This window comes from Duganella sp. BJB476, from assembly GCF_003416895.1.
GTDB lineage: Bacteria > Pseudomonadota > Gammaproteobacteria > Burkholderiales > Burkholderiaceae_D > Rugamonas.
Map to the genome: position 1 here is coordinate 395956 of NZ_QVIO01000003.1, position 230686 is coordinate 626641.

A 230686-nucleotide genomic window follows, 5' to 3' on the forward strand; every position below is an offset into this window, starting at 1 on the left:
CATGGCGCCGTAGACGCCGTGCCGCTCCAGCAGCTTGCGCAGCGCCAGCGTCTTCGGCTCCGGGCCGGGCTCCAGCGCGATGATCTGCTCGCTGCCGTCGCTGACGTTGTAACCCAGCGCGCTCAACTCCTCGCGCACCTCGACCGCATGCGCGCGCAGCGCGGCGCGGCGGTCGTCGGCGGCGGCGATGAAATCGATGGCGGCGTCGAACCACGCCAGCTCATGCCCCAGCAGGCAGGAACTGAAGATGGCCGGGCGCGATTCCGACAGGAAGTAACCCTTGAATTTGCTGGAACAAGTGATGAAGCCGGCGCGCCCGGCAAACGCCTTGGCCAGCGACGCCGTGCGGAAATGCACCCGCTCGCTCAAGCCCAGCTCCGCCACCAGCCCGGCGCCACGCGGGCCGTGCGTGCCCAGCGAATGCGATTCGTCGACGATCAGCAGGCAGCCGCTGTGCTCGGCGATCTCCACCAGCTCGCGCAACGGCGCCACGCTGCCGTTGGTGCTGTACAGCGCGTCGACCACGATCAGCCCGCGTCCGTGGCGCGCCAGCTGCTTTTGCAGATGCTCCAGGTCGTTGTGCAGGAAGGGCACCGGCAGCGCGCCGGCCGACTGCACGCCTTCCCACAGCGAGGCGTGCGCCTGCATGTCCAGGTAGACCGGGATGCCGGGCGCCGCCAGCGTCTGCACCAGTCCGACGTTGGCGGCCCAGCCGGACTGCGCCAGGATGCCGTCCTGCGCCCCCATGAAGCGGGCAAACTTGCGCTCCAGCCGGTGCTGCGCGCTGCCTTCCTGCAGATACACGGCCGACATCAACAGCTCACCCTGGCTGTTGGCCAGCGCCGCCATCTGCGCCTGCATCAATGACGGCTCGCCGGCCAGGCACAGGTAGTCGTTCCCGGCCAGGAACACCGCGCCGGCCGGCGTCGGTTGCCAGGCGTGCGGGTGTTCGCCGCCCAACAGTAACTCGATACGGGTGACGTAGTGTTCATCCATACGCCGGGTGACAAAGTCGGGCATGTGCTGCTCGGCTGGCAAGGCAAACATCTGGGCATGGGCATGATTTTGAGCAATCGCGTTGGGCATTTTCTGGTTCCTTTCGTTGTTTCGGAATGGTTGTTTTTTTATGAATACGATGCCAACCATGAGGCCAAAAAAACAAGAGGTAATTGATACCGATCAATTAATCATTTGATATGCATGAGCGCGTTGCAATTTAAGGCCATCATGGCACCTTGATAAAAGTCAATTTGCCCATGACGCCTCCCCTGCAAGAACGTTGGAAACACTGGCAGCACGGCATGCTCCAGTCGCTGTTGCTCTACCATGGCCGCGAGGACCATGCGCTGGTGCGCGTGCTGCTGTTGGCCAGCATAGGCACGGTGGGCATGCCGCTGTACTACGTGATCTGGCAGAATTTCTTCCCCCAGGAATACGAAAGCCTGCCGCTGCGCCTGCTGGGCATCCTGCTGTGCGCGCTGGGCCTGTTCGCCCGCCAGTTCAGCCGCCGCATGCTGCATGTGTACCTGCTGGTCACGCTCAGCTACATCTTCCCGTTCTTCTTCACCTTCATGTTCCTGATGAACCACGGCTCGGGCGTGTGGAGCGAGTCGCTGCTGATCGGGCTGGTGGTGTTGTTCCACTTCGACACCAGCCTGGCCGCCAAGGCTTACCTGATCGGCACCAGCGTGGCCTGCGTGTCCGCCGCCATGCTGGGCGAAGGCGCGGCGATGCTGAGTCCGCTGGTGCTGCAGCAGCTGCCGATCCACCTGTTCACCATCGCCGCGCTGTCGGCCGCCAAGATCAGCCGCCACGTGCTGGCGCAGGAAAAGCTGGCCGGCCTGGGCGCCGGCCTGGCCACCGTGGCGCACGAGTTGCGCACCCCGCTCACCAGCGTCGACGCCAATGTGCGCGGCCTGCTGCGCATGTACACCGACACCAGCAACCGCACCAAGGAGGACCGCCTCAGCGCCATCGACGCGCTGGCGCGCATCCAGTTCGAGGTGCGCCACATGAACCACATGATCGACCTGTTCCTGCTCAGCGCCACGGCGGTGCGGCAAAACCTGCGGCCGGTGGAAGAAGTGAAGATGGAGGGCGTGGTGGAGGCGGTGCTCAAGCGCTACCCCTTCTCCAACGCCACGCAGCAGAAACTGGTGACGCTGGAAATGCGGCGCGACTTCAGCTTCGCCGGCCAGACCGAGTTGTCGGTGGTGATCCTGCTGAACCTGCTGCGCAACGCGCTCAAGGCGGTGCAGCGCGCCGGCAAGGGCCGCGTGCGCATCGTGGTCGACGGCGCGCACCGGCCGCCGCGCCTGCTGTTCATCGACACCGCCTGCGGCATCCCGGCGCAGCAGATGCCGTTGATTTTCCGCCGCTTTTATTCCCATCCGCCGCACAACGGCGCCGGCATCGGCCTGGCCTTGTGCGAGGAGATCATGCTGGCCTGGAACGCCAACATCCATTGCGTGTCGCGCGAGGGCGCCTACGCCATCTTCATCCTTGAATTTCCCCAGCAGCAGCCCATCCAGAGGTGACCCCATGCATTTGCCAGTCTATTCCCACCCCACCCTGACCGTGCTGGTCGACGACAGCGATTCCTTCCTGCGCAGCCTGTCGTTCCAGCTCGACCCGAGGCTGGCCAGCCAGACCTTCCACGACACCACCACCGCGCTGCAGTGGCTGCGCAAGGAGCCGCATTCGGGCTGCGTGCCGCTGCACGTCAACTTCGACATGCACAACCTGCCGGCCGACCAGTGCAATGTGGCGCTGGACCTGGAGCGCATCTACCGCATCGGCGAACAGCGCCATCGCTTCGCCACGCCGTCGGTGCTGGTGGTCGATTATTCGATGCCACAAATGAACGGACTGGAATTCTGCGAAGCGGTGGCGCACCTGCCCTGCAAGAAGATCCTGTTCACCGGCGCGGCCGACGAGAAGATCGCCGTCAGCGCCTTCAACCGCGGCCTGATCGACCGCTACATCAAGAAGAGCGACGACCACGCGCTCGATATCCTGGAACTGGAAATCGCGGCGCTGCAACGCGACTACTTCGAGACCCAGTCGGAAACGCTGCGCGAGCTGGTGCTGCTGCATAACTACAACTTCCTGGGCGACCCGGCGCTGGCGCGGCTGGTGCAGGAACTGAGCGCCAGCATGGGCTTCGTCGAGCACTACATCTTCCCGAATCCGACCGGCATCCTGTTCCTCGACAAGCACGGCAAGGCCAGCCTGATGATGATAGAAACCGAACAGGGCATGTATGCGCAGTACGAGATCGCGCGCGACAGCGACGCCCCGCCGTCCTTGATGGATGCACTGCTGGAGCGGCGCGTGCTGCCGTTCTTCTCCGATCCGGACGGCGACGGCATGTACTCGCGCCGGGTCGGCGACAACTGGCACCGCTACTGCGCGGCGCCGCGCGTGTGCCAGGGCCGCGAGACCTACTACTGGGCGCTGTTCGACCTGCCGAAGCACTACTTCGACCAGCAGCCCTATGCCTACGCCGACTTCCTCAAGGAGCGGGCGGCACAGGAGAGCATCGCGGCCTAAAGCGGCTGTTTCAAACCGCCCGCAGCGAGGCGCAGCGACGAAGACAGTGCGCCTGCACGGCAAGGCGCTGCAACGAAGCTGTGGGCGGTTTGAAGCGGCCGCTAAGCTTCGCGCAGCGTTTGAAGAGGTGGCTGACGCAGCACGTTGCGCAGGCCCAGCCAGCCGCCGGCGATGGCGCACAGCGCGCCCGCCACCAGGCCGACCAGCCACACGACCGGGCTGAAACTCCAGGCGAACTTGAACTGATACGTGGCCAGCGCCCAGCCCATGCCGGCCGCGCCGGTCGCCGCCAGCACGCCGGACAAGGCGCCCACCAGCGAGAACTCGATCAGCTGCGCCTGCGACAGTTGCTTGCGCGTCGCACCGAGCGCGCGCAGCAGGCCCGATTCGCGGGTGCGTTCATCCTGCGATCCCATCAGCGCCGCGTACAGCACCAGCACGCCCGAGGCCAGCGTGAACACGAACAGGAATTCCACCGCCGTCACCACCTGGTCCAGCACCGACTGTACCTGGCGCAGCAGGCCGCCCACATCGACGATGGTCAGGTTGGGGTAGTCGCGCGTCAGGGCGTTCATCAGCGCGCCCTGCCCCTGCGGCAGGTGGAAGGCGGTGATCCAGCTCTGCGATACCTCGGTCATCGCCGCCGGGTTGATGATGACGAAGAAGTTGACCCGCATCGAGCCCCATTCCAGCTTGCGCAGGCTGGTGATGGTGGCGTCCACCGGCGTGCCGGCGATGTCGAAGCGCAGCTTGTCGCCCAGCTTCCACTTCAGTGTCTTGGCGATGCCCTCTTCCACCGAGGCTTCCGGCGCGCCCGGCTTGTCGGCGAACCACTGGCCGGCGCTGATCTTGTTCTCGGCCTGCATCCGCGCCATCGTCGACAGGTTGAATTCGCGGTCGGCCAGGCCTTTGGCGCGGTCGTCGGTGTAGGTCTCGGCGGTGACCGGCTTGCCGTTCACCGCGGTCAGGCGGCCGCGTATCATCGGATACTGCGGCGCGTAGCTTACGCCCGCCGCCTGCAGGCGCTTGCCGATATCGGCCGCCTGCTCCGGCTGGATGTTGATGATGAAGCGGTTCGGCGCATCCGGCGGCGTGGCGTTGCGCCAGGCCGTCATCAGGTCGCCGCGCACCACGGTCAGCACCAGCAGCGCCATCATGCCCAGCGCCAGCGAAACGATCTGCACCACCGTCGCGCCGGGCCGGCGCTGCAGCGAAGTGATGGCAAAGCGCCAGCTTTGATGGTTAATCGCGCGCCGCATCGGCTTGAGCGCGGCCAGCGCGCCCCAGCCCACCAGGCCAAACAGTGCGAAGGCGCCGAGGAAGCCGAGCGCCGTGTACAGCGCCAGCTGCGCATCGCCCGCTTGCCACAGCAGCAGCGCGACAAAGCCCGCCAGGCCCAGGCCGTAGGTGGCCAGCGCGGTCACCTGCGGCGGATCCTGCTCGCGGCGGATCACGCGGTTGTGCGGCACTTTGCGCAGTTGCAGTATCGGCGGCAGCGCGAAGGCGGCCAGCAGCAGCATGCCGGTGGCCACGCCTTGCAGCGCCGGGTAGATGGTCGGCGCCGGCAGGCTGGCCGAGACCAGCTTGCCCAGCACCTCAAGCAGCACGTAATGGCCGCCGAAACCGACCGCCACGCCCATCAGGCTACCGGCCAGGCCGACCATCAGGAATTCGATCAGGTACATCAGCGTGACTTCGTTCTGCGTCAGGCCCAGGCAGCGCAGCATGGCGCAGGCGTCCAGGTGGCGCTGCATGAAGCGGCGCGCGGCCATCGCCACGGCCACCGCCGCCAGCATCGCCGACAGCAGGCCGACCAGCGACAGGAAGCGGTCGGCGCGGTCCAGCGTGGCGCGCATTTCGGGCCGGCCGTTTTCCAGCGACTCGACGCGCACGCCCTTGATATTGCTTTGCTTGATCTGCGCCTGCAGCCATTGTTCGTAGGCCGTGGCGACAGCCGCGCCGTTTTGCAGCGACGACGGCGCCGCCACCAGCAGGCGGTAGGACACGCGCGAGCCGGGCTGGATCAGATTGGTGGCGTCGACGTCGCCGAGCGCGAACATCACGCGCGGCGCGAAGGCCAGGAAGTTGGCGCCGCGGTCAGGCTCGGAGGCGATCAGCTGCGCCACGGTGAAGCTCTTGTCGCCCAGCTTGATCTGGCCGCCGATGGAAGTCTTCAGGCTGCCCAGCAGGCCGGCGTCGATCCACACGGTGCCGGGTGCGGGCACGCTGTTGGCGGCCGCGCCGTAGCTTTGCTCGGCCTGTTCCGGATTGGTGGTGATCTTCAGCTGGCCGCGCAGCGGGTAGCCGGGGCCGACCGCCTTCAACGACGCCAGCAACGACGTCGATTGCTCGCCCTCGCCCGCCTGCGCCATGCTGGGGAAGCTGATGGTGTCGGTCATCAGCAGGCCGCGTTTGGCCGCCTCCGCGCGCCAGGCCGGATTGACCGGCAGGTCGGCGTTGATGACGACATCGGCGCCCAGCAGCTGGTGGGCGTCGCGATCGAGTCCGCTGCGCAGGCGGTCGATGAAGAAGCCGGTGGCGGACAAGGCGGCCACCGCCACCGTCAGCGCGATCAGCAGAAAGCGCAACTGGCCGGCGCGCCAGTCGCGCGCCGTCATCTTCAAGGCGAGTTTGAGCATGGAGGATTTCTAGAGTGCGGCGAAATACGCGTCTACTTCATCGAGGAACTTCTGCTTTTGCTGCGCCGGCAGGAAGGCCGCCGAGAAGCTGTTGCGCGCCAGGCGCTGCGCGTGGGACAGGCCCAGTGGCAAGGCCTCGAAGGTGGCAACGAAGTTGGCGTTCATGTAGCCGCCGAAGTAAGCCGGATCGTCCGAGTTCACGGTGGCGACGATGCCGGCGTCCAGCAGCTCCAGCAGGTTGTGCTGCTCCATGCGCTCGAACACGCACAGCTTGACGTTCGACAGCGGGCACACCGTCAGCGCGACCTGCTCGCGCGCCAGGCGCTGCGTCAGCGCCGCGTCTTCCAGGCAGCGTACGCCGTGGTCGATGCGCTCGACCTTCAGCACATCAAGCGCGGTTTCGATATACGCCGGCGGGCCTTCCTCGCCCGCGTGCGCAACCAGGTGGAAGCCCAGCTCGCGGCACTTGGCGAACACGCGCGCGAACTTCTCCGGCGGATTACCGACCTCCGACGAATCGAGCCCGATGCCCATGTACTTGTCGCGGTATGGCAGCGCCTCTTCCAGCGTGGCGAAGGCGTCTTCCTCCGACAGGTGGCGCAGGAAGCTGAGGATCAGCGTGGCGCTGACCGGACTGTCCTGGCAGGCGCGGTGGATGCCGTCGATCACGGTCTTGATCGGCACGCCGCGCGCGGTGTGCGTCTGCGGATCGAAGAAGATCTCGGTGTGGCGCACATTGTCCTCCTCGGCGCGCTTGAGGTAGGCGGCGGTCATGTCGTAGAAGTCCTGCTCCTGCAACAGCACGCTGGCGCCGGCGTAGTAGATGTCGAGGAAGGATTGCAGATCGGTGAACGCGTACGCGGCGCGCAGCTCTTCCACCGAACCGTAAGCCAGCTTGACCTGGTTGCGCTGGGCCAGCGCGAAGATCAGCTCCGGCTCCAACGAGCCTTCGATGTGGATGTGCAGTTCGGCTTTGGGCATCTGCTGCACGACCGTGCGCAATTGTTCGTTCAACATTATTATTTTTTCCTGTGACAGTGAGCTGGATCATCGCATCTTAGCGCATGCTGCGAGAGTGCGACAGCGGCGGCCAAGTTGCGGCAAAATTTATCTGTTTGAGGCACGATCAGCACAGCGCTGACAGGCGTGATACTGTGGCATAAAGCAGCACGAAAAAACACCCGAAAACCCACGAAAAATACACAAAATTTCTCAAAAATAATCTTATAAATCAACAAGTTACGAAAGAGTATTAACGATATTACGACATATCTTTTGACTTCCGGCACCAATAGCGCAATAATCAATTTCATAGACGTAAGAAGCGTTACGACCAACACATAAAAGCCGCCAACCGGCCATAAAGCCAGCTCACCGGCACGGGCAATCCGTGCCACCAAAAGAAGCTGGAGATAAGAAAAATAATATCGAAAAGGGGTATGCACGGACCAGGGCCAGGGCAGGCGAACTGCCGGTGACCCGTGACAAGCAGGTTTACATTAAAGGACATCCAAATGACCATTTTTGACAACTACGCCGCACGGTACGAACGGACCAAAGAAGAAGAGATGTCCATGAAGGAGTATCTCGAACTTTGCAAAAAAGATCGACTCACCTACGCCAGCGCCCCCGAGCGCATGTTGGCCGCCATCGGCGAACCGACGTTGGTCGATACCCGCAACGACACCCGGCTGTCACGCATCTTCGCGAACAAGGTCATCAAGATTTATCCGGCATTCCGCGAGTTTTACGGCACCGAGGAAGTGATCGAGCAAGTGGTATCGTACTTCCGCCACGCCGCGCAGGGGCTGGAGGAACGCAAGCAGATCCTGTATCTGCTGGGCCCTGTGGGCGGCGGCAAATCGTCGATCGCCGAGAAGCTCAAGTCGCTGATGGAGCATGTGCCCTTCTATTGCCTGAAAGGCTCGCCGGTCAACGAATCGCCGCTCGGCCTGTTCAACGAGGAAGAGGACGGCGTGATCCTGGAAGAGGACTACGGCATTCCGCGCCGCTATCTGCGCAACATCCCAAGCCCTTGGGCAGTCAAGCGCCTGCACGAGTTCAACGGCGACATCAACCAGTTCCGCGTGGTCAAGCGCTACCCGTCGGTGCTCAAGCAGGTCGCCATATCCAAGACCGAACCGGGCGACGAAAACAACCAGGATATTTCCTCGCTGGTCGGCAAGGTCGATATCCGCAAGCTGGAAGATTATTCGCAGGACGATCCCGATGCTTACAGCTACTCTGGCGGCCTGTGCCTGGCCAACCAGGGCTTGATGGAATTCGTCGAGATGTTCAAGGCGCCGATCAAGGTGCTGCATCCGTTGCTGACCGCCACGCAGGAAGGCAACTACAAAGGCACCGAGGGCTTCGGCGCGATTCCGTTCGACGGCATCATCCTGGCGCACTCGAACGAATCGGAATGGAAGACCTTCAAGAACAACCGCAACAACGAGGCTTTCCTTGATCGTATCTACATCGTCAAAGTGCCGTACTGCCTGCGCGTAACCGACGAGATCAAGATCTACGACAAGCTGGTGGCCAACTCCTCGCTGTACCAGGCCCCATGCGCGCCCGGAACGCTGAAGATGATGGCGCAGTTCGCGATCCTGTCGCGGCTGAAGGATCCTGAGAACTCCAGCATCTTCAGCAAGATGCTGGTCTACGATGGCGAGAATCTCAAGGACACCGATCCGAAAGCCAAGTCCATGCACGAGTACGTCGACTATGCGGGCGTCGACGAGGGCATGAACGGCTTGTCGACGCGCTTCGCGTTCAAGATCCTGTCCAAGGTCTTCAACTTCGACAACACCGAAGTGGCGGCCAATCCGGTGCACCTGTTGTATGTGCTGGAGCAGCAGGTCGAGCGCGAGCAGTTCCCGCCTGAAACCGAACAGAAGTACTTCTCGTATATCAAGGAACACCTGGCGCAGAAATACGTGGAGTTCATCGGCAAGGAAATCCAGACCGCCTACCTGGAATCGTATTCGGAATACGGCCAGAACATCTTCGACCGCTACGTGACCTTTGCCGACTTCTGGATCCAGGATCAGGAATACCGCGATCCGGACACCGGCGAAAGCTTCGACCGCGAGTCGCTGAACAACGAGCTGGAGAAGATCGAGAAGCCGGCCGGGATTTCCAATCCCAAGGATTTCCGCAACGAGATCGTCAACTTCGGCCTGCGTGCCCGCGCCAACAACGGCGGCAAGAATCCGGCCTGGACCAGCTACGAGAAGTTCCGCACCGTGATCGAGAAGAAGATGTTCTCCAACACCGAGGAACTGCTGCCGGTGATTTCGTTCAACGCCAAGGCCAGCGCCGAAGACGCCAACAAGCACGCCGACTTCGTCGCCCGAATGGTGGAGAAAGGCTACACGGCCAAGCAGGTGCGGCTGCTGTGCGAATGGTATTTGCGTGTGAGGAAGTCGTCTTAAGCAGTATTGCGCGCCGCCCCGCGTAAGGCGGGGGCGGCGCGGCGCCGACCAATTGCAGCAGGAGGCATCTTTTGACTTACCTCATCGACCGACGTTTGCAGGGCAAGAACAAGTCTGCGGTCAACCGCGAGCGCTTCTTGCGGCGCTACAAGTCCCAGATCAAGGACGCGGTGGGACGTGCCATCAAAGGCCGTTCCATCACCGACATTGAGAATGGCGAAAAAGTTTCCATCCCGGTCAAGGACGTGGGCGAGCCCTCGTTCGGCCACGCCCATGGCGGCGTGTGGGAAACCATCAACCCCGGCAACCAGGAATACCTCAAGGGCGACCTGATCAATCGTCCCAAGGGCGGCGGCGGGGCCGGCCGCGGCAAGGCCGGCAATAGCGACCAGATGACCGAGGACGATTTCATCTTCGAGCTGTCGCGCGAAGAATTCATGAACTACTTCTTCGAAGACCTGGAGCTGCCCAACCTGGTCAAAACCCAGCTGACCGCCACCACCGAATTCAAGAACCAGCGCGCCGGCTACAATATGTCGGGCACGCCGTCCAACATCCATGTGCTGCGTTCGCTGCGCGGCGCATTGGGACGGCGCATCGCGGTCGGCGGCAACTCGCGCAAGCGCGTCATCGAAGCCGAGCGCGAGCTGGAGGAACTGCTGCTGGAAGGCGCACCGCTGGACGCGCCGCGCGTGGTGGAACTGAAAAAGCTGATCCACCATCTGCACACGCGGCTGCTGGCCATCCCCTTCATCGACCCGTTCGACCTGCGCTACAGCAACCGCGTCAAGGTGCCCAAGCCGATGACGCAGGCGGTGATGTTCTGCATCATGGACGTCTCCGGCTCGATGGACGAAACCCGCAAGGACACGGCCAAGCGCTTCTTCATCCTGCTGTACCTGTTCCTCAAGCGCGTGTACGACAAGATCGAGGTGGTGTTCATCCGCCACCACACGGCCGCGGCCGAGGTCAACGAAGAGGAGTTCTTCCACTCGCGCGAGTCGGGCGGCACCGTGGTGTCGTCGGCGCTGCACCTGCTGGACAAGATCATCGACGAGCGCTACGGCGCCGGCAGCTGGAACAGCTATGTCGCCCAAGCCTCCGACGGCGACAACTGGGACAACGATTCGGTGCTGTGCCGCCAGCTGCTGGTCAACACCATCATGGCCAAGGTGCAGTACTACACCTACGTCGAGATCACCGACGGGCCGCCGCAAAACCTGTGGGAGCAATACTCGCAGATCCCCGACCATCACGCGCATTTCGCCATGCAGAAAATAGTCACGCCGGCCGATATCTATCCGGTGTTCCGCGAACTGTTCAAGAAACAGCCTAAATAGGCGGGCCGAAATAATGAACGATATGACGCATGCCCCTGCCCCCAAGCCGCGCCATCCGCGCGCCCTGCCCGAACAGTCCGAGTGGACGTTTGAACTGATCGAGCAGGCCCACCAGGAAATCCGCCGCGTCGCCGAAGCCTTCGGGCTCGATACGTATCCGAATCAACTGGAGATCATCACCGCCGAGCAGATGATGGACGCCTACACCTCGGTCGGCATGCCGGTGTCGTACAACCACTGGTCGTTCGGCAAGCATTTCCTGTCGACCGAAAAAGGCTACAAGCGCGGCCAGATGGGACTGGCGTACGAGATCGTCATCAACTCCAATCCCTGCATCGCCTACCTGATGGAGGAGAACAGCCTGACCATGCAGGCGCTGGTGATCGCGCACGCGGCCTACGGCCACAACTCCTTCTTCAAGGGCAACTACCTGTTCCGCACCTGGACCGACGCCGACGCCATCGTCGACTACATGGTGTTCGCCAAGAACTACATCGCCGAATGCGAGCAGCGCCACGGCATCGACGCGGTCGAGCTGCTGCTCGATTCCTGCCACGCGATCCAGAACTACGGCGTCGATCGCTACAAGCGGCCGGCCAAGCTGTCGATGATGGAAGAGCGCGCGCGGCAGAAGGAACGCGAAGCCTATGTGCAGTCGCAGATCAACGACCTGTGGCGCACCCTGCCCCGGCGCGAAGAGGAGGAAGAGGAAAAAGCCGCGCCGCGCTTCCCGCCCGAGCCGGAAGAGAACCTGCTGTACTTCATCGAGAAGTACGCGCCGCTGCTGGAACCCTGGCAGCGCGAGATGGTGCGCATCGTGCGCAAGATTTCGCAGTACTTCTATCCGCAGCGCCAGACCCAGGTGATGAACGAGGGCTGGGCCACCTTCTGGCACTACACCATCCTCAACCAGTTGTACGACGAGGGCGTGGTGGGCGACGGCTTCATGATGGAGTTCTTGAAGAGCCACACCAACGTGGTGTACCAGCCGCCGGTCAACAGCCCTTACTACAGCGGCATCAATCCGTACGCGCTGGGCTTCGCCATGATGACCGACATCCGCCGCATCTGCGAGCATCCGACCGACGAGGACCGCGAATGGTTCCCGGACATCGCCGGCAGCGACTGGCGCAAGACGCTGGATTTCGCGATGCGCAATTTCAAGGACGAAAGCTTCATCGCCCAGTACCTGTCGCCCAAGCTGATACGCGAATTTCATTTCTTTGCTGTACTGGACGACGACAATAACGAAAAGCTGGCAATCTCCGCCATACACGACGACCTGGGCTACCGCTACGTCCGCCAGCAGCTGGCCGAGCAGTACAACCTGGGCAACCGCGAGCCGAATATCCAGGTGTGGTCGGTCAACACCCGCGACGACCGCGCGCTGACCTTGCGGCACACGCAGTTCCAGCGGCGGCCGCTGAACCAGCAGGCCGGCGAGGTGCTCAAGCATGTGGCGCGGCTGTGGGGCTTCGACGTGCACCTGGAAACCGTGGGCCCGAACGGCGAAATCGTCAGTTCGCTGGAGGTGAAACGGGAGAAACGGGCGCGCGGGAGCTGACCGACATATATATAAGGCTTTTGCCGAACTCGGGCATGGCTCTTGCAAGGGATGAATCGGGGTCAGAGGAGGCGCTCTGGCCCCGGTTTTTTTAGAAAAGGCATGCCACAGGGCAGAAGTCAACAGCTTTCGTCACCGGCCGGCTAGAGGTTTCCCGCAAAAATTTCATGAAAGAAACTTTTGCGGCCAAATTATCAATTGTTCGTAGTAAAATTACGCGCATAAAATTCCGTTTTTGGGCTTAAGGGGAAACTAAGTAATGTCGTGGTGCGTTCCGCCCCAAAATTGCGCCGGAGAAGCTTGCAAATTGAGCTAGAACGGTGCGAAGAGAGCGCTATCACATAGGAAAACCCTATGAAATTTAACCGGTTTTAGGGATGAAAATTCTATGTAAAATCAAGAATTCGTATGTATAATTCGCCGACGTCCCGGATGCGGCTGTTGTTTTGTGTCGCCATTTTGGGGTTTAGTAGCAACAAAAAGAGTTGGTATTGGAGAAAGCAGGCATGAATTTCACGCACAACGAGAAAAGCACCGGGAAGAACTTTACAGGCATTACCATTGTCGTTTTGTTGCACCTCCTGGTTGCTTATGGGATCGTGACGGGCTTGGGTAAACGTCTGGTGAGCAAGATGATCGCACCAGTGGAGACCAAGATCATTGAGGAGGTAAAGCCTCCTCCACCGAAAGAACTCCCACCGCCACCACCTCCGCCAGAGATGAAAGCGCCACCACCGCCATTCATCCCGCCAGTTGAGGTGAATGTGCAGCAGCCACCGCCGCCGCAAAACACGATCGCGAATGCGACCAACGTCAAGCCTGCGACGAACGAACTGCAAAAAGCGCCACCAGCACCACCGGCAGCGCCACCGGGACCGGCTAAATCGGTGAACGTAGCTGCTGTTGCTGACTTCAGCACTTGCGCGAAACCGGAGTGGCCAAAATCCTCCCTGCGTAACGAAGAAACCGGTACGGTCACGTTATCGTTCTTGATTGGGGTCGACGGTCACGTTGCCGATTCCAAGATCGTCAAATCCAGTGGTTTTAGGGACTTGGACAAGGCTGCGGTTAACGGTATCGGCAAATGCCGATTCAAACCGGGTCTGACCGACGGGAAACCGACGGAAGCGTGGATGCAGATGCAATACGTCTGGACGCTGGAGTAAAACCGAGGCGGCAGTTTAGTCTCACTTAGTAATTTTCGTTGTCATTACGTTCAGCGATCTGATTATTTTATCAATTTGGAGGAAGCATGTTTAAGAATACCCGTTTGTCCGCTGTACTGGCCGCTGTGCTGTTTTCCGTGACCGCAGCCACCGCCCTGGTAAGCGCCCCAGCTTTCGCTGACGCGCCAGCCTCGGCCGCCGCTTCGGCACCAGCAGCCGCTCCAGCAGCGGATGCGGCAGCCGCACCTGCAGCAGCAGAAGCTCCAGCTGCCAAAGGCGGCAAAGAAGAAGTGGACAATCCTTACGGCTTCGAAGCTGTATGGAACGGTGGTTTCGTATCGCGCGGCACCCTGATCATCCTGTCGCTGATGTCCATGGGTTCGTGGTACATCATCATCACCAAGCTGATCGACCAGATGAAGATCTTCAAGCAGTCGAAAGAAACCTCGGCCAAGTTCTGGAAAGCATCGTCGATCGCTGCTGGTTCGGCAGCCCTGAAAGACGGCTCCCCATTCCGCTTCATCGCTGAAACCGGCACCAAGGCCACCGTGCACCACGACGGCGCCCTGCTGGAACAAATCGACCTGTCGACCTGGGTGACCATGTCGATCCAGCGCGCTGTTGACAAAGTTCAATCGCGTCTGCAAGACGGCCTGTCGTTCCTGGCAACCGTTGGTTCGACCGCACCGTTCATCGGTCTGTTCGGTACCGTTTGGGGTATTTACAATGCACTGATCGCCATCGGCATGTCGGGTAACGCATCGATCGACAAAGTTGCAGGTCCAGTGGGTGAAGCGCTGATCATGACCGCTTTCGGTCTGTTCGTCGCAGTTCCTGCCGTTCTGGGTTACAACTGGCTGGTGCGTCGTAACAAAGCTGCAATGGAAGACGTCCGTTCGTTCTCCGCTGACGTGCACTCGGTACTGATCTCGGGCGCTATGTCCACCAGCGAAGCTGGCCGTGCCGCCGGCGCTAAAAAGATTGGATAATTAATCATGTCGATGTCCGTAGGCTCCGATAGCGGAGACGAAGATCAAGTCATGTCAGAAATCAACACGACGCCCCTGGTGGACATCATGTTGGTTCTGCTGATTATCTTCCTGATCACGAGCCCGGTTGTTCTGAAGCTGATCAAGATCAAGCTGCCAGAAGAAGCCAACCAGGTTATTCAGACCAAGCCGGAAGATGTCAACATCGTTGTAAGCAAGGATGGCGACATTTACTGGAATCAGCGGAAGATGCGCGACGCGAATGAGCTGTTCGACAATCTGAAGGTGGAAGCGGTCAAATTGCCTCAGCCGGAAGTCCATGTACGTGGCGACCAAGAAACTCGCTACGAAGCAATCGGCAAGGTTATTTACACTACCCAGCGCGCTGGTATTCAGAAGGTCGGCTTCATCACCGAACCGCCTGATAAGGGTTAATCCCCTCTAGTGCATCGCAGGCCCGCAGTCGGGGCCTGCCCTTCTTAAAAGGAAACACCATGAGTATGAATGTCGGCTCCCCAAGCGGTGGCGCGGATCCGGAACCAATGATGGAAATGAACATGACGCCCCTCATCGACGTGATGCTGGTGCTGATTATCATGATGATCATTACGATTCCGAAGGCCAACCACTCGGTCAACCTGAACATGCCGGTCGGCACCCCGCCTCCGCCTGTCAAGGAACCTGTGGTGATCACGATTGACGTCGACTTCGACGGTACGATTCTGTGGGATAACGCTGTCGTCGCCGACCGCGGTACCCTGGAAGCGAAACTGACCGATGTCGCAGCGCAAGCTGACCAGCCGGAAGTGCATCTGCGTCCGAACAAGCTGGTATCGTACAAAGTCGTGGCAGGCGTGATGGCTGCGGCCCAACGTCTGGGCGTGACCAAGATTGGCCTGGTCGGCAACGAACAGTTCCAATAATCAGTTCTATGTTCAACGATAGGCAGGACCGTTCCTGCCTATTTCGCATTTTGAAGAAAGAAAACTTACCCATGACCAAGTTTCGTCTCGCTCATCTCGGCCTGGTAATGGCCGCTATTGGTTTCACAGCAGCAGCTCCTCTGGCAGGTCTTTCCTCGGTTGCCTACGCGGCCGACGCGGTGCGCGCTGAAATCGGCAAACCATTGCAAGAAGCACAGAAACTGGCTGCGGCAGGCAAGAACAAAGAAGCACTGGCCAAACTGAAAGAAGCCGATGCTGTCGGTGGCAAATCGCCCCACGAATCCTATCTGATCGAACGCACCCGCGCTTCGGCCGCAGCTGCCGCTGGCGATAACGACGCCGCCGCCAAGGCCTTCGAAGCCGTGATCAACTCCGGCAAGCTGTCGCCTGCCGAACAACCGAAATTCACCCAAGCCCTGGCCGGCATCTACTACCGCGCCAAGGACTATCCAAAAGCCATCACCTGGATCCAGCGCGCGCTGAAAGACAGCCCGGGCGACGGCCAGATGCACGAACTGCTGATCCAGACCTACTACATCAGCGGCAAATACTCGGAAGCGGCCAAGGAACTGCAAGCGTCGAAAGCCAACTCGGAAGCGTCGCTGCAAATGCTGGCCAATATCCAGCTGAAGCAGAACGACAAGGAAGGCTACGTTCAGACCCTGGAAAAACTGGCCGGTTCCTATCCTAAGACCAGCTACTGGGCCGACCTGCTGAACCGCGTATCGGGCAAGCCAGGCTTCGCGTCGTCGCTGTCGCTGGACGTGCTGCGCCTGCGCCTGGCCAACGGCCTGCTGAGCAAGCCGGGCGAGTACATGGAAATGTCCCAGCTGGCGCTGCAAGCGGGTAACCCTGCCGAAGCGACCAAGATCATCGACCAGGGCTACAAGAAAGGCGCGCTGGGCACCGGCTCCGACGCAGCCCGTCATCAGCGCCTGAAAGACCTGGCCGTCAAGACCCAGACCGAGTTCGACACCAAGCAAGCCGCGCTGGAAGCGGAAGCCGTCAAGAACAAGGACGCCGACACGCTGGCCAATATGGGCTACGCGCTGGTTTCCGCAGGCAAGGCCGACAAGGGCCTGGCGTTGCTGGACCAGGCTGTGAAGCTGGGTACCGCGAAAAATCCTGACGCCGTCAAGCTGCACCAGGGTATCGCCCAGTTCAACGCCGGCAAGAAGCCTGCCGCGCTGGCAACCCTGAAAACGGTCAAAGGCAAGGACGGCACCGCCGAACTGGCCCGCTACTGGACGCTGAACATCAACCACCCGATGTAATTCGGCGGTTTTGATGCGCGAAAGCGCTGTCCGGCCCCGCGCCGGACAGCGCTTTTTTTATGCTTTATTGTGTTAACTGTCGGCTACCGCAAACAAACCGTATAATCCTCCATTTAGCGACAGTTTCCCCCCAGATTCCCATGAAGGTATTTCGAGGTCTACCCAATGCAGCGGCGCGCGCGCCCTGCGCGCTCACGATAGGCAACTTTGACGGTGTCCACCTCGGCCACCAGGCATTGCTGGGCCGCGTGCGCGCCGCCGCCACCGGCCTCGGGCTGGAAGCTGCCGTGATGACCTTCGAACCGCATCCGCGCGAATTCTTCGCGCAAAAGGCCGGCGACCTGTCGAAGGCGCCGCCGCGCATCGCCAACCTGCGCGACAAGCTGCAATCGCTGTCCGACAACGGCATCGACCGCGTCATCGTCGAGCACTTCTCGGCGCCGTTCGCCGCGCTGACGCCGCAGGAATTCACCGAAAAAGTGCTGGTCGAAGGCCTGCACGTCAAATGGCTGATGGTTGGCGACGACTTCTGCTACGGCGCCCGCCGCGCCGGCAACGTCCAGATGCTGCTGGAAGCGGGCAAGCACTACGGCTTCCACGTCGAGACCCTGCCGACCGTGATGAACGGCAGCAACCGCATCTCCTCCTCCGCCGTGCGCGCCGCGCTGGCCGAGGGCGACTTCGTGCACGCCGAGGCGCTGCTGGGCCATCCCTACGCCATCTCCGGCCACGTGATCCATGGCCAGAAACTGGGCCGCACGCTGGGCTTCCCCACGCTGAACCTGCGCGTGCCGCACCGCCCCGCGCTGTCCGGCATCTTCATCGTGCAGGTGCACGGCCTGGCCGAACAGCCGCTGCCGGCCGTCGCCAGCCTGGGCGTGCGTCCCACCGTCGACGACAGCGGCCGCGTGCTGCTGGAGGTGCACGTGTTCGACTTCGCCCAAAATTGCTACGGCAAGCAGGTGCGCGTCGAGTTCCTGCACAAGATACGCGACGAGGAAAAATACGTCGACCTGCCGACGCTGACCGCCGCCATCGACCGCGACGCCGTCATCGCCCGCGAGTACTTCGCCCAGCGCATACAAGAGCGCGACGGCGCCACCACCGCCACCGACCGAATTTAACCGCGCGACCAGCTACGCGCGCCGGCTACACAGAACTCCCCGAATAAAAATCACTGAAGATAACCATGTCCGATAACAAATCTGCAAAAAAGCCTGAAAGTAAATACCCGGTCAACATGACCGAAACCCCGTTCCCGATGCGCGGCGATATGGCCAAGCGCGAGCCGAACTGGGTCAAGGAATGGCAAGACAAGAAGATCTACGAGCGCGTGCGCAAAGCCGCCGCCGGCCGTCCTAAATTCATCCTGCACGACGGTCCTCCGTACGCCAACGGCGACATCCACATCGGCCACGCCGTCAACAAGATCCTCAAAGACATGGTGGTCAAGGCCCGCGGCCTGGCCGGCTACGACGCGCCCTACGTGCCGGGCTGGGATTGCCACGGCATGCCGATCGAGATCCAGATCGAAAAACAGTACGGCAAGAACCTGCCGACCGCCGAAGTGCTGACCAAGGCCCGCGCCTACGCGCTGGAGCAGGTCGACCGCCAGCGCAAGGACTTCATCCGCCTGGGCGTGCTGGGCGAATGGCAGAACCCTTACCTGACCATGAACTACTCGAACGAGGCCGACGAACTGCGCGCCCTCGGCCAGCTGCTGGAAAAAGGCTACGTCTACCGCGGCCTGAAGCCGGTCAACTGGTGCTTCGACTGCCAGTCCGCCCTGGCCGAAGCCGAAGTGGAATACCAGGACAAGCGCGATCCGGCCATCGACGTCGGTTTCAAGTTCGCCGAATTCGACAAGCTGGCCACGGCCTTCAGCCTGGACAAGCTGCCGACCGAGAACGGCTTCATCGTCATCTGGACCACCACCCCTTGGACCATCCCGTCCAACCAGGCGCTGAACGTCAACGCCGAAGTGATCTACTCGCTGGTGCAGACCGAGCGTGACGGCCGGCCTTTGCTGCTGATCCTCGCACAAGACCTGGTCGAAGCCTGCCTGGCGCGCTACAAGCTCGAAGGCACCACCATCGCCACCTGCCACGGCGCGGCGCTGGCCGGCATCAGCTTCCGCCACCCGCTGCACGCGTCGGACGCCTTCTTCGACCGCCTGTCGCCGATGTACCTGGCCGAATACGTGACCACCGAAAGCGGCACCGGCGTGGTCCACTCGGCGCCAGCCTACGGCCTGGACGACTTTATCTCCTGCCGCGCGCACGGCATGAAGGACGAGAACATCCTGACCCCGGTGATGGGCGACGGTAAATTCGCCTCCACCTTGCCGCTGTTCGGCGGCATGACGATCTGGGAAGCCTCCAAGCCGATCTGCAACGCGCTGAAGGAAGTGGGCGCGCTGTTCGAAGTGAAGATGTTCGACCACAGCTACATGCACTGCTGGCGCCACAAGTCGCCGATCATCTACCGCGCCACCTCGCAGTGGTTCGCCGGCATGGACTCGCATCCGAAAGACGGCGGCCCGACGCTGCGCCAGACCGCGCTCAAAGGCATCGACGAGACCAAGTTCTTCCCGGACTGGGGCAAGGCGCGCCTGCACGGCATGATCGCCAACCGTCCCGACTGGACTCTGTCGCGTCAACGCCAGTGGGGCGTGCCGATGGCCTTCGTGGTCCACAAAGAAACCGGCGCGCTGCATCCGCGCACCCCGGAACTGCTGGAACAAGTGGCGAAACTGATCGAAAAGAGCGGCATCGACGCCTGGCTGGCGCTGGACCTGAAAGACCTGATCGGCGACGAAGCGGCAAGCTACGAAAAGAACAAGGACACGCTGGACGTGTGGTTCGATTCCGGCTCGACCCACCAGACCGTGCTGCGCGGCTCGCACAAGGAACAATCGGCCTTCCCTGCCGACCTGTATCTGGAAGGTTCGGACCAGCACCGCGGCTGGTTCCACTCCTCGCTGCTGACCTCCTCGATGCTGAACGGCGCCCCGCCGTACAAGGCGCTGCTGACCCACGGCTTCGTGGTCGACGGCGAAGGCAAGAAGATGTCCAAGTCGATCGGCAACACCATCGCGCCGCAGGACGTCTGGAACAAGCTGGGCGCCGACATGCTGCGCCTGTGGGTCGCCACCACCGACTACACCGGCGAACTGTCGATCTCCGACGAGATCCTCAAGCGCGTGACCGAAGCCTATCGCCGCATCCGCAACACGCTGCGCTTCCTGCTGGCCAACCTGTCGGACTTCGACGCCGCCAAGGACGCGGTGGCGATCGACGACATGCTGGAGATCGACCGCTACGCCGTCGCCAACATGGCGGCCCTGCAAGCGGAAATCGCCGAGCACTACCTGCAGTATGAATTCCAGCCGATCTACTCCAAGCTGCAGAACTTCTGCTCGGAAGACCTGGGCGGCTTCTACCTGGACGTGCTGAAGGACCGTTTGTACACCACGGCCGTCACTTCGCCTGCGCGCCGTTCGGCGCAGACCGCGCTGTGGCACATCACGCAAAGCCTGCTGCGCGTCATGGCGCCGGCGCTGTCGTTCACGGCGGAAGAAGCATGGGCGATCTTCGCCGGCGAAGAGGCGTACAAGGCCAGCGACGAAACCATCTTCACGCAAACCTGGTGGAAGCTGCCGGAAGCTGCCGACGCGGCAGCGCTGCTGGCCAAGTACACGGCCCTGCGCGCGGTCCGCACCGACGTCACCAAGCAGCTGGAAGACGTGCGCACCTCGGGCGCGATCGGCTCCTCGCTGCAGGCGGAACTGACCATCAAAGCCGCCGGCGACAAGTACCAGCTGCTGGCCAGCCTGGACGACGACCTGAAGTTCGTCTTCATCACCTCGGCCGCGCAAGCGGTGCAGGTGGCGAGCGAAGCGGAAGAAGCGGTCGAAGTGGCGGCGTCCACCGCCGCCAAGTGCGAGCGCTGCTGGCACTATCGCGCCGACGTCGGTTCGCATGCGGACCATCCGACCCTGTGCGGCCGTTGCCACAGCAATCTGTTCGGTGCGGGCGAAAAACGCAAGTTCGCTTAATATGAGGGCCGCCGTTCCCACCGGGAGCGGCGGCACCGTCGCCACGAACCAACCTGAAATTTTATGGCCACCAAAAAAATCTTCCCGACCAAATCCTCGGCCAGCCTGACGCCATGGCTGGGCATTGCCGCCATCGTCATCCTGTTCGACCAGCTGTCCAAGATCACCATCACCAAGACCTTCTATCTCGGTGAAGAGAAAGTCATCACCTCCTTCTTCAACCTGGTGCTGGCCTATAACAAGGGCGCGGCGTTCAGCTTCCTGCAGAACAGCGGCGGTTGGCAGCGCTACTTCTTCACCGCCATCGCGCTGGGCGCGGCGGCGTGGATCATCGTGCTGCTGAAAAAGCACGGCAGCCAGCGCATGTTCTCGTGGGCGCTGTCGCTGATCCTGGGCGGCGCCATCGGCAATGTCATCGACCGGATACTATACGGCCACGTGGTCGACTTCCTCGATTTCCACTGGAGCGGATTCGGCCACTTCCCGGCGTTTAACATCGCCGACTCGGCCATCTGCATCGGTGCGGCGCTGTTCATCCTCGATGAGCTGCGCCGGGTGAACAAGTAACCCCGCGCTAACTGGAGCACAGCATGATGGAATTGACCGGCAAGAAAATCGTCCTCGGCCTGTCCGGTGGCGTGGCCTGCTACAAGGCGGCGGAACTGTGCCGCGCGCTGACCAAGGCCGGCGCCTCGGTGCAGGTCGTGATGACCGACGCCGCCACCCACTTCATCACCGCCGTCACCATGCAGGCGCTGTCCGGCAACAAGGTGTTCAGCAGCCAGTGGGATCCGCGCGTCGAGAACAATATGGCCCACATCGACGTCACCCGTGACGCCGACGCCATCCTGGTCGCGCCCTGCTCGGCGGACTTCATGTACAAGCTGGCGCACGGCGTCTGCGACGACCTGCTGTCGACCATGTGCCTGGCACGTCCGCGCCTGGTGCCGCTGCTGGTGGCGCCGGCCATGAACGTCGAGATGTGGCAGAACCCCGCCACCCAACGCAACGCGCAGCAGCTGCGCGACGACGGCATCGTCATCTTCGGCCCCGCCGCCGGCGATCAGGCCTGCGGCGAAGTGGGCATGGGCCGCATGCTGGAACCGGCGCAACTGCTCGAAGAGCTGGTGGCCTCGTTCCAGCCCAAGGTTTTGGCGGGCAAACGCATCCTGATCACCGCCGGTCCGACCTTCGAACCGATCGACCCGGTGCGCGGCATCACCAATCTGTCCTCGGGCAAGATGGGCTACGCCGTGGCGCGCGCCGCGCGCGAAGCCGGCGCCGAAGTGATCCTGGTGTCCGGTCCGACGGCGCTGCCGGCGCCGTTCGGCGTCCAGCGCATCAACGTCCAGAGCGCGCTGCAGATGCACGACGCGGTGATGGCCAATGTCGACCACCAGCACATTTTCATCGCGGTGGCGGCGGTGGCCGACTGGCGCGTCTCCAACTCCAGCGAGCAGAAACTGAAGAAGAACCCGGACGGCTCGGTGCCGGACCTGAAGTTCGAACAGAACCCGGACATCCTCGCCACCGTCGCCGCGCGCACCACGCTGGCCGGCCATCCTTACTGCGTGGGCTTCGCCGCCGAATCGGAAAACCTGGTGCAGTTCGGCGCCGACAAGCGCGAGAAAAAAGGCATCCCCCTGCTAGTAGGGAATATCGGCCACCACACCTTCGGCCAGGACGACAACACCATCATCCTGTTCGATGAAAACGGCCACACCATCCTGCCGCGCGCCGACAAACTGACGCTGGCGCGCCAACTGATTTCGGAGATCTCGAAACGGATCTCCCAGCATTCGCTTTTCGCTAAATAATTATGAAAAATATCGACGTCAAAATCCTCGACCCGCGCATGAAAGACCAGATGCCGGCCTACGCCACCCCAGGTTCCGCCGGTCTCGATCTGCGCGCCTGCATCGACGCGCCGATGGTCATCGAAGCCGGCCAGACCGTGCTGATTCCAACCGGCCTGGCGATCCACGTCGCCGATCCTGGCTACGCCGCCATGATCCTGCCGCGCAGCGGCATGGGCCACAAAAACGGCATCGTGCTGGGTAATCTGGTAGGCTTGATCGACTCCGACTACCAGGGCCAGCTGATGATCTCGACCTGGAACCGCGGCCACAGCGCCTTCACGCTGAACCCGATGGAACGCCTGGCGCAGCTGATCATCGTGCCGGTACTGCAAGTGGGCTTCAACGTGGTCGAAGAATTCGGCGACAGCGAGCGCGGTGAAGGCGGCTTTGGCAGCACCGGCAAACACTAACAAAAACAGACGGAGACCCTGGATGGTCCAGCAGACAAACAAGATCAATCATTTCGCCTCATTGTCCCTGTTGGCGGCGGCATCGCTGCTGTCGGCCTGCTCGACCTTCCAATCCAAGCCCGCGCCCGCGCCGGCCGAACCGGTGGTGGCCCGCGTCATCCACGAGGAACCGCCGGTGGTCACCGCCAAGATGGCCGCCGCGCGCGACGCCTTGAGCCAGGTGGTGGAGCTGCAGGACCGCCTGTACCGCATCGTCGCCCCGCTGTTGATCAACAACGCGGACCTGTGCCGCACGCAGGCGCGCAACCTGCTCGGCTTCACCGCCAAGAACAAATTCTCGTACAGCGGCGAGTTCGTCGACGCCGCGCAAGCGGTGCTGAACTACGGCGACCGCCTGGAAGTGGCCAGCGTGCTGGCCGGCAGCGGCGCCGCGCGCGCTGGCCTGCGCAAGGGCGACGGCCTGGTCGCCGCCGAGGGCAAGACCCTGCCGACCGGCCAAAATGCCGAAACCCAGGCCGCCGGCATCCTCGGCCCGCTGGTTTCCGGCCACCAGTCGCTCAACCTGATCGTGGCCCGCGATGGCCGCAACCAGGCGCTCAGCGTGCCGGTCACGCGCGCCTGCGCCTTCAAGATCGACATCGGCAACTCGGACAATATCAACGCCTACTCCGACGGCCAGCGCGTGCTGATCACGCGCGGCATGGTCAACTTCGCGCAGAGCGACGAAGCCATCGCCTACGTGCTGGCCAAGGACATCGCCCACAATGTGCTGGGCCACGCGGCCACCACCCGCTCGGCCTACACGGTCGGCAGCATCATCGACAACCTGGTGGCGGTGCGGCCCGACCAGTACATGCTGATCGGCACCGCCGGCGTCAAGCCCATGCCGCAGGAACTCGATGCGGCGGCCGACTACCTGTCGCTGTACATGGTGGCCCGCGCCGGCTACAGCCTGGACCACGCACACGCCTTCTGGCAGCGCATGGCGGGCCAATATCCCGCCACCGTGTTAAACGGGTATACTGCCAACCACCCCGCCGTAAACTATCGCCTGTCGGTGATCGACAAGACCATCGCCGAGATCAAGGGCAAGCAGGCGGCCAAGAAGCCACTGGTGCCGTAACACGGAGAGACCGCCATGAACAAGCCGGGCCTGTTAGCAATCATCTTGATACTGATGTGTAGCTGGGCCCATGCGGCGCAATGGGCCAAGGTCAAGGGCGACGGCGCCGGCGTCTTCTACATCGACAAGGCCAGCATCATCAAGGCCGACAAGACGCGCAAGGTCTGGTCGATGCGCAGCTTCGGCAAGCCGCAAACCACGCCCGAGGGCAAGCCTTACCGCTCGGTCAAGGCGCTGCACCTGTACTCCTGCGAAGACCGCACCACCGTGTTGCTGTCGCAGGTGTTCTACCCCGAGGCCATGGGCAAGGGCGAACCGGTCGAAAACTACAAATACGAGAAATTCAACCCGGAAGACATCGTGCCGGACAGCCCGTTCGACAACGCGCTGGCGGCCGTGTGCAAACCCTGAATTTTAAGTTGTTTCAAAATGAGCGCAGCTAGGCGTGGCGCCGAAGACAGTGCGAATGCACGGCGAGGCGCCACAACGACGCTGCGGTCTTTTTGAAACAACTTAGTTCGGGAAGTTGGGGAACACGTTCCCCATAAGCCAGGTCAGGCCTGCGCACAGCAGCACGGCGAGTATCAGCACGATCAACAGGCGGCCGAATTTAGGCGAGCCGTCGTCTTCCTTGGGAGTGGTCATGGCAGTTCCTGCAAGCTTTAGAGAGCCGTAGTATATTCCATCCATGGACAGCATCGACCTCGAAGTACTCAAAACCAGCGCAGCGTGGATCGCCGCCGGGCGCCGCTGCGAACTGATCACCGTTATCAAGACCTGGGGTTCCAGTCCGCGTCCGATCGGCGCCACGCTGGCCATCTGCGACGACGGCACGGTGATCGGCTCCGTCTCCGGCGGCTGCATCGAGGACGACCTGATCGCCCGCGTGCGCGACGAAGGCATCCGCCGCACGGTGCCGGAAATCGTCAGCTACGGCATCACCGCCGACGAAGCCCACCGTTTCGGCCTGCCCTGCGGCGGCACCATCGAACTGGCGATCGAGCCGCTGTCCGCGCGCAGCCGCGTGGCGGAACTGCTGGAACGGCTGGAGCGGCATGAGCTGGTGCAGCGCCGCCTGGACCTGCACACCGGCGAGGTGGAACTGTCCAAGGCCGCGCCGGGTGCGCAGATGCAGGTCAGCGAGCGCGCCATGGTCAGCCTGCACGGCCCGCGCTGGCGGCTGCTGATCATCGGTGCCGGCCAGCTGTCGCGCTTCCTGGCGCAGATCGCCACCGCCATGGACTACCACGTCATCGTCTGCGATCCGCGCGAGGAATACCGCGCCGGCTGGCAGGTCGACGGCGTGCAGCTGGTGCACGACATGCCGGACGATATCGTGATCGCCATGCAGCTGGACCGCCGCAGCGCCGTCGTCGCGCTGACCCACGATCCCAAGCTGGACGACCTGGCGCTGATGGAAGCGTTGAAGTCGGACGCGTTCTACGTCGGCGCCATCGGCTCGCGGCTGAACAACAGCAAGCGCCGCGAGCGGCTTTTGGAATTCGACCTGACGCCGGAACAGCTGGCGCGCCTGCACGGGCCGATCGGCCTTTACATCGGCAGCAAAACGCCGTCCGAGATCGCGATCTCCATCCTGGCCGAAATGACCGCGATTAAAAACGGCGTGCCGACCGCGATGCTGATCCCGCACGCGGCCACGCCGACCGCGCCCGGCGAGAACGCCTGCGCGGTGGACATCGGCGCCGTGTAAAAAAGCGCAAGCACGGACAATTCAAAAGCAAGAACCGGCTAGCACGCAGTCCGCGCCCACGGGACAATAGCGCAACCATACACCGACTGGAATCCGCATGAGCACCGCCAACCTGTTCCGCCTGATCTTCCTCGCCGCCATCTGGGGCGGCTCCTTCCTGTTCATGCGCATCGCCGCGCCGGTGCTGGGCGCCGCCGTGCTGATCGAATACCGCGTGCTGTTTGCGTCGCTGTTCCTGGCGATCATCGCGCTGGCCTTGAAAAAACCGCTAAACCTGCGCCAGAACTGGAAGCACTACCTGATCCTCGGCCTGTTCAATTCCGCGCTGCCGTTCCTGATGTTCGCCTTCGCCGCACGCACGCTGTCGGCCTCCCTGCTGGCGGTGCTGAACGCCACCACGCCGCTGTGGGGCACGCTGATCGCCGCCGTCTGGACCCGCCACATGGTCAGCGCCAAGGTGATGCTAGGCCTGCTGCTGGGCGCCTGCGGCGTGGCGCTGCTGGTCGGCTTCGACCATGTCACCACCAAGCCGGGCGCCGGCATCGCCATCGCGGCGGTGCTGTTCGCCTCCTTCAACTACGGCATCGCCAGCAACTACGCCAAGCAGGCCAAGGCGGTCGAGCCATTCTCCAACGCGCACGGCTCGATGTGGGCGTCGACGCTGCTGGTGCTGCCGGCGGTGCCGTTCTTCCCGGCGCCGGGCGAGCCAACCATCGGCATCATGGGCGCGGTGCTGGCCCTGGGCGTGTTGTGCAGCGGCGTGGCCTACCTGATCTACTTCCGCTTGATCCAGGACGTCGGCCCGTCGTCGGCGCTGACGGTGACCTTCCTCAGCCCCCTGTTCGGCATCCTGTGGGGCATGCTGTTCCTCGGCGAGAGCGTCGGCTGGTACACCTTCGTCGGCGCCGCCATCGTCATCACCGGCACCGCGCTGGTCACCGGCTTCCGTCCCAGCTTCGGCTTCCTGAACAAGGCCAAGACGGCGTGAAGCCCTTCACCTTGCCGCTACCGGCCAACTACCGGCTGCACGACGTACTGGCCTTCCACAGCCGCGACGCCGAAAGCGTGGCCGAGGAAGTCAGCCCTGAACGCCTGCGCAAAGGCATGCTGATCGCCGGCGTGCCGGTGGTGCTGGAGATCGTGCCCGACCACGCCATCGCGCCCACCAGCGCCAGCTACACCGTGCATGCCGACGGCAAGTTGTCCAAGGCCGCGCAGGAGCAGGTGCGCGAGGCGGCGCTCAGTATCCTCGGCCTGCGCATCGATCCGGAGCCGTTCAGCGCCTTCGCCGCCAAAGACAAGATGTTCGGGCCACTGACGCGCGCGCAGCCCGGCCTGCGCATCGTGCAATCGGCCACCGTGTTCGAGGCGCTGACGTGGGCCATCATCGGCCAGCAGATCAACCTGTCGTTCGCGATCTCCTTGCGCCGCACCTTCATCCTGCAGGCGGGCCGCCAGCACAGCAGCGGCTTGTGGTGCTACCCCGCCGCCGCCGATGCGGCCAGGCTGCAAATCGACGACCTGACCAGCCGCAAATTCTCGCGCGCGAAGGCGGAGACGCTGCTGCGCCTGGCCGGCCTGGTCGCCAGCGGCGAACTGCCGCTGGAGCTGTCGCCGTCGAACAGCATCGAACAGGTGTCGGCGGCGCTGCTGGCGGTCAAAGGCATCGGTCCCTGGACCGTCAACTACGGACTGCTGCGCGGCTACGGCTACGCCGACTGTTCGCTGCACGGCGACGTCGCGATCCGCGCCGCGCTGCAGCACCTGCTGGGCGAAGAGACCAAGCCGGACATGCCACGCACCGAAAAAATCCTGGCCAGGTACAGCCCTCACCGCACCATGGCCGCCGCCCATCTGTGGGCCAGCCTGCACCCACGAGATCCTGAGTAAGATTTTGCTTGAGCCTGACGCAACGTCAGGCTTTACGCTGCATGCATTACCGTGAAGGAGTATGCAATGCAACCATCGCCCCTCGGCCACCTGGCCGGTCCCAAACCCAGCGCCTGGATGACCGCCACCTTGCGCGCCGCGCATCAACTGTACGACCAGCCGCTGATCCTGCGCGACGCGATCGCCCTGCGCATCCTGGGCGGCGAACGCGAAACCCAGCTGCGCGCCGACGAAGAACGCCAGCGCCATCCGCTGGCGGTGGCCATGCGCGCCACGCTGGTGGTGCGCGCCCGCCTGGCCGAAGACAGCTGGCAGGCCGCCCATCGGCAAGGCGTGAACCAGTACGTGATCCTCGGCGCCGGCCTGGATACCTATGCCTATCGCGCAGACTGCACGCCATCCGCGCGGCTATATGAAGTCGACCTGCCGGCCATGCAGCAATGGAAGCGCGCATGCCTGCGCGCGGCGGACATCGCGGAACCGGCGGCGCTGACCTACGTCACCACCGATTTCGAACAATCCTCGCTCAGCGCCGACTTGCTGCTCGCCGGGCTGGCCGACGATGCACCTTCCTGCTTCTCGTGGCTGGGCGTGACCATGTATTTGCAACCGGACTCCGTGATGCGCACCTTGCAGGACATCGCCGCCTGCCCGCCGGGCAGCAGCATCGTGTTCGACTACTGCGTGCACGACTCGCAGCTGACCGAGACCGAGCGCATGGGACTGCGCGTGGTGACCAGCGCCCTGGCGGCGCAAGGCGAACACCTGGTCAGCGCCTTCGATCCGCAAGCGCTGGAGCACATGCTACGCCAGTACGGCTACAGCCAGGTCGAGCACTTCGGCGCGCAGGAACTCAGCGACCGCTATCTGAGCGAACGCACCGACGGCCTGCGCCTGAGCGGCATCTTCCGCATGATACGGGCCACGGTTTAACGTACACTTCGGGGCATGGAAAAAACCGTACTGAAGATCGGCGAACTGGCCGCGCGCTCCGGCCTGACGGTGCGCGCGCTGCATCACTACGACAGCATCGGCCTGTTGACACCGTCGGCGCGCGCCGCTTCCGGCTACCGCCTGTACAACCGTGACGACGTCGCGCGCCTGCATCACATCCAGGCGCTGCGGCGCTTCGGCATGTCGCTGGCCGATATCGCCACCTTCCTCGCCAGCCCGGACGCGCCGTTTGCCGACATCGTCGCGCAGCAGATCGCCGCGCTGGGCAAACAGATCGAACAGGCGACCACGCTGCGACTACAACTCACGCAACTACAGGACACCTTGAGCAGCGGCCGCAGCCCCGAGCTGTCGGACTGGCTGGCGACGCTGGAGGAAATGGACCTGTACGACAAATACTTCACTCGCGAGGAGTTGAAGCGCCTGCCCTTCTGGCAGCAGCACGCGCGCCGCAACACCGCCTGGGCCGCGCTGGTGGACGAGGCGGAAACGCTGATAGAACAAGGCGCGCCGCCCGACGATGCGCGTGCGGGCGAGCTGTCGCAGCGCTGGATGCGGATGCTGGAGCACGATACCGCCGCCAATCCCGAATTCGCGCGCCGCCTGACCGTCATGCTGGATCGGGAGGCCAAGGCGCAACAGCAAACCCGCATCACGCCGGCGTTGAAGGAATACGTGTCGGCGGCGTTCGGCGCGCGCAAGCTGGCCATCTACGCGCGCTATCTCAACGCCGACGAAATGCGCACCATGCGCGAAAACAGCGGCAAGAACCAGGACCAGTGGATGTCGCTGATCGCCGGCGTGCATCAGCATCTGGAAGATGGCGTCGCCCACGATGCGCCGTCGGCGCAAGCGCTGGCGCGCCAGTGGATGACGCTTTACCTGTCGCAGATCGGCGGCGACCCGGCCACGCTGGCCAAGATCCGCGCCGCGCACGACCAGGAACCCGCGCTGCTGAGCGGCACCTGGATCCCCCCCGCCATGCTCGACTACATCAGGACCGCCTACGCCACGCTGGCTTGATCAAGCGTAAGGCCGAGGTCCATATTGCGACCTAAGATCGCGGAGGTGCCCCCACGTCCAGGAGACCTCGATGATACGATTCAGCAAAAATTCAACCAACCGGCGCCATCGCGTACCGCGTCTGGCCGCTGTGCTGCTGACGCTGACGCTAGGCGCCTGCAACACCGCGCGCGACACCGACAGCTTGATGGCCCAGGCCCGGCAATATCGCACCAAGGGCGAGACCAAGGCCGCCATCATCGAGCTGAAAAACGCGCTGCAGAAAGCTCCAGACAGCGCGCCCGCCCGCCTGCTGCTGGGCGAGGTCTATATCGAAGCGGGCGATATCGCATCCGCCGAGAAAGAAGTGCGCAAGGCGCAGGCGCTGGGCATCGGCGCGACGGAAGTCATGCCCCGCCTGGGCAAGGTGATGCTGATGCAAGGGCAATTCAAGAAACTGCTCGACGAAATCAAACCCGACCCTTCCAGCCCGCACCAGACGGAGCTGCTCATATTGCGTGCCAACGCCTACCTGGGCCTGGGCGACACGGCGCAAGCCCAGCAACTGTTCGACGATCTGCTGGCGAAAAACCCGGACCTGGCCGAAGCGATGCTGGGCCAGGCAAGGATCGCCGCCCTGTCGCAACGCCTGGACCTGGCCTCGCAACATATCGAACACGCGCTGGCCAAGCATCCCGACAACATCGAGTGCCTGCGTTTCAAGGGCGACCTCTTGCGCCAGCAAGGAAAGACCGCGGCCGCCCTGCTGATAAACAAGCAAATCCTGACCCTCCAGCCCAACAACGCACAAGCCCATATCGATAGCGCCACCCTGCTGATCCAGGACAAAAAACTGGCCGAGGCCCGAGCCGAAATCGAAGCCGCCCGCAAGATCTCATCCAACAGCCTGCAGGTGATCTACACCCAGGCCCTGCTCGACTTTCAGGAGGCGAAATATCCGGCGGCGCGCGATTCGCTGCAGCTGATATTGAGGGTGCTTCCCGATCACATGCCCAGCTTGCTCTTGATGGGATCCGTGCAAATGGCCATGGGCTCGTATCTGGAAGCCGAGCTAACGCTGCGCAAATTTCTCGACTCGAATCCGCACCATGTCTACGCCAGCAAGCGCCTGGCCGGCATCCTTTTGAAAAGTGGCAAGACCGACGACGCCATCGCCGTACTGGAGCCGGTGTTGGAGACGCATCAGACGGACGTGGAGCTGCTGGCCCTGGCGGGACAGGCGCAGATACAAGGCAGGCATTTCGCCAAGGCGGCCGACTATTTCCAGAAAGCCAGTGACCTGGCGCCGCAAACAGCCAGCTTGCATACCTCGCTGGGACTGAGCCGCCTTGGCGCCGGCGAGTCGGAGCGCGCGGTGGCCGAACTGGAACAGGCAACCGCCCTGGATGACAAGAACGACAAGGCCGGCATCCTGCTGGCGATGACCCACTTGCGCAACAAGGAATACGACAAGGCGCTGCTGGCGGTGACGGCCATGGAAAAACACGACGGCAAGAATCCGCTGGTGCAAAACCTGAAAGGCGGCATCCTGCTGTCCAAGCACGACCTCGCTGGCGCGCGCGCCAGCTTCGAACAGGCGCTGGTGTTGGACCCGGCCTACCCGTCGGCCCTCGACAATCTGGCGCAAATGGACTTGATGGAGAAAAAACCCGAACGCGCCCGCCAGCGTTACGAAGCGGCGCTCGCCAAGGACAAGAAAAACGTGGGCCTGATGACGGGCCTGGCCAAGCTGGCCCTGACACAGAATAACAACGCGGAAGCGGTGCGCTGGCTGGAGCGCGCCACCGCCGACCATCCCGAGGCCTTGACCCCGGCATTGCAGTTGGCAACGCTTTACCTGCGCACCGGCGCCAAGGAAAAATCGCTGAAGCTGGCACAGACCATCCAGGCCAGCCATCCCGCCGATCCCGACGCGCTGATACTGCTGGCACAGGTCCAGACTGCGAACGGCAACTACGAAGCCGGGCTGGAAAACTATACCAAGCTGGCCGCATTGCAACCGGGGTCGGCTGCGGTGCAGCTGCGCATCGCCTATGCCCAGGTCGCGCTCAAGGACAATGACGGCGCCCTCGATTCTGTCAAGAAAGCCTTGCGCTTGCAGGAAGACTGGTTCGAAGCCCAAGTCCTGGCGACCACCTTGCTGGTGGATGGCAAAAACTACGCGGAAGCGCTGGCCATCGCACAAACCGTACAGCGCCAGCGGCCCGAGATGCCGGCGGGGCTGACGCTGGAGGGCGACATCTGGATGGCCCAGCACAAACCGCAAGACGCGCTGCGCGCCTACGAGCGGGCATACAAGATGGAGCAGTTGCCGCCGTTGGCAATCAAGATCCACCAGGCCCTGCTGCTGGCGGGCAAGACCAGGGAAGCGAGCCTGCATGCCACCCAATGGCTGCAGCAACATCCAAACGAGCCCAGCTTCCGGCTCTACCAGGCCAGTGCCGATCTGGCGGCAGGGCGATACAAGCCGGCGATCAGTTCATTCGAGGCTATCGTCCGGCAAGATCCGAAAAATGCCGTGGCGCTCAACAACCTGGCCTGGGCCTACCAGCAGGAGAAGGACCAACGCGCGCTGGCGACCGCCGAACGGGCTTACCAGCTGGCCGGCGCCAATCCCGGCATCCTCGATACCCTGGGCTGGATCCTGCTGGAGAAAGGCGAAACAGGCCGCGCCCTGCCCTTGCTGCAACAAGCCAAGACCCTGACGCCCAACGTGCCCGACATCGGCTACCACCTCGGCGTGGCGCTGATGAAGTCCGGCGACAAACGCGCCGCGCGCCGCCAGTTCGAACAACTGCTGGCCGCCAACAAAGACTTCCCGCAACGCGCCGAGGTGAAGGCGATGCTGGAGTCCTTGTAGGCGCCTGTCGGTTTTCTTTACACGCTATGCCTCCGCGCTGAAGATATTTTTAAAAAACACTTTAAAAACAGATGCTTAGAAAATCCTTCAATCATGGCTTGGCATTTGCTTAGTAGTGGATAGCTGACTAACTCCAAATGGTCGGCAAGGTATTGAAACCCCACCCTAGCGTAGCGATACTCCAATCATCAAGGAAGGAAACAAAATGAAAAAATCAAGCATACTAGGCGCTCTGCTGGGAGCGCTATTTGCTGCCAGCGCAGCTCAGGCGACCACGCTGAACACCACCAGTGCCGCCAATGTGATCTTTGCGGGCAACCCAGGTGAACCGGCCGCCCCTTCGGCATTGGGCGGCGACGGCATCCTCCAGAACTTCACCGGCATCGACTGGCATCAGAACGGCGCGGGCCTGGTTCAGGGCTTTAACCTCACCCCCGCCAACAACACCGGCGATTTCGTCGATTTCACCCTGACGTATCAAGCCTTCGCCGGCGTCATCAACACCACGTCGCCCACGCCGGACCTGCGTGTCGCCGCCCCCGGCCCCGCAGTCGGTACCTACGAGCTGACGACGGTCGCCACCCTGCACGAACGGGGAACTTGCCTCAACGCAGGTTGCTCCTCGGTGGCGATCACCTTCACGCCCGCCACCAGCAGCAGCTGGTCGATTTATTTCGACAAAGCCCCCAATGCCAATCAGGCGGCCGGCACCGGCTTTACCGATGGCGCGCTGATGCTGTCCGGTACCTGGGATAGCGAACTGTCGACCTTCCTGGCAACCGGCACCTCCGGTACGCCTGGCGCCACCGGCGTAGGCTCGGCGACGTTGATCGGCACGGTCTTGTTCACCAACGCGGCCTTCGTCTCGCCGGCCCTGGCCGGTACCCGGTTCGACACCACGCTCAACTTCCCCGGCCCCGCCGCGCCTGACTTCACGCGCCCGCTGCTGGTCAATGGCATCGCCACCGGTCCCAACACGGACTCGCAATTCGTGTTGAACATCGATGGCGCCCAGCAGTTCACGCCCGTACCTGAGCCAGCCACCCTGGCGCTGGTTGCCGCAGGCATCTTCGGAATGGGTTCGCTCGGCCGTCGCCGCGAGCAGAAGAAATAGTCCGTCGTCAGGGCTAGCAATCGATACAGGCCGGCGCTTCAGGGCGCCGGCCTTTTTCATTGCCTGGTTTTATTTCAAGCGGCGTGCCGGGCTGCCGCCCCACACTTCCCCGCTGCCGATGCGCGTGCCTTTGGCCACCAGCGAATTGGCCGCCACGATCGCGTTATCGCCTATCGTCACGCCGGACAAGACCACCGCATGGGCGCCTATCGTCACGTGGTCGCCTATCGTGATGAAATAATGGCCCAAGGTGTCGCCCTCGATCACATGCGGCACCAGCAAGGCCGTTTCGCCGACCACGCTGTTGGCGCCTATCGTCACAAACGACGGGTCGTAGATGATGCCGGAGCTGTAGGTATTGGCGCCCAGGCGGGCGCCCAGCGCAAGATAGATCATCCGCATGATGGGGATCGGAATAATTCCGCCGCGTATCAAGGAATTGAACAGTATCAGGTAGAACAGGACATACACCTGATAGATGAACTCCTGCCTGGAACCGAATTCAATATTTCCATCATGCAGGGGCTGCGCCCACAAGAAAATACGAAATACAAGCAGGCCGTACAAGTAGACCAGCAACACCGCCGCCGCGCTGACGGCCACGCCCCTGAAATCGCCGAGACCGGGAATGTTGCCCACGCCGCAGTAGGCGCTCAGCACCGCAAGCAGCAGCACCAGCGTCAGCATGGATAGGAAAACCACAATGGAGGTCGGTCGGATTTTTCGCATGAAAACACTCCCCACAAGAACATCGATTATAGGGAAAGGGAGGTTTTGTAGTCGCGGAAACGAAAAAGCCGCTGATACCTGACGGTATCAACGGCTTCAAATTTGGTTGCGGGGACAGGATTTGAACCTGTGACCTTCGGGTTATGAGCCCGACGAGCTGCCAGACTGCTCCACCCCGCGTCTGTATGTAGTTATTATAGGGCAGATCATTGGTTTAGGCAATATTAATCCGTAAATCGGCTGCGATAGTCCGAATATATGCAGTTACCTATAGGCATAGGCCATGCCGCACCGGCTTCAATCGGTGTAAAGTAGCCAAAGTGAGCCTACTTATCGACTGAGCTATCCCCTATGAAATTCTGTTCCGAATGCGCCTCCCCCGTCAGCCTGGCCGTCCCGGCCGGCGACAACCGTCCGCGCTATGTGTGCGGCAACTGCGCCACCATCCATTACCAGAACCCGAAAATGGTGCTGGGCTCCATCCCCGTGTGGGAACGCGACGGCGAACTGAAAGTGTTGCTGTGCAAACGCGCGATCGAGCCCCGCCACGGCTTTTGGACGCTGCCGGCCGGTTTCATGGAAAACAATGAAACCACCGCCGAAGGCGCCATCCGCGAAACCCAGGAAGAAGCCGGCGCCAACATTGAGCTGGGTCAGCTGTTCTCGCTGCTGAACGTGGCGCGCGTGCATCAAGTACACCTGTTCTACCTGGCCACGCTGCTGGACCTGGAGTTCGCTCCCGGCGAGGAAAGCCTGGAAGTGCAGCTGTTCAGCGAAGCGGAGATCCCGTGGGACGAGCTGGCCTTCCCCACCATCCGCACCACGCTGGAACTGTTCTTCGCCGACCGCGCAAGAATGCGCGAGGGCGGCGACTACGGCTTCCACACCCAGGACATCACCCGCAACATGCGTTCGGACCTCTGATTACGTGACGCTGTCCCTATGATCCCATGGCTGGAAACCGATAGCCCCTTCCCCGACGTCGCCCAGGCTCTGACCACCGACGCGCCCGGCCTGCTGGCGGCCGGCGCCGACCTGTCGCCTCAGCGGCTGCTGATGGCTTACCGTAACGGCATCTTCCCCTGGTTTTCCGAAGGCCAGCCCATCCTGTGGTGGAGCACCGATCCGCGCATGGTGCTGATGACCGAGCAATTCCGTATCTCGGACAGCCTGAAGAAAACCCTGCGCAAGGTCGAGCGCGACATGGCCGCCGGCGGCCGCTGGCAGGTGCGCTTCGACAGCGCCTTCGAGCAGGTGATGCGGGCCTGCGCTGCGCCGCGCCGGGACGGCCCCGGCACCTGGATCTCGGAAGACATCATCGCCGGCTACACCGGCCTGCACCGGCTGGGCTACGCCCACTCGTCCGAACTGTGGCTGGACGGCCAATTGGTAGGCGGCGCCTACGGCGTGTCGATCGGCCACATGTTCTACGGCGAATCGATGTTCGCCCGCGTCACCGACGGCTCCAAGATCGCGCTGGCCTACCTGGTGCGCTTCCTGCGCCAGCACGGTGTAAAGATGATCGATTGCCAACAGGAGACCGGCCACCTGGCCTCGCTGGGCGCGGCGCCGATTCCCCGCGCGCAATTCCTGGCGCATCTGCGCAACAATATTGAATTGCCTCAGATCACCGTGTGGGAACCCATTGCACCACTGGCTGCGGACAGTTAAGCTAAAGGTGACAAGCGCCTTGCGAAACTTGGCGCTATCATAGGTCTAAACCACCCGCCCTCGATAGGACGTGCATGACGCACCTGAACGATCTGCCTTTCGCGACGCTGCAGTTTTACACCACGGCGCCCTACCCTTGCAGCTATCTGGACGCGCGCCAGGCGCGTTCGCAGGTGGCTACCCCTTCGCACCTGATCAACGCAGACGTCTACTCCGAGCTGGTGAAAAACGGCTTCCGCCGCAGCGGCATCTTCACCTACCGTCCGTATTGCGACGGCTGCCAGGCCTGCATCCCGGTGCGGGTGGTGGCCGACCAGTTCAGCCCCAACCGCGGCCAGCGGCGCGCCTGGGCCAGGCATGGCGACCTGACGGCGGGCGTCGCCACGCTGTCGTTCTCGGACGAGCACTACGACCTCTACCTGCGCTACCAGAGCAAGCGCCACGCCGGCGGCGGCATGGACCAGGACAGCCGCGACCAGTACGCGCAATTCCTGCTGCAAAGCCGGGTCAACACGCGGCTGGTGGAGTTTCGCGAGCCCGGCGGCACGCTGCGCATGGTCAGCATCATCGACGTGCTGTCGGACGGCCTGTCGTCGGTCTACACCTTCTTCGATCCCGATGTCGAGGGCGCTTCCTACGGCACCTTCAACGTTTTATGGCAGATCGCCCAGGCGCGCGAATTGAAGCTGCCTTACGTCTACCTGGGCTACTGGATCAAGGAAAGTCCGAAGATGTCCTACAAAACCAACTTCAAGCCGCTGGAGGCGCGCATCAAGGGCGTGTGGAGCGTGCTGGACGCCTGATAAAATACGGGGAACTACAACAAGAGCTCCCCCATGTCCGAAAAATTCCTGTACTCGCTGGCCCGTCCGATGCTGTTTTCGATGGACGCCGAAGCCGCCCACCATTTCACCCTTCCCGCACTCAAGCGCGCCGCCGCCCTGGGCCTGACCAAGCTGGTCAAGCAGCCCAAGGCCGATCCGCGCACCGTGATGGGCATTACGTTCAAGAACCCGGTCGGCCTGGCCGCCGGCCTGGACAAGGACGGCGCCTACATCGACGCGCTGGCCGACCTGGGCTTCGGCTCGATCGAAGTGGGCACCGTGACGCCGCGCGCGCAGCCGGGCAATCCCAAGCCGCGCATGTTCCGCCTGCCGGAAGCGCAAGCCATCATCAACCGCATGGGCTTCAACAACGGCGGCGTCGACGCCTTCGTCGCCAATGTGCAGTCGTCGCGCTTCTACCAGGACAAGGCCGGCGTGCTGGGCCTGAATATCGGCAAGAACGCCGACACCCCGATCGAACGCGCCACCGACGACTACCTGCACTGCCTGGAAAAAGTCTACCCATACGCCAGCTACGTGACGGTCAACATCTCGTCGCCGAACACCAAGAACCTGCGCCAGCTGCAAGGCGGCTCGGAACTGGACGGCCTGCTCGGCACCTTGAAGGAAGCCCAGCTGCGCCTGGCCGACCAGCACAAGCGCTACGTGCCCCTGGCGCTGAAGATCGCGCCGGACATGGACGGCGACCAGGTCAAGAACATCGCCGACGCGCTGCTGCGCCACAAGATCGACGGCGTGATCGCCACCAACACCACGCTCAGCCGCGACGCCGTCACCGGCATGTTGCACGGCGCCGAGGCGGGCGGCCTGTCGGGCGCGCCGGTGTTCGAGTTTTCCAACACGGTGATTCGCCTGCTCAAGGCCGAACTGGGCGATGCGCTACCCATCATCGGCGTGGGCGGCATCATGCGCGGCGCCGATGCCAAGGTCAAAATGGAGTGCGGCGCGCAGCTGGTGCAGCTGTACAGTGGACTGATCTACGCGGGTCCGGCGCTGGTGCGCGATTGCGCGGACGCCGTACGCGGCAAATAAGGAGGCGGCATGCAGCAGACACAACTTGGCACGAGCGACCTGAGCGTCAGCAAGATCTGCCTGGGCACGATGACCTTCGGCGAGCAGAACACCGAAGCCGACGCGCACAGCCAGCTGGACTATGCGCTGGAGCGCGGCGTCAACTTCATCGACACGGCGGAAATGTATCCGGTGATGCCGCGCGCGGAAACGCAGGGTTCGACCGAGCGCTACATCGGCAGCTGGCTGAAGAAGAGCGGCGCGCGCAGCAAGGTGGTGCTGGCCACCAAGGCCGCCGGTCCCAGCCCGCACATCACCTGGGTGCGCGAAGGCAAGCAGAACTTCGACGCCGCCAATCTGCGCGCGGCGGTCGAGACCAGCTTGCAGCGGCTGCAAACCGACCATATCGATTTATACCAATTGCACTGGCCCAGCCGCAACGTGCCGGTGTTCGGCTCCAACGCCTTCAATCCCAAGCTGGAGCGCGAGTGCGTGGCGATCGAGGAAACGCTGGCCGCGCTGGGCGCGCTGATCAAGGAAGGCAAGATCGGCGCGATCGGCGTCTCCAATGAATCGTGCTGGGGCGTGAACGAGTTCATCAAGCAGTCCGAGATGCAGGGCCTGCCGCGCATCGCCACCATCCAGAACCTGTACAACCTGACCGCGCGCCATTTCGAGACCAGCCTGCTGGACGAGACCTGCTTCCGCGAGAACGTCAGCCTGCTGGGCTACAGCCCGCTGGCCTTCGGGCAGCTGACGGCCAAGTACCACGACGACCCGAAAGCCAAGGGCCGCCTGACCATGTTCCCGGTGACCTGGAGCCCGCGCTACCTGCGTCCGACGGTGGTGTCGGCCGTGGCGCAATACGCCGAGCTGGCGCGCGCCAACGGCATCACGCCGACCCAGCTGGCGCTGGCGTGGTGCTACTCGCGCTGGTTCGTCGCCTCGACCATCATCGGCGCCACCAATCTGTCGCAGCTGAAGGAAAACATCGACGCCTACGGCCTGCAACTGCCGGACGAAGTACTGGCGCAAGTGGACGCCATCCACGCCGCGATTCCCAATCCCGGCCAATAAACCCCTGGGGGTCAAGTCTGACATTCGGACACGAGCTGTGCCGTAATATCGCATTACGGCACAGCTCGTGTTCGAATGTCAGACTTGCCCCCCCGGCGCTTTTAAACAACACTCTTCCATCGCTCATGCGCAAAAAGCCCGGCGCGCCTGCACGTTATCCAAATCTTGAATATCATTAGACGTAACCATTCGTGTGCAACAACTTTGCGCACTGGTAAGCTTTCCTCATCACTAACGTAGAAAGACCGTCACATGAGCACACGCCGAATCGCCCGCCCCCTCCTGCTCAGCAGCCTGATCGCCACCGTCGTGATTCCCGCCTTCGCCCAGCAAGCCACCGCCGACGGTGAGTTGCAGTCCGTGGTCGTCACCGGCACCTATGCCAAGAACCGCCGCACCATCGATTCCGAATCGCCGGTCGATGTCATCGGCGCCAAGGAATTGCAGGCGAGCGGCTCGACCGAACTGGCCACCGTGCTGGGCCGCCTGCTGCCGTCGATGAACTTCCCGCGCCCGTCCGGCGCCGACGCCAGCGACGCCGTGCGCCCCGCGCAACTGCGCGGCCTGTCGCCGGACCAGACGCTGGTGCTGGTCAATGGCAAGCGCCGCCACACCACGGCGGTGGTCAACGTCAACGGCACCCAAGGGCGCGGCTCGGCGCCGGTCGACCTGAACGCGATTCCACTGGCGGCCATCGACCACATCGAGGTGCTGCGCGATGGCGCGGCGGCCCAGTACGGCTCGGACGCGATTGCCGGCGTGATCAACATCATCCTGAAAAAAGGCGCAACCGGCGGCGAGGCCGAAGTGGGCTTCGGCGAGTACCAGAAGCGCGACGGCAAGGCCATCACGGTGCGCGGCTCCACCGGCTTCAACCTCGGCGACCAGGGCTGGGTGCGGGTGGCGCTGGAAGCGGCCGACCGCGATCCGACCAACCGCGCCGGCCCCGACCTGCGCAATCCGGCCGAGCCGCGCTACGGCAAGGTCAACCAGCGCTTCGGCGATCCGGAAACCCGTCCGCGCACCGTGTTCGTCAACAGCCAGTACCGCATCAACGACGACATCGACTGGTACGCCTTCGCCAACTATGGCCAGCGCAACACCTCGGCCGCCGCCACCTGGCGCACCGCGCTGAACGGCACGGCCCAGCGCACGCCATTGTTCCCGGAAGGCTTCCTGCCGCTGGAGAACAGCGAATCGACCGATACCTCGCTGGTCACCGGCCTGCGCGGCGAAGCGGGCGGATGGCGTTGGGACGCCAGCCTGAACTACGGCAGCAATGAATTCCAGCTGGACCTGGACCACACCGTCAACCAGACGCTGGGCGCGAACAGCCCGACCCACTTCTACGCAGGCAAGCTGAAGAACACGCAGCAGCTGTTCAACTTCGACGTCGCCAAGGAATATCCGGTGGCGGCCTTCAGCGGCCCGCTGACGGTGGCGCTGGGCGTCGAGGCGCGGCACGAGAAATACGAAATCGGCGCCGGCGACGAAGCGTCCTACATCGGCACCGGCGCGCAGGGCTTCTCCGGCTTCCGTCCGGTCAACGCCGGCAGCAACAGCCGCCACAACGAATCGATCTACGCCAACCTGGAAGCGGAAATCACCAAGCAGTTCTCCGCCTCGGGCGCGCTGCGCCATGAGCGCTACAGCGATTTCGGCAGCACCACCTCGGCCAAGGGTTCGGCGCGCTATGCGTTCACGCCGGACTTCTCGCTGCGCGGCACGGCCTCGTCCGGCTTCCGCGCGCCGTCGCTGGCGCAGCAGTTCTACACCATCACCACCACCAACTTCTCGGTGGTGAACAATGTCAACACGCCAATCGAGACCGGCACCTTCGCGGTCGGCAGCGCCGCCGCCTCGGCGCTGGGCGCGACCCCGCTGAAGGCCGAGAAAGCCCGCAACTACAGCCTCGGCGTGCAATGGTCGCCGACCCGCAACTGGAACACTTCGGTCGACGCCTACCGCATCGACATCGACGACCGCGTGGCGCTGTCGGCCAACATGACCTTGTCGCCGGCGCTGCAGGCGGCGCTGGCCAAGCAAGGCATCCTGGTGGGCGCGGGCCGCTACTTCACCAACGCCATCGACACCCGCACCACCGGCGTCGACGTGGTCAGCACCTACCGCTGGGAGACCACGAGCGCGGGCCGCTACGACTTCACCGCGGCCTACAACCACAACAAGAACTCGCTGGAGCACGTGAACGACAACCCGGCCATCCTGACCGCCAACGGCCTGACCTTGATCGACCGCCAGACCATCAACCGCCTGACCGTCGGTTCGCCGAAGGACAAGTTCAGCCTGGCGACCGACTGGTCGCTCGGCGCCTGGGGCGCGCGCGGCGTGGTGACGCGCTACGGCAGCTTCACCGTGCCGCAGAATAACGCCACGCTGGACCAGGTCTACGATCCGCAGTGGGTGCTGGATTTGTCGGGCAGCGTCAAGCTGAACAAGAACTGGCGCCTGAGCGCGGGCATCGACAACGTGACCAACCGCTATCCGGACCAGGTCACTTCGGCGGGCAACCTCAACAACAACGGCATCAATCCGTACAGCGGCTTCGCGCCGAACGGTTTCAACGGCCGTTACTACTACGCCAAGGCGGGTTACAGCTGGTGATCTAGGCCGGGACGGCCAACAAGGTCCGCTTGCGGGACGGCGTCGAATGCGACGGCTGCCCCGCCAGCTTGAACACGCTGACCGCCTGCGCCAGCAAGTCCGCCTGGTCGCGCATACTTTGCGCGGCCGCGGCGGCTTCTTCCACCAGCGCAGCGTTCTGCTGCGTCACATCGTCGATCGAGACGATGGCCTGGTTGACCTGTTCTATCCCCGTGCTCTGCTCGCTGCTGGCGGCGCTGATTTCCGTCATGATGTCGGCCACCTGCTTGACCGCCTTGACGATGCCACCCATCGTCGCGCCGGCCTCATCGACCAGCAGCGATCCGGCATCCACCGTCTCCACCGAACGCGCGATCAATTCCTTGATCTCCTTGGCGGCGCTGGCCGAACGCTGGGCCAGCGTCCGCACCTCCGAAGCGACCACCGCGAAGCCACGCCCCTGCTCGCCGGCGCGCGCCGCTTCCACCGCCGCATTCAGGGCCAGGATATTGGTCTGGAAGGCGATGCCGTCGATCACGCTGATGATGTCGACAATCTTGCTCGAGCTTTCCTTGATCGCGCCCATCGTCGTCACCACCTGGCCGACCACCTGCCCGCCCTTGGTGGCGAAGTCCGACGCCGCCACCACCAGCTTGGTGGCCTGGCGCGCGTTCTCGGCGTTCTGCGTCACGGTCGACGTCAATTCCTCCATCGACGATGCGGTCTCTTCCAGGCTGGACGCCTGCTGCTCGGTGCGGCTGGACAAATCCAGGTTGCCGCTGGCGATCTGATTGGAGGCGGTGGCGATGGTATCCGTGCCCGAGCGCACCTGGCCGACGGTGCGCGCCAGGCTGTCGTTCATGTCGATCAGCGCGCGCAGCAGCTGCCCGGTTTCATCGGTGGTGTCGCACTCCATCTGCATGGTGAGATCGCCGCCCGCCACCGCCTGCGCCATGCCGACGGCGCGGTTCAGCGGCTGCGTGATGCTGCGCGTGATCCAGTACAACACCCACGAGGCCAGCGCGGTGGCGATCACCGTCAGCAAGATCATCATGTTGCGCGAACTGGAGTAGGATTGCTCGGCCACCGTGCTGGCTTCTTCGATCGCCGCGTTCTGGAATTTGACCAGTTCGGTCAGCGTGTTCAGGTAGGCGGTTTGTTCCTTGCGCACCGTGCTCAGCAGATAGGCGACCGACTCTTCGCGCTTGCTGTCATCGGCCGACATCTTGAGGAAGGCGGTTTGCACCACCGTGTATTTGTCGCGCGCTTCCAGCACGGCTTGCAGCCTGGCCTTGCTCTGCGGATCCTCATCGTCGGAGATCAGCACGCCGAGCTTGTCGAGGCGGGTGGCGTTGTCTGCCTTGCGCTGCTCCACCCGCGCCAGTTCCGCCTTGACGACCTCGGGGTCCTTGGACAGCATGGCGTTGCGCATCGCGCGGGCCACGTCGTTGAGACCGCCTATCGTTTCGTAGGCCAGTATGACCTTGGGTATCTTGTCTGCCTGCAGATCCTGGGTGTTGTTATTCAACTTGCCAAGATTGCCGATGCCGATGGCCGAAATGCCGATCATGAAGACCATCGACACGCCCAGTCCGGCGGCCAGCCGGACCCCTATCTTCCAGTTCCCGATACCCATCATGTGCTCCCCAGAGTAAGACCAACGGACTTAAATTCTTGGTTGCTGCAAGCTAGTTATGAGTTTGAGTATAGAGTCAATCAGCGGCGCCGGATGGAAAAAATTAGCTGACTGTTTGCTGCCCGCCACATCAGCTCAGATCCCCGCCGTTCAAGGCCGCGTCGATATCGGCGCGGGTCAGGTCGGGGGCGAATTCCTGGATGAAGTGGTAGGCGTAGGAGCGCAGATAAGCGCCGCGCCGCACCGCCAGCCGCGTGGTGTTTTGCGCAAACAGGTGCGACGCTTCCACCGCGCGCATGCCCTTGTCGCGGCCGTGGTCGAAGGCCATCGAGGCGACGATGCCCACGCCCAGGCCCAGCGCCACGTACTGCTTGATGACGTCCGAATCCATCGCCGTCAACACGATGTCGGGCTTGACGCCGGCGCGTTCGAACGCCGCGTCGATATGGCCGCGGCCGGTGAAGCCGACGTCATAGGTAATCAACGGGAACTCGGCCAGGTCCTCCAGCCGGATCGGCGAGCGCGCCAGCAGCGGATGGCCGTCCGGCACCACGATCAAATGGCTCCAGCGGTAGCAAGGGAAAGACACCAGGTCGGGGAACTGCGACAGCCCCTCGGTGGCGATGCCGATGTCGGTCTTGCCGGACAAGATCCATTCGGCGATGTGCTCGGGCGCGCTCTGCTGCAAGGCGATGCGCACGTCGGGATAGGCCGTACGGAAGCTCTGCACCACTTTGGGCAGCGCGTAGCGCGCCTGCGTGTGGGTGGCGGCCACGCTCAGGGTGCCGCTTTGCTGGCCGGTGTATTCCAGGCTGGCCTGCTGCAGGTTTTCCGCCTCGATCAGCAGGCGCTCGATGATCTTCAGGATGCCCTTGCCGGGTTCGGTCATGCCGGTCAGGCGCTTGCCGTTGCGCTCGAAAATCACCACGCCCAGCTCGTCCTCCAGCTCGCGGATCTGACGGCTGACGCCGGGTTGCGAGGTGAACAGCGCATTCGCCACTTCGGTCAGGTTGTAGCCACGACGGGCGGCTTCGCGGATGGACCGCAGTTGTTGGAAATTCATAAGGAGACTCCGCCATCAACAAATACACGCAGGCGCTTGGGACGCACTACCAGGGTTTCGCCTTCTTTCAATTGCAGTTGGCTATAACGTTCATTCGACATCACCGCTTCGATCAGCTCGGCGGTATCGCTGCGCTCCAGGTCCAGCTGGGCCAGCGGGCCGATCGCATGTGCGCGGCGCAGCTTGACCACGATGCCTTCCGCGCCCGGCGCGTAGCGGTCGATCTCCAGGTCGTGCGGGCGCACGTAGGCGGTGCCCTTGCCGTCGGCCGACGGCTGGCCCGGCACGGTGAAGGAAGCGTCGCCGCTGGCCAGGATGCCGTCCTGCACGCGGCCGTGGAACATGTTCACGTTGCCGAGGAAACCGTACACAAACGGCGAGGCCGGATGGTTGTAGACCTCGTCCGGCGCGCCGATCTGCTCGACGTTACCCTTGTTCATCAGCACCACCTGGTCGGCCACTTCCAGCGCCTCTTCCTGGTCGTGGGTGACGAAGATCGAGGTTACGTGCAGGTCGTCGTGCAGGCGGCGCAACCAGCGGCGCAGTTCCTTGCGCACCTTGGCGTCGAGCGCGCCGAACGGCTCGTCCAGCAACAGCACGCGCGGCTCGACCGCCAGTGCGCGCGCCAACGCAATGCGCTGACGCTGACCGCCCGACAGCTGCGGCGGATAGCGGTCGGCCAGCCAGTCCAGCTGCACCAGCTCCAGCAGCTCCTTGACCTTGCGGCGGATCTGGTCTTCCGACGGCCGCTCGGCGCGCGGCTTGACGCGCAGGCCGAAGGCGACGTTCTCGAACACCGTCATGTGCTTGAACAGCGCGTAGTGCTGGAACACGAAGCCGACCTGGCGCTCGCGCACATGGCGATGCGAGGCGTCGTTAGCGTCCAGCAGCACCTGGCCCGAGTCCGGATGTTCGAGGCCGGCGATGATGCGCAGCAGCGTGGTCTTGCCGCAGCCGGAAGGCCCGAGCAGCGCGGTCAGTTCGCCCTGCGGAAAATCCAGCGACACATTGTTGAGGGCGACGAAATCGCCGAAACGCTTGTTGATGTTTTTAACTTCGATGGTCATGGCATTACTCCGTTGTGCGCACGTCGTCGGCGATCGATTCGTTCAGGCGCCAGGCGATAAAGGATTTCAGGGCCAGCGTCACCAGCGCCAGCAGGGCCAGCAGCGAGGCCACGGCAAAGGCGGCGGCAAAGTTGTATTCGTTGTAGAGGATCTCGACCTGCAAGGGCACGGTATTGGTCTCGCCGCGAATGTGGCCGGACACCACCGACACCGCGCCGAACTCGCCCATCGCGCGGGCGTTACACAGGATCACGCCGTACAGCAGGCCCCACTTGATGTTGGGCAGCGTGACGCGGCGGAAGGTGTCCCAGCCGGACGCGCCCAGCACGATGGCGGCCTCCTCTTCCTCGTTGCCTTGCGCCTGCATCAGCGGGATCAGCTCGCGCGCGACAAACGGGAAGGTGACGAAGATGGTGGCCAGCACGATGCCCGGCACCGCGAACAGGATCTTGATGTCGTGCTCCTGCAACCACGGGCCGAACCAGCCCTGCGCACCGAACAGCAGCACGTAGATCAGGCCGGAGATCACCGGCGACACCGAGAACGGCAAGTCGATCAGGGTCAGCAGGATGCTCTTGCCTCGGAACTCGAACTTGGCGATGCACCACGACGCGGCCACGCCGAACACCAGGTTCAGCGGCACGGCGATGACCGCCGTGATCAAGGTCAGCTTGATGGCCGAGATCGCATCGTCCTCGATGATGGCGGCCACATAGGCTTGCCAGCCCTTGCGGAACGCTTCGACAAACACCGCCACCAGCGGCACGAACAGGAACAGCGTGAGGAAGGTCAGCGCAACGGCGATCAGCGCGATGCGCACCCAGCGCGGCTCCAGCGTTTGCGGGGCCGACGGCAGCTCGCCGCGACGTGCGGGTGTAGTTGGAATAGTTGTAGAAGCAGCGGTCATTATTTACCCGACTTTCCGCGAGCCCAGGCTTGCAACAGGTTGATGGTCAACAGCATGATGAAAGACACCACCAGCATCACCACCGCGATTGCGGTGGCGCCGGCGTAGTCGTACTGCTCCAGCTTGGTGATGATGAACAGCGGCGTGATTTCCGACACCATCGGCATATTGCCGGCGATGAAAATCACCGAGCCGTACTCGCCGGTGGCGCGCGCGAAGGCCAGCGCGAAGCCGGTCATCAGCGACGGCAAGATGGTCGGGAACACCACGCGGGTAAAGGTTTGAAAGGCGTTGGCGCCCAGGCTGGCGGCGGCTTCTTCCAGTTCGCGCTCGGCGTCTTCCAGCACCGGTTGCACGGTGCGCACCACGAACGGCAGGCCGATGAAGGTCAGTGCCACCACCACGCCAACCGGCGTGAACGCCACCTTGAAACCCAGCGTGCCTTCGAGGAAGCGGCCGAACCAGCCGTTGGCCGAATACAGCGCCGTCAAGGTGATGCCGGCCACGGCGGTCGGCAGCGCGAACGGCAGGTCGACCAGGGCGTCGATGATGCGCTTGCCGGGAAACTCGTAGCGCACCAGCACCCAGGCGACGATGCTGCCGAAGATGACGTTGACGAAGGCGCCCAGCAGCGAGGCGCCGAAGGTCAGCTTATAGGAGGCCATCACGCGCGCCGACGTCACCGCGTTCCAGAAGCCTTCCCAGCTGAGCGTGAAGGTCTTCAGGAATACGGCCGACAGCGGGATCAGGACGATCAGCGTCAGGTAGAAAATGGTGAATCCCAGCGACAACCGGAACCCCGGCATGACGCGGAAAGGCGCGCCCCGGACGGCGCTGGACGCCGTGGCGGGCGCAGCGAGAACTGCTGACATGGATGCTCCCTTATTACAAATTCTTCTATAAGGGCTGCATAATCTCATCTGCACTTCATATTACAAACGAAGCATTTTTCATTTGGTTAGACGATAAAGCTATATGGTTTTTAAGAAACCAGCTTGGCGGCGACCGCGACCAAGGTGAATGCCAGCAAGCCGCGCAGCAGGCGTTCCGGCACGGCGCGGGCGGCGTAGGCGCCGATGGTGATGCCGGGCAGCGAGCCGACGAGCAAAGTCAGCAACAAGCTCCAGTTGATCGAGCCCAGCCACCAGTGGCCGACGGCGGCGATCGCCGTCAGCGGCACGGCATAGGCGATATCGGTGCCGGCCACTTCGGCGGCGGTCAGGCGCGGGTACAGCATCACCAGCAGGGTGGCGCCGATGGCGCCGGCGCCGATCGACGAGATGGTCACCAGCGTGCCCAGCACGGCGCCGGCGACGATGGTGGCGATGCTCAGCGCCCTGCCCTGCAACTGGCGCTCGGGATGGGCCATGATCCAGGCCAGCATCTTGCGTTTGAATAGCAAGGCGACCACGGTCAGCATCACCGAGCCGGCGATCATATAGCGTATGACCTGGCCGATTTCCTTGTTGAGCGTACCGAAATATTTGAGGGAGATGCTAGCCAGCAAGGCCGCCGGCAAGGCGCCGAGGCAGAGGCGACGCACGATTTCCCAGTGCACCGTGCCGCGCATGCGGTGGGTGAAGGTGCCGACACCCTTGGTCAGCGAGGCGAAGGCCAGGTCGGTGCCGACCGCTACCGCAGGCGAAACACCGAACAGCAGCGTCAACAGCGGCGTCATCAGCGAACCGCCGCCCACGCCAGTCATGCCGACCAGCAGGCCGACCGCGAAACCAGATGCGACAAATGACAAATCCATGCAAATCCCCAAGAGTAGGCTGCAGAGTAACTACTCTAGGGGAATATCCAAACAACGCAATCCTTATTTGCTTATGCGTTATTTATTTGGCTGGGGTGTGACGCGCAAGTAAGGTCGTGCCGCCGTATAACCCTTCGGATACTTTTGCTTCAGCACGTCCGGATCCTGCACGGTCAGAGGAATGATGACGTCGTCGCCGTCTTTCCAGTTGCCTGGCGTGGCCACGGTGTAGCCGTCGGTCAGTTGCAGGGCGTCGATAACGCGCAACACTTCGTCGAAGTTACGGCCGGTGCTCATCGGGTAAGTCAGGCTCAGGCGCACTTTTTTGTTCGGATCGATGACGAACAGCGTACGCACGGTGGCCGTGGTCGAAGCGTTCGGGTGGATCATGTCGTACAGCGTGGAAACCTTGCGGTCGGCGTCGGCGATGATCGGGAAACCGACCAGGGTGCCCTGGGTTTCCTCGATGTCGGCGATCCACGACTTGTGCGATTCGGCCGGGTCGACCGACAGCGCGATCGCCTTGACGTTGCGCTTGTCGAATTCCGGTTTCAGCTTGGCAGTCAGGCCCAGCTCGGTCGTGCAGACCGGCGTGAAATCGGCCGGGTGCGAGAACAGCACCACCCAGGAATTACCTGCCCACTCATGAAAGTGCAGCTTGCCGATGGAAGAATCTTGTTCAAAATCAGGGGCGGTATCGCCCAGTCGTATCGTCATAGTCAGCTCCAGATGGGAAAAAGAACACCGGCTTGCATTAAGCCGTCAGCCTACTATTCTGCGCCTTTTCTGCTAAAAAATACAATGTTTCGAGACCTTCGGGCCAATCGCCCAGCCCCGACTCGGCATTGATGTGGCCCAGCGGCCCGCCGTCGATGAAGCGGCTGCGCCAGCGTTGCGCCCACAGCTGCGCGCGCGGCGCCGCCATCCACGGATCGTCGGTGCTGCCGACCATGATGGACGGCGCCGGCAGCGCCTGCTGCGGCAGTTGCGCCGCGACATTGAATTTATCGGGATCGGCCGGCGCCACCAGCAGCACGCCCGCCACGCCGGATGGATCGCGCGCCAGGCTGTGCACCGTGGCCAGCGTGCCGAAGCTGTGGGCGACGATCAGCGTCGGCCGCTGGTCGCCAGCCGCCGCACGGCGCGCCTGATCGATGCGGGCCGACCAGCGCGGCAGGTCCGGCACGTCCCAATCGTCCTGCTGTACCCGCTCGAAGGCGGGGAACAGCCGTTGCCAGCGGCTTTGCCAGTGCTCCGGTCCGCTGTTATGCAGACCGGGCGCAATCAACACGCGAAACCGGGACAGCGCGCCGTTCATGATTACTTGGGCTGGTAGATCTGGTCGAACAGGCCGCCGTCGGCGAAGTGGGTCTTCTGCGCCTTGGTCCAGTCGCCGGCCACATCGGACAGCTTGAACAGTTTCACGTTCGGGAATTGGGCGGCGTATTTCTTCGCCTCTTTTTCCACGGCCGGACGGTAGTAGTTCTTGGCGATGATTTCCTGCGCTTCATCGGTGTACAGGAAGTTCAGGTAAGCCTCGGCCACCTTGCGGGTGCCGCGCTTGTCGACCACCTTGTCGACCACGGCCACCGGCGGCTCGGCCAGGATGGAGACCGACGGCGCGATGATGTCGAACTTGGCCGGGCCCAGTTCCTTGACCGCCAGCAGCGCCTCGTTTTCCCAGGCGATCAGCACGTCGCCGATGCCGCGCTCGACGAAGGTGGTGGTGGCGCCGCGCGCGCCGGAATCGAGCACCGGCACGTTCTTGTACAGCTTGCTCAAGAAATCCTTGGCCGAGGCTTCGGTGCCGCCCGGCAGGCGCAGCGCGTAGCCGTAGGCGGCCAGGTGGTTCCAGCGTGCGCCGCCGGAGGTTTTCGGATTCGGGGTGATGACGGCGACGCCCGGCTTGACCAGGTCGTTCCAGTCCTTGATGCCTTTAGGATTGCCCTTGCGCACCAGGAACACGATGGTCGAGGTGTACGGGGTGCTGTTGTGCGGCAGCTTTTTCTGCCACTCCGGCGACAGCAGCTTGTGCTCGGCGATGGCGTCGATGTCGTAGGCCAGCGCCAGCGAGACCACGTCCGCCTCCAGGCCATCGATCACGGCGCGGCCCTGCTTGCCGGAGCCGCCGTGCGATTGTTTGATTTTCAGCACGTCGCCGGTCTTGGCTTGCCAGCTTTTGGCAAAGGCGGTGTTGACGTCCTGGTACAGCTCACGGGTCGGATCGTAGGATACGTTCAGCAACGAGATTTCTGCCGCCAAGGCTGGAGCGACGGCGGTGACGGCGAGAATAGCAGCAGCAATAATTTTCTTGGACAGCATTTTGTGGTTCCCCTTGTAGTGAAGGTCTCCAGATTACGGCTGTCCTTTATAAATGAGAACTAAGCTTTTAGCAGTTCCTTATACCGAAACTTTATATACGTTCAATAGAAACGGTTGAACAGCACCACGCCCCAGGCGCCTGCCGCCAGCAGACAGGTCAGCAACACGGCGGCGCTGCCGAAGTCCTTGGCGTTCTTGGACAGCGGGTGGCGTTCCAGCGAAACGCGGTCCACCACGGCTTCGATGGAGGAATTGATCAGTTCCACGATCAATATCAACATCAGCACGCCGATCAGCATCAATTTCTCGAACGCCGAGATGCGCAGCACCAGCGCGATGATGGTGCCGACCACGAACAGGCTCACTTCCTGGCGGAATGCATGCTCATGCTTCCAGGCCGACTTGAAGCCGTCGATGGAGTATAAAAAGGCCGAAAAGATACGTTTCAGGCCGCTCTTGCTCTTGAATTCGCTCACTGGTTCCATGAATAAGCCGCAAATGGTGAATGTATCATTATGCATCAATTTCTATTTTTTTCACATTATGGTATAAAGTAGTCATCGCATACTGCACCGCACCAACCACATCATGAAAATCGAAACCGTTCCAGAGCAAAAGACCACTATCCAGGTGATCGAGCGTATGGTGGCGCTACTCGATGCGCTGGCCAAATATCCCGACCCTGTGAGCCTGAAGGAATTGTCCAAGGTTTCCGGGCTACACCCTTCGACCGCCCACCGGATTCTGAACGACATGGTGCTGACGCGCTTTGTCGACCGCATCGAACCGGGCACCTACCGGCTCGGCATGCGGCTGCTGGAATTGGGCAATGTTGTGAAGAGCCGGCTGTCGGTGCGCGAGGCCGCGCTGGATTTCATGCGTGCACTGCACAAGAAAACCCAGCAGACCATCAACCTGTCGGTACGCCAGGGCGACGAGATCGTCTACATCGACCGCGCCTTCTCGGAACGCTCGGGCATGCAGGTAGTGCGCGCCATCGGCGGCCGCGGCCCGCTGCACCTGACTTCGACCGGCAAGCTGTTCCTGTCGGTGGACGAGCCTAAAGCCATCCGCGCCTACGCCACGCGCACCGGATTGGCCGGCCACAACAAGAATTCGATCACGGACCTGGCCAAGCTGGAGCGCGAGCTGAGCCTGGTGAAGTCACGCGGCTACGCGCGCGACAATGAAGAGCTGGAGCTGGGGGTGCGTTGCATGGCCGCCGGCATCCACGACGACAGCGGCAAGCTGATTGCCGGGCTGTCGATCTCGGCGCCGGCCGACCGTCTGCAGGACGAATGGCTGGAAGACCTGGTCATGACCGCCAACCAGATCTCCGCCACGCTGGGTTACATTCCAGTCGAATAAGTCGACGGCGAGCTGAGCGGCGCGCTGAGGGCGGCAGGCTTCAGCGCCTCCAGCCATTTGCGCATGCGGCCGGCATCGGCGATACGCGACTGCTTGCCCTTGGAATCGAGGAACACCATGATGACCGAGCGGCCTTCGATGACCGCCTGCATCATCAGGCAGCGCCCCGCTTCGTTGATGAAGCCGGTTTTCTGCAAGCCGATCGACCAGTCCGGGCTGGCCACCAGGTGGTTGGTGGTGCCGAACTGCATCGGACGGCCGTTGGTTTCGACCATGGCCTTGGCGTCGGTCGAGTACTGGCGCAGGATGGGCTGCTGATACGCCGCCATCGCCAGCTTGGCCAGGTCGCGCGCGCTGGCCACATTCATTTTCGACAGACCGCTGGAATCGACGTAGTGGGTATCGACCATGCCCAGTTCGCGGGCCTTGGCGTTCATCGCCTCGACAAACGCAGGCTTGCCACCTGGATAGTTACGGCCCAGGGCCGACGACGCCCGGTTTTCCGAACTCATCAGCGCGATGTGCAGCATGTCCGCGCGGCTCAGCTGGGTACCCACCTTCAGGCGCGAGCTGCTGAATTTTTCGCGGTCGACGTCCTCGTCGGTGATGCTCAGGATCTCGTCCATGTTCTGCTTGGCTTCGACCACGACCAGGCCGGTCATCATCTTGGTGATCGAGGCGATCGGCAGGGCGACGTTGGAATTCTTTTCAAACAGCACTTCGGAATTGGCCTGGTCCAGCACCAGCGCCACATTGGATTTCAGGTCCAGCGGATCGTGCGTCATGTTCAGGCCGGCCAGGTCGCCCATGGTCGGCACCGCTGGCGCGGCCACGATCATGCGCTGGTACACCACTTTGCGGCGGCCATTGACCTTGATCACGCGCTTGACCACGCGTTCGCCAGGCTCGGCGGCAGCCACGCGCACAGGTCCACGGGCCTTGACCTTCTTCACATGGTGTTTTTTCGATGTGGCGCCATCGGCAGCCTGGGCTGCCGATGCGGTGAGCGCCGTGGAGGCGAACATCAGCGAAATGAGCGCACTTAAAGCTAGTTTATACATTCATATCCCCGAAAAAAACGGTGTAGAGAAAGCGAAAGACCTGTTGCAGTGTAGCAAAATAATGAACAATCGCAAGCAAATTTAACATTGGCAGCATCGATGGTTGCGTCGATACAATATGGCGCCGTAGGTTTTAAACAAGCTAGTTCTAACCAACAAATTTAACAAATTCCTCAAGCGCCATACGGTCCGTGATCAAGGTATTTTCAACTTTCGAACTATCGGCGTAACCAAGGGCCATGCCGCACACCACGGTTTCATTGTCCGGCAATCCCAACTGGCTGCCTATGATTTTATGATACTGGGTAAAAGCCGCCTGCGGGCAAGTATCGAGGCCCCGCGCCCGCGCCGCCACCATGATGTTTTGCAGGAACATGCCGTAGTCCAGCCACGAGCCCTGCTCCATGATGCGGTCGATGGTAAAGATGAGACCTACCGGAGCGCCAAAAAATTCATAATTGCGGCCGTGTTGTGCAGCCATGCCGGCCTTATTGTCGCGCGTCAAACCCAGTAGAGCATACAAATCCCAGCCGACCTTTCGACGCCGCTCAATAAAAGGCGAAATCCACTCGCGCGGATAGTAGGCGTATTCCTCGCTGTGCTGTTTAGCCTGCTCTGGATCACTATGTGCGGCCAGTATCGCCGTTGACAACTGCTGCTTGCGCTCGCCATCGAGCACGTAGACTTTCCACGGCTGGGTATTGGTGCCGGACGGCGCCCGCGCCGCCACCTGCAAAATCTGCGCGACATCCTCGCGCGCCACGGCTTGCGGCAGGAAGGCGCGGATCGATCGGCGGCTGGTGATGGCGGCGTCCACCGCTTGCTGGTCGGGAGTTGAAATCATATGCACTCGCTTATCTGGTTTTCTTGACTACAAATATCACACCGGTGACCGCCAGCGCCATCCCCGCTATGCCGAGGGCGTTGAAAGCCTCGCCAAACATCAGCCAGGCCATGACGGCGGTGGTCGGCGGCGTCAGGTACATCAGGCTGGTGACCTGGGTGGCGTCGCTGCGGCGTATCAGCGCGAACAACAGGAAGATGGCGCCGATCGACAAGCCCATCACCGACCACAGCAAGGCGCCGAAGAAACGCGGCGTCCACTGCACCGCAGCAAAGTCCGGCGTCAGCCCTTCGAAGATGATGGCCAGCGGCAGCACCAGGACCAGCGAGGCGGCAAACTGGATCACGGTGCCGGTGCGCAGGTCGAAATGCGGACAATAGCGTTTTTGATACAGGGTGCCGGCGGTGATCGACAGCAGCGCCAGCACGCTCAGCAGGATGGCGTCGGTCGACAATCCGACCAGCTTGATCTTGGCGGCCACCACCAGCCCCACCCCGGCCAGGCCGAAGACCAGGCCCAGCCATTGTAGCGGCCGCACTTTCTCGCCGATCAGCGGCGCGGCGAAGGCGGTCAGGATGGGCTGCATGCCGACGATCAACGCCGACAAGCCGGCCGGCATGCCCAATTTGATGGCGCACCAGACACCGATCAGGTAGCCCGCCTGCACCAGCAGCCCGGCCAGCGCGATCTGCCAGACCTTGCCCTGCGGCCAGGGCGCCTTCAGCAGCAGCACGGCCGGCACCAGGAACAGCAACACGCCCACAAAGCGCATCACCAGGAAGGTCAGCGGCGGCGCATACGGCAGGCCGAACTTGGCGACGATGAAGCCGCTGCTCCACAACAGCACGAAAAACAGCGGCAGCGGCGACAGGAAAGTGGCGTGTTTGACAACCACGGCGGCGCTCGGGGTGTTGGGCATGGGGAAACCGGTAAAACTTACTTGCAGCATGAAAGGAAATCGGCGCCGGATTGCGGCGCCGACTCGACAGGATGCAAGTCTATCACGGCGACCATTTCGCCACCGGCTATGCCTTGCCAAGCCGTATTTCCCCTATGGAAATACTTTCCTCAAGCTAGATTTCGTTCTTTGGTGCAATGCACAAAAAATCGCTTGACTTAATTTCTGAAGGCCGTAAAATCGGGTTTGTTGCGTTGCACAATTAGTTGTTCGGTCTGAAACGTGGATAGCCTGTTTCTCGCCGGCCGTAAGAAACAAGCAGTACCTCAGCAGTACTTAATCAATGACTACTTTCCTGGAGATTCAAATGTTTTCTATCCCTGAGCAATTTTCCAATGCGACCAAAGCCAACTTCGAAGCTCAATTTGCGATCTTCTCGGCCCTGACCAACAAAGCTTTCGAAGGCGTGGAGAAATTCGTCGATCTGAACCTGACCGCTGCCAAGGCATCGCTGGAAGAGTCGTCGATCACCACCAAGCAGCTGCTGTCGGCTAAAGATCCACAAGAATTCTTCTCGCTGGCTTCGGCACAAGCCCAGCCTAGCGCAGAAAAAACCATCGCCTACGGCCGTCACCTGGCGACCATCGCTTCGAGCACCGGCGCTGAATTCAGCAAAGCTGCTGAAACCCAGATCGCTGAAACCAACCGTAAAGTCATCTCGCTGGTGGAAGAAGTCAGCAAGAACGCCCCAGCTGGTTCGGAAAACGCTGTCGCCATCCTGAAATCGGCCATCGGCAACGCCAACGCCGGCTACGAGCAATTCGCCAAGACCGCCAAGCAAGCTGTTGAGTCGATCGAATCGAACCTGACCTCGGCCGTGAACCAGTTCACCGCTGCTGCCGCCAAAGCTGCTCCAGCCAAGAAGTAATCAAGGAATTCCGGCGCGGTAGGGCGCCGGATCCTCACTAGCCTCGGCCACGGCCGAGGCTTTTTTTCGCCCGATTATTCGCCGAGGTAGGCAGCTTTGACGCGCGGGTCGTCCAGCATGTCCTTGGCGTTGCCGGTCATGGTGATGTGGCCGGAGTCCATGACGTAGCCGCGGTGCGCCGCTTGCAGCGCCAGCTTGGCGTTCTGCTCCACCAGCAGGATGGTGATGCCCTCTTTCGACACATTGCGGATCACTTCGAAAATCTTCTCGACCATGATCGGCGACAGGCCCATCGACGGCTCATCCAGCAGCAGCAACTCGGGATGCGACATCAGCGCGCGCGCCATCGCCAGCATCTGCTGCTCGCCGCCCGACAGCGTGCCCGCCATCTGCGCCGCGCGCTCCTTCAAGCGCGGAAACACGTCGAACCACTTGGCGATGTCGGCGTCGATGCCGGCCTTGTCGTCGCGGGTGTAGGCGCCCATCATCAGGTTTTCCTGGATCGACATGCGGGTGAACACGCCGCGCCCTTCCGGCACCATCGCCAGCCGCTTCTCGACCAGATGGAAGGACTTGCTGCCCTTCAGCGACTCACCCTTGTACGACACCGTGCCCTCGACCTTGCAAGGCGGCAGCGTGCCGGTGATGGCCTTCAAGGTGGTGGTCTTGCCGGCGCCATTGGCGCCGATCAAGGCGACCAGCTCGCCCTTGTTCACTTCCAGGTCGATGCCTTTGACGGCCTTGATGCCGCCATACGCGACTTTCAGTCCCGATACTTTAAGAACGTTGTCGCCCATTAGTGCGATCCTCCCAGGTAGGCGTCGATAACCGCCTGATTGCTTTGTATTTCCGCCGGCAGACCTTCGGCGATCGGCTTGCCGTATTCCAGCACCATCAGCCGGTCGCACAGGCCCATCATCATCTTGACGTCGTGCTCGATCAGCAGCACGGTCTTGCCTTCGTTCTTGATCTTGACCAGCAGTTCGCGCAGCGCCAGCTTCTCGGTGGCGTTCATGCCGGCCGCCGGTTCATCCAGCGCCAGCAGTTGCGGATCGGTGGCCAGTGCGCGGGCGATTTCCAGGCGGCGCTGGTCACCGTACGACAGGAACTTCGACGTGCGGCTGGCGAACTGGCCGATGCCGACGAAGTCCAGCAACTCCTGTGCGCGCTTGCGGATAGCCGCCTCCTCTTCGCGCGCCGCCTTGTGGCGGAACACGGCGCCGAACACGCCCTGGTGCGAGCGCACATGACGGCCGACCATGACGTTTTCCAGCGCGGTCATCTCGCCGAACAGACGGATGTTCTGGAAGGTGCGGGCGATGCCGGCCTTGGCCACCGCATGCGGCGCCGACGGCGAATACGGCTTGCCGGCCAGCTCGAAGGTGCCGGTGTCCGGCTGGTACAGGCCGGTGATGACGTTGAAGAAAGTGGTCTTGCCGGCGCCGTTGGGGCCGATCAGGCCGTAGATCTGGCCCTTCATGATCTTGATGCCGACATCGGTCAGCGCCTGCAAGCCGCCGAAGCGCTTGTTGACGCCGGCGATGTGGAGAATAACTTGTTCGCTCATTTCTGCTTTCCTCAGGCCGCCACGGTGCCGGACGATTGATCTTTGGTGTCGGAGTCGCCGTCGGGACGGTCTTCATGCTTGGGCGCCGGCCACAAACCCGCCGGGCGGTTCAGCATGATCAGCACCATCGCCAGGCCGTACAGCAGCTGACGCAGCACTTCCGCTTCGATCAGCACGTGGCCGAACAGTTTTTCCTGCAAAGGCTCGACCACGTGGCGCAGCACTTCCGGCAGCGCCGCCAGCAGCGCGCCGCCCATGATGACGCCAGGGATGTGGCCAATACCGCCCAGCACCACCATCGCCAGCACGGCGATCGACTCGGTCAGCGAGAACGATTCCGGCGACACAAAGCCCTGGAACGAAGCGAACATGGCGCCGGCGACGCCGCCGAACGAGGCGCCCATCGTGAACGCCAGCAGCTTGACGTTGCGGGTGTTGATGCCCATCGCCTTGGCGGCGATCTCGTCTTCACGGATCGCGACCCAGGCGCGGCCCAGGCGCGAGTGCTGCAGGCGCGAGGTGACGAACACCACGGCGATGCACAGGAACAGGAACAGGAAGTAATAGGCGTTCACCGACGGCATGGAGAAGCCGCCGACGATGACGTTGGCGCGCGAGCCCGCCTCCCCCGCCAGGTTGACGCCGAACACGCGGATCGGGTCGATCAGGTTGATGCCCTGCGGACCGTTGGTGAAGTTGATCGGCTCGTTCAGGTTGTTCATGAAGATGCGGATGATCTCGCCGAAGCCCAGGGTCACGATGGCCAGATAGTCGCCGCGCAGCTTCAAGGTCGGCGCGCCCAGCAGCGCGCCGAACAGGCCGGCCAGCGCGGCCGCCAGCGGCACGATCACCCATACCGACAGGTGGATGCCGTTTTGCTGGATATCCGGTCCCAGGATGGCGACCAGCGAATTGCCGACCACCGGGTACTCGTTGATCAGCGATTCCAGCAGGGTCGCGAATTGCGGCGAAGCCAGCAGGCCGGTCATGTAGGCGCCCACCGCGTAGAAGGCGATGTAGCCCAGGTCCAGCAGGCCGGCGAAGCCGACCACGATGTTCAGGCCCAGCGCCAGCATGATGTACAGCAGCGCCATGTCGATGATGCGGACCCAGGAGTTGCCGAACTGCGAGGCGACGAACGGGAAGATCAGCAGGCCGATCAGGACCACAGCCATGCTGCTGTAGGCCTTGCGCGGGTTGCGGGTGGTGTCGAAATTCAGAATAGCCATGTGTAGTTCCTCAGCTTAGGCACGGTCCGCAACGCGCTCGCCCATGATGCCGGACGGACGCACCGTCAGCACGATGATCAGCACGACGAAGGCAAAGATGTCCTGGTAGTGGCTGCCGAGGAAGCCGCCGGTCAGGTCGCCGATGTAGCCGGCGCCCAGGCTCTCGATAATGCCGAGCACGATACCGCCTATCATCGCGCCGTAGATGTTGCCGATGCCGCCCAGCACGGCTGCCGAGAAGGCTTTCAGGCCGGGCACGAAGCCCATCGCGAACTGGATCGACGCGTAGTTGGCGCCCCACATCACGCCGGCCACGGCGGCCAGGCCCGCGCCCAGCGCGAAGGTGGCGACGATGACCTTGTTGGAGTCGACGCCCATCAGGCCGGCGACACGGGGATTTTCCGCCGTGGCGCGCATGGCGCGGCCCATCTTGGTTTTTTCCACCAGCAGCACCAGGCCCGTCATCGACAGCGCGGCCAGCACCAGCAGCAGGATCTGCGTCTGCGAGATCAGCGCGCCGCCGACCGTGATCGGTTCCGACGACAGCAGTTGCGGGAAGGCCAGCGGGTTGCGGGTCCAGATCATCATGGCGATGGTTTGCAGCAGGATGGATACGCCGATGGCGGTGATCAGCGGCGCCAGGCGCGGCGCATTGCGCAGGCGGCGGTAGGCGACGCGCTCAATCAGGATGTTGACCACGATGCAGACCGGGATGGCGCCGCCGATGGCGATCGCCAGCTTGACGTAGCCAGGCAGGTCCGGGGCGTATTCATTCAGGTATTTGAGGATGGTCAGGCCGGTCATCGCGCCGATCATCAACACGTCGCCGTGGGCGAAGTTAATCAGGTTTAGCACGCCGTAGACCATGGTGTAGCCCAGCGCGACCAGTGCGTACATGCTGCCTAGCACCAGCCCGTTAATAATTTGTTGGATAAATGTATCCATGAAGAGTGCCTTTACTTTTTGTGTTTATGCCTGCACAGCGGTTCATCTAACAAAAACGGCACCCGGAGTTGTCTCCGTAGTGCCGCCGTTGACTACACGTTCATGATGCAAATTTCATGCCTGAACCAGTAGCGTCTCCTGCGAGCCGCGCCCTCCGTCGTTCCTTCGTTTATAAGCCTAAACGACAACTTTTTGAGAGCGAGGCAATGATAGCGAGATTCTGGAAAAACTAACTGCGGAATAACGGAAAGATGCAAAATTTAATTCCGTTTCATCCCGAAAGTTGTTAAACCACGCCCTCCGCTGGTGCAGCTTTCTGTCCATCCAGGCCTTTAGGCAGCGGGAAAGTGACCGCTTCCTGCACACCATCCAGCGTGCGCACGCTGCGCGCGCCCAATTCCTTCAGGCGGTCAATGACGGCATGCACCAGCACTTCCGGCGCCGACGCACCAGCGGTGACGCCCACGCGCAATTTGCCTTCCAGCCAGAGCGGATCGATCTGCGTGGCGTTGTCGACCATGTAGGCAGGCGTGCCCTTCTTCTCCGCCACTTCGCGCAGGCGGTTGGAATTGGAGCTGTTCGGGCTGCCGACCACGATCACCACTTCCACTTGCGGCGCCATGAATTTCACGGCTTCCTGGCGGTTGGTGGTGGCGTAGCAGATGTCGCCCTTTTTCGGCTCGATAATCGCCGGATATTTGCGCTTCAGCGCTTCGATGATGTCGGCAGTGTCGTCTACCGACAACGTTGTCTGCGAAACGTAGGCCAGCTGGTCCGGCTTCGTGACGTTCAGCTTGTCGACGTCGGCCACGGTTTCGACCAGGTACATGCCTTCTTCGGTCTGGCCCATCGTGCCTTCGACTTCCGGGTGGCCGTCGTGGCCGATCATGACGATCTCGCAACCCTGCTTGCGCATCTTGGCCACTTCCACATGGACCTTGGTGACCAGCGGGCAAGTCGCGTCAAAGATGCTGAGACCGCGCGATTCCGCTTCCGCCCGCACCGCCTTGGAGACGCCGTGGGCCGAGAACACCAGCGTATTGCCGGCCGGGACGTCGTCCAGGTCTTCGATGAAGATGGCGCCCTTGTTGCGCAGGTCTTCCACCACGTAGGCGTTGTGGACGATCTCGTGGCGCACATAGATGGGCGCGCCGAACTGGGTCAGCGCGCGTTCGACGATTTCAATGGCACGGTCGACGCCGGCGCAAAAGCCGCGCGGCTGGGCCAACAGGATTTCTTTATCGCTCATGAGTTCCTCACAGCACGGAAATAAGTTTGACTTCGAATTTCAGCGGCTGGCCGGCCAGCGGGTGGTTGAAGTCGAACAGACAGGTTTCATCGCCCAGCTCGCGCAGGATGCCGGCGAAGCGGCCGCCGCCCGGCGCGGCGAAATCGACCAGGTCGCCCACTTTGTAGTCGGCGCCTGGCACCGAGTTGTCGTCCAGCGTGGCGCGGGTGACTTCGCGCACCAGCTCCGGATTGCGCGGGCCGAAGCCGACGCCCGGCTCCAGGTCGAAAGTCTTGTGCGTGCCTTCAGGCATGCCGATCAACAACTCTTCCAGCACCGGCGCCAGCTGGCCCTGGCCCAGCATCAGCGTGGCGGGATTTCCGCTGAAGGTTGTAACGATATCAGTACCGTCCAGCGAGGCAAGACGATAATGCAGTGTTAAGTAAGCCGATTTGGTGACAACAGCAGGTTGCGCGTTAGACATGACGTGGGATTCAGTAAGCTGGCAAAGGCTCTATTGTAAGCCACCTTGCCTGCCGCGCCCGTCGTCTGTGCTGATTTGCGGAGGATATCGATGGCAATTAACGAATGGCCGCTGGAGCGCCGCCCGCGCGAACGGCTGATACGCGAAGGCGCGGCGGCGCTGACAGATGCCGAATTGCTGGCGGTTTTCCTGCGCACCGGCGTGCCGGGCAAGGACGCGGTGCAGCTGGGGCAGGAAATGTTGCACCACTTCGGCTCGCTGCAAGGCATGTTCGGCGCCAGCCTGAAGGAGTTTTCCGCCCTGCGCGGGCTGGGCACGGCCAAGTTCGCCCAACTGCAGGCGGTGATGGAGCTGGCACGGCGCGCCATCCTGGAGGAAATCAAGGCCGGCAACACGCTGAGCTCGCCCCGCGCGGTGAAGGAATACCTGCGCATCACCTTCAGCGGCAAGGACTTCGAGTCGTTTTACGTGCTGTTCCTGGACGTGAAGAACCGCCTGATCGACGCCAAGGAAATGTTTCGCGGCACCTTGACGCATACCAGCGTCTACCCACGCGAAGTGGTGAAAGCGGCGCTGGCCTGCAACGCGGCCAGCATCATGCTGGCCCACAACCACCCGTCCGGCACGCCCGATCCCAGCGAGTCGGACCTGCTGCTGACGCGGGCGCTGGTGCAGGCCATGGCGCTGGTAGATATCCGCATCCTCGACCATTTTGTGGTGGCCGGCCACCAGGTTCACTCGTTTGCCGAGCACGGCCAGCTATGAGTTTACCCCTATGGGCTCAAGGGTTTACGAGTGAATTCACAATTGTTAAATATTTTCGTATACACGCGACACAATTGTTTTTCACAAGTCATTGAAAAAGCTGAGGTTTTTGGATATACTCTTGTTTTTCCAATTGTGGAATGTCTTTTAAGGAGTGCGTTATGGCACGTGTTTGCCAAGTTACTGGGAAGAAGCCGATGGTCGGCAACAATGTTTCCCACGCAAACAACAAAACCAAACGTCGTTTCCTGCCTAACCTGCAGAACCGTCGTATTTTTGTTGAATCTGAAAACCGCTGGGTCTCCCTGCGTCTGTCCAACGCTGGTCTGCGCGTAATCGACAAAGTCGGCATCGATGCCGTACTGGCCGACATGCGCGCCCGTGGCGAAAAAGTCTAATTAGGAGCTACCATGGCAAAAACTGGCCGCGACAAAATCAAACTGGAATCGACCGCAGGTACGGGTTTCTTCTACACCACTACCAAGAACAAGCGCACCACGCCTGCTAAAATGGAGATCATGAAGTTCGATCCTAAAGCACGCAAGCACGTAATGTTCAAAGAAACCAAGATCAAGTAATTCGATCTTCGCTTCTCGCAAAAAAGCCGCTCAGCATCAGCTCAGCGGCTTTTTTATTTTACAAGCAGCCTTCGATGTATTGCACTTCCTTCCAGGCGCCGGCGTAGATCGCGCCGACCTTGCCTTTGCTGGTGTCGAAGCGGATCGCGTATTGGCCACCGCCGGCTTTGACCGTCAGGGTCTGTTCGCTGTCATCGTAGGCTTGCGGCGCGGAGGTTACCGCTTCGCCGTACACCTGGCGTATCTTTTCCACCGGGTCGCCCAGGCCGATGCCGCGCTCGGATAGTATGCCCTCCTCCATCACGTCCACCCGCTTCAACACGTCGCCGATAAACATCAGCAGCAAACCGGGCTGTCGAGCCGGCTCCAGTTGGAAGCAGTTCGGCGAGCCGCGCAACGCTTTCGGCGTGCGCTCCATGTGATCGCCCAGCACTTTGTTGACGGCGTCGAAACGCATGCCGATCTTCAGCGGGCCGGCGCCGTCGAAGCGCACGGTCCAGTCAGCGGCGTGTGCGCCGCACAGCGGCACAGCCAACGCCAGGGCAGCCAAGTAAGTTCGCAATGTCATGTCACTCCCTGAAATGAAAAACGGCCCCGAATTTCGGGGCCGTTCAATTGTATCAATACTTTCTTATGCGTAGCTGCGCAGGCGGAGCGAGAAGTCTTGCAGCGACTTGATGCCCGACGCTTCCGCGCGGTTGCACCAGTCTTGCAGCTTGTGCAGCAACTGGTCGCGGGTGAAGTGCGAACGCTCCCAGATCACGCCCAGTTCCACGCGCATCGTGTGCATGGTTTCCAGCGCTTTGCTGTGCTGGAACAATTCCACCAGCTGTTGTTGCTGAGGCGCTTCCAGCTTGCCAGGCTCGCGCTGCAACAGCTTGCGCGACGACTTCAGGAAGCGGGCTTCCAGCTGGGCCTTGTCTTTCAGGTGTTCCAGCTCTTCTTTCCAGGCATGCTTGACCGATTTGGCGTACTTGGCCATCACGTCGTAGCGGTTGGCGATGACCGATTGCAGCGTGTCGAAGTCGGCTTCGATTTTGCCTTTGGCGAACTTCGGCTCCGGTGCGCGTTTCTTGACCTTGGCCAGGCCCATCATTTCCAGCGCGCGGATGTAGCCCCAGCCGATGTCGAATTCATACCACTTCGACGACAGCTTGGCCGAGGTGGCGAAGGTGTGGTGGTTGTTGTGCAGCTCTTCGCCGCCGATCAGGATGCCGAACGGGATGATGTTGGTCGCCGCGTCGGAGCAATCGTAGTTGCGGTAGCCCCAGTAGTGGCCGATGCCGTTGATGATGCCGGCCGCCGTGACGGGGATCCACATCATCTGCACTGCCCACACACTGATGCCGATCACGCCGAACAGCACGAAGTTGACCACCAGCAGCGCAGCCACACCCTGCCAGCTGAAGCGGGTGTACAGATTGCGTTCGATCCAGTCGTCCGGCGTGCCATGGCCATACTTTTCCATGGTTTCCAGGTTCTTCGATTCAGCGCGATACAGCTCGGCGCCTTCCCAGAATACTTTCTTGATGCCGCGCGTGACCGGGCTGTGCGGATCTTCCTCGGTGTCGCATTTGGCGTGGTGCTTGCGATGGATCGACGCCCATTCCTTGGTCACCTGGCCGGTGGTCAGCCACAGCCAGAAACGGAAGAAGTGGCTAGGGATGGCGTGCAACTCCAGCGCGCGGTGCGCCTGGTGGCGGTGCAGGTAGATGGTGACGCTGGCGATGGTGATGTGCGTAACCACCAGCGTATAGAAGAACACTTGCCAGGCGGTGAGTCGGGTGACGCCGTTAGACAAAAAATCCAGTACAGCATTTAAACTAAAAATCATTACTACTCCAAAGTGGGCGTGTCTCGCTATGCGGTCGTTCCGCCAATCTTGCGTTTTTAACAGGCGCAGGAAGTCCGTCAGTCGTACTTTTGGACGTTATTGTACGCTGATTTAAACGTGATTAGCGGAAGGATTTCCCGTAGTCACTGACGATTTCTGTGGCACGGTCTTGCTTTCCTGGGCGGCCATTTGCTCAGGCACCGGGCCGAGAATGCGCATTTCCCGCTGCGGGAACGGCACGGAAATATTGTTGGCCTTCAGCGCGCGCCAGATCGCGCGGTTGACGTCCGAGGTCACGCCGCCGCGGCCGTTCTGCGGATCGTTGATCCAGAAACCCAGTTGCAGATCCAGGCCGTCCGCGCCAAAGCTCAGCAGCTGCGCCGACGGCAGCTTGTCTTCCTTCAGCACGCGGTCCACTGTCAGCGCGGCCTCTTCCAGCAGCTTGAGCACGGTGTCGACATCGGTGTCATATGCCACCGACACCTTGGTCGCTATCCACAGCATGCTGCTCGACAGCGAGGAATTCTGCACCGCGCCCGACACCAGCATCTCGTTCGGCACGATGGACTCGACACCATCCAGGCCTTGCAGCACGGTGTAACGGGTGTTGATCTGCGTCACACGGCCGCTGTATTTATCGACCGTGATCATGTCGCCGATGGTCAGGCTGCGATCCAGCAGGATCACGAAGCCGGACACGTAGTTGCTGGCGATCTTCTGCAAGCCCAAACCCAGGCCGACGCCCAGCGCGCCGCCGAACACCGACAGCACGGTCAGGTCAATGCCCACCAGCGACAAGCTCATCAGCACAGCCACCAGGATCAGCAGCGCGCGCGCCGTGCGCGCCACCACCACGCGCAGGTTGGAATGCATGCCCTGCACTTTCATCAGCTGCTCTTCCAGCGCGGCGCCGGCCCACATCGCCAGCATCAGCAGCACGATCACCGAGACAGTGGCCTGCAGGATGTCGGCCAGCGACACCTTGTATTTACCCAGTGGCAGGATGGTGCCGTCCATGAAGTCGAACACTTCCTGGTACAGGCCGGTGATATACAGCACGAACGCCAGCCACACCAGCAACTGGAACACTTTCTCGAATGCCAGCATGGTGGCGCTGATCTGGCCGTGGCGCGCAAACACGCGGCGCAGCAGGTAGACGGTAAAGCGGATCACGACCAGCGAACCGAAGATGGGCAAGGCCACCTTGATCAGGTTGACGTGGAATTGATACTTGGCCAATGCCACGCGCGACAAGGCCAGCAGGCAGACCACGGCCAGCGGCGCCATCACGCGGCCGAAGCTCTCGACGCCGAAGCGCATCATGCGGCCGTGCGTATCCTGGCGGCCAAAGCGCTTCTTCAGCAGCCGCGCCAGGCCCCAGCCCAGGATCACGGAACCGACGATGGCGGCGATCTGCCACAGTCGGCTGGGATCTTGCAGGTCGCCGGTCAGGTCGTCGATCAGATTGAGCAGGGGCTGTTGTTGGGTCATAGCGCTGGGTGTGATGGCTGAGGTATGTAGATTAACGTAAAAAAGGCCGGAAGCCCGGCCTTTTGCGATGAGGCGTGCGGCCGATTACTCGTCGGCGGCTTCCTCTTCATCCTTGACGATGACTTTCTTGACCATCGGCTTGCGCTCGAACACGGCGGCGAAGAAGCCGTCGGTCTGGTGCTTGTGCGGCAGCAGCTTCAGATAGTCGCCCATCTCCAGCTCGATGCGCTGTTCAGCCAGCACCTTGGTCATCGGCACCAGCTCGAAGTCCGGATGGGTGTCCAGGAATTGCTTGGCGATGAATTCGTTCTCGTCGTCCAGGAAGCTGCAGGTGGCGTAGACCAGGCGGCCGCCGCCCTTCAGCAGGCGCGCGGCGCCGGCCAGGATGGCGGCCTGCTTGACTTGCAATTCGCCGATCGCGCTCGGCTGCTGGCGCCATTTGACGTCAGGGTTGCGGCGCAGGGTACCCAGGCCCGAGCATGGCGCATCGACCAGCACGCGGTCGATCTTGCCGGCCAGGCGCTTGATCTTGGCGTCGCGTTCGTGCGCGATCTGCACCGGATGCACGTTGGACAGGCCGCTGCGCGCCAGGCGCGGCTTCAGCTTGGCCAGGCGCTTCTCGGACACGTCGAAGGCATACAGGCGGCCGGTGTTGCGCATGGTCGCGCCCAGTGCCAGCGTCTTGCCGCCGGCGCCGGCGCAGAAGTCCACCACCATCTCGCCGCGCTTGGCGCCGACGATGGCCGACAGGATCTGGCTGCCCTCGTCCTGCACTTCGATATGGCCGTCCTTGAACAGCGGCAGGTTTTGCAGCGCAGGCTTTTGCAGCACGCGCAGGCCCAGCGGCGCGAACGGCGTCGGCGTGCTGCGGATCGGCGCTTCGGCCAGCTTGGCGGCGACGTCGTCGCGGGTCGCCTTCATGGCGTTGACGCGCAGGTCCAGCGGCGCCGGCGAGTTCATGCCGTCGGCCAGCGCCAGCGTTTCTTCTTCGCCCATCTGCTCGACCAGCTTGTCGAACAGCCACTTCGGCATGTTCGAGCGGCTCGACTTGTGCATCACCTTGCGGTCGATTTGCAGGATGCGTTCGACCCAGGATACTTCGTCCTCGGTCAGGCCGCCCAGCGATTCCACGCCGACCGCGTCCGCCATGCCCAGCAAGGTCAAGCGACGCATGGTGGCGCCGCCGCCCGCTTCGGAGAAATCGGTATAAAACGATTTGTTGCGCAGCACGTTGTAGATGCACTCGGCGATGGCGCCGCGCTCACGGCCGCCCAGGCGATGGTGGTCTTTGAAATAGCGCGACAGGGTGGTGTCGGCCGGCGCGGCAAAGCGCAAAATCTCGCGCAACACTTCTTCGGCGTTGGCGAGTATCGCTGGTGGCAATCTCATGGAATTCCTTGGTTAGTTTTACTTTGTGTGGTCCACGTGGACCGCGCCCTGCGCTATCGTCAACCTGTCTTCTACAAACCAGCGTATCGCACGCGGGTAAATGACATGCTCCTGTTCCAGCACGCGGGCGGACAGGGTTTCAACCGTATCGTCGGGCAACACGGACACGGCGGCTTGCGCCACCATCGGTCCGTGATCGAGTTCGGCCGTCACGAAATGCACCGTCGCCCCATGCTCTGCCACGCCGGCGGCCAGCGCCTGCGCATGTGTCGCCAGGCCGGGGAACAGCGGCAGCAGCGATGGATGGATGTTGAGCATGCGGCCGGCGTAATGCGCGACAAACTGCTCCGTCAAAATCCGCATGAAACCTGCCAGCACCACCAGATCGGGCTGGAAGCCGTCGATCACGGTTTGCAGGGCCGCGTCGAACTCGGCGCGGCTGGCATAGTCTTTATTGGCAACAATAGCCGTCGGGATTCCATGTTCAGCAGCGAATACCAGCCCGGAGGCGTCGGCGCGGTTGCTGATGACGGCGGCAATACGGGCGGGCCAGCGCTCGGCTTGCGCCGCGCGGACGACCGCTTCCATGTTGCTGCCGCGACCGGAAATCAGGATGACGATGTTTTTCATAGGCCGACATTGTACCTTGTTCAGGCAGTCGGGACTACAACTGAACAAGATTTGTTGCAATGCAGCAGGGCGCTACGGGGCGCAGAACACCCGCCCCCACGCTGGCGTGGGAGACGGCTCCGGCTTACTCGAAGGAGTAAAATACCCGGAACGGGACTTTTTTGTCGGCCCAGTAATCGGCAGCGTCGCGGAAGACATCCAGCAGGGTTTCCCGTGCTTCCTTGTCAAATTTCTGGGTATTGGGCAATTGCTCCAGCACCACCAGGAAACCCTCCTGGGTGCCGGCGCCGGCCATGGTTTCGGTCAATGTTGTCCGCAAACCATCGAAATTCTTGCCTATACCCTTGGGGAACTGAAACGATTCCGCAATGATGCCCAGGACTTGCTGCTTGGTCGCGCCGGCGATGCAATGCGCGTACAGGAAGTGATGTCCGAGGCGGGCCGCTTCTTCTTGCAGTTCGACCACGCGGAAGGCGCGGATCGATTGCACGAGGTTGGGCGGCACGGTCATTAGCAAACTCATGTTTCCCTCAATTTGACCTGGTATGTACGGTGTGTCCACTTTACTGTCGAGCGTGCCTATTTTGTGAATTAAAGAGTAAATAATTTGAGCACCTGTCCACTTTACACGGCAAACTGGTCTGCGTTCGCCATGGCTGATTCAATATGTTTCTCGAATCCCATACGCATATTAGGGTAACGTGTTGTTCCTCCTAGATCAACACGAATGTGATGGCCCACGCAATATTTGTTAAAAACAGAACATTTTGTAAGTGTTTTAGGGGTCAAATCGGCACATTTCCCACTTTTGGCCGGGCGACGCGGTTTCGTGACCACTGTTACAATTTGTTGCCACAGATACCTGTTTAGCACTAGTTGCAGCCCGCATCCCGGATTACCATACAAACCATGCAATATCAGAATCCCTGATAAGACATCCAAACTGAAACGAGGTACCAAATGAACTTGCAAGCCAAATTGATCGCATCCGTACTGTGCGTAGGCGCCCTGCCTTTCGCTGCTCAAGCTCAAGCTGCCGACTTTGAAGATTTCGGCCGTGTGGTTCGTGTGACCCCGCAAGTGGAGCAAATCAACCGTCCACGCCAGGAATGCCGCACCGAGTACGTGCAGGTCCAGCAGCCGGCGCCATCGCGCGGCGTGGGCGGCGCCATCATCGGCGGCCTGATCGGCGGCCTGGCCGGTAACCAGGTCGGCGGCGGCACCGGCCGCTCGGTCGCCACCGCGGCAGGCGCCATCGCCGGCGCCGTTGCAGGCGACCGCATCGACAACGCCAACACCCCGTCCAGCGGCGGCACCCAGGAACAGCAAGTGAAACAGTGCCGCACCGTCGACCACTGGGAATCGCGCACCTCCGGCTATGAAGTCACCTACGACTATCGCGGCCGCAACTACACCAGCGTGATGTCCTATGATCCGGGCGAGCGCGTGCGCCTGCGCGTGGTCGTCGAGCCGATGCAGCGTTAATCCCCCGCCACTCCCCCAGCACTGCCGGTCCGATGACCGGCAGTGTCGTTTTCAGGCTTGCTTTGCTGCAAGGCATCGCGGGATAATGCCGGTTCACCTCTGTCGCCCCTCCCATGCCATGCTGATCAAACGAAAATCCATCGAACAAGTAGAATCCTCCCGGCCTGCGTCGGCCCCCACCCGCAAGCCAAGATATGCGCCGGTGACGCTGTCGGAGCAGGATGGCGTGCGCTACCTGCATTTCGGCACCGAGTGGGTCCAGGGCGCGATGCGCATCCGCAAGCCGAACTGGCCGGAGCTGGAATACGCGCAACAGATGATGGCCTGGATGCTGTGGCTGGAAAAACCGGCGCAGATCGCCCAACTGGGCCTGGGCACGGCCACGCTGACAAAATACTGCTACACCACCTTCCCCGAAGCCGCCGTCACGGCGGTCGAGCTGAACCCGTCGGTGATCGCCATCTGCGCCTCGATGTTCAAGCTGCCGGACAACGACGAGCGCCTGCGCGTGATGGAAATGGACGCCCTCGACTACGTCAATGAGGTAGCCAACGCCGGCACGCTGGACGTGCTGCAAGTGGACCTGTACGACGCCACCGCGCGCGGCCCGGTGCTCGACAGCGCCGAGTTCTACCAGTCCTGCAACGCCTGCCTGGCCGACGACGGCATCATGACGGTCAACCTGTTCGGCGACCATCCCAGCTACGCGCGCAACATCAAGGCCATCAAGTTCGCGTTCGAGCAAGTCATTTGCCTGCCGCAGGTACATGATGGTAACGTGGTGGCGATCGCCTTCAAGCGCAAGCGCGCGATCGACCTGGAGGCGCTGGCCGCACGCGCCGCGCAGATCACCACCGACACCAAGCTGCCGGCCAAGACCTGGGTCAAGGGCATCGCAGCAAAGTAAGCACAGGCAATGCGGCAGCGGGCCGTTCCGCTGCCGACTTTTGAAAGTGGCACGATGTCCGCAACGTCCGCACCTAGCATCAGTCCCGCCGGCAAACCGGCGCCGCTCGATCTGCAGCAGATCTACACCTGGCTGCTGGCCGACGGCATGATACGCAAAGCCGAAGTCAAGGAACTGTACGCGCAAAGCCAGGGCATCCTGAAGAACGCGATCGGCCCCATGCATCCGCTGTGCGCGGTGGCGCATGGCAAGCTGCTATCGGCGCTGCCGCCGCACAAGCTGCTGACGCTGGACGCGCTGTGCGAATGGCTGGCGGCGCGCACCGGCCTGGCCTTCACCCGCATCGATCCGCTGAAGATAGACTTCACCCGCGTGGCCGACGTGATGTCGGCCAGCTACGCGGCACGCTTCAACATCCTGCCGCTGGAGCTGAACGGCGACACACTGGTGGTGGCCACCGCCGATCCCTACGCGGTCGAGTGGGAAGCGGAGATCGCCAAGATCTCGCGCCGCACGATACGCCGCGTGATCGCCAACCCGCTCGACATCGCGCAATACACCACGCAATTCTTCAGCCTGGCCAAGTCGATCAAGAAGGCCAACAAGAACAACACCAACGACCTGGCGCTGCGCAACAACTTCGAGCAGTTGGTCGAGATGGGCAAGACCAACAAGCAGGTCGACGCCAACGACCAGCATGTGATCAACATCGTCGACTGGTTGTGGCAGTACGCGTTCGAGCAGCGCGCCTCCGACATCCACCTGGAACCCAAGCGCGACATGGCGGCGATCCGCTTCCGCATCGACGGCGTGCTACACCAGGTGTACCAGGTGCCGGCGGTGGTGATGATCGCCATGACCGCGCGCATCAAGCTGCTGGGACGCATGGACGTGATCGAGAAGCGCCGCCCGCAGGACGGCCGCATCAAGACCCGCACCGCCGGCGGCCAGGAAATCGAACTGCGTTTGTCGACGCTGCCGACCGCCTTCGGCGAAAAACTGGTGATGCGTATCTTCGATCCCGACGTGGTGGTGAAGACCTTGCCGGAACTGGGCTTCCCGGTCGACGACGCGCAGCGCTGGGACGAGCTGACCGCGCGTCCGCACGGCATCATCCTGGTGACGGGGCCGACCGGCTCGGGCAAGACCACCACCCTGTACACCACGCTGAAGGCGCTGGCCACGTCGGAGGTCAACGTCTGCACGGTGGAAGACCCGATCGAGATGGTGGAGCCGGCCTTCAACCAGATGCAGGTGCAGCCGGGCATCGACCTGTCGTTCGCCGACGGCGTGCGCGCGCTGATGCGGCAAGATCCGGACATCATCATGGTCGGCGAGATCCGCGACCTGGCCACCGCCGAGATGGCGATCCAGGCCGCGCTGACCGGCCACCTGGTGCTGTCGACCCTGCACACCAACGACGCGCCGTCGGCCGTGATGCGCCTGCTGGAACTGGGCGTGCCCTACTACCTGCTGGAGGCGACGCTGATCGGCATCATGGCGCAGCGCCTGGTGCGCACGCTGTGCATCGAGTGCAAGAAGGACGACGGCGAACTGACCGACGACATCTGGCACAGCATAGGCGGCGCCTGGGACTTGCCCAAGCCGACCACGGTGTATCGCGCGGTGGGTTGTCCCGAATGCCGGCAGACCGGCTATCGCGGCCGCACCGGCATCTACGAGCTGCTGACGGTGACCGCAGGCTTCAGCGACATGGTGCGCGAGCAGACCGACATCCAGGCGCTGCGCCGCCAGAGCGTAGCCGACGGCATGAAGCCGCTGCGCATCGCCGGCGCGATGAAAGTACAGGAAGGCGTGACCACGGCGGATGAAGTGCTGAAGGTGACAGCGGCGCTGGGGATGAAATAGGAAGGGGATAAATTGTTTTCACAAAACCCTTTGCAGTTCCCTGCAGGCTGTATATAATACGGCCTCTTTCGGGGGTCGTTAGCTCAGCTGGTAGAGCAGCGGACTTTTAATCCGTTGGTCGCAGGTTCGAATCCCGCACGGCCTACCACCGAATTCTAGCAGTAAAAAAAATCAAGCTTCCGCGAGGAAGCTTTTTTTTTACGTGCACTGTTCCAAAATTGACAATAAAAATTATTCCATTCTTCTACTCGGGATTGTATTCAGATGATCATCAAATTAAGCGGCAGCAAAGCGACACTGATAGTCAGCCTTGCGGCCTGTTTATTCCTCAGCGGCTGCGGTGGTGGTGGCGGTGGCGCCAGCACTAACAGCGGCAACGGCGGAGGCGAAGGCGAAGGCGGCAACGATCCCGCACCCGGCTTCAGCGTATCCATCAATCGCAGCGAATTACGCTTTGAAGGCGATGAACGCGGCTACATCAATGCGCAGGTGGTATTGGGCAATGCCTCCGGCTCGACCACTGCCAACGTCTACACCGGCGCCCTTGACCTCGGCACGGCTATCGATCATGTAAGCCAGGAGATCGTCGGCACCCAGCTTAAGTTTACCGTCTATCCCAAAACCACCCTTGCTGCCGGTGAATACAAGGGCACGTTGCAACTGTTCGCCTGCGCCGACGACAAATGCGCGCACCACTTCACCGGCTCACCGCAGAATGTACCCTACACTGTCACCGTCCATAAAGGCATGTCCGTCAGCCCGTCATCACTGTCGCTCGCAGTGCTCAGCGGCGCCACTGCCAGCGGCGAGGTCAGCGTCCAGCTGCCGCCGGGCATTTCGAACTTCGCTGCCACAACGACGGCACCCTGGATGAGTGCGTCCACCACGGGCACCGGTAGCGTCAAGCTGACAACGAAACCGCTACCGCCGGGCTCTTATAGCGGCGCCCTGACAATCAGCACGCCAGGACGCACCATTGACGTGCCCGTCAAGTACAACGTCGGGTCCGACGGCAATACGCAGACTCAACTGAGTAGCGACACCAGCAATTTCAGCTTTACCGCCACCGCCGGCGGGGTCGCTGCCAGCAAGCGCTTCAACGTCACCCTGCCCTCGTGGACCAATGAGCTGAGCGCCGAAGCGTCCTATTACGGTGACGGCAAGGGCTGGCTGTCAGTGGTCAAATCGGGCGACCGGAGTTATACGTTGAATGTTTCCGCGGCAGACCTCCCGGCGGGCACCTACTACGCACAAGTGGTGCTGCGCTCGGGCTATCTGACCACCCCACTGACCCTGCCGGTGACGCTCAGCGTAGGCTCCGCCAGCTGGTCCATCTCGGGCAACACTACCTTCACGGTTGGCCCGACTACCGATAAAACGACGCAAACCAGCGTGCTGAAAGTCGACTTACCTAATCTGCCGGCACAAGGATGGAATGCAAGCAGCAGCGCCGACTGGCTCAAATTGGCCAATGCCAGTGGCACCACCGGCAGCACCGCGCTGCAAGTCGTGCTGGACGTACCTGCCATGCTACAACTGCCAAATAGCGGCACCTACAAAGCAAATATCACCATTAGCTCGACCAGTGGAAAGGTGCCGCCCACCACAGTCGGCTTCACGTTAAGCAAAAACCTTCCGGCAGTAAACTACGCCAGCCCACACTTGCGCCTGCCCAACGAGGGTGGACCGGTGATCCTGCGTGGAAGCGGCTTCGACAGCGTGACGGACCTGGGCCAGGCGCTGCAAGTGAACGGCGCCCAGGTCAACAGCATTACCCGCGTCAGCGACACTCAGCTGCTGCTGCAGGTAGGTGCAGCTGCCTCGGGCAGCGCCACTTTCAGCATCGCCAACGCGCTAGGCGTCGACACAGGAAAGGCGAGCATTAAGGTCGTGCCCTCAACGAGCTACGCCTACAAAGCCATCGCAACCGCAGGCGTCAAGGGCGGCATAGTCTACGACGCCGAACGGCAGTCTGTTTACACGGCCAACAAGACACTGGGTTCGGTCATGCGTTTCGCTTACGCGGGAGGCGCATGGACTACCACGGCGGCAGCGCTGCCAACCATTGAATCGGTGGCGCTGTCACCCGACGGCGCATCGATCGTCGCCACCGCCACCAGCGGCAAGATCGTACTGTTCGACCCCGTCACTCTGGCGGTACAAAACAGCTACCCGGTCCCTGCCGGCGTGGTGCGCGACAATGCTTATTACCCAGGACCCAGCATTGACGGCTACAACTCCAATTCGAGTCCGACGCTGGTGATGGCAAACAACGGCAAGGCTTTCTTCCAAGGTTCCGGAGGCAGCCTGGGGGGCCTGGCGTATTTTGATCTGGTCAACCATCAGTATGGCGGGATAACCATGCCCATTCTAAACTTCTACCCGGGATCGAACGCTAACCTCAGCATGTCGGGAGACGGCAGCCGCCTGCTACTCGGCTATCAGTCCAACGATAGCCAAAATTCCATGTTGTACATGGACACCAACGATCAACTAGTCAAGAGCAACGGCGCAGGGATCGGCTATTGGTACTCAGGCGCGCAAAGCCTGCATGGCGAGCGCATCTCCAGCGGCATGACGAACATTGTGTGGGACAAAGACTTCAACCTGATCGGGAATTCCGTGCCCGATCAATTCTTTGGCAGCCACGCGGCAGTCTTTTCGCCGGATGGCATGCGTTTGTATGTACTGGCGTACTATGGCACAAGCCAACGGATCTACGTCTTCGACACCAGCACCAAACTGGTCACGGAAACAAATCTGCCAATACTCGGCTACTTCGACCTGGACGATGCGCCGACGTGCAACGGCGATACCTACTGCGCGCCATGGCCGCTCGGCACCATCAGTCCCGACGGAAAGACATTGTTCTTTATCGGCGAAACCAAGCTGGTGGTGGCGCCGATCCCTACAACACTGAAACGTTCCGGTGCGCAAGCGCCCATGCAACGGGCCAAGCTAGGCGCTGGTACGGTACCAGATACCTTGGTGCCATTGAAGTTTAAGCATTAACTCTCAAAAGCTTCCCTCGGGAAGCTTTTATTCCGTCTGGAATCGTCCCACGTAGCGGGCACGCGGACGTATCATGCCGCCGTCGGCAACCTGCTCCGCGGCCTGCGCGATCCAGCCGGCCGAACGGGCCAGCGCGAACAGGATTTCTCCCGCCGCCGACGGCCATCCACACACGATACTCATGGCCGCCAGCGCGAAGTCGGCGTTGGCCGGCATACCCAGCCTGGCGGCGACGTGTTCGCCAATCGCCAGCAGGGCATGGGCTTGCGGCCACTGCGCCATGCGCTCCAGCAGATAAGCGCCGCGCGGATCGCCTTGCGGGTACAGGGGGTGTGAGAAACCGAACAGGCTGGGATCGCGGCCGTCGAACCAGGCGGCGACGCCCTCCTCCGGATTATCCGACGCCATCGCCGCTTCCAGCATGGCGCGGATCAGCGTGCTGCCGCCGCCGTGCTGCGCGCCGGACAAGGCGGCCAGGCCGGCACTGATTGCGGCAGCCTGGCTGGCGCCGGTCGAGGCGACGCAACGCACGGTGAAAGTGGACGCATTCAATTCATGGTCCGCCAGCAGCACCAGCGCCGCGCGTATCCATTCGGCCTGCGCGGCGTCGGCCTGCCAGGCTTGCGCAACTTGCAGGTGCAGCGGCGCCGCATCAGGCGCGCGCTTCAGCAGCAGACCGGCCAGCAAGCGCATCAAGGCGGCGCCGGCGGCGAAGCGGCCGTGGACATCGTCCGGCTGCGCAGGGATGGCTTGCGCGTGCACCGGCAGCATGCACATCGCCGCTTCCAACGGTGGCATGGACGGCAGCTGGGCGCAGGCCGTCGCGATGGCGGCGATCGGCGCGAGCGCATGCGCGGGCAGCGCGGCCTGGACGGCGGCTGCGGCAAAGTAGTCATGGCCGCCATCGTCCCACAACAGGCAGGCCACCTGCTCCAGCGTGGCGTTCGCGGCCAGCGTCAGCACGTCGTGGCCGCGATAGTGCAGGCGGCCGTCGGCGATGCGCGAGATGCGCGTCTCCAGCACCGGCGTGCCCCAGTTCATCGCGGCGGCGACTTTGTGTCCTCCCCGCTTGCCATCGGCCTTGCGCGCCGCCAGCCGCAGCACCTCGTCGTGCGGATAGCGTTTGCGGCGCTCGGCCTGCGCGCTGCTCGGCGTCAGCAAGCCGCGGCTGACGTAGGAGTACAAGGTGGCGAGGCTGACGCCGAGGATGCGCGCCGCCTCGGTTGCGGACAGGTCTTTGTTCATGTTCGTATTGTAATGTCGATTGCAGGAATCAAGATTGACCCGCCCGGCGCTGCACTTCTAGACTTCAGCCATGCAATCGCCTCCCTACGCCGCCTCCATTTTTCAGCCGCTGCGCCATGCGCGCTTTCGCCAGCTGTGGCTGGCCAATCTGCTGTCCAACCTGGGCAGCCGGATGCAGGCGTTCGCAGCGGCGTGGCAGATCGCTTCGCTGTCGCATTCGCCGCAGCTGACGGCACTGGTGCAGACAGCGACCTGGGCGCCGATGCTGCTGTTCGCCCTGCCCGCCGGCGCGCTGGCCGATACGCTGCACCGGCCTACGCTGCTGTTCCGCACCAACGCCGTGATGGCGCTGGCCGCCGTCGCGATGGCGCTGCTGGCCTACGGCGGCAACCAGCCGGTGCCGGCCTTGCTGCTGCTGACCTTTGCCATGGGCGCAGGCATGGCGTTCACGATGCCGGCCTGGCAGGCCTCGATGTCCTCGCTGGTGCCGTTGCAGGAAGTGGAGGCCGCCGCCACGCTGAACAATCTAAGCTACAACCTAGCGGCGCTGGCCGGTCCCGCGCTGGGCGCGGTGCTGTTCCAGCTGGCGGGAGCCGGTCCGCTGTATCTGTTCAACGCGCTGTCCTTCAGCGCGCTGCTGTGGATCTACCGGCAATGGCGATCGGCCGAACGGCCGCGCGCGAAGATGGCCGCCGTACGCCGCCACAGCGTAGGCAGCGCGCTGCGCATCAGCTGCGCCTCGCCCCGCTATCGATCGCTGCTGCTGCATGGGATGGGCATCTTCTTCGTGTCGGCGGCGTTCGCGGCGCTGCTGCCGCTGCTGCACCGCGACGCCGGCACCTACGGATCGCTGATGGGGGCGCTGGGCGCCGGCGCGGTGCTGGCCGCCGTCGTCTTACCGGCCGTGCGCCGCCATGCGGCCAGGCGCATGGTGCTGGCCGGCGGACTGGCGGTCTACGGCGCCATGCTGGCCACCATCGGCCTGGCCGCCTCGCAGCCGCTGCGCCTGCTGCTGGTGGTGATCGGCGGCGTGGCGTGGTCGGCCATCGTCACCACGCTCAACGGCGCGGCGCAGAAAGCCTTTCCCGACGCGGTGCGCGCCCGCACGCTGTCAGTGCACATCCTGGCGATCGCCGCAGGTCAGACCGCCGGCAGCGCGGCGTGGGGACTGTTGGCCGCGCACTACGGCATCGTTCCGGCGCTGACGGCGGCGGGCATGGCCACGCTGGCTTGCGCGGCGCTGGTCGCCAGCTCGAAGGATTTTTTGGAGACGACATGAACGACATTCTCATCAGAACCCTGCAACCTGAAGACGCCGCGCCGCTGCTGCAATTCGAACTGGAGAACCGCGCCTGGTTCGAACAGCACATCGCACCGCGCGCGCAGGAGTTCTATACGCCACAAGGCGTGCAGCTGCATATCGAACAATACCTGGACGGCTACATCAACGGAACCTGGCATCCCTGCGTCATGCTGAACGCGCAAGGCCGCATCGTCGGACGCGCCAACCTGAAGGACATCGACCGCCACGCGGCCAGCGCCGAAGCCGGTTATCGCATCGCCAGCGACCAGACGGGCAAGGGCCTGGCCACGCGCGCGCTGCGCCACCTGATCGCGCTGGCGGACCAGCAATGGCAGCTGCGCTGCCTGCTGGCCTACGTCACCGATGACAATCTCGCCTCGGCGCGCGTGCTGCGCAAATGCGGCTTCGCGCAAGGCCAGCATCTGGCCGGCATGGAAATCATCGCCGGCGCGCTGCGCGGCGGCTATCAATTTGTTCGCCTATGCCCATGAGACGCCAAGGCGATACTGGTGTAAGCTTGTCATCAAACAGTGCTCAATGCGATATGGAGAAAGACAGATGGCGGGACAGCAAAGCAAGTGGGGCCGGCTGCTCAGCGCGGCGTGCTGCGCGCTTGTGCTATCGGCCAGCCTGCCTGTCCATGCCATCGTGCTACGCACCGCCGCGCAAGAGGGTACGGAACCCAAGTTCGTCGCCGACGGCAAGGACCACGTGGTCGGACTATGCGTTGATATCATGCGCGCCGTCGAACAGATCGAACCCACGCTGCAATTCGTCGGCGAACAGCGCTGGAAGCCGCTGATACGCGCCTACTCGGAACTGGAGACCGGCCAGCAGGACGTGCAGTGCGCCATGCAGCGCACCGCCGAGCGTGAACAGCGCTTTCATTTCCTCGGGCCGGCGCTGTACAGCATCGACTACCACTTCATTGTGCGCGTCCAGGACACGATCAATATCACCCAGTGGGACGACGTGCGCCGCCTGGCGCCCGACAATATCGTCTTGATCAATCGCGGCTTCGCTGCCGGCGACATCCTGGCAGAAATGGGCGGCATCGAAGTCGATGCCAATTCCACCAGCCCGCAAATGAATCTGCAAAAGTTGATTGCCGGCCGAGGCCGCCTGTTCTTCCACCGCGGCCCCGGCCTGCAACGGCTGCTGGTGCGCACCGGCACCGCCGACAAGGTACGCATCCTGCCGCAAGTGATGTACAGCGCCAAACTGTATTTCGTGACCAGCAAAAAACTCGCGGCCTTCATCAACGAGCGGCTGGAGCGCGCCCTGTTCCAGCTTGAAAAAAACGGCGAGCTGGAACGGCTGATGCGCAAGTGGGATTGACATGAAGCGCGCCGTCCTGGCCATGCTGGCGTTGCTGTTGTCGACGACGGCACGCGCGCAGGACGGTGAGCTGACCGTGCGCATGGCGCCGCAGCAGGCGCAGCAAGCGATCCTGCAAGCGGTGCAGCACATCCCAGCGCAACGCGAAGAACACCGGCGCTACCGCATGGCCCTGCCCTACGGCGCGCCGCTGTTCCCGCCCGATGCCGACCTGGCCTTGCCGCCGGCCAGTCCGGCACTGGCGGCGTGGCTGCAACTGCCGGCGGAACAACGCCGCCACGACGTGCTGATCACGCCCGATGTCGACTACTACTGGAACGCCGAGGGCCGCCAGTACGCCTGCCAGTTCATCGTGCACCTGCGGGCGGCGGGCGACGGCCAGTCGCAACTGGCCTTGCTGCAAGTGCGGCCCACCGTCTACGCCGGCAAGTCCTTCAAGCTGTTGGGCCGCACCGGTCCCGGCGCCTACCGGGATGTGCGGCCCGCCGCGCCGTCAGCCCAGAGCGCGGCCGAACTGCGCGCCTTTCTGGCGGCGGCGCTGGCCCAGCCACAATAGCGGCAGGCCCAGCGCCAGCAACCACAAGCTACCAGGCAAAGGCACGCCCGTCACCGCCAGCGTCACCGAGAGCGGCGCCAGCTGCACATCGGACGCTTGCAGGAAGCTGGCGCCGCCCAGCGGATCGCCGTTCCACCATTCGCCGGACACGCTGAAGCTGCCGATGTCGCTCATGCCCGGCAATGCGAACGAAAAAATCTGCAAGCCGTACAAGCCGGTGTGGGTCAGCGCATCGAAGGCGACGGTGGCGCTGGCGCCCGGCGCCAGCACCGGAAAATCGAAGTAGCTGGCGTCCGGTATGCCGATGCTGAAGGACGAGGCGTTCAGCTGGGTCGGCACGAACCAGTTCAGCGGATCGGTGTTGACCAGCTGGTAGCCCCATCCCACCGTATCGCCGGGATTGCCGGTCAGCGCGCCGCCGGCAGGCAAGGTGGCGAAGGTGAACACCAGCGGCGCAGCCTGCGCGGCGGGCGTCCACAACACGGTACACAACAGCATATTCCACAACAGCGCGGCCAGCGCGCACAGGTATCGAACTTTCATGACGGTTCCTCCGGTTTATTTCGGGATGACGGATTGGGCCTGCGAGTAGGCGTAGATCACGCCACTCAGGTCGGTGACGCTGCCGTTTTCGATCACGCTGAAGCGCTGCACGGTGGCGGGCACGTTGAAGGTCAGGCGCACCGTGAAGAAGCTGCCGACGTCGACGTTCGGCGTCACCATCGGCAGCGCCGGCGACAAGGCGGTGTTGAGCGTGACGGTGCCGGTGCCGGCCAAAGTGCGCAGCGACAGCGAGGACAAGTTCAGGTCGCGCGCCGTGCCGACGCCGATGTTGGTGAGCCGCACATCGAGGCCGATGACGCCGGGCGCCACGTTTTCCTGGCCGATGATGGCGGCGGTAAAGTCGGGCCGCCCCGGCACCTGCACGGCGCCGGTGACGAACACCGTCAACGAGGCGCTGTTGTGGACCGTGGCGACAGCGGTGCTCTGCGCCGAGACCGTGATGCTGTCGGAGCTGCCGATGCGCGTGCCGGCCGGCGGCATCAGCGTGACGGCGACGCTGGCGCTCTCGCCGCTGGCCAGGGTCAGCGTGGTCGGCGAGACCGACTGGATATAGTGCTGGTCGTCGGTGGCGCTGATGCTGAAGGTGCCGGCCGGGCCGTCGTTACGCACCTGGTACATCAGCGTGGTGCTCACGCCGGGGCGCAGGTCCTGGCGCGACGGCGGCGTCACCGACACCGTCTGCGGCTGCACCATCACGCTCACCAGCCGCTGATACGGGAAGCCGGAACTGTCGCTGCCGGTGGCGTAGGCGACGAAGGCTTCATTCGGTATGGTCAGCGCGCCGAAGAACTTGCCGCCGTCGGTCTGGTCCTGCTCCAGCGCCAGCGGCGACAGCAGCTCGAAGTTCTTGCGGCGCAGCTGGAATTGCGGCGCGCTGGCGATGCCGGTCAGCGAAGCCACGGCATACAGCGCCTGCCCCGGTCCCGGCTCGCCGTCGATGGCCAGCAAGCCCTGGTGCGGCGGCTGCGCGCCGAAGCGGTTCAGCCGGAAGGAATTGAAGGCCAGGTCGGCCACGCCGCTGACGTTGACATAGGTCTGGCTGGTTGAGCCGTTGATGGACAGCGTCCAGGCGCCGCGCGGCGGGCTGTCGATCGAGATGATGACACCGCTCGACAGGCTCAGGTATTTGGTGGCGTTGGCGGCGGTGACCACCACGCCGTCCGGCCGCGTCAGCGTGACCACCGGCTGCACGCCCTGCACGGTGCCGCTGACCGACACCGTCAGCCGGCTCATGCTGCTGTCGACCGGCAGCGTGTAGCTCTTGGCGCTGGGATAGGTGTCGACCAGCGACAGCACTTGCACCACGTTGTTGCGCACCACCAGGTCGGCCAGCTGGGTGACGTTGGCGGCCTCGCTGCCGAACAGGAAGAACACCTGGCCGCCGGTCTCGGCCGCCGCCTGCAGAAAGCCCGGCGTCAGCGGCGAGCAGCTGCCGAACAGCACCGGATAGATCTTGATGTCCTTGCTCTTGGCCAGGCTGATGACGGCGCCGGCCAGGCTGGCGTCCTTGGCGGTGGCGTCGGTGTACATGAACAGGTCGCCGCCGGGATCGGCCAGCGACAGGCCGTTGTACATGCCGGTCATGGCCAGCTCGGGGCAGTCGCCGCCGCCCGAGGCACCCAGGCCGCTGATGGCGCCCTTGAACAGGCCGGCGTCGTTGGTGGCGATGGTGGGGCCGGTGAAGGGGTCGTTGAACGGCGCCAGCACGTATTGCAGCGGTTCCTCGTCGGTGCCGAGGCGGGCGTCGACGATGCTGATGGCCGAGGCGCGCACGCCGGCGATGATGCCGCCCATGCTGCCGGTGGTGTCGATGGCGAAGGCCAGCGTGGGGCCGGCGCCCAGCAGCGCCTTCAGCTGGGCCGGCGTGATCTCGGCCTTGATGTCTTCGACGAACTGCTGGGTGCCGGCGATGGCCGCCGCCGCCGCCGTGCCGTGGAAGCCGCTGTGCGGCGAGATGTCGCAATACAGCGTGTCCTTGTTGATGCCTTCGCGGAAGTAGCCCAGGATATCGCTGGACGGCGAGCTCTTGTCGAGCGGGCCGCCGTGGCTGCACTTGAAGGAACCCGGCTTGACGCGATCCTCGCCGCCGTAATAGCCGCTGGTGAGCAGGCTGCCGGTCAGGTTGGACGAGTTGGCGCAGAACAGGCCGGTGTCGGTGAAGCCCGCGCAGGTCGGCGTGGCGGGGCCGGCGAAGGCCAGCGAACCCGGGCGGCCGACGCCGGGATGGGCGCCGCTGTTGCCCTGCTCGACCCAGTTGCTGTGCGAGTAAAAGTCCTGGATGGTGTGCAGCGCGCTGCCGAGATTGTCGCGGGCGCCGGTGGCGTTGATCGGGTCGCTGCGCAGCGCGTCCAGCACGTTCTGCTTGAGCGTGGCCAGCCGCAGCTGGGCGCCGGCCGCGTTCTCGCCGTCGAAGTGCTTGGCCGAGCTGGTCTGGTCTTCATCGACCTTGGCGTCGGCCTCGATGATCTGGTCCAGCGCCTTTTGCATCGACGCCGTCAGCTTGGGCACGGCGAAGTAACGCTTGTCGAGCGCTTCGATGCCGCGTTGGGTGATGTCCTGGTGGGTCAGGCTGCCGGCCGACTTGGACGTGATGAAACAGACAAAGCCATTCTTGGGACAGAAGGCCTTGCCGGGGAGGCTGGCCGCCAACAACAAGGAGGCCAGCAACAGAGAGGGAGCAATGCGCATACGATATCCTTTCCCATGCGTGGAAACACCAGTCCGCGCCAGGCGGACACGCGGCGGTGTGACGCATTTATCGTGCCGTGCTCTGCTCCTCCTTTGTAATCAGACCATTAGCGTTCGCCGCCGGAACGGCGCGCCGGCCACTGTCAAGTTCGCCGACAGGATCACAGCGGTGCGCCCAGCAATTTCAGGTGCTGGACGGCATTGCCGTTCTTCGGATCGAGCTGCAGCGAGCGCTGGTAGTGCTGGATCGCCAGCGGCTTGTCCTTGGCGGTCTCGTAGGCTTCGGCCAGGCTGTCGTGGGCATTGCCGCTGTCCGGATGCAGCGTCGTCACCAGCTTGAGCACGGCGATGGCGCCCTGCTGGTCGCCGGCGCGCAGCAACTGGTAGCCCCAGTAGTTGAGGGCGTACTCGCTCACTTCGAATTTCGGGTCCAGCTTGCGCATGCCCTCGTACACTTTCTGCACGTCGGCAAAGCCGCTGGCGGACGCTTCGTGGGCCAGCATCTCCAGCGTCGGCGGCGGGCCTTCCGACAAGTGGGCCGACACCGTCAGCAGATGGTTCGGCACGCCGTTCTGGCCGGGCGGCTTGGACAGGAAGGCCTTGGCGCTGGCCTGCTCCTTGAGATAGGCGTCCAGGAATTGCAGCGTATAGCGCGCCATCCAGCCGTGGGCCTGGCTCACTTCCGCCGCCGTGTAGTCGTTGTAGGCATCGTCGCCGATGAAACGCAGCGCCTCGGAGGCGAAGGCGAAATGCTCCATCGCCGGCAAGGTGACGGTGTACAGGTCAGAATACTTGAGCTCGTTGAGGAAGCTGGCGTTGGGCTTGCTGCGCTTGGCGAGATCCTCCAGCGAGCGGGGACGCGCGGCCAGGAACAGCATCGGCACAGCCAGGCGCGCCGGCTGCACATACTTCGCTTCCGTGACGCGTTCCGGCCAGTAGCGCACCGAGCCGTCCAGGTTGACCAGCGCCTTGACGCGGTTGTCGCGCGCGGCGACGAAGACATTGGAGATACCGCCCCAGCTGTAGCCGGCGACGGCGATGCGGCCGGTGTCCGCCTGCGGCAGCGTGTGGGCGTAGCCGATCAGGAAGGCGATGTCGCCGGCCTGCGCTTCGATGCCTTCGAGGTCGTCGGTCATCACGCGCCCACGGGCGCCCACGCTGGGACTGGCGATGACGATGTAGCCATGACTGGCCAGGTATTCGCACAGGTCGGCGTTTTCGAAAGTTTGGGCGCCGAAGCTCGGCGCATAGATCACCACCGGGAATTTTCCGGCGGCCGGCTTGGCGTCGCGCAGCGCCCACATGGGGCGCTTCATTTCCTCGTGCGCCCTCGCGCCGCCGACCGGCGCGCCGTTCAGCCGGCCTTCGACGTTGGCCGCGATGGCCGCTTCCGTGATGTCGAAGCGCTCCTCGCTGGCGGCCAGGCGGAAGTAGTCGCCGTACACCACCGCCTTGCCGGATTTTTGCGCCGGATACCAGATCACCGTTTGTATCGGCCGCGCGCTTTCGCCGCTGATCGGCTTGCCGGTGACGACATCGTATTTGCCGAGATAGCCACGGGCGTAGTCGTACTGCCCGACCACGCGCAGGCCGACGCTGTGCGGCCCCGGCGTGACGTCGAAGCTGAAGTTGGACGCCTGCCCCAGGCCGGCGGCAAAGCACATAATCATGGTGAGCAAGATACGCACTGTTATACTTTCTCAAAGTGAAAAAAATAAGTATATAGCAACATTTCACCACCGGGGTAGATATGTCGCCGAGGAGCAAACTGCGCAGGATGATGGACGCCGGCATGCTGCTGCTGATGCTGCTGGCCGCGCCGTTGTCCCCGAGCGCCGCGCAGCCGGTGGCGCTGCGGGTGGCGGCGCAGGAAGGCACGGAGCCCAAGTTCATCGCGGCCGGCAAGGACCGCATCATCGGCCTGTGCGTGGATATCTTCCGCACCATCGAGCGCATCGATCCCGGCCTGATCTTCATCGGCGACCAGCAGTGGATGCCGCTGATACGCGCCTACCACCAGGTGGCGGTGCAGCAGCACGACGCGCTGTGCGCGGTCCAGCATACCGAGGAGCGCGAGCGCCAGTATGTGTATCTCGATCCGCCGCTGTTTCCCATCAACTATATGCTGCTGGTACGCGCCGGCGATGAGGTGGTGGTCAACAACTGGGACGATGTGCGCAAGCTCGGCCAGGACGGCGTGGTGCTGGCCAACCGCGGCTACGCCACCACCGATTTCCTGATCGCGCAGGGCGGCTTGCAGATCAACGCCAGCGCCACCAGCCCGGTGATGAACCTGCAAAAGTTGATGGCCGGGCGGGCGCGCTTCTTCCTGCATCGCTCGCCGGGGCTGGCCGGCGTCATCGCCAGCGCCGGCGCCACCGGCAAGGTGAAAGTACTGCCGCAGGTGATGTCCACCGCGCAGCTGCACATGGTGATGGGCCGGCATGTCGACCCCGGCGTGGTGGCCCGGGTGCGGCGCGCGCTGGAGCAGATGGAGAAAACCGGCGAGCTGGCGCGCCTGCTGAAGAAGTGGGATTAAGGAAGGACTAGTCGCCCAGCATGCGGGCGTTGCCGGAGACGCGGATCGAACTGCCGGCCTGCCTGGAAATCTCCACCCGCAGATGGCAGGGCGCGCCCATGTCCTCGCCCTGGATGATGTCGATGGCGCCGCCGTGCGGCCAGTCGAGGTCGCGCAGATAGCCGCCCAGCGCGGCCGCCGCGGCGCCGGTGGCCGGGTCCTCGTACACGCCGCCGGAGGCGAACGGATTGCGCGCGTGGAAGCGCTGCAGGGTTTCCGCGTGCACCAGCGAAATCGTCGCCAGGCCGTGCTGGCGCATCAGGCTGCGGCCGTCCGCCAGCTGGTAGCGCATCGCCCGTAGCTGTTCACGGCTGGCCAGCGCCAGCACCAGGTGGTTGGCGCCGCCGTTGGCGATGGCCGGCGGGATGCGGTCATCCAGGTCGGCAAGACTGTAGCCGAACAGCGCCAGCGCGGCCGTCACCAAAGCGGCCGGGGCCGGCGCGCTGGCGGTGGCCGGCGATTGCAGCGCGGCGCTGCCCTGCCCGTCCTTGCTCTGCGCTTCGACGGTCACGCGGGCGTGGTTGGTGGTCAGCGGGAAGATGCCGTCGCCGTTCTGCTGCGCCAGCACCGCGCCCAGCGCGATGGTGGCGTGGCCGCAGAATGGTATTTCGCCGTCCGGCGAGAAATAGCGCACCCGCCAGCCGTCGCCGGTGGGCGCGGCAAACACGGTTTCCGAGTAGCCCATCTCGGCGGCGATGCGCTGCATGGCCGACTCCTCCGGCAGCGCCGAACGGATCATGACGCCGGCCGGATTGCCGCCCAATTCGCCTGCGGTGAAGGCGGCGACTTTATGGATCTTGGTGATGGTCTGCATAGATGGCTACTCCACGGGGTTGGATGGATACTTGATTGACAGCAATGGGAGATTTGGTCACTATCGCCGCTTCACCGACATTACAGCGACCTCGTCATGACTATACCGCGACTTTCCATTTTTGCCATATTGATTTCGGCCGGCCTGGCTGGCTACACCGCCACACATGCAGCCCCGGCCGCCGACGCCGCCGCCGCCAAACACGCGATCACCCACGAAGACGTGTGGCTGATGAAGCGGATCGGCGCGCCGCTGCCCAGCCCGGACGGCAAGTGGGCCGTGTTCCCGGTCACCGATCCGGCCTACGACAGCAAGGAACAATGGTCGGACCTGTGGATCAAGTCGCTGACCGACGATGCGCCGGCGCGCCGCCTGACCTTCAGCAAGGGTGGCGAGAGCGGCGCCGTCTGGTCGCCGGACGGCAAGCAGCTGGTGTTCGTGGCCAAGCGCGACGGCGACGACGCCGCCCAGCTGTACCGCCTCGACGTGGCGGCCGGCGGCGAGGCGCAGCGCCTGACCACGCTGACCTTGGGCGCGCGCCAGCCGAAGTACAGCCCGGACGGCAAGCAGCTGCTGTTCGTCAGCGATATCTACCCCGGCAACGCCAGCGAGGCCGACGTCAAGCAAAGCGCCAAGGAACGCAAGGACCGCAAGTACACCGCGCGCGCCTACGAGACCTTCCCGCCGCGCTTCTTCGACAAATGGCTCGACGATAAGAAAGTGCGCCTGTTCGTGATGGACGCCGAAGTGGGCGCCAAGCCGCGCGACCTGCTGGCCGGCAGCAAGCTGGCGGCGCTGCCTGGCTTTGGCGGCGGCCAGGGCGACGAGGGCCAGTCGCTGGACGCGATCTGGTCGCAGGACGGCAAGGCGGTGGTGTTCTCGGCCTCGACCAACCGCGACGAAGCTGCGCGCGCTGCCGGCTACACGCAGATCTTCAGCGTGGCGGCGGCCGGCGGCGAACCGCAGCAGCTGACCCAGGACAAGCACAGCTACCATGGCCTGAAATTCAGCGCCGACGGCAAGACGCTGTTCACGCTGACCGAGGCCGAGGAAGAAGGCAAGGTCTACGACGTCAGCCGCCTGGCCAGCTTCGCCTGGCCGCTGAACAGCCCAACGCCGAAAGTATTGACGGCCACGCTGGACCGCTCGATCTCGCGCTTCGTGCTGCCGGCCGGCGGCAACCGCATCGTGTTCAGCTACGAGCACGCGGGCCTGGAGCAACTGCATTCGATCAACTACGCCGGCGGCGACCTGCGCGACGAGGCATCGCCGCCGACCGGCAGCATCGGTTCGCTGGCGGCCGGCGGCAAGGCCATGGTGGGCGTGTGGGAATCGTCCATCAACCCGCCCGAGGTGTACGCCTTCGGCAACGGCGCGCCCAAGCGCCTGACCTCGTTCAACACCGAGCGCGCGGCCGGCATCGACTGGCAGGCGCCCGAGCATTTCTGGTTCAAGGCCAGCGATGGCCGCATGATCCACAACATGATCGTCAAGCCGGCCAATTTCGATCCGGCTAAAAAATATCCGCTGTTCGCGGTGATCCACGGCGGCGCGGCCAATATGTGGCGCGACCAGTTCGTGATCCGCTGGAACTACCACCTGCTGGCGCAGCCGGGCTATGTGGTGCTGCTGACCGACTACAAGGGTTCGACCGGCTACGGCGAGGAATTCGCGCGCGCCATCCAGGGCGATCCGCTCAAGGGTCCGGGCGACGAGCTCAACGAAGCGGTCGACGAAGCGGTCAAGAAATACAACTACGTCGACGGCAGCAAGCTGGCGGCGGGCGGCGCCAGCTACGGCGGCCATCTGGCCAACTGGCTGCAGGCGACCACCACGCGCTACAAGGCCTTCGTGTCGCACGCCGGCGAGATGGACCTGGTGATGCAGTGGGGCAGCAGCGACAGCATCCACGGCCGCGAAGTCAACAGCGGCGGCCCGGTGTGGGGCGACAAGGCGGTATGGCGCGAGCAGAGCCCGGTGATGCAGGCGGGGAATCACGACAAGGGCACGGGCTTCACCACGCCCATCCTGATTTCGGTGGGCGAGCTCGATTACCGGGTGCCGGCCAATAACGCGCTGATGAATTACGCGACCCAGCACCGCCTGAACGTGCCGGCCAAGCTGCTGGTGTTCCCGGACGAGAACCACTGGATCTTGAAGGGCGATAACAGCCGCTACTTCTACAGCGAAGTGCACGGCTGGCTGGCCAAGTACCTGAAGTAAAACCGAAGGACGTAAAAAAGCCCGCCGGCCTGAACGCGCTCAAGATCGCGTTCGGTGCCGGCGGGCTTTTTACGTCGTACGGTGTTATGCCTGCTTGCGGCGGCGGGCCACGCCCACCAGCGCCAGGCCGGCGATCATCATCGCGTAGGTTTCCGGTTCCGGCACGGCGGTCACCGAGCTGATCCAGGCGACGTGCGAGAAGGTCGCGGTGGAGCCGGACAGGTCGCCATAGCTGGAGGTGTTGTCGATGGCGTTGTCGCAGCCGGTCAGGCCGAAGGCCGGGCAGGCTTCGCTACCCTGCCAGCCCCACGAGTGCACGCCCGACAGCAGCCATTCCGTGCCGTTCCAGACGAAGTCGCCTCCGCCCGAATCGCCGCCGGCGATCAGCGCTTCATTGGCGCCGTGGCCAAGGCTGCTGCTCCACTTGTTGCCGGTCACGCCGGCGATGCGAGCCAATGTGTTGTGCGCGGCGGTGCCGTCGTCGAAATCGCTCATGTAGGTGGTGCCCGGAGCGTAGAAGCTTTCGTCGTACACACCAATGCCATTATCGCCCGCCACCTTGTTGAAGGTCTTGCTGTCGATGTCGAAGGTGTTGTAACCGAAGTGGCCATAGGCGCCGTCAACATTCCAGCTGGTCGGGCTGTTGACGTCGGCCTTCTGGGTGGTGCCGTAGCCGGCCATCAGGTAGTCCTTGCCGACATCGTTGGTCGTGCTCAGCTTGTAGCCTTTGATGCCGGTGACGGCGGTGTCCAGTTTCAGGATAGCCATGTCGGAGCCGGCATCGAGCGATTGTTTCTCTCCGTGCCAGGCCGGATTCACAAAGGCGTTACCGACGGAAACGTTGCGGGTCACGGCGGCCTTGCCGCCCTGGTAGCCAAACTCCACGGTCATCTTGGTGAAGTCATCGGCGCAATGTGCGGCAGTCAGTACGTATTGGCCGCCAGCCAGCAACGAGCCGGAGCAACCCCAGCCGCCTTCCGAATTGGTGAAGGTCAGACGGGCCACGCCGTCCAGCGCGCCGGCCACGCCGTTGAAGCTCTGGCCGGCGGTGAAACGCCAGTCGCTCAGCGACGAGGTATTGCCGGTCATCGGCACCAGCTTGGCCAGATCGGCGCTCAGGCCGGAGGAAGCCTGGGCTGCGCCGGCGGCCAACAAAGCTGCGGCCACGGCGGCCAGCTTGAATTGTTTGGTATTGAAAATCATAAAAAAACTATCCTTACTTTTTTAGGTTTCTTGTAGAAAGTTATATCGCCCTGAATAACAACCGCCAGCCATCATCACCGAAGTGCATCCCAGATGACTGTGGTCGAAAAAGCAATATAACATTGTTCTTTTGTGCACGAATGTTATTGCTGGAATATTTATTTTTACACCACTTTCTTGATATTTATTATGTTTTGTGACAGCTATTGCAGAGCCTGTCTGGATCTAGTTAAAACTTATGCCACTGTTGTTGACGCGACTCAACGCTTTGACTTTCAGATCGATGGCGACGCAACGCCAAACCCGTGTAGCATGGCTTTCCATTAACAAATCAAGGGGAGAGGGATGACGATAGCAAACTGGTGTGTTTTGGCGGCCTGCATGCTGCCGGCCGCGACGGTCGGGCTGGCGAAGCTCGCCTCGGCCAAGCTGCCGCCCGGCGGCGGTCGCTACGACAACAAGCAGCCGCGCGAGTGGGTGGCCGGGCTGAGCGGCTGGCAGGCGCGCGCCAATGCGGCGCAGATGAATGGCTTCGAAATCCTGCCGCTGTTTATCGCGGCGGTGGTGCTGGCGCAGCAGGCGCACGCCGACCAGGCGCGCATCGACCTGCTGGCGCTGGGTTTTATCGGCCTGCGGCTGGTCTACATCGGCCTGTACCTGGCCAATGTCGATACGCTGCGGACCCTGGTCTGGGGAGCGGGCGTGGGCGTCAGCGTCGCGCTGCTGGCGATGGGCTGACGCCCTCCCCTCAGGCGGCCTTGGCCGGCGCGGCGGCGCTGGTCGCTGCGGCCACGGCCGGCTTGCGGATCAGCAGGATGATACCGGCCGCCACCAGGCAGGCGGCGCCGGCGGCAAACAGCGCCGGGTTGTAGGTCAGCATCAGGGTGCGCACGCGGCCGGCGCCATACGCGGCTACGGCGGCACCCAGCTGGTGGCCGGCAAACACCCAGCCGAACACCATGCCGGCCTTTTCCTTGCCGAAGGTGGCGCCGGCCAGCCGTACCGTCGGCGGCACGGTGGCGATCCAGTCCAGGCCGTAGAACATGGCGAACAGCGACAGGCCGTACAGCGTGAATTCCGAATACGGCAGCCAGAACAGCGACAGCCCGCGCAGTCCGTAGTACATGAACAGCAGCTTGCGGTTGTCGTAGCGGTCCGACAGCCAGCCGGAGGCGATGGTGCCGACCAGGTCGAAGGCGCCCATCATCGCCAGCACCGAGGCGGCCGGCACCGCCGACAGGCCGGCGTCGCCGCACAGCGAGATGAAGTGCGTCTGGATCAGGCCGTTGGTGCTGAGGCCGCAGATGAAGAAGGTGCCGAACAGGATCCAGAACACGCGCTGATTGGCGACCCCGGCCAGCACCTTGAACGGCGTGGCGAAGGTGATCCGCATCGGCGGCGCCAGCGGCGCGACCGGCGTGCCGGCAGGCGCGCCATACGGGGCCAGGCCCACTTCGTTGGGACGGTTGCGCATGAACAGCAACACCAGCACCGCCACCAGCGCGCAGGCCAGCAACACCGGGATCACCGCCGTGCGCCAGCCGTAGTGCTCGATCAGCCAGGCGCCGATCGGCAGGAACACCAGCTGGCCGGTGGCCGAGGCGGCCGTCAGCATGCCCACCACCAGGCCGCGGTGGGTGTCGAACCAGCGGGTCGACACCACGGCGCTGAGCACCAGCGCCGTCATGCCCGAACCGACGCCGAGCATGATGCCCCAGAACAGCACCAGCTGCCAAAACTGCGTCATCTGCGTGGCCAGCGCCAGGCCGCTGGCGACCAGGGTCAGCGCGGTGACGACGACATTGCGCAGGCCGAAGCGTTCCATCAGGATGGCGGCGAACGGCCCCATCAGGCCGAACAGCACGAAGCGCACCGCCAGCGCCGACGAGATCTGCTCGACGTCCCAGCCGAATTCCTTCGACAGCGGTTGCAGCAGCGCGCCTGGCAGGCCCAGCGCGGCCGACGAGCTGAGCCCGGTGAGGAAGGTGATGGCGACGATCACCCAGGAAAAGTGCAGGCCGCGGCGTTGCAGCCAGCGGGAAAACGGTAGGGCGAACATGACGATCCTCGCGTAGTCGGTGCGCGCGGAAGGCACGCTTGCAAGCACTTTACATTATGATCGTAATTAATACAAGCAAAAAAAGGGACCGCGGGCCGGCGGTCCCTGGCGGCCCGGAGGCCGGCGGGGGACAACTTACTTGATGCGCAGCGAGCTCTGCACTTTGTTCACGCCCTTGACGTTGCGGGCCACGTCGACAGCCTTGTCCACTTCCGCCTGCGAGGGCACGAAGCCGCTCAGCATGACGGTGCCGTTGGTGGTTTCCACATGCACGTCCAGCGATTTCAGTGCGGGCTCGGCCAGCAGTTCGGTCTTGACCTTGGTGGTGATCATGGAATCGGCCACGGTGTCCTTGGCCATCGAGCTCTTCTGCTTGGTTTCGCAGGAGGCCTTGTCGGCGCCGCTCATGGTGCTGCAATCGATGCCGGTCTGGGCGACGTCGGCCATTTTCTTGCCGGCCTTGGCGTCATTGATGGCGGCCACGTGGGTCGACTTGGCGGTGTCCAGGCAGCTGTCCTTGTCGGCGCCGGCCATCGGCGCGCATTTGGCCTTGGCCAGGTTGTAATCAGCGTCAGCCACTTCGGTCTGGGCTTTCTGCACCGACCGCTTGTCGTTCTTGTACTGCATCGTGGCGTTGGCCTCGCTGTTGGCGCGAGCCACCTTGGCCTGCTCGATGCAGATATCCTTGGCGGTGCCCGATTGTCCACCGCAAGCGGCCTTGGCGCTCTTGTAGTCGATTTCGGCCTGCTTGACCGTGGCCTTGTATGCCACCGTATCGTTGTTGGGGGTGGTGGCGGCGAAGCTGGCGCTGGCTGCCGTGGCCATGACGAAGAGGAGTATTTTGTTCATGATGTGTCCCTTTGTGGTGGTTGATGGACACATTAAACGCCCGCCGGCGGTCTTGCTCTGTGCGGGAACGTACCAAGTTGCGGAATTGGCCTGCAGGGGTTTATTCGTCGTGCAACAGGCCCTGGCGCCACAGTCCGGCGGCTTGCTCGAACAGCGGCTGGTCGGGATTGAAGGCGGCGCCGGTGGGCGCCAGTTGCAACCAGGCCAGCGTGCCGTGTGTACCGGTGACGGACGTGGCGGACGCCGGTTGACGCACCTGCCGCATCCAGGCGGCGACGGCGGCGTATTGCTGCGGATGGCGATGCTGGGTCCAGGCCAGCGCGACCAGGTCGGCAAAGCCCTCCTCGCGCCGGGTCAGGCGCAGCGCCTGGGCTTGCTCCAGCGCCGGCTGGGCGGATTCTTCAAAGCCGGCCGGCAACACATGCCACACGCCTTGCGCGTAACGCCAGCAATGGCCGATCTCGTGCGCCACCATGGCTTCGATCATCAGCGCCTGCTGTCCGGCAGACACGCCGGCGAGGATATCTTCAGCGTTGGGATTGCCGCGCATCGACAGCACCAGCTTGCAACGGCCGTCCTGGAAGCCCAGCGCCAGCGGCACGTCGGTGGGGCGGGCTTGGGGTTGCACGGTGATATCGATCGGCAGCTTGAGTTCCTGCTTGGCGTAGCCCAGCACGGCGGAACCGGCGGTGAGCCAGCGGGTTTCCATATCGGTCAGCTGGGCGGCGGAAGCCAGGCCGGCGGACGACAGGAGCAGCAGGAATAAGGTGCGCTTGATCATGGTGATCAAACTGTAGCATGCAGCGGGCAATATTTATTGCCATCAGGCAGGTTCTACAACAGATTATTTCTACGTAGAAAAAGATGAATCATTGAGGTTTTGAAACGGCTGGGGGTCAAGTCTGACATTCGGACACGGCCTCTGCCGTAGCAGCCGCTACGGCAGAGGCCGTGTCCGAATGTCAGACTTGACCCCCGTGGTTTATTTGCCCAGCAGCGTGTTGGCGGTCTTGAATTCAGGACGGATGTCGTTCGGCACCGTCTTCATCTTGTCCAGCGCCTTTTGCACGTCGGGACGGATCACCACGTACTTGGCCATCATGTCCTTGGCGCGGGCGTAGTCGCCGGTCGCTTCGATGGTCAGGAACTCGCGGTCCAGGTCGATCACTGCCTGCTTGATCTTCTTGAAGTCCACCGCGAACGTGCCGTCGCCGTGCGAGATGAAGCCGCCCTTGTCGAGGATGTAGTTCATCTGGATCGCCATGCCGCGCGCGTGCGAGTCGGTCAGGCCGAAGTGCAGCGTGCGGAAGGCCGAGGCCAGGAAGGTGGTGTATAGCTTGCGCTCCGCGACCGCGCCCTGCCCCAGCGTGCCGGCCAGCTGGCCCTTGTCCATCATGTAGGCCAGCGCGTACAGGCCAGTGATGTCGGCCTTGGCTTCCTCGATGGTCGAATAGGCTTCCTTCAGGTCCTGGCGCGGCGTCGATTCGGCGCCGTTGTTCTTGGTGATGTGCGGGCCCAGGCCGTGCGTGATTTCATGCGCCAGGATGTGGGTGAAGAAGGAATCGAAGTCCACATCCTTCTGGTCGGCCGGCTTCAGCACCAGCTTGGAGATCGGCGTCAGCGTGGACTTGAATTTGGCTTGCTGCACGTTCTTCAGCATCACACGCTTGGAGCCGCGCTGGCTGATGATGCGCTCGTCGTTCGGCAGGTTGTAGGCGGCCGTTTGCACGCCCATGTTGCCGTCGCCGGCGCCGTACACCTGGTTGACCACCACCATCGGCGCCAGCGCGCCGACTTTCGGATTGCGGTACTTGGCGTCCAGCGGCAGGTTGTCTTCCAGCTCCTGCATGTGCTTGGCGAAGAAGTCCAGCTTCTGCGTTTCCTTCTGGTCGCGGATGTTGACGTAGGCTTCGAACGCGGCCTTGTAGCCGAACAGTTCGTCGTTATAGGTTTCGTATGGGCCGATGGTGATGTCGACCGGCGCGTCCAGGTCCATCCAGGCGAAATCCGAGGCCAGGTAATCGTTGCTCAGGAAGGCGTCGGCGCGCAGCTGCAGGAACTTCTTCAGCGAGGCGTTGTCAGTGTCGGCGGCGGCTTGCTTCAACAGCGCGGCGGCCTTCTCCAGCTCCGGCTTGTACTCGTCCGAATATTTGACGATGGTGAACTGGCCCGTCGCGTCTTTGCGGATGGTGGTGAAGAACCACTGCGCCTGCTCCTTGTCTTTGGCCGGCAGCGCGTTCATCCAGCTTTCCAGCGCTTGCTTGGTCGCGCCTTCGGGATAGAAGTTGCCGGCTTCCGGCTTCTTGGCCGGGATCGCAATGCCGGACAGTTCGGCCGGCAGGAAGCTTTGATGGTCGTCCAGGATCGACCACGGACCTTTGTTGAGCCAGAAGTAGTTCAGGCGCGCCTTGCCCAGCGGCGTTTGATCCTTTTGCAGCGCGGACCACAGCGCCTCGTTGCCGGACCAGCGCTGGCGCAGTTGCAGCACGTCGATGATCTTGGCCGCTTCGATCAGCTTGGCGATGGCTTTCTTGTCGCCGGCCGAGAGCTGGCTGGTGTCGGCGGTCAGGGCGACCGGCGCGAAGCGCTTGGTCATCTTGTCCAGATCGGTCACGCTGGCCGGTGCGGCATAAGCGGAGGCGCAGGCAACAGCCAGGGCCAGAGGGAGCAGTATTTTTTTCATTCGAACCTCAGGGTGGAGTGAGATCCGCATTGTAGTACAACGGATACCACTCCCTCACCTCTCTTACCAGGCCCGATATACCCGTCCCGTTTCAGCGCCATCGACACTGCGGGCATAGGACAAGGCGGCGCGGCTGCCCTTGATCGGCTCGAAGCCGGTGAACAGGTTGCCGAACAAATGCACCGACTCCTGCAACACGGTCGGGCTGACGGCGTTGATGCGCAAGCCACGCGGCAGCTCGATCGCGGCGGCCCGCACAAAGCCCTGCACCGCCGCATTGGCGGTCGATGCCGCCACCGCTCGGCGGATCGGATGCTCGGTATCGACGCCGCTGGTCAGCGTGATCGAACCGCCGTCATTGAGGAACTCCTGCGCCACCAACGCTACGTTGACCTGCCCCATCAACTTGCCGTTCAGGCCCACGTAAAAATGCTCCGGCGTCAGCTCGGCCAGCGGCCCCACATGCAGCGCACCCGCAGCCACCACCACCGCATCGACGCGGCCAACCTTGGCAAACAAAGCCCGTACCTGCGCGATGTCCTCGATATTGACCTGATGCTGTCCGCCGCGCGCCCCGACCACCACGATCTCATGGCGCTGCCCCAGCTGCTCGACCACGGCGCTGCCGATAGTCCCCGTCCCGCCGATCACCAGTACCTTCATGCCGTTGCTCCCCACGCGTGGTAGACCTGCCCGGTCTGCGCGCCATCGACGCTGCGCGCATACGCCAACGCCACACGGCGCGCAGGCAGCGGCTCGAAGCCGATGAAGAACGGTCCGTAGCTGCCCATCGATTCTTCCAGCACGGTCGGGCTGACGGCGTTGATGCGCAAGCCGCGCGGCAGCTCGATCGCCGCCGCCCGCGCAAAACCTTCGACGGCGGAGTTGACCATGGTGGCGCTGACGCCATTGCGGATCGGTTCATCGGCCACGATGCCGCTGGTGAGCGTGATCGAGCCGCCGTCGTTCAGGTATTCCTGCGCCACCAGCGCCACGTTGACCTGCCCCATCAACTTGCTGTTCAGGCCCACATAAAACTGCTCCGGCGTGAAGCCGGCGAGCGGCGCGAAGTGCAGCGAACCGGCCGCCACCACCACCGCATCCACGCGGCCAATCTTGGCGAACAGGGCGCGCACCTGCGCGATGTCGGCGATGTCCGCCTGATACTGTCCGCTGGAGGCGCCGACCGTGACGATCTCGTGCCGCTGGCCCAGTTGCTCGACCACTGCCTTGCCGACCATGCCGGCCGCACCTATGACGACTACTTTCATGCTGCTCTCCCTGTGAGTGAAAACACCAGTATCGGCCACAACGCCCAAGGAATAAATGCGCTAAGATGACGATCATTACTAACCCACGATTAGCAATCACATGGACAAGCTGCGCAGCATGGAGATCTTCGTCGCCGTCGTCGACGCCGGCAATTTCACGGCCGCCGCCAGCGCCTTCCAGCTGTCGCCTGTCATGGTCGGCAAGCACATCGCCCACCTGGAGGCCACGCTGGGCGCGCGGCTGCTGACGCGCACCACGCGCCGCCAGAGCCTGACGGAGATCGGCACGCAGTACGTCGAGCAGTGCCGCGCCATCCTGGTGCAGATCGCCGCCGCCGAAACCGGCGCCGAAGCGATGCGCAGCGTGCCGCGCGGACGGCTGCGCATCACCGCGCCGGTCTCCTTCGGCAGCGAATGGCTGGCGCCCGCGATCAGCGACTACCTGCGCCTGCATCCCGAGGTGGGCGTGGACCTGAACCTCAACGACCGCATGGTCGACATGGTGGAGGAAGGCTACGACGCCGCCGTGCGCATCGGCCCCCTGGACGATTCCGGCATGGTCGCGCGCCCGCTGTTCAACTACGCGATGTCGATCTGCGCCTCGCCGGCCTATCTGAAAAAGCACGGCACGCCGCTCACGCCGGACGATCTGGCGCGGCACGAATGCCTGGACTTCATGGTGGGGACGGTGGGAGTGCGCTGGCGCCTGCAATCGGTGCATGATGTGCGCGGCAAGCGCGAACTGCCGGCCAGCCGCTTCCGCACCAACAGCGGCCAGGCGCTGCGCATGGCCGCGCTCAAGGATTTCGGGATCGTGATGCAGGCTGAGGTGCTGCTGGCGCAGGACATCGCCGCCGGACGCCTGGTGCCGGTGCTATGCGGCTACCTGCCTCCGCCACGGCCGATGCATCTGGTCTACCAGCGCGACCGCCGGGCTACGCCCAAGCTGACCACCTTCATCGACTTCATCGTGGAACGCTTCGGGCCAGCGGCAACACTGCCGCTGGCCTCTTCCGCGTAAGGACAAACGCCCGGCATTGCACCGGGCGGTAAAACTTTACTGCGCCAGCGGCTTGATCGCGCCGTTCTGCGCCACCGTCGCCAGCTGCGCCGACGGCTGCCAGCCAGCACCCAAGGCGCGCGCCACCGACACCGCCGCCAACAGGCGCTGGGTGTTGATCTGCACCGCCGCGCGGTCGGCCGCCAGCGCGCTGCGCTGCGCATCGGTCACGTCCAGGTAGGTCGACACGCCACGCTCGTAGCGCGCACGCGCCACCAGGTAGCCGCGCGCCGCCGCCACTTGCGAAGCCGACTGCGCCTCGCCCTGCAGCTGGCGCTCCTGCACGTCCGACAGCGCGTCTTCCACTTCACGCAAGGCCGTCAACAGCTTGGTCTCGTGATTGGCGATCGCCTCTTCATAGCGCGCTTTCGAAATGGCCAGGTTGGCCTTGTTGCGGCCACCGTCGAAGATCGGCAGCGACAGTGCCAAAGGACCGATGCTGAACTGGCGCGAGCCGCCCTTGCCCAGTTCCTTCAAGCTCTCCGACGCGTAGCCGAAATTGCTGGTCAAGGTCAGCGAAGGATAGAACGCGCCTTCGGCCACGCCGATCTGCGCGTTGGTCGAACGCAGGTTGGCCACGCTGCCCGCCAGGTCCGGACGCTGCGCCAGCAGGCTGGCAGGCAAGCCGACCGGGATCGCCGGCGGCTGCGGCAGCACAGCAGCACTCGCTTTCGGCGCCGTCAACAGCGCCGACGGCGAAGCACCGACCAGCGTCGCCAGGCTGTGTTCCAGCAGGTTGCGCTGGCGCTGCACTTCATGCAGGTCGGCCTGCGCGTTGGCGCGCTCGATGCGGGCGCGCGATACGTCCAGCTCATTCGACAGGCCGGCGTTGAAGCGCGCCGTCACCAGGTCTTCGGTTTCGCGGCGGGTGTCCAGCGCGCCGTTCAGGATCGCCATCTCGGCGTCCAGGCCGCGCAGCTGCCAGTAGGTGGTGGCCAGTTGCGACGACAGCAGCAACAGCACGCCGTCACGGTCGGCCTCGGCCACCAATGCCTGCGCATCGGAAGCTTCGACCAGGCGGCGCACGCGGCCCAGCAGGTCGACTTCATACGACAGCGAAGCGCCCACCGAGTAGTTGTTACCCTTGATCGAACGGCCGCCCAGCGCCAGCCCTTGCGAGGTCTCGGCCGAGGTGCGCGAGTTCGACACCGAGGTGCTAACGCTCAGCGACGGCTGCTGGCTGGAGCGCGACACGCCGGCCTGCTCCAGCGCGATCACCAGCCGCTGTGCGGCGGCCTTGATGCTTGGGTTGTCGCGCAGCGCGGTTTGCTCCAGGCGGTTCAGGGTGTCGTCGTTGAACACGGTCCACCACTGCGCAGGCAGATGCGCCTCGCTGGCGCCGGCTTGCGGCAGGTGGCGGAACGACGCGTCGGCGACGTTCTTCGGCGCGGAGAAATCGCTGCCGACGGTGGCGCAGCCGGTGACGGCCAGCGTTACGGAAACAGCGAGCGTCAGGCGCTTCAAAGCTGAATTCAACATGGTGTTACCTCACTTTTAATTTAATTGAAGGCTGGCGCTTAGTGCGCACCGCCACCGCCACCCGAAGGGGCTTTGACTTTGTCCGAGAACCACAGCACGCCGATGCATCCGAACAGCACCATCGCGACCAGGAAGAAGCCGTCGTTATAGGCCATCACATAAGCCTCGCGCCGCACGATGCCGTCGACCGCCTTGAGCGCCATGTCGCCGGCGCTGGTGGCGTCGAAGCCCTTGCTCATGAACGACTGCGTCAGCGCGGCCAAACGGTCCTGCGTGGCGGCCGCGAAGCCGGTCACCGATTCGCCGATGCGCTGCGAGTGGAAATGCTCGCGCGAAGTCAGCGCGGTGGCCAGCAGCGCGATGCCGATCGAACCGCCCAGGTTGCGGGTCATGTTGATCAGGCTCGATGCCGACGGCATGTCCTTCGGCGAGATGCCGTTCATCGCAAAGTTCGACAAGGTCAGCATCACGAACGGCTGGCCCAGCGCCCGCACCACCTGCGACAGCAGCAGCTGGTCGTAGCCGGTGGTGGCGTCCATGTAGGCGTTCATCAGGCAGGAGCCGCCGAACAGCAGCAGGCCGAAGGAACACAGGATGCGGTTGTCGATCTTGGACGACAGCTTGGCCACGAACGGCATGATGAACAGCTGCGGCAAGCCGACCCACATGATGACTTCACCGATCTGCATCGGCGAGTAGCCGGCGATCTGGCCCAGGTACAGCGGCAGCAGGAACGACGAACCGTACAGGCCCATGCCCATCGCCATCGACAGCGCGGTGGCGGCGAAGAAGTTGCGCTGGCCGTACAGGCCCAGGTTGACGAAGGGCTGCTTGCGCGTCGCCCCCGTCACCATCCAGCCCAGCAGGCCGATGATCGCCATCGCCGCGAAGGTGATGATGAAGGACGAATCGAACCAGTCCTTGCTATTGCCCTCTTCCAGGAAGATGGTCAGGCTGCCCAGGCCCAGGGCCATGAAGGCGATGCCCAGCCAGTCGGCGTTGAACAGCTGGTTGAGCTGGACCTTTTCCTTGTCCAGGCCTATCGCGATACCGCCGATCAGCAGCACGCCCGGCACCCAGTTGATGTAGAAGATCGACGGCCAGCCATACAGCTCGCTCAGATAGCCGCCGAAGGTTGGGCCCATCGCCGGCGCCAGCGTCGCCGTCAGGCCGAAGATGGCCATGCCGGTGGCGCGCTTGGACGGCGGCAGTTTGCTCATCACCAGCGTCATCGCCATCGGGATCAGCGCGCCACCGGTGAAGCCTTGCAGCATGCGGAACACGATCATGCTAGGCAGGTTCCAGGCGAAACCGCACAGCGTGGAGAAGCCGAGGAACAGCGCGGTGGTGCCCATCATGTAGGCGCGCATGCCGAACACGCGGGTCAGCAGCGCGGTCATCGGGATGACGATGATCTCCGCCACCAGGTAGGCGGTGGCGATCCACGAGCCCTCTTCCTGCGTGGCCGACAAGGTGCCGAGGATGTCCTTCAGCGACGAGTTGGTGATCTGGATGTCGAGCACCGCCATGAAGGCGCCCAGCATGCCGGCGGCCACCGCCATCCAGGTGCGGCCGGAGACCTTCTCGCTCGGCATGATCGGCGCGAGCGCAGGTTTCCCCACGCCGCCGGCCGGCGTATCGATTGTGGTGCTAGCCATGACAGGGCTCCTTAGTGCGCGGCTTTGGCTTCGGACTGATTCACGGCCACTTCGGCGATCGCCGACATGCCCGGCACCAGGCGGCCGCTCAGGGCCTTGACGTCTTCCGGCTTGAAGGTGATCTTGACCGGCACGCGCTGGACGATCTTGGTGAAGTTACCGGTGGCGTTATCGGCCGGCAGCAGCGCAAACTGGGCGCCGGAGGCTGGCGCGAAGCTGTCGACTTTGCCGATCAGTTCATGGCCAGGTATCGCATCGATGGAGACTTTGACTTCCTGGCCCGGCTTCAGGTCGGCCAGCTGGGTTTCCTTGAAGTTGGCGGTCAGCCAGACGTTTTCCTGCACGATGGCGGTCAGCTGCTGGCCGGCCGTCACGCGCTGGCCCACCTCGATGGTGCGCTTGCCGATACGGCCGCCGACTGGCGCCAGGATGCGGTTGTACGCCAGCTGCTGCTGGGCGTCCTTCAATTGCACGCGCAGCACGGTCACTTGTGCCTTCAGCACGTCGCGCGCCGAATGGGCAGCGCTGATCTGGGCCTTGGCGGCGGCGGCGTTGTCCTTGCGGGCGGCCAGGTCGGCCACGGCGCTGGCGCGGCCGGCGACGGCGCTGTCCAGTTCCGCTTTCGAGACGGCCTTCATCTGGCTGTTATACAGCTGGCCGTAACGTTCGGCGTCCTGCTTGGCGCGCACCAGCTGCGCTTCCGACTGCGCCACCTGGGCGGCGGCGGCGCTGGCCTGGGCCTGGGTCTGGGCGATCTGCGCGTCCGACTGCGCCACTTGCTGCTCGGCGGTGGCGATCTGCGCCTGGATCTGCTCGACCTTCACATGCTGGTCGAACGGATCCAGCTCGGCGATGACATCGCCTTCCTTGACGATCTGGTTATCGTCGATCAGCACCTTGGTGACCACGCCGGAAATGCGGGCCGAGACCGGATGCACGTGGCCGGCCACATAGGCGTTTTCCGTCTCGACGAAATAATGGCTGCGATACCACATGCGGCCGCCGGCGGCCAAGGCGGCCAGCGCGACGACGGCGGCGATCACCAGCACGCGGGTATTGGACTTGGCCGGACCGGCCGGCGCAGCGGCGGCAGGCGCCGCAGGCTGGGCGGCGGGTACGGCGCTGAGCACTTTCTGTTCTTGGTTGTGCTGAGTGGACATGTGCAGCTCCAAATAAATGAAATGGGAGAAGTGCATTATTAGCCCGATTTTCGGCAAAGTCAAGAAATGAAACGATTGCATTTCATTTTATTTTGGACTACGATGTCCGCATCCTTTAACATGTCAGCCCATGAAGATCACCGCCAACGCCGCCGCCCTGGACGAACCGGATTGTCCGGAAGACGCCGCCAATGACTCCCCCGACTCGCCCTGCTTCGGCAAGGTGGCCGGCCGCCCGCGCGCGGCCGACAAGGAAGCCCGCTTGCAAGCGCTGCTGCACACGGCGGCCAGGTTGTTCCTGGAAAAGGGCTACAGCAAGGTCAGCCTGGAAATGATCGCCCGCGAGGCCCACGTCGCCGTGCGCACCATCTATGTCAAGTTTGGCGGCAAGGCCGGGCTGCTGAACGCCGTCATCACCAACGGCCGCGCGCATTTCTTCGCCGGCATGACGGACATGCAGGCGGACCCGCGGCCGTTCCGGGAAGTGATGGATGATTTCGCGCTGCGCTTCCTTGAGCTGGTGACGGCGCCCGCCTTCGTCAGCCTGCACCGCATGGTGGTGGCCGAGGCCAGGACCACGCCGGAGCTGGCCGACACCTTCTACCAGGCCGGCCCGCTGCGTACCCGCCAGGAGTTGATGCGCTTTTTCGGCCGCCCCGACATCCGCGCCCAGTTGCGCCCGGAAGTGCCGGTCGAGACGCTGGCGGTGCACGTAATCGCCTGCATCATGGGCGATACCATGGTGCGCATGCTGTTCCCGACCGACCAGCCCCCCAGCACCGACGAGCTGCGCGCCCGCGCCGCACAAGGGCTGGACCTGTTCTTCCGCGCCGTGCTGCGTTAGAAGCTGTGCATTTTTGTCATTTGCTCTATACTGTTTTTTTACACACGGAGCAGACATGAGCAAATCGAATCGACTGGACTGGAGCAGGCAGGTAACGCTCATGAACGAGCGCATCAAAATGTTCCAGGCCAACCCGGGCCAGGAACAGCTCGACGCCGTCATCCAGGAAATGCAAGCCTACGCGGAAGCCGCGCGCAACGGCGGCATCGAAATCCCGACCCGCTTCACCGTCAACTAAAACGCCAGCGCCGCGCGGCTTTTATTCGGCTGCGTCGATCGCCTTGCGGGCCCAGACCAGCATCTGCTCGGGATCGTCCAGCAGGAACTCCGGCGCCGAATAAAATTTTCGGACCAGCACCGTACCCTTCTTCGTCTCGTAGGAAAACGGCGCCGCGCCTTCGGCTTCGAAGCCGGCGCGGGTAGCGTCGTTGACGCGCAGGTACAGCGTGCTGCCGATCACCCACGCGAACTGCAGGCCGTGAAATTTGAAAGCGCGGCCACCGAAGAACGCACCATCCGACACGGCCGCGCCAAGCGGCGCGAATTGCTCGCGCATCCAGCCGACAAATTCGGCGCTGGCGGCCAACTTATTTGCGCGACATCGCGACCAGCGCGTCCAGCACCTGCAAGGTGGCCTGGTCCAGTTGCGGGCGCGGAATGCCTGGATTGCTGGCGTCCACCATCGACGGATTGGTCAGGTAGCGGCCATTGACGATCAGCGTCGGCGTGCTGGTGACTTCATACGTGCTGGCCACGCGGCCGGCGCTTTTCAGCTTGGTGATGACCGAGAACGAGTTGTACATGGCCAGGTATTTATCCTTGTCGACGCCGTTCTTGACCGCCCAGTCGACATTGTCCGCATCGCTCTTCAGGCGGCGGCGCTCGACGTGCCAGGTGGTCAGCAGCTTGGCGTGCAGCGATTCTTCCAGCTTCAACGCATCCAGCGTCAGGAACATATGCGCTTCCGGATCGTTCTCGCCGGTCAGCGGCAGGTGGATGCGGCGGAACGTGATGCTGTCGCCCTGCTTCTTCACCCACGCCAGCATGGCCGGCTCCAGCGCGTAGCACGCCGGGCAGTGGTACATGAAGAACTCGATCACCTCAACCTTCTTGCCCTCGGCCAGCACCGGCTGCGGCGTTTTCAGGGTGGTGTACTCGGCGCCGTTCTTCGGCGCGGTGGGCGAGGCGAAGGCGGAACCGGCCAGCAAGGCGACGGCGGCGACAGCGAGTTTCAGGCGAAGCATGGTTATCCTTTATGAAAAAATCTGCACAGCGAATATACCAGCTTCCCATGCGGCGCGGCGGGTGGATTAAGGCTGCATTAAGTGTGCGCTACGGCTCCACCGGCCGCGCCTCCAGGCCGGCGATGTCCTTCATCAGCGCGATCAGGCGCTGCGCGCCCAAACCCAGCGGACGGTCGTTGAGCCACACCACGTCCACCCACAGGCGCACCTGGTTGCTCATGTGCGCGAAGCCTATGCCCAGCAGCTCGCCGGAATCGAGCAGCGGCGCCGCCAGCCGGTGCGGCAGATAGGCCCAGCCGACGCCGGCGCGCACCAGGCTCAATGTCGCCAGATGGCTGTCGGTGCGCCACAACTTGCGCGAGATGAGCACGCGCTCGTCCTCGATGCGCGCGTCGCGGCTGACGATGGCGATCTGGCGCATGTCGACCAGGTCCTCCAGCCGGAACTGGCCGTTGCGCTCACGCGCCTGCGGATGCCGCGGCGAGATCACCGCCACCAGCACCTCGCTGCCCAGCTCCTGAAAGCTTTCGCGCTGGTCGATCTGCGGCCGTTCGTAGATTAGCGCCAGCTGCGCCGAGCCGTCGTGCAGCATGCGCAGCGCGTCGTTCTGCGGGGCCGACAGCACGTCCACTTCCAGCGAGGGGAATTCCTCCGCCAGCCGCGCCAGCGGATCACTCCATGGCGCCGACAGCAGTTCGGGCGCGATGGCCAGCGTGAGGCGCCGCTCCAGTCCCTGATGCAGCGACAGCGCGTGCGCCTGCAAGCGGCGCAACTGGCCGGCCATCTGGCGCGCTTCCGCCTCCAGCGCGCGCGCCGACTCGGTGGGCCGCACCTCGCGCGAGGTGCGGTCGAACAGCTGCAAATCGAGTTCCGCCTCCAGGTTGGCGATCGCCATGCTGACGGCCGACGGCACCCGCCCCAGCGCCCGCGCCGCTGCGGAAAAAGAACCGTGATCCAGCACGGCGAGAAAGATGGCGATGTTATCGCTGGAGAAGGCCATGGCCTCATGCTGTCACAAAAACTGATAGCTGTCGACTTTTTCAATCAGAAAATTGCTATTAACATGGTCACATCTTTACTAAGGAGGAAACATCATGCAAGGATTGAAACGCAAAGTCGTCTATGTATCGCTGTTTGAATTGATCGCCGTCGCCCTCACCAGCAGCGTGCTGGTGCTACTGATGGGCCATGATGTGGGCCACGCCAGCGCCGCCGCCGTCGCCTCGTCGGTGGTCGCAGTGGTGTGGAATTTTGTCTACAACAGCATGTTCGAAGCCTGGGAAGCGCGCCAGGCAGTGCGAGGCCGCAGCTGGATGCGCCGCGTCGCTCACGCATTGGGCTTCGAAGGAGGCCTGGTGGTGATCCTGGTGCCGCTGTTCGCCTGGTGGCTGGGCATCTCGCTGTGGGACGCCTTTGTGCTGGACTTGGGGCTGGTGTTATTCTTTATGTTTTATACCTTTCTCTTCAGCCTCGCCTTCGACCGCATCTTCGGACTGCCAGCGTCGGCGCAAGCTTGAGGAATCACCCGGAGTCCACATGGCATTGAAACCGATCGCGTTCGCAGCACTGGTGTTGGCAATGAGTAGCGCAGGCGCCGCGGCGCTGTCGCCCGTCGAGCAAAAGATCGTCGACGAGGTCAAGGCGCATTCGGAGCAAGGCTTGCAGTTGCTGGAGCGTTCGGTGAACATCAACAGCGGCACCATGAACCATGAGGGTGTGCGCGAAGTCGGCAAGCTGTTTCGCGAGCAGTTCGACCAGCTGGGTTTCACCACCCGCTGGATCGACATGCCGCCCGCCGTCAAGCGCGCCGGCCACCTGCTCGCCACGCGCGAGGGCAAGCAAGGCAAGCGCCTGCTGCTGATCGGCCATCTGGATACCGTGTTTGAAAAAGACAGCCCGGTGCAGTTGTGGAAGCGCGATGGCGCCCGCGTGCGCGGCCAGGGCGTCAACGACATGAAGGGCGGCGACGTGATTATCGTCGAAGCGCTGCGCGCCTTGCAGCGTGTGGGTGCGCTCGATAACACCACAATCACCGTGATGTTCAGCGGCGACGAGGAGAACGCCGGCGATCCAGTCGATATCTCGCGCGCCGACATGGTCGCCGCCGCCAAGCGCAGCGACATCGCGCTGGCCTTCGAAGCCACGGTACGCGACAAGAGCGGCAAGGACACCGGCACCATCGGCCGCCGTGCCTCGTCGTCGTGGGATCTGGAAGTCAAAGGCAAGCAAGGCCACTCCAGCGGCATCTTCACCGAGAGCGCCGGTTATGGCGCCGTGTACGAAGCGGCGCGCATCGTCGACGGTTTCCGCCAGCAGGTGATCGAGCCTGACCTGACGTTCAGCCCGGGATTGATATTAGGCGGCACCGATGCCAGCGTCGACGCTACCGGATCAAAAGGCCTGGCCGCCGGCAAAGGCAACGTGATCGCTCGCACCGCAACGGTCCACGGCGACCTGCGCTACCTGAGCTACGAACAGCGCGACCGCGCGCACGCGAAGATGAAAGCCATCGTCGCGCAGAACCTGCCGGGCACCAGCGCCAGCATCAGCTTCCACGAATCGTATCCGCCGATGTCGCCGACCGCCGGCAACCTGGCCGTGCTGAAGACCTACTCGCAAGCCAGCAGCGACGCCGGCCTCGGCGAGATCCCTGCCCTGCCGCCAGGCCAGCGCGGCGCCGGCGACGTGCAGTTCGTCGCCCCGCTGCTCGACAGCCTGGACGGCCTGGGCGCCACCGGCAACGGCGCGCATTCGCCGGACGAAGACCTGGAAATCGCCTCCATCGAACGCGCTACCATCCGCACCGCGATTCTGCTGTACCGGCTCACGCGATAAGGTCCCACAAGACCCAGAATTTGCGGCTATTTCTTGGTCGGCAGCACAAAAAAGTTTTTCTCGGACACCGGGTCGGCCAGGCGCATGGACTCCAGATACTTGCGCGTGTTCTCGACACCGGCGTTGTATTCCACAGTTCGCATCAGGTCGTCGCCGGCCACCGTCCATTCCTTGAACGGGGCCGCAGCATCGGGCTCGCGCCGCATCTCCGCCAACAATTCGATGTAGCCAACACCTTTGGCAAGCCGGGCTTGCCAGGTGTGCGCCCAGGCGGCCTGCTCGGGGTCGAGCGCACTGTGGGCCAGCAGCGTCAGCGCGTTATCCGCCTCAGCCACTCTGCCGGAATAAGCAAACGCCAGCGCCGCCGCACGCGCGTGGGTGTTGACCTCGTGCGCGTTGCGCCAGGCCGCGATGGCAGCCTCCAGCGTCGCGGCGTCCGGCTTGTCGCCCGTAGCCAGCCGTGCCTGGTAGAGCGCGTAGGCCACCTCGGCCGAGTCAGGATCGAGACTGCGCGCACGCGTCAGGTTGCCAATCGCCGCTTGCAGATACGATGCTTCCTTGCGCTGCGCGGACAACCGCAAATTGGCCGTGCCGAGCAAGTAGAACGCCTCGGCGCCGGCGCCATCCTTGCGGACCGCCTCGTTCAGATAAGGCAGCGCGTCTTCCGCCTTGCCCCAGTCGACCTGCGCCCGGCTCAGGGTGAGCCAGGCGGCATCATTGTTCGGCATACCGCCAGCGTGCTGGCTAAGCGCCGCCAGCACCGACGCGCCGCGCTGCTGGCCGGGGCAGGATTTCAGCGCCGCGTCGGCCAGCAAAAAATCGGTGACGGCGTCGGGAAGGCTGGTGAAGTCGATGCGGGCTGACGGCAGCGACGGCACCTCGAACTGCCTGACCTCGACACCCTTGCCACGGTAGCGCCACATCGCCGTGTCCAGCTCAGACAACTTTTGGCCGAAGGAGGCTGCATAGGCTACACCGACCGGGACGTCCAGATGAACCTGGTTCAGGTACCGGTCGCGCTGGCCAACACTGTCGTCGGACGACAGTATGTAGTGGGTGAGCAGCCAGGATTTGGCGAGGTACTCCAGCCGCACCGCCGGCTCTGCGGTAACGCCAGTGTCGTTGGGCGCGGCGGGCGCCAGGATGTCCTGGTAGGATAGCTGGCGACCATGGCCGTTATCGAGGAAGTAGATGTAGCGCGCCACGCTGGCTGGCACACGTCCCAGCGACATTTGCTTGCCGGCGAAACGCACGGTGGAAAAATACTGCGCATAGCCGTCGATGTAGTTGGCCGGCATGCGGATGTCGGTGTAACGGTAAAGAAAATGCCGCGCATAGGCTTCGAAAATATAGGTCTGGCTGTTGTTGAGCGCATGCTTGGCCAACTGTTCCGGGCGCAAACCGGCGATGCCCTCCAGGTGCACCGCATAGCCCTGCACACCGTGGCCGCAGCTGTTGTACAGGCCGATCGCCTCGGGCGGCGCATCGGCGACGGCGTCGTTGAAACTGCCAGGACGGTCGTGATAGTAGAGCGTGATCTTGTTCCGGGCGGTGGCGGCGATCTGGTAGTCCCTGGTCTGGATGCGCAGTACGTGATCCAGCTTTTCCAGGTTGTCCAGCAGCTGGCGCAAGGCGTCATCGCTGGTGTTGGAAAAGACGATAAAGTGCTGGCTCTCGGCCTTCATCCATGGCGATGCCTTCTTCTGCCCCGTCACCGTCACACTTTGCTGCGCACGGGCGAAGGCGGGCCACATCAAAGCCAGCAGCGCCATCTTTTTCAAGTTACTCATCAGAATCCCGATCTCCACTTTGCGCCCGGCAGCGAAGTCAAAGAGGACGTCAGCCGGCTGCGTCAGGTAAATCGTTAGTCTGAGGACAACACCACCGCTTTGCAATTCTAAAAATCACCAAGATATGTATGATATTAATCAAGCAACTGAACCGGACCACCAAACCTCTCAGCCACGCAGCGCGTTCAGCGCAATCAACGCCAAGGAACTGCCCCCATTCTCGCGAATTCCTTGCAGCCCCCACCCATCAGCGTGCCTCGACGGTGCGCTTCATCGCATCCAGCCCCTGCTCTATCATGGTGGCGACGGCGGGCGCCATGCTGTCGGGCAGCAGGTCGGCGATCCACACCAGCCGGCTGCCGTGCGCACCTTCGCCGAAGACCTGCGCGGAGGCGTTGTGATGGCTCAGCCGTCCGCCCGCCGCCGACCAGACCACGCGGTGGTCTTCATCGCTGACGGTGACGATCACTTCCCGCACCGTCATGCCGTTGGCAAAGGTCACCATGCGCGCCGCGCCGTCCGGCTCCAATTTGCAATCGGTGACGAAGCCCTTCACCAGCCGAGTATGCAACGCGCCCACGTCGCGTAGCGCATCCCACAGCTGCTCAGGTGGGACACCAATGTCGATTTCCTTGCGTATCGATGCCATATCGTTCTCCATCATGCGGCGAGCCTTGGACCTTCCAGGGCGACGTCATAAGTGTAGCCCCCTAAGTAGAAACTCGTCGCGAGCTTCGGGAACTGCCCCCATTCTCGCTCTGAGGCGCCGAGACTTTAGCCGACCAACGCGCCCATCGCCAAGGCGGCAAGCAGGCCGAGTGCGGCGATCAATCCATAGGCGATTAGTGCCAGCATGGCGGCGCCTTTGGCTGCCAATGGCTCGCCACCGGCCGTGCGTGCACGCGAGGCCAGATACCACGCGCCGATGCCGACCTGGATCACCATGCCGGCGACGATCGACACCACCAGAGGAATCGCATTGCCTGACAGGCGGTTGAGCAGCGTGCCGGCCCCCAGCACCGTCAACAAAATCAGGCTGAAGATACAGGCGTCCCGCCAGCTCAGGAGCGCGCGCTTGTACAGGAAGGCCGCGAGCTTGACGAGGCTGGTGTACAGCGCGATCGACAACAGCAGCGGAATGAACGACAGTATTGAAGACATCTTGAAAGCCTATAAAAAAACCGGGAACAAGTCCCGGTTTTGTGATGCTACGTTGCTTAGCGCTTGCGTGGCGGAGGCAGGTCGGTGCAGACGCCTTCGTACACTTCGGCGGCCATGCCGATCGACTCGCCCAAGGTCGGGTGCGGATGGATCGTCTTACCGATGTCGGTACCGTCGCAACCCATCTCGATCGCCAGCGCGATCTCGCCGATCATGTCGCCGGCGTGCGTGCCGACGATGGTGCCGCCGATGATGCGGTGCGTTTCAGCGTCGAACAGCAGCTTGGTGAAGCCCTCGGCGCGGCCGTTGGCCACGGCGCGGCCGCTCGCTGCCCAAGGGAAGTGGCCCTTCTCGACCTTGATGCCCTTGGCTTTCGCTTCGTCTTCGGTGATGCCGGCCCATGCCACTTCCGGATCGGTGTAGGCCACCGATGGAATCACCTTCACATCGAAGTGCGACTTCTGGCCCGCTGCGGCTTCCGCCGCCACGTGGCCTTCGTGCACCGCCTTGTGCGCCAGCATAGGCTGGCCCACCAGGTCGCCGATGGCGAAGATGTTCGGCACGTTGGTGCGCATCTGGCTGTCGACCGGGATGAAGCCGCGATCGGACACGATCACGCCAGCCTTGTCGGCGGCGATCTTCTTGCCGTTCGGGCTGCGGCCCACTGCGACCAGCACCAGATCGTAGACCTGCGGAGCTGGCGCTGCGGCGCCGGCTTCCGCCGCTTCGAAGGTGACTTTGATCCCTTCCGGCAGCGCTTCAACGCCGACCGTTTTGGTCTTGGTCATGATGTTGTCGAAGCGCTTCTCGTTGAACTTCTGCCAGACCTTGACCGCATCGCGGTCGGCGCCTTGCATCAAGCCGTCCATCATTTCGACCACATCGATGCGCGCGCCGAAGGTCGAGTACACGGTGGCCATTTCCAGGCCGATGATGCCGCCGCCGATGACCAGCATGCGTTTCGGGATCTGGCGCAGTTCCAGCGCGCCGGTCGAATCGACGATGCGTGGATCTTCCGGCACGAACGGCAGCTTCACCACGGCCGAACCGGCAGCGATGATGGCCTGCTTGAACTGCACCACTTTCTTGGTGCCGTCGCCGGCCGTAACTTCGATGTGGTTCGCGCTCAGGAACTGGCCGACACCGGTGACGACTTGCGTCTTGCGGGCTTTGGCCATGCCGGCCAGACCGCCGGTCATGTTCTTGATGACGCCTTCCTTGTACTTGCGTACCTGGTCGATGTCGATGGTCGGCTTGGCGAAGGTAACGCCGGTGTTGGACATGTGCGAGGTTTCGTCGATCACCGATGCCACGTGCAGCAGCGCTTTCGACGGGATGCAACCGACGTTCAGGCACACGCCGCCCAGCGTTTCGTAACGCTCGACGATCACGGTGTTCATGCCCAGGTCTGCAGCCCGGAACGCGGCGGAGTAACCGCCAGGACCGCCGCCCAGTACCATCATGTCGCAGTCGATGTCGACCTGGCCGGCGTAGCTGCCACCGGCTGGTGCGGCGATCGGCGCGGCTGGCGCAGATGCTGCGGCCGGAGCCGGAGCTGCAGCAGCAGGCGCCGGCGCGGCGACAGGAGCAGCGGCGGCGGCACCAGCGGCGGCTTCCACCACCAGCATCAGCGAGCCTTCCTTGACCTTGTCGCCAACCTTGACCTTGATTTCCTTGACCACGCCAGCGTGCGATGATGGGACCTCCATGCTGGCCTTGTCCGATTCAACGGTGATCAGCGACTGGTCGGCCTTGATCGTATCGCCAACCTTGACCATCACCTCGATCACTTCAACTTCTGCGAAGTCGCCGATGTTCGGCACTTTCACTTCTGTGCTCATAGTCGCTCCTTACAGCAGAATTTTGCGCATGTCGCCGAGCACTTCGCTCAGGTACACGGAGAAGCGAGCACCCATCGCGCCGTCGACCACGCGGTGGTCGTAGGACAGCGAGGTACCCATCATCAGGCGAGGCTGGAATGCCTTGCCGTCCCACACCGGCTTGATCGATGCCTTGGACAAGCCAAGGATCGCCACTTCCGGCGCGTTGACGATAGGCGTGAAGTGCGTGCCACCGATGCCGCCCAGCGACGAGATGGTGAAGCTGGCGCCCTGCATGTCGGTCGGTTTCAGCTTGCCTTCGCGCGCTTGCAGCGACAGCTCAGTCATTTCGCGAGCGATCTGCGAGACCGATTTCTGGTCCGCGCCTTTGATCACAGGTACCACCAGGCCGTTCGGCGTGTCGGCCGCGAAGCCGATGTTGTAGTACTGCTTGAGGATCAGGTTTTCACCCTTCTCATCCAGCGACGCGTTAAACGCCGGGAATTTCTTCAGCGCGGCGACCGATGCCTTGATGACGAAGGCCAGCATGGTCAGCTTGGCGGCATCCTTGTTCTTGGCGTTGGCGTTGTTGGTCTCGACGCGGAACGCTTCCAGGTCGGTGATGTCGGCATCGTCGAACTGCGTGACGTGCGGGATCATGACCCAGTTGCGGTGCAGGTTAGGACCACTGATTTTCTTGATGCGCGACAGTGGCAGCAGTTCGGTAGGACCGAATTTGCTGAAGTCGATCACCGGCCATGGCAGCACGCTCATGCCGCCGTTGCCGCCGGCTGGAGCCGAAGCGCCGGCAGGTGCAGCGGTGGTGCCAGCCATCACGCCCTTGACGTAGTTCTGCACGTCCAGCTGGTTGATGCGGCCTTTAGGACCGGAGCCAGGCACTTTACCCAGATCCACGCCCAGTTCGCGGGCGAACTTGCGGATCGACGGCGATGCGTGCGCCAGCTTGCCGGTTTGGACCGAGCCTTGCGACGCGGCCGCAACGGCGGCAGGAGCAGCAGGCGCCGGCGAAGGAGCAGCGGCGGCGGCTGGCGCGGCGGCAGGAGCAGCAGCGGCAGGTGCGGCCGCCGGGGCGGCAGCGCCACCCGTAGCTTCAACCACCAGCACCACCGAACCCATGGCAACCTTGTCGCCAACCTTGATCTTCACTTCCTTCACCACACCAGCGTGCGACGAAGGGATTTCCATGCTGGCCTTGTCCGATTCAACGGTCAGCAGCGACTGATCGACCTTGATCGTGTCGCCAACCTTGACCATCACTTCGATGACTTCAACTTCCTTGAAGTCGCCGATGTCCGGCACCTTGACGTCGACCGGACCGGCCGAAACGGCAGGAGCCGGTGCAGGTGCGGCGGCAGCGGCAGGCGCCGGTGCTGGAGCCGCAGCGGCTGGTGCAGGTGCGGCTCCAGCTGCAGGAGCTGCGGCGCCAGCGCCATCAGCTTCCAGCAACAGCAACAACGAACCCATAGCCACCTTATCGCCGACCTTGACCTTGATTTCCTTGACCACGCCAGCGGCGGACGAAGGAATCTCCATGCTGGCCTTATCCGATTCAACGGTAATCAGCGACTGGTCTACTTTAATCGTATCGCCTACTTTGATCATCAACTCGATGATTTCAACTTCCTTGAAATCACCGATATCCGGGACTTTAACTTCCACAATGCTCATAGCGTCTGCTCCGTTCTAATTATTGGGTCACCGGATTTGGCTTGTTGGCGTTCAGGCCGTACTTGACGACTGCCTGCTCCACCACCTTCGCGTCGATCTTGCCTTCTTCCGCCAGCGATTTCAGCGCAGCGACCGTGATGTAGTAACGGTTCACTTCGAAGAATTCACGCAGCGCGGCGCGGGTGTCCGAACGGCCGAAACCATCGGTGCCCAGCACGCGGTAGGTGCGGTCTTTAGGAATGAAGGCGCGGATCTGTTCAGCAAACGCACGCATGTAATCGGTCGTCGCGACGATAGGGCCGCTCGTGTCCTTCAGCAGCTGCGCCACGTACGGCACGCGTTGTTCCTTGGTCGGGTTGACCAGGTTCCAGCGCTCTGCGTCCTGGCCGTCGCGGGCCACCAGCGTCAGCGACGGAGCGGACCACACGTCGGCGGCGATGTTCCAGTCGTTCTTCAGCAGTTCGGCCGCGAAGATCGATTCGCGCAGGATGGTGCCGGAGCCGATCAGCTGCACGCGCTGCTTGGCTTTCTTGTCGCCTTCCTGCAGCAGGTACATGCCCTTCAGGATGCCCTCTTCCTGGCCAGGCTTGATGCCTGGGTGCGGGTAGTTCTCGTTCATGATGGTGATGTAGTAGAACACATCTTCCTGATTTTCCACCATGCGGCGCAGACCATCCTGAACGATCACGGCGATTTCGTGACCGAAGGTCGGATCGTAAGGCATGCAGTTCGGTACAGCCGCTGCGAACAGATGGCTATGGCCGTCTTCGTGCTGCAGGCCTTCGCCGTTCAGCGTCGTGCGGCCGGCGGTGCCGCCCATCAGGAAGCCACGGGCGCGCATGTCGGCGGCGGCCCATACCAGGTCGCCGATACGCTGCATGCCGAACATCGAGTAGTACGTGTAGAACGGGATCATCACGCGGTTGTTGGTCGAGTACGAGGTCGCCGCGGCGATCCACGAGCTCATACCACCGGCTTCGTTGATACCCTCTTGCAGGATCTGGCCGGCCTTGTCTTCGCGGTAGTACATGACCTGGTCTTTATCGACCGGCTCATACAACTGGCCTTGCTGGTTGAAGATACCAACCTGGCGGAACAGGCCTTCCATACCGAAGGTACGCGACTCATCGACCAGCACCGGCACGATACGCTGGCCCAGGCTAGGATCTTTCAGCAGCGTGGTCAGGATACGTACGAAGGTCTGGGTGCTCGATACTTCACGGCCTTCGGCGGTCGCATCCAGCACGTTCTGGAAGGCGCTCAGTGGCGGCACAACCAGCTTCTCGTCGGCTTGCATGCGGCGGGCAGGCAGGTAGCCGCCCAGCGCGGCGCGGCGCTCGTGCAGGTACTTGATTTCCGGCGCGTCGTCGGCAGGTTTGTAGAACGGGATGTCGGCCAGCTGGTCGTCCGGAATAGGGATCGAGTAGCGGTCGCGCATTTCGCGCACGGCTTCGTCGGTCAGCTTCTTGGTGTTGTGCGCGGTGTTGCGTGCTTCGCCGTGCTTGCCCATGCCGAAGCCCTTGATGGTTTTCACCAGCAGGACGGTCGGTTGGCCTTTGTGTTCCTGTGCGACCTTGAAAGCGGCGTAGATCTTGTGCGGATCGTGGCCGCCACGGGTCAGGCGCCAGATGTCGTCGTCGGTCATGTTGGCGACCATCTCCAGCAGCTTAGGGTGCTTGCCGAAGAAGTGCTTGCGCACGTAGGCGCCGTCTTTGGCCTTGTAGTTCTGGTATTCGCCGTCGATGGTTTCCATCATCACTTTGCGCAGGATGCCGTCTTTGTCCTGCTTCAGCAGCGCGTCCCAACCCGGGCCCCAGATGACTTTGACGACGTTCCAGCCGGCGCCGCGGAAGTCCGCTTCCAGCTCTTGAATGATCTTGCCGTTGCCGCGCACCGGACCGTCCAGGCGTTGCAGGTTGCAGTTGACGACGATGACCAGGTTGTCCAGGTTCTCGCGCGCGGCCATGCCGATTGCGCCCAGCGATTCCGGTTCGTCCATCTCGCCGTCGCCGCAGAATGCCCAGACTTTACGGTCGGTGGTGTCGGCGATCGAGCGCGCGTGCAGGTACTTCAGGAAGCGCGCCTGGTAGATCGCCATCAACGGGCCCAGGCCCATCGACACGGTCGGGAACTGCCAGAAGTTCGGCATCAGTTTCGGGTGCGGATACGAGGACAGGCCCTTGCCGTCGACTTCGCGACGGTAATGGGTCAGCTGCTCTTCGCTCAGGCGGCCTTCGAGGAAGGCGCGGGCGTACACGCCTGGCGAGGAGTGGCCCTGGATGTACAGCAGGTCGCCGCCGTGGTTTTCGCTCGGCGCTTTCCAGAAGTGGTTGAAGCCGATGCCCAGCATGTTGGCCAGCGAGGCGAACGAGGACAGGTGGCCACCGAGGTCGCCGTCGACGCGGTTGGCCTTGACGACCATCGCCATGGCGTTCCAGCGCATCCACGAGCGCAGCTTCTCTTCGTATTCCAGGTTGCCTGGGCAATGGGTTTCGAGGTGGGCGGGGATGGTGTTGACGTAAGCGGTATTGGCGGAGAACGGAATGTCCGAGCCGCTTTGGCGGGCCAGGTCGATCAGGCGTTCCATCAGGTAGTGAGCACGTTCAGGGCCCTCTTGTTCCAGCACTGCAGCCAGTGCGTCCAACCATTCTTTGGTTTCTTGCGAATCAGGGTCGGTGTTTGCCGTTACCTGGTCAAGTTGAGCTGACATGTATTAAGTCTCCTGAGTTTGAGTGCTGAACTAACGCTGATTATTTACCAATACTTCAATGCCGTGTGCGATTCTAACAGCACTTTTCCTCTTTTTCAAATTACGATACGTCATTTCGTATTGTGAAATAACCCTATGGGAACCTTGTGCACCGCAGCATGACTAAACCGCCGGAAACGAGGCGGAGTGCGCGCTGCGGCTTTATAATCCTGCTTTCCTCTCCAACCTGGTTAAATCATGCCTGCTCAACTGATCGACGGAATCGCCCTCTCCCAAAAACTGCGCGCGGAAATTGCTGCACGTGCTGCCGCCCTCGCCGCCCAAGGCAAACAGCCCGGCCTGGCCGTGATCATCGTCGGCGACGACCCGGCCAGCCACGTGTACGTGCGCAACAAGGTCAAGGCTTGTGAGGACGCCGGTTTCTATTCGTTGAAGGACCAATACCCTGCCGACCTGAGCGAAGCCGCGCTGCTGGAGCGCATCGCCGCGCTGAACGCCGATCCGGCCATCCACGGCATCCTGGTGCAAATGCCGCTGCCTAAGCACATCGACCCGCACAAGGTCATCGAAGCGATCTCCACCAAGAAAGACGTGGACGGCTACTCGGTGCTGAGCGCCGGCGAACTGATGGCCGGCCTGGACGGTTTCCGTCCTTGCACGCCGTATGGCTGCATGAAGCTGATCGAAAGCACCGGCGTCAACCTGCGCGGCAAGCACGCGGTGGTCATCGGCCGCAGCAACACCGTCGGCAAGCCGATGGCGCTGCTGCTCTTGCAAGCCAACGCCACCGTCACCATCTGTCATAGTGCGACGCCGGACCTGGGCCTGTACACCCGCCAGGCCGACATCGTTGTGGCCGCAACCGGCCGCCGCAATACGCTGACCGCTGATATGGTGAAGCCGGGCGCGATCGTCATCGACGTCGGCATCAACCGTGACGAAGCGGGCAAGCTGTGCGGCGACGTCGATTTCGCCGGCATCAAGGAAGTGGCATCGCACATCACGCCGGTACCAGGCGGCGTGGGCCCGATGACCATCACCATGCTGCTGATGAACACCGTCGAAGCGGCCGAGCGTACTTAATACAACCGTATCGAACTTATTGGACTCAAGATGACTGATCAAAATCCCCTGCTGGACTTTAGCGGCCTGCCGCGTTTCGATGCGATCAAGCCCGAGCACGTCACCCCGGCCATAGCCTCCCTGCTGGCCAAGAGCCGCGCCGTGGTCGAGCAACTGGAAGCGCCGTCCGAGCAAGTGACGTGGGATAACTTCGTCACCCCGCTGGAAAACGCCACCGAGCTGCTGGGCCGCGCATGGGGCATCGTCAGCCATCTGAACAATGTGGTCGATACGCCCGAACTGCGCGCCACCTACAACGACAATCAACCGAAAGTGACCGAGTTCTGGACCGCGCTGGCCCAGAACGAGGCGCTGTTCGGCAAGTACAAGGCGCTGCGCGCGTCGGCCGGCTTCGACAGCCTGTCGCCGGCCCGCAAGCGCATCATCGACAACGCCGTGCGCGATTTCCGCATGGGCGGCGCCGAACTGCCTGCCGATAAAAAAGAACGCTTTGCCGACATCCAGGAAGAACACGCGTCGGTCTCGACCCGCTTCTCCGAAAACGTGCTCGACGCCACCAACGACTACAAGCTGCTGGTGGCCGACGAAGCCGACCTGGCCGGCCTGCCCGCCGACGTGAAAGCCGCCGCGCGCGCCGCCGCCGAAAAGGAAAACAAGCAAGGCTACGAATTCTCGCTGCACTTCCCGTCCTACTTCCCCATCCTGCAATTCGCCGACAAGCGCGAACTGCGCGAGACCATCTACCGCGCCAACGCCACCAAGGCTTCCGAGCAGGGCGATGTGTTCAGCAAGAAGGAAGACTGGGACAACACGCGAAACATCGTCACGCTGCTGAAGCTGCGTGACGAGGAAGCCAAGCTGCTGGGCTACAAGAACTTCGCCGAGGTATCGTTGGTGCCGAAGATGGCGCAATCGCCGGACCAGGTGATCGCCTTCCTGGAAGACTTGGCCAAGCGCGCCCGTCCGTTCGCCGAGCAGGACCTGGCCGAACTGAAAAAATTCGCGCAGGAAGAACTGGGCATCGCCGAGCTGAAAGCCTGGGACATCCCTTACGCTTCCGAAAAACTGCAAGAACGCCGCTACGCCTTCTCGGCGCAGGAAGTGAAGCAGTACTTCCCTGAACACAAAGTGGTCGACGGCTTGTTCCGCCTGATCCAGAACCTGTTCACGGTCGAGATCAAGCCGGACGATGCGCCGGTATGGCACAAGGACGTGCGCTTCTTCCGCATCGAACGTAACGGCAAGCTGATCGGCCAGTTCTACCTGGACCTGTACGCGCGCGCCGGCAAGAGCGGCGGCGCCTGGATGGACGACGCCCGCGGTCGCCGTGCCGAGGAAGAGAAAGTACAAACCCCGGTCGCCTACCTGACCTGCAACTTCACCGAGCCTGCAGTGGTCGATGGCGTCGCACAGCCGTCGCTGTTCACGCACGATGAAGTGATCACGCTGTTCCACGAATTCGGCCACGGCCTGCACCACATGCTGACCCAGGTCGATGAGCTGGGCGTATCCGGCATCTCCGGCGTGGAATGGGATGCGGTGGAACTGCCGTCGCAATTCATGGAGAACTTCTGCTGGGAATGGGAAGTGCTGGAACACATGACCTCGCACGTCAGCACCGGCGAACCGTTGCCGCGCGCGCTGTACGACAAGATGCTGGCCGCGAAGAATTTCCAGTCCGGCCTGCAGACCTTGCGCCAGGTGGAATTCTCGCTGCTGGACATGCACCTGCACTACGACTACGACGCCAGCACCGGCAAGACCGTGCAGCAACTGATCGATGAAGTGCGCGCCAAATTCGCGCTGATCATTCCGCCTGCGTTCAACCGTTTCCAGAACTCCTTCGGCCACATCTTCTCCGGCGGCTATGCGGCGGGCTACTACAGCTACAAGTGGGCCGAGGTGCTGTCCGCCGACGCCTACGCCGCGTTCGAAGAAGCCAAGGCACTGGGACCGGAAGCCACTACCGCGACCGGCAAGCGCTACCTGCAGGAGATCCTGTCGGTAGGCGGCTCGCGCCCCGCACTGGAATCGTTCACGGCCTTCCGTGGCCGCGAGCCCAGCATCGACGCGCTGCTGCGTCACAGCGGCATGGCGGCCTGATCATGAAGCGGCTGGCGCTCCTCACCATCGCGCTGCTGTGCCTCGGCACGGCCAGCGCCCAGGTGTACAAATGGGTCGACGACAAGGGCGTGACCCACTACAGCGACCAGCCGCCGCCACCATCGGCGCCGACCAAAACAAAAGTCGAAGTGAAATCGTTTTCCACCGGCGGAGCTTCGGTGGAGTTGCCGCAGGAACTGGCCGACGCCGTGCGCAATCGCCCCGTCACGCTGTACACCACGGCACAGTGCGATGGTTGCGACAACGCCCGCGCCATGCTGATGGCGCGCGGCATCCCCTTCAATGAAAAAACCGTCGCCACCGTGGACGACCAGTTCGCACTGAAGAAGGCAGGTGGCAACGGCCAGCTACCGCTGCTGCTGGTCGGCCGCAGCAAGCTGACCGGCTTCGAGCAGAACAGCTGGGACGTATTGTTGAGCGACGCCGGCTATCCGCTGGAAAAACGCCTGCCACCGAATTATCAATTCCCGGCGCCGGTTTCCGCCGCGCAGCCGCCAGCACCACCGCCCGAAGCGGTGCGCCCCGTGGAAGAGCTGACCAAGCCTCTGCCGCCGGTCAATGCGCCGCCGGGCTTCCAGTTCTAGAATTGGCGTTCGGTAGCAACATCGGTGCCAGCGCCAAAAATAATTTTCGAATAAACTGGAATCAGGCGGCACCTTGCCGCATGCACTTCCCCTCTACAGAACAGATCAAACAGCTATGACACGCATCGATTTCCACACCAACGTGCCGGACAAAATCGCCTATGCCTGCCGCCTCGTGCGCAAGGCCTGGGGGGCGAACAAACGCGTGGTGCTAATGGCAGACGATGAGGCGCAACTGGCAGAACTTAACGCGGCGATGTGGACATTTTCCCCTGCCGACTTCCTGCCCCATGTGCTCGCTGGCGATGCGCTCGCCGCGCACACGCCAATCATTCTCACGGACAACGATGAGGCAGAATTACCACACAAAGATTTATTGGTAAATTTGTCGCGCCGCGCACCTTCCGGGGTCGCGCAATTCGAGCGCATGATCGAAGTAATTTCCTCCGATGAGGATGATGCGGCCGCCGGCCGCAAGCGCTATGTCGCATACAAGCAGCAAGACTACCCACTTACCCACTTTGTCACAGGAAAATCATGAGCCAAGCCCAATCGTTTGACGCCAGTATCCCTGTATTGACGGAAGTCCTGAAGGCCGAGCCGCTGGGCGATGAACTGCTGCCCGGCGAGGCCGCTTCCGGTACCCGCTCCACGCTGTCCAAGCGCGCTGAAATGGCGGCCGAGCTGGAAGCCGACGCCATCGACAACTGGAGCGATGCCGAATGGGCGATGATGGAACATCGCCTGTCCGAACGCATCATGCACCAGCTGCAATCGCGCGTCGATTTCGTGCTGGAGCAGCGCATCAAGGATTGCATGGCCGAAGTCCTGACCCACGCCCTGCACGGCCTGACCAACGAAATCCGCATCGGCCTGCACGACACCATTGAAAAAATCGTCGCCCGCGCCGTCTCGCAAGAGTTGACGCATCTGCAGGCCAAAAAGTAAGAATTTCCCTCCCGGTCCGTTCCCACTTCTGGTGCACGGACCGCCCCCTCCCAGCGCGGCGCGCATCAAAACCGGGAAATGCCACTTAAAAGTGCGAAACCCTGCGAATCTCCCTTTGCGTTAAGAATAATTTGTTGTACCTTTTGGCCTTGCAGAAAAAATTCTGCGGCGCTCATGAGACACCGTCGCTTATTCAACCATTGGAGAATGCATATGCTGTTCAAGACCAAGTTCATTCCACTCGCCATCGCACTGGCTTTTGCTGGCAGCGCCGGCGCGCAAGAAGTGATCAAGATCGGCCACGTCGCTCCGGTCTCCGGTCCGTCTGCGCACCTGGGCAAGGACAATGAAAACGGCGCCAAGATGGCCGTCGAAGAATTGAACGCCAAAGGCATCAAGATCGGCGGCAAGCCGGTCAAATTCGTCCTCGTGCTGGAAGACGACGGCGGCGATCCAAAACAGGGCACGGCGGTCGCGCAGAAGCTGGTCGACGCCAAAGTCAACGGCGTGATCGGCCACCTGAACTCCGGCACCACCATCCCTGCATCGAAGATTTACTTCGACGCCGGCATCCCGGAAATTTCGCCAGCCACCACCCAGACCAAATATACGCAGCAAGGCTTCAACTCGGTATTCCGCGTGGTCGCCAATGACGCCAAGCTGGGCGGCTCGCTGGGCAGCTATGCAGTCGGCAAGATGGGCGTGAAAAAGATCGCCGTCATCGACGACCGTACCGCCTACGGCCAGGGCGTGGCGGAAGAGTTCATCAAGGGCGCCAAGAAAGCGCTGCCGGGCGTGCAAATCGTCGGCAAGGAATTCACCACCGACAAGGCGACCGACTTCAACGCCATCCTGACCACCATCAAGGGCAAGAATCCCGACCTGATCTTCTTCGGCGGCATGGACTCGGTAGGCGGCCCGCTGCTGCGCCAAATGAAGGCGCTGGGCATCCAGGCCAAGTACATGGGCGGCGACGGCCTGTGCACCGAATCGCTGCCTAAGCTGGCCGGCGCCGACGCGGTCAAGGTCGTCACCTGCGCCGAAGCCGGCGGTGTACCGCCTGAGCTGCAAAAGAACATGGACGACTTCCATGCGCGCTACAAGAAGAAGTACAACATGGACGTGCAACTGTACGCGCCATACGTGTACGATTCGGTGATGACGATGGCTGCTGCGATGCAAGCGGCGAACTCGGCTGAGCCTGCCAAGTACCTGCCGTTCCTGCAAAAGATCAAGTATCAGGGCGTGACCGGCCTGATCGAGTTCGATGCCAAGGGCGACATCAAGGACGGCTCGCTGACCATGTACAACTACAACAACGGCACCAAGACCATCACTTCGGTGATCAAGTAAGTTTAATGAAAAAGCCCCGTCGGCCTGAACGCGCTCAAGATCGCGCTCAGTGCAGACGGGGCTTTTTTTGATTCTGCTGCTGCGCTGATTATTTCTGCGCCAGCACCCATTTCACCAGGGTCTTCGCTTCAGCGTCGCTCACTTGCGGATTGGCTGGCATCGGGATCGCGCCCCAGGCGCCGGAACCGCCCTTCATCACTTTGGTGACCAGCTTGGCTTCTGCGTCTTTCTGGCCGGCGTACTTGGCGGCGACATCCTTGTAGGCAGGGCCAACCAGCTTGGTGCTCACAGCGTGGCATGCCAGGCAGTTCTTCGCTTTTGCCAGGTCCATGCCCGCGTCCGCCATTGCGGCTTGCGACGCGAATGCCGATGCGACCACCATGCCAACCATCATCAAATTACGTTTCATTGTCTTCTCCAGGTAAGTGCTACTCAATTCTGCCAACAATTCTACCGTGTTTTCCCAGTGCACATTAAACGCCATACCGCATATGCCCGTTGACCAATAATAGAATATTGCTGCCCGTAAAGCCATTTTCTTTGTAAGATGACGTAACTGGAGGAGCACATCATGCCTATCATTTTGTTGATCTTAGCCCTGTGCGGGCTGCGGTATTTTGAAGTGTGGAAGTTCGCCCTGCTGTCCTGGTGGTGGATTATCGGGCTGATGGTGTTCGCCTTCGTGTGGTTCGAGTTCCTGGAACCGATGCTTGGCCTGGACAAGCGCAAGGCGCACGACGAAGACGAAAAGCGCCGCAAGGCGCGCGTGAAGCAGAATTTCGACAAGAAATAATAACTCCCGCTCCGGGCGGAGCGGGAGTGCGGCAAGCAGTTAGCGCTTGATCTGCGACAGATCGCGCACGGCGCCGCGATCGGCCGACGTGGTCAGCGCGGCGTAGGCTTGCAGCGCCTGCGACACATAGCGCTGACGGTTGACCGGCTTCCACGCCGCATCACCCTTGGCTTCCATGGCCGCGCGACGCGCCGCCAGGTCCGCATCGCTGATGCGCAGGTTGATGGTGCGGTTCGGGATATCGATATCGATCATATCGCCCTCTTCCACCAGGCCGATCGCGCCGCCCTCCGCCGCTTCCGGCGAAGCATGACCAATCACCAGACCCGACGAACCGCCCGAGAAGCGGCCATCAGTCAGCAGCGCGCAAGCCTTGCCCAGGCCCTTGGACTTGATGTACGAAGTCGGATACAGCATCTCCTGCATGCCGGGGCCGCCCTTCGGACCTTCGTAGCGGATGATGACCACATCGCCTTCATGCACGGTATCGCCAAGGATGCCTTCAACCGCAGCATCCTGGCTCTCGAACACGCGCGCCTTGCCGCTGAATTTCAAAATGCTCTCATCGACGCCAGCCGTCTTCACGATGCAACCGTTCTGCGCCAGGTTGCCGTACAAGACAGCCAGGCCGCCGTCCTGCGAATAGGCGTGCGCCTTGTCGCGGATGCAGCCGGTGCTGCGGTCGGTATCGAGCGCGTCGTAGCGTTCCGATTGCGAGAACGCCACCTGCGTCGGCACGCCGCCAGGCGCGGCGCGGAACAGCTGGTGCACGGCCGGATCGTCGCTGCGCTTGATGTCGTTGCGTTCGATCGCATCGCCCAAGGTCGGCGCGTGGATGGTCGGCAGCGAGGTATCGAGCAAACCGGCGCGCGCCAGTTCGCCCAGGATCGCCACGATGCCGCCGGCGCGGTGCACGTCTTCGATATGGTACTTGTCGGTCATCGGCGCGACCTTGCACAGGCATGGCACTTTGCGCGAGATGCGGTCGATGTCCTTCATGTCGAAGTCCACTTCCGCTTCGTGCGCGGCGGCCAGCAAGTGCAGCACGGTGTTGGTGGAACCACCCATCGACACATCCAGCGCCATCGCGTTTTCAAACGCGGCCTTGCTGGCGATGGAGCGCGGCAGCACCGAATAGTCGTCCTGCTCGTAGTGGCGCTTGGCCAGTTCGACGATCAAACGGCCGGCGCGCAGGAACAGCTGCTCGCGGTCGGAGTGGGTGGCGACGATGGTGCCGTTGCCCGGCAGCGCCAGGCCCAGCGCCTCGGTCAGGCAGTTCATCGAGTTCGCGGTGAACATGCCGGAGCACGAACCGCAGGTAGGACAGGCCGAACGTTCGATCTCGGCGACGTCCGCATCGCTGACCGATTGATCGCCAGCCTTGATCATGGCGTCGACCAGATCGAGCTTGATGATCTTCTGTTTGCCGTCGACCACCTTGATCACCTTGCCCGCTTCCATCGGGCCGCCGGAGATGAAAACCACCGGAATGTTGAGGCGCATCGCGGCCATCAGCATGCCCGGCGTGATCTTGTCGCAGTTGGAGATGCAGACCATCGCATCGGCGCAGTGGGCGTTGACCATGTACTCGACCGAGTCGGCGATCAGGTCGCGCGACGGCAGCGAATACAGCATGCCGCCGTGACCCATGGCGATGCCGTCATCGACGGCGATGGTGTTGAATTCCTTGGCCACTCCGCCGGCCTTCTCGATCTCGCGCGCCACCAGCTGGCCCAGGTCCTTCAGGTGCACGTGGCCGGGTACGAACTGCGTGAACGAGTTCACGACAGCGACGATAGGCTTGTCGAAGTCGCCGTCCTTCATGCCGGTCGCGCGCCACAGGGCGCGGGCGCCGGCCATGTTGCGGCCGTGGGTGGTGGTGCGGGAACGGTATTGCGGCATGATGTTTCTCCTGGCGTTGCTTGACTGTAAGGCGGACTTAAGACCGCTGGCTTAGCATGACAGATTGCCTTTCCCCTGCCCCGGTGTCAAATATAGTATTTACGACTCTGTGAGTCGTATAAAATATCACTGAATAGAATTTCAACAGTAAACAATATGAACATCGAACTGCGGCAATTGCGCTATTTCGTCACCGTCGCCGAGGAACTCCACTTCGGCAAGGCGGCGCTGCGCCTGCACATGACGCAGCCGCCGCTGTCGCAGACGATACAGGCGCTGGAAGAGCTGCTGGGCGCCTCGCTGTTCGAGCGCAACCGCCGCGGCGTGGCGCTGACGCCGGCCGGGCTGGCGCTGCTGCCGGAAGCGCGCCGCATGCTGGCGCAGTCGCAGGAGCTGCCGCAGCTGGTGCAGCGCGCCGCCGCCGGCGAGGTAGGCAGGCTGACGCTGGCCTTCATCTCCTCGGCCGACTACAGCGTGCTGCCGCCCTTCCTGCGCGCCTACCGCGCCGCCTATCCGCAAGTGCAGATCACGCTGCAGGAAGCCACGTCCGACCTGCAACTGGATGACCTGCTCAACAACCGCATCGACGCCGGCTTGCTGATCCCACCGCTGCCGGACAAGGCCAAACTCGAACTGGACTACCTGCCGGTGCTGAGCGAGCCGCTGGTGCTAGCCCTGCCGGCCGGCCTGCTCAAGAAGCAAGGCAAGCTGGCATTGGCCTCCCTGCCGCCACTACCGTTGATCGTCTTCCCGCGCGCGATCTCGCCGGCCTTGTACGACGCCATCCTGTCGGTGTTCCGCGACGCCGGCATCACGCCGGAGATAGGCCAGCAGGCGATCCAGATGCAGACCATCGTCAGCCTGGTATCGGCCGGCATGGGGATGGCGCTGGTGCCGCAGTCCGTGTCCAACCTGATGCGGACCGGGGTAGAATACCGGGCGCTGCGCGACGCCACGCCATTGGTCGAAACCGGCCTGGCCTGGCGGCGCGACAATGCCTCGCCGGTGCTGCGCGGCTTTTTGGAATTATTAAGAAAGAACACCCTATGCTGATACACCCGATGCCCGATCCGATCGCCCTGCAACTGGGGCCGGTGGCGATCCACTGGTACGGATTGATGTACGTCCTCGCCTTCGCCATGTTCATCACGCTGGGCCGCGTGCGCATCAAGCAGCCGCACATCGCCGCGCAAGGGTGGCGCAAGGAAGACCTGGACGACATGCTGTTCTACGGCATGCTGGGCGTGGTGATCGGCGGTCGCATGGGCGAGGTGCTGTTCTACCGCCCCGGCTTTTTCTTCGCCAATCCGATCGAGATCTTCAAGGTCTGGCACGGCGGCATGTCCTTCCACGGCGGCTTCCTCGGCGTGCTGATCGCGATGGCCGTGTGGGCGCGCAAGAGCGGCCGCAATCTGCTGGACGTGTACGACTTCATCGCGCCGCTGGTGCCGCTGGGTTATGCCGCCGGCCGCCTGGGTAATTTCATCAACGCCGAACTGCCGGGCCGCGTGGTCAGCGATCAATCGCTGCCGTGGGCGATGCTGTGGCCGGACACGAACTATCCGCTGTCGCCAAATCCCGTGTTCCTGCAAGGGCTGCGCCATCCGTCGCCGCTCTATCAGTTGCTGATCGACGGCCTGGTGGTATTCGTCATCCTGTGGCTGTACTCGCGCAAGGAGCGTCCGCGCCTGGCGGTCGGTGCGACGTACACGCTGCTGTACGGCTGCGCGCGATTCTTCACCGAATACTTCCGCACGCCGGACTGGGAAACCACCTTCCTCGGCATGCCGATCACGTCCGGCCAGGTGCTGTCGCTGCCGATGATTGTCGGCGCACTGGCGATGCTGGTGTGGGCCTACACGGTCCAACAGAAAGGCCGCGCACCAGTCTTACGCTAAGGCCTTGCGCAGCATGTAGGCGGCCAGGCCGTAGAGCACCACCGCGAAGATTTTCTTGAGGGTCTGCACCGGCAGCTTGTGTGCGGTGCGCGCGCCCAGCGGCGCCAGTGTTACGCTGGCCGCCGCGATCACCAGCAACGCCGGCAGGTAGATGAAGCCCAGCGAGTATTCAGGCAGGTCCGGCGTGCCCCAGCCATAGTAGATATTCGACAGCGTGCCCGCCAGCGCGATCGGAAAGCCCAGCGCCGCGCTGGTCGCCACCGCGTTCTGCATCCTGACGTTACACCAGGTCATGAACGGAATCGACAGGAAGCCGCCGCCCGCGCCCAGCAAGCCCGCCACCAGGCCGATCACACCGCCGGCGCCGAACATGGCCGCGTTCCCCGGCAGGCCGCGCTGCGCAACGCCTTCCACGACTACCGTTTTTTTACCGAACAGTATCTGCGTAGCGGAGAAGCCCAGGAACACGCAGAACAAAATCGCCTGACCCGCAGGACTCATTTGCTTGGCGATCCAGGGCCCGCACCAGGCTCCGAGCAATATGCCCGGCGACAGCAGCAGCGCCACGCGCCACAACACCGCACCATGCAGGTGGTGCGCGCGCACCGACGACATCGACGTGAACAGGATCACGCCCAGCGATGTCGCCACCGCCATATGTATGTTCACGCTGTCGGCAAAACCCTTGGCGCTGAAGATCATCGTGATGAACGGCACCAGTATCATGCCGCCGCCTATGCCCAGCAGCCCCGCCAGGAAGCCACCCACGGCGCCCATCAGCAGCAGGACCAGTACCAGGCCGATATCCATCAAGCGCCTTTCTTGAGCAGCTTGACGATGGTGTTCCACTGCGCCGCCGTCACCGGCGTGATCGACAGACGGCTGCCCTTTTGCAGCACCACCATGTCCTCCAGCGCAGGGATGGTACGCATCTCGGCCAGCGACAGCAGCCGCGTTTTCTGCGTGCCCTGCACATCGACCGAAATCCAGCGCGGCTGCTCCGGTGTGGCCTTGGGATCGTAGTACTTGCTGTCCTTGTCGAACTGTGTGGCGTCGGGATAGGCGCCGCCCACCACTTTCGCCAGGCCGGCAATGCCGGGCTCCGGACAACTGGAGTGGTAGAACAACACACCGTCTCCATCCTGCATGCCATCGCGCATGAAGTTGCGCGCCTGGTAGTTGCGCACGCCGAACCACGGCGTGGTCTGCGCGGGCGACGCCATCACGTCGTCGATGCTTACTTCATCAGGCTCGGATTTCATCAACCAATATTGCATGGGTGGCTCCCAATAAAAACGTCCAGACGAAAAAAAGCGGCTGCGCACTCACATGCTTGCAACCGCTTCTTAGGATAAGGCCCCGCCTGTGCCGTCTTTGCCGGCATCCCGAACCAAACGGTTCAAGGTGGTCACAGTTAGTTCAATTTCGGGTTCATCGGACTAGCGACGCTCACGCCCATCGAACAAAATTCCGCAACCGGTGCACATAAATGGTTCAAGGAATATATGGCAATCGCGAACACCGCAGGGTGAAACGAAGTTTACTCTCTTGTCCGCCGCAAAGGAAGGATTTTAGCGAATTAAAACAGGGTTTCTTGCGGCGTCAGCGCGCTATCGAGTACTTTGTGCATGGCGCTGATCTTCGTTTGCACTTCCAGTATAGACATGTCGGACAACGGTCCCACCGGCGATTTCACCGACAGGAACTCCGCCGCCATGCCCAGCGCCGCCATCACGGCGATGCGATCATTGCCCTTGACTTTACCGCCGTCGCGTATCGCCGTCATCTTCTTGTCCAGGAAGGCCGCGGCCTCGCGCAACGCGCGCTCTTCTTCCTCCTTGACGACCAGCCGATACGGCGAACCCATGATGGTCACATCCAGCTGTATCATCGTGCGTCCTCGTTTTCAGGCTGTTCTTCCTCTTCGGCGTCGCCGTCGAGCGCGGGGATTTTTTCCAGCAAAGCCTCGACGCGGCCGGCCGCCTCGCTCAACTTGCGCTGATAGCCCATGTTCTCCACCACGAGGGCGGCATTAGCCTGACGCAATTGTGCATTTTCCCGGCGCAGCGCCTGGGTCATCTCGGCCAGCTGGTCGATTTTGTCGGATAGTTCTTGGAAATCTGAAATCATCCCGCCACTATAGGCAGCGCGCGGAACGCCGTCAACCGAATCGCACGCCCGGCCCGCATATTTGGCGGGCAAGCGCGCGATTTATTTCCTCACTGTCAACGTCACGGCAAAAATTGCTACTTTGCCAGCAAGCGTGGCGTAATGCTCACATAGCCCTCGATGCCGCTGGCCTGACCCGGCTCCGCCTCGACGATCACGTTGATCTCGCGCTTGCCGACGCCGGCCGGCAGCGGCAGCTCGAACGCCGCCAGCGCGTAGCTATCCTTCTTGCCGATCAACTGGCCGTTCAGCCAAACCTCCGCCTTGCCGCGCACACCGGCGAAGCGGATTACGCCACTGCCGTCGGCCAGGTTCTTGCGCGGCGTGAAGCTGGCGCGGTACAGGTGATACTTCGCGGCGGCCGGCGCGATCATCGGCGGCGAACCCCAACCCCAGGTGTTCATGTCGAAGCTGGCCAGTTGCTGATTCGGGTCGGGACGTTCGGCGCTGTCCGGCGCGATGCGCCAGCTGCGTACGAAGGTCAGCGGCGCTTCGGCCGCCGCCACGTAGGGCTGCGCCGGAACCGCCTTGACCGGAATGCTGATCTGCGCCGGCGCCAGGCCGGGCGCGGTGGCGGTTACGCTGATCGCCTCCGTGCCGTCGTAGTTGGCCTGCACGATCAGCTGCGCCAGGCCGTTGAACAGGCGGCGCGTCGCGCCCTTCTCGTCCTCGTGCGAGTTCGGATCGCCGTTGCCATGACCGATGGAGCGGCCGCCGCCCGTCACCGCGAAGGTCACCTGCGCATCGGCCACCGGTACGGCGCGGCCTTGCGCATCCAGCGCGCGCACGGTGATCGGCATCGCATCGCGGCCGTCGCCGGCCAGCTGCGCGCGATCCGGCGCCAGCTCCAGCGCCACGGCGGCGCCGGTGGTCTCCACCGCCGTGCGCGTGACTTCCTTGCTGCCGTTGTAACCGATCGCTTCCAGCTTGCCGGGCGCGTAGGCGACGTTGAAGCTGTTCATGCGGTATGGGTCCACCTTCTGCTCGCCCAGCAGGCGGCCGTTCAGCAGCAGCCGCACGCGCTCCACGTTGGCCATCACCATCACGCGGATGTCCTTGCCCTCGCTGCCGCTCCAGTTCCAGTGCGGCGCGATGTGGATCAGCGGACGGTCCTTGATCCACTGCACCTGATGGATGTAGTAGGCATTCTTCGGGAAGCCGTTCAGGTCCATGATGCCGAACACCGAGCTGACCGAAGGCCATTCGTTCGGTGTCGGTTCGCCACGGTAATCGAAACCGGTCCAGACGAAACCGCCCGCCACATATGGCCGCGTGGCGATCGCCTGCCAGGCGTCGCGATGGGTGTTACCCCACTCCGCCGCATCGTCGTCGTAGCTGGCGATCAGGTTCTTTTCGTGGACGGTCTTGAACTCGCCGCGCGTCATGTAGGCGGACGTGTCTTCGGAGCTGGTGAATGGCTTGTTGGGATTGGCCTTGTGATAGCGGTCGTAATCGGGTACCTGATAGTTGGAGCCCACCACGTCCACCGCGTGCGAGACGTTCAACGCCGTCAGGAAGCCGCCGTTCATCGCCGCCGTGACGGGACGGGTATCGTCCAGCGCTTTCACGGTCGCAGACATGCGGCGCACCATTTCGTAGCCTACCTCGGTAGCCTGCTCCGGCTCCTCGTTAAACACCGACCACAGGATCACGCCCGGATGATGGCGATCACGCTTGACCATCCACTCCAGCTGCTGCATATAATCCGGCGATGGATTGAAGTTGCGGTTCTCGTCCATGACGACAAAGCCCATGCGGTCCACCAGGTCCAGCACTTCGGCCGCCGGTGCGTTGTGCGAGAAGCGGATCGCGTTCACGCCGAGTTCCTTCAGCCGGCGCAGGCGATACTCCCATACGGAATCCGGCACCGCCACGCCGACGCCTGCATGATCCTGGTGGATGCAAACACCCTGTAGCTTCACATGCACGCCGTTGAGGAAGAAGCCCTGCGCCGCATCGAAGCGGATGGTGCGGAAACCGGTATTCAACGACACCTCGTCGAGCGGCTTGCCATCCTGCAGAACGCGCGTCGTCACGCGATACAGATTGGTCTTCTCCAGCGACCACAATGCCGGATTGGCGACGGCCAGCGGTACCTGCACGGTGCTCGTGCCCAGCGCCGTCACGCGCGCAATGGCACTCTGACGGGCCACCTGCTTGCCGGCAGGGTCGAACACCGACACTTCCACCGTCACGCCGCTGGCCTGCTTGCCGCTATTATTCAGTGTGACCTCAACCGGTATCGTCCATTGAGTTCCTTTACCCAGACGCGGCGTCGCATGCACGCCGTCTGTCACGATATGCACAGGATCGCGCTTGACCAGCCAAGCATGGCGATACATACCCGCACCCTCGTACCACCAGCCCTCCATGGCCTCCGCATCGGCGCGGATGGCGATGGTGTTCATTGCATCGCCATAGCGCAGGTAAGGCGTAATGTCGATATAGCTGGAGTTGTAGCCGGACCAGTTGCGGTTCACCACATTGCCGTTCACCCAAACGGTGGCGTGGGTGGCGATGGCGTCGAACTGCAATTCGAAGTGGCGGCCACGATCGGCCGCATCCACGCGCAGATAGCGCCGGTACCAGCCGATGCCGCGCGGACGGTAGCCCTGCGAGACGTTAGCGTTGGGATCGAACGGGCCTTCAACCGCCCAGTCATGCGGCAGGTCCAGGTGGCGCCAATCGGAATCGTCGTATTCGGTACCGGCCGCGCCGGCGGCATTGCCGGCCTTGGCATTGCCATAGGATTCGCCGTGACCCTTGATCGGCGGCTGGACGATATCGCCCAGGTGGAACAGCCAGCCGCGATCGAGCGACAGTCGCTCACGTCCCGGCGTTGCAGCCTGCGCGGCCACGCAGGCCGTCAGCAGAAGAACGGCGGAACACAGCCGCCGCCAGTTGAATGTGGTCGATTTCAATCCGCGCCCCCTTAATGAAAAAAACGGAGCAGCGCCATCACGCACCGCTCCGCTAAAACCACGATAAAAACAGATTACAGCTTGAACGACAGACCCAGATTGAAGCGGCGGCCAAACTCGGTCACTTCCTGCTGCACAGGGATGTTCGAGCTGGTATAGACGGCCTTCTGGTTGGTCAGGTTGTCGATACCGAAGCGCAGCTGGACATTCGGCGTCAGTTGCTTGGCCAGGTTCAGCGTCACATAGGTTTCGGCTTCGTTCTCGATCAGCTGGCCGGCGCCCCAGGTTGGATTACGCACGAAAGCACTGTGGTAGTTGGCGGAGACGCGCGCCTCGTAGCCCGCCTTCTCGTACCACAGCGTTACGCCGCCGTTGCTCTTCATCAGACCTTCGATCGGATAAGGATTCACAGTCGGCGTTTTCTCGCGGATGTTACTGGTGGTGTAAGCGTAGTTGCTGGCGATGCCCAGGCCGTCGAACGGCGCAGGCAGCGAAGTAAAGGCCTGCTGATACACCAGCTCCACGCCGCGGATGTCGCCGCCGTCGCCGTTGACCGAACGGGTAATGGTGGCTGGGCGACCGTTGATGGTGGTGGTGTCGCTGGTGATGGCGATGTAGCGCGACACCTTCTTGTAGAACGCGCCAGCCGACAGCAGCGAGCCTTTGCCGAAGTACCACTGGTAGGCCAGGTCGACCTGGTTGGCCATCATCGGCTTCAGTTCCGGATTACCTGCGCTGCCGGTGATCGGCTGGGTCGCATCCGTCACCACGTTCAGGTTACGCGAAGAACGCATCTCGTCCAGCGGCGCCCGCGACATGGCGCGCGCCACGCTGAAGCGCACCTGGCGTTCCTGTGCTTCGTCCATGTTGAAAATCAGGTTCAGGCTAGGCAGGATCTCGTTGTAGGAGGTGCCGCCTTCCACCGCCGTCGGCGCAGCGCCGTTCAGCGACTGCATGCCGTAGCCGGTCTGCGTGGTGTGCACCAGGCGCACGCCGACATTACCGCGATAGGTCTTGCCGAAAGCTTCGCCCTCCAGGTCACCCTGTACAAAGGCCGAAGTGCTGCGTTCCTTGACCTTCCAGCCGGACAGCAGGTCGTTCTGCGTCTGCGGGCGGCCGTCAGGATCGAAGGCGTCCGCGCCGAAAGCCGCCGCCGTCGAAGCACCGAAGTCCTTCAATGCGATATACGACGGGAAGCCGCTGACGTTGACCGTCTCGTAGGCCGATGCAGGAATCGCCGCCGTGGGATTGAGCTGCCAGGTGGTCTGGCGATAGCTCTTCTCACGATCGGTGGCGCGCACGCCAACCTTCAGGCGGCTGACGATGCTGCCCTCGATAGGACGCGATGCGTTCAGACTCACCGCGTTCAGCAGATCCTTGATATGGCCGTCGGTGTCGACGTACAAACTCGGCGCGCCGAAGTTGGCCGGGTTGCCGGTGTCCATGCCGAAGTTGTAGCTCTGGTTCTCGTTACCGGTGAAGTCCCAGGTGATCGTGGTCGGGTTGTTCGAATACTGGCGCACGTCGCGCCACTGGCTGCTGCGCATTGCGTGGGACGAGGACAGATCACTCTCCACCTTCCAGTCGCCGACGTTGAACTTGCCGTTGATGCCGCTGGCGGCAACGCTGGTGTCTTGTATCCACAAGTAGTCATTGGTGACCACGCCGACGTTCTTCAGCGTGCCGCCGGCGACATAGCCGTTGCGGATATCGAGGTTGCTGAAGTTGCCCGACTCGTAGCCATCCCAGTTACCCAGGTCGCCGGTCCAGTGTTGCAGGCCCGGCTCGCGAATCGCGGCCTTGGCGTAGTAGCTGTCGGCGGTGATCAACGCATCGCTGGACAGCTTCCATTCGACCTTGCCCAGCAGGCTGGTACGCTTGTCCTTGCCGCGCTTGACTTCATCCTGGAAGCCCCACGGCGTCTTGTCTACCTTGCCGTCGCCGTTCAGGTCCGCCGAGTGGTCTTCATTGAAGCCCCAGTGGCGCACGTTCTTTTGCAGCGAAGGCTGGTCCTGGTAGCTGAAGGCCAGCGCCACGCCCAGCGTCTTGTTGTTGAACTGGTCGATGTAGACACCACCCAGGCGCGGCGCGGTCTTGTCCGCGCCGCCGATGTCCTTGGCCAGCGCGTAGTACAGCGCGTCCGCCTTCAACGAAACCTGGCGGCCCGAATACTTCAGCGGCGACACGGTTTGCAGATCGATGGTGGTGGCGATGCCGCCTTCGGCCAGCTCGGCATTCTGCGTCTTGTAGATGGTGGCGCCGCTCAGCGACTCCGATGGGAACTGCTCGAAACGCACGGCGCGGTTGGGCTCAGACGAAGCCAGTTCGCGGCCGTTCAGCGTGGCCCCAATGAAGCGCGGGCCCATGCCGCGCGCGACGATCTGGCTGGCGTTGCCGCGATCCAGGCCGGACGACATGCCCGGCAGGCGTGCCAGCGATTCGGCGATGGTGGTATCCGGCAGCTTGCCGATGTCTTCCGACGAGATCACTTCCACGATGCTGTTCGAAGCTTCCTTCGCGGCCAAGGCGTTGCGCACCGAGGCGCGGATGCCGGTGACGTTCACTTGTTGAATATCGGCTGCGGCTTCCTGGGCAAGCGCTTGTTGGACCAGCATAGGGGACGTGAAAAGCGTGGCGATGAGCCAGCTCATTTTTTTGTGCTTCATGTGCATCTCCAGTGTTGTTTAGTTCCGTCTCTGATTAACGACTAGGACGAATAACTGGATGCTAGCGAAACGAAAGAAGCACTTCCAATAGCTTATTGAGCGCGGGCCATACGAAGATCGTATATCAAGCCCGCAGAGGCTTAAGCAGGCCGGCGATAGTGAGGATAGATGGCGGCTGCGGCATCGCGCAGCGCGAGCAGCATCGCATCGGCACCAGGCGAGAGCTGGTGTCGTTTGCGCGTCACAATGCCGAACGAATCCATGCTGACGCCCAGATCGAACGGCAGCACCGTCATCAGGCCTGCCTCCAGATACGGCTGCACGGCATCGGCAGGCAGCGCGACAATCATGTCATTGCTCATGAGGAGACTAGCAACGACGGGCAAATCGAGGGTCTCGACGGTTTCGGCGGGCTGCTCCAAACCGTGCGAGAGGAACAGCGCCGTCAGGCGGTCGCGCAGGATGCTGCCGGCGGGCGGCAGTATCCAGCACTGCTCCATCAGGTCTTCCAATTTCAGATCGGTGCGTCCGGCCAGCGGATGGCCCGCGCCCGCGATCAGCAGATGCGGCTCGTCGGTCAGCGGTTCGAAATTGAGTTCATCGGCGGCCGCCGTATCGAGAATGCGGCCCACCACCAGATCCAGCTCGCCGCTGCGCAGGCGTTCCACCAGTGCTTTACTGGTCGACATGCTGACCGAGACATGCACCCGCGAGTGGCGCGATTTCAGCAGGTTGATCGCTTTCGGCACCAGGCCGGTGGCCGGCGCCAGCACGGTGCCTATGCCCACGCGTCCGCGCAAGCCGGACAACAGCTCCATCACTTCCTGGTGTGCCGCGTCCATCTCCGCCAACGCCGCGCCGGCGCGCCGTATCAGTACTTTCCCGTACCAGGTCGGGGCGACGCCGCGCGACAGGCGCTCGAACAACTGAACGCCGAGCGCGTGTTCAAGCTCGCCCAATAATTTGGACGCACCGGGTTGGGTCAGGTTGGCGGCTTGCGCTGCATGCGCAATCGATCCGTGCCGGCCCAATTCGACCAACAACACCAAATGGCGGGTTTTCAGGTGGGAGCGGACGAAGCGGTCGGAGCTTGAATCGGTCATAGGGGTGATTTTCTTGATCGCCCATCATAAGGGCGCGCCGATGCAGCGTCAATCACCGTGGCGCGGACGTTGGGAATCGGCGACTGCGGCGGGGCCGTCGTCGAACGGGGTATCGGCCACGCCGGGCGCCAGTCCCTCGGCCACGCCAGGCGGCAGTCCATACAGGCCGCCGCGCGCCCCCAGCATCAGCAACTGCTTCAAGTCGGCGCCGCCGAAGGCCATACTGGCCACCGGCTCGCGCGCCAGTTCGATGTGCTGGCGCGGATGGCCGTCGGCGTCGTACTGCGCCAACGCCCCGCCCTGCACGCTCCACAACATGCCGGCGCTGTCGACGATGGCCGCGCCCCGCTCCGGCGCCGGCGCCGGCGCGAACATGCGCACATCGCTTACCTTGGCGCGCTCCGCATCGTAGGTGCATTGCATGATGTCGCCCCTGGCGGCGTCGGCGAAGTACATGCGCGCGCCGTCCACGCTGAAGGCTATGCTGCGCGCCGTGACCACCACCGGCAAGGCCAGTCGCCGCAGGCCATGCCGCGTCGAATACTGGTAAAAGCTGCCGATAGGCCGTTGGTCGGCACCGGTGTTAGCGGTACCAAAAACGAAATTCCCATGCCGGTCGGTGCGGCCGTCGCTGATCACGGTGCGCGCCTCGGCGGCGTCGATGGTCGCGAGTACCTGCGCCTGGAGCGGACGGGCGGACATGCCGGCGGCCGGCGGCTCCACCATGCCGAGACGCTTGCCCAGGCCAAGCAGCACGCGCCCGGAACGGCAGCAGGCGATCAGGCCTGCGCTTTCCAGCAGACGCACGCCGCTCGGCATGCCGTCCTGCACCGGCCAGGCATAGAGCTGGCTGCCCTGCGGGTCCGGCCAACGCCAGCAGGCCGCTTGGGCGTCCCAGCGCAGCGCGCATCCGGTCTGGCCGACGCGTACCAGCATGATGCCGGGCGTGGTAGCGAGGGGCGTACTGAGTTGACTCATGCTGCGGGGGCTCCAGATAGATGACGTGACCGCACCAGTCTAAGCGGACCATTCCCCTCGCAGATATGAATAAATCGCCCGCTGGCATGCCGATATCGAATACCTGCAAGGCCCCGCCCTAGCTATGCGATATTGATATGTCTACTTACGAATTAATCATATTTCCAGTCTAGCTGGCAGGCTTAGACTGGACGCTGTTCCTGAACTTACTCTCCACTCCTATGAAAATCATCAAACTGACGACCTACCGTGTACCACCGCGCTGGATGCTGCTCAAGATCGAAACCGATGAAGGCGTCGTCGGCTGGGGCGAACCGGTCATCGAAGGCCGCGCACGCACCGTGGAGACGGCGGTGCAGGAAATGGAACCGTACCTGATCGGCCAGGACCCGGCCCGCATCAACGACCTGTGGCAAATCATGTACCGCGCCGGCTTCTATCGCGGCGGCCCGATCACGATGAGCGCCATCGCCGGCATCGACCAGGCGCTGTGGGACATCAAGGGCAAGGTGATGGGCAAGCCGGTCTACGAGCTGTTGGGCGGCCTGGTACGCGACCGCATGAAGATGTACAGCTGGGTGGGCGGCGACCGTCCTTCCGACATCATCGAACATATCAGCAAGCTGCGCGAGGGCGGCTTCGATACGTTCAAGATGAACGCCACCGAAGAACTGGGCATGCTGGACACCGCCGCAGCCGTCGACAAGGCGGTCGAACGTGTCGCTGAAATCCGCGCCGCCTTCGGCAACAGCATCGAATTCGGCCTGGACTTCCACGGCCGCGTGGCCGCGCCGATGGCCAAGGTGCTGCTGCGCGAGCTGGAGCCGTATCGCCCGCTGTTCGTCGAAGAGCCGGTGCTGGCCGAGCAGGCAGAATACTATCCGCGCCTGGCCGCAACCACCTCGATTCCGCTGGCGGCCGGTGAGCGCATGTACTCGCGCTTCGAATTCAAGAACGTGTTCCATGCGGGCGGCCTGTCCATCGTGCAGCCGGACCTGTCGCACGCAGGCGGTATCACCGAATGCCTGAAGATCGCCTCGATGGCGGAAGCCTACGACATCACGCTGGCGCCGCACTGCCCGCTCGGCCCTGTGGCGCTGGCGGCCTGCCTGAGCGTGGACTTCGTGTCATACAACGCGGTGCTGCAGGAGCAGAGCATGGGCATCCACTACAACAAGGGCGGCGAGCTGCTCGACTATGTCCTCAACAAGGAAGACTTCCGTATCACCGACGGCTACATGAAACCGTTGACCAAGCCTGGCCTGGGCGTGGAAGTCGATGAAGAACGCGTGATCGCAGCCAGCAAAAATGCGCCCGACTGGCGCAACCCGGTATGGCGTCACGCCGACGGCAGCGTCGCCGAGTGGTAATCATGGCAGGCCACACGCCCTCTTTGTTACGCCGCCATGCCGGCGCCGCGCTGATCGCGGGCGTCCTGGCAGGCGCCGCCAGCGCCGATACGATGCTGTCCATCGACGCCAGCGCGGCCACGCCTGCACCGAAAGCGGCGGCGCTGCATATGGGGAGTTCCGTCGCGCCCAACGGCGACAGGCTGGGCGCCAATGCGCGCTACCTGACCCGCAATGGCGCGCCGTGGCTGCCGGTGATGGGCGAATTCCACTACAGCCGCACGCCCGCCTCGCAATGGGAAGCGGAACTGCGCAAGATGAAGGCCGCCGGCATCGACATCGTCACCAGCTACGTGATGTGGAACCACCACGAAGAGGTGGCGGGCAAGTTCGACTGGCAGGGCAATCGCGACCTGCGCCGCTATGTGCAGCTGGCCGCCAAGGCCGGGCTGGATGTGGTGGTGCGCGTGGGCCCGTGGGCGCATGCGGAAGTGCGCTACGGCGGCGTGCCGGACTGGGTGGTCAACGCCATGCCGACCCGCTCCAACGATCCGCAGTACATGGCGCTGGTGGAGAAGCTGTACGCGCAGATCGGTGCGCAGCTCAAGGGCCAGTTGTGGAAGGATGGCGGCCGCGTGATCGGCATCCAGCTGGAAAACGAATACAACATCGATGGCCCCGGCCAGGGCGCCGCGCACATCGCCGCGCTGAAGAAGCTGGCGCTGAAGGCGGGCATGGATGTGCCCTACTACACCGTCACCGGCTGGGACGGCACCATCTATCCAAGCGGCGAAGTGACGCCGGTATTCGGCGGCTATCCCGACGAACCCTGGGGTACCAGCACCAGGGAACTGCCGCCGAAAGAGACTTACGCATTCCGCTTCGACACGCGCGTCAGCGGCGACCTGGGCGCGCAGACAGCGGCCCATGCGCCCGGAACGGCGGAGACGGACAAGGATGTGACGCCTTTCCTCGGCGCGGAATATGGCGCGGGTTTGCCATTCATGTACCGCCGCCGCACGGTGGTGTCGGCGGACGATATCGCGTCGATGCTGCCGGTGCAGCTGGGTTCCGGCGTGAACCTGATGGGCTATTACATGTTCCACGGCGGCCGCAATCCGACTGGCCTGGGCGGCACCTCGATGGAAGAGAGTACCCTCAGCGGCGGCTACAACGACACCACCATGATCAGCTACGACTTCCAGGCCCCGCTTGGGCCGGATGGCCAGCAGCGCAAGGTGCTGGAGAAGCTGCGTCCCTTCCATTTGTTCCTGCACGATTTCGGTTCCCGCCTGGCGCCGATGACGGTGCGTAAGCCGGATGCGTCGCCCGCCACGCCGGATGACCTGAAGACGGCGCGCTTCGCCGTGCGCAGCGAGGGCGATCGCGGTTTCCTGTTCGTGAACAACCATGTGCGCCAGTATCCGATGGCGGCGCAGCAGGCGACGCAGTTCTCGGTCAAGCTGCCGGGCCAGACGATCACGCTACCAGCAACGCCGGTCGATATCGCCGACGGCGCCTACTTCATCTGGCCGCTGAACCTCGATCTTGACGGCGTCAACCTCGCCTACGCAACGGCGCAGCCATTGGCCTTGCTCGACCAGGGCAAGGCCGGCGTGGTGGCGGTGTTCGGCGCCAGCGCCGGCGTGCCGGTGGAGCTGGCCTTCGACGCCGCGCTCGCGCCACAAATCCGTGCCGGCAGCGGACAGCTTGCCGTAGCTGATGGCCGCGCACTGCTCAGCGGCGTGCAGCCAGGCGCCGGCGCGGCGCTGACCGTGCAGCGCGCCGGAAAACGGCCGCTGACCATCGTCGTACTGACGGCCGAACAGTCGCAGCAACTGAGCGTGGCGGAACTCGGCGGCCAGCGCCGCCTGATTCTGAGCGGCCAGCAGGCCTACGTGGCCGATGGCGCGCTGCAAATACGCTCGGCAGGCAGCAACAAGTTCCGCTTCGCCGTCTACCCCGCGCTGAGCGGCAAGCCGACAGCAAGCACCGCCAGCCCCGCGTGGTCGACCGCGGCACCCGGCGGCAGGAGCGCAAGCGCCACAGCGCGGCCCGAAAGCGCCACGGACAGCCAAAGCAAGCCCGCTGCCGGGGAACGCGTCACCCTGCGCGCAGCCGGCAATGACGGCATGTTCCAGACCTTCGAGGCCGAGCTGCCTGTCCGCGATCTGAAGGCAACGTTCACGCCGACGCGCGCGGCGCAAGAAGCGGCGCCCATCGTCATCGGCGGTGGCGCGAAAGCCGCCGTGCAGCCGTTGCCGGAGAACTTCAAAGCCGCAGGCGCCTGGCAGATCAACGTCCCGCGCGAACAGCTGCGCGGGCTGGACGACGCCCTGCTGCAAATCGACTTCGTCGGCGACATCGGCCGCCTGTACTCGGGCACCCGCATGCTGGACGACTGGTACTACAGCGGCTACCAATGGCAGTTCGGCCTGCGCCAGGCCAGCGCCCTGCTCGACCAGCCGTTGACCGTGTCCGTACTGCCGCTGCGCGCCGACGCCCCGATCTACTTGCCCAAAGAGGCGAGACCCGACTTTGCCGGCAAGGCCCAAATAGCCGCCGTGCGCAGCGTCAGCGTGATACCCGTGTATCAGCTGCGCGTCACACCATAAACAAAAAAAATACAAACACCGGAGACCCACCATGAAACGTACCCTACTCGCAGCAGCCACCCTGTGCCTGATGGCCGCAGCCCACGCCGCTGAACCGGTCAAGATCGGCTTCCTGGTCAAACAGGCCGAGGAGCCATGGTTCCAGGACGAATGGCGCTACGCCGAACAGGCGGCGAAAGAAAAGGGTTTCGCGTTGGTGAAGATCGGCGTGCCAAACGGCGAGAAGATGATCGCCGCGATCGACAACCTGGCCGCGCAAAAAGCGCAGGGCTTCGTCATCTGCGCGCCGGACGTCAAGCTGGGCACCGCCGTCGAACGCGCCGCCAAGCGCAACAACATGAAAGTGATCTCGGTCGACGACCGCCTGGTCGACGGCAGCGGCAAGCCTATCGCCTCGATCCCGCACATGGGCATCTCCGGCTACGCCATCGGCAAGCAAGTAGGCGAAGGCATCGCCGCCGAGATCAAGGCGCGCAAATGGAATATGGCCGAAGTGGGCGCAATCCGCGTCGCCTACGACCAGCTGCCGACGGCCAAGGAACGCACCATGGGCGCGGTCGATGCGCTGAAGGCCGCCGGCTTCCCGGTGGCGAACATCGTCGATGCGCCGCAATCCAAGACCGATACCGAAAGCGCCTTCAACGCCGCCAACATCGCGCTGACCAAGAACGCCCGCTTCAAGCACTGGGTGGCCGTTGGCCTGAATGACGAAGCGGTGCTGGGTGCGGTGCGCGCCGCTGAAGGCCGCGGCATCAAGGCGGACAACATGGTCGGCGTCGGCATCGGCGGCGCCAAGGCTGCTGAAAACGAATTGAACAAGCCGGCGCCCACCGGCTTTTATGGCTCGGTGATGATCAGCGCCAAGGAGCATGGCTACCAAACTTCCGTCAATATGTACAACTGGATCACCGGCAAAGGCGTGCCGCCGGCCGAAGTCCTGACCAAGGGCATGCTGATGACCCGCACCAACCAGGCCGACGTACGCAAGCAAATGGGTCAGTGACATGACCGCGTACCTGCAGTTTGACCAGGTCAGCAAAGTCTTCCCCGGCGTGAAGGCGCTCAACGGCGTCAGCTTCGCCGCGCACGCCGGCCAGGTCCACGGCCTGCTGGGTGAGAACGGCGCCGGCAAGTCCACGCTGCTGAAGATCCTCGGCGGCCAGTACAAGCCTGACGGCGGTCGCCTGCTGGTCGACGGCAAGGAATGCCGCTTCACCAGCGCCAAGGATGCGATCGGAGCCGGCATCGCCGTGATCCACCAGGAGCTGCAATACGTGCCCGAGCTGACCGTGGCGGAGAACGTGCTGCTGGGCCGCATGCCCACCCGCTTCGGCCTGTTGGACAAGCCGAAAGCCTACAAACTCGTGGCCGAAAAGCTGGCCGCCATCGGCGTCGACCTGGCGCCGGACGCCAAACTGGCCGACCTGTCGATCGCGCAGCGCCAGATGGTCGAGATCTGCAAGGCCATCATGCAGGACGCCCAGGTCATCGCCTTCGATGAACCGACGTCCAGCCTGTCGCACCGCGAAACCGAAATCCTGTTCCGCCTCGTGAAGGAACTCCGTGCCGACGGCCGCACGCTGATCTACATCTCGCATCGCCTGGAAGAGCTGTACGCGCTGTGCGACGCCTGCACCATCTTCCGCGACGGCCGCAAGATCGTCACCCACAACGTGATGGCCGACGTGCCGCGCGAACGCCTGATCAGCGACATGGTGGGCCGCGAACTGAGCGACATCTACGACTACCGAACCCGCCCGCTCGGCGAAGAACGCCTGAAGATACAGGGCCTGGACGGCAAACATGTGAAAGGTCCGCAAAGCTTTTCCGTGCGCGGCGGCGAGGTGCTGGGCTTCTTCGGTCTGGTCGGCGCCGGCCGCAGCGAATTGATGCGCCTCCTGTACAACGCCGATGCGCGCAGCGCCGGCAGCGTGGTGCTCGACGGCGCGACCGTGTCGACCGCCGGCCCGTCCGCCGCCATCGCGGCCGGCATCGTGCTGTGTCCTGAGGACCGCAAGGAGCAAGGCATCCTGGCCACCGCCTCCGTAGCGGAGAACATCAACATCAGCGTGCGCCGCAACGACCTGCTGGGCGGCCTGTTCCTGCGCCACAAACGCGAAGCGGCGCTGGCCGAGGACTTCATCGCCCGCCTGCGCATCAAGACGCCCAACCGCCAGCAGGAGATCCGCCTGCTCTCCGGCGGCAACCAGCAGAAGGTGATCCTGGCGCGCTGGCTGGCCGAACCCGGCCTCAAGGTGCTGATCCTCGACGAGCCGACGCGCGGCATCGACGTCGGCGCCAAGAACGATATCTACCGCATCATCCACGAAGTCGCGGAGCGCGGCTGCTGCGTCATTGTGGTGTCGAGCGAACTGCCGGAGGTGCTGGGCATCTCGGACCGCGTGATCGTCATGCGCGAAGGCGCAATCTGCGGCGAACTGTCGCGCGCGGACGCCAGCGAAACCGAGGTGCTGCGCCTGGCGCTGCCCGATTCGATCGCCCCCGCCGCCACCCACATTGAAACGCCAGCACTTCCTACACGGAGCATCGCATGAACGTCTCACCATTGAATCCCGCCGCCAAGCCTGCGGTGTCCCAGGCCCAGCGTCAGTGGCTGGTTGAATACAGCATGCCGCTGGCCTACGTGGTGCTGTTCGCCGTGCTGGCCGTCACCGTCGAAAACTTCTTCTCGCTGACGAACGTGGTCGGCCTGATGCTGTCGGTGGCGCAGATCGGCATGGTCGCCTGCACCATGATGCTGTGCCTGGCCTCGCGCGATTTCGATCTGTCGGTCGGTTCCACCATCGCCTTCGCCGGCGTGCTGGGCGCGATCGTGCTGGAACAAAGCGGCAGCGTGCTGCTGGCGATGGGCGCCGGCCTGGTTGCCGGCGCGCTGATCGGCGCCTTAAACGGCGTGCTGATCGCCTACCTGCGCGTCAACGCGCTGATCGCCACGCTGGCGACCATGCTGATGGTGCGCGGCCTGGCCTTCATCGTGTCGAAGGGCCAGGCGGTCGGCATCAGCAACGACGCCTTCATCAACTTCGGCGACACCCGCATCTTCGGCCTGCCGCTGCCAGTGCTGGTGTGCGCCTGCTGCTTCCTGGTGTTCGGCGTGCTGTTGAACCAGACCGTCTTCGGCCGCAACACGCTGGCCATCGGCGGCAATCCGGAAGCGGCGCGCCTGGCCGGCGTGCGCGTCGAGCGGCTGCGCGTGTGGATCTTCCTGCTGCAAGGCCTGGTCACCGCGATGGCGGGCCTGATCCTGGCCTCGCGCATCACCAGCGGCCAGCCGAATGCGGCGCAGGGTTTTGAATTGGATGTGATTTCGGCCTGCGTGCTGGGCGGCGTGTCGCTCCAGGGCGGCAAGGCGCGCATGTTCGGCGTGTTGATCGGGGTGCTGATCATGGGGACGGTAGAAAACGTCATGAACCTGCTCGACGTCGACGCCTTCTACCAGTATCTGATGCGCGGCGTGATCCTGCTCGCCGCCGTGCTGCTGGACCAGCTGAAAACCCGCGGCGAGCGCCGCTGATCCCCCCTACCACTGGGGTTAGCTGGCTACGCCCACCAACTGCACGTCTGCGCTGCCACCCGTGATGGAAGCGGTCAGCAAATCGGCAAAGGCGTGCATGCGGTCCACCGTCCACGTGGCCGCCATCTCGTACGGGCTGCTGCCCTGATCCGCATGCGCCACCAGATCGGCGATGCTGATCGCGGCCACCTGCTTGCCGCTGGCATCGACCAGGTCCAGCTCGGTAACGTTGACCTTGGCATAGTCGGCCACCGTGAACTGCGCGTAGGACTTGCCGCCGTCGACATAGTTGATGACCAGGTCGGAACCGTCGATATTGGCCTTGACGTGATCGGCGGCGATGGTGACGCTGCTGAACAGCTTGTTGCCGGTGAACTTGAGGATGTCGTTGCCACCGGCCACTTCGTGCACCGTATCCTTGCCGTCGCCCATGGACATCACATACGTGTCCTTGCCCGTGCCGCCGTACAGGGCGTCGTTGCCCATGCCGCTGTACAGGGTGTCGTCGCCGGCGCCGCCGAACAGGCGGTTGTTGCCCGCGTACTTGTAGCCCAGCGTATAGGCCAGCATGCTGGCGATGAAGAAGTCGGCGCCGTGGAAGTCGCTCAGGTGCAGGTCGATGCCCAGGTACTTGCCCAGCCAGTTCACGCCGTCGCCGCTGGCGTTGGAGGCCGTCTTCAGCGCGCTGCCCATCCAGTCGGTGGCGTCGGCCAGGGCCGTGCCGACATCGGCGTCGGCCACGTAGTTGACGCCGCTGCTGATGCCGTTCACCGCCGTGGTCAGGCCGCTCTTGCCGCCGTCCAGCGCGGACTTGAGCGGTGTGGCGACGTCGATGCCGGAAGTGGACAGGCCGGTGGTGCTGGCGATGCCGGCCAGCGCATCGTTGCCGACCGTGTTGAGGCCGTCGGCCAGCTTGCCACCGCTGGCGGTAGCCTTGGCCAGCTCGGCCTTGATGCTGTCGGCCACGCCGGCCCATCCCTTGCTGATCTCGTCCGAGAAAGTGCTGTTCAAATACTTGGTGATAGCGTCGAAGCCCTTGCCCGCATCGTTCCAGGCCGCGTTCAGCGCGTTGGCCTTGCCCACCAGCAGGTGATCGATCACGCCCCAGCCCAGGCCCATCATGGTGTCGTTGCCGTTGCCGCCGCCGACATAGCTGCCGGCATTGGTGGCGAAGATGGTGTCGTCGCCGTCGCCGCCCATGATCACATTGCCCACCAGGTTGAGCTTGCCCAAGTCGCCCTTGGCCAGCGCGCCGTATTGCGAGCGGATGAAGTTGGCGTTCATCGCCGCGCCGACCCAGTCGCCGGCCGACTCGTAGTCGTTTTCGACGATGGCTTCGGCGGCGTTGAACACGGTGATCTCGGCCAGGCCGATGATGGTGTCGTTGCCGGCGCCGCCCAGGGCGATGTTGTTCTGGCCGGACGAGACGATCAGGTCGTTGCCGTTGCCGCCCATGCCGATGGTGGTGGTGCCGGCCAGGATCAGGGTGTCGTTGCCGTCGCCGGCGTGCACGAAGTTCATGCCGGTGTCGAGGCTGACCTTGGTCGAGCTGGTGGTCTGCGCCTTGTCCGAGCCTTCCACCGCTTCGGTGGTCGTGCTGGAGTAGCTCAGCTTGCTGCCACCGTTGAGCACGACCAGGAAGTCGTCGCCCGAGTCGGCCAGCACCACGTTGTGCTCGCCGTACACCACGGCCGTGTCGTTGCCGGCGCCGGTCCAGGCGACGTTGAGCTGGGTGCTGCCCTTGGTGGTGCTGGTGGTGGTCTGGTTGCTGCCTTCGGCTTCGTTGGTGGTGGTGCTGGTGTTGCCGCCGCCGTAGCTGACCATCACCAGCGTGTCCTTGCCGCTGCCGCCGATCACGCCGTTGTCCTTGCCGACCACGGTTTCCACGTTGTTGCCGTCGCCGGCCACGATCAGGTTGCCGTTGACGTTGACGGCTTTGGCCGCCGTGCCGAAGGCCAGCGCGGTCAGCACGTCGTCGCCGCTGCCGCCTTCGATCAGGTTGCCCTTGCCCAGCGCGGTCACCACGTTGTTGCCCTCGCCGGCCGACACCACGTTGTAGGTGCCGACCACGGTGACGACGTCGTTGCCGGCGCCGGTGACGATGCCGGACTTGCTGCCGATGGCGCTGACCACGTCGTTGCCGGCGCCGGTCGCCACCAGGTTGTTCACGCCCAGCGCGGTGGCCACGGTGTCGGCGCTGCCGCCGATCAGCACGTTGTTCTTGCCGAACGCGGTCATCACATCATGCCCGCTCTGGTTGGAGGCCAGGCCCGACAGGCCGGCCTTGGCCACCAGGTCGGTGGCGGCCACGCCGGCGGCGATGGAGTCGACCAGGCCGACGGCGGTCGCGGCGGTTTCCGCGTAGTTGCCGGTGGCCAGCAGGTTGTTGGCGCCGACGGCCGTGACCGTGTCCGCGCCGGCGTCGCCCCACACCACGTTGCGCGCGCCGAACACGGTGACCGTGTCGTTGCCGCTGCCGCTCCACACCACGTTGTTGGCGCCGATGCCGGTCACCGTGTCGTTGCCGCCGCCGGTGTAGATCACGTTGGTGGAGCCGATGGCGCTGACCACGTCGTTGCCGTCGCCATGGGCCACGTTGCTGCCGATGAAGGACGCCACGGCCTTGGTGGCGCCGCCGGCCGCGCTGCCCAGCTTGGCGGTGACGTCGGCCAGGCCGTCGCCCAGGCCGGTCACGATGACGTTGACCGAGCCGGCCGCCGTCACCACGTTGTTGCCGGCCGTGTTGACCACGATGTTGTTGCCGCCCAGCGCGGTGGTGACGTTGTCGCCGCCGTTGGCCAGCACGATGTTGTTGCCGCCGGCCGCCGTCACCACGTCCTTGCCGGCGCCGGTGTAGATGACGTTGTTGCCGCCCACGGCCACCACGGTATCGTTGCCGGCGCCGCTGTTGATAGCGGCAGCCAGCTTGGCGCTGGCGTTGTTGATGGCGGTGGCGGCCGCCTTGCCCGGCACGGCGTCGGTCAAGACCTTGGCCAGTCCGCCGGTGGCGGCCTTGACCATGCCGCCCAGTTCGGTCAGCACCACGTTGGCGCCGCCCAGCGCGACCACGGTGTCGCCGCCCACGGTGGTGGCCACCAGGTTGGCGCCGCCCACGCCCACCAGCGTGTTGCCGCTGCCGTTGGCCAGCAGCACGTTGTTCACGCCCACCGCCACGTCGGTGTTGCCGCCCTGGTTGCTGACCAGTGCGTTGCTGTCGCCCAGCGCCGCCACCTTGTTGCCGGCGCCGCCGGTGTAGGCGATGTTGAGCAGGCCGCCCATGACGATGTTGCTGCCGCCGCCGTCGTCGATCACCACGTTGGCGCCGCCGCCGGCGACGATGTTGTCCTTGCCGTCGCTGGCGGTGACGCCGTTGGCGCCGCCCAGCGCGACCACCAGGTCGTTGCCGCCGCCGGCGTTGATGACGTTGGCGCCGCCCACGGCCTGCACCTTGTCGTTGCCGGCGCCGGTGCTGATGACGTTGGCGCCGCCGGCGGCGGTGACCGTGTCCGCCCCGGCGCCGGTGGTCACCACATTGGCCGCGCCGTTCACCGTAACGTTGTTGTTGCCGTTGCCTGCCTTGACTTCGTTGGCGCCGCCGTTGGCCTTGATGGTGTCGTCGCCGCCGCCGGCCGTGATGTGGTTGTTGCCGCCGTCGGCGGTCACCGTGTTGGTGCCCTCGCCGGCGTCGATCACGTTGCTGGCCGCCTTGACGGTGATGCGGTCGTCGCCGCCGCCGGTGTTGATGACGTTGCTGGCGCCGTCGGCCGTGACCACGTCGGCGTCCTTGCCGGTGTTGATGACGTTGGACGCGCCGCCGGCGCTGATGACGTTCCAGCCATCGCCCGCGTTGACCGTGTTGGAGCCGCCGTTGACGGTGATGTTGTCGTTGCCGCCGTCGGTGCTGATGGTGTTGGCGCCGCCGTTGGCGGTGATGGTGTTGTCGCCGCCGTCGACGTCGATCTTGTTCCAGCCGCCGTTGGCCGTCACGCGGTCGTTGCCGTTGCCGCCGGTGATCTCGTTGTAGGCGCTGTTGATCGACAGGCTGTTGTTGCCGTCGCCCAGGTCGACGTCGGCCGCCGCGCCGGCCGCCACGGTCACCGTGTCGTTGCCGGCGCCGCCGCTGATCTTGTTGTAGATGCCGACGTCGACGCGGATGGTGTCGTCGCCGTTGCCGCCGTCGATGCGGTTGTAGCCGCCCACGCGCACGATGATGGTGTCGTTGCCGTCGTCGCCGTACAGGTTGTTGTAGGCGCCGGCGTTGACGGTGATGGTGTCGTTGCCGCCGTCGCCGTGGATGATGTTGGCGCCCAGCGAGCTGGCCGTGTAATTGTTGTCGCCGTTGCCCAGGCTTTTCTTGGTGTAGCCCAGTTCGCTGATTTTCTTGGCCGCCGCCGCGATGTCGTTACCCACCGTGTCGAACGCGTCGCCGATGCCGTTCAGGTCGCCGCCAATGTCCTTGATGGTGTCGCCGACCTTGTCGACCACGCTGACGATGGGCTTCACTACGTGTTTCTTTAACCAGCTGCCGATACTCATCTCTACCCCTTGTTATGGTTTGGTACGCTTGCATTAAATCAAGGGGAAATGACAGGATGGCAAACAGAACGATTACAAAGTTGTAATCAAAGGCCAGGATTGACGGCGGCCGGGCCAAGCCCGACAATGCCGCCATGAAAGCGCTTTTAGTAGAAGATGAACAACGAATTGCCAGTTTTGTATGCACCGGCCTGCGTGAGCACGGCTTCCTGGTCGATCATTGCGAAGATGGCAACCTTGGCTATGATTACGCGCTGGCCCGCGACTACGACGTGGTCTTGCTGGACGTGATGGTGCCGGGCCGCGACGGCCTGTCCATCCTCAAGGCCATGCGGCGCGAGGGGCGCAACGCGCCGGTCATCCTGCTGACCGCCCGCAACGAACTGGACGACCGCCTGACCGCCCTCAACCTGGGCGCCGACGACTACCTGGCCAAGCCCTTCTATGTGGAGGAGCTGGTGGCGCGCATCCACGCCCTGCTGCGGCGCGTGAGCGGCGAACGGCAGAACGTGCTGACCCTGGGCCCGCTGCGGCTGGATCGCCTGAGCCGGGTGGCCGAGGTGGACGGCCGCGCCGTCGAGCTGACCGCGCGCGAAATCAACCTCTTGGAGTACCTGATGCGCTCGCCGGGCCGGGTGTACACCCGCACCCAGATCCTGGAACACGTGTGGGGCTACGATTTCGAGCCGCAGACCAATATGGTGGACGTTTGCATCCAGCGCCTGCGCAAGAAGCTGGAATTGCCCGACAGCGTGGCCATCGAGGCCGTGCGCGGCGTCGGCTACCGGCTGCGCAAGCCGGACGCGCCGGCGTGAGGGCGCGCTGGCCGCGCCTGCGCTCGTTCCGGCTGCGCATCGCCCTCGGCTCCACCCTCACCGCGCTGGCCGCGATCATCTTGTTGTACGCCATGGCCAGCTACACCATCGTCCACCGCCGCGCCGACATCATCGACCGCATGCTGTCGGCCCACCTGGCCGGTCCCGGTTTCCAGGCCACGCCGCAAGCGCTGTGGCCAGCCACGGACGCCCAGCTCAACGCCAGCTTCAGCGGCTTCGCGCCGGCCGGCGGCAGCGCCGAAGCCTATGCGCTGCTGCTGGTGGAGGACGCCGGCCGCGGCCCGCAATACCGCAGCCCGGCGTGGCAACGCGTGTTCGGCAACGCCAGCCTGCCCTCCGGCCCGGGCCTGCACACCGTGGCGGGCGCCGGCCAGAGCTGGCGCATCGGCCAGGCCGCGTATGGCTCCGTCACGATCTGGGTGGCGGTCAACCGCAGCCTGTCCGACGCCCAGGTGCGCGCCAGCCTGCTCCGCTTCGCGGCCGCCATCGTGGTGCTGGCCGTGGCCATGGGCGCGCTGGCCTGGTATCTGGCCGGAAGGGCGATGCGGCCGGTGGAGCACCTGACCGGCGTCATGGTGCGGCTCAACGCGAGCGAGCTGGACCAGCGCGTCTCGGCCGCCGAGGAAGACCTGGAATTCGCCCAGATGGTCAGCGTGTTCAATGCCATGCTGGACCGCCTGCAGCGCAGCTTCCTGCAGGCGGCGCGCTTTTCCGGCGACGCCGCCCATGAGCTGAGGACGCCGCTGACCATCCTCCAGGGCGAGCTGGAACGCAGCTTCGCCCAAGCCGGGGCCGATCCTGTGCTGGAACAGGGCCTGGCCAATATGCTCGATGAGGTAAGGCGGCTGGACAGCATCGTGCGCAAGCTGCTGTTGCTGGCGCGGGCCGATGCCGGCCAGCTGGCCATTCCCATGTGCCCGCTCGACCTGCGGCCGACCCTGGATGAACTGGCCGAGGACATCGGCCTGCTCGATGCCGAACGCCCGCTGCGCCTGGACCTGCCGGACCGCATCGCCGTGCGCGGCGACGCCGAGCTGCTGTGCCAGGTGTTGCAAAACCTGGTCAGCAATGCCATCAAATATGGCTTGCCGGGCGGCTGGATTGCGCTGTCGGCCCGCCGCAAGGGCGAGCAGTGGCGCATCGACGTCGGCAATGCATCGAACGGCATCGCCGCCGAACACCGGCACCGGCTGTTCGACCGCTTCTACCGGGCCGACCAGGCCCACCAGCGCCGGGTGCCGGGCGTCGGGCTGGGCTTGTCGCTGGCGCGCGACATCGCCATGGCCCACGGCGGCAGCCTGGCGCTGGCCGAGGCGGAGCCTGGCCAGGTGCGCTTCCGGCTGACGCTGCCCGCGGCCTGAGTCCACGCGGCGTACACCGTCAAGCCGGCAGCGGCGCTTCCGGCCTGAGCGCAAGCATCTGATCCTTGACCAGCTTGAAATACGCGCCGTCCTGCTGCCGCGCCAGCTGCTCGTGGCTGCCCTGCTGCACCACCCGCCCCTGGTCCATCACCAGGATGCGATCGGCCTTGGCAATGGTGGAAAAGCGGTGGGCGATGATGATGGTGGTGCGGCCCTCCATCAGCCGGTCGAGCGCGCCCTGGACCTGCAGCTCGCTGGCGGCGTCCAGCGCGCTGGTCGCCTCATCGAGGATCAGGATGCCCGGATCGCGCAACAGCGCGCGCGCGATCGCGATCCGCTGCTTCTGCCCGCCGGACAGCTGCACGCCGTGCTCGCCGACCAGGGTATCGTAGCCTTGCGGGAAGGATTGGATGAACTCATGCGCATGGGCCAGCTTTGCCGCCGCCATCACCTCGGCCAGCGACACCTGCCGCTCCGGTACGGCGAAGGCGATGTTGTGGGCGATGCTGCCCGAAAACAGCGACGGCTCCTGTTCCACCACGGCGATGCCGCGACGGACGGCGGCCAGGTCCAGCTCGCTGGCGGCGACGCCGTCGAACATCAGGCGACCGCCCAGCGGCTGGTAATGCCCCAGCACCAACGCGGCGATGGTGGACTTGCCGGCGCCGGAAGCGCCCACCAGGGCCACCTTCTCGCCGGCCGCGATGACGAAGCCGACGCGGTCGAGCGCCCGCACACCGGGCCGCTCGGGGTAGCTGAACACCACGTCTTCAAAACCGAGCTGGCCGGACGGCGGCGCCTGTGGACGCGACGCCGCCGGCGGCTGGTGCGTGCGCATGATCTCGAAGATCCTTTCCGTCGCGCCCATGCTGCGCATCCACATGTTCCAGAATTCGCTCAGCGCGGCGGCGGCCTGCGTCACCATGGTGGAGTAAATCACGAAGGCCATCAGGTCGCCCACCGACAACGCGTGCCGGCCGATGAGCCAGGCGCCCAGCACCAGCGAGGCGAGCAAGGCGCCGTAATCGAGCACCGACAGGCCGCCGCGAAACGCCGACTGCAGCCGGACGCCGGCCAGCGCCACTTCCAACAGGCGGCGACTGGCCTCCGCATAGCTGGCCGACGCGCCGGCCTGCTGGTTGTAGGCGTGGACCAGCCGCACGTGGGTAAATTGTTCCTGCGCCACGCGGTTGCTGTCGGCCATGCTGGTTTGTACCAGCTTGGCATAGTCGCGGTAATTCGCGCCCGACACCTTGCCGAAATATAGGTTGGCCGGCACGAGCACCAGCAGCATCAGGCTGAGCGCCGGCGAGATAGTCAACAGCATCGTCACGCCGCCGCCGAACATGCACAATGATTGCAGCGCATTGGCGCCGCCCATCGCCAGCGCCTGGTGCAGCGACTGCACGTCCGAACTGAGGCGGCTGGAGATCTCGCCCACATGGTGGCGGTCGAAGAAGGACACCGGCTGGTTGATCAGCACGTCGAACAGCCGCCGGCGGATACCGTTGATGATCAGATGTCCGCTCCGTTCGAAATAGTAATAGCGCAGCGTCGATGCCACCACCTGCACCGCGATCCAGCCCAGCCCCAGCCCCACCACCGGCCAGGAGATCGACGCCAGATTCAGTTCGTTGACGTGGTCGATGAAGTAGGCGATGCCCTTGGGCAGCAGCAGCTGCACGCCCACGCCCAGCGCCATGAAGAATACCGCCGCGGCGACCTGGCGGCGCACCGGATACAGCAGGCGCAAACGTTCGAGATGGGGCTGGAAGTTCACGACGTCACCTCCGCCTCGGCCGGCACGCTGTCGGCCAGCTGGTCGCGCAGGCCCCGCCAGTTGTCGTCGCCGATCATGCCGGCAGCCTCCAGCACGCCCTGGTGGTCGACCATCAGGTAGGCCGGCGAGGCAAGCGTGGCGTTCAAGGCCCGGTAGTCGCGCAGCGTGACCCGCAGCACGCGCGACAAGGGGAAGGCGTCGCCAAGGAACTGGCGCAGGCGCCAGCCCGGTTCATGACTGACGATCCAGATCGCCAGCCCGGCCTGTTCCGCCTGCGGCAGCATGCGGCCGATCTCGGCCAGCTTCGCGCGGCACTTCGGGCATTTGCTCGACAAGAACAGCAGCGCCGCCGCCTGGCCGCTGTCGCCCAGCCGGTGCGTGGCGCCGCCGCGCAGCGCGCGCGCCACGACTTGCGGGATCGGCGCGCCGGCTTGCAGCGGTTCCGGCGCATCGCGCTCGCGCCGGCTGGTCTGCAGCACGGCCAGCGTCAGCTTGAGGTTGAGCGCGAGGCCGCAGGCCAGCAGCGCCAGGGTGAAGTAGAGTATCTGGCTATCCATCGCTGGCGCTCAATAAGTGGACGATTTCATGGAAGTGGACGGCGATCACGCAGGCCAGCAAGGCCAGCGACGCCGCCAGCAGCGCGGCGGGCTGCGGCAGCGCCAGTCCGGACGGCAGCATCAGGCCGGCGACGGTGGCCAGGATCACCAGCCCGTTGCGCAGCAGGTCCAGGCCGGACAGCGACCGCTCCGACTCGCCGAAGCAGCTGCAGCGCACCACGCTCTGCGTGATGAATTTGTAGCCGACCAGCGCCGTGAACACGCACAGCATCGCCAGCGCGGCCAGCATGCCGGCGCGCGCCAGGCCGCCGATCAGCAGCGCGGCCACCAGCAGCTCGGCGGCCGGAACCGCCGGCGCCACCAGCGCGCGCAGCGCCGGCCCCATGCCGAACAGGGTGCTCAGGTTGCCGCGGAAGCCGGCGTAGCCGCGCAGCTTGGCCGCGGCGGCGGCCAGCATCAGCATGGCGAGGAAGTAGCGCACGATCTCGCCGATGAACTGGTCGGCCGTCATCGCGGGTACCTCGTGGATTGCCACGACGGCGCCAGCCCACCGGGATGTTTGTGGCGCTCGCTAACGCCGTCGCGCGTGGCCAGCAAGGCGTCGCACCATGGCTGGTCTTCGCTGGCGCGCTGGGCGCCGCCGATGTGGCCCTGCAGCAGCCGGGAGATCTGCCACGCCTGCAGTTCGGCCGCCGCGTCGCTGCGCACGCGCAGCCCCAGCGCCGCCATCTCCTCGCGCGTGATCGCGTAGTGGTGCGAGTGGTAGCCCGAGATCAGCTTGCCGACCAGCTGGCGGCGGAAGGCCGCATCCTGGTCCGGCAACTGCCAGGCCAGCAGCTCCTCGGCGATCTGCTGCTGCTCCAGCGTGGTGCGGTAGAAGGCACCCAGGCTGGCGGGGAACACGCTGCCGCACAGCAGCGCCAGCGACTGCTGGCGCGCCTCGTCCGCCGGCACGCCAAACCATTGCTCCGCCATGTCGCCGAAACGCTGGATATCGAGGCCGGAAAACGCCGAGCCGTCGGCGCCCGTCAGTTGCGGATCGATCGGCGAGAACAGCGCCAGGTCGCCGGCGATGATCTCGTCGCCGCACAGGGTCAGCAAGGTCGCCGCCGACTCGCAGTGATACGGCACGATGAACGACAGGTGCTCGGCCTGCGCGCGCAGCAGCAGCGCGATGCGGCGCGCGGCGTGGATCGCACCGCCGCGGCCGTGCAGCACCACGTCCAGCCGCTTTGCGCGGGGCCGTTCGCCGCACCGTTCGTACAGCGCCGGCAGCAGTTCCATCTCCAGGTGGGAGGCGGCCAGCACCAGCACGCGGCTGCCACGCATCGCCTCCAGCTCCGTGATATGGCGAACCAGTGCGGTGTGGTCTAGTGCCATTGCGCGCCCTCCGCCAGCGTGTCGGCCATGGCGTCGATCATCCTGAATTCCGGTATCAACTGCTCAACATACAGGAACTGGCCGGCCGGGTTATTTTCAAGGAACACCACTTCGTCGTCGGGCGTGACGATCAGGTCCAGTGCGCCGTAGTTCAGGTCGTAGCTGCGGACGAAGGCCACGCAGCGCCGCTGCAGCTCGGCGGGCAGGCTGGTCGCTTCATAGCGGATCGGCGCCGACATGTCGCGCGAATCGACGGCGGTGCGGGCATCGTCCTGGCTATGGATTTTGGCGGCGAACACGCGCTCGCCGATCACCGTCACCCGCAGTTCGTATTGCTTGGGAATGTATTGCTGGAAGTGGCAGTGCAACTGGCCGACCGCCTCGACGCTGCGCATCATGTCGTCATCGACGATGGTGGTGCGCAGCGCGCCGGCGCTGCGTTGTTCCGGCGCCAGCTGCTCGCCGCCCAGCATCGGGTCCGACAGCGACTTGAAGATCATGTCGCCGGCGATGCCATCGTGGAACGCGACCACCTGTTCCGGCGCATTGGTGATGAGCGAAGCCGGCACAGCAAAGCCCATGCTGGCGGCGCGCTTGAGCTGTTCGCCCTTCCACTGCGCGCCGCGCAGCGCCAGCGGGTGGCCGATCCAGTAGCAGTCCAGCGTGTAGAGCAGACTGAACAGCGCGTGTTCGGCCTCCAGTTTGGCGTAGGCCAGTTCCTGCGGCGCCAGCTCGTCGCTGAGGAAGGTAAATTCGGCCGGCTTGCGTATCCACACCGCGCCGACCTCGGCCAGGTCGAGCCAGGGCTCGTCGCCACGGCGGCGTATCCGGTTGTGCAGCACGCCGTCGGCGTGCCATTGACAGGTCTGGAAATCGCGCGGAAAGTGGTCCAGGTCCAGCCGGAACAGCGGGTGTTTGCCGGCCTCGAGCCGGGCGGCGACCAGGTCGGCGTGCAAATCCTGGCTGTTGGTGACAATCAAAATTGTCTTGGTCATCGAGTACTCCGCGACTGGGCGAAAAACAAAAAAGCCTTGCTAACGCAGCAAGGCTTTCGTTGACAGGCGAGTACTTAGCAGTACATGCCTTTGTCGTTCCGATGATAGATGTTGTCGTATTCGCGGTAGTTCTCAAAGTCGACCGGACCGGTGCAGCCGGCCACGGCGACGCCGTCGCGGACTTTCCATTGTTCTGCAGGCTTGCTTGCTTGTTCCTGTTTCGCAGCCAGTTTGAATGCGAACAGTTTTGCCTCTTTTTGATCTGCCATTTCCATATCCTTAAAAGATTATTGAAATACTTACAGTCTCCTTTTGCAGCAAGCCAATAGTAGGAGCTTGTATAGACATTGTCAACTTATATACCAAATAAGTAAACGTTCTCATAAAGGCACATATCTGCATCATTTTTGCGCTTATTTGCGCACACACCAACCTTGCGTCTTGAAATACGGCAGGGTCGTCCCTATAATTGGCACTCGTTCCAAGGGAGTGCTAACAGCGCTCTCTGCCAAACTTTCCGCCGCAGCAACCTTATTGGTGTGGCAACAAACTGTACCATTGTTAATTTAAGGAGTTTTGTATGAACCTTCGCCCTTTGAACGATCGCGTAATCGTCAAACGCCTCGACCAGGAAACCAAAACTGCGTCCGGCCTGATCATCCCTGATGCGGCTGCTGAAAAACCGGATCAAGGCGAAGTACTCGCCGTCGGCAATGGCAAGATTCTGGAAGATGGCAAAGTCCGTCCGCTGGATGTCAAAGTAGGCGACCGCGTCCTGTTCGGCAAATACGCCGGCCAAACCGTCAAAGTCGACGGTCAGGAACTGATGGTCATGCGCGAAGAAGACATCATGGCAATCGTCGTCAAGTAATTGACACGCACGTTTGCACTAATCACCTAATTCTGGAGAAACAACATGGCAGCTAAAGAAGTAATTTTCGGCGACGCAGCGCGCGCCAAAATGGTTGAAGGCGTCAACATCCTGGCCAACGCAGTTAAAGTCACGCTGGGCCCTAAAGGCCGTAACGTGGTGCTGGAACGTTCGTTCGGCGCACCTACCGTCACCAAGGACGGCGTATCGGTCGCTAAAGAAGTCGAGCTGAAAGACAAGCTGCAGAACATGGGCGCGCAAATGGTCAAGGAAGTTGCTTCCCGCACCAGCGACAACGCCGGCGACGGCACCACCACCGCGACCGTGCTGGCACAAGCCATCGTGCGCGAAGGCATGAAGTTCGTTGCCGCCGGCATGAACCCGATGGACCTGAAGCGCGGCATCGACAAGGCAGTTGCTGCCACCGTCGAGCAGATCGCCATCATCGCCCGTCCATGCACCACCACCAAGGAAATCGCCCAGGTTGGTTCGATCTCCGCCAACTCGGATTCGTCGATCGGCGACCGCATCGCTGAAGCGATGGCAAAAGTCGGCAAAGAAGGCGTCATCACCGTGGAAGACGGCAAGTCGCTGAACGACGAGCTGGACATCGTTGAAGGTATGCAGTTCGACCGCGGCTACCTGTCGCCATACTTCATCAACAACCAAGAGAAGCAAGTCGCGATCCTGGACAATCCATTCGTCCTGCTGTGCGACAAGAAAATCTCGAACATCCGCGATCTGCTGCCGGTACTGGAACAAGTCGCTAAAGCCGGCCGTCCACTGCTGATCATCGCTGAAGACATCGAAGGCGAAGCACTGGCGACCCTGGTTGTGAACAACATCCGTGGCATCCTGAAAACCTGCGCAGTCAAAGCCCCAGGCTTCGGCGACCGTCGCAAGGCCATGCTGGAAGACATCGCGATCCTGACCGGCGGTCAAGTGGTTGCTGAAGAAGTCGGCATGACCCTGGAAAAAATCTCGCTGGAAGAGCTGGGCCAGGCCAAGCGCATCGAAATCGGCAAGGAAAACACCATCATCATCGACGGTGCTGGCCAAGCTGAAAGCATCGAAGGCCGCGTCAAGCAGATCCGCGTGCAGATCGAAGAAGCGACCTCGGACTACGACCGTGAAAAACTGCAAGAACGCGTGGCCAAGCTGGCCGGCGGCGTTGCCGTGATCAAAGTCGGTGCAGCCACCGAAGTTGAAATGAAAGAGAAAAAAGCCCGCGTTGAAGATGCACTGCACGCTACCCGCGCTGCCGTGGAAGAAGGCATCGTGCCAGGCGGCGGCGTAGCCCTGCTGCGCGCCCGCGCTTCGATCACCGTCAAAGGCGACAACCCGGACCAGGACGCAGGTATCAAGATCGTTCTGCGCGCCATGGAAGAGCCACTGCGCATGATCGTGCAAAACGCCGGCGAAGAAGCTTCGGTGGTGGTTGCAGCGGTTCTGGCTGGCAAAGGTAACTACGGTTACAACGCTGCCAACGGCACCTACGGCGACATGGTTGAAATGGGCGTTCTGGATCCAGCTAAAGTCACCCGCTCGGCACTGCAGAACGCAGCATCGATCGCTGGCCTGATGCTGACCACCGACTGCATGATCGCTGAAGTCAGCGACGACAAAGCTGGTGGCGGCATGGGCGGCATGGGTGGTATGGGCGGCATGGGCGGCATGGACGGCATGATGTAATTGCCGGCATAAGCCTCGCTGTACAGAAAAGCCAGCTTCTTCGGAAGCTGGCTTTTTTTTATTTGCAGACCGCGGTCACGTTGATGAAATCTACAAAGCCGGGGCCGTTGCTATTGGTGCCCTCGTTGTTGGTCAGCGTGCAGGTCTGGCCTGCCGGATTGTTCGCTACCGTCACCTTGTAACTGGCGCCCGGAACGACCAGCGGCGAATAGCTCTGCGCGAACACGCTCAAGCCATTGTTGTTGGCACTCAGATTGTTGCCTTGGGCATCGACGAAACTGACGGTGCCGCCTGTAGCCAGTCCAGACACCGTCACGCCCACCTTGTAGGTCTGCATTGCGACCGCAGCGACATTGCACATCACCGTAACAGAGCGGATATCGACCGCGTCCGGCAAAATCGTGCCCGTGCCGTTCGCGACGGTGCACGCCCGGCCGTTCGGGTTACCGAGCAAGGTGACGTTATACGGGGCGTTCGATGCCACCGGATTGGCGAACTGGAAATGATTATTCCCTGTCACTGCGATGATTTCAGTGCCGTTATTTGCCAGCAGCACAGTGTTGTTGGGCGCCAGGCCATACGTATCGCCCGCGATGGTCGCCGAGGTGTGTGGCGTATAGCGGTAATCGAGTAGCCCGCCACCGCCGCCACAGCCGCCCATGCCCAATGCCAGCAGCAGCGTGATTGCTTTGAGTTTATCCATGAGATCTCGCAGAAGTGTATGTCAGTCAGAAAGAATATCATTTAATAAATATAGAAAATACACCAATTGTCACGGATAACCGCACGATTGAACCGGAAAGATTGATGAAAAAACAAACTATCCTTACAATCGACCTTCCTTCACTCTTTCGAACTGGACTGACATGCGCGCCTATCGTTTTCTTCCCTTGCTGCTGTGCGCCGGACTGGCGCAGGCCGAAATGCCGCCGCAGGACACCGTCAAGGGCGCCAAAGACCATCCGCTGCTGTCGCGCTTTGAAGGCGCGAAGATGGTCGGCTACGGCCTCAAGGAATTCGACGAAGTGACCCTGCTGGCCGGCAAACGCGTCGAGAACAAGGGCGGCAAGATGGCGTTCGACAGCACGCTGCACCTGGAAGGCAAATACACCCGCATCGCCTATGACTACCCGCGCGAACGCTCGGCGCTGGAAGTGATGCGCAACTACCAGGCGGCGCTGGACAAGGCTGGCCTGAAAACCGTGTTCGCCTGCGCCAAGGAAAACTGCGGCACGGGCTTCGGCGAGTTCTTCCTCGAAAACCGCGTCGGCAATAATTTCATCCAGGGCAGCTCGGAGTATTGGTCGCCGTTCAACTACGGCCGCGACGACGAACGCTACCTGCTGGCCAAGGGCACCCGCCCCGACGGCTCGCTGGTGCATGTGGCCGTCTACTCGGTGGCGCCGGTGCAGGACCAGAACGGCGGCATCTACGTCGAAATCGTCGAAGCCAAGGCGATGGAGGGCGGCAAGGTATCGGTCAACCTGAACGCGGCGGACATGGCCAAGGGCATCGCGGCCGATGGCAAGGTGGCGGTGTACGGCGTCTTCTTCGACACCGACAAGACCGACGTCAAGCCGGAATCCAAGGCCGCGCTGACCGAGATGGCCAAGCTGTTGCAGCAGGATGCCAAGCTGAAGCTGTACGTGGTCGGCCATACGGACAGCCAGGGCGCGCTGGCGCACAACCTGGAGCTGTCGCAGAAACGGGCGGAGTCGGTGATCAAGGTGCTGGCGGCGGACTACAAGGTCGACGCCAAGCGGCTGAGCGCCAAGGGCGTGGCCTCGTATGCGCCGGCGGCGTCGAACGATGCCGATGCCGGACGCGAGAAGAATCGCCGGGTCGAGCTGGTCAAGCAATAGGCAGGCTAGGCGTCGCGGTACTCCGCTTCCAGTTCCTCGCGGCGGGGATGGTCGGCGATGTGCAGGATCAGCGTTTCGCGCAGTTCGTGTGCGGGATGCGCGGCGCGGTGCCGGGCGAACCAGAACGCTTCGCTCAGCTCTTCGTCCTCGTGCGCGGTGGTGATCAACAGCTGTTCGTCCGGAACGTCTTCATAGTTGACCGCTTCCAGGCTGGCGTCTTCAATCGCTTCGCGCCAGGCCTCGCACTCCTTGCCCCACGCGAGCGCCAGCGCGCAGCCGGACGCCACCAGCCAGCGGCTGGTTTCCCACATCGTCATCTCCGCCACGTCGGCCTCGACGACCAGCACGGCTTTGAAATGCGACAAGCCTTCCAGCACGGGAAGATCGCTGTCCGGGGTGAGGTGTAAATAACGGATGACTGGCTTCTGCATGATGGGACCATAGAAAACGAATCCCGGATTTTAACAGGGAGGAGCCCGCCCCTCCCTGCCCTCATCGCTTAAAACGGATCAAGCGCGATGGAGAACTTGCCGCTCGCATCGAGCGCGCCCATCGTATAGCCCTGCCAGCCAGGATACGCCTGTGGCTCCCAGTAGAACACGCCCAGCCCGTTCGAGCCCAGCGCCTTGGTCTTGGTCAGCAGGTCGGCCAGCATGGCTTTGCTGGTGGCGGCCTGGGTCCAGTCCAGGCCCACTTCCGTCACCATCACCGGCTTGGCGTAGCGCGACACCATGTCCCACATATTGGTCGAGATCTTGTTGTTGTAGTTGGCCCAGTCCGACGCCGGCGGATAGTGCGACATGCCGATCACGTCCCATTTCGCGCCCGCAGTCTTCACGCCGTCGAAGAACCAGCGGAACACCGCGTTGTCGTAGCCGTTGGCCAGGTGCAGGATCACCTTGGCGTCAGGATAGACGGCCTTGGTGGCGTTGTAGCCGCTGTTGATCAGCCCGGCCAGGTTGGCGAAGCTGGTGGTCTTCCCTTCCGGCCACAGCATGCCGCTGTTGATCTCATTGCCAACCTGTACCCACTCGACTGTGATGCCATTGGTCTTCAGGTAGCTGAGGATGCCCTGCGTGTGGCTGTAGACGTCGTTGTTGAGCTGCGCCAGCGTGTGGCTGGCCCAGGCGGCGGGCTTGGTCTGCTGGCCGGGATCGGCCCAGCCGTCGCTGTAGTGGAAGTCGATCAGGATGCGCTGGCCTTGCGCGGCGGCGCGCTTGGCTTTGTACAGCACGTCGGCGCCGTTGTTCCAGCCGCCGCTGGGATTGACCCACACGCGCAGCCGGATCGAATTCACCTGCAAGTTCTTCAGCAGCACAAACGGATCGGTCTTGACGCCGCTGCTGTTGTAGAACGAATAGCCGCTGGACTCCTGCTGGCTGACCCAGCCGACATCGGCGCCGTTGGCGAAGGTGGCGCACTGCGCGCCCAGGCTGAACGCCAGGCCGCAGAATGCGAACAGCAAATGCTTAAGCTTCATAGTCTTGTCTCCAGTTTTTTATAGTTTGAATGACACTCACTGCCGACCACGTGTGCGCACCTCCCCCTGCCGCGTCGCGCGGCATCTGAAAAAAACCGATGACGATGAGTGCTGCGGCTAGCCGAAGCGCGCGGCCGGCACGCCGGCCACGTCCAGGCGCACGGCGAACAGGCCGCCGGTCAGCGGGAACTCCTGCAACTGCTCCGGCGTATTGCCCTCGCAGGCGGTGGTGATGTAGAGCGTTTTCAGGTCGGCGCCGCCGAAGGTGCACGAGGCGGGATGGAGGGCCGGCACATGGATGGTGTCCAGCAGCGCGCCATCGGCCGAGTAGCGGCAGACGCGGGCGCCGCCCCACTGCGCGATCCAGACGCAGCCTTCGCTGTCGACCGTCATGCCGTCCGGCGAACCTTCGCCGTCGCCGAACTGGCGCCACAGGCGGCGCTCGCCCAGCGTGCCGTCGGCCGCCAGCGGATAGGTGTAGGTGCGACCTTCAAAGCTGTCGGTGTGGTACATGGTGGCGCCGTCCAGGCTGAAGGCCGGGCCGTTGCAGATGTGATAGTCCTGATCGGCCACCGTCAGCGACAGGTCGGTGTCGAGCCGGAACAGCCGGCCGATGGTCTGCTCGTAATCGGTGTTGTGCATGGAACCGGCCCACAGGCGGCCGGCGCTGTCGACCTTGGCGTCGTTCATGCGCTCGGCGCTGCCGGCCGCGAACGGACGCGCCAGGTATTCGATGCGCAATTCCGGCTCCAGCCACACGCGGGCGATGCCGTCACGCAGGCCGGCCATGAAACCGTCGCCGTCGCGGCGCGCGACCAGCCAGCAGATGTAGTCGGGCATGGTCCAGCTGTGGCGCTGGCCGTTGCCGGCATCCAGCGCGTGCAGCATCCGGTTTTTCAGGTCGACGAAATACAGGCGATTTTGCTCCGCCACCCACAGCGGACCTTCGCCCAGTTCAGCGCCGGCTTCCCAGATACATTGCACGTCATGCTTGCTCATCAGTTTCACTCCGAGTGTCGAATCCGCCATCATAAGGCTTAAGCGGTCAAAGCGCGCCACTTGCTCACATAGGCCGCTGCCCGCTGGCCCAGTTCATCCAGACCGACGCCCGGCGTGTATAACTGGCCACCGATGCCGAAGCCGGTGGCGCCGGCGCGCACCCAGCCTTCCATATTGTCCGGCGTGATGCCGCCGACCGGCCACATCGGCGTGCCGGCGGGCACGACGCTGTTGAACGCCTTCAGGCCGTTGTGGCCAACCATATCGGCCGGGAACAGTTTCAGCGCATGGGCGCCGGCGTCCAGCGCGGCGAACGCCTCGGTCGGCGTGGCGACGCCGGGCGCGCAATACATGCCCAGGTCGGCCGCGCGGCGGATCACAGCCGGATTGCAGTTCGGCGACACCAGCAGGCGTCCGCCCGCTTCATACACGGCCTCGACGTGCTCGACGTTGAGCATGGTGCCGCCGCCGACCAGCGTATCCGGCAGCTGTTCCTGGACCAGCGCGGCGATGCAGTCGATGGCGCCGGGACGGTTGAGCGGCACTTCCAGCGCGCGGAAGCCGGCCTGGTGCAGCACCTTGCCGACCGCGACCGCCTCCGCAGGATTCAGGCCGCGCAGGATGGCGACCAAAGGAACGGTTGGGTGGGATGGAGTCATGTTCAAGCCTGGTGATTAAATTGGGAAATCGCGGCGCAGTACACGCGATGCGGATCGAGCACGTCGCACTGCAAGCCGAAGTGGCCGGCGGCCACGGCATAGCGGGCGGCCAGCGCCGTCGAGCCGATGACGGTGATGCCGGCCGCCCCGCCCACCTCGGCCTGCGCGCGGGTGGCGGCGGCAAACTCGGCGCCGATCAGCAGGCCGCTGACCACGGCCGGCGCCTGCGCTTGCGGCGCGCTGCGCGAGACCACGCCGGCGCGCACGCGGAACAAGGTATTCGACAATGGCTCGTTCAGGGCGGCCTGGTTCAGGCCGATGGCGTAGCCCTCGGCATTCGTGGCGTCGCCGCCCATCATGGACGACAAGGTGCCGCGCGCCGACAGCATGGCGTATAGCTCGCCGGTCATGTAGGTGGACAGCGACTGGATCACGCCGTCGCGCAGCAGCACCCATTTGCTGTGGGTGCCGGGCAGCACCAGCCAGCCGTCGCGATGACCGAGCGCCACCGCGCCCAGCAGCTGGGTTTCCTCGCCGCGCATGACGTCGACGGCGGCGCCGTTACGATAGCAATAGCCGGGAACGATGCGGCAGCGGCCGGCCCAGTCGGCGTCGGTCACCGGCGCCAGGTGTTGCGGCAGGCGCTGCAAGGGCACGGTGCTGTCGAGGTAATTGACTTCCTGCCAGCCGGAGGCGCTGCCGACCATGCCGGACATGATCACCGGCACGTCGGCGCCTATGCCCATGGCGTCGAGCAGGCCGGCCAGCGAGTCGCCGAAGCGCTCGCGTCCGCCGACCGCCAGCATGCCCTGGTCATCCTCGTGTTCGGCCAGGCAGGCGCCGTGTTGATCGATCAGATAGGCGCGACGGTTGCTTGTGCCCCAGTCTATGCCCAGTATATTTTTGTCCACTATGCGGTCCCTTTTACGACGCTGCCGCCATGGTACGAAAAAGACCGTCCCGCCTCCAATGAATTATCTCGCGGGAGTAATATCAAAATGGTATAGCGTAGGCCTGTTCAGGCCGGTAAAAGTTGCCCCTTGGATGCCTTTGGTTTAGTATGACCGCAACCAACAATCCAGGCATCCCCGTTTATGGAATCTCGCACCCCGTCCACCCGAAATCTCTTCATTGCAGGCGCCGTCGCCGGTGTTTTGCTGCTGGGCGGGGGTGTCTATTTCGCCAACATGACGTCGGCCGAATCGCAGGTCTTGCCGGCCCCGGCCAGGTTGCCGGCCAGCGCCAGCGGTTCGGCGTCGGCCTCGGCATCCGCCAGCGCGACGGCAGCGCCGCGCGCGGCCGCCAATGTGGCGCCGTCGGCCTCGGCCGAAGTCCAGCATGTGCGCAGCAAGGAACAGGCCGCAGCGGCGCTGATGGCGCTGCCGGAACTGCAAGCCTGGTCGGCCATCGTGGAGAAGAATTCGGGCGGAAAATCGCACGGAGCCCTGATCGAGTACGACCCGACCCCGCGCAAGCTGAACGGCAAGAGCTACTGGCAGTTCAGCTTTGTGGAAAACAGCAGCGATGCGGCGCAGCGCTGGGAGAGCTTCCTGGTGTCGTCGAGCGACGAGGAAATCCTGGTGGAAGACGCCAGCACCGACGAAGTCATCAGCCTGGCGCGCTGGCGCCGTGAAAAACACCCCGCCAAGCGCACCAGCATCGACGGCTAAGCGACCTTAGCTTGCGCCACCGGCGCGGCCTTGGCGGCTGCGCCCACCTGCCCTATCCACAACACCGAGAACAAGGTCAGCCCGGAAGCGATCCAGCCGTTCAGGCCGTAGCCGACGATATGGCCGGCCGCATCGGTATGCAGCATCAAGCCTCCCAACAGCGCGCCCACGCCGCTGCCCAATTGCTGGATCGCCGAGTTGGAGCTGAGGAAGGCGCCGCGCTTGGCCGGTTCCGGCACCGTCGTCATCAAGGCCTGCATCGGGATGTTGCGGCCCGACAGAGCCATCATGAAGAACGGGAAGAACAGGATCACCGCCACCAGCGGGATCACCGGCATGTGCGTCATGAACATGATCGGCAGGATCGATAACAGCGCGATGTAGCGGTACACCCGCTGGGCGCCGATGCGGTCCGACCATTTGCCTATCCTGCGCGCGCTGAACAGCGTGGCCACGCCGCCGGCCAGGTACACAAAGGTGATCTCCGCCGGCTGCACGCCGATATTCTCCACCAGCACCGGCGAGATGAAGGGGATCACCAGCATGCCCGTCAACATGTTCACGCCCGACAGCAGGAAGGCCTTCAGATGGCCGCGCACGCGGTACAGGCCGACCAGATTGGGCAGCACCTCCGACAGCGGCACGCGGCGCGTCAGATGGCCGTTGAGCGACGGCAGCACGCGCCAGGCGGCAAACCAGATCAGCAACGAAAACACCACCAGCAGATAGAACGGCGAGGCCCAGCCGAAGTGCGCGGCCAGCATCACGCCGGTCGGCACGCCGGCCACGGCGGCCAGGCTGAACGAGGTCATCACGATGCCGGTGGCGGCGCCGCGGCGCTCGGCCGGGATCAGGTCGCCGATGATGGCCATGATGATCGAGGCCAGCACGCCGCCGGTCAGGCCGGCAAAGGCGCGCGACAGCACCAGCACGTGGAAGGTCGGCGCCAACGCGCAGGCCAGGTTCGACAAGGTGAACAGCGCGAACATCGCCAGCAGCAAGCGCTTGCGGTCGAAGCGGTCGATATACATGGAGGCCAGCAGGCCGGACAGGCCGGCGCACCAGGCGTAGGCCGACACCGCGCCGGACACGGCGGCCGGCTCGATGGAGAAGGCGCGCATCAGTTGCGGCGCCAGCGGCATCATCACCATGAAGTCCATGATGACGGTGAACTGGGTCAGCGCCAGGAGCCAGAGCACGATGCGCTCGCGCGCCGGCGGCAGTGGTAGGGTTATTGTTGTCATTTGATTGCTCAGGTCCGTTGGGATTAGTCCAGCTGCTTCACTTCGCTGACCGCGCGTTGCAGGATGGCGCGGATCTGTGCGGCACGTTCGTCGCTGGCGCCGGGGCCGTGGGCTTTGTCGATCACGGCGGCCTTCAGCTCATGCATCATCATGCGCAGGTCGACGCGGCCCTCGGACGGCTCGTTCAGGCGCGCCAGGATGACGTCGACGAAGTGGCGGTTCTCGGCCAGGAAAGCCAGGCCTTCGGGCGTGATGGTGTGCAGCTTCTTGTTGCCTTCGGTCGTGGCCGAGACATGCCCCATATCGAGCAGCAGGGACAGCAGCGGGTAGATGGCGCCGGGGCTGGGCGTGTAGCCGCCGCCGGATAGCTGTTCGAGCTCCTTGATGATCTCGTAGCCGTGACGCGGTTTGTCAGCGATCAGGTGCAGCACGACATAGCGCATGGCGCCGGCGTCGAACATCTTCGGCCCGCGCCCACGACCGCCGCCGCCACCACCGCGATGGTGGTGGTGGTCGCCATGCATAGCGTGATGGCGGTGTTGGTGATGTAAAAATCTAAACATTTTGAACTCCTTACGATATAACAAGTTAAGATATAACTTATTGAGATATATCTTAACTTGTTTACGAAAGAGTTCAAGGACTTTTTTTATATAATTTACGCTTGACCTTCACGCCACGTCAGAGTTCAAGCTGCCCTCATGCTCACAGTAAAACAACTTTCCAAGCTGACCGGCGTCACTACCCGGACCCTGCACTACTACGACGAGATTGGGTTGTTGAAGCCTACGCGCGTCGGCGACAACGGTTATCGCTATTACGGCGAGGCGGCGCAGTTGAGGCTGCAGCAGATCCTGTTCTACCGGGAACTGGACGTGCCGTTGGCGGAGATCCGCAAGCTGATGGAGCGTGACGATTTCGACGTCATGGCCGCCCTGCTCAGTCACAAGGAAGCGTTGCGCAATCAGGCCAAGCGGCTGCAAGGACTGATCGCGACTGTGGACAACACCATCCTCCACCTACAAGGGAAGCAGATCATGAGCAGCGAAGGTTTATTTTCCGGCTTGAACAAGCCGCAGCAACAGGCGTATGCCGAGGAAGCGGAACAGCGTTACGACGCCGCCACGGTAAGGGCGTCCACCAAGCAATGGGGCGCCTACAGCAAGGCCAAGCAGGATGCCATCATGGCGGAAGGGAATACGGTTTATACCGATATGGTCGCGGCCATGCCGCAGGGAGCGGACAGCGCGGCGGTGCAGGCGATCGTGCAGCGCTGGCGCGATCATCTGGAATATTTCTGGGTGCCGCAGGTGGAGCAGCTGACCAGCCTGGCCGCAACCTACTCCGAAGACGCCCGCTTCAAAGCCAACTTCGACAAGCTCCACCCCGAGCTGGCGACGTTCATGCTGCACGCGGTGCAGCACTACGTCCGGGGTTTTGGGTTTTAGCTATCGAGGTGGGAGATCAGCAGGCGGCGGTTGTCGTCTCCGCCGCTGGCGGTCTTGTGCTCGACCACCAGGCGCGAGTTCTGCGTGTCCAGCGAGATGCCCACCGACAGGATGTCGATCAGCAGCAGTTGCAGGATGCGCGAGATCATCGACAGGAAGGTCGTGCTGTCTTCGCTGTGGTCGACCGCCAGGCATACGCTGGCTTTCTTGGCCAGCGGCGAATTGCTCGACGTGATAGCGATGACGTCCGCCCCCGCCGCGCGCGCCGCATCGACCGCCGCCAGCAGATCCGGCAGCTTGCCGGAATTGGAGATGGCAATCACCACGTCACCCGGATTCAACAACTCGGCCGCCAAGGTCAGCAGATGCGAATCGCCATACGCCGACGTCGGAATGCGGAAGCGGAAGAACTTGTGCTGTCCATCCAGCGCCACCACGCGCGAATTGCCCATCGCGTAGAACTCGACCCGCTTGGCCTTGGCCACCAGCGCGATCGCCTTGTCCAGCGAACGCACGTCCAGCTGGTCGCGGAATTTCAAAATCGCGGAAACAGTATTGTCGATAACCTTGGCGCTCAGGTCGTGCGTGCTGTCGCTGACGCGCACCTGGCTGTGGCGCACAGGAATCGCACCGGTCAGGCTGCTGGCGAACTTCAATTTGAAGTCGGCCAGGCCGAGGAAGCCCAGCGAACGGCAGAAACGGATCACGGTCGGCTGGCTCACTTCGGCCAGGCGCGCGATGTCGGCGATCGGCTCGTTCAGCACCAGGCGTGGCTGCTCCAGCACCAGCTGCGCCACGCGCTGCTCGGCCGGCGTCAGCTCGTGCTGCAAGTGCTGCACGCGCTCCATCAGCGTGTTGGCGCCGCTGCGACCGCGCAGGTGCTCGGACAAGATCGTCGCCACGCCGTAGAACGCTGGATTCGGCGTGGTGATCACATAGGTCGGAATCTCCGACAAGTAACTGGTGAAACGGCCCTTGGCCTCGAAGCGCGTGCGGAACGGCGACGAGGCGAACCACTCGCCCATACGCGGCACGATGCCGCCACCGATGAACATGCCGCCGAAGGCGCCCAGGGTCACGGCCAGGTTGGCGGTGGCGCCGCCCAGCATGGCGCAGAAGCATTCCAGCACTTCCAGGCACAGCGGGTCTTTGTCGGTCAGCGCGCCAGCCATGATCTCCTGCGAGGTCAGGTCGCGCACCTGGCGTCCATTGCGCTTGGCGATGGCGCGGTAGATGATCTCCATGCCGGGACCGGAGATCAGGCGCTCGGTCGAGACGTGCGACCAGGTCTGCCAGGCGTACTGCAAAATCGAATATTCGCGCTCGTCGGCCGGCGCGAAGTTGGTGTGACCGCCTTCCGAACCCAGCGTGACGAAACCGTCCACGGTCGGAATCACGCCCGACACGCCCAGGCCGGTACCCGGCCCCAGCACGCCGATGACCGAATTGGAAGCCGGCTTGCCGCCGCCCACCTGCATCAGGTCGGCCGGCTTCAGGCCAGGCAGCGACATCGCCAGCGCGGTGAAGTCGTTCACCACCAGCAGCGTGTGCAGGCCCAGGGCGCGGCGCACTTCGTCGGTGGAGAATTCCCAGTCGCGGTTGGTCATGCGCACGTGGTCGCCGCTGACCGGATTGGCCACCGCCAACGCCGCGTGGTTCAGCGTGATATCGGAATGATCCGACAGATAGGAGCGCAGCATCGCCACGATGTCGGTGTAGTCGTCGCACTTGAGCACGCGCACCGCGCGGAACTCGCCGGGGGCGGTCTGCAAGGCGAAGCGGGCATGCGTCGCGCCGATGTCGGCCAGCAGGCGCGGGCCGTCGGCGAAGGCGGTGCGGTTCAGTTTTTGATCTACTTCAGCTTGTTTCATCGTCAATTCAGTCAAAACAGTTGGCGGAAGCATACCCGAAATACCTGGTGTTAAGAAGGAAACGATGCGAAATCGTATCGTTCCCCCTACCCTTAACGGGCGTAGCCGAACCAGGCGCCGAAGGCCGGCAGTTGCACCTGGCCGTCCACCACTGTACCCGGCAGGCCGTAACCGTCCATCTGCTCGGCGCCCACCGCCTGCGGCAGCGCGCAGCTGACCGGCTCCGCACCCAGGTTGAACACGGCGATGATGCCACGCTCCCCTTCGGCATCGCGGCGCAGCGCCAGCACCGGCTCCGGCGTGTCGAAGAACTGGATCGCGCCGCGCGTCAGCTGCGGCAGCTTGCGGCGCCAGGCGATGAACTTGCGGGTGAATTCCAGCGACGATGCGGCATCGCCCTCCTGCACCGAGGCCGCCTTGGCCAGGTGGTCCGGCGATACCGGCAGCCACGGCTTGCCTTCGGTGAAGCCGCCGTTGGCGCCGTCGGTCCACGCCATCGGCGTGCGGCAGCCGTCGCGGCCCTTGAACTCCGGCCAGAAGGTGATGCCGTACGGGTCCTGCAGCAGCTCGAACGGCACGTCCGCCTCGGCGAAGGCCAGTTCGTCGCCCTGGTACAGGCACGGCGTGCCTTTCAGCGACAGCTGCATCGCCAGGATCATCTTGGCGAACGCCGCCGGTGCGTCCGGACCGCCCCAGCGGGTCGCCACGCGCTGCACGTCATGGTTGCCGACCGACCAGGAAGCCCAGCCGCCCTTGACGCGCGCCTCGAAATTCTCCACTTGCTGGCGGATGTAGTGCGACGAGCAGGTCGGCACCAGCAGGTTGAAGCTGTAGGCCATTTGCAGCTTGTCGCCGTCGGCGGTGTACTCGGCCATCACGGCCAGCGAATCGTCGGCGCCCACTTCGCCGATGGCGACCGCCTTGTATTCATTGAGCAGCGAACGCAGTTTTTGCAGGAAAGGCAGGTTCTCCGGGCGGCTCTTGTCGTAGATGTGCGCCTGCATGCCGTAGGGATTGACGTCCGATACGGTGGCGGTGTCGCGGTTGACGGCCGGCGGATTGCTGCGCAGTTCCTGGTCGTGGAAGTGGAAATTGCAGGCATCCAGGCGGATGCCGTCGACGCCGCGCTCCAGCCAGAAACGCAGCGCGTCCAGGTGCGCCTGCTGCACTTGCGGGTTGTGGAAATTGACCTGCGGCTGGCTGACCAGGAAATTGTGTAAATAGTATTGACGACGGCGCGTATCCCACTGCCACGACGAGCCGCCGAACACCGACATCCAGTTGTTCGGCGGATTGCCGTCCGGCGCCGGATCGGACCAGACATACCAGTCGGCCTTGGGATTGTCGCGGCTGGAGCGGCTCTCCTTGAACCATGCATGCTCCTCGGCCGTGTGGGCCATCACCTGGTCGATCATGATCTTCAGGCCCAGGCTGTGCGCCTTGGCGATCATCACGTCGAAGTCGGCCAGCGTGCCGAACATCGGATCGACGTCGCAGTAATCGGAGATGTCGTAGCCGAAATCCTTCATCGGCGATTTGAAATAAGGCGAAATCCAGACGATGTCCACGCCCAGCGATGCGATATAGTCCAGCTTTGCCGTAATCCCGGGTATATCGCCGATGCCGTCACCGTTGGTGTCGTTGAAGCTGCGCGGGTAGACCTGGTAGATGATCGCCTCGCGGTACCAGTCCTGGGAGTGCGGTGAAACTTGTGTAAGTTGCTTAGTCATAAGAAAATCCGGGGTTGGCAAAGCTGGATATAGGTTTGTAGACAATATACATCACGAATATGGTTTTTTCAATCCATGAGGCACTTGCGGATTAATACAATTAATCCATAAAAATCAACATCTTGCGAATATTTACAAAATTTCGCAGGATAAAAATAGTAGTCAAACTACACAAAATCAGGAGAGAAAATAGTGAGCAACACCGGTAACGGGCCGATGCCCCGGCAAATTCCTTACATCATCGCCAACGAAGGCTGCGAACGCTTCAGCTTTTATGGCATGCGCAACATCCTGACGCCGTTCCTGCTCAGCACCCTGTTGCTGTTCGTGCCGCTGGCCGACCGCGCCAGCGAGGCCAAGCACGTCTTCCACACCTTCGTCATCGGCGTGTACTTCTTCCCGCTGCTGGGCGGCTGGCTGGCCGACCGCTGGTTCGGCAAGTACAACACGGTGTTCTGGTTCAGCCTGATCTACGTGGCCGGCCATGCCTGCCTGGCTATCTTCGAGGACAACCTCAAGGGCTTCTACTTCGGCCTGTTCCTGATCGCGTTCGGCTCGGGCGGCATCAAGCCGCTGGTGGCGGCCTTCGTCGGCGACCAGTTCGACCAGACCAACAAGAACCGCGCCAAGCTGGTGTATGACGCCTTCTACTGGATCATCAACTTCGGCTCTTTCTTCGCCTCGCTGCTGATGCCGGTGTTCCTGCGCGACTACGGCCCGGCCGTCGCCTTCGGCATTCCCGGCATCCTGATGGCGGTCGCCACGCTGGTATTCTGGCTCGGCAAGCGCAAGTACATCCACGTACCGCCGGCCGCGCCGAATCCCAACTCCTTCAGCAGCGTGGCCCGCACCGCGCTGATGAGCAAGCAGCCCGGCCAATCGCGTCCAGGCCTGATGATGACCGGTGTCGGCGCGCTGGGCGCGGTGGCGTCGCTGTGCATGACGCCGCAGTGGGGCTTCGTCATCGCCGCCTGCCTGGCGCTGGTGCTGGTGCTGGCGTTTGGCGGCATCGGCGTGTCGATGCAACTGGACCGCGCACGCGGCCTGCATAGCGACGAGGCGGTGGAAGGCGTGCGCTCGGTGCTGCGCGTCCTGATCGTGTTCGCGATGGTGACGCCGTTCCATTCGCTGTTCGACCAGAAGGCGTCGACCTGGATCGTGCAGGCCAATGCGATGAATAGCCCGCTGCTGAACATCTTCGGCTGGGAATTCACGCTGCTGCCGGCGCAGATGCAGGCGGTCAATCCGATTCTGGTGATGCTGCTGATCCCGTTCAACAACCTGGCCTTGTATCCGATCATGCGCGCCATCGGCATCACGCCAACGCCGCTGCGCCGCATGGGCATGGGCATCGCGCTGGCTGGCGTGTCGTGGATCGTGATCGGCATGATCCAGTTGCAGATGGACGGTGGAGACAAGGTCTCCATCCTGTGGCAGCTGCTGCCGTATGCGCTGCTGACGCTGGGTGAGGTACTGGTGTCGGCGACGGGACTGGAGTTCGCCTATAGCCAGGCGCCGGCGCCGATGAAGGGCATCATCCTGAGCTTCTGGTATCTGGCGATCACGGTCGGCAACCTGTGGGTGCTGATCGTCAATGCGGGGGTGAAGAACGACGCCGTCAGCGCGTACATCGCCACCAGCGGCTTGAGCGTGATCGCGTTCCAGATGTTCTTCTTTGCCGCCTTCGCGCTGCTGGTCGCGGCCATCTTCGCGCTGTACGCGATACGCTACAAGATGGTGGATAACTACCGCAGCGAAGGCCCTGCAAGCTTCTGCTACCCCGAGGGAGAAAAGGGCGAATCCAAGCCATAAGTATCAAAACTACAGATTTTGGATTACCATAACCGGCAAATACAGGGGTATTTGTCGGTTTTTTGTAGCCGCACTACCTAAATTCTATAATTTTGGAGGCGGCGATATGGGCGGTATTCATCTTGGGACGTGGGTGGCTGGGGTTACTGTTGGCGGCGCGCTGGCGTTGACCTGTGTGACGGCTGCTGCCGCCGATGCGACGCTGGCCGCATGCGACGGGCCGTTCGCCACCGTCTTGCAGCCCGCCATCGCCGCCGATGCGCGGGCATACTGGCTCAATCGACAGCTGATCAAGTGGCCGGGCGCCGATGCTTCCAACGGAGCTTTCAAACTCTATTACTCCGCTTCCGCCTCGCTGCATGCGGCGCCTGGCGCGCGCGTGTCCGGCGCGGATGGCTCGCTGGCCTTGGCGCGCTTTGATGGCGGCTTGCCGTCCGATGTCGCGCAGCGCTTCAAATTCGTCGGCAATGGCGCTGTGCTGACGTTGGCAGCTGCGGATACGGCGCGCCTCGGCGGCGTGCTGACGCAGCAGGTCATGCTGGTGCAGGAAGCCGATGACGGCACCGTGCGCGACGCCACCACACTGCAAATCGCCGGCGCGCTCGATGACTTGTATGCCAGCGCCGCCAACGCGCGCGATCTGGGCGTCAGTGTCGGCAAACAAACCGGCTTCAAACTATGGGCGCCGACCGCGCAGCGCGTTGCACTGTGCACCTACTCGACCGGCTCCGGCAAAGCTTCCGCCATCACCACCATGCAGCGCGACGATACCACCGGCGTCTGGTCCGCGCATCTTGATGGCAAACGCTCCGGCCAGTACTACCAATTCCTGGTGGACGTGGTGGCGCAATCGGCGGGCCTGGTGCGCAACCTCGTCACCGATCCCTACTCGATCAGCCTGACCACCGACTCAAAGCGCAGCTACATCGCCGACCTGAGCGCAGCCAACCTGAAGCCCGCAGGCTGGGACCAAACCCCCGCCCCGAAAAAAGTCGCCACCCAATCCGACATGACGGTCTACGAACTGCATGTGCGCGACTTCTCGATCAACGACAGCACCGTCAGCGCCGCCAACCGCGGCAAGTACACCGCCTTCACCGAAGCCGGCTCCAACGGCATGAAGCACCTGGCCGCGCTGAGCAAAGCCGGCATGACCGACATCCACCTGCTGCCCGTGTACGACATCGGCAGCGTGCCGGAAACAGGCTGCGTCACGCCGGCCATCCCGTCGGGCCTGAAGCCGGACGGCGAAGAACAGCAAGCGCTGGTCACCAAGACCCAGGCCACCGACTGCTACAACTGGGGCTACGACCCGTACCACTACAACGCGCCCGAAGGCAGCTACGCCACCGACCCGGCCGACGGCGCCAAACGCATCGTCGAGTTCCGCCAGATGGTGCAGGCGCTGCATAAGACCGGCCTGCGCGTCGGCATGGACGTGGTGTACAACCATACCTTCATCGCCGGCCAGAATGAGAAGTCCGTGCTGGACCGCGTGGTGCCCGGTTACTACCACCGCCTGAACGCCAAGGGCGCGATCGAACGCTCCACCTGCTGCGACAACACCGCCACTGAAAACCTGATGATGGCCAAGCTGATGATCGACTCCGTCGAACAGTGGGCGGTGCAGTACAAGATAGACTCGTTCCGCTTCGACCTGATGGGCCATCAGCCGCGCGCCGCGATGGAGCAATTGCAAGCCCGCGCCGACCGCGCCACCGGCCGCCACATCAACCTTATCGGCGAGGGCTGGAACTTCGGCGAAGTGGCCGACGGCGCGCGCTTCGTGCAGGCCTCCCAGCTGTCGTTGAACGGCAGCGGCATCGGCACCTTCAGCGACCGCGCGCGCGACGCGGTGCGCGGCGGTGGCGCCGGCGACAGCGGCGTGCAGATGATCACGCAACAAGGCTACATCAACGGCCTGGTGTACGACGCCAATGCACAGGCGGGCGCACGCCCAGCCAGCGATCTGCTGCAAGCGTCGGACCTGGTCAAGGTCGGCCTGGCCGGTTCGATCCGCAGCTACCCGCTGCAAACCTGGAGCGGCAAGACGCAGCAGTTGCAGGACATCGTCTACGGCGGCAACCAGCCGGCCGGCTACGCCAGCGAACCGGGCGAAGTAGTCAACTACGTTGAGAACCACGACAACCAGACGCTGTACGACATCAACGCCTTCAAGCTGCCGCGCACCACCAGCGCCGAGCGCGCGCAGGTGCAGATGCTGGGCGCCGCCATCAACGCCTTCAGCCAGGGCGTGGCCTACTTCCATGCGGGCTTCGACATCCTGCGCTCCAAATCGCTGGACCGCAACAGCTTCGAATCGGGCGACTGGTTCAATCGTATCGACTGGAGCTACCAGGACAACTACTACGGCATCGGCGCGCCGCGCGCGGAAGACAACGGCAAGGACTATGACCTGATCAAGCCACTGCTGCGCGACGCCGCCATCAAGCCGTCGCCAAAGGACATCGCCTATGCGCGCGACGCCTTCCGCGACCTGCTGGCGATCCGCTCCAGCAGCACGCTGTTCCGCCTGCGCACCGCCGCCGACATCAAACAGCGCCTGCGCTTCCACAACACCGGCAGCGGCCAGGTGCCGACCGTGATCGTCGCCCACCTGGACGGCGCCGGCTATGCGGGCGCCAACTTCAAATCCATCACCTACCTGATCAACGTCGACAAAGTGGCGCAACGCGTGACGGTCGACGCAGAAAAGAACCACCACTACCAACTGCATCCGGTGCACACAAACATGGCCGCAGCGGACAAACGCGTGGCCCTGGAAGCCAAGTACGATGCCACTTCCGGCACGTTTGCAATTCCGCCACGCAGCGCCGTGGTATTCGTAGAAAAGAAGTAAACACCGTGATATCTTTTCGGCTCCCAGTCGAGCCGGAAAGAGACCATAATGAGACGCAACCATATCGCATCACTGCTGCTAACGCTAACCCTCAGCGCCTGCGGCGGCGGTGGAGACTACAACGCGCCAGCGAATCATGCACCGATCGCCATCGCCGGTCCCGCACAAGGCGTGACGGCGGGCAGCTCGGTCAAGCTGGCCGGCAGCGGCACCGACGCCGACCAGGACATCCTCAGTTATTCGTGGACGCTGACCAAACCCGCAGGCAGCACCGCCGCCCTGCTGAACTACCACGTCGCCACGCCGACCTTCTTCGCCGACCTGCCGGGCGTCTACGTCGCCACGCTGACCGTCAACGACGGCAAACTCGATAGCGCGCCATCGTCCGTCGTCATCACCGCGCAGTAGCTGGCGCAGCTTGTTTAGTAATCGGCCAATAAACATGAAGGCCGCCCAGGCCTGTTGGTTTCCGGCGATGGCATAGCTGCTACACTGGTTTTCGCCAGTCACCACCGCCAAAAACCATGAAACTGCACACGCTTGCGCTGCCCCTCCTCCTGTCCGCGCTGACCGCTTCGGCCGCGCCCATCGCCGATCCTGTCGAATGGATCAATCCCTTGATGGGCACCGCCAGCAAGCCCGAACTATCAAACGGCAATACCTATCCGACCATCGCGCTGCCGTGGGGGATGAATTTCTGGACGCCGCAGACCGGCAAGATGGGCAACGGCTGGGCCTACACCTACGACGCCGACAAGATCCGCGGCTTTAAGCAAACGCACCAGCCGTCGCCATGGATGAACGACTACGGCCAGTTCGCCATCATGCCCGTTACCGGCAAGCCCAAGTTCACGCAGGACGACCGCGCCAGCTGGTTCTCGCACAAGGCGGAAGTGGCCAAGCCCTATTACTACAGCGTCTACCTGGCCGATGCCGACGTGACCACCGAGATCGCGCCGACCGAACGCGCGGCTCAGTTCCGTTTCACCTTCCCAAAAACCGACGACGCCTACGTGGTGGTGGACGCCTATGACAAAGGCTCGTACATCAAGGTGATTCCGGCGGAGCGCAAGATCGTCGGCTACAGCACCCGCTACGCGCGCGGTCCGCTGCCGAAGAATTTCAAGAACTACTTCGTCATCTACTTCGACAAGCCATTCACCTCCACCCGCATCTGGAGCGGCGACAAAGTGGTGAGCAATGTCATGGAACTGGCCAGCGACCATAGCGGCGCAGTGGTCGGCTTCAAGACCGCAAAAGGCGAAAAGGTCGGCATGCGCGTGGCCTCCTCCTTCATCAGCGAAGCACAGGCGGAGCTGAACCTGAAGCGCGAACTGGCGGCCGACAGCTTCGACGCCACCGCGCAAAAAGGCAAGGAGGTGTGGAACAAGACGCTGAGCCGCATCAGCGTGGAAGGCGGCAGCGACGACCAGACGCGCACCTTCTATTCCAGCCTGTATCGCATGCTCTTCTTCCCGAACAAACTGTATGAGATCGACGCCAACAACCAGATCGTCCACTGGAGTCCTTACAACGGCAAGATCCTGCCCGGCTATATGTACGCAGGCACCGGCTTCTGGGACACCTTCCGCGCGCTGTATCCCTTCCTTAACCTGATGTACCCGTCGATCAACCGCGAGATGCAGGCCGGCCTGGCGAACGACTACAAGGAAAGCGGCTGGCTGCCCGAATGGTCCAGCCCCGGCCTGGCCGACGTCATGATCGGGAATAACTCGGCATCGGTGGTGGCGGAGGCCTATGTCAAAGGCTTGCGCGGCTACGACATCGACACCCTGTGGCAAGCGCTGAAGCACGGCGCCGACAACGAAGGACCGATGAGCGCCGTCGGCCGCGCCGGCGTCAAGTACTACAACGAACTTGGCTACGTGCCGTACGACGTCAAGATCAACGAGAACGCCGCACGCACGCTGGAATATGCGTACGACGATTTCGCCATCTACCAGCTGGGCAAGGCGCTCGGCAAGCCGCAGTCGGAGATCGGCATCTACGCGCAGCGGGCGATGAACTATAAAAAACTGTTCGACCCGGATACGGGCCTCATGCGCGGCAAGAACAAGGACGGCAGCTTCCAGTCGCCCTTCAACCCGTTCAAATGGGGCGACGCCTTCACCGAGGGGAATAGCTGGCATTACACCTGGTCCGTGTTCCAGGACGTGAACGGCCTGGTGGACCTGATGGGCGGCCGCGAGAAGTTCGTCGCCAAGCTGGATCAGGTGTTCACGCTGCCGCCGACCTTCGACGAAAGCTACTACGGCGAAGTGATACACGAGATCCGCGAAATGCAGATCGCGAACATGGGCCAGTACGCGCACGGCAACCAGCCCATCCAGCACATGATCTACCTGTACGACTACGCGGGCGCGCCGTGGAAGACGCAGTACTGGGCGCGCGAAACCATGAACCGCCTGTACAAGGCCACGCCGGACGGCTACTGCGGCGACGAGGACAACGGCCAGACCTCGGCATGGTATGTGTTCTCGGCGCTGGGCTTCTACCCTGTCACGCCGGTGGTGCCGCAGTACGTACTGGGCGCGCCGCTGTTCAAGAAGGTCACGCTGCGCCTGGAGAACGGCAAGACGGTGGTCATCAACGCCCCCGCCAACAGCGACAGCAAGCGCTATGTGAACGCGCTCAAGGTCGACGGCAAGCCGTATTCGAAGAACTGGCTAAGCCATGCCGGATTGATGCAGGGCGCGGTGCTGGACTTCGACATGTCCGACAAGCCGAACACGCAACGCGCCACCGCACCAGCTGAGGCGCCCTACTCGCTCTCGACCGACCGCTAACGCTTACTCCTGCCCGATCAAGACGACAGCGTTCTTCGTACCGAAGCTAACGCTGCCGCCTTTCACCACGGCGCTCTTGCCGGAGTAGTAGTCCTTGACCTTCTGGCCGTTGGCGAACACGCCGTGCAGATTGATGCTTGCGGCTTTATCGGTCGGCAGGTCCAGCGCGACGACCACCTTGTCGTGCAGCGCGCCTTTGTCGTAGGTGCGCTTGAAGACGTAAGGTTTGGCTTGCAGCTGCTGGTGCACGCCCGCGCCCACCGACACGTGGTCCTTGCGGAACAGGCCGATCTTGGCCCAGTGCGCGCGCACCTCGCCGATCTTGTATCCATCGCGCTGCACGTTCTGCGCCAGTTCATCCCAGTTCATGAAGGAGCGCAGCTTGGCGTCGCCCACCGCTTCGGCCACGTCCAGCTTGCGCGCGGTCTCGTCGCCGTAGTAGATCTGCGCCGCGCCGGGCGCCAGCAGCAGTTTGTTCGCGCTTTCGAACGGCTTCCTGCGCGAGGCATCAAACGGCTTGTCGTAATCGTGTGAGTCCAGGTAGTTCAGCACCGAGTAGCCATCCAGCGCACCGCCGTGCAGAATATTCGAATAGCTGCTGAACAGCGGCTCGTAATCCTTCTCCGCGTCGTACACCAGGCCGAAATTGATCAGGCTATTGAAGCCGCTCTGATAATAGTTGGCGGTCTGGCCGCCGCCCAGGTCGAACACCAGGCCCTGCGCGATGTTGTAGTTGTAGACTTCCGCCGTCGAATAGAACTTGTCGTCGCTGAGCTTCTTGTCTGGGTTGGCACGCTTCCAGTCTTCGAAGGCCTCGGCAGCCACGGTGTTCAGTTCCTTCCATACCTTGGCTTCGACGTGCTTGACGGTGTCGGCGCGGAAGCCGTCGACGCCGTACTTGCGCACCCAGTCCGAATGCCACTTCATCAGGTAGTAGCGCGGCGCGCGCGGATAGCCGGTGCGGGCGAAGAACTCGTTCAACTCCTTCACTTCGCGCTCGAAGCGGCCTTCGCGCTGCCATTTCGCGGCCAGGTTCTCCGGCAGCTCGACCGGCGTATCGCTGTCGGTGCGGAAGTCCGGCAGGTTCTTCACCAGCGTGCATTCGATGGTGGTCTTGGCGTCCTTGTAGGTGCACTGCGGGCCGGTGCGCACCCAGTCGTCCGGCCAGGCGTAGTCAGTCTCCGTCACCGGGCCGGTCTGGTTCATCACCACGTCCAGCAACACGCGGATGCCGTGCGCGTGCGCGGCGTCGACCAGGTTGCGGAAGTCGTTTTCCGTCCCCAGGTTGGCGTCGACGGCGGTGAAGTCGGCGGCCCAGTAACCATGGAAGCCGTAGGACTTACCGGTGCCTTCGTCGGTGCCTTCGTGGATCTGCTCCACCGGCGGCGAGACCCAGATCGCGCTGACGCCCAGGCTGTCGAAATAGCCTTCATTGATCTTGTTGGTGATGCCGGCCAGGTCACCGCCCATGTAGCCGCGCAGCGGGCCGGCGTCCGCCTTGCGGCCGTAGGCGAGATCGTTGCCGATGTAGGCGTTGTTGAAGCGGTCGGTCAGCATGAAATAGATCGTGGCGTTCTCCCACAGGAATGGCTTGCGGGCGGCCTGCTTGGCGGCCGGCGCAGCGATGGCCGAGGTGCCGGCCGCAGCCGCTCCAAGCGCCAGCGCCAGGGTCATTGCAAGGGGAGTCAATTTCATGCTGTCTTCCTTTATCTAAGTTTTATGTGGTGACGGTCGGACGCGCGCGTCCAGTCCATCCGGTGATGCCGCCAACCTGCTCGGCGATGAGTATCAATGCGGATAAGGCCTGCTGCGTGGGCAGGTGGTGGTAGGCGGGATCGGCTTCGTAGCGCTCCAGGTAGACGCGCAGGGTCGCACCCTCGGTGCCGGTGCCGGACAGGCGGTACACGATGCGCGAACCGTTGGTCATGACGATGCGTATGCCCTGCTGCGTGGCGACCGAGCCGTCGACCGGATCGGTGTAGGAAAAATCGTCGGCAAAATCGACCACGTAGTGCCCAAGGTCCTGCCCCGCCAGCGCGGTCAGCTTGACGCGCAGGGAAGCCATGAGTTCATTGGCGCCCTTGGTTTCGACCGCCTCGTAATCGTGGCGCGAGTAGTAGTTGCGGCCGAAGCGCGCCCAGTGTTCGCCCACCAGCTGCTCCACCGATTTGCCGCTGACTGCCAGCAGGTTGAGCCAGAACAGCACCGCCCACAGGCCGTCCTTCTCGCGTATGTGGTCCGAGCCGGTGCCGTAACTCTCCTCGCCGCACAGCGTGGCCTTGCCCGCGTCCAGCAGCGTGCCGAAGAACTTCCAGCCGGTCGGCGCTTCGTAGCACGGGATGCCCAGCGCATCGGCCACGCGGTCGGCCGCGCGCGAGGTCGGCATTGAGCGGGCGATGCCTTTCAGGCCGGCGCGGTAGCCCGGCGCCAGGGTCGCGTTGGCGGCCAGCACGGCCAGGCTGTCGGATGGCGTGACATCGAATTTGCGGCCGACGATCATATTGCGGTCGCCGTCGCCGTCGGAGGCGGCGCCGAAATCGGGCGCATCGTCCGCCGCCATGATGGCGATCAGCTGCGCGGCGTTAACGGGGTTGGGGTCCGGGTGATGGCCGCCGAAATCCTCCAGCGGCACGCCGTTGATGACGGTGCCGGCCGGCGCGCCCAGCATGCCTTCGAGGATGGTCGTGGCGTAGGGGCCGGAGACCGCGTGCATGCCGTCAAAGCACATGCGGAAGCCGCGTCCGAACAGCGCCTTGATGGCGTCGAAGTCGAACAGGCGCTGCATCAGCTCCGCATAGTCGGCGACCGGGTCGATCACCTCGACTTCCATCTGCTCGATGTGCGATACACCGAGGCGATCGATGTCGATGGCTGGCGCGTCGCTGATGCGGTACTGCTTGATGCTCTCGGTGCGGTGGAAGATCGCTTCGGTCACGCTCTCCGGCGCGGGGCCGCCGGCGGCGATGTTGTACTTGATGCCGAAGTCGCCATCCGGTCCGCCTGGATTGTGGCTGGCCGACAGCACGATGCCACCCAGCGCGCCGTGCTTGCGGATCACACAGCTGACGGCGGGCGTCGACAGGATGCCGCCCTGCCCCACCAGCACTTTGGCAAAGCCGTGCGCCGCCGCCATGTGCAGGATGGTCTGCACCGCCTCACGGTTGTGGAAGCGGCCATCGCCGCCCAGCACCAGCGTTTTGCCGGCGCAGTCGCCCAGCGTGTCGAACACGCTTTGCACGAAATTTTCGAGATAGGAAGGCTGTTGGAAGATGGAGACTTTTTTCCGCAAGCCTGAGGTCCCCGGCCGTTGGCCAGGGAACGCCTTGGTCGCTACAGTTTGTATGCTCATGTTCGCTCCGCACAGGTAAAGGACAGTATTCGCAGCCCCTGTTGTACCTGTTCCGGCAAACGGGTGGCGCGCGAATACGTGGTCAAGCGAACAATCCTACATCAGTGCCCGGCCGGTTCGGCGTTGTCGCGGACGGCCAAGGTCAGCACGCCCGCCACCGCCATGCACACGCCACCCAGCATCAGGGTCTTGACGGTGTGGCCGGCGAACCAGTGCTTGGTGACGAAGCCCAGCAGCACGCCGCTGACGATCTGCGGGATAGTGATGAAGAAATTGAACACGCCCATGTAGTAGCCCATGCGCTTGGCGGGCAGCGCGCCGGCCAGGATCGCGTACGGCATGGTCAGGATGCTGGCCCAAGCGATGCCGACGCCGATCATCGGCACGAACAGCAGGTTCAAATCATGGATGGCGTAGATGCTGAACAGGCTGACGCCGCCGATCAGCAGGCAGCTCATGTGCACGAATTTGCGGCTGGTCTTGCGCGCGAAAATCGGCAGGATGAAAGCAGCCAGCGCCGAGACGCCGCTGTAGACGGCGAACATCACGCCAACCCGGTTGCCCGCTTCCTGGAACGCCACCGATTGCGCGTCGGTGGTGCCGAAGACGTTTTCGCCGATGGCGGAGGTGGTGTAGATCCACATCGCGAACAGCGCGATCCAGGAGAAGAACTGCACGGCGGCCAGCTGCACCATGGTCTTCGGCATATTGGTGAAGCCGCCCATGATCTCCTTGAGCGCGTGGCCCAGGCCCTTGGTGCGGCGCTGCTCGGCGCGGAAGGCTTCCATGTCTTCGGGCGGCGTTTCCTTGGCGGTGAGGACGGTCCACAACACAGCCAGGAAGTAGATGGCGCCGCCAGCGTAGAACGAGTAACGTACCGTGTCGGGGATCGCGCCGTTGACCGGCACGTTGCTCACGCCCAGGAAGTCGGCGAAGATGGTCGGCAGCAGCGAGGCGATCACCGCGCCCCAACCGATGAAGAAGGTCTGCATCGCGAAGCCTGCGGTCTGCTGCGAGGAGCCCAGCTTGTCGCCGACGAAGGCGCGGAACGGCTCCATCGAGACGTTGATGGCGCCATCCATCAACCACAGGACGACGACGGCCATCCACAGCGCGGTGGAATTGGGCATCAGGAACAGTGCGATCGACGCCAGCAAGGCGCCGATGAAGAAGAATGGACGGCGGCGGCCCCAGGTCGGATGCCAGGTGTTGTCGCTCAGGTAGCCGATAATCGGCTGTACCAGCAGGCCGGTGACCGGCGCCGCGAGCCAGAACAGGGAGAGGTCGTCGGGATTGGCGCCCAGCGTGGAAAATATCCGGCTGGTGTTGGCATTTTGCAGCGCAAAGCCGAACTGGATGCCGAAAAAGCCGAAGCTCATGTTCCACAACTGCCAAAACGACAGTATGGGCTTGCTGCTGGAAGATTGCATGCTGCGTGTCCCCGACTATTTCTGAAATTTGTAGCAAAATAACACGCTGCCTGATACGTGTCAATTGAAAGAGTTTCCCAGTAAAATAAAGGAAACAAGCCATCCCAAGGGCAGTATTTTGTAGTCAAATGTAGCCAAACAACAAAATCATAACAACCTCTGAGACCACACACTTACATGAAAAGCAATTCCATCGCCAAACTTGCGGCCGTGTTGCCGCTGCTGGTCGTCAGCCAGGCCGGCCAGGCGCAGAACGCCGACCGCAAATTCGACAGCGCCACCCGCAACGGCGGCCAGCTGGAAGTCCACACCAGCGACGGACGCTATGTCATCAAGCCCTACTCCGCCGGCATCGTCGAAACCACCTTCGTGCCGAACGGCGAGCAGGTAGACCCGGCATCGCACGCGGTAGTGCTGGCGCCGGCCGCCATCCGCACCACGCTGACCACAAAGGTCAACAGCATCGAATATGCCACACCCGGCATCGTTGTCACCATTACCAAGTCGCCGTTCCAGATTTCGTATGCGTACAAGGGCAAGCGCCTGGTCGCCGAGAAGCACGGCTACGTCAAGTTCAAGGACGACGTGGCCACCGGCAGCAAGGATATCAACAAGGGCGAAGCGCGCGAACTGGAAGGCATCGAGTTCGCACTGGACAAGGACGAGGCCTTGTACGGCGCCGGCGAACGCGCGGTCGGCATGAACCGCCGCGGCCACCGCTTCACCCTGTACAACAAGGCGCACTACGGCTACGACGACAAGTCCGAACAGATGGGCTACGCGATGCCGGTCGCGCTGTCGTCGAAAATGTACGCGCTCCACTTCGACAATCCGCAAACCGGCTACCTCGATTTCGACAGCAAGAACAACGACAGCCTGACCTACGAAACCATCGGCGGCCGCAAGACCTACCAGGTGATCGCCGGCGACAGCTGGGAAGACGTAGTGGGCAACTACACCAGCCTGACCGGCAAACAACCGCTGCCGCCGCGCTGGGCCTTCGGCAATTTCGCGATGCGCTTCGGTTACCGCACCGAAGCCGTCGCGCGCGACACCGTCAACAAATTCATCGCCGACGACATTCCGCTCGACGCCATCGTGTTCGACCTGTTCTGGTTCGGCAAAGAGGTCAAGGGCACGATGGGCAACCTGGCGTGGGACAAGGACAGCTTCCCCAACGCCACCGGCATGATCGCCGACTTCCAGAAAAAAGGCGTGCAGACGGTGGTGATCACCGAGCCATTTATTCTCGATACGTCCGGCAAGTGGCAGGAAGCGGTCGACAAGAAGGTGCTGGGCATGGACGCCAACGGCGCGCCGCTGGCCTACGACTTCTACTTCGGCCACACAGGATTGATCGACATCTTCGGCAAGCCGGGCAAGGACTGGTTCTGGAACATCTACAAGGGCCTGCGCGAGCAGGGCGTGACCGGCGTATGGGGCGACCTGGGCGAACCGGAAGTGCATCCGACCGCTATGCGCCACGCCACCGGCAGCGCCGACCAGGTGCACAACATCTACGGCCATCAATGGGCGCGGCTGGTCGCGGAAGGCTATCAGCAGGACTTCCCGACGGAGCGCCCCTTCATCCTGATGCGCGCCGGCTACTCGGGCACGCAGCGCTACGGCATCATCCCGTGGTCCGGCGATGTCAACCGGGGCTGGGGCGGCTTGCAGGCGCAGCCCGAGATCTCGCTGCAAATGGGGATGCAGGGCGCGGGCTATATGCACTCGGACCTGGGCGGCTTCGCCAATCCGGTGCTGGACAATGAGCTGTACACGCGCTGGTTGCAGTACGGCGTGTTCCAGCCGATCTTCCGTCCGCACGCGCAGGACGAGGTGCCGCCGGAGCCGGTCTACCGCGAAGACCGCACCAAGGCGCTGGCGCGCGAAGCGATCCGCCTGCGCTATCGCCTGCTGCCGTATAACTACACGCTGGGCTTCGACAACAACCAGAAAGGCCTGCCGCTGATGCGCCCCATGCTGTACGAGGAGCCGGGCAACGCCAAGGTGCGCGCGATGTCGTCGACCTATTTGTGGGGCAAGGACTTCCTGGTCACGCCGGTGCTCAAGCAGGGTGCAACGACGGCTGACGTCTACTTCCCTGCCCGCAGCGCATGGTTCGATTTCTACAGCGGCGAGAAGCACGCCGGCGGCGCCACCGAATCGGTGAAGCTGAGCGCCGACCACGTGCCGGTCTATGTGCGCGCCGGCGCCTTCATCCCGATGGCCAAGGTGGTGCAGACCACGCGCGACTATTCGACCAAGCATATTGACCTGCACTACTACCACGACGCCTCGGTCGGCGCCGGCGCCGGCAAGCTGTATGACGACGACGGCAGCACCGCGCAGGCCTACGAACAGGGCAAGTACGAGCTGCTGCACTTCGCCAGCAAGCTGCAAGGCCGCAGCCTGACGCTGCGCATCGAGTCCGAAGTGGGCAAGCAGTACCAGCGCCCCGAACGCAGCATCGCGCTGCAAGTGCATAACGTGACGGCCCACCCGTCGCTGGTGCGCGTCGACGGCAAGCCGGTCATCTTCGTCTGGGACGAAGCGGCCAAGGTGCTGAACATCGCGCTGCCAGCCAGCAGCCTGGCCGGCCGGAGCGTCGCCATCACCCTGTAAGCGTGTATTATTGCTGGCCATCGAATCGTTTGGTTCGATGGCCAACAAGACCATACACGGAGATAGGGAGATGCCAGTGTCACCAAAAATCATCAGCACGCTGTTCGCGCTCAGCGCCATGACAGCCGCCAGCACTACCGTGCTAGCCGCCCCCGCAAAAAAACCCACCGTCGCAGAAGCCGAGCGCTTCCTCGCCGACACCGAAGAGCACCTCAATAAGCTGAACAACGAACAGGCCAAGGGCGCCTGGGTCGGCTCCAACTTCATCACCGACGATACGGAAGCCATCGCCTCCTTCTTCGCCGAACGCTATCTGACGGCGGCCGGCGAAGCGGCCATCGCGGCGCGCCGTTTCAACGGCTTGAAACTGTCGGCCGATTCGGCCCGCAAGATGATGCTGTTGCAGCAGACGCTGGTCTTCGCCGACGCCAAGGAACGCGAGCAATACGCGCAATTGCAGGCGGCGATGAACGGCGCCTACGGCAAAGCCAAGTACTGCCCGAAAAAGCCCGACGGCACGGCCGACGCCTGCATGGCGCTGGGCGAAATGGAAAAAGTCCTGGCCAAGAGCCGCGACGAGGCCAAGCTGAAGGAAATGTGGCTGGGCTGGCACGCGCAGTCGCCGTCCTACAAGCAGAAATACACCGAATACGTGGCGCTGTCGAACAAGGGCGCCAAGCAGATGGGCTTTGTCGATACCGGCGCGATGTGGCGCGCGCAGTACGACATGCCGCCGGAAGCCTTCTCGGCCGAGATGGAGCGCCTGTGGCAGCAGGTCAAGCCGCTGTACGATGCGCTGCACACCTACACCCGCTACAAGCTGCGCCAGACCTACGGCCCGGACGTGGTGCCGCTGACCGGCCCGATTCCTTCCCATCTGTTCGGGAATATGTGGAGCCAGAGCTGGAACAACCTGTATCCGCTGCTGAAGCCTGCGACGGGCGCCAGCAGCTATGACCTGTCCAAGGTACTGGAAGACCGCAAGACCGACGCCAAACAGATGACGCAATATGCCGAGCGTTTCTACACCTCGCTGGGCATGCAGAAGCTGCCGGAGTCGTTCTGGGAGCGCTCGCTGCTGACCAAGCCGCGCGACCGCGACGTGGTGTGCCATGCCTCCGCCTGGCCGCTGAACGAGAAGGACGACGTCCGCATCAAGATGTGCATCACGCCGACGGCGGAAGACTTCACCACGATCCATCACGAGCTGGGTCACGTCTACTACTTCCTCAACTACACCAAGCAGCCCTACCTGTTCCGCAACGGCGCCAACGACGGCTTCCATGAAGCCATCGGCGACACGGTCGCGCTGTCGATCACGCCGAGTTATCTGCAAAAGGTCGGCCTGATGGACCAGGCGCCGGATGCCGACGCCGACATCGGCCAGCTGCTGGAGCGCGCGCTGAGCAAGGTCGCGATCCTGCCGTTCGCCTACTCGGTCGACAAATGGCGCTGGGACGTCTACTCCGGCAAGACCAAGCCGGCCGACTACGACAAGAGCTGGTGGCAGCTGCGCGAGCAGTACATGGGCATGAAGCGCCCTGTGGCCATCGACGGCAGCGGCGCGGGCTTCGACGCCGGCGCCAAGTACCACGTGGCGGCGGACGTGCCGTATGCGCGCTACTTCCTGGCCGATATGCTGCAGTTCCAGTTCCACCGCGCGCTGTGCCGCGAAGCCGGCTACACCGGTCCGCTGCACCGCTGCTCGGTGTACGACAACGCCAAGGCCGGCGCCAAACTGCAGCAGATGCTGGCGATGGGCGCGAGCAAACCGTGGCCGGAAGCGCTGAAGGCGATTTCGGGCGAGGACAAGATCGACGGCGGCGCGCTGCTCGACTACTTCGCGCCGCTGAAATCCTGGCTCGACACGCAGAACGCCGCCTTCGCTGCGGCTGAGAAGAAGTAAACGCTGCTAGCGCGCCCCGTAGTTGGGGCGCTTCATATTCATCGCCGTCGCCTGGCAGTGGGCGGCGATGAAGTCTTCATGGTTCGGCATCTTGCCGGCGCAGTTCTCCACCACAGTCTTGATGGTGCGCAGATGCGCCTCGATTTGCTCCTGCGGATACAGGTCCACCAGCGGATGATAGGACTGCGGCCGCAAGCCCTGCCCCAGCATCACCTGCAACCAGCTCACCGACGCAAACATCTCATCCTTCTCGCGGTAGAAGCGGCCGTGCTGCTTGAACAGGTCCATCTTCTGCTTCAGGCTTTCCGGCACTTCCATCGTGCGGCAGTAGTTCCAGAACGGCGTGTCGTCGCGCTCCGTCGCGTGGTAGTGCAGCACCAGGAAGTCGCGGATCTTGTCGACTTCGAAGTGCGCCTGGCGATTGAACTCGTCGATATTGTCCTGGTTGAAATCGCGGCCCGGGAAAAAGCTCATCAGGCGCGCGATGGTCGACTGGATCAGGTGGATGCTGGTCGATTCCAGCGGCTCCATGAAACCGCTGGCCAGGCCGATCGCCACCACGTTCTTGTTCCAGAATTTCTTGCGCTTGCCGGTGACGAAGCGCAGCGGCTTCGGCTCGGCCAGCGGTGCACCATCCAGGTTCGCCATCAACTGCGCGGTCGCTTCGTCGTCGCTGATGTATTTGCTCGAATAGACATGGCCGTTGCCGATGCGGTGCTGCAGCGGAATGCGCCACTGCCAGCCGGCCGTGCGCGCGGTCGCGCGCGTGTACGGCGTGATCGGCCCGGTCGACTCGCACGGCACCGCCAGCGCGCGGTCGCACGGCAGCCAGTGGGTCCAGTCCTCGTAGCCGGTCTTCAAAGCACCTTCGATCAGCAGGCCGCGGAAGCCCGAGCAATCGATGAACAGGTCCGCTTCGATGCGCTCACCGTTTTCCATCATGATCGCCGCCACATGGCCGTCGCCTTCGCGCAGGATCACGTCGGCCACCTTGCCCTCGGTGCGTACCACGCCGCGCGCTTCGGCGAACTTGCGCAGGTATTTGGCATACAGTCCGGCGTCGAACTGGAAGGCGTGGGCGATGTGCGACACCGGCGAATTGCCGGCATCGACCGCGCGCATGAATTTGTTCTGCGGCGCCGCCACCGCCGCCAGCGAATAGGCGCCAAAGTCCGGCGCCAGCCCCGCCTGGTGCAGCTTGAGCCAGTAGTGGTGGAACTCGATCAGCCCCATATCCAGGCCGATGCTGCCGAAGGTATGGATGTAGTTCTCGCCCAGCTTGCCCCAGTTGACGAACTGGATGCCCAGCTTGAAGGTGCCCTGGGTCTCGCGCAGGAAGTCGTCTTCGTCGATGCCGAGCGCCTGGTTGAACAATTTGATCTGGGGGATGGTGGCCTCGCCCACGCCGACGGTGGAAATCTCGTCCGATTCGACCAGACGCACCTGGTAGTGGCCGCCCAGCAGTTTGGACATGGCCGCCGCCGTCATCCAGCCGGCGGTGCCGCCGCCGACGATCAGGATTTGCTTGATGCGGCGATCCGCTTGGTTTTGCTGCATTTTTGGTCTCCAGCTTTTTATGTTGTCCGATATTGTGCACGAAAAAAAACACCCCCTGCCGGCGACTGCTGACAGGGGGTGTTTTGGACCGGACTGAATTACATCTTGTAGTTCAGGCCCAGCAGCATGGTGCGGCCGTACTTGGTGTACTCGCCCGGCACTTTCAGGGTGCCGTTGCTCAGCGTGGTCTGGTACGCGGTATCGTTCGCGTTGATCACCTGGAACAGCAGCGACAGGCCTTTGTACTGGCCTTCCTTGAACTCGTAACCGAGCTGGAAGTCCACTTGCGCTGCGCCCTTGATGTCGGTGAAGGTGCGATCGGCGCCGAAGCCGGTCACTTCGCCACGGAAGTTGGAACGCTCGCTGCGGGTTACACGCGCCGAGTAGCCGGACTTCTCGTAGAACACCTGCACGTTCGACACGGTGCGCGACAGGCCTGGCAGTGCGCCGGTGGTGCCTGGACCGTCAGGAGCGATCTCGCTCTTGGTGCGGGAGATCGAACCGGTGGCGCCGAAGCCTTCCAGGCCGGTCCACAGGACCTTGCCGTCGATCGAACCGGACAGCTCCACACCTTTGATCGAACCGCCCGTGCCGTTGGCCGGCTGGGTCAGGGTACCGATGTTCGATTTCGGGGCCACGCCATCGTTAGGATAGCTGGTGAAGTCGAACGGCAGGACCTGGTCGTAGATGTAGGTCTTGAGCTTCTTGTAGAAGGTCGCGGCGCTGAAGTAGGTGCTCTTGTCGAAGTACTTCTCGTACGTCAAGTCGATCGCGTTGGCGCGCCATGGCTTCAGGTTAGGATTGCCGCCGCTGCCGGTCCACAGCAGCTTGGTGGTGTCCACCGAAGCGCTCGACGATGCGCGCAGCTGGTCCAGGCGTGGACGAGCCATGGTCTTGCCCAGGCCGAAGCGCACGTGCTGCTCGCTGCCCAGGTCGAAGTTCAAGTTCAGGCTAGGCAGGAAGTCGTTGTACGACGTACCTTCGTCCGCGGTCTTCGGCGTGTTCAGGTTGTTGGTGTCGACGTTGAACGCGCTCGAGCTCTGGTTGGTGTGGATCATCTGCACACCGAAGTTGCCCTTCACAGGAACACCCCAGGTGTCGTCGATGCCGACCTTGGCGTAGGCGGTCGAGACTTTCTCGCTGACCAGCCAGTCCTTGTTGTAGATGTCCTGGTGAATCTTAGGCGTCAGCGTGTACAGGCTGTTGACGGCGCCCATGATGTCGTAGGACATGATGCCAGGGATGCCGGCGAAGCCCAGCGAGGTCGGATCCTGGATCAGGTTGGCAGGCACGGCGATCGGTGCGCGGCCGTTCTTCAGGTTGACCAGCATCTCCGCCGATTGACGGGTCTTGTCGCGCTTGGTGAAGTTGACGCCCACGTCCAGGTTGCTGAACATGCCGTCCAGGCTGCGCTTGGCCGAGAAACGGGCCGATTTCAGCTTGTCGGTCACTTGCGGATACTTGACGTAGCCGTCCTGGCCCCAACCGCCCGGATCGCTCAGTTTGACGACGGAAGGATCGGCGTAGTTCAGGCCGGTGGTCACTTGCGGCAGGCCGGTCTGGTTGTCGCGCACGATCTTGGCGCTGTCGGTGACGGCGGCGCCCGAGTAGGTTTCCAGGATCATGTCCTGACGGTCCGCTTTCGAGTAGCTGAAGTCGGCGATGCCGGTCCAGTCTTCGTTCATGCGCAGCTTGTTGTTCCAGCCGATCGCGAACAGCTTGTCGCGGTTGGTGTTCAGGTCGTTACGCAGCACAGGCTGGATACCGCCGACGGTCGCGCTCTGCAGCACCTGGGTGCCGCCGTAGCTGGCGAATATCGGGTTGGCGTAGGTCAGGCCGCCCATCCAGTTGCCGGTGCCGAACTGCATGCCACGGATGGTGGTGTCGGAATCGAATTTCGAGTAGTAGGTGTCGACCATCGACTGGAAGTCGCGGGTCGGTTTCCACTGCACGACCGCCATCAGGCCGTCGCGGGTCTGCTTGGTCGAGCCGGCGTCGATTTCGTTGCCGGAGTTGGCCAGGCCGGTGGTGCTGCCGGTCTTAGGATCGAAGCCATAGCCCCAGCTGCTCCACTTCTGGTACTGGCCAGGGGAGTCCAGGCGGGCGTAGCCCAGCGCCACACCCAGGGTGCGGTTGTTGAACTGGTCGATGTAGATGCCGCTCAGGCGGTAGCCCTTGTCTTTGTAGCCGGCGTTTTGCTTGCCCAGCGAGTTCTTCTCGCCGCGCACGTTGATCGCCATCGTGCGGCCCGGGAATTCCAGCGGACGCACGGTTTGCAGGTCGACGGTGCCCGACAGGCCCTGGCCGACCAGCGATGCGTCCGGAGTCTTGTAGACCACGGCGCCGTTGATCAGTTCCGATGGATACTGATCGTACTCGACGCTGCGGTTGTCGCCGGTGGACGCCTGCTCACGACCATTGAGGGTGGTGGTCGAGAAGTCTGGCGCCAGGCCGCGGATGCTCAGCACCTGGGCACGGCCGGCCACGCGTTGCGCGGCCACACCTGGCAGGCGCGACAGCGATTCGGCGATCGACACGTCCGGCAACTTGCCGATGTCTTCAGCGGAGATCGCTTCAACGATGGATTCGGAATTCTTTTTGACGGAGATGGCGTCTTCGATACCGCGACGGATACCGGACACTTTCACCGTTTGGATTACAGGCGCGTCGGCGGCCTGGGCGGCGGTCGCGTCTTGCGCGTAGGACGAGCCGGAAATGGCGGACAGCAGCAATGCACAGCCGGCTGCTACCGGGCTCAACTTAAATGCAACACTAGTCGGAGCCGAGTTGGCGCCGCGCAGGTTGGCGGAATTCATCATCAAATGTCCCCTCACTCATCTAAAAATATACCCGCGACAACTACAGCCTGCTCTCGCACCATCGACTACACGGGTTCCAAGGATTGCAAACGTTCTAAAAGACGTTCTACGAAGAATTTTGTACTAAAACTAGATTCGGTGTCAATCAAACTTCAGTCACGCTACGCACACAGAGGGCCGCCAGCCCTTGCTCGCCCTGCGAAAACGTCATTCGCGTTGTATTTCGGCTACAGCCAACTACCCCTCAGCATGTAGTGGAACTACATTTTTTGACTGAATACCACTTTACTTCGTAGCATTTCCAACCTCGGCCCGATAAAAAGATTATCTCGAAGATAATTTTTAGAAAAATGCAGCGAAGGAATGTATTAAAACTAGAACTGCTCATTTGATACGCACCATGTTTCATAGTATTCTCGACGAGAAATTCATAGAAAAGCACCTGTAGTCCGACTACTTGACGGAGACCTCATGCACAAAATCCTCGCCGCCGCGCTGCTGTCCGCGCTGCCGTTCATCGCCCACGCCGATACCTACCGCATCGACCACATGGACCCGCCGCTGTGGTGGGCCGGCATGCGCAACAGTTCGCTGCAACTGATGGTGCACGGGCCGCAGATCGCCGACCTGGAGCCGGCGCTAAGCTACCCCGGCGTGCGCATCGCCTCGGTGGCGCGGGTCGCCAACCGCAACTACCTGTTCATCAACCTGGAAATCGCCCCCGACGCGGCGCCGGGCGCGATCGACCTGGCGTTCAAGCGCGGCAGCCAATCGGTGCACTACAGCTACAAATTGCTGGCACGGGCCGCCGGCTCGGCCCAGCGCAGCGGCTTCAACAGCAGCGACGCCATCTACGAGGTGATGCCGGACCGCTTTGCCAACGGCGACCCGTCCAACGACAACGCGGCAGGCATGACGGAACGCGCCGACCGTGCAGCGCCCTCCGGCCGCCACGGCGGCGATATCCGCGGCATGGCCGATCATCTGGACTACATCGCTGCCATGGGTTTCACCATGATCTGGCCGACGCCGCTGCTGGAATCGAATTCGGCCTACTCCTACCACGGCTACGCCAGTACCGACCACTACCGCATCGACCCGCGCTACGGCAGCAACGAGGACTACCGCAACTTTGTCGCGCAGGCGCGCGCCAAGGGATTGGGCGTAATCCAGGACGTGGTGCTCAACCACATCGGCGACAAGCACTGGTGGATGCAGGACATGCCGACACCGGACTGGCTGACCTACCAGGGCAAGTTCGTGCCGACCGAGCATCACCGGGTGGCGCTGCAAGATCCCTATGCGTCGAACGAGGACAAGCGTAACTTCACCGAGGGCTGGTTTGTCGAAGGCATGCCGGACCTGAACCAGGCCAACCCGTACCTGGCGACCTACCTGATCCAGAACGACATCTGGTGGATCGAGTACGCGGGCCTGTCCGGCCTGCGGGTCGACACCTACGGCTACTCCAACACCGAGTTCCTCAGCCGCTGGTCCGGCAGCATGATGGCCGAGTATCCGAAGCTGAACCTGGTGGGCGAGGAATGGACGCCGCTGATACCGGTGGTCGCGCACTGGCAGGAGGGCAAGCAGAATTTCAACGGCTATGTCTCGCACATGCCGAGCATGATGGACTTCCCGCTGACCTACACCATGCGCCGCGCGCTGGCCGCGCCCGACGGCGCCGAGCAAGGCCTGACCAATCTGTACGAAACGCTGTCGCAAGACTATCTGTATCCGAACGCCGGCAACCTGGTGCTGTTCGAGGGTAACCACGACGTGTCGCGCATCTACAGCGAGCTCAATGCGGACGACAACCTGTTCCGCATGGCGATGGCCTTCGTGGCGACGGCGCCGCGCATCCCGCAGTTCTATGCCGGCACCGAGATCCAGATGACCAGCACCATCAAGGATCGCGACGACGCATCCTACCGCCGCGACTTCCCGGGCGGCTGGCGCGGCGACGCCGTCAACGCCTTCACCGGCGCGGGCCTGACGGCGCAGCAGGCGGCCGCGCAGGCGTATGTGAAGAAGCTGTTCAACTGGCGCAAGGGCGCGTCGGTGATCCATCACGGGAAGATGATGCACTACGGTCCCGAGCACAATACCTACGTCTACTTCCGCTACGACGGCGCCAAAAAAGTCATGGTAGCCTTGAACAAGAACAGCACCGACACCGTGCTGAAAACCGCGCGCTTCCACGAGATGCTGAGCGGCGTGCGCGCCGGCGTGGACGTCATCAGCGGCAAGCGCGTTTCGCTCGATGGCGAGGTCATCTTGCCTGCGCGCTCGGCGCTGATACTGGAGATCGAACAATGAGCTTCGCCCGCCGCCGCTTTGGCGCCTTGTCGCTGCTGGCCCTGCCCGCCATGGCGGCTGCCGCCACCACGCTGAGCACCAGCTATCCCACCTGGGACGGCAAGCAGGAGACCGTGCGCTACACCACGCCGGACGCCAGCGCCGCGCTGCGCAGCTACACGCAGTCGACTACCATGCGCGTGCGCGAAGGCGGCAAGCAGGAGATCAGCTACGCCGAAGCGCAGGGGCAGCCGTCGGTCCGCAGCGGCAACCTGGCCTTCGACGCGCTGTTCACACTGGCCGGCCTGGAGATGAAGCAGGACTCGGTCGGCGAGATCCGCGACGGCAGCTACAACGGCGGCAACGCCATCTCCTGCAATTGCTTCGAGACCGGCGAGTTGTGGCACTACGTGTGGACGCGCGACCTGTCCTACGCGGCCTCGCTGGGACTGGGCATGCTGGACCCGCGCCGCGTGCGCAATTCGCTGGAGTTCAAGCTGTCCGGCTACCGCGACGGCGTGCAGCCGGGCGCACACGCCGCCGGCAGCACCGATGGCTTGCAGATCATCCAGGACACCGGCAGCGGTGGCAGCTGGCCGGTCAGTACGGACCGCGTCAGCTGGGCCTTCGGCGCGGAGGAAGCCTTGAAGGCGTTGGCGCCGGACGAGCGCAAGGCCTTCGCGGCCACCGCCTTGCGCGCCCTCTCCAACACGCTGGAAAACGACCGGCTGGCCGTCTACGATGCGGTCGACGGTTTGTACAACGGCGAGGAATCCTTCCTCGACTGGCGCGAGCAAAGCTACGCAGGCTGGATCGCCGGCGACCTGGCCAGCATGGCGACATCGAAGGCGCTGTCCACCAACGCCGGTCACTACAAGGCGCTGACGCTGGCGGCGCAACTGGCAAAGGAACAGGGCAACACGGCGCTGGCCGACAAGTACGCGGCATGGGCGGCGGACCTGAAGCGCGCCATCAACCAGCGCCTGTGGCAGGCCGACGCCGGCATGTACAGCAGCGTGACGGCCGGCCATTTCGACGGTGCGCCGATGTACAAGTACGACTGGCTGGGGCAATCGCTGGCGATCGTCACCGGCATCGCCGACCGCCAGCAGGCCGAGAGCATCCTTGCGCATTATCCGCATGGCCCGCTGGGCGCGCCGGTGACCTGGCCGCAGCAGCCTGGCGTGGCGATCTATCACAACCGCGCCATGTGGCCGTTCGTGACGGCCTACGGTTTGAAGGCGGCGGCGCTGACCGGCAACGTCGCCGTCGCCGATGCGGCCTACGATACGCTGATGCGCGGCGCGGCGCTCAACCTGTCGAACATGGAAAACCTGGAATGGCTGTCCGGCCAGCCGATGCTGAAGGATAAGCAGGCGCAGGGCGACTTGAGCGGACCGGTGGTGGATTCGCGCCGGCAGCTGTGGTCCGTCGGCGCTTACCTGGGCATGGTGGTCGGCGATGTGTTTGGCGTGCAGACCACCAATGACGGCATCGCGCTGCGTCCGTTCGTGACGGCCAAGCTGCGGCGCGAGGCGTTTGCGGGCAGCGACGCCGTCGCGCTGAATAATCTCGCGCTGCGCGGCAAGCGCTTGCAGGTGCGCCTGTCGCTACCGCCGGCCGCGCGTGGCGACGGCTACTACGAAGTCGATGCGGTGACGCTGAACGGCAAACCTGCCACGTCCACGCTGGCATGGCCTGAACTGGCGGCGGACAACGTCATCGAGATCCGCCTCGGCAAGCTGGTCGCCGGGCAGCAGGCCAAGCGCAGCGTCGGCGCGCAGCCGCTGGCGTTGGATCCTGCGGTGTACTCGCCGCCGGAGCCGCGCATCGTCAAGCTGGAACGCGGCACTTACGATTTCCCCACGCTGCACCTTGAGGGCGCCGGCAAGGGAGTGGTCTACAACATCTACCGCAACGGCAAGCTGGCGACGCAGCGCGTGAGCGCCAAGACCTGGGCCGACCGCCGCGCCCCGTTGCTGGGCAAAGGCGAGAACGACAACCTGTGCTACTCGGTGGAGGCGATGTTCACCGGCTCCGGCAACCGCAGCCACCACAGCGCGCCAGTGTGCCTGAACAGCGGCGTGGAAATCGCCGCCGGCGATGCGCGCGTGCAGTCCAGCGTGGCCGCCGCCGATGGCCGCATCGCCGGCTGGGGCGCGCCGTCCGATACCTTTGCGGTGCAGGACATCAAGGTCGAGCGCGACGGCAGCTACGCCATGCAGCTCAAGTACCGCAACACCGCACACCAGGTCAACCTGGGCATCAGCGGCGGCGTGAAGTGGATGACACTCAGGGATGGCAACGGTGGCGTCGCCGCGCAAGGCGTGGTGCAGTTGCCGCACTCGCCAGCCAACGCCGGACCGTCGTGGTCGACGCCGTTGAAGGCTGTGCTCAAGACGGGCAGCTACCGCATGGAGCTCAGCGATTTCTACAACATGAGCTACCTGAAAAGTAACACCAGCTATGCCGATGCCGGCGGCGTCAAGGGACCATCGAACCGCTTCGATATCCATGGCGTCCGCATCATGCCGCTGGCGCGCGGCGCGGCGGCCGGTTCTGCGGCTGGCGGCGGCAGCGCGGCGGCCAGCACGGTCGCCTCGCCCATTCCTGCCTTGCCGCCCGCCGGCACGCTGCGCATCGTCGAGCAGTTCGCTTCGCCGCAGCTGGGCAACCAGCGCAACCTGCGCATCTACCTGCCGCCCGGCTATGACGCCCATCCGCAGCAGCGCTATCCGGTGCTCTACATGCACGACGGCCAGAACCTGTTCGACGCCACCACCGCAGCTTACGGCGCCGCCTGGGAAATGGGCAGCACCATGGACCGCCTGATCGCCGACGGCGTCGTCGCGCCGGCCATCGTGGTCGGCATCGACAACACCAAGGACCGCATCGCCGAATACACGCCCTGCTGCGATCCGCAATACGGCGGCGGCAAGCTCGACGCCTACATGGCCTTCATCGTCGATACCGTCAAGCCCTGGGCCGACGCCAATCTGCGCACGCTGCCGGACCGCGAACACACCGCCATCATGGGCTCCTCGCTGGGTGGCATCGCCTCGGTCTACATCGCCCAGCAGCGGCCGCAAGTTTTCTCCATGGCGGCGGGCGTGTCGAGTTCGTTCTGGTGGAATAAGGGCGAGCTGATCGCCAAGACGCCGGCGCGCCAGCCGGTCAAGTTCTACCTCGATGCAGGCACCGACGACGATGGCCTGGAGCACACGCTGAAAATGCGCGACGCCATGCTGGCCCAGGGCTATCGCCTGAATGAAGACCTGCTGTTCTACGCCGCCGATGCCGCCATCCACAACGAGCGCTCTTGGGCGGCACGCGTGCAGCGGCCGCTGGCCTGGTTCTTCCCCGCTAACCGGCAGCAATAATCGCCGCCTGCTGCCGCCAGCGGTTCACCAGCAGCGCCTCCAGCTCCTCCGGCGAGACGGCGGCGCTCAGGCAGAAGCCGAAGGCCTCGTCGCAGCCCATCGCGGTCAGCTGGGCCAGCTGGTCGCCGGTTTCCACGCCGCCGGCGATCACCTGCATGTTCAACGTATGCGCCATCGCGATGATGGCGCGCACCATCGCCCCCTCGTCCGCCACCCGACCATCGCTGTGGCGGTCGGTTGGCTGCTGGGCCGCGCGGCGCAGGTCGTCGATGAAGGATTTATTGATCTTCACCAGGTCCACCGGGAAGCGCCGCAGGTAGTTCAACGACGCGTAGCCGGTGCCGAAATCGCTGATCGAGATGCGCATGCCCAGCTGCTTGAACTGGCGCAGCACGGCCTCGCAATTCTGGTTCTTATCGATCAGCATGCCCTCGGTGATTTCCAGTTCGATGTAGCGGCCCGGCAGCCCGGTCTGGTGCAGGATCTCGGCGAAGCTGCGGACGATGTCCTTCTGGTAGAACTGGCGCGGCGACAGATGCACCGACACCGTCAGCGGATGGCCCAGCTCCATCCAGCGCCGCGCCTGCGCGGCGGCGGTCGCCAGCACCCACGCGCCCACCGGCAGGATCAGCGCGCTCTCCTCCAGCACCGGCAGGAAGTCCGGCGGCATCACCAGGCCCAGCTCCGGGTGGCGCCAGCGCAGCAGCGCCTTGACGCCGGTGATCTTCTGCTCGTTCAGATTGAGCTTGGGCTGGTAGGTCAGCGCGAATTCGTCGTGCTCCAGAGCGTGGCGCAGCGCGGTCTCCAGTACCACACGCGAATACGCCTTGGCCTGCATGCTGGGCACGAAGCGCAACCCGGCGCCCTTGCCGCGCTGCTTGGCCGCGTACATCGCCAGGTCGGCCTTTTCGAGCAGCGCGTCGATATCGAGGTCGTCGTCGGGGTAGACGGCGATGCCGATGCTGGCCGCCACCGCCAGCGTCTCGCCATGCACCAGGAACGGCGCGGCGATCGCTGCGTTGATCTTGTCGGCCACCTGCTGCGCATCGGCGGCGGCGCGCAATTCGGTCAGCAGCACGATGAACTCGTCGCCGCCCTGGCGCGCCACTGTGTCCACCTCGCGCACGCACTGGCGCAGGCGCTGCGCGAACTGCATCAGCACCTGATCGCCGGCGTCGTGGCCGAGATTGTCGTTGATGGACTTGAAGTGGTCGATATCGACAAACAGCACCGCCAGCAGGCTGCCGTGGCGGCGCGCGTAGGCGATGCCGTGCTCCAGTTGCAGCTGGCATTGCAGGCGGTTGGGCAGGCCGGTAAGGCTGTCGTGGTGGGCGATGTGGTCCAGCCGCATTTCCGCTTCGCGGTGGGCTTCCAGCGCCGATTGCAGCTGTGCGCAACGGGTACGCAGGGTGCGGACCCGCAGTTCGCCGTACCACAGCGCCAGCAAGCTGAGTGCGATGCCGGCCAGTACCGGCAATAGGCTGTTCATGCTGTCCCTCTCCGTCCGGTGCACCGGGGAAGAGGGAAGCATAATCAATCGCTCAGCAGTTGCCAGCGCTTTCGCAGCGGTATTTGAGCGGCGTCAAACACCGCCGGCCACCTGCAACAGCCTCCGCATTGCCACCGGCGTCGCATGGGACGGCTGGGCCTGGCCCTGGCCCTGCAACTTGAACACGCTGACCGCCGCCGACAAGCCGGCCGCCTGCTGTTCCAGCGCATCGGCCGCGGCGGCGGCCTGCTCCACCAGTGCCGCGTTCTGCTGGGTCACGCTGTCCATCTGGCTGATGGCGATGCTGATCTGTTCGATGCCGTCGCGCTGCTCGCCGCTGGCGATCGAGATCTCGCCGATGATGGCGGTCACGCGCTGCACGCTGGCCACCACTTCGCCCATGGTTTCGCCGGCCTGGCCGACCAGCCGGCTGCCCGCCTCCACCCGGCCCACCGAATCGCCGATCAGCGCCTTGATTTCCTTGGCCGCCGCCGCCGAGCGCTGCGCCAGGTTGCGCACCTCGGAAGCGACCACCGCGAAGCCGCGCCCCTGCTCGCCGGCGCGCGCCGCTTCCACCGCCGCGTTCAAGGCCAAAATATTCGTCTGGAACGCGATGCCGTCGATCACGCCGATGATGTCGACGATCTTGCGCGACGATTCGTTGATCGAGCCCATGGTACGCACCATCTGCTCGACCGCGTCGCCGCCCTTGGCCGCCACGCTGGAGGCGGTGTCGGCTAGTTTGCAGGCCTCGGCCGCGTTGGCGTTGTTCTGCTGCACGGTGGTGGTCAGCTGCACCATCGCGGCCGCCGTTTCCTCCAGTGAGCTGGCCTGCTCTTCGGTGCGGCCCGACAGGTCCAGGTTGCCGGCGGCGATTTCCACCGCCGCGCCGTGGATGGCGTCGGTGCCGAGGCGGACCTTGCCGACGATGTTGCTCAGGTTGCCCTGCATGCGCTTGAGCGCGCCCAGCAGGGCGCCGATTTCGTCGGTGCTGTTGATCCGCACCTCGCTGCTCAGATCGCCAGCGGCCACCGTCTCCGCCATATCGACCGCCTCGTTCAGCGGCACGGTGATGCTCTTGATCAGCCACAGCACCGTGGCGCAGCCGACCACCACGGTCACCAGCAGCGTAATGCCCATGGCCAGCATGGCGCGCGCGTGCTCCGCCTTGTTCTCGTCCTCCATCTCGACGATCAGGCGCTGCGATTCCTTGCCGATGAAGGCGACGATGTCGTCGATTTTCTTGGTCGGCTCGCGGTCCATGCCCTTGACCAGCGCATCGACCACGTGGGCGCTGTCCTGGTTGGCGGAATCGTATTTCTCCAAGGCCGACATATAGCGCTTGACCAGTTCGTTCTGGGTGGCGATCGCCTCTTCCACCAGCGGCGTCTTCAAGTCCAGCTTGGTCAGCAGCGTGTTCAGCTTTTGCAATTCATTGCGGGTGGTTTCGCCGCCTTTGACGAAGGCTTTGCTGTATTTGTCGAAATTGGCCGGATCGTTGCCGCGCAACAGAGTGTTCTTCCACTCCTGGACCTGGATCTTGAATTCGACCTGGGCGCTGCGCGCCATGTCGATGGCCTGCGTCAGCGCTTGCATGCGCTGCATGGCGACGGTGTTGCCTGCGTTGCTGGAGTCCAGTGCACGCCAGCCGCCGGTGGCGACCACCAGCAGCGCGACAAAGAAGAAGCCTCCCAGCAAACCCAGCCGCACGCCTATCTTGAGATTGGCGAGTTTCATAAGTTGCCCTTTCGGTAAAAATTCAATGCGTACAAGATGACTGTCGCGCGGGTCTCACTGCGCTGTCGTATAACTTATGTATTTGAATTGCTTCCGTTTTTTGGGGAACAAGCAACTTTTAATTCTTGGTTCCATCATGCGCCCACGCGCAAAAAATTCCAAGCAGACTCGCTTGAAATTCTATCGAATTCCCACAGTTGCAACACGCCAAGTAATTAGTTGTCGAACTCGATGCGGTAAATATTGGTAGGACGCTCACCCGGCGGCAAATTGCGCAGCTCGACAAATTCCAGCCCCAGCTTTTGCAGCAGGCGGATGGAGTTGACATTGGCCGGCGCGGTCAGGCCCAGCAGGCGCTTCATGCGCAACTGGTCGCGCGCGTAGGCCACGACGGCGACGGCCGCCTCATAGGTATAGCCCTGGCCAAACCAGGCCGGCCGGATCGCATAGCCGATATCGACGTCGTCCAGGCCGTCGCGCTTGATCAGGCCGCACAAGCCCAGCGGCGCGCCGTCGCTCTTGCGTTCCATCACATACAGCGAATGTCCCAGGCGCTGCTGCATTGCGCACGGACCTTCGAGGATGGCGTCGCGCGCGCCCTCGATGCTGCGGATGCCCTTGTCGCCGATAAATTCCAGCCAGGTCGGGTCGTTGACCAGTTCGTAGTAAAACGCGGCGTCATCGACGTCGATGGTGCGCAGGGTGAGGCGTTCGGTGTCGAGTATTTTCATGCGTCGGGCCAATGGGAGGGATCGTCCAGCAACTGGTACATGACGTAGACGTCGACATACCCGAGATGGGCGTGATAGTAAGCACGCGGCAAGGTGCCGACGATGGCGAAGCCGAGCTTCTTCCACAGCAGCACGGCCGCGACGTTGGAGCTGACCACGTAGTTGAACTGCATCGCCAGGTAGCCTTGCGCGCGGGCGCGGTCCAGGCAATCGCCGCCCATCAGCTTGCCCACGCCCACGCCCTGCGCCGCCGGACTGACCATGAACGAGGCGTTGGCCACGTGCGAGCCGCGGTCACGCTGGTTGGCGATCAGGCGGTACATGCCGACCAGTCGGTCGCCGTTCAGCAGGGCCACATACGATTGCACGCCGGGGCCAAACCAGTAGGCATGGCAATCTTCGCGGCTGGTGTCGGCGGCGAAGTAATAGGTGTCGCCGCTGGCGATGAGCTCCTGGAAAATTTCCCACATGGCGCCGAAGTCGGCTTCCGATGCGGGACGGATGGCGATTTCTTTCAAAGCGGCTCCAGGCGGATTAAACAATGTTCAATTGTCATGGATTTCACGTGGCAAGTCCAGCCGGAAGTCGACCGCCTGCGGCCGGCCCGGCAGGTTCAGGCGCGCCTGCGCGCGCGGCGCTTCGGCGATCACCTTGCCGCGGCGCATCACCATGCGCCGCGCCGCGCGCAGGCGGATCGCCTCCACCGGATCGGCCGCGTCCAGCAGCACCAGGTCGGCATGGCAGCCGACCGCCACGCCGTAGTCGCGCAGGCCGAGGATGCGGGCCGGCGCCGCCGTCACCGCCTGGTAGCAGGCGCGCATGGCGTCCTGCCCGGTCATCTGCGCCACGTGCAGGCCCATGTGCGCCACTTCCAGCATGTCGCCCGAACCCAGGCTGTACCACGGGTCCATCACGCAGTCGTGGCCGAACGCTACCTCGACGCCGGCCGCCAGCAACTCCGGCACCCGCGTCATGCCGCGCCGCTTGGGATAGCTGTCATGCCGGCCTTGCAACGTGATGTTGATCAGCGGATTGGCGATCGCCGCCACGCCCGCCTCGCGTATCAGCGGCAGCAGCTTGCTGACGTAGTAGTTGTCCATCGAATGCATGGAGGTCAGGTGCGAACCGGCCACGCGGCCGTGCAGGCCGAGGCGGTGGCTGTGGTAGGCCAGCGTTTCGATATGGCGCGACAGCGGATCGTCCGACTCGTCGCAATGCATGTCCACCATCAGGCCCTGCTCGGCGGCGAATTCGCACAGGATGCGCACCGATTCGGCGCCGTCGGCCATGGTGCGCTCGAAGTGCGGGATGCCGCCCACCACGTCGACGCCCATGCCGATGGCGCGCTTCAGGTTGGCCAGCGCGGTCGGGCTGCGCAGCACGCCGTCCTGCGGGAAGGCCACCAGCTGCAGGTCCAGGTAGGGCACGACCTGCCGCTTCACTTCCAGCAGCGCCTCCACCGCCAGCAGGCGGTCGTCGCAGATGTCGACATGGGAGCGGATCGCCAGCAGGCCGCGCGCGGCGGCCCAGTCGCAATATTGCAGCGCGCGGTCGACCAGCGCCTGCTGGGTCAGGTGAGGTTTGAGCTCGCCCCACAGCGCTATGCCTTCGAGCAAAGTGCCGGAGGCGTTGACGCGCGGCAGGCCGTAGCTGAGCGTGGCGTCCATGTGAAAATGGGCGTCGACGAACGGCGCGCTGAGCAAGTCGCCGCCGGCGTCGATCTCCTGCGCGCCCTTGAGCGGCAGCGAGTGACCGATGGCGGTGATGCGGCCGCGGTCGATGGCGACGTCGACGCCGCGTTGTCCGTCGGCCAGGTTGGCGTTCCGTATTACCGTCTCGATCACCGCATCCATCCGCGCTCCCGACTTATTTTTTGGTCCAGTATGAAAATTCCGACTCGTAGCAGATCGTTTCGATCTCCGCGATCTTGTCCTGCATCGCCGCCTGGGCGTCGAGGATGGCCTGATTGTAGACAGACGGGCCGATTTCACGCAAACAATAATCGAGCAGCAGGCGCGCCTTCAGCTCGCCGACTTCCTCGTCCATGTTCTCGGCGCAGTAGCGCTGGATGGACCCCAGCAGGCGTTGCTCGACTTCCTTGTTCAGTTTGATGGCCATGCGTGTCCTTTTTCATTGAATTGAATAACTTGTTGCGGCGCACTAATTCAGACTTTTTTGCCTTGGTGCATTGCGATACATCAAGATCCATCCAGATTGTATCCATCCGGCATGTTTCCTTGTTGCGGGCTTTGCGACATGGCAGAAAAAATAACTTTCCAAGCCTAACTTTCACCGCTAGAATGGGCATATTGCAATGCATCATAATGCGCGCAGCGTGTACAGCTTTACCGACATTTTAATCGTCTCAGGAGAAACCATGTCTTCGATCACCGAACAGTTTTCCGCAGCTACGAAGTCCCAGTTGGAAGCCCAATTCAAGATCTTCAACACGTTCGCCAGCACCGCCGTCGACAGCGCGGAAAAGGTCATCGCGCTGAACATCAGCACCACCAAGGCTTCGGTGGAAAAATCGTCGGCCGCCGCGAAGAAGCTGCTCGAAGCCAAGGACCCGCGCGAGTTCTTCAGCCTGAGCTCCGCCGAACCGGCCAGCTTCGACAACCTGCTGGCCTATGGCCGCGAGCTGTACAGCATTGCCTCCGGCGTCCAGAGCGATCTGATCCAAAGCGCCCAGAACACCATCAAGCAAGTGAGCGACCTGGCCGCCGCGCCGGTCACCGCGCTCAAGGCGAGCGCCAAGCCGGCGCCTGTCGCTGCGGTGGCGGCCCCTGTTGCGGCTCCAGTGGCTGCCGCGCCGGCGCCAGTCGTCGCGGCACCGGTCGCCGCCGCTCCGGTAGTCGTTGAACCTCCGGTGGTCGTTACCGAAGTCGCAGCACCGGTCAAAGCCGCAGTCAAGCCAAAAGCCGCGCCGGTCGAAGAAGCTCCTGCGCCGGTCGAAGTGAAGGTTGCCGCCGCCAAGCCAGCCTTCCCTGCGCCACCGGCCAAACCGGTCGTCGCTGCCGAGAGCAAACCAGAATTGAAGTCGGTGCCGTCCGCCAAAGCCAAGCCGGCCGCCGGCAAGCAGCTCGACATGCTGAGCAGCACCAAAGCCAAGAAGTAAGCTAACTCTGGAGTGGTGCCGGGCACGTCCGGCGGGCATGTTGTATCCTAGCGCCCTACGCGCTAATCCGAGGCAACATGTCTAAACTTTCCAGGCTGATCGGCGGCTTCGTCCGCCAGCACAGCCGCGCCTATGCCGTGTCCGGCGTCATGCTGGCCGGCGTCGCCATCCTCACCGTCTGGGTGCCGCGCAAGGTCGGCTACATGATCGACGGCCTGGCCGCCCACACCTTGGGCGGCGATGCCCTGCTGAGGGAAATCGGCTGGCTGCTGCTGACCGGCGCCGGCATCTACTTCCTGCGCGTCGGCTGGCGCCAGATCCTGTACGGCGCCGCCTACCAGCTGGGCGTGTCGCTGCGCACCCGCCTGTACACCCGCCTCACCCTGCAAGGCCCGGCCTTCTACCAGCGCCAGCGCACCGGCGACCTGATGGCGCTGGCCACCAACGATATCGACGCCATCGAAATGGCCGCCGGCGAAGCCATGCTGGCCGGCTTCGACGGTGCGCTGACCCTGGTGATGGTGCTGGGCGTGATGCTGCTCGGCGTCGACTGGCGCCTGGCCTGCATCGCGCTGCTGCCGTTCCCGCTGATGGCGTGGGCGTTCTGGTACATCTCCGGCCATATCCACACCGCCTCCACCGATTCGCTCAAACGCTTCAGCGCCCTCAACGACCATGTGCAGGAAACCCTGTCCGGCGTGCGCACCTTGCGCGCGCTGGGACTCGAACAGCGCAGCGCACAGCAGTTCGGCGAGCTGGCGCAGCAGGCCTCCAACGCCAGCCTGCGCGCGCAGGTGTGGGAGGCGGCCTATGAACCGGCCGTCGGCCTGACCCTGACCGCCGCCGGCGGCCTGACGCTGGGCCTGGGCGGCTACCTGGTCTGGCAGCACCAGCTGACCATCGGCGCGCTGACCAGCTTCACCATGTATCTGGGCCAGCTGATCTGGCCGATGTTCGCCGCCGGCTGGGTGCTGTCGCTGATCGAACGCGGCAAAGCCGCCTGGCAGCGCCTGCAACCGATGCTGGACGCACCGCTGGCGGTCGACGACCACGGCACGCTGGCCGCCGTGGCGCCGGGCGCGCTGTCGCTGCACGACGTCAGCTACGCCTACCAGGGCCAAAGCGCAGCCGCGCTGAGCGGCATCACGCTGGAGCTCAAGCCCGGCCAGACCCTCGGGCTGGTCGGGCCCACCGGCTGCGGCAAGTCCACCTTGCTGCGCGTGCTGCTGCGCCAGCTGACGCCGCAATCGGGCAAGGTGCGCTGGAGTGGCCACGCGCTCGACGAATACAAGCTGCACGCGCTGCGCGCCGCCATCAGCTGGGTGCCGCAGGAGTCCTTCCTGTTCTCGGCCTCGATCGCCGACAACATCGCGCTGGCGCGCCCCGGCGCCACCCGTGCGCAGGTCGAACACGCGGCCAACCTGGCCGCCATCCACGACGACATCCTGCAATTCGCGCAAGGCTACGAGACCCAGGTCGGCGAGAAAGGCATCACCCTGTCCGGCGGCCAGCGCCAGCGCGTCGCCATCGCCCGCGCGCTGCTGGCCGATAACGACTTGCTGCTGCTGGACGACGCCCTGTCCGCCGTCGACACCGGCACCGAAACGCGCATCCTGCAGCACCTGGAAGAACTGCGCCAGGCCCGCAACGGCCGCAGCGCCGTCATCGCCAGCCATCGCCTGAGCGCGGTGGTCAACGCCGACCTGATCGTGGTGCTGCGCGAAGGCCGCATCAGCGAAACCGGCAGCCACGAACAACTGCTGGAGCAGGATGGCTGGTACGCCAGCCAGTGGCGCTATCAACAATTGGAAGCCAGTCTCGATGCCGACTAAGCCTGAACAGATATCCGCGCGCCGCCAGACCTGGCAGGCGTTCTCCCTGCTGCGGCGGGCCGCCCTGCCCGACCAGCACCACCTGGGCTGGGCCGTCATGTGGCTGGTGCTGGCCGCGCTGCTGGAAGTGTCGGGCCCCATCATGGGCAAGGCGCTGATCGACGAGCACCTGCTGCCGCACCACCTGGACTGGCCGCGCATGGCCGGCCTGCTGGCCGGCGTGGTGCTCACCGGCTGGATCGCCAGCGGCCTGCGCTACCTGCAGCTGGTGCGCCTGTCCGGCCTGGCGATGCGCTCGGTGATGCGGCTGCGCGAGATGGTCTACACCCACGTGCTGCTGCTGCCGATGGCCTTCTTCGATCGCGCCATCACCGGTCAGCTGGTCTCGCGCGTGACCAACGACACCGAAGCCGTCAAGACCCTGTACATCCAGGTGCTGTTCGTGATGCTGGACTCCACCATCGTGCTGGTCGGCACCGTGGCGGCGATGGCCTGGCTGGACTGGCACCTGATGCTGATCGTGCTGGCGCTGCTGCCGGCGGTGCTGCTGATCGTCTGGCTGTACCAGCGCTGGAGCGCGCCGGCCGTGACCCGCGCGCGCGCGCTGCGCAGCGACATCAACGGCCAGATGGCCGAGTCGATAGGCGGCATGAGCGTGCTGCAGGCGAACAACGCCGAGGCCCGCTTCGGCCAGCGCTTCGCCACCACCAACCAGGACCACTACACCGCGCGCCTGGCCGAGCTGCGCGCCAACGCCTGGCTGCTGCGGCCGGCGCTCGACATGTTCAACATCATCCTGCTGGCGGCGGTGATCTACCTGTTCGGCCAGCGCGAGATGACCGCCGCCGAAGTGGGCATCCTGTACGCCTTCATCAGCTACCTGGCGCGCGTGATCGAGCCGCTGATCCAGATCACCATGCAGTTCAGCCAGTTGCAGCAATCGGTGGTGGCCACCGCGCGCGTCGCCACGCTGCTGGACGAGGCCACCGCCACCGAGCACGCCGGCCAGAATCATGACGCCGGCCTGGCCACCGCGCGCGCCGCCGCCAACGACTCGCACGCGCCGGCGGTCGCCATCCGCCACCTGAGCTTCGCCTACAACGAAGGCCAGACCGTGCTGCACGACCTGTCGCTGGAGATCCCGCAAGGCGCCTTCGTCGGCATCGTCGGCCACACCGGCAGCGGCAAGTCCACCTTGCTGTCGCTGCTGCTGCGCTTTTATCCGGTGCGGCAAGGCAGCATCGCCATCCACGGCATGCCACTGGACGCCATCGCCAACGAGCGCTTCCGCGCCGAGGTGGGCCTGGTGCCACAAGACCCCTTCCTGCTGGCCGCCTCGGCCCGCGAGAACATCGACATGGGCCGCGGCCTGACGCAGGCGCAGATCGAAGCGGCGGCCCGCGCCGCCCACGCCCACGACTTCATCGCCGCGCTGGAGCAAGGCTACGACACCGCGCTGGGCGAAGGCGGCTCACGCCTGTCGGTGGGCCAGAAGCAGCTGATCGCCATCGCCCGCGCGCTGGCCGGCCGGCCGCGCATCCTGCTGCTGGACGAGGCCACCTCGCACATCGATTCGCAGACCGAGCAGATCGTGCAGACCGCGCTCGACGAGCTGCGCGGCACGGTGACGGTGATCGCCATCGCCCACCGGCTGTCGACCATCCGCGACGCCGACCGCATCATTGTGCTCAACCACGGCCGCATCGCCGAGACCGGCCCGCACGAGCAGCTGATGCAGATAGCCGGCGGCCTGTACCAGCGGCTCTACCTGCTGCAACAACTGGCGGCCTAGCTTTCATCTTCTGACAACGTTGCTAAAACCACTGCCACGCGCATGGCAATATCGACCACTTTATTGCTAATTCCGCCACGAATAGTGTGCGATTTTGCGTGAAAAATCACGATTCCACGGGCTTTCTCGACTGCAACAAGAATATAATTGTCTAGACACTTTGCATGCGCAGTCGACAACAGGGAGCGTCAGTTGGCAGGTTTCAGAAATGATGGGTGGCTAGTCCGCGTCAGACCGCGTGCCATCGCGGTCGCTGTAGCACTCGTCCTGTCGCCGGCGCTGGCCGGCGCTGAAACCGACCCGTCCTCGCTGTACGCGCGCATCATCGACATGCGCGAGCAAAGCCGCTTCGTGCCGGAAAAGGCGCTGAAGCAGCTGCTTGTGCTGCAAACCGAAGCGGCCGGCGCGCCGGCCGCCACCCAGGCCGAACTGCTGAGCCAACTGAGCGTGGCCAATATGCGCGCCGGCAAAAACGACGCCGCCATGGCCGCCGCCGACCAGCTGATCGCCTACGGCAAATCCCTGCACGACGACACCATCGTCGCCAAAGGCCTGATGGCCAAGGGCTACGTGCTGTTCGACCGCGCCGAGCTCGACGCCTCGCACCAGACCGCCTTCGACGCCGAAAAAATGGCGGCCACCAGCACCAACCTGGCGCTGCGCTCGCAGATCGCCGTCACGGTCGGCCAGACCTACGCCGAAATGGGCAACTTCCCCGCCGCGCTGGCCAAGCTGCAAACCGGCGTCGACATCGCGCGCCAGGTCAACGACGATCCGGTGATGCTGTTCGGCGCGCTCAACGCGCTGGTCAATCTGTACACGCAGATGAAGGAATACGACAAGGCCTCGGCCGCGCTCGACGAGCTGCTGACCGAGACCGAGAAACTGCGCTCGCCGGGCCGCATGGCGATCGCCAAGATCACCGAGTACGGCCTGGCCATCGATTCCGGCCAACCCAAGCGCGCCCTGCGCGCGCTGCTGCAAAGCCTGGACCTGGAGCGCAAGCTGGGCGCCGAGCGCATGATAGGCATGACCCTGGTCAACCTGTCCGACAGCTACCTGAAAGAACACGACTATCCGCGCGCGGCCCAGTATGCGACCGAATCGCTGCGCTCGACCGCGCTGACCAACGACAAATCGGTGGAGGCGACCGCGCGCGTCAACCTGGGCCAGGCCTACCTGGGCATGGGCCGCATCGCCGAGGGCAAGAAACAGTACGAAGCCGGCATGGCGCGCTACGAGCAGGAGAACAACAAGCCCGATCTGCAAGATGCCCTGCGCGAGTACGGCGAGGCGCTGGAACGGGTGGGCGACCTGGCGGGCGCGGTATCGGCCTACCACCGCGAGCGGGCGATCTCGAACGAGCTGTTTGAAAAGCGGCGCCAGCAAACGGTGCTGGAGCTGCAGGCCAAATACGAGACCGAGAAGAAGCAGCGCCAGATCCAGCTGCTGAGCAAGGAGAACCAGGTCAAGGGCACCGAGATCGACAACCGCCGCCTTCAGCAGCGCGTGTGGTGGCTGCTGGCCCTGGTGTTCGCGCTGGCCTCGATGGTGGTCGGGCTGTTGTACCGCAAGGTGCGGCACGCCAACGCCCAGCTGGAGGTGAAGAACCTGGAGCTGAAGGCGCAGTCGACGCTCGACCCATTGACCATGCTGTACAACCGCCGCCACTTCCAGGACTTCATGCGCGACATGATCCATGCCGACAAGCCGCTCACGGAAAAGCGCACGCTGCACGGCGACGACATCGTCGGCGCCTTGTTCCTGCTGGATGTCGACCATTTCAAGAACATCAACGACCGCTACGGCCACGCCGCCGGCGACGCCGTGCTGAAGATGATCGCCGAGAACCTGCGCGTGGTGCTGCGCGAGACCGACATGATCGTGCGCTGGGGCGGCGAGGAATTCCTGGCCTTCCTGCCGACGATACCGCGCCATGGCGTCGACGAGATCGCGCGCCGCATCCTGGTCGGCATCTCGTCGCAGATCATCCGCTACCAGGAGCACGAGATTTCGGTGAACGTGTCGGTGGGCTTTGCGCCGTTTCCGCTGGCGCCGGCCGACGTGCCGCTGCCGTGGGAGCGCGCGGTCAACCTGATCGACATGGCGCTGTACCTGGCCAAGTCGCACGGCCGCAACCGCGCCTACGGCGTGCGCGGCTTCGAGAACTTCCACCAGACCTCGATGGAGGCGATCGAGCAGGACCTGGAAAGCGCGTGGCGCGCCGGCTTTGTGGATTTGAGCGTGGTGCTGGGCGGCGGGCCGGAAACGCCGCCGCCGTCGCCGTCAGAGCACAGCAACGTGGTGCCGCTCAAGCACGCGGCCCACAAGAACAGCCACTGACGCTTATTTGGCGGGACTGGACGCTTCGCGTTCGCGGGCTTTTTCCTGCATCTTTTCGCCGGCCTGTTCCAGCTTCTTGCCGGCCGCCTCGGTGGCCTGGTTGAGCTTGTCGCCGGCGGCGTCGGTGGCCTTGTCGATCTGCTGGCTGGTTTCCTTGGCGGCGTCGGTGATCTGCTGGTTGGCCTGTTGCGCCGCCTCGGTCAGCTGGCGGCCGGCCTTGTCGGTGGCCTGGTCGAGCCTGCGGCCCGCCGTCTCCGCCGGACCGGCGACGCTGTCATCCTTCTTCTGGCAGCCGCCCAGCAGCGCCAGCACCACCAAAGCGGCAGCCGCGCCGCGCATCGTTGTCATCGCCGTCATCATTGTCTCCTTAAGGAATCTAACATTTCCGACAGCATACAGCGCCGCGCCTACGCGCAGCGCACGGCTGCGTTAATTGTTTTCGCCGTCGGTTTTAGGCGACGGTTCACGCCGCTCATGCTCGACCGCAACAATGTCGACTTGACTGCGCCCCACCAGATAAAAAATCCGAACAGGAAAACGATGCAACGACCAACTGCGTAAATTTTTTCTTGGAAAGAGATGCGAGAACCTGCGCGAACCGATCTCCGGCAATGAGCCGATCAGTTCGCAAGCCGATTTGAAGTCCGTGCTGAAGTTTTCGGCTACCGCCAATGAAGCGACGCGCGCGTAGTAATCGTAAGAAGCCTCGAAATCCGCTGCTGCTCGCGGCCGGATAACGACGGTGGACAAGGTCAGCCTTTTTTTGCCTGCTTGTTTTTCAGCCGCTCGAAGAAATCGGCATCGACCGGAATAGCAGGACCACTTGCCAGTCCGGCATTGACCAGATCGATTATCCGCCGTTCCTCCTCGGTTCGAGGTTGAACAGTCCCCTCAGCTCCGGGCGAAACGGGCTGGTCATTAATGCCAGAAGGTGGGATGGGATCAGTCATGTCCGCCAGTTTAACAAAGCTTTCGCCAATGTCCACACCGCACACTTGATCCCGCACAAATGGAACTTACTTGTAGATGCCCACGCCGATGACATAGTCGCCGGATTTTTCGACGTAGGTGTTTTTCTCTTCGAGGTTTTTGCTGATCGAGTTCGGCCACATGTACTTGACCCAGCCCTTGCCAGACGGGCTGGCGCCGATCTTGAGGAATTCCTTGATCGGATAGACGCCGCCGGCGCTCAGCTCCATCAGGTTCTTGTTGACCATCTTGGCGTTCTGGCCGTGCGCCAGCGCCACGCCGGCCTTGTCGAACATGAACACGTACAGGTCGCCCTGGATGAAGTCGCCCTTGGGATCGTTGAACGCGGCCACCGCCTTGTCCTTGCCGTTCTTTTGCAGATACTCGCCGGCCCGCTTGACCATCGCCACCGCCTCGTCGGCGGTGCCGCGCTTGGGCGCGTCCTGCGCGGTGGCGGCGCCGGTCAGGCTCAGGGTCAGTGCGGCGGCAAACAGGAACTGGAACAGATGCTTCATCGTGTGTCTCTCCGTTGTCATAGTCGCCGCACCGGCGGCGTATCAGGTGATTTTCTTGGGCGGGGGCGGGGGCGCGAAGACGATGTTTTCCGATTCCGGCGCGCTGTCCATCGCGTCGGATACCTCCAGCCACTTCATCAGCTTTTCCATGCGGCGGATCAGGATGCCCTTGCTGCTGATGTAGCCCACCTGCTCGAAATTCTCGGGCCGGCTCACCATCTTGGAGACGGTCGGCAGGTTCTCGGCCAGGCGCTCGAAGGCCTTGCGCGCCTTCTGCTCCCACTTGACCAGGTTGGCCTCGTTGAAGCGGTTGCTTTCGTAGTAGATGGTCAGCGTGCGGTCGTGGTTGCCGAAGCCGACGATCGCCGCTCCCTTGCGCACCGTTTCCAGCACGTCGTCCTTGATGTTCGCGGTCGGCACGAACAACGCGGCGCGGCCGGTGGTGTCCGGTCGCTCCAGCGGCAAATCCTGTCCCATTATTACGCTCATCACGCTTCCTGTTGTTATCGCCGGAGTTGCTGTTAGGCTATATTTGTGATTCTATATCGCGTCCCTGCCCAATACAAGGAGAAACCGCGCCGGCGTGGCGCTACGGGTAATGGGGCGGCTTCTGCCTTTATAATGCGGGCTGATCCCTTTTTACCGCCGCGCCATGACGTCGTCTCCCCTGCCCTCCCCAGAAATCTCCCGCTACGGCGCCATCCCCGAGCACGCGGTCGATACGGCGGAGCGCAATGTGCGCGATACCTTGGCCGTGGCGATCGAACACGCCGCCCCGCAGGCGGCGCTGATCGTCTACGACACCCGCAGCGACCTCAACCGCGCTTTGACCGAAGCCTACCGCCGCGTGGTGCCGGACGCCGACTTCATCGATTTCGACAGCACCACGCCGGAGCAGGTGCTGGCCGCCTTCGCCCGCATGAACGCCGGCGACCTGGTGGTGCTGATCCAGTCGACCAGCTTCCGGCTGGAAGCCTTCCGCATCCGCATCGAGTTGTTCAAGCGCGGCCTGAAGGTGATCGAGCATGTGCACCTGTCGCGCATGCCGGGCGAGCAGGGGCTGCACTACATCGCCTCGCTGGCCTACGACCCGGCCTACTACCGCGGCGTCGGCCACGCGCTCAAGGCGCGCATCGACCGCGCGCAACACGGCGTGGTCGACAGCGGCGACGGCGAGCGGCTGGTGTTCGGCTCCCCGTTCGAATCGGCCAAGCTCAATATCGGCGACTACAGCGGCATGAACAACATCGGCGGCCAGTTCCCGCTGGGCGAAGTGTTCACCGAGGCGCGCGACCTGGAAGCGGTCAATGGCCGGGTGCGGATTTTCGTGTTCGGCGACACGTCGTTCATGGTCAACAAGCCTGAGACGCCGGTCACGCTGATCGTCGAAAAAGGCCGCGTGGTGGGCGCCGACAACGCCACGCCGGAATTCGACAACATGCTGGCCATCATCCGCGCGCACGAGGGCGAGGTGTGGCTGCGTGAGCTGGGCTTCGGCATGAACCGCGCCTTCTCGCGCGATTGCATGGTCAACGACATCGGCACCTTCGAGCGCATGTGCGGCATCCACTTGTCGCTGGGCGCCAAGCACGGCGTGTACGCCAAGCCGCAGTTCAAGCGCAAGGACGCGCGCTACCACGTCGACGTGTTCGCCGTGACCGAGGCGGTCTATCTCGACGATGAACTGGTCTACCGCGACGGCGCCTGGCAGGTGGCCGCCGCCTAGGAAACCAGCAACCCGGAGGTTGCCAGCTCCCGGTCCCACGGCGGCACCGGCTGATATTCGGCCACCAGGAAATCGATCAGCGCCCGCACCTTGGCCGACGGTTGCCGGCTGGCCGGATACAGCGCGCTCAGATGATTGAGCGGCAGCTCCCAATCGGCCAGTACCGGCACCAGCGAACCCTCCAGCAGCGCACGCCACGCCAGGAAGGTCGTGTTGTAGACGATGCCCAGCCCGCGCTGCGCCGCCTGCTGCAACACCAGTCCATTGTTCGCCGTGAACGCCGCCTGCACCCGCACCGACTGCCGCTCGTCGCCGCGCGCGAAGTGCCACTGGGTGCCGTCGGTCAGGTGGCTGAAATGCAGGCAGCGGTGCTGATGCAGATCCTGCGGCGTCTGCGGCACGCCGTAACGCGCCAGGTACGCCGGCGACGCGCACAGCACGCCGCGGCACGGCGCCAGCGGCCGCATTGCCAGCGCATGCACGTCCGGAATGCCGCCCACCCGTATCGTCAGATCGAAACCATGCTCGATCGGATCGAGCAGCGCGTCATCCACGTACAACAAGGGCGACAGCTGCGGATGCGGCAAACTGAATCGCGCCACCGCGTCGGCCAGCCACTCGCTGCCGAAACTGGACGGCGCCTGTATCCGCAAGGGCCCCGCCAGTTCGGCGCCGGCCTGGGTGGCCTGGCTCAGCGCCCGCGCCGCCTCCTGCGACTGCACCACCGTCGCCATGCACGGCGCCAGATAGGCCTGGCCGGCGTCGGTCAGGCTCACCTCGCGGGTCGAGCGGTGCAGCAGGCGCGCCTGCAGCTTGTCCTCCAGTTGCAGGATATGCTTGCTCACCATGGCGCGCGTCAGCCCCAGGCGGCGGCCCGCCTCGCTGAAGCTGCGCTGCCGCGCCACCTCGATAAAAATCTCCATCGCACGTAATTGATCCATATCACATTGTCTTCATTCTGGAGACAATGTGTCAACCCTTTGCGGATTGTTCGGCCCCGGCGCGCGGCCTACAATGGCACATCGACACACGCCCTATGGAGCCTGACATGCTGACAGACGCACAAAAACAACAATATCAACGCGACGGCTACATCGTGCTGCCCAACTTCAAGGCTCCGCAGGAGATCGCCGCGCTGCGTGCGCGGGCGGCGCAGATTGTCAATGAATTCGACCCGAACGCCAAGACCGGCATCTTCAGCACCATCGAGCAGGAAAAGACCACCGACGACTACTTCCTCGGCTCCGACAATACGGTGCGGTGCTTCTTCGAGGAAGAGGCCTTCGGCCCGGACGGCCAGCTGAAACAGGACAAGGCGCTGTCAATCAACAAGATCGGCCACGCCATGCACGACCTGGACCCGGTGTTCCGCGCCTTCTCCACCGACGTGCGGCTGGCCGCCGTGGCGCGCGACCTGGGCCTGGCGGACGCCCAGGTATGGCAGTCGATGTACATCTTCAAGCAGCCCGGCATCGGCGGCGAAGTGCGCTGGCACCAGGACGCCACCTACTTCGACACCAACCCGGTCAGCGTGACCACCTTCTGGTTCGCGCTGGAAGACGCCACCCTGCAAAACGGCTGCATGTGGGCCGAGCCGGGCGGCCATCGCGGCCCGATGCGCGAGCGCTTCCTTCGCAACGGCGACGACGTGCGCATGGAAAAACTGAGCGACCTGCCCTGGCCGGACGACAGCACCGCCGTGCCGCTCGAATGCAAGGCCGGCAGCCTGGTATGCTTCCACGGCCTGCTGCCGCACTACAGCGCGCCGAACCGCTCGACCGTCTCGCGCCACGCCTACACGCTGCACGTGACCGACGGCGCCACCGAATACTCGCCGCAGAACTGGATACAGCGCGACGCCGCCTTCCCGGTGCGGGGCTTCCTGTAATGCAGGTCCAGATTTTCGCCGCCCACTGGGGCAACAACGAACTGGCGCCGCAAGTGTTCGTCGACCGCGTCAAGCAAGCGGGCTTCGATGGCATCGAAATGTCGCTGCCATTGGACGCCGCCGCCCGCGAGGACTGGACCGGCCGCATCACCGCCGCCGGCCTTGGCCTGATTGCCGCCCAATGGGAGACAGTGTTCCACCCGACCTTCGAGCCGCACCGCACTGCGCTGGCCGAGCTGCTGCACAACGCCTGCGCCGCCAAGCCGCTGCACGTCAACTCGCACACCGGCAAGGACTACTTCACGCCGGCGCAGAACCGCGAGCTGCTGGAACTGGCGGCCGCCATCTCGCGCCAGCACGGCGTGCCCATCGTGCACGAAATCCACCGCAGCCGTTTCAGCGGCCACCCGATGCTGCTGCTGCCCTACCTGCAGCAGATGCCCGAGCTGCAACTGACGGCCGACCTGTCGCACTGGTGCTGCGCCTGCGAATCGCTGCTGGAAGACCAGCCGCACACGCTGGCCGTCACGCTGCCGCATGTGCGCCACATCCACGCCCGCGTCGGCCACCAGCAAGGGCCGCAGGTGGCCGACTTCCGCGCGCCGGAATCGCAGGCTGCATTGGAAGCGCACCTATCGTGGTGGGATGAAGTGATACGGCTGCGCCGCGCCGCCGGCGCGCAGCGCATGACGCTGACGCCGGAATTCGGCCCGGTGCCGTACACGCAAACGCTGCCCTACACGCAGAAGGAAATCTCCAACGCATGGGAGCTGAACGTGGCGATGCTGGAACTGCTGCGCCGACGCTATAACTGAAGCTCGGGCTCCGGCGGCGCGCCTTCCGGCGCCCGCATCGGCAGCACCAGCGTGACGGTGGTGCCCCTGCCGGCTTCCGATTCGACCCGTATGGTCCCGCGCAGCATGCCGGTGACAATGTTATAAACGATATTCATCCCCAGCCCCGAACCGCCCTGTCCCAGCTTGGTGGTGAAGAAGGGATCGAAGACCTTGTGCAGCGTGCTGGCCGACATGCCGACGCCGTTGTCGGCGAAGGTCAGCTTCACCGCATCGGCCTCCTCGCGCAGCGCCTCGATGACGATGGCGCCGCTATCGCGGCCGTCGAAGCCGTGCAGCAGCGCGTTGCCGATCAAATTGCTCAGCACCTGGCTCAAGCTGCCCGGATAGGAATCGAAATCCAGCCCCGGCGGCACGTCGACGCGCACCTCGCACCCGCAGCGCCGCAGCTGCGCCGCGTAGGTGGCCAGCGTATCGTGCACCACCTCGTCGAGCCGGAAGCGGCGCCGCTGGCCGCTGGCCTGGTCCACCGCCACCTGCTTGAAGGAGGTGATCAGGTCGGCCGCCCGCGTCAGCGAGCTGCCCATGATGTCGCAGGCCTTGCGGGCGTCGCCCAGGTGCGCCTCCAGCACCGAACGTTTCAAGCCGCCGTCGGTGGCCAGCCGCCGCTCGAAATCGCGCACCATGTCGCTCAGGGCGCTGGCGGTCAGCAGGCTGTTGCCGATCGGCGTATTCAGTTCGTGCGCCACGCCGGCCACCAGCGCGCCCAGCGACGCCATCTTCTCCGACGTCAGCAGATTGGTCTGCGCCTGCTTCAGCGTTTCCGCCACCACCGACAAATCGCTGCGTGCCTGCTCCACATTGCCCTTCTGCCGTTCCAGTTCGGCCAGGCTGTATTCCAGTCCGTGCTTGGCGTCGATCACGCGCCGGGTCGACACCAGCAAGGCCGCGATCAGCGCGCTGATGATCAGGCCCACCACGCCGATCAGCAGCACCGGCAGCGGCGAACTGCTGTAGCGCGCGCCGCCATATCCTTCCATGCGCAACTGCCAGCGGCGCTGCCCCACCATCAGCGCCTTCTGCGACGCCAGCCCTTCCAGCGGCGCGCCGCGCGGCTGGCGGATCACGGCCAGGGTAGCGCTGTCGTAGAGCAGCGTGTCGGCGCCGGGTGGCGGCGCGTCCTTGGTATCGTCGTAGCCGTCGTCGTCGATGCGCACCCGCATATGCTCCAGCAGCGGCGCATCGATCACCTCGCGCATCAGCGTATTGACGCGGAAAACGATGGCGACAAAACCGAACAGCGCGGCCTGGCGCTGCTCGGCCGTCTGCAAAGGCAGGCCGGCGCGGTAGACCGGCGCGCGCGCGACGAAGCCCGGCTGGCCGCTGGCGTCCTGCACCAGCGTGATGCGCTCGGTGGCGACGATCTCGCCGCTGTCGCGGCCCAGCTCCAGCGCCTTCAGGTGCGGCGGCAGCGCGCCCAGGTCCAGGCCGAAGGCGTTCTCGTTGCCCTTCAGCGGTTCGGTGTATTCGATGATGTAGTGCGGGCTGCGGACGCTGGCGGGGTGCACCTTGAAATCCGGATAGCCGCCGGCCGCGATGGCGCTATCGCCCTTGACGGCGGCGCTGAACGCGGCCAGCTGCGCATCCGGCACCACCCGCACGAACTGGATCGCCTGGAACCCGGGATAACGCCGGTCCAGCTTGAGCTCCGCCACGAAGCGGTGAAAGCGCCCGCGGTCGATGCGGTCTTCCAGCGCGTACATGCCCTTGATACCGAGCAGCACGTCGAAATAGGTTTGCAGCCGCACCTCGGCGTCGCGCGCCACCTTTTCGGCGTCGCGCTGGAAGTTCGCCTGCACCTGCTGGCGCTGCGTCACGACCACGAAATAGCAGGTCGCGGCAGTGAGGAATATGCCAAGAAAGAACGCCAGGTAGCCGCGCGATCGTTTCATATGGCGTTGTGTTCTAGGCCACGATGTCCGGCGCCGCGCCGCCCGGCGCGTGATCGCTGTATCGCTCGGCGATGGCCATGAACTCTTCCTCGATGGTCAGCATGGCGTCGACCACGTCGGGATCGAAATGCTCGCCGCTGCCCTGCCGTATCATCTCCATCGCCGTCTCGTGGGTGAAGGCCGGCTTGTAGACCCGCTTGGAGATCAGCGCATCGTAGACGTCGGCCACCGCCATCAGCCGCGCCGACATCGGAATCGTGTCGCCGACCAGGCCTTGCGGATAGCCGGAGCCGTCGTACTTCTCCTGGTGCGAATACGTGATCTCGCGCGCGTAGCGCAGGAAGGTGTTGGTGTAGCCCAGGTGGTGCTCGACGTTGACGATGGCGTCGCGCCCGTAGACGGTGTGCAGCTTCATGACGGCGAATTCCTCGTCCGTCAGACGGTCCGGCTTGAGCAGGATGGCGTCCGGAATCGACACCTTGCCGATGTCGTGCAGCGGCGCGGCCTTGAACAGCGACTTGATATTGGCCTCGCTCAGCTCCTCCTCGAAGCGCTTGTGCGATTGCAGCTGGCGCCCCAGCGCAGCCACATAATGCTGCACGCGACGCAAGTGGTTGGCGGTTTCGTATTCGCGCGTCTCGGCCAGCGAGGCCAGCGCCCAGATCATCGCGTCGAGCATCTGGCTCAGTTCCGCCGTAACTTCCTCGACCACGTGCTCCAGCAGGTTGCGCTGCTGCTTGAGCAGTTCGCGCGAGTGGCGCAGTTGCAGATGGGTGTCGACCCGCGCGCGCAGCACCTCGCCGACGATGGGCTTGAGCACGACGTCGGCGCCGCCTTCCAGCATGGCGCGCCCCTCGTCGGCCTGCCCTTGCAGGAAGATGACGGGAATGTCGGCCGTGTCCGGGCTGGACTTGAGCTGCTGGCACACGCTGTAGCCGTCGATTTCCGGCAGCGCCGTGTCCAGCACCACCAGGTGCGGACGCGGCACCTGCTGCATGATGGCCAGCGCTGCGCCGCCGTTGTTGGCCAGCTTGACCTCGTACTGGTCCTGCAGCAGCCCGTGCATCAAGATCAGGTTGTCCGGCGCCTCGTCGACGACCAGCACGATGGCCTTTTTGATGTTCATCCGCCACTACTCCCTGGGATTGGTCTCTATCGCTAGCATGATAGATGATAACCGCCGACGGAATTTGCCCGCAAAACATTTTTTCTCGGCTAGCTTGCAATTGTATAGTGCACTACCTATACTGTGCGCATGGATACCAAAACACACCCCGCCCTTTCCGCCGTGCCGCAGCTGGACGGCCAGCTATGCTTTGCGCTGTATTCGACCTCGCTGGCGATGAGCAAGTTGTACCGCAAACTGCTGCGCGGCCTCGGCCTGACCTATTCGCAGTACCTGGTGATGATGGTGCTGTGGGAGAAAAACGAGCTGACCGTGTCGGAGGTGGGCGAGCGCCTGTTCCTCGATTCGGCCACCTTGACGCCGCTGCTCAAGCGCATGGAGGCGGCCGAGCTGCTGACCCGCACCCGCGCCGCCAGCGACGAGCGCCAGGTCATCATCACGCTGACGCCGCACGGCGACGCGCTGCGCCACGAGGCGGCCAAGCTGCCGCCGTCCATCCTGCAGGCGACCAAGTGCACGCTGGATGAAGTGGTCGGCATGAAGCAGCAACTGGACGCGCTGCGCGCCAGCCTGATGTCCGCCAGCTGAGAGAGCCGATGACGACCTCCAATCCGATCTACACCCATCCCCTCCACGTGGCCGACGCATTGCGCAAGGACGGCTACGCGGTCATGCCGCCGCAGGACGTGGCGGCGCTGGCAGGCGTGCCGCTGGCCGCGCTGAACGCGCTGATCCCCAGCTGGGACGCGCTGGAACTGGACAACTACCTGAAGGACGGCGGCCGCTATCGGCGCCGCCGCCATTCCTGCTTCGTCCAGAACGGCGCCGAGCTGACGCAAACCGCGCATCGCGCCCACTGGCAGCCGCTGGAATACAACGCCCTGCACGGCGGCATGAACCGCCTGTTCGAGCCGATGCAGCCGGCCACCGTGGCGCAGCCCGCGTGGCAGGCGCTGGTGCGCGGCATCGGCCAGTTGTGCAGCGCAGCGCGCCGCAACAGCGATCCGTGGTACGTCGAGGCGCACCAGTTCCGCATCGACACCACCGACGGCATCGGCCGGCCGACGCCGGAAGGCGCGCACCGCGACGGCGTCGATTTCGTCGCCGTGCTGCTGATCGGCCGCGAACAGATCAAGGGCGGCGAGACGCGCATTTTCGAAGCCGATGGGCCGAACGGCAAGCGCTTCACCATGACCGAGCCGTGGACCATGCTGCTGCTGGACGATGCGAGCGTGATCCACGAATCGACGCCGATCCAGCCGCTGGGAGAGCACGGCCACCGCGATACGCTGGTGCTGACCTGGCGCGCCGGCGGCTTCCAGGGGCAGGAAAGTCCCCCCTGAAGGATTAAATCCGATATAGTCACGACAGCCAATATACGCATTCAGGAGGGTGGTCAGTGGACACCAGCTACGAAATTCAGCCCGACGAAATCGAAATCCTCATCGTAGAAGACAGCCCGACCCAGGCCGAACGCCTGCGCCGCCTGATCCAGTCAATGCGCTACGGCGCCCGCGTGGCCGGCAACGGCCAACTGGCGCTCGATGCGATCCGCGAGCGCAAGCCGCACCTGGTGCTGTCCGATATCGTCATGCCGGAGATGGATGGCTACACGCTGTGCCGCGCCATCAAGGCCGACCCCGAACTGCGCGACATCCCGGTGATCCTGGTGACCTCGCTGATGGACCCCAAGGACATCATCCGCGGCATCGAGTGCGGCGCCGACAATTTCATCCGCAAGCCCTACGCCGAAGACTATCTGTTGAACCGCATCGGCCACATGCTGATGAACCAGAAGCTGCGCAAGAACCAGAACATGGAGATCGGCATCGCCCTGTACCTGGGCGACCAGAAGCACTTCATCAACGCCGAGCGCCAGCAAATCCTCGACCTGCTGATCTCCACCTACGAACAGGCGGTACAGGTCAACAGCGAGCTGCAGGCGCGCGAACGCCAGGTGATCGAACTGAATATGCGGCTGGCGCACCACGCCGGCGAGCTGGAAACCATCAACCGCGAGATCGCGCTGAAGAACCTGGAGCTGGCCGAAGCGAGCCGGATGAAATCGGCCTTCATCGCCAATATGTCGCATGAGCTGCGTACGCCGCTCAACGCCATCATCGGCTTCACCGGCGCGCTGCTGATGAAGCTCCCCGGCCCGCTGAATCCGGAGCAGGACAAGCAGCTCAACACCATCCGCACCAGCGCGCGCCACCTGCTCTCGCTGATCAACGACATCCTGGACGTGGCCAAGATCGAAGCCGGCAAGGTCACGCTGGAGCTGGAAACCGTGCAGTGCCAGCACCTGGTCAACGACGTGGTCGACACGCTGCGCCCATTGGCGCTGCAAAAGGGACTGGAGCTGGAAGTGGAGCTGGTCGACGAAGCCATCGTGCTGCAAACCGACCGCCGCGCGCTGACGCAGATCCTGCTCAACCTGGCCAACAACGCGATCAAGTTCACCGAGACCGGCAAGGTCCGGGTAACGCTGGCCAAGCGTCCTGGCGAAGGCCGCGACATCATCGAATTCGCGGTGGCCGACAGCGGCGCCGGCATACGCGAGGAAGACCAGGCCAAATTGTTCCAGGCCTTCTCGCAGCTCGATTCCACCTCGACCCGCCACGCCGAAGGCGCGGGCCTGGGCCTGTACCTGTGCCAGAACCTGGCCAACCTGATCGGCGGCTCGCTGTTCTTCAAGAGCGACTTCGGCCAGGGCAGCACGTTCACGCTGGCGCTGCCCCATAAAGTTTGACTTTTTTATACTGTAGAAGCTTCGACACCGTAGTTCTACGGTATTGCACCGCAACATGAACAGGCATATAGTTGGAACTGTCTCCTCCAACCGTTCGCTGAACATTGGAATTCAGCCCGCACCGTCAAGGTAGCGGGCGTTTTTTTTGGTGGCTCAGGTTCCACCTCAGGCGCGCAGCAGATCGAGCTTGCCGCCGCGCGGCAGCGAAGGGAACACCTGCACCAGCTGCTGGTCGCTCAAGCGCAGATGACGCTCGGCGATCGCCGCCAGCACGGTGCGGAAGTCGGTCGTCACCGGCAGGTCGCGGCCTTCGTTCAACTCGGCGTCGCCGACGCCGCGCCAGTCGCCCAGCACCTTGCCGCCGTTGACGCCACCGCCCAATACCCACATCACATTGCCATGTCCATGGTCGGTGCCGCCGTTGCCGTTCTCGCGCGCGGTGCGGCCGAACTCCGACATCACCACAATGGTGGTCTGCTCGAACAGCGGTCCCAGTCGCTGCGCCAGCACCGCCAGGCCCTGCCCCAGCGGCTGCAGGCGGTTGGCCAGCTGGCCGCGCGCCGCGCCCTGGCTGGCGTGCGTATCCCAGCCGCCCAGCGCGACGAAGGCCAGCTGGATATTCGGATCGTTGCGCATCAGCGCCGCCAGCCGCGCCGCGTCGTCGGGGAAGCCGTTCGGCAAAGGTGCGCCACCGTTCGCCGCCTGCATTTCCGCCGACATCCCGCCGCCGCCCATGCCGCCGCCGACCATCTTGCCGGCCGCCGCGTCCATCACTTCCTTGTGCGCGTCCTGGCCTTGCTGGTAGGCGGCGCCGAAGCGCGCGTTGTCCGCGTACAGCTGGTCGAAGGCCTTGCTCACCGCCGGCCGGTCCAGCACATTGGCCTTGGTGCCGGCCGCGCCATTGGCCAGGTTGACCGCCGCCGCGTGGCCGGACAGGATGCGCGGCATGACCGGGCCGATGCTCAACGCGCGGGTCGGCGTGGCCACGCCGGGCAGCGTCGCCACCAGGCGGTTCATCCAGCCGTCCGCGGTGCTCTTGACGCCGGGCGTGGCCGATTCCATGTAGTCCTGCGCGTCGAAGTGCGAACGGGTGGTGTCCGGCGAACCGCTGGCGTGGACAAAGGCCAGCTTCTTCTGCTCCCACAACGGCAGCAGCGGCGCCAGCGCCGGATGCAGGCCGAAATAGCCGTCGAGATTCAGCGCGCCGTTGTCGTCGCCCGGCTTGGCCAATGCGATGCTCGGGCGCAGGCGCGCGTAGTTGGCGTCGGCCACCGGCGCGACCACGTTCAAGCCGTCCACCGCACCGCGCAGCATGACCACGATCAGCTTGCGGCCGGTGGCGTCGGCGTTCGGCGTCGCGGCCGTCGCGGCCCAGGCGTGGCGGCCCAGCGGTATCACCAGTCCGGCGCCGGCGGCCAGCGTGTTGAGGAAGTCTCTGCGTTGCATGATGGTCTCCAGACGATGATTAGCGCTGCATGAAATCGGGACTGCCCAGCAGCATGGCCGCACGCAATGGCGGCGGACTGCCGGCGATCGCACCCTGCGTCTTGGCCGAGATCGAACCGGCCAGTGTCGCCTGCAAGGCCTGCACATCCAGCGCCGGCGCCAGCTGGGTGGCGAAGGCGATGCGGCGGCTCAGTGCATCGGGATTGAGCCAGGCGTCCTGCGTGTTCTTGTAGCCGTCCGGCGTCTGGCAGCCGTACAGCGGCATGCCGAGGCGGGTCAGCACGCCCAATGTTTGCTTGATGTCCGACGGCGCCGTGTCGCTGGCGCGCGCCGCCGAGATCACGTATTGATACGGCGTCTTGAACTTCGCGCCCACCGCTTCCGGCGCCATGAACTCGGCGCTGGCGAACAGGGTGCGCAGCACGCTGCGGATATCGCCCTTGCTGTCGATGTAGCTCTTGGCCATGCGGTCCACCAGCGCCGGCGGCGGCTGGTCCTGCACGAAGTACTGCGCCAGCTGGAAGCTCAGGTGATGCGCGGTCGCCGGCAGCATCGCCAGCACGTCCAGCGCGTACTCGCCCTCCTCCTGGCCGCCGGCCTTGATGCGGCGGCCCAGCCAGACCTTGTCGTCGCGGTCGTGGCGCGCGGGGTCGAAGGCGAAGGTGCGGTTGCGCGCGACCAGTTCGCGGTTGTCGTAGGTCCAGCCGGTCAGCATGCGCGCCAGTTCGGTCACGTCCTTCTGCGTGTAGCCGCTGTCGACGCCCATGGTGTGCAGCTCCATCAGCTCGCGCGCATAGTTTTCATTCAGGCCGCTGCTCTTGGCCTTCTGGCCGCCCTGTTTTCTGCCGCGCGGAATGTAGCCATTGGCGGTGGAGACCCAGTTGTCCAGGTAGTACAGCATGGCTGGATGGTGCGCGGTGGCGCCCAGCAGGTCGCGGAAATTCCCCAGCGCGTAAGGGCGGATCGCGTCGCGCTCGTAACTGGCGATCAGCGCGCGGTCGACGCCCTTGCCGGCGAAGACGTTGAAGTGATTGAACCAGAAATCGACCATCACTTCTTCCAGCTGGTTCGGGCTGTCGACCGCGCGGGCGATGCGCGCCTCCGCCGTCTGCTGCGCAATCGCGGTGACCACTTCGCGGCGCTTGGCCTTGTCGCCGTCCGACTCGTCCTTGGCCATCGCTCGCACTTCCAGGAAGCGCCGCATCACCACGCCGGCCGGTTGCTGCACCGCGTCCAGGCTGGCCAGGCGCGCGCTCAATGCCGGCGGCAGCGGCGCGCCGGCCGCGAGCTGCGTATCGATGTAGCGCTGCACGCCCATCTGCGTCACCCGCTCGATGTCGCCCGGCTTGGGGCCGTAGCCGATGCGGTTCAGCACATGGGCGGCGGCCTGCTCGGGCGTCAGCGGCTCGGCCGCGATGGCGGAAGCGGCGGCGGAGGCCACGGCGGCCACGGCGATCCAGCGGTAGAAGTTCATGGCGGCGCTCCTGTCGAAAAATATATTTACTTTATAACGCAATATTGCTGGGCCTCAAACGACTGCCATGTATCGGTTGTAAGCGGCTGTTAGCATTCGTTCACAAATAAATTAAACAACTGATTTAGTTATATCAATCGTTTAAATTATGTGTTGTAATGCCGCCCATGAACGCTAAACCCACTTCCATCGATACTAGCCAGCCAGCCGACGACGGCCGCAAGCCACGTTCGGACGGCGAGCAATCGCGCGAGCGGCTGCTGCAAGCGGCCATGCGCCTGTTCGCCGCGCAGGGCTTTTCCAAAACCTCGACCCGCGAGATCGCCCAGGCGGCCAACGCCAACGTCGCCGCGATCAGCTACTACTTCGGCGACAAGGCGGGGCTGTACCAGGCCTGCTTCAGCTTCATGTGCCAGCCGGAGCCGGACAATATCGCGCTGTTCGCCCAGCCGCATTTCACGCTGCGGCAGACGCTGGAGGGCTACTACCGGCAGATGCTGGCGCCGCTGATGGCGGGCGAGGATGCGCAACTGTTCCTGCGTTTGTTTTACCGGGAGATGCTGGAACCCACCGGGCTGTGGCAGCAGGAAATCGACAACAACATCAAGCCGGAGCATCAGGCGATGGTGGTCGCGCTAAGCCGTCACCTGGGCCTGGAGCAGCCCACCGACGACGTGCACCGCCTGGCCTACGCCCTCGCCGGCATGGCCGTGCAGATCATGGTCGGACGCGACATCATCGCCTCGATCACGCCGCACCTGCTGGCCACGACGGAAGCGATAGACACATGGGGGCAGTACCTGGTCGGCTTTGCCGAAGCCATGGTGCTGGCCGAGAAAACCAAACTTCAACAAGGAAAAGCATGACGATATTCTTACGGGCGGCGGCGCTGGCCGTCGTCGCCTCGCTCAGCGCCTGCGCCACGCAGGCGCCCGCGCCGCACGTGGCCGCACAGGCGCCGCAGCAGTGGCAGGCTCCATTGCCGACGCAACTCCCCCATAACGGCAGCCAGGCCGACCTGGCCAGCTGGTGGAGCCGCCAGGCCGACGCGCTGCTGGTGCAGCTGATCGAATCGGCGCAAGCCGTCAGCCCGACCATCGCCACAGCCGGCTCGCGCATCGCGCAATCGCGCGCCGAGCGCGTGGCGGCGGGCGCCGCGCTGGCGCCGTCGCTGGACGCAACGATCAGCGCCAGCCGCTCCAACCAGCAATCGACGCTGCCGATGGGGACCACTTCACAGGCGGCCTTGCAGGCCTCGTGGGAGATCGATCTGTTCGGCGGCAACCGCGCCGCGCGCGATGCGGCGCAAGCGCGCCTCGACAGCGCCCACGCCGGCTGGCACGACGCCCGCGTCTCGGTGGCGGCCGAAGTGGCCAACCAATACTACGGCCTGCGCGCCTGCGAGCAGCTGCTGGCCGTGGCCAAACAGGACGCCGCCTCGCGCAGCGACACCGCGCGCCTGACGGAGCTGAGCGCCAAGGCAGGCTTCCAGTCGCCGGCCAGCCTGGCGCTGGCACGCGCCAGCGCGGCCGACGGCAACAACCGCTATATCACCCAGCGCGCCGCCTGCGACGTCAACGTCAAGGCGCTGGTGGCGCTGACCGCCATCGGCGAACCTGAACTGCGCGGCAAGCTGGCCGCAGGCGCATCTGCAGCCGCCGGCGCCGCCGCCAGCGCGCCGGCCATCGCCATCGCCGAACTGCCGGCGCGCACGCTGAGCCAGCGTCCCGACGTCTTCACCGCCGAACGCGAAGTGAGCGCCGCCAGCGCCGATGTCGGCTCCGCGCAGGCGCAGCGCTATCCGCGCCTGGCCTTGTCCGGCTCCATCGGCTATGGCAACTTCCGCGCCGGCGGCGTCAACACCGGCACCGACACCTGGACCATCGGCCCGGTCTCGGTGTCGCTGCCGATCTTCGACGCCGGCAAGCGCCGCGCCAACGTCGACGCGGCCAGCGCCCGCTACGACGCCGCCGTCTCCAGCTACCGCGCCACCGTGCGCCAGGCCGTGAGCGAAGTGGAACAGGCGCTGGTCAACCTGGACGCCACCGGCGAACGCGCCGGCGACGCGCAGGCCGCGCTGCAAGGCTACCGCGTCAACTTCACCGCCGTGGAAGACCGCTACAAGAACGGGCTGGCCAGCCTGTTCGAACTGGAGGACGCGCGCCGCACCCGCCTGGCCGCCGAACAAACCGTCATCAACCTGCAGCGCGAGCGCAGCACCGCCTGGGTAGCGCTGTACCGCGCCGCCGGCGGCGGCTGGACCGCCCCGACCGACGGCGCCCCTGCCGTCGCCAGCGCCAACCCACAATAAGAGCCATCATGAACAACCTGAAAACCAATCTGAAACCGGTCGCCTACGCATTGCTGGCCGTATTCGTCATCGGCGGCGCCGGCATGGCGTTCTACCCGTCCGCCACGCAGGCCGCCGACGACAAGAAAGCGGAAACCGCCAAGCCGGCGCTGACCGTCACCACCACCAAGCCGTCGGCCGCGCGCCTGCCGATCAAGCTGGCCGCCAACGGCAACGTCGCCGCCTGGCAGGAAGCGAGCGTCAGCAGCGAATCGAACGGCCTGCGCCTGACCGAAGTGCGCGTCAACGTCGGCGACGTCGTGAAAGCCGGCGACGTGCTGGCCGTGTTCTCGGCCGATAGCGTCAACGCCGACCTGGCGCAGGCCAGGGCCGCCGTGCAGGAAGCCGAAGCCAACGCCGCCGACGCCGTCGCCAACGCGGCCCGCGCGCGCACGCTGCAAAACACCGGCGCCCTGAGCGCGCAGCAGATCAGCCAATACACCACCGCCGAACAAACCGCCAACGCCCGCATCGCCTCGGCCAAGGCCGCGCTGGCCAGCCAGCAGCTACGCCTCAAGTACACGAAAGTCGTGGCGCCGGACAGCGGTGTGATCTCCGCGCGCAGCGCCACGGTCGGCGCGGTCTCCGGCCCCGGCACGGAACTGTTCCGCATGATCCGCCAGGGCCGCCTGGAATGGCGCGCCGAAGTGGTGGCCTCCGACCTGCGCAACCTGAAGACCGGCACCGGCGCCGTCGTCAAGGCCGCCAACGGCAGCGAAGTCACCGGCAAGGTGCGCATGATCGCGCCGACCGTCGATGCGCAGACCCGCTCCGCGCTGGTCTACGTCGACCTGCCGGCCAGCGCCGCCGCCAAGGATGCGCCGTTCAAGGCCGGCATGTTCGCCAGCGGCCAGTTCGAACTGGGCACCTCGGATGCGATGACGGTGCCGCAGCAGGCCATCGTCGTGCGCGACGGCTTCAGCTTCGTGTTCCGCCTCAACGCCGACCAGCATGTCAGCCAGATCAAGGTGCAACCGGGCCGTCGCCTGGGCGACCGCATCGAAGTGCTGGGCGGCCTGGCCGCCGACACGCAAGTGGTGGTGCGCGGCGCCGGCTTCCTGAACGACGGCGACCTGGTACACAACGTCGCCGAGACCGCGCCGGCCGCCAAGCTGGCCGCGAAGTAAGGACACGCCATGAATTTTTCCTCCCTATCGATCAAGAACCCGATCCCGGCGATCATGCTGTTCGCGCTGCTGACGCTGGCCGGGCTGATGGCCTTCAAGGCCAATCCGGTTCAGGATTTCCCTGACATTGAACTGCCCATCGTCACCATCAGCGCCACGCTGGACGGCAGCGCGCCGGCCCAGCTGGAAACCGAAGTCGCCCGCAAGATCGAGGACTCGGTCGCCACGCTGCAAGGCGTGAAGAACATCTCCACCACGGTGCTGGACGGCGTGTCCACCACCGTGGTCGAATTCATCCTTGAAAAACCGATCGCTGACGCCGTCAACGAAGTGCGCGACGCCGTGGCCCGCGTCAAGGCCGACCTGCCGGCCGAGCTGCGCGATCCGACCGTGACCAAGGCTTCCACCGCCGGCCGCGTGATCATGACCTTCACCGCCTCCGCCTCCAATGCGCCCGGCGAGAAGATGGACAAGCAGGAACTGAGCTGGTTCGTCGACAACGCCGTCTCCAAGCGTTTGCTGGCGGTGCCCGGCGTGGGCGCGGTCAAGCGCGTCGGCGGCGTGAAGCGCGAGATCCGCGTGGAACTGGACGACGCCCGCATGGCCGCCCTGCGCGTGTCCGCGCTGGACGTCTCGCGTCAACTGCGCCTGGTGCAGAAGGAAGCGCCGGGTGGACGCGGTGACGTCAGCGGCGCCGAGCAATCGGTGCGCACCATCGCCACCGTGCAGAGCGCGGCCGCGCTGGCCGCCATCGAACTGCCGCTGACCGACGGCCGCCGCGTGCGCCTCGACCAGGTGGCCACGGTGACCGACACCGTCTCCGAGCCGCGCGCCATCGCGCTGCAGGACGGCGTGCCGGTGATCGGCTTTGAAATCTTCCGCACCAAGGGCGCCAGCGAACTGGCCGTCGCCAAGGGTGCGCGCGCCGCCGTCGAAGAACTGAAACGCGCCAATCCGCGCGTCGAACTGAAGCCGGTGATCGACAACGCCTTCCCGGTCGAAGAAAACTTCAACGGCTCGATGGAGCTGCTGTACGAAGGCGCCATCCTGGCGGTGCTGGTGGTGTGGTGGTTCCTGCGCGACTGGCGCGCCACGCTGGTGGCCGCCGCCGCGCTGCCGCTGTCGGTGATGCCGGCCTTCCTCGGCCTGTACCTGTTCGGCTACACGCTCAACATGGTCACGCTGCTGTCGATGGCGCTGGTGGTGGGCGTGCTGGTCGACGACGCCATCGTCGAAATCGAAAACATCGCGCGCCACCTGCGCATGGGTAAAACCCCGATGGAAGCGGCGATGGAAGCGGCCGACGAAATCGGCATGGCGGTGATCGCCACCACCTTCGCGCTGGTCGCGGTGTTCCTGCCGACCGCCTTCATGGGCGGCGTGCCCGGCCTGTTCTTCAAGCAGTTCGGCTGGACCGCCGTGGTGGCGGTGCTGGCCTCGCTGGTGGTGGCCCGTTTGCTGACGCCGATGATGGCCGCCTACATCCTCAAGCCGATCGCGCATGCGGAAGAAAAAGACGGCTGGCTGATGACGCGCTACATCCGCGTCATGCGCTGGTGCCTGAAACACCGCCTGGTGACGGCGATCGCCTCGGCCGCGTTCTTCGCCGGATCGATCATGCTGGTAGGCCTGCTGCCGACCGGCTTCGTACCGGCCGCCGACCGCTCGCAGACCCAGATCAACCTGGAACTGCCGCCCGGCTCCACGCTGGCCGAGACCAGCGTGGTCGCCGAGCGCGCCCGCAAGGCCGCGATGGAAGTCAA

At 63.6% G+C, this 230686-nt stretch carries 198 protein-coding genes, 2 tRNA genes and 1 other RNA gene (2 of these 201 running past the window's edge); 96 read left to right on the forward strand and 105 right to left on the reverse strand.

The window, feature by feature from the left end; genetic code table 11:
• A protein-coding gene (gene cqsA / locus D0T21_RS15135; protein WP_229211513.1) for an alpha-hydroxyketone-type quorum-sensing autoinducer synthase crosses the window boundary here: on the reverse strand, nt 1-1047 show its 5' portion. The gene continues 174 nt to the left of window position 1, outside the view; 1047 of the gene's 1221 nt are visible here — the first part of the coding sequence; the start codon lies at nt 1045-1047; its stop codon lies beyond the left edge, outside the window.
• Here cqsA and D0T21_RS32450 point away from each other — a divergent pair.
• From D0T21_RS32450 to D0T21_RS15145, 3 genes are all read left to right on the forward strand, one after another.
• Complete coding sequence (locus tag D0T21_RS32450; RefSeq protein ID WP_229211521.1) at nt 985-1173, forward strand: hypothetical protein; 189 nt, start codon at nt 985-987, stop codon at nt 1171-1173. The genes cqsA and D0T21_RS32450 overlap by 63 nt on opposite strands.
• A gap of 83 nt (nt 1174-1256) precedes the next feature.
• Nucleotides 1257-2537, forward strand: a complete 1281-nt coding sequence (locus tag D0T21_RS15140; protein ID WP_116990435.1) for a sensor histidine kinase KdpD — start codon at nt 1257-1259, stop codon at nt 2535-2537.
• 4 nt (nt 2538-2541) lie between these two features.
• On the forward strand, nt 2542-3552 hold the full coding sequence (locus D0T21_RS15145; RefSeq protein WP_116990436.1) for a response regulator: 1011 nt from the start codon (nt 2542-2544) through the stop codon (nt 3550-3552).
• Between the two features lie 101 nt (nt 3553-3653).
• Here D0T21_RS15145 and D0T21_RS15150 read toward each other — a convergent pair whose 3' ends face one another.
• Genes D0T21_RS15150 through D0T21_RS31710 form a run of 3 tightly spaced genes read right to left on the reverse strand, consistent with a single transcriptional unit; the run spans nt 3654 to nt 7636 of the window.
• Entirely contained in the window at nt 3654-6191 is a 2538-nt protein-coding gene (locus D0T21_RS15150; RefSeq protein ID WP_116990437.1) for an ABC transporter permease, read from the reverse strand.
• Between the two features lie 9 nt (nt 6192-6200).
• Nucleotides 6201-7208 (reverse strand): adenosine deaminase, encoded by a 1008-nt coding sequence (locus D0T21_RS15155; protein ID WP_116990438.1) that lies wholly within the window; start codon nt 7206-7208, stop codon nt 6201-6203.
• A 2-nt stretch (nt 7209-7210) separates the two neighbouring features.
• Nucleotides 7211-7636: a hypothetical protein gene (locus tag D0T21_RS31710; protein ID WP_147328109.1), complete on the reverse strand. Its 426-nt coding sequence runs from the start codon at nt 7634-7636 to the stop codon at nt 7211-7213.
• A gap of 69 nt (nt 7637-7705) precedes the next feature.
• Between D0T21_RS31710 and D0T21_RS15160 the strand changes: the two genes are divergently transcribed.
• From D0T21_RS15160 to D0T21_RS15235, 15 genes are all read left to right on the forward strand, one after another.
• Nucleotides 7706-9628 (forward strand): PrkA family serine protein kinase, encoded by a 1923-nt coding sequence (locus tag D0T21_RS15160; protein WP_116990439.1) that lies wholly within the window; start codon nt 7706-7708, stop codon nt 9626-9628.
• 71 nt (nt 9629-9699) lie between these two features.
• Nucleotides 9700-10968 (forward strand): YeaH/YhbH family protein, encoded by a 1269-nt coding sequence (locus D0T21_RS15165; RefSeq protein WP_116990440.1) that lies wholly within the window; start codon nt 9700-9702, stop codon nt 10966-10968.
• Nucleotides 10969-10981: 13 nt separating this feature from the next.
• Nucleotides 10982-12532, forward strand: a complete 1551-nt coding sequence (locus tag D0T21_RS15170) for a SpoVR family protein (RefSeq protein ID WP_116990441.1) — start codon at nt 10982-10984, stop codon at nt 12530-12532.
• A 506-nt stretch (nt 12533-13038) separates the two neighbouring features.
• Nucleotides 13039-13698, forward strand: coding sequence for an energy transducer TonB (locus tag D0T21_RS15175; RefSeq protein WP_116990442.1), 660 nt, complete (start codon nt 13039-13041; stop codon nt 13696-13698).
• A gap of 86 nt (nt 13699-13784) precedes the next feature.
• The gene (locus D0T21_RS15185) at nt 13785-14687 is read left to right on the forward strand and encodes a MotA/TolQ/ExbB proton channel family protein (protein ID WP_199538473.1); all 903 of its coding nucleotides are present in this window, start codon (nt 13785-13787) and stop codon (nt 14685-14687) included.
• 6 nt (nt 14688-14693) lie between these two features.
• Nucleotides 14694-15122 (forward strand): biopolymer transporter ExbD, encoded by a 429-nt coding sequence (locus D0T21_RS15190; protein WP_116990444.1) that lies wholly within the window; start codon nt 14694-14696, stop codon nt 15120-15122.
• Between the two features lie 59 nt (nt 15123-15181).
• The gene (locus D0T21_RS15195; protein ID WP_199538474.1) at nt 15182-15610 is read left to right on the forward strand and encodes a biopolymer transporter ExbD; all 429 of its coding nucleotides are present in this window, start codon (nt 15182-15184) and stop codon (nt 15608-15610) included.
• Nucleotides 15611-15681: 71 nt separating this feature from the next.
• Entirely contained in the window at nt 15682-16905 is a 1224-nt protein-coding gene (locus tag D0T21_RS15200; protein ID WP_229211484.1) for a lipopolysaccharide assembly protein LapB, read from the forward strand.
• Between the two features lie 140 nt (nt 16906-17045).
• Nucleotides 17046-18029, forward strand: coding sequence for a bifunctional riboflavin kinase/FAD synthetase (locus D0T21_RS15205; protein ID WP_116990447.1), 984 nt, complete (start codon nt 17046-17048; stop codon nt 18027-18029).
• Between the two features lie 65 nt (nt 18030-18094).
• Nucleotides 18095-20962 (forward strand): isoleucine--tRNA ligase, encoded by a 2868-nt coding sequence (gene ileS, locus D0T21_RS15210; RefSeq protein ID WP_116990448.1) that lies wholly within the window; start codon nt 18095-18097, stop codon nt 20960-20962.
• A gap of 63 nt (nt 20963-21025) precedes the next feature.
• Nucleotides 21026-21529, forward strand: coding sequence for a signal peptidase II (gene lspA / locus D0T21_RS15215; protein WP_116990449.1), 504 nt, complete (start codon nt 21026-21028; stop codon nt 21527-21529).
• A gap of 26 nt (nt 21530-21555) precedes the next feature.
• The gene (gene coaBC / locus D0T21_RS15220) at nt 21556-22779 is read left to right on the forward strand and encodes a bifunctional phosphopantothenoylcysteine decarboxylase/phosphopantothenate--cysteine ligase CoaBC (protein WP_199538484.1); all 1224 of its coding nucleotides are present in this window, start codon (nt 21556-21558) and stop codon (nt 22777-22779) included.
• 2 nt (nt 22780-22781) lie between these two features.
• A complete protein-coding gene (gene dut / locus D0T21_RS15225) occupies nt 22782-23231 on the forward strand; it encodes a dUTP diphosphatase (protein WP_008451445.1) in 450 nt (149 codons plus the stop codon).
• 22 nt (nt 23232-23253) lie between these two features.
• Nucleotides 23254-24354: a M48 family metallopeptidase gene (locus D0T21_RS15230; RefSeq protein ID WP_116990451.1), complete on the forward strand. Its 1101-nt coding sequence runs from the start codon at nt 23254-23256 to the stop codon at nt 24352-24354.
• A gap of 15 nt (nt 24355-24369) precedes the next feature.
• Nucleotides 24370-24765, forward strand: coding sequence for a surface-adhesin E family protein (locus D0T21_RS15235; RefSeq protein WP_116990452.1), 396 nt, complete (start codon nt 24370-24372; stop codon nt 24763-24765).
• Between the two features lie 102 nt (nt 24766-24867).
• On the opposite strand, the gene D0T21_RS32745 is transcribed toward D0T21_RS15235, so the two are convergent.
• Nucleotides 24868-24999: a hypothetical protein gene (locus D0T21_RS32745; RefSeq protein ID WP_256367505.1), complete on the reverse strand. Its 132-nt coding sequence runs from the start codon at nt 24997-24999 to the stop codon at nt 24868-24870.
• A gap of 43 nt (nt 25000-25042) precedes the next feature.
• On the opposite strand from D0T21_RS32745, the gene D0T21_RS15240 reads away from it, so the two are divergent.
• From D0T21_RS15240 to pepA, 7 genes are all read left to right on the forward strand, one after another.
• Nucleotides 25043-26065, forward strand: a complete 1023-nt coding sequence (locus D0T21_RS15240) for an XdhC family protein (protein ID WP_116990453.1) — start codon at nt 25043-25045, stop codon at nt 26063-26065.
• A gap of 97 nt (nt 26066-26162) precedes the next feature.
• On the forward strand, nt 26163-27053 hold the full coding sequence (locus D0T21_RS15245) for a DMT family transporter (RefSeq protein WP_116990454.1): 891 nt from the start codon (nt 26163-26165) through the stop codon (nt 27051-27053).
• Nucleotides 27050-27955 (forward strand): DNA-3-methyladenine glycosylase 2, encoded by a 906-nt coding sequence (locus D0T21_RS15250; RefSeq protein ID WP_116990455.1) that lies wholly within the window; start codon nt 27050-27052, stop codon nt 27953-27955. The genes D0T21_RS15245 and D0T21_RS15250 overlap by 4 nt, the downstream gene beginning before the upstream one ends.
• A gap of 66 nt (nt 27956-28021) precedes the next feature.
• Nucleotides 28022-28888 carry an SAM-dependent methyltransferase gene (locus D0T21_RS15255; protein WP_116990456.1) on the forward strand — a complete coding sequence of 289 codons (867 nt, stop codon included), beginning with the start codon at nt 28022-28024 and terminating at the stop codon, nt 28886-28888.
• Nucleotides 28889-28903: 15 nt separating this feature from the next.
• Complete coding sequence (locus D0T21_RS15260; protein WP_116990457.1) at nt 28904-29932, forward strand: MerR family transcriptional regulator; 1029 nt, start codon at nt 28904-28906, stop codon at nt 29930-29932.
• Nucleotides 29933-30002: 70 nt separating this feature from the next.
• On the forward strand, nt 30003-32792 hold the full coding sequence (prsT, locus tag D0T21_RS15265; protein ID WP_116990458.1) for an XrtA/PEP-CTERM system TPR-repeat protein PrsT: 2790 nt from the start codon (nt 30003-30005) through the stop codon (nt 32790-32792).
• 205 nt (nt 32793-32997) lie between these two features.
• On the forward strand, nt 32998-33906 hold the full coding sequence (pepA, locus tag D0T21_RS15270; protein WP_116990459.1) for a flocculation-associated PEP-CTERM protein PepA: 909 nt from the start codon (nt 32998-33000) through the stop codon (nt 33904-33906).
• 69 nt (nt 33907-33975) lie between these two features.
• Here the strand turns inward: pepA and D0T21_RS15275 are convergent, their stop codons facing one another.
• The gene (locus D0T21_RS15275) at nt 33976-34635 is read right to left on the reverse strand and encodes a DapH/DapD/GlmU-related protein (protein ID WP_116990460.1); all 660 of its coding nucleotides are present in this window, start codon (nt 34633-34635) and stop codon (nt 33976-33978) included.
• A gap of 103 nt (nt 34636-34738) precedes the next feature.
• Nucleotides 34739-34815 (reverse strand) — tRNA-Met (locus D0T21_RS15280).
• A 171-nt stretch (nt 34816-34986) separates the two neighbouring features.
• Between D0T21_RS15280 and D0T21_RS15285 the strand changes: the two genes are divergently transcribed.
• From D0T21_RS15285 to D0T21_RS15310, 6 genes are all read left to right on the forward strand, one after another.
• Entirely contained in the window at nt 34987-35559 is a 573-nt protein-coding gene (locus D0T21_RS15285; protein WP_116990461.1) for an NUDIX hydrolase, read from the forward strand.
• Between the two features lie 18 nt (nt 35560-35577).
• Complete coding sequence (aat, locus tag D0T21_RS15290) at nt 35578-36306, forward strand: leucyl/phenylalanyl-tRNA--protein transferase (protein WP_116990462.1); 729 nt, start codon at nt 35578-35580, stop codon at nt 36304-36306.
• 74 nt (nt 36307-36380) lie between these two features.
• Entirely contained in the window at nt 36381-37109 is a 729-nt protein-coding gene (locus tag D0T21_RS15295; protein ID WP_116990463.1) for an arginyltransferase, read from the forward strand.
• 33 nt (nt 37110-37142) lie between these two features.
• On the forward strand, nt 37143-38183 hold the full coding sequence (locus tag D0T21_RS15300; RefSeq protein ID WP_116990464.1) for a quinone-dependent dihydroorotate dehydrogenase: 1041 nt from the start codon (nt 37143-37145) through the stop codon (nt 38181-38183).
• 9 nt (nt 38184-38192) lie between these two features.
• Complete coding sequence (locus D0T21_RS15305; RefSeq protein WP_116990465.1) at nt 38193-39239, forward strand: aldo/keto reductase; 1047 nt, start codon at nt 38193-38195, stop codon at nt 39237-39239.
• Nucleotides 39240-39491: 252 nt separating this feature from the next.
• Nucleotides 39492-41861 (forward strand): TonB-dependent siderophore receptor, encoded by a 2370-nt coding sequence (locus D0T21_RS15310; protein ID WP_116990466.1) that lies wholly within the window; start codon nt 39492-39494, stop codon nt 41859-41861.
• A 1-nt stretch (nt 41862) separates the two neighbouring features.
• Here the strand turns inward: D0T21_RS15310 and D0T21_RS15315 are convergent, their stop codons facing one another.
• From D0T21_RS15315 to D0T21_RS15360, 10 genes are all read right to left on the reverse strand, one after another.
• Nucleotides 41863-43479: a methyl-accepting chemotaxis protein gene (locus tag D0T21_RS15315; protein WP_301546340.1), complete on the reverse strand. Its 1617-nt coding sequence runs from the start codon at nt 43477-43479 to the stop codon at nt 41863-41865.
• A 127-nt stretch (nt 43480-43606) separates the two neighbouring features.
• A complete protein-coding gene (locus D0T21_RS15320) occupies nt 43607-44539 on the reverse strand; it encodes a CysB family HTH-type transcriptional regulator (protein ID WP_116990468.1) in 933 nt (310 codons plus the stop codon).
• Nucleotides 44536-45606: a sulfate/molybdate ABC transporter ATP-binding protein gene (locus D0T21_RS15325; protein WP_116990469.1), complete on the reverse strand. Its 1071-nt coding sequence runs from the start codon at nt 45604-45606 to the stop codon at nt 44536-44538. The genes D0T21_RS15320 and D0T21_RS15325 overlap by 4 nt, the downstream gene beginning before the upstream one ends.
• 4 nt (nt 45607-45610) lie before the next feature.
• Nucleotides 45611-46513: a sulfate ABC transporter permease subunit CysW gene (gene cysW / locus D0T21_RS15330; RefSeq protein ID WP_116990470.1), complete on the reverse strand. Its 903-nt coding sequence runs from the start codon at nt 46511-46513 to the stop codon at nt 45611-45613.
• Nucleotides 46513-47385 (reverse strand): sulfate ABC transporter permease subunit CysT, encoded by an 873-nt coding sequence (gene cysT / locus D0T21_RS15335; RefSeq protein WP_229211485.1) that lies wholly within the window; start codon nt 47383-47385, stop codon nt 46513-46515. Before cysT ends, cysW begins: the two co-directional genes overlap by 1 nt.
• Before the next feature lie 110 nt (nt 47386-47495).
• Nucleotides 47496-48269: a sulfite exporter TauE/SafE family protein gene (locus D0T21_RS15340; RefSeq protein ID WP_116990472.1), complete on the reverse strand. Its 774-nt coding sequence runs from the start codon at nt 48267-48269 to the stop codon at nt 47496-47498.
• A gap of 78 nt (nt 48270-48347) precedes the next feature.
• The gene (locus tag D0T21_RS15345; protein WP_116990473.1) at nt 48348-48986 is read right to left on the reverse strand and encodes a peroxiredoxin; all 639 of its coding nucleotides are present in this window, start codon (nt 48984-48986) and stop codon (nt 48348-48350) included.
• Nucleotides 48987-49023: 37 nt separating this feature from the next.
• Entirely contained in the window at nt 49024-49587 is a 564-nt protein-coding gene (locus D0T21_RS15350; RefSeq protein ID WP_116990474.1) for an alpha/beta hydrolase, read from the reverse strand.
• A 2-nt stretch (nt 49588-49589) separates the two neighbouring features.
• On the reverse strand, nt 49590-50591 hold the full coding sequence (locus D0T21_RS15355; protein ID WP_116990475.1) for a sulfate ABC transporter substrate-binding protein: 1002 nt from the start codon (nt 50589-50591) through the stop codon (nt 49590-49592).
• A gap of 101 nt (nt 50592-50692) precedes the next feature.
• On the reverse strand, nt 50693-51076 hold the full coding sequence (locus tag D0T21_RS15360) for a diacylglycerol kinase (protein WP_116990671.1): 384 nt from the start codon (nt 51074-51076) through the stop codon (nt 50693-50695).
• 103 nt (nt 51077-51179) lie between these two features.
• Between D0T21_RS15360 and D0T21_RS15365 the strand changes: the two genes are divergently transcribed.
• Nucleotides 51180-51959: an IclR family transcriptional regulator gene (locus tag D0T21_RS15365; protein ID WP_116990476.1), complete on the forward strand. Its 780-nt coding sequence runs from the start codon at nt 51180-51182 to the stop codon at nt 51957-51959.
• On the opposite strand, the gene pbpG is transcribed toward D0T21_RS15365, so the two are convergent.
• The 3 genes from pbpG to D0T21_RS15380 form a co-directional block, all read right to left on the reverse strand.
• The gene (pbpG, locus tag D0T21_RS15370) at nt 51941-53020 is read right to left on the reverse strand and encodes a D-alanyl-D-alanine endopeptidase (RefSeq protein WP_116990477.1); all 1080 of its coding nucleotides are present in this window, start codon (nt 53018-53020) and stop codon (nt 51941-51943) included. The two genes, D0T21_RS15365 and pbpG, sit on opposite strands and share 19 nt — an antisense overlap.
• A gap of 148 nt (nt 53021-53168) precedes the next feature.
• Entirely contained in the window at nt 53169-53864 is a 696-nt protein-coding gene (locus D0T21_RS15375) for a nitroreductase (RefSeq protein WP_116990478.1), read from the reverse strand.
• A 10-nt stretch (nt 53865-53874) separates the two neighbouring features.
• A complete protein-coding gene (locus D0T21_RS15380) occupies nt 53875-54783 on the reverse strand; it encodes a DMT family transporter (RefSeq protein WP_116990479.1) in 909 nt (302 codons plus the stop codon).
• 346 nt (nt 54784-55129) lie between these two features.
• On the opposite strand from D0T21_RS15380, the gene D0T21_RS15385 reads away from it, so the two are divergent.
• A complete protein-coding gene (locus D0T21_RS15385; protein WP_116990480.1) occupies nt 55130-55690 on the forward strand; it encodes a phasin family protein in 561 nt (186 codons plus the stop codon).
• Between the two features lie 74 nt (nt 55691-55764).
• Here the strand turns inward: D0T21_RS15385 and D0T21_RS15390 are convergent, their stop codons facing one another.
• From D0T21_RS15390 to D0T21_RS15415, 6 genes are all read right to left on the reverse strand, one after another.
• Entirely contained in the window at nt 55765-56487 is a 723-nt protein-coding gene (locus D0T21_RS15390; protein WP_116990481.1) for an ABC transporter ATP-binding protein, read from the reverse strand.
• Nucleotides 56487-57257, reverse strand: coding sequence for an ABC transporter ATP-binding protein (locus tag D0T21_RS15395; RefSeq protein ID WP_116990482.1), 771 nt, complete (start codon nt 57255-57257; stop codon nt 56487-56489). Before D0T21_RS15395 ends, D0T21_RS15390 begins: the two co-directional genes overlap by 1 nt.
• 11 nt (nt 57258-57268) lie before the next feature.
• The gene (locus D0T21_RS15400) at nt 57269-58486 is read right to left on the reverse strand and encodes an ABC transporter ATP-binding protein (RefSeq protein ID WP_116990483.1); all 1218 of its coding nucleotides are present in this window, start codon (nt 58484-58486) and stop codon (nt 57269-57271) included.
• A 15-nt stretch (nt 58487-58501) separates the two neighbouring features.
• Nucleotides 58502-59431: a branched-chain amino acid ABC transporter permease gene (locus D0T21_RS15405; RefSeq protein WP_116990484.1), complete on the reverse strand. Its 930-nt coding sequence runs from the start codon at nt 59429-59431 to the stop codon at nt 58502-58504.
• A gap of 286 nt (nt 59432-59717) precedes the next feature.
• Nucleotides 59718-60680, reverse strand: coding sequence for a 4-hydroxy-3-methylbut-2-enyl diphosphate reductase (ispH, locus tag D0T21_RS15410; RefSeq protein WP_116990485.1), 963 nt, complete (start codon nt 60678-60680; stop codon nt 59718-59720).
• 7 nt (nt 60681-60687) lie between these two features.
• Nucleotides 60688-61143, reverse strand: coding sequence for a peptidylprolyl isomerase (locus D0T21_RS15415; RefSeq protein ID WP_026334141.1), 456 nt, complete (start codon nt 61141-61143; stop codon nt 60688-60690).
• 90 nt (nt 61144-61233) lie between these two features.
• On the opposite strand from D0T21_RS15415, the gene radC reads away from it, so the two are divergent.
• The 3 genes from radC to rpmG all read left to right on the forward strand — a co-directional run bounded on the left by radC (nt 61234) and on the right by rpmG (nt 62486).
• On the forward strand, nt 61234-61908 hold the full coding sequence (gene radC / locus D0T21_RS15420) for a DNA repair protein RadC (protein WP_116990486.1): 675 nt from the start codon (nt 61234-61236) through the stop codon (nt 61906-61908).
• A gap of 161 nt (nt 61909-62069) precedes the next feature.
• Entirely contained in the window at nt 62070-62306 is a 237-nt protein-coding gene (gene rpmB, locus D0T21_RS15425) for a 50S ribosomal protein L28 (RefSeq protein WP_008451488.1), read from the forward strand.
• Between the two features lie 12 nt (nt 62307-62318).
• Complete coding sequence (rpmG, locus tag D0T21_RS15430) at nt 62319-62486, forward strand: 50S ribosomal protein L33 (protein WP_008451489.1); 168 nt, start codon at nt 62319-62321, stop codon at nt 62484-62486.
• 58 nt (nt 62487-62544) lie between these two features.
• Here rpmG and D0T21_RS15435 read toward each other — a convergent pair whose 3' ends face one another.
• The 6 genes from D0T21_RS15435 to D0T21_RS15460 form a co-directional block, all read right to left on the reverse strand.
• Nucleotides 62545-63054: a hypothetical protein gene (locus D0T21_RS15435; protein ID WP_116990487.1), complete on the reverse strand. Its 510-nt coding sequence runs from the start codon at nt 63052-63054 to the stop codon at nt 62545-62547.
• 63 nt (nt 63055-63117) lie between these two features.
• Nucleotides 63118-64320 carry a fatty acid desaturase gene (locus D0T21_RS15440; protein WP_116990488.1) on the reverse strand — a complete coding sequence of 401 codons (1203 nt, stop codon included), beginning with the start codon at nt 64318-64320 and terminating at the stop codon, nt 63118-63120.
• Between the two features lie 111 nt (nt 64321-64431).
• Nucleotides 64432-65811, reverse strand: coding sequence for a mechanosensitive ion channel family protein (locus tag D0T21_RS15445; RefSeq protein ID WP_116990489.1), 1380 nt, complete (start codon nt 65809-65811; stop codon nt 64432-64434).
• A gap of 84 nt (nt 65812-65895) precedes the next feature.
• On the reverse strand, nt 65896-67200 hold the full coding sequence (locus D0T21_RS15450) for an RsmB/NOP family class I SAM-dependent RNA methyltransferase (RefSeq protein WP_116990490.1): 1305 nt from the start codon (nt 67198-67200) through the stop codon (nt 65896-65898).
• 18 nt (nt 67201-67218) lie between these two features.
• Entirely contained in the window at nt 67219-67830 is a 612-nt protein-coding gene (purN, locus tag D0T21_RS15455) for a phosphoribosylglycinamide formyltransferase (RefSeq protein WP_116990491.1), read from the reverse strand.
• Between the two features lie 124 nt (nt 67831-67954).
• Nucleotides 67955-68353: a barstar family protein gene (locus tag D0T21_RS15460; RefSeq protein ID WP_116990492.1), complete on the reverse strand. Its 399-nt coding sequence runs from the start codon at nt 68351-68353 to the stop codon at nt 67955-67957.
• A 437-nt stretch (nt 68354-68790) separates the two neighbouring features.
• On the opposite strand from D0T21_RS15460, the gene D0T21_RS15465 reads away from it, so the two are divergent.
• From D0T21_RS15465 to D0T21_RS15485, 5 genes are all read left to right on the forward strand, one after another.
• Entirely contained in the window at nt 68791-69315 is a 525-nt protein-coding gene (locus D0T21_RS15465; RefSeq protein ID WP_116990493.1) for a glycine zipper 2TM domain-containing protein, read from the forward strand.
• A 118-nt stretch (nt 69316-69433) separates the two neighbouring features.
• On the forward strand, nt 69434-70222 hold the full coding sequence (locus D0T21_RS15470; protein ID WP_116990494.1) for a spermidine synthase: 789 nt from the start codon (nt 69434-69436) through the stop codon (nt 70220-70222).
• Between the two features lie 54 nt (nt 70223-70276).
• Complete coding sequence (locus D0T21_RS15475) at nt 70277-72091, forward strand: GspE/PulE family protein (protein WP_116990495.1); 1815 nt, start codon at nt 70277-70279, stop codon at nt 72089-72091.
• 72 nt (nt 72092-72163) lie between these two features.
• A tRNA-Lys gene (locus D0T21_RS15480) sits at nt 72164-72239 on the forward strand.
• Nucleotides 72240-72355: 116 nt separating this feature from the next.
• Complete coding sequence (locus D0T21_RS15485) at nt 72356-75103, forward strand: hypothetical protein (RefSeq protein ID WP_116990496.1); 2748 nt, start codon at nt 72356-72358, stop codon at nt 75101-75103.
• A gap of 27 nt (nt 75104-75130) precedes the next feature.
• On the opposite strand, the gene D0T21_RS15490 is transcribed toward D0T21_RS15485, so the two are convergent.
• On the reverse strand, nt 75131-76348 hold the full coding sequence (locus D0T21_RS15490; protein WP_116990497.1) for a citrate synthase family protein: 1218 nt from the start codon (nt 76346-76348) through the stop codon (nt 75131-75133).
• Nucleotides 76349-76418: 70 nt separating this feature from the next.
• Between D0T21_RS15490 and D0T21_RS15495 the strand changes: the two genes are divergently transcribed.
• The 4 genes from D0T21_RS15495 to D0T21_RS15510 all read left to right on the forward strand — a co-directional run bounded on the left by D0T21_RS15495 (nt 76419) and on the right by D0T21_RS15510 (nt 79545).
• Nucleotides 76419-77627 (forward strand): MFS transporter, encoded by a 1209-nt coding sequence (locus tag D0T21_RS15495; RefSeq protein ID WP_116990498.1) that lies wholly within the window; start codon nt 76419-76421, stop codon nt 77625-77627.
• The gene (locus D0T21_RS15500; RefSeq protein WP_116990499.1) at nt 77624-78142 is read left to right on the forward strand and encodes a GNAT family N-acetyltransferase; all 519 of its coding nucleotides are present in this window, start codon (nt 77624-77626) and stop codon (nt 78140-78142) included. Before D0T21_RS15495 ends, D0T21_RS15500 begins: the two co-directional genes overlap by 4 nt.
• A 67-nt stretch (nt 78143-78209) precedes the next feature.
• Nucleotides 78210-78989, forward strand: a complete 780-nt coding sequence (locus tag D0T21_RS15505; RefSeq protein ID WP_116990500.1) for an ABC transporter substrate-binding protein — start codon at nt 78210-78212, stop codon at nt 78987-78989.
• A gap of 1 nt (nt 78990) precedes the next feature.
• A complete protein-coding gene (locus D0T21_RS15510) occupies nt 78991-79545 on the forward strand; it encodes a hypothetical protein (protein ID WP_229211486.1) in 555 nt (184 codons plus the stop codon).
• On the opposite strand, the gene D0T21_RS15515 is transcribed toward D0T21_RS15510, so the two are convergent.
• From D0T21_RS15515 to D0T21_RS15525, 3 genes are all read right to left on the reverse strand, one after another.
• The gene (locus D0T21_RS15515; RefSeq protein WP_116990501.1) at nt 79483-80088 is read right to left on the reverse strand and encodes a hypothetical protein; all 606 of its coding nucleotides are present in this window, start codon (nt 80086-80088) and stop codon (nt 79483-79485) included. The two genes, D0T21_RS15510 and D0T21_RS15515, sit on opposite strands and share 63 nt — an antisense overlap.
• 15 nt (nt 80089-80103) lie before the next feature.
• On the reverse strand, nt 80104-82797 hold the full coding sequence (locus tag D0T21_RS15520) for a hypothetical protein (RefSeq protein ID WP_116990502.1): 2694 nt from the start codon (nt 82795-82797) through the stop codon (nt 80104-80106).
• Between the two features lie 161 nt (nt 82798-82958).
• Nucleotides 82959-84485, reverse strand: a complete 1527-nt coding sequence (locus D0T21_RS15525; protein ID WP_199538475.1) for a dienelactone hydrolase family protein — start codon at nt 84483-84485, stop codon at nt 82959-82961.
• A gap of 62 nt (nt 84486-84547) precedes the next feature.
• On the opposite strand from D0T21_RS15525, the gene D0T21_RS15530 reads away from it, so the two are divergent.
• Nucleotides 84548-85336, forward strand: coding sequence for an ABC transporter substrate-binding protein (locus tag D0T21_RS15530; RefSeq protein ID WP_229211487.1), 789 nt, complete (start codon nt 84548-84550; stop codon nt 85334-85336).
• A 7-nt stretch (nt 85337-85343) separates the two neighbouring features.
• Here the strand turns inward: D0T21_RS15530 and D0T21_RS15535 are convergent, their stop codons facing one another.
• Complete coding sequence (locus D0T21_RS15535) at nt 85344-86189, reverse strand: PhzF family phenazine biosynthesis protein (RefSeq protein WP_116990505.1); 846 nt, start codon at nt 86187-86189, stop codon at nt 85344-85346.
• Nucleotides 86190-86285: 96 nt separating this feature from the next.
• Between D0T21_RS15535 and D0T21_RS15540 the strand changes: the two genes are divergently transcribed.
• A complete protein-coding gene (locus D0T21_RS15540) occupies nt 86286-88412 on the forward strand; it encodes a S9 family peptidase (protein WP_116990506.1) in 2127 nt (708 codons plus the stop codon).
• 84 nt (nt 88413-88496) lie between these two features.
• On the opposite strand, the gene D0T21_RS15545 is transcribed toward D0T21_RS15540, so the two are convergent.
• A complete protein-coding gene (locus D0T21_RS15545; RefSeq protein ID WP_116990507.1) occupies nt 88497-89615 on the reverse strand; it encodes a trypsin-like serine protease in 1119 nt (372 codons plus the stop codon).
• A gap of 345 nt (nt 89616-89960) precedes the next feature.
• Between D0T21_RS15545 and D0T21_RS15550 the strand changes: the two genes are divergently transcribed.
• Complete coding sequence (locus D0T21_RS15550; RefSeq protein ID WP_116990508.1) at nt 89961-90353, forward strand: MAPEG family protein; 393 nt, start codon at nt 89961-89963, stop codon at nt 90351-90353.
• Nucleotides 90354-90363: 10 nt separating this feature from the next.
• Here D0T21_RS15550 and D0T21_RS15555 read toward each other — a convergent pair whose 3' ends face one another.
• From D0T21_RS15555 to D0T21_RS15580, 6 genes are all read right to left on the reverse strand, one after another.
• Nucleotides 90364-91674: an MFS transporter gene (locus D0T21_RS15555; RefSeq protein ID WP_116990673.1), complete on the reverse strand. Its 1311-nt coding sequence runs from the start codon at nt 91672-91674 to the stop codon at nt 90364-90366.
• A gap of 135 nt (nt 91675-91809) precedes the next feature.
• Nucleotides 91810-92523, reverse strand: coding sequence for a BON domain-containing protein (locus tag D0T21_RS15560; protein WP_116990509.1), 714 nt, complete (start codon nt 92521-92523; stop codon nt 91810-91812).
• 100 nt (nt 92524-92623) lie between these two features.
• On the reverse strand, nt 92624-93304 hold the full coding sequence (locus tag D0T21_RS15565; RefSeq protein WP_199538476.1) for a hypothetical protein: 681 nt from the start codon (nt 93302-93304) through the stop codon (nt 92624-92626).
• A gap of 201 nt (nt 93305-93505) precedes the next feature.
• On the reverse strand, nt 93506-95206 hold the full coding sequence (locus tag D0T21_RS15570; RefSeq protein ID WP_116990511.1) for a hypothetical protein: 1701 nt from the start codon (nt 95204-95206) through the stop codon (nt 93506-93508).
• A 63-nt stretch (nt 95207-95269) separates the two neighbouring features.
• Nucleotides 95270-95869: a short chain dehydrogenase gene (locus D0T21_RS15575; protein ID WP_116990512.1), complete on the reverse strand. Its 600-nt coding sequence runs from the start codon at nt 95867-95869 to the stop codon at nt 95270-95272.
• The gene (locus D0T21_RS15580; protein WP_116990513.1) at nt 95866-96477 is read right to left on the reverse strand and encodes a short chain dehydrogenase; all 612 of its coding nucleotides are present in this window, start codon (nt 96475-96477) and stop codon (nt 95866-95868) included. The genes D0T21_RS15575 and D0T21_RS15580 overlap by 4 nt, the downstream gene beginning before the upstream one ends.
• Before the next feature lie 100 nt (nt 96478-96577).
• Between D0T21_RS15580 and D0T21_RS15585 the strand changes: the two genes are divergently transcribed.
• A complete protein-coding gene (locus tag D0T21_RS15585; protein WP_116990514.1) occupies nt 96578-97498 on the forward strand; it encodes a LysR family transcriptional regulator in 921 nt (306 codons plus the stop codon).
• A 36-nt stretch (nt 97499-97534) separates the two neighbouring features.
• On the opposite strand, the gene D0T21_RS15590 is transcribed toward D0T21_RS15585, so the two are convergent.
• Genes D0T21_RS15590 through D0T21_RS15600 form a run of 3 tightly spaced genes read right to left on the reverse strand, consistent with a single transcriptional unit; the run spans nt 97535 to nt 101834 of the window.
• Complete coding sequence (locus D0T21_RS15590; protein ID WP_116990515.1) at nt 97535-99016, reverse strand: efflux transporter outer membrane subunit; 1482 nt, start codon at nt 99014-99016, stop codon at nt 97535-97537.
• A gap of 38 nt (nt 99017-99054) precedes the next feature.
• Entirely contained in the window at nt 99055-100674 is a 1620-nt protein-coding gene (locus D0T21_RS15595; protein ID WP_116990516.1) for a DHA2 family efflux MFS transporter permease subunit, read from the reverse strand.
• A gap of 11 nt (nt 100675-100685) precedes the next feature.
• Nucleotides 100686-101834, reverse strand: coding sequence for an HlyD family secretion protein (locus tag D0T21_RS15600; RefSeq protein ID WP_116990674.1), 1149 nt, complete (start codon nt 101832-101834; stop codon nt 100686-100688).
• Between the two features lie 130 nt (nt 101835-101964).
• Between D0T21_RS15600 and D0T21_RS15605 the strand changes: the two genes are divergently transcribed.
• A complete protein-coding gene (locus D0T21_RS15605) occupies nt 101965-102678 on the forward strand; it encodes a TetR/AcrR family transcriptional regulator (protein ID WP_116990517.1) in 714 nt (237 codons plus the stop codon).
• Nucleotides 102679-102733: 55 nt separating this feature from the next.
• Nucleotides 102734-102916 (forward strand): hypothetical protein, encoded by a 183-nt coding sequence (locus tag D0T21_RS31715; protein WP_147328111.1) that lies wholly within the window; start codon nt 102734-102736, stop codon nt 102914-102916.
• A gap of 21 nt (nt 102917-102937) precedes the next feature.
• Here D0T21_RS31715 and D0T21_RS15610 read toward each other — a convergent pair whose 3' ends face one another.
• The 3 genes from D0T21_RS15610 to D0T21_RS15620 form a co-directional block, all read right to left on the reverse strand.
• Nucleotides 102938-103264, reverse strand: coding sequence for a TfoX/Sxy family protein (locus tag D0T21_RS15610; protein WP_229211488.1), 327 nt, complete (start codon nt 103262-103264; stop codon nt 102938-102940).
• Nucleotide 103265: 1 nt separating this feature from the next.
• Nucleotides 103266-103922, reverse strand: a complete 657-nt coding sequence (locus D0T21_RS15615) for a thiol:disulfide interchange protein DsbA/DsbL (protein WP_116990518.1) — start codon at nt 103920-103922, stop codon at nt 103266-103268.
• Nucleotides 103923-104010: 88 nt separating this feature from the next.
• The gene (locus tag D0T21_RS15620; RefSeq protein WP_116990519.1) at nt 104011-104922 is read right to left on the reverse strand and encodes a LysR family transcriptional regulator; all 912 of its coding nucleotides are present in this window, start codon (nt 104920-104922) and stop codon (nt 104011-104013) included.
• 94 nt (nt 104923-105016) lie between these two features.
• Between D0T21_RS15620 and D0T21_RS15625 the strand changes: the two genes are divergently transcribed.
• A complete protein-coding gene (locus D0T21_RS15625) occupies nt 105017-105439 on the forward strand; it encodes a PACE efflux transporter (RefSeq protein ID WP_116990520.1) in 423 nt (140 codons plus the stop codon).
• 19 nt (nt 105440-105458) lie between these two features.
• Complete coding sequence (locus tag D0T21_RS15630) at nt 105459-106757, forward strand: M20/M25/M40 family metallo-hydrolase (protein WP_116990521.1); 1299 nt, start codon at nt 105459-105461, stop codon at nt 106755-106757.
• 26 nt (nt 106758-106783) lie between these two features.
• Here the strand turns inward: D0T21_RS15630 and D0T21_RS15635 are convergent, their stop codons facing one another.
• From D0T21_RS15635 to aceE, 6 genes are all read right to left on the reverse strand, one after another.
• On the reverse strand, nt 106784-108547 hold the full coding sequence (locus tag D0T21_RS15635) for a hypothetical protein (RefSeq protein ID WP_147328112.1): 1764 nt from the start codon (nt 108545-108547) through the stop codon (nt 106784-106786).
• Between the two features lie 247 nt (nt 108548-108794).
• Nucleotides 108795-109196, reverse strand: coding sequence for an SRPBCC family protein (locus D0T21_RS15640; RefSeq protein WP_229211489.1), 402 nt, complete (start codon nt 109194-109196; stop codon nt 108795-108797).
• A 125-nt stretch (nt 109197-109321) separates the two neighbouring features.
• Nucleotides 109322-109708: a hypothetical protein gene (locus D0T21_RS15645; RefSeq protein ID WP_116990524.1), complete on the reverse strand. Its 387-nt coding sequence runs from the start codon at nt 109706-109708 to the stop codon at nt 109322-109324.
• Between the two features lie 56 nt (nt 109709-109764).
• Nucleotides 109765-111549 carry a dihydrolipoyl dehydrogenase gene (gene lpdA, locus D0T21_RS15650; RefSeq protein WP_116990525.1) on the reverse strand — a complete coding sequence of 595 codons (1785 nt, stop codon included), beginning with the start codon at nt 111547-111549 and terminating at the stop codon, nt 109765-109767.
• Between the two features lie 9 nt (nt 111550-111558).
• Complete coding sequence (gene aceF / locus D0T21_RS15655; RefSeq protein ID WP_116990526.1) at nt 111559-113217, reverse strand: dihydrolipoyllysine-residue acetyltransferase; 1659 nt, start codon at nt 113215-113217, stop codon at nt 111559-111561.
• A 19-nt stretch (nt 113218-113236) separates the two neighbouring features.
• Nucleotides 113237-115927 (reverse strand): pyruvate dehydrogenase (acetyl-transferring), homodimeric type, encoded by a 2691-nt coding sequence (gene aceE, locus D0T21_RS15660; RefSeq protein WP_116990527.1) that lies wholly within the window; start codon nt 115925-115927, stop codon nt 113237-113239.
• Nucleotides 115928-116164: 237 nt separating this feature from the next.
• Here aceE and folD point away from each other — a divergent pair, with 237 nt between their 5' ends.
• From folD to D0T21_RS15690, 6 genes are all read left to right on the forward strand, one after another.
• Nucleotides 116165-117010: a bifunctional methylenetetrahydrofolate dehydrogenase/methenyltetrahydrofolate cyclohydrolase FolD gene (gene folD / locus D0T21_RS15665; protein WP_116990528.1), complete on the forward strand. Its 846-nt coding sequence runs from the start codon at nt 116165-116167 to the stop codon at nt 117008-117010.
• 30 nt (nt 117011-117040) lie between these two features.
• Nucleotides 117041-119113 carry a M3 family metallopeptidase gene (locus D0T21_RS15670; RefSeq protein ID WP_116990529.1) on the forward strand — a complete coding sequence of 691 codons (2073 nt, stop codon included), beginning with the start codon at nt 117041-117043 and terminating at the stop codon, nt 119111-119113.
• A gap of 2 nt (nt 119114-119115) precedes the next feature.
• A complete protein-coding gene (locus D0T21_RS15675) occupies nt 119116-119718 on the forward strand; it encodes a glutaredoxin family protein (protein ID WP_116990530.1) in 603 nt (200 codons plus the stop codon).
• Nucleotides 119719-119833: 115 nt separating this feature from the next.
• On the forward strand, nt 119834-120259 hold the full coding sequence (locus D0T21_RS15680; RefSeq protein WP_116990531.1) for a DNA polymerase III subunit chi: 426 nt from the start codon (nt 119834-119836) through the stop codon (nt 120257-120259).
• Nucleotides 120256-120666, forward strand: a complete 411-nt coding sequence (locus tag D0T21_RS15685) for a hypothetical protein (protein WP_116990532.1) — start codon at nt 120256-120258, stop codon at nt 120664-120666. The genes D0T21_RS15680 and D0T21_RS15685 overlap by 4 nt, the downstream gene beginning before the upstream one ends.
• Nucleotides 120667-120879: 213 nt before the next feature.
• On the forward strand, nt 120880-122019 hold the full coding sequence (locus tag D0T21_RS15690) for a branched-chain amino acid ABC transporter substrate-binding protein (RefSeq protein ID WP_116990533.1): 1140 nt from the start codon (nt 120880-120882) through the stop codon (nt 122017-122019).
• Nucleotides 122020-122107: 88 nt separating this feature from the next.
• Here the strand turns inward: D0T21_RS15690 and D0T21_RS15695 are convergent, their stop codons facing one another.
• Nucleotides 122108-122428: a c-type cytochrome gene (locus D0T21_RS15695; RefSeq protein WP_116990534.1), complete on the reverse strand. Its 321-nt coding sequence runs from the start codon at nt 122426-122428 to the stop codon at nt 122108-122110.
• A gap of 162 nt (nt 122429-122590) precedes the next feature.
• Between D0T21_RS15695 and D0T21_RS15700 the strand changes: the two genes are divergently transcribed.
• Nucleotides 122591-122812 carry a TIGR04438 family Trp-rich protein gene (locus D0T21_RS15700; protein ID WP_116990535.1) on the forward strand — a complete coding sequence of 74 codons (222 nt, stop codon included), beginning with the start codon at nt 122591-122593 and terminating at the stop codon, nt 122810-122812.
• 39 nt (nt 122813-122851) lie between these two features.
• On the opposite strand, the gene ilvD is transcribed toward D0T21_RS15700, so the two are convergent.
• On the reverse strand, nt 122852-124714 hold the full coding sequence (gene ilvD, locus D0T21_RS15705; protein WP_116990536.1) for a dihydroxy-acid dehydratase: 1863 nt from the start codon (nt 124712-124714) through the stop codon (nt 122852-122854).
• A 156-nt stretch (nt 124715-124870) separates the two neighbouring features.
• Between ilvD and D0T21_RS15710 the strand changes: the two genes are divergently transcribed.
• Both D0T21_RS15710 and lgt read left to right on the forward strand, forming a co-directional pair.
• The gene (locus D0T21_RS15710) at nt 124871-125767 is read left to right on the forward strand and encodes a LysR family transcriptional regulator (protein WP_116990537.1); all 897 of its coding nucleotides are present in this window, start codon (nt 124871-124873) and stop codon (nt 125765-125767) included.
• Nucleotides 125761-126612: a prolipoprotein diacylglyceryl transferase gene (gene lgt, locus D0T21_RS15715; RefSeq protein WP_116990538.1), complete on the forward strand. Its 852-nt coding sequence runs from the start codon at nt 125761-125763 to the stop codon at nt 126610-126612. Before D0T21_RS15710 ends, lgt begins: the two co-directional genes overlap by 7 nt.
• Here the strand turns inward: lgt and D0T21_RS15720 are convergent.
• The 9 genes from D0T21_RS15720 to D0T21_RS15760 form a co-directional block, all read right to left on the reverse strand.
• Nucleotides 126604-127422, reverse strand: coding sequence for a sulfite exporter TauE/SafE family protein (locus D0T21_RS15720; protein ID WP_116990539.1), 819 nt, complete (start codon nt 127420-127422; stop codon nt 126604-126606). The genes lgt and D0T21_RS15720 overlap by 9 nt on opposite strands.
• A complete protein-coding gene (locus D0T21_RS15725; RefSeq protein ID WP_116990540.1) occupies nt 127422-127889 on the reverse strand; it encodes an EVE domain-containing protein in 468 nt (155 codons plus the stop codon). Before D0T21_RS15725 ends, D0T21_RS15720 begins: the two co-directional genes overlap by 1 nt.
• Nucleotides 127890-127964: 75 nt before the next feature.
• A non-coding RNA gene (ssrS, locus tag D0T21_RS15730) (6S RNA) lies at nt 127965-128145 on the reverse strand.
• A 46-nt stretch (nt 128146-128191) separates the two neighbouring features.
• Nucleotides 128192-128503: a cell division protein ZapA gene (locus D0T21_RS15735; protein WP_116990541.1), complete on the reverse strand. Its 312-nt coding sequence runs from the start codon at nt 128501-128503 to the stop codon at nt 128192-128194.
• A complete protein-coding gene (locus D0T21_RS15740) occupies nt 128500-128814 on the reverse strand; it encodes a hypothetical protein (protein WP_307720716.1) in 315 nt (104 codons plus the stop codon). The genes D0T21_RS15735 and D0T21_RS15740 overlap by 4 nt, the downstream gene beginning before the upstream one ends.
• 44 nt (nt 128815-128858) lie before the next feature.
• Complete coding sequence (gene galA / locus D0T21_RS15745; RefSeq protein ID WP_116990543.1) at nt 128859-131702, reverse strand: beta-galactosidase GalA; 2844 nt, start codon at nt 131700-131702, stop codon at nt 128859-128861.
• Nucleotides 131703-131776: 74 nt separating this feature from the next.
• Nucleotides 131777-134368: a TonB-dependent receptor gene (locus D0T21_RS15750; protein ID WP_116990544.1), complete on the reverse strand. Its 2592-nt coding sequence runs from the start codon at nt 134366-134368 to the stop codon at nt 131777-131779.
• Nucleotides 134369-134508: 140 nt separating this feature from the next.
• Nucleotides 134509-135471, reverse strand: a complete 963-nt coding sequence (locus D0T21_RS15755; RefSeq protein ID WP_116990545.1) for a LysR substrate-binding domain-containing protein — start codon at nt 135469-135471, stop codon at nt 134509-134511.
• Nucleotides 135472-135519: 48 nt separating this feature from the next.
• The gene (locus D0T21_RS15760; RefSeq protein ID WP_229211490.1) at nt 135520-136449 is read right to left on the reverse strand and encodes an SMP-30/gluconolactonase/LRE family protein; all 930 of its coding nucleotides are present in this window, start codon (nt 136447-136449) and stop codon (nt 135520-135522) included.
• 221 nt (nt 136450-136670) lie between these two features.
• On the opposite strand from D0T21_RS15760, the gene dgoD reads away from it, so the two are divergent.
• The 5 genes from dgoD to araH are packed head-to-tail and all read left to right on the forward strand — an operon-like array spanning nt 136671 to nt 143948.
• Nucleotides 136671-137819, forward strand: a complete 1149-nt coding sequence (gene dgoD / locus D0T21_RS15765; protein WP_116990547.1) for a galactonate dehydratase — start codon at nt 136671-136673, stop codon at nt 137817-137819.
• A gap of 2 nt (nt 137820-137821) precedes the next feature.
• Entirely contained in the window at nt 137822-140413 is a 2592-nt protein-coding gene (locus D0T21_RS15770; protein ID WP_199538477.1) for a beta-galactosidase, read from the forward strand.
• A gap of 31 nt (nt 140414-140444) precedes the next feature.
• Nucleotides 140445-141416: an arabinose ABC transporter substrate-binding protein gene (locus D0T21_RS15775; RefSeq protein WP_116990548.1), complete on the forward strand. Its 972-nt coding sequence runs from the start codon at nt 140445-140447 to the stop codon at nt 141414-141416.
• Nucleotide 141417: 1 nt separating this feature from the next.
• Nucleotides 141418-142968: an L-arabinose ABC transporter ATP-binding protein AraG gene (gene araG / locus D0T21_RS15780; RefSeq protein ID WP_116990549.1), complete on the forward strand. Its 1551-nt coding sequence runs from the start codon at nt 141418-141420 to the stop codon at nt 142966-142968.
• Nucleotides 142965-143948 carry an L-arabinose ABC transporter permease AraH gene (gene araH / locus D0T21_RS15785; protein ID WP_116990550.1) on the forward strand — a complete coding sequence of 328 codons (984 nt, stop codon included), beginning with the start codon at nt 142965-142967 and terminating at the stop codon, nt 143946-143948. The genes araG and araH overlap by 4 nt, the downstream gene beginning before the upstream one ends.
• A gap of 18 nt (nt 143949-143966) precedes the next feature.
• Here araH and D0T21_RS15790 read toward each other — a convergent pair whose 3' ends face one another.
• Nucleotides 143967-148451, reverse strand: a complete 4485-nt coding sequence (locus D0T21_RS15790) for a serralysin-like metalloprotease (protein ID WP_229211491.1) — start codon at nt 148449-148451, stop codon at nt 143967-143969.
• Nucleotides 148452-148618: 167 nt separating this feature from the next.
• Between D0T21_RS15790 and D0T21_RS15795 the strand changes: the two genes are divergently transcribed.
• A complete protein-coding gene (locus D0T21_RS15795) occupies nt 148619-149299 on the forward strand; it encodes a response regulator transcription factor (RefSeq protein WP_116990552.1) in 681 nt (226 codons plus the stop codon).
• On the forward strand, nt 149296-150681 hold the full coding sequence (locus D0T21_RS15800) for an ATP-binding protein (RefSeq protein WP_116994426.1): 1386 nt from the start codon (nt 149296-149298) through the stop codon (nt 150679-150681). Before D0T21_RS15795 ends, D0T21_RS15800 begins: the two co-directional genes overlap by 4 nt.
• 19 nt (nt 150682-150700) lie before the next feature.
• Here D0T21_RS15800 and D0T21_RS15805 read toward each other — a convergent pair whose 3' ends face one another.
• The 6 genes from D0T21_RS15805 to D0T21_RS15830 all read right to left on the reverse strand — a co-directional run bounded on the left by D0T21_RS15805 (nt 150701) and on the right by D0T21_RS15830 (nt 155662).
• Nucleotides 150701-152461 (reverse strand): ABC transporter ATP-binding protein, encoded by a 1761-nt coding sequence (locus tag D0T21_RS15805; RefSeq protein ID WP_229211492.1) that lies wholly within the window; start codon nt 152459-152461, stop codon nt 150701-150703.
• Nucleotides 152458-153018: a redoxin domain-containing protein gene (locus tag D0T21_RS15810; RefSeq protein WP_116994427.1), complete on the reverse strand. Its 561-nt coding sequence runs from the start codon at nt 153016-153018 to the stop codon at nt 152458-152460. The genes D0T21_RS15805 and D0T21_RS15810 overlap by 4 nt, the downstream gene beginning before the upstream one ends.
• Nucleotides 153011-153553, reverse strand: coding sequence for a MauE/DoxX family redox-associated membrane protein (locus tag D0T21_RS15815; protein WP_147328113.1), 543 nt, complete (start codon nt 153551-153553; stop codon nt 153011-153013). The genes D0T21_RS15810 and D0T21_RS15815 overlap by 8 nt, the downstream gene beginning before the upstream one ends.
• Nucleotides 153526-154398: a hypothetical protein gene (locus D0T21_RS15820; protein ID WP_116994428.1), complete on the reverse strand. Its 873-nt coding sequence runs from the start codon at nt 154396-154398 to the stop codon at nt 153526-153528. The genes D0T21_RS15815 and D0T21_RS15820 overlap by 28 nt, the downstream gene beginning before the upstream one ends.
• Nucleotides 154389-155393 (reverse strand): RimK family alpha-L-glutamate ligase, encoded by a 1005-nt coding sequence (locus D0T21_RS15825; protein ID WP_116990557.1) that lies wholly within the window; start codon nt 155391-155393, stop codon nt 154389-154391. Before D0T21_RS15825 ends, D0T21_RS15820 begins: the two co-directional genes overlap by 10 nt.
• A gap of 74 nt (nt 155394-155467) precedes the next feature.
• Entirely contained in the window at nt 155468-155662 is a 195-nt protein-coding gene (locus D0T21_RS15830) for a hypothetical protein (protein WP_147328114.1), read from the reverse strand.
• A 311-nt stretch (nt 155663-155973) separates the two neighbouring features.
• On the opposite strand from D0T21_RS15830, the gene groES reads away from it, so the two are divergent.
• Both groES and groL read left to right on the forward strand, forming a co-directional pair.
• Nucleotides 155974-156264 (forward strand): co-chaperone GroES, encoded by a 291-nt coding sequence (groES, locus tag D0T21_RS15835; protein ID WP_008451606.1) that lies wholly within the window; start codon nt 155974-155976, stop codon nt 156262-156264.
• Between the two features lie 45 nt (nt 156265-156309).
• Nucleotides 156310-157956 (forward strand): chaperonin GroEL, encoded by a 1647-nt coding sequence (gene groL, locus D0T21_RS15840; RefSeq protein ID WP_116990559.1) that lies wholly within the window; start codon nt 156310-156312, stop codon nt 157954-157956.
• 58 nt (nt 157957-158014) lie between these two features.
• Here the strand turns inward: groL and D0T21_RS15845 are convergent, their stop codons facing one another.
• On the reverse strand, nt 158015-158659 hold the full coding sequence (locus D0T21_RS15845) for a hypothetical protein (RefSeq protein WP_116990560.1): 645 nt from the start codon (nt 158657-158659) through the stop codon (nt 158015-158017).
• A gap of 163 nt (nt 158660-158822) precedes the next feature.
• Here D0T21_RS15845 and D0T21_RS15850 point away from each other — a divergent pair, with 163 nt between their 5' ends.
• The gene (locus D0T21_RS15850) at nt 158823-159818 is read left to right on the forward strand and encodes an OmpA family protein (RefSeq protein WP_116990561.1); all 996 of its coding nucleotides are present in this window, start codon (nt 158823-158825) and stop codon (nt 159816-159818) included.
• A 5-nt stretch (nt 159819-159823) separates the two neighbouring features.
• Here the strand turns inward: D0T21_RS15850 and D0T21_RS15855 are convergent, their stop codons facing one another.
• The 5 genes from D0T21_RS15855 to D0T21_RS15875 all read right to left on the reverse strand — a co-directional run bounded on the left by D0T21_RS15855 (nt 159824) and on the right by D0T21_RS15875 (nt 163867).
• Nucleotides 159824-160249 carry a hypothetical protein gene (locus D0T21_RS15855; protein ID WP_199538478.1) on the reverse strand — a complete coding sequence of 142 codons (426 nt, stop codon included), beginning with the start codon at nt 160247-160249 and terminating at the stop codon, nt 159824-159826.
• Nucleotides 160250-160317: 68 nt separating this feature from the next.
• Nucleotides 160318-161298 carry a glycosyl hydrolase 53 family protein gene (locus tag D0T21_RS15860; protein WP_116990562.1) on the reverse strand — a complete coding sequence of 327 codons (981 nt, stop codon included), beginning with the start codon at nt 161296-161298 and terminating at the stop codon, nt 160318-160320.
• A 117-nt stretch (nt 161299-161415) separates the two neighbouring features.
• Nucleotides 161416-162297, reverse strand: a complete 882-nt coding sequence (locus D0T21_RS15865) for an SMP-30/gluconolactonase/LRE family protein (RefSeq protein ID WP_116990563.1) — start codon at nt 162295-162297, stop codon at nt 161416-161418.
• Nucleotides 162298-162335: 38 nt separating this feature from the next.
• On the reverse strand, nt 162336-162956 hold the full coding sequence (locus D0T21_RS15870) for a 2-dehydro-3-deoxy-6-phosphogalactonate aldolase (RefSeq protein WP_116990564.1): 621 nt from the start codon (nt 162954-162956) through the stop codon (nt 162336-162338).
• Between the two features lie 2 nt (nt 162957-162958).
• Nucleotides 162959-163867: a 2-dehydro-3-deoxygalactonokinase gene (locus D0T21_RS15875; RefSeq protein WP_116990565.1), complete on the reverse strand. Its 909-nt coding sequence runs from the start codon at nt 163865-163867 to the stop codon at nt 162959-162961.
• A gap of 183 nt (nt 163868-164050) precedes the next feature.
• Between D0T21_RS15875 and D0T21_RS32455 the strand changes: the two genes are divergently transcribed.
• Complete coding sequence (locus D0T21_RS32455) at nt 164051-164626, forward strand: hypothetical protein (RefSeq protein ID WP_229211493.1); 576 nt, start codon at nt 164051-164053, stop codon at nt 164624-164626.
• On the opposite strand, the gene D0T21_RS15885 is transcribed toward D0T21_RS32455, so the two are convergent.
• Complete coding sequence (locus tag D0T21_RS15885) at nt 164623-165870, reverse strand: MFS transporter (RefSeq protein ID WP_116990566.1); 1248 nt, start codon at nt 165868-165870, stop codon at nt 164623-164625. The genes D0T21_RS32455 and D0T21_RS15885 overlap by 4 nt on opposite strands.
• 23 nt (nt 165871-165893) lie before the next feature.
• A complete protein-coding gene (locus D0T21_RS15890) occupies nt 165894-166433 on the reverse strand; it encodes a PadR family transcriptional regulator (RefSeq protein WP_199538479.1) in 540 nt (179 codons plus the stop codon).
• Between the two features lie 138 nt (nt 166434-166571).
• Between D0T21_RS15890 and D0T21_RS15895 the strand changes: the two genes are divergently transcribed.
• Nucleotides 166572-167318 (forward strand): MerR family transcriptional regulator, encoded by a 747-nt coding sequence (locus D0T21_RS15895; RefSeq protein ID WP_116990568.1) that lies wholly within the window; start codon nt 166572-166574, stop codon nt 167316-167318.
• On the opposite strand, the gene D0T21_RS15900 is transcribed toward D0T21_RS15895, so the two are convergent.
• Both D0T21_RS15900 and D0T21_RS15905 read right to left on the reverse strand, forming a co-directional pair.
• Nucleotides 167315-169189, reverse strand: a complete 1875-nt coding sequence (locus D0T21_RS15900; protein ID WP_116990569.1) for a glucokinase — start codon at nt 169187-169189, stop codon at nt 167315-167317. The genes D0T21_RS15895 and D0T21_RS15900 overlap by 4 nt on opposite strands.
• Before the next feature lie 92 nt (nt 169190-169281).
• Nucleotides 169282-170919 carry an alpha-amylase family glycosyl hydrolase gene (locus tag D0T21_RS15905; protein WP_116990570.1) on the reverse strand — a complete coding sequence of 546 codons (1638 nt, stop codon included), beginning with the start codon at nt 170917-170919 and terminating at the stop codon, nt 169282-169284.
• 216 nt (nt 170920-171135) lie between these two features.
• Between D0T21_RS15905 and D0T21_RS15910 the strand changes: the two genes are divergently transcribed.
• The 4 genes from D0T21_RS15910 (at nt 171136) to D0T21_RS15925 (ending at nt 178398) form a co-directional block, all read left to right on the forward strand.
• Complete coding sequence (locus D0T21_RS15910) at nt 171136-172731, forward strand: oligopeptide:H+ symporter (RefSeq protein ID WP_116990571.1); 1596 nt, start codon at nt 171136-171138, stop codon at nt 172729-172731.
• Nucleotides 172732-172837: 106 nt separating this feature from the next.
• On the forward strand, nt 172838-175591 hold the full coding sequence (locus D0T21_RS15915; RefSeq protein WP_116990572.1) for an alpha-1,6-glucosidase domain-containing protein: 2754 nt from the start codon (nt 172838-172840) through the stop codon (nt 175589-175591).
• Nucleotides 175592-175639: 48 nt separating this feature from the next.
• Nucleotides 175640-175999, forward strand: coding sequence for a PKD domain-containing protein (locus D0T21_RS15920; protein WP_116990573.1), 360 nt, complete (start codon nt 175640-175642; stop codon nt 175997-175999).
• A gap of 116 nt (nt 176000-176115) precedes the next feature.
• Nucleotides 176116-178398, forward strand: a complete 2283-nt coding sequence (locus D0T21_RS15925) for a GH92 family glycosyl hydrolase (RefSeq protein WP_116990574.1) — start codon at nt 176116-176118, stop codon at nt 178396-178398.
• Between the two features lie 3 nt (nt 178399-178401).
• On the opposite strand, the gene D0T21_RS15930 is transcribed toward D0T21_RS15925, so the two are convergent.
• From D0T21_RS15930 to D0T21_RS15940, 3 genes are all read right to left on the reverse strand, one after another.
• Nucleotides 178402-180093 carry an alpha-amylase family glycosyl hydrolase gene (locus tag D0T21_RS15930; protein ID WP_116990575.1) on the reverse strand — a complete coding sequence of 564 codons (1692 nt, stop codon included), beginning with the start codon at nt 180091-180093 and terminating at the stop codon, nt 178402-178404.
• 22 nt (nt 180094-180115) lie between these two features.
• Nucleotides 180116-181747, reverse strand: a complete 1632-nt coding sequence (locus D0T21_RS15935) for an alpha-D-glucose phosphate-specific phosphoglucomutase (protein ID WP_116990576.1) — start codon at nt 181745-181747, stop codon at nt 180116-180118.
• A 101-nt stretch (nt 181748-181848) separates the two neighbouring features.
• A complete protein-coding gene (locus D0T21_RS15940; protein ID WP_116990577.1) occupies nt 181849-183177 on the reverse strand; it encodes an MFS transporter in 1329 nt (442 codons plus the stop codon).
• A 177-nt stretch (nt 183178-183354) separates the two neighbouring features.
• On the opposite strand from D0T21_RS15940, the gene D0T21_RS15945 reads away from it, so the two are divergent.
• Together D0T21_RS15945 and D0T21_RS15950 are read left to right on the forward strand one after the other, a co-directional pair.
• The gene (locus D0T21_RS15945) at nt 183355-185802 is read left to right on the forward strand and encodes a TIM-barrel domain-containing protein (protein ID WP_116990578.1); all 2448 of its coding nucleotides are present in this window, start codon (nt 183355-183357) and stop codon (nt 185800-185802) included.
• Nucleotides 185803-185872: 70 nt separating this feature from the next.
• Nucleotides 185873-187708 carry a M2 family metallopeptidase gene (locus D0T21_RS15950; RefSeq protein ID WP_116990579.1) on the forward strand — a complete coding sequence of 612 codons (1836 nt, stop codon included), beginning with the start codon at nt 185873-185875 and terminating at the stop codon, nt 187706-187708.
• Between the two features lie 6 nt (nt 187709-187714).
• On the opposite strand, the gene D0T21_RS15955 is transcribed toward D0T21_RS15950, so the two are convergent.
• Entirely contained in the window at nt 187715-189265 is a 1551-nt protein-coding gene (locus D0T21_RS15955) for a tryptophan halogenase family protein (RefSeq protein ID WP_116990580.1), read from the reverse strand.
• A gap of 98 nt (nt 189266-189363) precedes the next feature.
• On the reverse strand, nt 189364-192084 hold the full coding sequence (locus D0T21_RS15960) for a TonB-dependent receptor (protein WP_229211494.1): 2721 nt from the start codon (nt 192082-192084) through the stop codon (nt 189364-189366).
• A gap of 471 nt (nt 192085-192555) precedes the next feature.
• On the opposite strand from D0T21_RS15960, the gene D0T21_RS15965 reads away from it, so the two are divergent.
• Both D0T21_RS15965 and D0T21_RS15970 read left to right on the forward strand, forming a co-directional pair.
• Nucleotides 192556-194403: a glycoside hydrolase family 13 protein gene (locus D0T21_RS15965; RefSeq protein WP_116990581.1), complete on the forward strand. Its 1848-nt coding sequence runs from the start codon at nt 192556-192558 to the stop codon at nt 194401-194403.
• A complete protein-coding gene (locus D0T21_RS15970; RefSeq protein WP_116990582.1) occupies nt 194400-197762 on the forward strand; it encodes an alpha/beta hydrolase-fold protein in 3363 nt (1120 codons plus the stop codon). The genes D0T21_RS15965 and D0T21_RS15970 overlap by 4 nt, the downstream gene beginning before the upstream one ends.
• On the opposite strand, the gene D0T21_RS15975 is transcribed toward D0T21_RS15970, so the two are convergent.
• The 6 genes from D0T21_RS15975 to D0T21_RS16000 all read right to left on the reverse strand — a co-directional run bounded on the left by D0T21_RS15975 (nt 197746) and on the right by D0T21_RS16000 (nt 203837).
• Nucleotides 197746-199251: a bifunctional diguanylate cyclase/phosphodiesterase gene (locus D0T21_RS15975; protein WP_116990583.1), complete on the reverse strand. Its 1506-nt coding sequence runs from the start codon at nt 199249-199251 to the stop codon at nt 197746-197748. The genes D0T21_RS15970 and D0T21_RS15975 overlap by 17 nt on opposite strands.
• 93 nt (nt 199252-199344) lie before the next feature.
• On the reverse strand, nt 199345-200988 hold the full coding sequence (locus D0T21_RS15980) for a methyl-accepting chemotaxis protein (RefSeq protein WP_116990584.1): 1644 nt from the start codon (nt 200986-200988) through the stop codon (nt 199345-199347).
• Between the two features lie 215 nt (nt 200989-201203).
• Nucleotides 201204-201719 carry a GNAT family N-acetyltransferase gene (locus D0T21_RS15985; RefSeq protein WP_116990585.1) on the reverse strand — a complete coding sequence of 172 codons (516 nt, stop codon included), beginning with the start codon at nt 201717-201719 and terminating at the stop codon, nt 201204-201206.
• Nucleotides 201716-202237, reverse strand: coding sequence for a GNAT family N-acetyltransferase (locus D0T21_RS15990; protein ID WP_116990586.1), 522 nt, complete (start codon nt 202235-202237; stop codon nt 201716-201718). Before D0T21_RS15990 ends, D0T21_RS15985 begins: the two co-directional genes overlap by 4 nt.
• 27 nt (nt 202238-202264) lie before the next feature.
• On the reverse strand, nt 202265-203560 hold the full coding sequence (locus D0T21_RS15995) for an amidohydrolase family protein (protein ID WP_116990681.1): 1296 nt from the start codon (nt 203558-203560) through the stop codon (nt 202265-202267).
• A 25-nt stretch (nt 203561-203585) separates the two neighbouring features.
• The gene (locus D0T21_RS16000; protein ID WP_116990587.1) at nt 203586-203837 is read right to left on the reverse strand and encodes a DUF2164 domain-containing protein; all 252 of its coding nucleotides are present in this window, start codon (nt 203835-203837) and stop codon (nt 203586-203588) included.
• Between the two features lie 259 nt (nt 203838-204096).
• Here D0T21_RS16000 and D0T21_RS32750 point away from each other — a divergent pair, with 259 nt between their 5' ends.
• From D0T21_RS32750 to D0T21_RS16020, 4 genes are all read left to right on the forward strand, one after another.
• Nucleotides 204097-204837: a phasin family protein gene (locus D0T21_RS32750; RefSeq protein WP_116990588.1), complete on the forward strand. Its 741-nt coding sequence runs from the start codon at nt 204097-204099 to the stop codon at nt 204835-204837.
• A gap of 77 nt (nt 204838-204914) precedes the next feature.
• On the forward strand, nt 204915-206669 hold the full coding sequence (locus D0T21_RS16010) for an ABC transporter transmembrane domain-containing protein (protein WP_116990589.1): 1755 nt from the start codon (nt 204915-204917) through the stop codon (nt 206667-206669).
• Nucleotides 206659-208461 carry an ABC transporter ATP-binding protein gene (locus tag D0T21_RS16015; protein ID WP_116990590.1) on the forward strand — a complete coding sequence of 601 codons (1803 nt, stop codon included), beginning with the start codon at nt 206659-206661 and terminating at the stop codon, nt 208459-208461. The genes D0T21_RS16010 and D0T21_RS16015 overlap by 11 nt, the downstream gene beginning before the upstream one ends.
• Nucleotides 208462-208791: 330 nt before the next feature.
• The gene (locus D0T21_RS16020) at nt 208792-210804 is read left to right on the forward strand and encodes a GGDEF domain-containing protein (RefSeq protein ID WP_229211515.1); all 2013 of its coding nucleotides are present in this window, start codon (nt 208792-208794) and stop codon (nt 210802-210804) included.
• Between the two features lie 3 nt (nt 210805-210807).
• Here D0T21_RS16020 and D0T21_RS16025 read toward each other — a convergent pair whose 3' ends face one another.
• The 5 genes from D0T21_RS16025 to D0T21_RS16040 all read right to left on the reverse strand — a co-directional run bounded on the left by D0T21_RS16025 (nt 210808) and on the right by D0T21_RS16040 (nt 212777).
• A complete protein-coding gene (locus tag D0T21_RS16025) occupies nt 210808-211161 on the reverse strand; it encodes an apolipophorin (RefSeq protein ID WP_116990682.1) in 354 nt (117 codons plus the stop codon).
• Nucleotides 211162-211233: 72 nt separating this feature from the next.
• Entirely contained in the window at nt 211234-211554 is a 321-nt protein-coding gene (locus tag D0T21_RS16030) for a type II toxin-antitoxin system RelE/ParE family toxin (RefSeq protein ID WP_158568013.1), read from the reverse strand.
• A gap of 2 nt (nt 211555-211556) precedes the next feature.
• Nucleotides 211557-211754, reverse strand: a complete 198-nt coding sequence (locus tag D0T21_RS31720) for a hypothetical protein (RefSeq protein WP_147328115.1) — start codon at nt 211752-211754, stop codon at nt 211557-211559.
• A 66-nt stretch (nt 211755-211820) separates the two neighbouring features.
• On the reverse strand, nt 211821-212288 hold the full coding sequence (locus D0T21_RS16035; protein ID WP_116990593.1) for a cache domain-containing protein: 468 nt from the start codon (nt 212286-212288) through the stop codon (nt 211821-211823).
• Between the two features lie 42 nt (nt 212289-212330).
• Entirely contained in the window at nt 212331-212777 is a 447-nt protein-coding gene (locus D0T21_RS16040) for a hypothetical protein (protein ID WP_116990594.1), read from the reverse strand.
• A gap of 163 nt (nt 212778-212940) precedes the next feature.
• On the opposite strand from D0T21_RS16040, the gene D0T21_RS16045 reads away from it, so the two are divergent.
• Entirely contained in the window at nt 212941-214014 is a 1074-nt protein-coding gene (locus D0T21_RS16045; RefSeq protein WP_116990595.1) for a hypothetical protein, read from the forward strand.
• On the opposite strand, the gene D0T21_RS16050 is transcribed toward D0T21_RS16045, so the two are convergent.
• The gene (locus D0T21_RS16050) at nt 214011-214955 is read right to left on the reverse strand and encodes a LysR family transcriptional regulator (protein ID WP_229211495.1); all 945 of its coding nucleotides are present in this window, start codon (nt 214953-214955) and stop codon (nt 214011-214013) included. The two genes, D0T21_RS16045 and D0T21_RS16050, sit on opposite strands and share 4 nt — an antisense overlap.
• A gap of 107 nt (nt 214956-215062) precedes the next feature.
• On the opposite strand from D0T21_RS16050, the gene D0T21_RS16055 reads away from it, so the two are divergent.
• Nucleotides 215063-215902, forward strand: a complete 840-nt coding sequence (locus D0T21_RS16055; RefSeq protein ID WP_116990597.1) for a phytanoyl-CoA dioxygenase family protein — start codon at nt 215063-215065, stop codon at nt 215900-215902.
• Complete coding sequence (locus D0T21_RS16060; protein WP_116990598.1) at nt 215902-216717, forward strand: sugar phosphate isomerase/epimerase; 816 nt, start codon at nt 215902-215904, stop codon at nt 216715-216717. The genes D0T21_RS16055 and D0T21_RS16060 overlap by 1 nt, the downstream gene beginning before the upstream one ends.
• On the opposite strand, the gene D0T21_RS16065 is transcribed toward D0T21_RS16060, so the two are convergent.
• Entirely contained in the window at nt 216708-218648 is a 1941-nt protein-coding gene (locus tag D0T21_RS16065; RefSeq protein ID WP_116990599.1) for a CHASE domain-containing protein, read from the reverse strand. The two genes, D0T21_RS16060 and D0T21_RS16065, sit on opposite strands and share 10 nt — an antisense overlap.
• A 13-nt stretch (nt 218649-218661) precedes the next feature.
• Nucleotides 218662-219774 carry an HD-GYP domain-containing protein gene (locus tag D0T21_RS16070; protein WP_116990600.1) on the reverse strand — a complete coding sequence of 371 codons (1113 nt, stop codon included), beginning with the start codon at nt 219772-219774 and terminating at the stop codon, nt 218662-218664.
• A gap of 129 nt (nt 219775-219903) precedes the next feature.
• On the opposite strand from D0T21_RS16070, the gene D0T21_RS16075 reads away from it, so the two are divergent.
• From D0T21_RS16075 to D0T21_RS16085, 3 genes are read left to right on the forward strand one after another with little or no spacing between them, the layout of a single operon-like run.
• Nucleotides 219904-220362: a MarR family winged helix-turn-helix transcriptional regulator gene (locus D0T21_RS16075; protein ID WP_116990601.1), complete on the forward strand. Its 459-nt coding sequence runs from the start codon at nt 219904-219906 to the stop codon at nt 220360-220362.
• 8 nt (nt 220363-220370) lie between these two features.
• Nucleotides 220371-221117, forward strand: a complete 747-nt coding sequence (locus tag D0T21_RS16080) for a 2OG-Fe dioxygenase family protein (RefSeq protein WP_116990602.1) — start codon at nt 220371-220373, stop codon at nt 221115-221117.
• 56 nt (nt 221118-221173) lie between these two features.
• The gene (locus D0T21_RS16085; protein WP_116990603.1) at nt 221174-222526 is read left to right on the forward strand and encodes a hybrid sensor histidine kinase/response regulator; all 1353 of its coding nucleotides are present in this window, start codon (nt 221174-221176) and stop codon (nt 222524-222526) included.
• Between the two features lie 165 nt (nt 222527-222691).
• Here the strand turns inward: D0T21_RS16085 and D0T21_RS16090 are convergent, their stop codons facing one another.
• Together D0T21_RS16090 and D0T21_RS16095 are read right to left on the reverse strand one after the other, a co-directional pair.
• Nucleotides 222692-223972, reverse strand: a complete 1281-nt coding sequence (locus D0T21_RS16090) for a DUF1501 domain-containing protein (RefSeq protein ID WP_116990604.1) — start codon at nt 223970-223972, stop codon at nt 222692-222694.
• Between the two features lie 19 nt (nt 223973-223991).
• On the reverse strand, nt 223992-225446 hold the full coding sequence (locus D0T21_RS16095; RefSeq protein ID WP_116990605.1) for a DUF1800 family protein: 1455 nt from the start codon (nt 225444-225446) through the stop codon (nt 223992-223994).
• Between the two features lie 167 nt (nt 225447-225613).
• Between D0T21_RS16095 and D0T21_RS16100 the strand changes: the two genes are divergently transcribed.
• The 4 genes in view from D0T21_RS16100 to D0T21_RS16115 are tightly spaced (at most 9 nt apart) and all read left to right on the forward strand, a layout consistent with a single transcriptional unit that may run on beyond the window.
• Nucleotides 225614-226312, forward strand: coding sequence for a CerR family C-terminal domain-containing protein (locus D0T21_RS16100; RefSeq protein ID WP_116990606.1), 699 nt, complete (start codon nt 225614-225616; stop codon nt 226310-226312).
• Nucleotides 226309-227757 carry an efflux transporter outer membrane subunit gene (locus tag D0T21_RS16105; protein WP_116990607.1) on the forward strand — a complete coding sequence of 483 codons (1449 nt, stop codon included), beginning with the start codon at nt 226309-226311 and terminating at the stop codon, nt 227755-227757. Before D0T21_RS16100 ends, D0T21_RS16105 begins: the two co-directional genes overlap by 4 nt.
• 8 nt (nt 227758-227765) lie before the next feature.
• Nucleotides 227766-228923 carry an efflux RND transporter periplasmic adaptor subunit gene (locus D0T21_RS16110; RefSeq protein ID WP_116990608.1) on the forward strand — a complete coding sequence of 386 codons (1158 nt, stop codon included), beginning with the start codon at nt 227766-227768 and terminating at the stop codon, nt 228921-228923.
• Nucleotides 228924-228932: 9 nt separating this feature from the next.
• Nucleotides 228933-230686 carry the 5' portion of an efflux RND transporter permease subunit gene (locus D0T21_RS16115; RefSeq protein WP_116990609.1) on the forward strand. Its footprint extends 1381 nt past the window's final position, so 1754 of the gene's 3135 nt are visible here — the first part of the coding sequence; its start codon is at nt 228933-228935; the stop codon falls past the right edge of the window.

What these genes read in the sequence shown, in the direction of transcription:
- D0T21_RS15140 (WP_116990435.1), top strand. Translation starts at nt 1,257, where the DNA reads ATGACGCCTCCCCTGCAAGAACGTTGGAAACACTGGCAGCACGGCATG.
- D0T21_RS15145 (WP_116990436.1), top strand. Translation starts at nt 2,542, where the DNA reads ATGCATTTGCCAGTCTATTCCCACCCCACCCTGACCGTGCTGGTCGAC.
- D0T21_RS15150 (WP_116990437.1), bottom strand. Translation starts at nt 6,191, where the DNA reads ATGCTCAAACTCGCCTTGAAGATGACGGCGCGCGACTGGCGCGCCGGC.
- D0T21_RS15155 (WP_116990438.1), bottom strand. Translation starts at nt 7,208, where the DNA reads ATGTTGAACGAACAATTGCGCACGGTCGTGCAGCAGATGCCCAAAGCC.
- D0T21_RS15160 (WP_116990439.1), top strand. Translation starts at nt 7,706, where the DNA reads ATGACCATTTTTGACAACTACGCCGCACGGTACGAACGGACCAAAGAA.
- D0T21_RS15170 (WP_116990441.1), top strand. Translation starts at nt 10,982, where the DNA reads ATGAACGATATGACGCATGCCCCTGCCCCCAAGCCGCGCCATCCGCGC.
- D0T21_RS15175 (WP_116990442.1), top strand. Translation starts at nt 13,039, where the DNA reads ATGAATTTCACGCACAACGAGAAAAGCACCGGGAAGAACTTTACAGGC.
- D0T21_RS15185 (WP_199538473.1), top strand. Translation starts at nt 13,785, where the DNA reads ATGTTTAAGAATACCCGTTTGTCCGCTGTACTGGCCGCTGTGCTGTTT.
- D0T21_RS15190 (WP_116990444.1), top strand. Translation starts at nt 14,694, where the DNA reads ATGTCGATGTCCGTAGGCTCCGATAGCGGAGACGAAGATCAAGTCATG.
- D0T21_RS15195 (WP_199538474.1), top strand. Translation starts at nt 15,182, where the DNA reads ATGAGTATGAATGTCGGCTCCCCAAGCGGTGGCGCGGATCCGGAACCA.
- D0T21_RS15200 (WP_229211484.1), top strand. Translation starts at nt 15,682, where the DNA reads ATGACCAAGTTTCGTCTCGCTCATCTCGGCCTGGTAATGGCCGCTATT.
- D0T21_RS15205 (WP_116990447.1), top strand. Translation starts at nt 17,046, where the DNA reads ATGAAGGTATTTCGAGGTCTACCCAATGCAGCGGCGCGCGCGCCCTGC.
- ileS (WP_116990448.1), top strand. Translation starts at nt 18,095, where the DNA reads ATGTCCGATAACAAATCTGCAAAAAAGCCTGAAAGTAAATACCCGGTC.
- lspA (WP_116990449.1), top strand. Translation starts at nt 21,026, where the DNA reads ATGGCCACCAAAAAAATCTTCCCGACCAAATCCTCGGCCAGCCTGACG.
- coaBC (WP_199538484.1), top strand. Translation starts at nt 21,556, where the DNA reads ATGGAATTGACCGGCAAGAAAATCGTCCTCGGCCTGTCCGGTGGCGTG.
- dut (WP_008451445.1), top strand. Translation starts at nt 22,782, where the DNA reads ATGAAAAATATCGACGTCAAAATCCTCGACCCGCGCATGAAAGACCAG.
- D0T21_RS15230 (WP_116990451.1), top strand. Translation starts at nt 23,254, where the DNA reads ATGGTCCAGCAGACAAACAAGATCAATCATTTCGCCTCATTGTCCCTG.
- D0T21_RS15235 (WP_116990452.1), top strand. Translation starts at nt 24,370, where the DNA reads ATGAACAAGCCGGGCCTGTTAGCAATCATCTTGATACTGATGTGTAGC.
- D0T21_RS32745 (WP_256367505.1), bottom strand. Translation starts at nt 24,999, where the DNA reads ATGACCACTCCCAAGGAAGACGACGGCTCGCCTAAATTCGGCCGCCTG.
- D0T21_RS15240 (WP_116990453.1), top strand. Translation starts at nt 25,043, where the DNA reads ATGGACAGCATCGACCTCGAAGTACTCAAAACCAGCGCAGCGTGGATC.
- D0T21_RS15245 (WP_116990454.1), top strand. Translation starts at nt 26,163, where the DNA reads ATGAGCACCGCCAACCTGTTCCGCCTGATCTTCCTCGCCGCCATCTGG.
- D0T21_RS15255 (WP_116990456.1), top strand. Translation starts at nt 28,022, where the DNA reads ATGCAACCATCGCCCCTCGGCCACCTGGCCGGTCCCAAACCCAGCGCC.
- D0T21_RS15260 (WP_116990457.1), top strand. Translation starts at nt 28,904, where the DNA reads ATGGAAAAAACCGTACTGAAGATCGGCGAACTGGCCGCGCGCTCCGGC.
- prsT (WP_116990458.1), top strand. Translation starts at nt 30,003, where the DNA reads ATGATACGATTCAGCAAAAATTCAACCAACCGGCGCCATCGCGTACCG.
- pepA (WP_116990459.1), top strand. Translation starts at nt 32,998, where the DNA reads ATGAAAAAATCAAGCATACTAGGCGCTCTGCTGGGAGCGCTATTTGCT.
- D0T21_RS15275 (WP_116990460.1), bottom strand. Translation starts at nt 34,635, where the DNA reads ATGCGAAAAATCCGACCGACCTCCATTGTGGTTTTCCTATCCATGCTG.
- D0T21_RS15285 (WP_116990461.1), top strand. Translation starts at nt 34,987, where the DNA reads ATGAAATTCTGTTCCGAATGCGCCTCCCCCGTCAGCCTGGCCGTCCCG.
- aat (WP_116990462.1), top strand. Translation starts at nt 35,578, where the DNA reads ATGATCCCATGGCTGGAAACCGATAGCCCCTTCCCCGACGTCGCCCAG.
- D0T21_RS15295 (WP_116990463.1), top strand. Translation starts at nt 36,381, where the DNA reads ATGACGCACCTGAACGATCTGCCTTTCGCGACGCTGCAGTTTTACACC.
- D0T21_RS15300 (WP_116990464.1), top strand. Translation starts at nt 37,143, where the DNA reads ATGTCCGAAAAATTCCTGTACTCGCTGGCCCGTCCGATGCTGTTTTCG.
- D0T21_RS15305 (WP_116990465.1), top strand. Translation starts at nt 38,193, where the DNA reads ATGCAGCAGACACAACTTGGCACGAGCGACCTGAGCGTCAGCAAGATC.
- D0T21_RS15310 (WP_116990466.1), top strand. Translation starts at nt 39,492, where the DNA reads ATGAGCACACGCCGAATCGCCCGCCCCCTCCTGCTCAGCAGCCTGATC.
- D0T21_RS15315 (WP_301546340.1), bottom strand. Translation starts at nt 43,479, where the DNA reads ATGATGGGTATCGGGAACTGGAAGATAGGGGTCCGGCTGGCCGCCGGA.
- D0T21_RS15320 (WP_116990468.1), bottom strand. Translation starts at nt 44,539, where the DNA reads ATGAATTTCCAACAACTGCGGTCCATCCGCGAAGCCGCCCGTCGTGGC.
- D0T21_RS15325 (WP_116990469.1), bottom strand. Translation starts at nt 45,606, where the DNA reads ATGACCATCGAAGTTAAAAACATCAACAAGCGTTTCGGCGATTTCGTC.
- cysW (WP_116990470.1), bottom strand. Translation starts at nt 46,513, where the DNA reads ATGACCGCTGCTTCTACAACTATTCCAACTACACCCGCACGTCGCGGC.
- cysT (WP_229211485.1), bottom strand. Translation starts at nt 47,385, where the DNA reads ATGTCAGCAGTTCTCGCTGCGCCCGCCACGGCGTCCAGCGCCGTCCGG.
- D0T21_RS15340 (WP_116990472.1), bottom strand. Translation starts at nt 48,269, where the DNA reads ATGGATTTGTCATTTGTCGCATCTGGTTTCGCGGTCGGCCTGCTGGTC.
- D0T21_RS15345 (WP_116990473.1), bottom strand. Translation starts at nt 48,986, where the DNA reads ATGACGATACGACTGGGCGATACCGCCCCTGATTTTGAACAAGATTCT.
- D0T21_RS15350 (WP_116990474.1), bottom strand. Translation starts at nt 49,587, where the DNA reads ATGAACGGCGCGCTGTCCCGGTTTCGCGTGTTGATTGCGCCCGGTCTG.
- D0T21_RS15355 (WP_116990475.1), bottom strand. Translation starts at nt 50,591, where the DNA reads ATGCTGTCCAAGAAAATTATTGCTGCTGCTATTCTCGCCGTCACCGCC.
- D0T21_RS15360 (WP_116990671.1), bottom strand. Translation starts at nt 51,076, where the DNA reads ATGGAACCAGTGAGCGAATTCAAGAGCAAGAGCGGCCTGAAACGTATC.
- D0T21_RS15365 (WP_116990476.1), top strand. Translation starts at nt 51,180, where the DNA reads ATGAAAATCGAAACCGTTCCAGAGCAAAAGACCACTATCCAGGTGATC.
- pbpG (WP_116990477.1), bottom strand. Translation starts at nt 53,020, where the DNA reads ATGTATAAACTAGCTTTAAGTGCGCTCATTTCGCTGATGTTCGCCTCC.
- D0T21_RS15375 (WP_116990478.1), bottom strand. Translation starts at nt 53,864, where the DNA reads ATGATTTCAACTCCCGACCAGCAAGCGGTGGACGCCGCCATCACCAGC.
- D0T21_RS15380 (WP_116990479.1), bottom strand. Translation starts at nt 54,783, where the DNA reads ATGCCCAACACCCCGAGCGCCGCCGTGGTTGTCAAACACGCCACTTTC.
- D0T21_RS15385 (WP_116990480.1), top strand. Translation starts at nt 55,130, where the DNA reads ATGTTTTCTATCCCTGAGCAATTTTCCAATGCGACCAAAGCCAACTTC.
- D0T21_RS15390 (WP_116990481.1), bottom strand. Translation starts at nt 56,487, where the DNA reads ATGGGCGACAACGTTCTTAAAGTATCGGGACTGAAAGTCGCGTATGGC.
- D0T21_RS15395 (WP_116990482.1), bottom strand. Translation starts at nt 57,257, where the DNA reads ATGAGCGAACAAGTTATTCTCCACATCGCCGGCGTCAACAAGCGCTTC.
- D0T21_RS15400 (WP_116990483.1), bottom strand. Translation starts at nt 58,486, where the DNA reads ATGGCTATTCTGAATTTCGACACCACCCGCAACCCGCGCAAGGCCTAC.
- D0T21_RS15405 (WP_116990484.1), bottom strand. Translation starts at nt 59,431, where the DNA reads ATGGATACATTTATCCAACAAATTATTAACGGGCTGGTGCTAGGCAGC.
- ispH (WP_116990485.1), bottom strand. Translation starts at nt 60,680, where the DNA reads ATGAGCGATAAAGAAATCCTGTTGGCCCAGCCGCGCGGCTTTTGCGCC.
- D0T21_RS15415 (WP_026334141.1), bottom strand. Translation starts at nt 61,143, where the DNA reads ATGTCTAACGCGCAACCTGCTGTTGTCACCAAATCGGCTTACTTAACA.
- radC (WP_116990486.1), top strand. Translation starts at nt 61,234, where the DNA reads ATGGCAATTAACGAATGGCCGCTGGAGCGCCGCCCGCGCGAACGGCTG.
- rpmB (WP_008451488.1), top strand. Translation starts at nt 62,070, where the DNA reads ATGGCACGTGTTTGCCAAGTTACTGGGAAGAAGCCGATGGTCGGCAAC.
- rpmG (WP_008451489.1), top strand. Translation starts at nt 62,319, where the DNA reads ATGGCAAAAACTGGCCGCGACAAAATCAAACTGGAATCGACCGCAGGT.
- D0T21_RS15435 (WP_116990487.1), bottom strand. Translation starts at nt 63,054, where the DNA reads ATGACATTGCGAACTTACTTGGCTGCCCTGGCGTTGGCTGTGCCGCTG.
- D0T21_RS15440 (WP_116990488.1), bottom strand. Translation starts at nt 64,320, where the DNA reads ATGATTTTTAGTTTAAATGCTGTACTGGATTTTTTGTCTAACGGCGTC.
- D0T21_RS15445 (WP_116990489.1), bottom strand. Translation starts at nt 65,811, where the DNA reads ATGACCCAACAACAGCCCCTGCTCAATCTGATCGACGACCTGACCGGC.
- D0T21_RS15450 (WP_116990490.1), bottom strand. Translation starts at nt 67,200, where the DNA reads ATGAGATTGCCACCAGCGATACTCGCCAACGCCGAAGAAGTGTTGCGC.
- purN (WP_116990491.1), bottom strand. Translation starts at nt 67,830, where the DNA reads ATGAAAAACATCGTCATCCTGATTTCCGGTCGCGGCAGCAACATGGAA.
- D0T21_RS15460 (WP_116990492.1), bottom strand. Translation starts at nt 68,353, where the DNA reads ATGAGTTTGCTAATGACCGTGCCGCCCAACCTCGTGCAATCGATCCGC.
- D0T21_RS15465 (WP_116990493.1), top strand. Translation starts at nt 68,791, where the DNA reads ATGAACTTGCAAGCCAAATTGATCGCATCCGTACTGTGCGTAGGCGCC.
- D0T21_RS15470 (WP_116990494.1), top strand. Translation starts at nt 69,434, where the DNA reads ATGCTGATCAAACGAAAATCCATCGAACAAGTAGAATCCTCCCGGCCT.
- D0T21_RS15475 (WP_116990495.1), top strand. Translation starts at nt 70,277, where the DNA reads ATGTCCGCAACGTCCGCACCTAGCATCAGTCCCGCCGGCAAACCGGCG.
- D0T21_RS15485 (WP_116990496.1), top strand. Translation starts at nt 72,356, where the DNA reads ATGATCATCAAATTAAGCGGCAGCAAAGCGACACTGATAGTCAGCCTT.
- D0T21_RS15490 (WP_116990497.1), bottom strand. Translation starts at nt 76,348, where the DNA reads ATGAACAAAGACCTGTCCGCAACCGAGGCGGCGCGCATCCTCGGCGTC.
- D0T21_RS15495 (WP_116990498.1), top strand. Translation starts at nt 76,419, where the DNA reads ATGCAATCGCCTCCCTACGCCGCCTCCATTTTTCAGCCGCTGCGCCAT.
- D0T21_RS15500 (WP_116990499.1), top strand. Translation starts at nt 77,624, where the DNA reads ATGAACGACATTCTCATCAGAACCCTGCAACCTGAAGACGCCGCGCCG.
- D0T21_RS15505 (WP_116990500.1), top strand. Translation starts at nt 78,210, where the DNA reads ATGGCGGGACAGCAAAGCAAGTGGGGCCGGCTGCTCAGCGCGGCGTGC.
- D0T21_RS15510 (WP_229211486.1), top strand. Translation starts at nt 78,991, where the DNA reads ATGAAGCGCGCCGTCCTGGCCATGCTGGCGTTGCTGTTGTCGACGACG.
- D0T21_RS15515 (WP_116990501.1), bottom strand. Translation starts at nt 80,088, where the DNA reads ATGAAAGTTCGATACCTGTGCGCGCTGGCCGCGCTGTTGTGGAATATG.
- D0T21_RS15520 (WP_116990502.1), bottom strand. Translation starts at nt 82,797, where the DNA reads ATGCGCATTGCTCCCTCTCTGTTGCTGGCCTCCTTGTTGTTGGCGGCC.
- D0T21_RS15530 (WP_229211487.1), top strand. Translation starts at nt 84,548, where the DNA reads ATGTCGCCGAGGAGCAAACTGCGCAGGATGATGGACGCCGGCATGCTG.
- D0T21_RS15535 (WP_116990505.1), bottom strand. Translation starts at nt 86,189, where the DNA reads ATGCAGACCATCACCAAGATCCATAAAGTCGCCGCCTTCACCGCAGGC.
- D0T21_RS15540 (WP_116990506.1), top strand. Translation starts at nt 86,286, where the DNA reads ATGACTATACCGCGACTTTCCATTTTTGCCATATTGATTTCGGCCGGC.
- D0T21_RS15545 (WP_116990507.1), bottom strand. Translation starts at nt 89,615, where the DNA reads ATGATTTTCAATACCAAACAATTCAAGCTGGCCGCCGTGGCCGCAGCT.
- D0T21_RS15550 (WP_116990508.1), top strand. Translation starts at nt 89,961, where the DNA reads ATGACGATAGCAAACTGGTGTGTTTTGGCGGCCTGCATGCTGCCGGCC.
- D0T21_RS15555 (WP_116990673.1), bottom strand. Translation starts at nt 91,674, where the DNA reads ATGTTCGCCCTACCGTTTTCCCGCTGGCTGCAACGCCGCGGCCTGCAC.
- D0T21_RS15560 (WP_116990509.1), bottom strand. Translation starts at nt 92,523, where the DNA reads ATGAACAAAATACTCCTCTTCGTCATGGCCACGGCAGCCAGCGCCAGC.
- D0T21_RS15565 (WP_199538476.1), bottom strand. Translation starts at nt 93,304, where the DNA reads ATGATCAAGCGCACCTTATTCCTGCTGCTCCTGTCGTCCGCCGGCCTG.
- D0T21_RS15570 (WP_116990511.1), bottom strand. Translation starts at nt 95,206, where the DNA reads ATGAAAAAAATACTGCTCCCTCTGGCCCTGGCTGTTGCCTGCGCCTCC.
- D0T21_RS15575 (WP_116990512.1), bottom strand. Translation starts at nt 95,869, where the DNA reads ATGAAGGTACTGGTGATCGGCGGGACGGGGACTATCGGCAGCGCCGTG.
- D0T21_RS15580 (WP_116990513.1), bottom strand. Translation starts at nt 96,477, where the DNA reads ATGAAAGTAGTCGTCATAGGTGCGGCCGGCATGGTCGGCAAGGCAGTG.
- D0T21_RS15585 (WP_116990514.1), top strand. Translation starts at nt 96,578, where the DNA reads ATGGACAAGCTGCGCAGCATGGAGATCTTCGTCGCCGTCGTCGACGCC.
- D0T21_RS15590 (WP_116990515.1), bottom strand. Translation starts at nt 99,016, where the DNA reads ATGTTGAATTCAGCTTTGAAGCGCCTGACGCTCGCTGTTTCCGTAACG.
- D0T21_RS15595 (WP_116990516.1), bottom strand. Translation starts at nt 100,674, where the DNA reads ATGGCTAGCACCACAATCGATACGCCGGCCGGCGGCGTGGGGAAACCT.
- D0T21_RS15600 (WP_116990674.1), bottom strand. Translation starts at nt 101,834, where the DNA reads ATGTCCACTCAGCACAACCAAGAACAGAAAGTGCTCAGCGCCGTACCC.
- D0T21_RS15605 (WP_116990517.1), top strand. Translation starts at nt 101,965, where the DNA reads ATGAAGATCACCGCCAACGCCGCCGCCCTGGACGAACCGGATTGTCCG.
- D0T21_RS31715 (WP_147328111.1), top strand. Translation starts at nt 102,734, where the DNA reads ATGAGCAAATCGAATCGACTGGACTGGAGCAGGCAGGTAACGCTCATG.
- D0T21_RS15615 (WP_116990518.1), bottom strand. Translation starts at nt 103,922, where the DNA reads ATGCTTCGCCTGAAACTCGCTGTCGCCGCCGTCGCCTTGCTGGCCGGT.
- D0T21_RS15620 (WP_116990519.1), bottom strand. Translation starts at nt 104,922, where the DNA reads ATGGCCTTCTCCAGCGATAACATCGCCATCTTTCTCGCCGTGCTGGAT.
- D0T21_RS15625 (WP_116990520.1), top strand. Translation starts at nt 105,017, where the DNA reads ATGCAAGGATTGAAACGCAAAGTCGTCTATGTATCGCTGTTTGAATTG.
- D0T21_RS15630 (WP_116990521.1), top strand. Translation starts at nt 105,459, where the DNA reads ATGGCATTGAAACCGATCGCGTTCGCAGCACTGGTGTTGGCAATGAGT.
- D0T21_RS15635 (WP_147328112.1), bottom strand. Translation starts at nt 108,547, where the DNA reads ATGAGTAACTTGAAAAAGATGGCGCTGCTGGCTTTGATGTGGCCCGCC.
- D0T21_RS15640 (WP_229211489.1), bottom strand. Translation starts at nt 109,196, where the DNA reads ATGGCATCGATACGCAAGGAAATCGACATTGGTGTCCCACCTGAGCAG.
- D0T21_RS15645 (WP_116990524.1), bottom strand. Translation starts at nt 109,708, where the DNA reads ATGTCTTCAATACTGTCGTTCATTCCGCTGCTGTTGTCGATCGCGCTG.
- lpdA (WP_116990525.1), bottom strand. Translation starts at nt 111,549, where the DNA reads ATGAGCACAGAAGTGAAAGTGCCGAACATCGGCGACTTCGCAGAAGTT.
- aceF (WP_116990526.1), bottom strand. Translation starts at nt 113,217, where the DNA reads ATGAGCATTGTGGAAGTTAAAGTCCCGGATATCGGTGATTTCAAGGAA.
- aceE (WP_116990527.1), bottom strand. Translation starts at nt 115,927, where the DNA reads ATGTCAGCTCAACTTGACCAGGTAACGGCAAACACCGACCCTGATTCG.
- folD (WP_116990528.1), top strand. Translation starts at nt 116,165, where the DNA reads ATGCCTGCTCAACTGATCGACGGAATCGCCCTCTCCCAAAAACTGCGC.
- D0T21_RS15670 (WP_116990529.1), top strand. Translation starts at nt 117,041, where the DNA reads ATGACTGATCAAAATCCCCTGCTGGACTTTAGCGGCCTGCCGCGTTTC.
- D0T21_RS15675 (WP_116990530.1), top strand. Translation starts at nt 119,116, where the DNA reads ATGAAGCGGCTGGCGCTCCTCACCATCGCGCTGCTGTGCCTCGGCACG.
- D0T21_RS15680 (WP_116990531.1), top strand. Translation starts at nt 119,834, where the DNA reads ATGACACGCATCGATTTCCACACCAACGTGCCGGACAAAATCGCCTAT.
- D0T21_RS15685 (WP_116990532.1), top strand. Translation starts at nt 120,256, where the DNA reads ATGAGCCAAGCCCAATCGTTTGACGCCAGTATCCCTGTATTGACGGAA.
- D0T21_RS15690 (WP_116990533.1), top strand. Translation starts at nt 120,880, where the DNA reads ATGCTGTTCAAGACCAAGTTCATTCCACTCGCCATCGCACTGGCTTTT.
- D0T21_RS15695 (WP_116990534.1), bottom strand. Translation starts at nt 122,428, where the DNA reads ATGAAACGTAATTTGATGATGGTTGGCATGGTGGTCGCATCGGCATTC.
- D0T21_RS15700 (WP_116990535.1), top strand. Translation starts at nt 122,591, where the DNA reads ATGCCTATCATTTTGTTGATCTTAGCCCTGTGCGGGCTGCGGTATTTT.
- ilvD (WP_116990536.1), bottom strand. Translation starts at nt 124,714, where the DNA reads ATGCCGCAATACCGTTCCCGCACCACCACCCACGGCCGCAACATGGCC.
- D0T21_RS15710 (WP_116990537.1), top strand. Translation starts at nt 124,871, where the DNA reads ATGAACATCGAACTGCGGCAATTGCGCTATTTCGTCACCGTCGCCGAG.
- lgt (WP_116990538.1), top strand. Translation starts at nt 125,761, where the DNA reads ATGCTGATACACCCGATGCCCGATCCGATCGCCCTGCAACTGGGGCCG.
- D0T21_RS15720 (WP_116990539.1), bottom strand. Translation starts at nt 127,422, where the DNA reads ATGGATATCGGCCTGGTACTGGTCCTGCTGCTGATGGGCGCCGTGGGT.
- D0T21_RS15725 (WP_116990540.1), bottom strand. Translation starts at nt 127,889, where the DNA reads ATGCAATATTGGTTGATGAAATCCGAGCCTGATGAAGTAAGCATCGAC.
- D0T21_RS15735 (WP_116990541.1), bottom strand. Translation starts at nt 128,503, where the DNA reads ATGATACAGCTGGATGTGACCATCATGGGTTCGCCGTATCGGCTGGTC.
- D0T21_RS15750 (WP_116990544.1), bottom strand. Translation starts at nt 134,368, where the DNA reads ATGAAGCACAAAAAAATGAGCTGGCTCATCGCCACGCTTTTCACGTCC.
- D0T21_RS15755 (WP_116990545.1), bottom strand. Translation starts at nt 135,471, where the DNA reads ATGACCGATTCAAGCTCCGACCGCTTCGTCCGCTCCCACCTGAAAACC.
- D0T21_RS15760 (WP_229211490.1), bottom strand. Translation starts at nt 136,449, where the DNA reads ATGAGTCAACTCAGTACGCCCCTCGCTACCACGCCCGGCATCATGCTG.
- dgoD (WP_116990547.1), top strand. Translation starts at nt 136,671, where the DNA reads ATGAAAATCATCAAACTGACGACCTACCGTGTACCACCGCGCTGGATG.
- D0T21_RS15770 (WP_199538477.1), top strand. Translation starts at nt 137,822, where the DNA reads ATGGCAGGCCACACGCCCTCTTTGTTACGCCGCCATGCCGGCGCCGCG.
- D0T21_RS15775 (WP_116990548.1), top strand. Translation starts at nt 140,445, where the DNA reads ATGAAACGTACCCTACTCGCAGCAGCCACCCTGTGCCTGATGGCCGCA.
- araG (WP_116990549.1), top strand. Translation starts at nt 141,418, where the DNA reads ATGACCGCGTACCTGCAGTTTGACCAGGTCAGCAAAGTCTTCCCCGGC.
- araH (WP_116990550.1), top strand. Translation starts at nt 142,965, where the DNA reads ATGAACGTCTCACCATTGAATCCCGCCGCCAAGCCTGCGGTGTCCCAG.
- D0T21_RS15795 (WP_116990552.1), top strand. Translation starts at nt 148,619, where the DNA reads ATGAAAGCGCTTTTAGTAGAAGATGAACAACGAATTGCCAGTTTTGTA.
- D0T21_RS15810 (WP_116994427.1), bottom strand. Translation starts at nt 153,018, where the DNA reads ATGGATAGCCAGATACTCTACTTCACCCTGGCGCTGCTGGCCTGCGGC.
- D0T21_RS15820 (WP_116994428.1), bottom strand. Translation starts at nt 154,398, where the DNA reads ATGGCACTAGACCACACCGCACTGGTTCGCCATATCACGGAGCTGGAG.
- D0T21_RS15825 (WP_116990557.1), bottom strand. Translation starts at nt 155,393, where the DNA reads ATGACCAAGACAATTTTGATTGTCACCAACAGCCAGGATTTGCACGCC.
- D0T21_RS15830 (WP_147328114.1), bottom strand. Translation starts at nt 155,662, where the DNA reads ATGGCAGATCAAAAAGAGGCAAAACTGTTCGCATTCAAACTGGCTGCG.
- groES (WP_008451606.1), top strand. Translation starts at nt 155,974, where the DNA reads ATGAACCTTCGCCCTTTGAACGATCGCGTAATCGTCAAACGCCTCGAC.
- groL (WP_116990559.1), top strand. Translation starts at nt 156,310, where the DNA reads ATGGCAGCTAAAGAAGTAATTTTCGGCGACGCAGCGCGCGCCAAAATG.
- D0T21_RS15845 (WP_116990560.1), bottom strand. Translation starts at nt 158,659, where the DNA reads ATGGATAAACTCAAAGCAATCACGCTGCTGCTGGCATTGGGCATGGGC.
- D0T21_RS15850 (WP_116990561.1), top strand. Translation starts at nt 158,823, where the DNA reads ATGCGCGCCTATCGTTTTCTTCCCTTGCTGCTGTGCGCCGGACTGGCG.
- D0T21_RS15855 (WP_199538478.1), bottom strand. Translation starts at nt 160,249, where the DNA reads ATGCAGAAGCCAGTCATCCGTTATTTACACCTCACCCCGGACAGCGAT.
- D0T21_RS15860 (WP_116990562.1), bottom strand. Translation starts at nt 161,298, where the DNA reads ATGAAGCTTAAGCATTTGCTGTTCGCATTCTGCGGCCTGGCGTTCAGC.
- D0T21_RS15865 (WP_116990563.1), bottom strand. Translation starts at nt 162,297, where the DNA reads ATGAGCAAGCATGACGTGCAATGTATCTGGGAAGCCGGCGCTGAACTG.
- D0T21_RS15870 (WP_116990564.1), bottom strand. Translation starts at nt 162,956, where the DNA reads ATGACTCCATCCCACCCAACCGTTCCTTTGGTCGCCATCCTGCGCGGC.
- D0T21_RS32455 (WP_229211493.1), top strand. Translation starts at nt 164,051, where the DNA reads ATGGAATCTCGCACCCCGTCCACCCGAAATCTCTTCATTGCAGGCGCC.
- D0T21_RS15885 (WP_116990566.1), bottom strand. Translation starts at nt 165,870, where the DNA reads ATGACAACAATAACCCTACCACTGCCGCCGGCGCGCGAGCGCATCGTG.
- D0T21_RS15890 (WP_199538479.1), bottom strand. Translation starts at nt 166,433, where the DNA reads ATGTTTAGATTTTTACATCACCAACACCGCCATCACGCTATGCATGGC.
- D0T21_RS15895 (WP_116990568.1), top strand. Translation starts at nt 166,572, where the DNA reads ATGCTCACAGTAAAACAACTTTCCAAGCTGACCGGCGTCACTACCCGG.
- D0T21_RS15900 (WP_116990569.1), bottom strand. Translation starts at nt 169,189, where the DNA reads ATGAAACAAGCTGAAGTAGATCAAAAACTGAACCGCACCGCCTTCGCC.
- D0T21_RS15905 (WP_116990570.1), bottom strand. Translation starts at nt 170,919, where the DNA reads ATGACTAAGCAACTTACACAAGTTTCACCGCACTCCCAGGACTGGTAC.
- D0T21_RS15910 (WP_116990571.1), top strand. Translation starts at nt 171,136, where the DNA reads ATGCCCCGGCAAATTCCTTACATCATCGCCAACGAAGGCTGCGAACGC.
- D0T21_RS15915 (WP_116990572.1), top strand. Translation starts at nt 172,838, where the DNA reads ATGGGCGGTATTCATCTTGGGACGTGGGTGGCTGGGGTTACTGTTGGC.
- D0T21_RS15920 (WP_116990573.1), top strand. Translation starts at nt 175,640, where the DNA reads ATGAGACGCAACCATATCGCATCACTGCTGCTAACGCTAACCCTCAGC.
- D0T21_RS15925 (WP_116990574.1), top strand. Translation starts at nt 176,116, where the DNA reads ATGAAACTGCACACGCTTGCGCTGCCCCTCCTCCTGTCCGCGCTGACC.
- D0T21_RS15930 (WP_116990575.1), bottom strand. Translation starts at nt 180,093, where the DNA reads ATGAAATTGACTCCCCTTGCAATGACCCTGGCGCTGGCGCTTGGAGCG.
- D0T21_RS15935 (WP_116990576.1), bottom strand. Translation starts at nt 181,747, where the DNA reads ATGAGCATACAAACTGTAGCGACCAAGGCGTTCCCTGGCCAACGGCCG.
- D0T21_RS15940 (WP_116990577.1), bottom strand. Translation starts at nt 183,177, where the DNA reads ATGCAATCTTCCAGCAGCAAGCCCATACTGTCGTTTTGGCAGTTGTGG.
- D0T21_RS15945 (WP_116990578.1), top strand. Translation starts at nt 183,355, where the DNA reads ATGAAAAGCAATTCCATCGCCAAACTTGCGGCCGTGTTGCCGCTGCTG.
- D0T21_RS15950 (WP_116990579.1), top strand. Translation starts at nt 185,873, where the DNA reads ATGCCAGTGTCACCAAAAATCATCAGCACGCTGTTCGCGCTCAGCGCC.
- D0T21_RS15955 (WP_116990580.1), bottom strand. Translation starts at nt 189,265, where the DNA reads ATGCAGCAAAACCAAGCGGATCGCCGCATCAAGCAAATCCTGATCGTC.
- D0T21_RS15960 (WP_229211494.1), bottom strand. Translation starts at nt 192,084, where the DNA reads ATGATGAATTCCGCCAACCTGCGCGGCGCCAACTCGGCTCCGACTAGT.
- D0T21_RS15965 (WP_116990581.1), top strand. Translation starts at nt 192,556, where the DNA reads ATGCACAAAATCCTCGCCGCCGCGCTGCTGTCCGCGCTGCCGTTCATC.
- D0T21_RS15970 (WP_116990582.1), top strand. Translation starts at nt 194,400, where the DNA reads ATGAGCTTCGCCCGCCGCCGCTTTGGCGCCTTGTCGCTGCTGGCCCTG.
- D0T21_RS15975 (WP_116990583.1), bottom strand. Translation starts at nt 199,251, where the DNA reads ATGAACAGCCTATTGCCGGTACTGGCCGGCATCGCACTCAGCTTGCTG.
- D0T21_RS15980 (WP_116990584.1), bottom strand. Translation starts at nt 200,988, where the DNA reads ATGAAACTCGCCAATCTCAAGATAGGCGTGCGGCTGGGTTTGCTGGGA.
- D0T21_RS15985 (WP_116990585.1), bottom strand. Translation starts at nt 201,719, where the DNA reads ATGAAAATACTCGACACCGAACGCCTCACCCTGCGCACCATCGACGTC.
- D0T21_RS16000 (WP_116990587.1), bottom strand. Translation starts at nt 203,837, where the DNA reads ATGGCCATCAAACTGAACAAGGAAGTCGAGCAACGCCTGCTGGGGTCC.
- D0T21_RS32750 (WP_116990588.1), top strand. Translation starts at nt 204,097, where the DNA reads ATGTCTTCGATCACCGAACAGTTTTCCGCAGCTACGAAGTCCCAGTTG.
- D0T21_RS16010 (WP_116990589.1), top strand. Translation starts at nt 204,915, where the DNA reads ATGTCTAAACTTTCCAGGCTGATCGGCGGCTTCGTCCGCCAGCACAGC.
- D0T21_RS16015 (WP_116990590.1), top strand. Translation starts at nt 206,659, where the DNA reads ATGCCGACTAAGCCTGAACAGATATCCGCGCGCCGCCAGACCTGGCAG.
- D0T21_RS16020 (WP_229211515.1), top strand. Translation starts at nt 208,792, where the DNA reads ATGCGCGAGCAAAGCCGCTTCGTGCCGGAAAAGGCGCTGAAGCAGCTG.
- D0T21_RS16025 (WP_116990682.1), bottom strand. Translation starts at nt 211,161, where the DNA reads ATGACGGCGATGACAACGATGCGCGGCGCGGCTGCCGCTTTGGTGGTG.
- D0T21_RS31720 (WP_147328115.1), bottom strand. Translation starts at nt 211,754, where the DNA reads ATGACTGATCCCATCCCACCTTCTGGCATTAATGACCAGCCCGTTTCG.
- D0T21_RS16035 (WP_116990593.1), bottom strand. Translation starts at nt 212,288, where the DNA reads ATGAAGCATCTGTTCCAGTTCCTGTTTGCCGCCGCACTGACCCTGAGC.
- D0T21_RS16040 (WP_116990594.1), bottom strand. Translation starts at nt 212,777, where the DNA reads ATGAGCGTAATAATGGGACAGGATTTGCCGCTGGAGCGACCGGACACC.
- D0T21_RS16045 (WP_116990595.1), top strand. Translation starts at nt 212,941, where the DNA reads ATGACGTCGTCTCCCCTGCCCTCCCCAGAAATCTCCCGCTACGGCGCC.
- D0T21_RS16050 (WP_229211495.1), bottom strand. Translation starts at nt 214,955, where the DNA reads ATGGATCAATTACGTGCGATGGAGATTTTTATCGAGGTGGCGCGGCAG.
- D0T21_RS16055 (WP_116990597.1), top strand. Translation starts at nt 215,063, where the DNA reads ATGCTGACAGACGCACAAAAACAACAATATCAACGCGACGGCTACATC.
- D0T21_RS16060 (WP_116990598.1), top strand. Translation starts at nt 215,902, where the DNA reads ATGCAGGTCCAGATTTTCGCCGCCCACTGGGGCAACAACGAACTGGCG.
- D0T21_RS16065 (WP_116990599.1), bottom strand. Translation starts at nt 218,648, where the DNA reads ATGAAACGATCGCGCGGCTACCTGGCGTTCTTTCTTGGCATATTCCTC.
- D0T21_RS16070 (WP_116990600.1), bottom strand. Translation starts at nt 219,774, where the DNA reads ATGAACATCAAAAAGGCCATCGTGCTGGTCGTCGACGAGGCGCCGGAC.
- D0T21_RS16075 (WP_116990601.1), top strand. Translation starts at nt 219,904, where the DNA reads ATGGATACCAAAACACACCCCGCCCTTTCCGCCGTGCCGCAGCTGGAC.
- D0T21_RS16080 (WP_116990602.1), top strand. Translation starts at nt 220,371, where the DNA reads ATGACGACCTCCAATCCGATCTACACCCATCCCCTCCACGTGGCCGAC.
- D0T21_RS16090 (WP_116990604.1), bottom strand. Translation starts at nt 223,972, where the DNA reads ATGCAACGCAGAGACTTCCTCAACACGCTGGCCGCCGGCGCCGGACTG.
- D0T21_RS16095 (WP_116990605.1), bottom strand. Translation starts at nt 225,446, where the DNA reads ATGAACTTCTACCGCTGGATCGCCGTGGCCGCCGTGGCCTCCGCCGCC.
- D0T21_RS16100 (WP_116990606.1), top strand. Translation starts at nt 225,614, where the DNA reads ATGAACGCTAAACCCACTTCCATCGATACTAGCCAGCCAGCCGACGAC.
- D0T21_RS16105 (WP_116990607.1), top strand. Translation starts at nt 226,309, where the DNA reads ATGACGATATTCTTACGGGCGGCGGCGCTGGCCGTCGTCGCCTCGCTC.
- D0T21_RS16110 (WP_116990608.1), top strand. Translation starts at nt 227,766, where the DNA reads ATGAACAACCTGAAAACCAATCTGAAACCGGTCGCCTACGCATTGCTG.